Consider the following 230,686-nt stretch of genomic DNA (forward strand, 5'->3'; position numbering starts at 1 on the left):
TTGTCTCCTCCTGGCGCGCAACCGCGAGTTTGCGCCTTCCAAGGGCCCCTCACGGGGCCCTTTTTTTATCGTGGAACGGTGACGAACAGGGCGGACGTCCATACCCGCGACTGATCCCGCTGGCGCGCCGTGATGAACAGGGGATGCTCCCTGCCCGCCTCCAGTCCAAGTCCGTCCAGGTCAATGTCCCCCGAGATCTCACGAGGCAAGGGCTGATCGGTGATCCGCTCGATGCTCAACATGAGTTCGGTACCGGGCAGTTCCTCCCGCACATGGCCTTTCGCCAGCAGTTCTGCGCCACTGATGCTGAGCTGGACTTCGGGCGCATGCACGAAGGGCTGGCGCTTCAGGGGGCTGCCCACCTTCACATACCCATCAATGTGCGCCTTCACCGTGATGCGTGCATCGCGCAGGGCACCCAGGGTCAGCTCGATGCTGTCGGTGTCGCCGTGCGTGGCGGTCTTGAAGCGCAAGGTCGTCGTGTCCTCGCGCCAGTGCGTCTGCTCGGGGTGGTCGAAGCCGTGCGTGTCGACCGCCCGCAGGGAGGTGCCCAGCACCTCGATGTGCCCATCCCAGTAGGCACCTCGGTAGCGGTCCTTGATGCGGGCTCCGCCCACACGGATGCGCACACGCGTGTCGCACCAGCCCAGCTCCTGGTGCATGTCCCGCTCCCAGATGCACTGGTCGCCGCGGTAGAGGCGCACGTTCTCCCAACCGGCCTCGCCCAGCAGGCGGTAGCTCAGAGAGGCGGCGCCATCGGCCTCGCACACCTCTCCCATCCAATGGGCACCCAGCCTCAGCGATGCGAAACTGCGCTCCCCCGTGGTCGCGAAGGTGCGCCGGGCACGCAGCGCCTGGCCCACACCCTGCCGGTCGAAACGGCTCGCCAGCACACCGGTCAGCCCACCCCGCGAACCAAACACGGCCGTGGCCGGCACACCGCCGCCGCAACGGCCCTGGTGCTCGTCGCTGTTGGCCACCGCACCGACGCGGTAACCGCGGGCCAGAGCCTCTGCATACACCCAGTGGAACTGCCCCCAGGCCGAGCCCACCTCCACCAGGCGCTCCAGTTGCGGGTGATGCCAATCAAGATTGCAGCGGCGCCCTCCCACGTGCGGGATCATCAGGTGGCACTCGGGGTCATCCGCATAGGCGGCGTACAGGTCGTCCACGGGCCAGGTGCCCGGGCGGATGGTGCCCTGGGTGAACTCGTTCCATTCGAAACTGCGCATCAGGCGCCCCTGCTCGTCGAAGGGGAAGCGCGGCTTGCCTTCGCCCAGGAACACGATGTTGCGATCGCCCCCCGCCGCCGAGTTGCCGCACCACTCGGTACCGGGGTAGCACACGAAGCGGCCTGGCTCATTGAGCGAGTGGATCAGCTCGACGGCCTTGTTCCAGCGGGCCTCGGTGATGTTGAAATCGTTGGCGGTGTAGCCCAGCACATCCAGGCCGGCCACATCACGGCCATAGCCTAGGTTGTAGAGCGTGTCGTTGGTGCCGATGGTGTCATCGGAGTGCACGTGCAGATCCGCGTACAGGGGGCGAAGATCCGACAGGTCCGATGCATTGACGTAGGCATCACCCTTCAGGTGGAGCCGAGGATGCGGCACCTCGGCCGCCAGCTTCCATTCGCCCGGCAAAGCCAGACGGTGCGCAGGCAGGCGCGCCACCGCCCAGCCCTGCCCCGCCAGCTCGAAGGCCTGCGTCTCTTGCTGGCCTTCAGGGCCCTGGAGAACCAGGGTGCCCGCCAGCGGCATGTCCTGGCAGGTGTTGCCCCATGCATCGTCCAGGCGCACGATGGCGTCGAAGGATTCATTCAACCCCACCAGGCGCGGCGCGATCACTTTCAGGGTGGCGGGTGGCCCGGCGACGATGTCGAGCAGGCAGTCACCCGGCACCTCGGCAAACTTGGAACTGCCCAGGGGGTCGATGAACATGCGGAAGCGAAAATCCTTCTCGACAAAGCTCTGCACGCGGGTGCCCGCCCCACCATGGCGTCGGTCGCCCAGGCGGATGGTGATGCGGTCACCGGGGTTGAGGTAGCCATCCACGATGTCGATCAGCACGGCCTTCTGGAACGGCCGCTCGTGGCCCTTCTGGTCGAAACGCACCTTGAGGTGCTGCACCGTGGCCGGGCTCTGCCCTGGCACCAGAGGGCCGGCCTGGTATTCGGCCGACACGAAATTGGCCGCACGCGGATCCGAGGTCTGGAACAAGGCCCAATCGGAGTAGAACTTGAAGGCCAGCTTGAGCCAGGCCCCGTCGGCCAGGCCCGACGCGCCCACCTCGTACACCAAGGTCAGCTCCGTCCACTCACCGGCCACCAGTTGACGCCGCTCGCAGGTGAAACGCCCCAGAAAGGGCTTGCCCTTGTTTTGCTCATAGAGCCCTCGAGGGGCGATGTAGTGGCCGGCTTCTCGGCCCGGGTCGAAGGCATTGCTCATGGGGTGGTTCTTCAAAGACATGTTTCACTGGCCACGCCAGTGGCTGTAGCGCTTTTCAAGACGGCGGAACACCAGGCTCTCGGTGAGCCAGGCAATGAGGCCGATCAGGGAGATGCCCAGCAGCACCTGGCTGCTGTTGCCGATCTGCCCACCGGTGGACACCATCCACCCGATGCCCTTGGAAGCACCGATCATCTCGGCCGCCACCAGCGCGCGCCAGGCCTGGCTGAAACCGATGCGCAAGGCGGCGGTGACGAAGGGCAGGCAGGCGGGCAGGTAGACGTGGCGCAGCAACTGCTGGCGCGAGGCGCCCAGCGTGCGCGCGGCACGCACCTCGCCGCCCTGGATGGACTGCACACCCTCCTGCACGGTGATGGCCATGGGGAACACGGCCGCCATCACGATCACGGCCACCATGGAGACATCGCTCAGCCCCAGGAAGAGGATGATCAGCGGCGTCCAGGCAATGGGCGGGATCGACATGAACAGGCTGTTGACCGGCCCCATGAACACACGAAAGCCCTGGGACAGCCCCATGGCGGCCCCCAGGCCCAGGGCCAGCACCGCAGCCAGGCTGAAGCCGCTCAGTTCACGCAGCAGGCTGGCGCCCAGGTGCTTGGGCAGGCTGCCGTCCTGCCACCACCGGCCGGCTTCACGGAGCACCTCCCAGGGCTGCGGCAGCACATAGGACGGCACCCTGGTGGCCAGGACCATCCAGGCCACCAGGATCAGCGGCAACGATGCCCACGCCAGCCCGCGCCGCCACCGGATGCGCAGCGATCTCCGTGGCGGCACGGAATGGTTCTGCAAAACGGCAGTCATCGCACCGATCCGGCGTTGGCCTTCAGCCAGTAGGACTGGTCCACCACCTGATCCACCTTCAGCGGTTTGGCGATGAAGCCCAGGGCCAGCGAATAATCCATCAGGCGCTGGATGAAGCGCAGATCGGTCGCCTCCAGCTGATCAGACCAGCCCAGGCGTTTGCGGGCCTCCTGCACGATGATTTCGGGCGCAATGGCCTTGCCATCGGGCGACTGGACCGCTTCGAGCTTGAAGGCCTGGGCGATGATCTGGTTGCTCTCCGCAGGACGGTCCTTGAGGAAGGCGATGGCCTTGTGGTGTGCGCGCAGCAGCTTGACCACGTCGCCCCCACGCTCCTTGAGCGTGCTGCTGGGCGCCATCACCACGTACCAGGGGTACTGGGGCAAGGCCTGGTTCAAGTCCAGCACCAGGCGGCTGTTGCCGCGCAGCAAAGCCTGCGACACGAAAGGCTCCCACAGGAAGGCGGCATCGGCCACGTTGCGGTCCAGCGCGGCATTCATGTTGGCTGGCGGCATGGGCAGGATGTCCAGATCCTTCTCCGGATCCAGCCTGGCCTGGTCCTTGAGCACGAAGCCACGCAGCAGCACATCCATGCCGCTGCCCTTGGCCACCGAGGCCAGCCGTTTGCCGCGCAGATCGGCCACCGTCCTGATCGGCGCCGAGGCCTGGCTGATGATGGCGGCCTGGCCATGGTTCACCTTGGCCAGGATGCGGGCATCCAGCCCGCGCGAGAACCACTGGTACACAGGAGGCGCGCCCACATAGGCCACATCCAGCTCACCGGCCGCCAGGGCCTGCTGCAGCACGGGTCCGTCACCAAAGGACTTGATCTCCACGTTCAGGCCTTCATCGGCGAAGAAGCGCTTCTGCTCCGCGATGACGGCCGGCGCATTGGCCATCGCGAACACCCAGCCGACGCGCAGTGGCTTGGCCTGGGCCCGCGCAGGCAGGGCGTGGAAAGCGATCGCCGCGGCGAATGCCAGGGCCAGGAGGGTTTGACGGCGATGGTTCATGTTGGACTTCATGCTGGAATCCGGGTGACGTGATCGATGCGATCGAGCAGGTGATCGCGGTATTCAAGGAAACGAGGCAGGCGGCTGGTTTGCAGCACGCGCCGCGGACGCGGCAGGTCGATGTGGAGTTCACTGTCGATGCCTTGCGGCGCCCGGCCGAGCACCACCACGCGATCGGCCAGGAACACGGCCTCGTCGATGTCGTGGGTGACGAACACCACGGTCTGGCCCAGCTCGGACCACAGGCGCAACAGTTCCTCGTTCATGTGGCGCCGGCTCATGACATCCAGTGCGGCGAAGGGCTCGTCGGCCAGCAGCAAGGACGGCTCGGGTGCCAGGGCTCTCGCAAGTGAGACGCGCTGGCGCATGCCGCCCGACAGCTGGTGAGGCCACTTGTGCGCGGCGTCGTCCAGCCCGACCAGGCGCAGGTAATGCATGGCCTTGGCAACCTGCTCCCCCGCCGGCAAGGCTGCCACCATCTTCAAGCCGAAGCGCACGTTGTCCAGCACGTTCAGCCAAGGGAAGAGTTGCGGCGCCTGGAACACGTAGCCCAGCTCCGGCATCTCGGGATAGACCTCATGTGCGTTGACTCGCACCGCCCCACGGTCAGGTGCCATGAAACCCGACAGCAGATTGAGCAGCGTCGACTTGCCACAACCCGATGGCCCCAGCAGGACCACGAACTCTCCCGGCGACACGGCCAGCTTGAGCCCCTGGAACACGGTCTGGGCGCCCGCGTAGGAGAAGTCGACATCGGACAGGCTCAACGCAGCAGGCGCTGGCCTTGAAGGGCTGTGGTGTGGTGCGTTCGGCATGGTCGAATGGAGGGCCTGTTGGCGCTTGCATCTGACGCCTCTTTCGAGTTAATAATACGTTCTAATACAAGTTGCCGCTATGCGGATGGCGCATGAACATATGAGCAAACCTGCTAACTCCGTGCTTCACACCCCTCTGTCACGAGAGAACGCCACCTCGCTGTACGAGCAGATCGCCACGCGTCTGCTGGAAGAAATGGAAGCGGGCCTGTACGAACCCACCGGGCGCCTGCCGTCTGAATCCGGGATCGGCGAGCGCTTCGGTGTCAGCCGCGTCACGGTGCGCCTGGCGCTGGACAAGCTGGTGAGCGAAGGGGCGGTGGTGCGCAAGCAGGGCAAGGGCAGCTATGTGGCCGGCCGACAGGTGCGCCATGGCCTGGACACGTTGCGCAGCTTCCATGAGTCACTGAAGCTGCAGGGCCTGAAAGCCACCATGCGCCTGCTGGAGAAGAAGGTGGTCACGCTGCCTGACGATGTGCGCCAGCGTTTCGCGCCCGCGGCCAAGGGCCTCTTCGTGCAGCGACTGCATCTGGTGGATGGCGAACCTGTCGCACTGGGCGACAGCTACCTGCCCCACAAGCTGCACACCTTCAGCTGGAACGAGGTTGAGCGGCAACCAGCCTACAGCCTGCTGGCCGACAGGATGGGCGAAGCGCCCGCGCGGGCAGACATCGCCATCCTGGCTCAGCGGGCTGATCAGCGCCTGGCCGACACCTTGAAGATCTCTGAGGGTGATGCGCTGCTCGTCATGCGGCGCACCTCGTATTTCACATCGGGTGCATGCGCCGACCACACCCATTTCTACGTGCGCCCCGAGCGCTATGAGTTCGTGATGAGCAGCACGTTCAGGGCATCGTGAGGTCGAGCATCCCTCAAGCCTGAGCCCGATTCACCTCGACTGAAAGGTGCACCAGTTCTTCATGCACGCGCAGCAATCGCTTGAAATCCTCAGGTTGGGCATCGGTTGACGGCGTGGTGAGCGACACGATGCAGGCGTAGCGCCCAGGGCCCACGCGCCACACATGCAGATCGCACAGGCGTGCCGGGATCGGCCCCTCTTCGATCGCCTCGCGGATCTCGTCGACCACCGGTGCATCCATGTCCGCATCCAGCAGGCCACGTCCGGTGTCCTTGATCAGGCCCACGGCCCACACCGTGATCAGCACGGCGCCCACCAGCCCCATCACCGGATCCAGCCAATCCGCACCCCACAGCTTGCCGCCGAACAGCGCCGCGATGGCCAGCACCGACGTGGCCGCATCGGCCACCACGTGCAGGTAGGCGGCCCGCAGGTTCAGGTCTTCATGTGCATCGGCGTGATCACCGTGGTGGTGGTCATGGTGCTCATGATGATCGTCGTGGTGATGGTGGTGGTGGCCGTCTCGCAGCAGCCATGCGCACACCAGGTTCACCACCAGGCCCACGGCGCCCACCACCAGGGCCTCGTCGTAATGGATGGCCGTGGGGCTGATGAGCCGCTCGACCGACTGCCACACCATCAGCACCGCCACGCCTACCAGCAGGATGGCGCTGGTGTAGCCGCCCAGCACCTCGATCTTCCAGGTGCCGAAGGTGAAACGCTGATCACGTGCCAGCCGACGGGCCGCCACATAGGCGGCCACCGACAGGCCCAGGGCCACCGCATGCGAGCTCATGTGCCAACCATCGACCAGCAAAGCCATCGACCCGAACAGCCAGCCCCCCGTGATCTCGGCCACCATCATCACCACGGTCAGCATCAGGGCCCAGCGCGTGTTGCGCTCTGCCAGCGGATTGTCGCGGTCGAACACATGCGGGTGCTGGCAGGCAGGCGAGGCGGGGGCTGAGTTCATGGATTCAAGGCTGGCGTTGATACTCCCCCCCAGTATATTGGGCCGACGCTAGAATGCGGCCATGGCACACACCGCGACAGGGAAAAACCGCTTGATCACCCGCGTCCGCCGTATCAAGGGGCAAGCGGATGCATTGGAGCGCGCCCTGGCAGAAGAAGGCGAATGCCTGGCCGTGCTGCAACAGATCGCCGCCATCCGTGGCGCCGTCAACGGCTTGATGACTGAGGTGCTGGAAGGACACGTTCGAGAGCACCTGGGGGCCGAGGGCCTGAGCCCTGCACAGCGGCAGGACGAGGTGGATGCCCTGCTGGGCGTGCTGCGCTCTTATCTGAAGTGATCAGACCGAGGAGCGGGGCCTCTCAAGCCCGCATGTACACCGCCGTACCCCAGTAGGTGCCCAAGGCGGCCTGCCCTTCAGGCGACACGTGCGCCACCTCGAAGCCCTGCCCGCGCCAGAACGCCACCGTGTCATTGACCGACACCAGCGCCAGCCCGGCCAGGGCCCATCGAGAAGCCTGCTCACGTGCGTGCGACACCAGCGTCTGCGCCACGCCTTGCCCACGCAGCGCACGGCCAATGGCCAGATCGTGCAGGTAGAGCCCATCGGGCTGCGCATGGTGCTCGAAGGCGGCGCCCAGCGACGACACCTTGCCCAGTAAGGTGCGGTAAGCCACCAGGTAGGCGCCAGGCCGGTCGGTCGCATCCACTGCCACCCAGGCCGTGTCCGGGCACGCTGCCAGCCGAGCAGCCAGCAGACCAGGCGGTTCGTTCATTTCGGGCGGATAGCACTGCGCCTGGATCTCGGCGATGGCCTGCAGATCCTCGGGCCGCATGAGCCGAACCGTCAGCAAGGCCGGCATCAGCGTGCGGCCTCCACCAGCGCTTCGATCAGCTGCGTCACCTGACCCTCGGTATGAGCGGATGACAGCGAGATACGCAATCGCGCCGTGCCCTTGGGCACCGTGGGTGGCCGGATGGCGGGCACCCACACGCCTGAGCGGTCCAGCGCGCCCATGACCAGCAGCGCGGCCTCGTTGCGGCCGATCACCAGGGGCTGGATGGCCGTGTCCGAGGGCCACAGATCCCAGGGCACGGCCTGCGCCAGGCCGGTGCGCAACTGCTCACGCAGAGAAGCCAGATGCGTGCGGCGCCAACCCTCGGTGGCGATCAGGCCCACCGACGCACGCAAGGCCTCTGCGATCATGGCGGGCGCGGCTGTGGCGAACATGTAGGTCCGCGCCTTCTGCATGATCCACTCGACCACATCGGGGTGCCCCGCCACAAAGGCCCCGGCCACACCAGCCGCCTTGCCCAGCGTGGCCATGTAGACCAGGCGGTCCAGGCGGCCCTGCCATGCGGGCGCCACCCCGTCCATCGTGGCGATGCCCCAATGCGCCAGTGCGCCTTCGCCATGGGCGCCCAGCACGCCGAAGCCATGGGCATCGTCGATCAGCAGCCAGGCATCGTGCTGCTCGCACAGCGTGAGCAATGCGGGCACATCGGCGATGGTGCCGTCCATGCTGAACACGGCGTCGGTGATCACCAGCTTGCGCTCGGCCGTGCTCTCGGCCAGGGCCTGCGCCAGTGCATTCAGATCGCGGTGCGCGAACACATGGATGTCTGCCCGCGACAGGCGCGCACCATCGATCAGGCAGGCATGGTTGAGCACATCGGAGAAGATCGCATCGCCCTTGCCCACCAGCGCGGGCACCAGGCCTACGTTGGCGGCATAACCCGCGTAGAAGTACAGCGCGCGGGGCAGGCCCACCAGGCGGGCCAGCTCTTCTTCAAGCGCTTCGTGTGCAGGGCTGTGGCCGCACACCAGCGGCGAGGCGGTGGCACCCACGCCGTAGCGGCTGGCGGCCTGCTGCGCGGCTGCGATCACCATGGGATGCTGCGACAGGCCCAGGTAGTCATTGCTGCCGAAGGACAGGCGCTGCTGCCCATTGATCAGGTAGGTGGTACCGCGCAGATGCTCCTGGTCGGCTGCCAGGTCCTGCGGGGGCAGCAAGGGCGCCACAACGCGACGGCGGCGCAGCAGATGGGCCTGGGCCAGGGATTCGAGTTCTCGGTCAAACACGGGTGTTTGCCCGGCACAGGCCGGGATTCGGACAAACCCCAAGGGTACCAGCCCCGGCACCCATGTGCCATCCAGCGCCCTCCATCAAACCAGGCAAGGCGCCAGCCGGGCCACCGCCTCATGGATCTGTGCCGGTGCCAGGGTCACGAAGGACAGGCGCAGCGCGTTCTGCCTCGCGGCATCAACCGATGAAAAGAACGGGGCGCCAGGCACATAGGCAACGCCTGCCTCCACCGCTTGCGGCAGCCTCGCCAGGGTATCGACATGCTCGGGCGCTTCAACCCAGAAGAACATGCCGCCAGGCGGCACCCGCCAGCGGCAGCCATGCGGCAGGCAGGTGGCCAGGGCATGGGCCATCACGTCACGCTGGATGCGGTAGCGCTCACGCACTGCGCACAGGTGAGCGTCCAGGTTGAAATCGCCTTGTAGCAGATCGAGGATCAGGCGCTGGTTGAGCCCAGGCGTGTGCAGGTCACAAGCCTGCTTGGCCTGCAGGAGCTTGCTGCGCAGGGCACGTGCGGAATCGCCCTCGCCACTGGGCATCACCATGTAGCCCACACGCAGCCCCGGTGAGAGCACCTTGGAGAACGATCCCAGGTAGACCACCTGCTGCGGTGCGCGGCTGGCCAGAGGCGCGGGCGGTGGGGTGTCGTACCAGAGCGCGCCGTAGGGGTCGTCTTCGATCAGCAGTGTGTGTCCCCGGCGCAGGGACTGCGCCAAGGCCATGCGGCGCAGCTCGCCCAGACACTGTCCGCCCGGGTTCTGGAAATTGGGGATCAGATAGGCCACAGCTGGGCCTGGATCGCCCGCCAGGGCTTCAGGCAGGGGGCCGTCCTCATCGGATGCCCACGCCATCACGTCCGGCTCGTAGGGCGTGAAGGCCTGCAACGCCCCCAGGTAGGTCGGCTGCTCCACCAGCACCTGCGCGCCGGGGTCCAGCAGCACCTTGCCCAAAAGATCCAGGCCCTGCTGTGACCCCGTGGTGATCAGCACGTGTGACGGGTCGATCTGCCAGCCGGGGCGTGACAGGTGCTGCGCCACCCACTCGCGCAGGCCCGGCAAGCCCTCGCTGGTGGCGTACTGCAGTGCGGCTGGCCCCTGCGTGCCCAGCACCCGGTCACACCCCCGGCGAATCGCCTCCACCGGAAAGGCCTCTGGCGCAGGCAGGCCGCCTGCCATCGACAGGATGCCGGGGCGTTCGGTCACCTTGAGGATGTCGCGGATGGCCGAAGGGTTCATGCGCCGAGTACGGCTTGCCAGGGCGAAGGTCATGTGGTGATCCTTGTCTTTGTGGGGTGCTCTGTGGCACTCTATCGACAACACCAATACAGAACCAGTACAGATTGCCATATCAGATTCCTGACTGTGCTGGCATCAAAACCAATACAGAATCTGCCGTGACCATGAGCACCGCCTTCGCAGCCCCTCCGCTTTCACGGGACAGCGATCTGCCGCTGGCCGAACAGCTGGCAGGTCGCTTCGCAGAGATGATCCGCCAGCACCACCTGTCGCCCGGGGCGCGGCTGCCCTCGGTGCGCTCCTGTGCGCAGACACATGGCGTGAGCCCGTACACCGTGGTCGCTGCCTACGACCAGTTGCTGGCGCGCGGCCTGGTGGAGTCCCGGCCTCAACGCGGCTTCTTCGTGCGGGCGCAGCCCGTAGGTCCTGCACGGGCCACCACGCCGGCGCCCCATCCTTTCCAGCCCAGCACGCCCATCGATGCCACCACCCTGATCCGGGGCATGTTCCACGAGCCGGGCACGCGCCCCATGCCGGGTCTGGGCACCCTGCCCCCAGCGTGGCTGGATGCCGCCATGCTGGGGGCCGCACTGCGCAAGGTGACGCAAGGCGAACGGCTGGAAGCCTTGAGCCTGCATTACGGTGAACCGCAGGGTGATCAACGCCTGCGCGACGCGCTGTCGCACCGGATGGCAGAGCTGGGCTTGCGCGCCGCACCCGAACAGTTCATCACCACCGTGGGCGCCACGCAGGCGCTGGACCTGGTGTCCCGCACGCTGCTGCGCCCAGGCGATGCCGTGCTGGTGGACGAACCGGGCTGGGCTGTGGAGTTTGCGCGCCTGGCGCAACTGGGCATGCGCATCCTGCCAGTGCCTCGCGGGCAGGACGGGCCCGATCTGGCCGTGCTGGCCCATCTGGCGCAAAGCCATGCTCCCAAGCTGTACGTGACCGTGTCCGTGCTGCACAACCCTACCAGCGCGATGCTGTCGCCCGGACACGCGCACCAGGTGCTCAAGCTGGCCGAGGCGCATGACTTCCACATCCTGGAAGACGATGTCTATGGCTTCCTGGCACCTCCGCACGCCACGCGGATGGCCGTGCTCGATGAACTGCAGCGCGTCATCCTGGTCGGCAGCTTCTCCAAGGCCTTGTCACCCAGCTGGCGCGTGGGCTACATCGCAGCGCCCCCAGGGCTGGTGGAGCGCATCGTCAACACCAAGCTGCTGACCACGCTGACCACGGCCCCGCTGCTGGAGCAGGCCCTCGCCTGGTGCCTGGAGCAAGGCCTGATGCGGCGCCATTGCGAGCGCGTAGTGGCGCAACTCGATGCGGCCCGCACACGCTGCATGCAGCTGATCCGCAGCGCCGGCTTCCAGCTGCTCTCGGCGCCGCAGGGCCTGTTCGGCTGGGTGGACGTGGGCGTGGACACTGAACGCCTGGTGATCCCCTTGCTGGAGGCGGGCTGGCTGATCGCCCCGGGCGCCCTGTTCCATGCCCACCGCCAGCCCAGCACGCTGATGCGCATCAACTACGCCAGCTCGCAGGATGCGCGCTTCTGGAAGACGCTGCAGGCAGAGGCCATGCGACTCAGCTCCCAGCGCCCTTCGACAGCACGGTGAGGTCGGCGCTCCAGCCCTTCAGGCGGTCGATCACGGTGCGGCGCTGCTCGGGCGATGTGTGGTTGTGCACCGAGGCCATCATCTGGCAGCCTGCACTGGCCCAACGCAGCATGTCAGCCTTCTGGCGTGGATCGTTGGGCAGGATGGCATCGAGCAGCAAGGCACGGATCGGCCCCTGGGCCTGCTCGGCCGTGGCCTTCTGGTCGTGCAGCTTGCGCAGCAGGACGATCAGGTTGTTCTGCACACGTTGGCGCTGCTGATTGACGGCGGCGGCGTCAAAAGGCAGGCGCTCCACCTCGCTGGCGACCTGGCGCCGCTGGTCCTTGTCGAGCCGACCATAAAAGCGCTCCAGCCATTTCTCGACGTACTCGGCGGCGGCCTCCTGGCGATCGTCGGCATCCTTGTCCAGGAAGTCATCCGCGAAGTCTTCGTCCTTTTCCTTGAAATGCTTTTCGAGGTGTTCGATCTGCTTGGGTGTGAGCCCCACCACCACCCGAGCCATCAAGGGGGCTGCGCGATCAGCGCTGGCGCGCAGCCAGCCTTCGATCTCCAGACGGCGTTCACAGGCCAGCTGCGGCGAGATGTCGCCCACGGCCTCGTGCTGAGCGCGCTCCATGAAGGCGGCAATCTGAGGCAGCTGCGCCTTGCGTTGCCATGCGAAGAACTCCCGCACCGCTGCGCGGGAAGTGTCTCGCTGCGCACCTTGAAGATCCAGGGCCTTGTTGATGCGCCAACTCACCAGCGTGGGCGCCTGGTCATACGCCAGCCTCAACACACTGCAGGCCGAAACCAGCGCAATCAGCAGGCCAGCGGCCAACCACATCAACCAACGCGAGCGGGCATGGGGCATCGTCATCTCCTCAATGATCTTGTGTGTGAGACTTCGCCTTCGCGTCGCCTCGTGTGTGTCCCCTGTGCCAACGTGAGATTGCCCTGAGCTGGCAAGCTGTGCACGCCACAGGCCCGCAAAGCCCTGCCGCATGCAATGACTATGAGCCCTCCCTCCCCTGATCAACGCACTGCCATCTCACTGTCGCGGCGTTTCGGCCCGCGCTGGCGGTGGCTGGTCCTGGCCACCCTGATGATCGGCACCATCGCGTCGATCATGTCATCGACCATCGTGAACGTGGCCGTGCCGGATCTGATGCAGTACTTCCACATAGAGCAGGCTCAGGCGCAGTGGGTGTCGGCCGGCTTCATGGCGGCCATGACGCTGGCCATGCTGCCCACGCCCTGGCTGTTGGGGCGGTTTGGCTTTCGGCTCACCTACATGGGCGTGAGCGCCCTGCTGCTGATCGGTGGGGTGGTTGGCGGGCTGGCCGGCAGTTTCGAGCTCGTGCTGGCCATGCGCGTGGTGGAGGGCATCGCCGCCGGCGTGATGCAGCCCATCCCGTCGATCATGGTGATGCGGGCCTTCGAGCCCACCGAGCGGGGCAAGGCCATGGGCATCTTCGCGTTCGGGGTGGTGCTGGCGCCCGCCGTGGGGCCGACCATCGGCGGCTTGCTGGTGGAGCAGTTCGGATGGCGCTCGATTTTCTTCGTGGTGGTGCCGTTCTGTGTGGTCGCCCTGGGGCTGGCCCAACGCTACCTGCCGGACCTGGGCAGCCAGGCCAGCGCGGACGACGAGGACCCGCCGCGCGTGCCCTTTGATTTCCGTGGACTGCTGCTCGCCACCGTGTCCGTGCTATGCCTGCTGCAAGGCCTGTCGCACCTGCACAAGGCATTTGATCTGGTGACCCTGGTCCTGCTGCTGGCAGCCGTGGGCGTGATGGGCTGGTTCGTGCACCACTGCCGCCATGTCGAGCACCCCTTGGTGGACCTGCGCATCTTCCAGGCCCGTGCCTTCGCGATGGGGGCCGTGGTGGCCTTTGTCTATGGCATGGGGCTGTTCGGCTCGACCTACCTGGTACCGGTGTTCATGCAGACGGCGCTGCACTTCACCCCATCGGCCGCAGGTGCGGCGCTGCTGCCCGCCGGCCTGGTGCTGGCCGTGGTGATCCCCGTGGCCGGCCGACTGGCAGATCGCGTGCCACCGCACCGCCTGGTCTGCGCTGGCCTGGTGTGCCTGGCAGTGTCCTTCGCCCTGATGGGCACGGTGCAGCCTGGCACGGCCCTGGCCGTGCTGATGCTGTGGGCCGCCATCGGCCGGCTGGGCCTGGGGCTGGTGCTGCCCTCGCTGAGCCTGGGCTCGCTCAAGGGCATGGATGGCGCACTGATGCCCCAGGCCGTGAGCAACATCAACTTTCTGCGGCAGTTGGGCGGGGCCATCGGCATCAGCGTGGTCAGCATCTTCCTGGAATGGCGGCTGCGCTCGGTGCACCCCACCGACAACAGCTCGGTGGCGGCCTTTTCGCAGACCTACTGGCTGGTGGCAGCGATCTGCGCCACGGCGGTGATCGCCGCTGCGCGCATGCGCCCCGGCAGAGTCCCGAGTTGCTGAACTGAGGCAGAGCATGTCAGTGGTGTTACGGCTCACCTAGGGAAACCGCTGGAGGTACCGGCGCTTCGTTTGATGGACGATGGTCACACATGTGAGCCGACTCATGGCTGCTCACTCCGCGCCATCCAACAATCGACAGGGAACCTCATGCGCCATTTCGTACGCTGCACTGCTGTGGCCGTTGCCACCTTCTGCACCCACACCGCCCACGCCGCCACTTACTACGTCAACACCAACTCATGGGGTGACGGCAACAGCGGCACCTCCAACTCCTTCCCCTGGAAGACCATCGCAAAAGTCAACAGCACCGCCGTGTCCGGAGACACCGTGCTCTTCTACCGCGGCGGTGTCTGGAACGAGACGCTGGAGGTCAAGTCGGGCGTCACCTACGGTGCCTACGGCTCCAACACCCCCAAGCCCGTGATCAGCGGTGCGCGCAACGCTGGCGCACTGACGTGGACGCGCTACCAGCCCGGCCAGAACATCTGGGTGGCCGTCACGAACGGCTCCGGAACCAACATCGGCACTGGCGCCGTCCGCCACCTTCATCTCAATGGTGCACGCCTGACGCGCGCTCGCTTTCCCAATGTGGGGCAAGGCGCCTTCACCAACAGCACCTCGGGGGGCAGCCGCTACAACAAGGTCACGGCAACAGGCAACTACACCACCCTCAACGTCGGCACCAATGCAGGCCTGGCCGGACAGGACATCGTCGGCGCGACGGCATTCGTGCGCACCGTGGGCTCGGACCTGTTCGAGTACACCGTCGATGGCTGGAAGCCGGGCAGCAACTCGGCGCTGGGCCTGACTTCCAAGTGGCTGCTGGACGACTGGGAGCTCGTGCTGAAATACGACATCGCGGCCGGTGTCGGGTACTGGCTCGAGAACAAGCTGTGGATGCTGGATTCGCCGGGGGAGTGGTTCTTCGAGGCCGCCACCGCCGCCAACCCGGTCAGCAAGCTCTACGTGTGGATGCCCAATGGCGCATCGCCTGCCGGTCAGCCTCTGCAGGCATCGACGCTGGCCAGTGGCGTGTCGGCCGTGAACGTCAGCAACTTCACCATCTCGGACATCGAGGTACGCGAGACCTTTGGTGATGCCATCTCCATCACGGGCGCCAACACCGCCACCCTGGAAAGGCTTGATGTCAAGCGCTCCGGTCGGCGCGGCATGTCCATCTGGAACTCCAGCAACGTCACCATCCGCAGCGCAAACATCCAGGACAGCTTCGGCAACGGCCTGTGGCTGGGTGATGCGCGGGGCGGGGCCACCGCGTCCCAACCGGTGGTCAATGCCAACGTCAGCTTCAGCACCATCAACAACTCAGGCCAGAACGGCCTGGGCATGCCCGGTGCGCACCTGGGCACTGGCGGCTCCTTCATCTACAACACGGTCAGCAACTCGGCCAGTGCCGGCATCATTGCCCAGAGCGGCACCACGATCCAATACAACACCGTGCTCAACAGCTGCACCGATTTCGAGGACTGTGGCGGCATCTATGTGGCACAGCCGCAAAACGACGCGACGAAGCTGAGCAACACCCCTGGCACAGCCCCCTACACTGCGGTGAAGGCCAGCAACAACATGGTCATCAACGGCAACATCGTGGTCACGGGCAACGCCAACCCCGACGGCACGCCACACGAAGGCTACGGCGATGTGCGGGGCATTTACCTGGACGACTTCGTCAACGGCGTGACCGTGAGCAACAACTACGTCTCAGGCATGCGCTACGGCATCATGCTGCACACGACGTTCAACAACACGATCCAGGGCAATCGCCTGATTGGCAACCGTTCGTTCAACCTCAAGCTCCAGGAAGACCCGGTACGTGACGTGAACAGCCATCTCACGGGCGCCCCCACATCGCAGTACTACAACGGCCAGATGGTGAACAACACGATCCAGAACAACGCGATGGTTGCGAGCAAGTCCACCAGCGCTCCGACATTGGCCATTCCGAACATCGTGCAGAACGCCCCAGCGGCCACCGGCCAGTTGGCGAGCTTCGACCTGAACCGCTATGCAACGCTCAACCCGAACCGGCCGGACATCCTGGTCTACAACTACGGCACCGATGTCACCATCAGCGACATGACCCTGGCCAACTGGCAGGCGATCAACAAGGATCTGCAGGGCAGCTTCAGGGCCTACCGGACCGATGGCGAGGCCTACGGCTTTTACACGGCCACAGGCGCAGACACCCGCACCATTGCGTGCCCGGCGGTCAACCAGGCGAACTGCAACTCATTCGTGAACCTGCGCACCGGCAGCACTGTGACCTTCCCGATCACCTTGCCAGCCAGCGCGTCGATCATCATCATCCGATAAGCCGACGTGAGGCGGCTGCGAAAGCCGCCCTTGCCAACGTGATGTCAGCGGGGGAGGAGCGCCTGCATCACCTCTTGAGCCTGGGCCAGAACACGCGCAATGATCTCGGCCACGGGCGGCACATCGTGCACCAGCCCCTGCGACTGGCCGATCAATTGAACGCCTTCTTCGTGGTCACCCTGGTGCATGGCCTTGCGCATGGCCAGCGTGGCCGCGCCGAAGTAGGCGATCTTCACGGCCTGCACCGGACCCTCGCGCAGGGCATCGCGGGCCAGTTGGCCCATGGGCGTATTGAGCTCGCTGGCCGCGCGCAGGGCGCGGGCCACCACCCGCGGCGGGCTCAGGCGACTGGCGGTGTACTTCTGCCCGCCGGGTGTGTGCATCACACGGCATGGGAAGGTGTCGAAGTTGGACGAGTAGATGGTGTCTTCGGCGGCCTTGTCGACCACCATCTGCTTGGTGGCCTCGTGCAGCGGGCTCTCACGAGAGGCAGCCAGGCGCGTGCCCATGGCCACGGCATCGGCACCCAAGGCCAGGGCGGCGGCCAGACCGCGCCCGTCGGCAAAACCACCGGCGGCGATGATGGGCAAGTCCGTCAGGTCGCGCACCGCGGGGATCAACACCAGCGACGTCACCGCACCACCGTGGGCCGCAGCCTCGTGCCCCGTGACGATCAGACCGTCCACGCCGGATTCGATGGCCGAACGCGCATGCTTCTCGCTGGACACCGTGGCGATCACGTGACCGCCATAGGCTTTCACCCGCGCGACCAGGCTTTCGTCCTTGCCCATGGAGATGTTGAGCACGGGCACCTGCTCCTGCACGGCCACCTCGGCGCAGGCCGCCGCGCCTGGGAGCATCAGGCTGCAGCCAACACCGAAAGGCTTGTTCGTGAAGGCACGCACCTGCTGGATGGCAGCCCGGCATTCATCCGCCGACATGCCGCCCGAGGCCAGGATGCCGAGGCCGCCAGCCTCGCTCACGGCTGCGACCAGCGAAGGGATGGCCACGTAGGTCATGCCGGGAAGCACAATGGGATGGGCGATGCCCAGGAGGCGGGTCAGACGGGTGTGCATGGCGCGGGGATCGGCTCTCGATCAGTGCTGTGTGAAGGCTGGCGGAATTTATCATTGGCGCTGCGCCATACTCTGCCTATGAACCGCCCAATTCGGCTGGAGCGCCCGACGCCCGAACAGATCGCCGCCCTGCCCGCCTACCCAGCGCTGCCACTCAGCCGAATCCATGTGCTGCGCACGGCTGAGCAGTTCGAGTTTGCCGAGCATGAACTGCGCAAGGCGATCCACGTAGGCTTCGACACGGAGAGCAAGCCTGTGTTCGTGGCAGGGGTGCCGCACACTGGCCCGGACATCGTCCAGTTCGCGACGACAGAGCATGCCTTCATCATCCAGACCGCCTTGCCAGAGGCCGGGGATTTTTTGCGCGCCATGATCGCGTCCGACGATGTCATCAAAGTCGGTTTCGGACTGGCCTCGGATCGCCCTCAGCTCCATCGCAAGCTGGGTGTGCAGTTGGGTCAATCGATCGACCTGTCGTACATGGTTCGCCGGTTGGGCTTCAAGGATGCAGTGGGGCTCAAGACGGCGGTGGCCGTGGTGCTGAAGCAGCGCCTGCAGAAATCCAAGAAGGCCACGACCTCCAATTGGGCCACCGCCACGCTGAGCCCGCAGCAGTTGCAGTACGCGGCCAACGACGCGCATGCCTCGCTGCTGGTCTACAAGGCACTGAGCGCCTGAGCCGAACTCACGCACCCCGTTGTTTCGATGCGGAGCGAAACAACCAAGGGCGATCGTGGTGGACAGTAGGCTCATGTCCACACCATACGTTCATCCCATGGCCATCACCTGCTTCATCCGCTACCAGATCGACCCATTCCAGCACGCAGCATTCAGCCGCTACGCCACAGCCTGGGGCCGGATCATTCCACGCTGCGGTGGTGACCTGATCGGATACTTCCTCCCTCATGAAGGCACCAACGATGTGGCCTGGGGCCTGATCAGCTTTGAGGACATGGCCGCCTACGAGCGCTATCGGGCCGCTCTCAAAGCGGACGGGGAAGGTCGGCGCAATTTTGAGATGGCCCAGACACAGCGGTTCATTCTGCGGGAAGAAAGAAGCTGGCTGGCCGGTATCCCAGCGACGCTCAACCAGGCTCGCGAGGTGGCGACATGATCGTCGTCATTTTTGAACTTGAACCTCATCCCGAGCAGGCTCAACGCTACTTCAATCTGGCCGAGGACTTGAAGGCCGGGCTGACACAGCAGGAAGGATTCATCTCCATCGAGCGCTTCCACAGCATCTCCCTGCCGGGGCGCTACCTCTCCCTGAGCGTGTGGCGAGACGAGCAGAGCGTGCGGAACTGGCGCAACCTGGCTGAACATCGCATGGCTCAAGGTGAAGGACGCACCCGCATCTTCTCAGACTACCGCTTGAGGGTGGCTCATGTGCTCAGAGACTACGGCATGTTTGAGCGGGTCCAGGCGCCTTCCGACTCCACAGATGCATTACGCTGAGGGGATGCGACACACCGCACCCCAGGAGCCCCGCATCGCCCGGGTCGCTGCCATGATGGCCGACCCCGCACGCTCCTTGATGCTGGCCTATCTTCTGTCGGGTGAACTGGCCAGCGCAGGCGAACTGGCGTTGGCTGCGTCCATCAGCCCGGCCACGGCCAGTGCGCATCTGTCGAAACTGCTGGAAACAGGCCTGCTGGTCTGCGAAGCCCGAGGGCGACACCGCTACTACAGGCTGGCCAGCCAGGACGTTGGGCATGCGCTCGAAGCACTCGCACTGGTGGCGGAACGCTCGTCCCATCAGCAATCATGGGAGCACCCTGCGCGCCAGCGTCTGCGGTATGCACGTTGCTGCTACGGGCACCTGGCTGGGGAACTGGGTGTCAAGGTGCTCGCCACTTTGCATGCCATCGATGGATTGAAAGCGACAAGGGCTGGTTACGATCTGACAGCTCACGGATCGGCATGGCTGGCAAGCCTTGGCTTGGCGCCCCAACTGCCCAGGCCCGGGCGCCGCTTTGCATACCCTTGCCTGGACTGGTCGGAGCGGCGCGACCATCTTGCAGGCCAGCTCGCAGACGAGCTGCTCCGGCATTTCATGGAAAAAGGCTGGATCCGGCGGATCGAGGGGCGGGCCCTCGCTTTGACCCCGTTGGGTGTTCAGCAGCTGCTGCCCATTCTGGCGTCGGACCAAGGATCCACATGATTCTTCCATCCCGCTGTGCGTCGCGTGTCGTGATCGTCGGGTCGAGCTGCGCGGGGAAGACCACGTTTGCCCAGGCGCTCGCCCAGGCCAGGTCATGCGTCTGTGTCGACCTGGACGACCTGTTCTGGGGGCCAGACTGGACGCCTCAACCTCAGGCTGAATTTCTCCGCAGCGTGGCGCAGGCCGCGACCGGTGACACCTGGGTGGTGGCCGGCAACTATGGCACGGCCCGCGACATCCTCTGGTCACGCACCACCACGGTGGTCTGGCTCAACTTCAGCCTGCCGCTCTTGCTGTGGCGCGGCGTGCGTCGCACCGTGAAGCGCGTCGTGTCCCGACAGGAGCTGTTTCAGGGAAACCGTGAGTCGTTCCGCCGTGCCTTCCTGTCGCGTGAATCCATTTTGTGGTGGATCGTGAGCACCCACGGTCGGCGCAGGCTGGAGTTCGAGAGGCTTCGTGCATCAGGGCACTTCCCTCAGATCGAATGGATGGAAGCGCGAAACCCGACAGAGGCTGCGGCCATCCTTCAAGCTCTGCAGCAAGGGCCCAGCGGCGACGCACCGTTCTAGGCCCGAGCATCATCGAAGGGTGCAAACACCTCGGCCACCCAGTCCACGAACAGCCGCACCTTCGCACTGAGGTGCCGCGACGCGGGGTACACCACGTACAGAGGATGCCGCGGCCGTGTCCAGTCGGTGAGCACCAGTCTCAGGCGATCGTTGGCCACATGGGGTTGGGCCATGAACTTGAACGCCTGGCCCAAGCCCATGCCCGAGAGCAGCGCGCTCAGGTGGGCCGTGCTCTCGTTCACCGCCACCACCGTCTGGCCTGACACCTGGAGGTGCTCCTCACCGCGGTGGAACTCCAGCGGGAAGGCCCTGCCCGTCAGCGACGAGAAGTAACCGACGATGGCATGGCCCGGCACACGGGCCGCATCGCCGGGCCTGTGCTCACGCGCCGTCAGATCCGAAGGATGCTTCGGCCTGCCCCGGGCCTTGAGGTACACGGGGCTTGCACAGGTCACCCAATCGAGATCGGCAATGCGCCGCGCAACCAGCGAGGTATCGGGCAGAGCACCGCCGCGCACCACGCAATCCACCCCTTCGCCGATCAGATCGACAGGCCGATCGCTCACGCCCAGGTCGATGTGAAGCTCGGGGTAGCGAGCCCTGAAATCCGGCAAGGCCGGGATGAGGATCATGTTCGCCAGCACGGAGCCGATGTCGACGCGGATGCGGCCTCGCGCCTGCACACGGGCGCCCGCGGCGGCCTCGTCCATCTCATCCAGGTCTGCGATGAGCCGGCGTGCCCGTTCGCAATAGGCCAGCCCTTCCGGTGTGAGGCTCACTCGCCGCGTGGTGCGCTGCAGCAGCCTCGTGCCGAGGTGGCGCTCCAGGTCCTGCACGAGCTTGGTCACCGTGGGACGAGGGATGTTCATGGCATCGGCCGCTTTGGAAAAGGCGCCCGATTCGGCGATGCGCAGGAACACGCGCAGGGCGAGCAGTTGGTCCATGAGGGGTGTCGAAGTGGGTCAGCGCCCATATTATTCATGACAATGAAAAGAGATGTACAAAATTCCTTCTTTATTCAGGGCTGTGAATTTTCTAAGCTTCGCTCACCTTCTCAACATTTCTGGAGCGAATCATGAACAGCAGCAACAAACTCAATGGCAAGGTCGCCGTCGTCACGGGCGGCACATCGGGCATCGGCCTGGCCGCAGCGAAGGCCTTCGCGTCCGAAGGCGCTGTCGTCTACATCACGGGCCGTCGCAAACCGGAGCTCGATGCCGCCGTGGCCGCCATCGGGCCCAACGCAGTTGGCGTGCAGGCCGACTCCACTCAACTGGCCGATCTGGACAAGCTGTACGACGAAGTGCGTGCCGGCCATGGCCGCATCGACGTGCTGTACGCCAACGCGGGTGGCGGCGGCATGCTGCCGCTGGGTCAGATCACCGAAGCCCACTTCGATGAGACCTTCGACCGCAACGTGAAGGGCGTCGTCTTCACGGTTCAGAAGGCCTTGCCACTTCTGGACAAGGCTGCGAACGGTGCTTCGGTGATCTTGGCGGGCTCCACGGCGGGCGCCATGGGCACGGCCAACTTCAGCATCTACAGCGCCACCAAGGCCGCGGTGCGCAACCTGGCGCGCAGCTGGGTGCTGGACCTGAAGGGCCGCGCCATCCGCATCAATACGCTGTCGCCCGGCCCGATCCACACACCTGGCCTGGTCGATCTGGCCGGCCCCGATCAGGCGCAACAGCAAGGCCTGCTGGACCACCTGACCGCGCAGTTGCCCATCGGCCGCATCGGCCAGCCGGAAGACATCGCGAAGGCGGCGGTGTACCTGGCCTCTGAGGACTCGTCATTCGTGACCGGGATCGAGCTGTTCGTCGATGGGGGCATGGTTCAGGTGTGATGCCGGCAAGGGCTAGCCCCTACCTGGAACATCGGATCCGGAACCCACGTGAACTGCAGCCGGGAATTCAGCCAGAATCACCGGCGGCCATGACCCAACGTCGTGAGCGCGCGTGGACCTCGGCAACAGGAGAGCGATGATGGTGAGCAAGAACACGATCTGTCTCTGGTACGACGGTACGGCCGAAGAGGCCGCACGGTTCTATGCCCAGACCTTCCCGGACAGTTCAGTGGGCGCTATACAGCGGGCCCCTGGTGATTTCCCCTCCGGCAAGCAGGGTGACGTGTTGACGGTGGAATTCACCGTCATCGGCATCCCTTGCCTGGGGCTCAATGGGGGCCCGACGTTCAAGCCCGATGAGGCCTTCTCGTTCCAGATCGCCACCGACGACCAGGCCGAGACAGACCGCCTGTGGAACGCGATCGTTCAGAACGGTGGGCAGGAAAGCGCCTGCGGCTGGTGCAAGGACAAGTGGGGGCTGTCATGGCAGATCACGCCACGCGCGCTCACAGACGCCATGGCCGACCCGGATCGCGCGGCAGCCAAGCGAGTCTTCGACGCGATGATGCAGATGAAGAAGATCGACATCGCCGTGATCGAAGCCGCACGCCGCGGCTGACATGCCCATCCAACCATCCGTCTCCGTCAACATGACCCAATCTCAGAAAATCGCCTTGGTGACTGGTGCCACACGCGGCATCGGTTTCGAAACCTGCCGACAGCTCGCACAGGCCGGGGTCCTGGTGTTGCTGGCTGGGCGCAGCCTGGCGAGCGCAGCGAAGGCCGCGGACCAGTTGAAGTCGCAAGGCCTCTCAGTGGAAGCCGTGGCGCTCGACGTCACCAACGCCACCCAGATCGCGAACATCGCCAGCGACATCCAGCAGCGCTTCGGCCGACTGGACATCCTGGTCAACAACGCGGGCGTGCTGCTGGACGATGTGGCCCGGAAACCTTCAGAGCAGACCCTGGCGAGCTGGAGGGAAACCTTCGACACGAACGTGTTCGCCGTGGTGGAATTGACGCAGGCGCTCTTGCCGCTGCTTAGAGCGGCGCCGTCTGCACGCATCGTCAACGTGTCGAGCCAGCTGGGCTCGTTTGGCTTGCACACGGACCCTGCCTCGCCCATCTACGGCTTCAAGATCCCGGCCTACGACGCGTCCAAGAGCGTCGTCAACTCATGGACGGTGCACCTGGCCTACGAGCTTCGCGACACGCCGATCAAGGTCAACGCGATCCATCCCGGCTATGTGCAAACCGACATGAACCGTGGCGCTGGCGAGCTCACGGTGGCAGACGGGGCGAAGAGCAGTGTGCAGATGGCATTGCTGGGTGATGACGGCCCCAGCGGCACGTTCACTCACTTGGGCAAGACCTTGCCTTGGTAGCAATCAGTTCAGGTGCGTGCTGGCCCGGGCAGTGCCAGAAGATCCAGGTGTCCCACCTCCAGCGACAGCACGCCGCGGTCAGCATGGCTTGAACGTTCAGTCAGCCATGCCGAAGCGGTGCGCGCATTGGAGGGGTCCACCTCCGCGGCAACGGCTGCGGCCTCCCGGGCCATGGTCATCAGCAACTCGCTGTGCCCGGCGCCGATGTGCCAGTCGCTCTCCTGCGTGCTGACACCGCAGCCTTGTGCTGCAAGCTGCTGCGCCAGATAGGACGCGGCCTGCCCACCCAGCGATTCACCCAAGCCCTTGTCGCCAACCTGATGCGCCAGGAAGGCCTGGGTGATCAGCCCGTCCGCCGCGAGTGCCGGCTGCCAAGTGCGCCGCCCATCCACGGTCAGCGTCGCCAGCAAGGGCCGGGGCACCTTCGCCAGCAAGGCGCACAAGCTGTCCAGCCACGCGGCCGACACCAGGTCCAGGAACGCCGTGGTCACCAGGCCATCGCACCAGGCCAGGTCGACACGATCCAGATCACGCGCCAGATCGAGCTGCTGCCCGCGCACCTGCCAGCGGGCCGCACCCACATCGATCTGCAAGAGACCGTCCTCTTCCCTTGCATGCCAACCACGCCGACGTGCCCAGCCTGAGATCTCAGCACGCTGAGCCGTCAGCAGCATGGGATCGTGGTCCACGAGGATCCAGTCCTGATCGCCCTCCAGCACCGGCGCCAAGGCCCTGAAGTTGGCGCCGGCGCCCGCGGCCAGATCGATCAGCTTCAAGGCCGATCCATTCCTGGGCTTCAACGCGGCCTTGAAGGCCAGCGCCAGCGTCTGGCTGCGCGCCACCAGGTCCAGAGGCTCGCGCAGCCGCAGCCAGTCGGCCGAAAACCCGCCTGAAGATTCTTGCTCACTCATCGAGTCACCTGATCCAGCGCCGCCACCCAACGGTCCACGGCCGTGTCCCAGTCCGGCAGCGTGTCCGCCACCTCCACCGCACCAGCTGTGAGCCGGGCACGCAACGCGTCATCCATCACCATCTGCTGCAAGGCCTCCCGCAGGGCGGCCTCGTCGCCTGGGGGCACCAGCAGCGATGCATGGGCCGGCACGGTGCTGGCAATGGCGCCCGCCGTGGTCGAGATGACCGGCAGCCCATGAGCGAGCGCCTCGGCGAAGACCATGCCATAGCCTTCGTGGTAAGACGGCAGCACGAACACGTGGGCATGCTGGTAGGCCTGGGCCAGTTGATCGGGGGATTGTTCGCCCAGCAAGGTGATGCGATCACCCAGGCCATGCTGGGCAATGCGTTGGCGCAGGGCGAAGGCGGCCGCCGGGTCACGGTCCAGGCTGCCGATGCAGGTGAGCTGCCATGCCAGATCTCTCAGCGATGCCAACGCATCGACCAGCAGCAGGTGCCCCTTGCGCGGCGTGATGGTGCCCACCGCCAACAGTTGCACCGGGCCCTCGCCTTTGGGCAGACGGAAGTAGCTGGGCCGCGCCGTGCCCGGCGCCACCACGGCCACGTGGTCCGGTGGCAGGCCACTGGCCCGCACGGCCTGCGCCGTGTTTTCGCTGGGGCAGATCGCGCCCTTCAGCAAAGGCCAGAGATCTGACTCCAGTTGCGCGTAGTGCCGCGCGCCGGCCGGGCTCAGGCCGGTCTCCAGGGACAAGGGGTGGTGGATGAATCCCACCAGCTTCAGGCGGCCGGTATGCGCTGGCAGGGCGTCGGCCAGGCCAGGCAAGGCCAGCCCGTCGATCACGACCGTGCTGCCGTCCGTGGTGCCTGCCAGGGCATTGGCCGCCGCATGGCGGGTGTCGGCATCCACATCCGGGTAGCGGCCAGGCAGCTCGACCACATCGACCGCCCTGCCCCGCGCCCGCAGGCCATCCACCACGTGCCAGTCATACAGGTAGCCGCCGGTGAGCTGGTCCAGGCGCCCCGGCACCAGAAAGGCCAGGGCCATCAGCGCAGTGGCCCTTCGAAGGCGGCCCAGGCCACCGGAGATTCGCGCAACACCACCCGCAACGCCGCCAGCGTGTCGGCGGTGCCCGCGCCCACGGCGCCTTCGGCCACGCGCACCTTGATGCGCTGGAAGATCTCCCCGGCCAGGAACTCTGTCGTGGTGTTGCGGCCCTTGAAGACGGGCAGCTCATCGAGGTTCTGGTAGTTGAACTCGCTCAGCACATCCCGCAGCAGTTCCAGTGCCAGACCGATGTCGCACACCAGGCCATGCTCGTCCAGCGTGGGGCGACGGAACTCGATCTCTACCCCATAGGTGGCACCGTGCACTTTCTGCGCGGGGCCGAAGACATCGCCCCGGAAGCTGTGGGCGATCATGAAGTGATCCGAAACGGCAAGGCTGTACATGGGGTTCTTTTCAGTTGTAGTGGATGACGTGGCAAAGCTCGCCGCCGGGTGCTTCGACCAGGCGCGGCAGGGTATGAGGCAGATCCTGGAAGCGGCTCTCGCCGGTGAGGAAGTAGTCAAACACCGGATCGGCCAGCAGCTTCAAGGCCAGTGCCAGGCGGCGCTGGTAGGTCCAGCGGGCCCGCTGTGCGGTGGCCACCGCACCGACCTGCGATGAGCGCAGGTTCAATCGCCTGGCGTGGAAGGCCTCGCCCAGCGGCACGCTGACAGGGCGATCACCGTACCAGCTCATCTCCAGCACGGTGGCCTCGAAGCCGGCGATGCGCAGCGCGGTGGCCAGGCCATCGGGGTGACCGCTGGCGTGGATGACCAGGTCGGCGTCAGGCGTGGCCTGGTCCGGCAAGGCGAAGCGGCAGCCCAACTGGCTGGCCAGCGCAGCACGTTGCGGGTTGGTGTCGATCAATTCCACCGTGGCGCCGGGCACACGGGCGGCCAGTGTGGCCACCAGGCCACCCACCACGCCCGCGCCGACCACCGCGATGCGATCGCCCAGGCGCGGCGCGGCGTCCCACAGACCATTGACGGCGGTTTCCATGTTGGCCGCGAGCACGGCGCGCGCATCAGGTACGGCGTCGGGCACCACGGTGACGGCATCAACCGGAACGATGTAGTGGTCCTGATGCGGATGCAGGCTGAAGATGCGCCGCCCCAGCAGGTGCGCCGGGCCCGCTTCGACCATGCCTACCGAGGCATAGCCATACTTCACAGGGCCAGGGAAATCGCCCTCCTGGAAGGGGCAGCGCATGGCCTGCCACTGGCTGGGTGGCACCCGGCCACCGAACACCAGGCTTTCCGTGCCACGGCTGATGCCGCTGCGCAGGGCCTTCACCTGCACCTCTCCCGGTGCAGGCTCGCGCAGGGTGGCGCTGCGGATCTCGCCCAGCCCGGGGGAGACGGTCCAGAAGGCACGGGCCTCAGTCATGGAAGGTGCATTCGATCATGGTGTCATCGCCCAGCAGGAAGCGGCGGGTGCGCGGGCGCAGGCTGTGGGTCAGGTCGTGGATCTCGGGCAGGACCACGCTGGGGCGGCCCGACCCCAGGATCACCGGGGCCACGGTGATCTGCAGGCGATCGAGCGCCCCCGCTGCCAGGAAGCGCGACACGGTGATGCCGCCCCCTTCCACGAACAGCCAGTGCAGGCCACGCTGGGCGAGTATTCGGCGGATCTCGAAGGGATCCAGGCCCTGCGGGCCGCGCGGCACTGGGACCACTTCTGCGTGGCCACAGGTGGCTTCGCGACCGACACGGTCTTGCGCCACCAGCAGCAAGGTCGGGGCTGCACCATCGGTGAAGACGCGTTGCGTACCGTCGAGCCGGCGCTCCGGATCCAGGATCACGCGCACCGGGTTGTCGCCTGCACACAGACGCACCGTGAGTTGAGGATCGTCGTGCTGAACGGTGCTGGCGCCCACCAGCACCGCATCGGCGATGGCACGCATGCGGTGGGTGTGCTGCAGGTCTTCCTGGCCGCTCAGCCAACGTGAGACACCGCAGTTGGTGGCAATGCGCCCATCCAGGCTCTGCGCCAAGTGACCGACCACGTAGGTGCCCTTGCGTCGCATGGCGCACAGGGGGCCATAGAGGGCGTGCAGCAGGGAATCGTCCTCCAGGAAAGAGGCGCCGCTGTCACTGCCGCCCGAGCCACGGTGCAACAAGGCCTGCCAGGCGTGGTCTTCGCCTCGCAGCGAGATCTGGTCAGGCGGGCTCAGCAGCACGGTCGCGGCCATCACTTGGGCTGCCCTGCCGTGGCCGACGCCAGCCCGGCCTGGGCGAAGGGCGTGAACAGCTCGGTGTACTCAGGCTTGTCAGGCAGGCGCGCCTCTTCAGGGATGCGGCACAGGCCGCTGTCCGCCAGCCAGCGCCCCAGGCGGGGGTCGGCGCTGATCACCGCCATCGGGATCGAGGCGCTCAGGCCCAGCACAAAGGGCAGCCACAGCAAGATGGTGGAGGGGAACACCTGCCAGAAAGCCAGGCCCAGCCCCAGGCCCAGCAATGTATGCAGCCACAGCCGTTGCGAGGCATCTCGCCAGGACAGGCCCACCGCATCGCGTTGCTGCGATGTCCAGCCGATCTGTCGACCAAAGGGCAGGCCCATCAGGAACAGCGTGATGGACACGGCCGCGATAGGCGCCATCAACACGGAGAAGACCAGCTCGATCGCCGCGCTGATCAGCACGCGGGCGGTACCGCCGTAGTCGCGGCGCAGATCAGGGCGCAGCAGCACATCGCCCAGCGTGGCGAACTTGGGTGCGAAGCACATGGTCATGGTCACGGTGAACAGCAGCAGGAACAGCGGGATGTTCACCGGCTGATCACGCAGCAGGCCCAGCGCGATCATGCCCAGCCAGGCCGGCGCGCCCACGTACATGGCGATGGCAAGCCACAGCTGGCAGCGGCTGACCGGCAGCAACCCCGGCATCTTGAGCAGTTTGAGGTACTGCATGTTGCCCTGGCACCAGCGCAGATCGCGGCGGATGAACTCGGGCATGGTGGGTGGGTTCTCTTCCCAGCTGCCGTCTTCGTCGGGCAGCACGCGCACCTCGTAACCCGCGCGGCGCATGAGCACCGCTTCGAGCTGGTCATGGCTGAGGATGTGGCCGCTCAGGGGCGATGTGCCAGGCAGCACCGGCAGGTGACAGTGTTCGATGAAAGGGGCCAGGCGGATGATGGCATTGTGGCCCCAGTAAGGCCCGCAATCGCCTTGCCAGCTGGCCGCGCCCAAGGTGTACGAGCGCATGCCCAGGCGCATGCCGAACTGGAACACCCGTGCGAAAGGACTGGTGCTGGGCAGGCCCGTGACCAGGGTCTGCAGGATGCCGATGTTGGCATTGGCCTGCATGATGCGGACCAGGCGCAGCATGGCGGCGGGCGTCATCACGCTGTCGGCATCGAGCACGATGGCAAACCGGTGCAGGCTGCCCCAGCGTTCGCAGAAATCACGGATGTTGCCGGCCTTGTAGCCGCTATGGTCCTCGCGGCGGCGGTAGGTGATCTCAAGCCGTGAGCCAAGGCGCTCGGCTAGCCGGGCCGCCACCTGCTGCTCGCCCTCGACAATGTCTGCGTGGTCGCTGTCGCTGAGCATGTAGAGGTGGAAATTCTGCGAATGGCCGGTGCGCACAAGGCCGTCGAGCATGAAGCCGAGGTTGCGCTCCAGCCGGTCGGTGTCCTCATGACGGATGCAGATCAGCAGCGCGGTGGACTGCGTGATCGGCTCATCGCCCTTGATGCTGCGCAGATGGGGGGCAACCAGGCCAGCCGGATCCCGTGAGAAATGCATCAGGCCAAAGCCGATCACCGCATTCCAGAAACCGATGCTGGTCCATGGCAGGGTGAGTGCGAACATCAGCAGGATGCCGAAGCCGATCGCATCGAACCCCTCGGTGAACAGCGCCGCCGACATCAGGCCCAACAAGATGAGCGAGGTAACGATGACCAGGGAGGCGAACACCAAGCGCCTGCGGCGCAAGGTGGATTGGGCTGCAGCGGAGGCAGCCGCGATTTGAAACGCGCTCAGCATGGGGGTACTGCCTTTACTCGCTGATGGCCAGGGATTGCGGCAACGCATGACCCATCCGGGTGCGCTTGGCTTCGAAATAGCCCACCGAATGCGTGTTGGGCACAGTGATGACGGGGCGACGGCGATCGACCTTCACACCCAACGCGGTGAGCTTGGCCACCTTGTCTGGATTGTTGGTCATCAGGCTGATGCTGGGCACGCCGAAGTGGGCCAGCATCTCGGGCACGACCTCATAGGAGCGGGCGTCATCCGGCAGGCCCAGCATGCGGTTGGCGTCGACGGTGTCGTAGCCGCGCGATTGCAGGTGGTAGGCGCGTATCTTGTTTGTCAGGCCGATGCCACGGCCTTCCTGCCGCAGGTACAGGATGATGCCGGCGCCCTGGCGGACGATCTCGGCCATGGCCTTGTCCAGTTGATCGCCGCAGTCGCATTTGAGCGATCGGAAAACCTCGCCAGTGATGCATTCGGAATGTACGCGCACGGGCAGACCGGTCTGCCCGGCGACATCGCCGTGGACCAGCGCGACGTGCTCACGCAAACCATTGGTGGCGTCACCGCTGGTGGTGCGAAACACGTGCATGGAAAAGAGCCCATGCTCGGTGGGTAAATCAGAGGAGGCAAGCCATTGGGAATGGCGGGACAGGGTGGGAGCACTCGACATACTGGTTTATTTCCTGACGTGCGCGTTCAAAGCGCTACGGAGCTTTTCGTATGCGAACCTGACCGAATTGACCAAGCGCATCTTCACAATATCTGACGCATCCTCGCACACCCCATAAGACCGTGGAATCCGTGAGTTGTTACAACTGAAAACGACAAGAACGCTTCACCTTCATATTTTCAGCCCCAGCACGCCAGCTTATTCACTCTTCGCCTGAGTATTCTTCATAACGATATGCGTATTTATTGAGTACCTCTCTACCCCCTGTATAGGGGGAATTTAGTTACTTGTGGAGATATTGATTGGCGACAGCAATGGGCCGTTAACTTCGAGGAGCGCCCTGGCCATGGTCTTGACATGCGCGGCAACTGCGTCCGCAGGCACATGCGCATAACCCATCACGAGACCGTTGAATCCCTGCAGCCCCCCTGGCGTCCCATAGAACGACAAGGGGCGCGGGCTGAGGCCCAGGGCGAACGCGCGTTCAGCGACCGCTGAATCCGTTTGCGTGTCTGGCAAGCTCAACACCAAGTGCATGCCGCCCTGCCCGCCCAGCACGGTTCCTTCGACGGGCCAATGCCGATCCAGCGCTTCTCGCAAGGCCTGCTGACGTGCCGCGTACAGCCGGCGCATCCGACGCAGGTGACGCGCGAAATGCCCATCCTGGATGAAGGCAGCCAATGCGCGTTGCTCGGCCACGCGCCCCCGCCGGCCCAGATCACCCACCACCGCCACCGCGCGGTCTGCCAGGGCGGCCGGCATCACGATGAAGCCCAGGCGCAGACCCGGGAACATGGATTTGCTGAAGGTGCCCAGGTAGACCACGGGTGCGTCATCCACCAGGCCCTGCATGGCGGCCAGAGGCGGACCATCGTGCCGGAACTCGCTGTCGTAGTCGTCTTCCAGGATCCACGCGGCATGGCGGCGCGCCTGATCGATCAAAGCCAGGCGGCGCGACAGTGGAAGCACAGATCCCAACGGATACTGGTGCGAGGGCGTGGCATAGACCAGGCGCGGCGGCTGGGTGCGCCACAGCGCGTCCATGGCCTGCTGCCCCTCGGCGTCGACGGTGATGGGCACCTGCACCAGCCCCGCTGCGGAAAAGGCGGTGCGCGCACCGCCGTAACCAGGATGCTCCATCCACACGCGATCCCCCGGGTCGGCCAGCAGGTGGGCGCAGAGATCCAGGCTGTGCTGGGTGCCATCGGTCACGATCACCTGGTCGGCGTGGCAACGCACGCCGCGCGCTGCGCGCAGATGGGTTGCGATGGCCTGTCGCAACTCGGGCTCGCCCGCCGCATGGCGGTAGCCCAGATCCTGGGCAGCGGCCTGGCGCTGGGCGCGGTCCACCAACCGCCGCCACGTGTCAAACGGGAAGGAATCCAGGGCGGGAGTGCCAGGCATGAAAGGCAACAGATCATCTTCAGGACGGCGCACGCGCCCTCGGCCTGCAACGCGCTGAGACAGGCCGGCAGCAAAGGCCGAGACTTCAGCGGGCGCCGAAGCCTCGTGATCAGGCAATGGGGGCATGACACCGAAAGCAGACACCACCGTGCCTTGCCGCGTGGCCTGCACATAGCCCTCCGCGGCCAGCAACTCGTAGGCATGGATGGCGGTGTTTCGCGCCATGCCCAGATCCTGGGCCAGCACGCGGCTGGAGGGGAGCAAAGCGCCAGGCTGCAGGCGCCCGGCCAGGATGGCATCGCGCAGTGCGAGATAAAGGCGCCGCTGGGCGGGCACGCTGTGGCGGCGCTTGAATTGCCGGCGGTCGATGACGAGGTCGAGATCGGCCAATGTCGTGGCTCCATCATTCTTGCAGATTATGGCTCTTTCAATGGTGCCATGGATTGCTCAAGATGCGGCCTGTCCATCCACACCATCCGCTCATCATCAGCATGCCAAACGACACCCTGTCCCCCGCCTTGCCGCCCCATCTCCCACCTTCTGCCCGAAGCCGTGTACGCCGCGCCGCCGAGCGTGCGCATTACGACGAAGCCACGGTCCATGCCATCGTGGACGCGGCCTGGGTGTGCCACGTGGCCTTCGCAGATGGCGACAACGTGCTGTGCATCCCCACCGCCAGCTGGCGTGTGGGCCACACCCTGTACGTGCATGGATCCAACGGCAGCCGCATGATGAAGCGACTGGCCGAGGGCGCTCCGGCCTGCGTCACCATCACGCATCTGGACGGCTTGGTGATGGCGCGCTCAGCTTTCTCGCATTCGATGAACTACCGCTCGGTGGTGATCCATGGCTGCTTCAGCGTGGTGGCCGAGGCCGACAAGCCCGCCGTGCTGGATGCGCTGATGGACCACATCGCGCCAGGGCGGCGCGAACATGCGCGGGCGCCGGATGCGTCTGAGCTCAAGGCCACCACGGTGCTGGGCATCCCGCTGTTCGAAGCGGCGGCCAAGATCCGCGACTGGGGGCCGCGTGACAAGGATGAGGATCTGGCACTGCCGGTGTGGGCCGGCGTGCTGCCATTGCGCGAGCAGCGCTTGCCCGCGGTGGCCGAGTCTGGCTTTGATGGGCCGGCACCGAGGTATGTCGACCTCTGGTCCCATGGCTGATAAGCTTCGCATGTTCAGGGTACCGCTCCCAGGTCTCTTGGCCGCGCCCGGTACAGGCGCTGGCCACGGAGCGCTGTTCCATGAATCCCTCTAACCTTGCCTGGCTGGCGTTGCTGGCCAGCGTGGTAGCCGAAGTGCTCGGCACGCTGGCTCTTCGTGCCGCAGACGGCTTGACCAAGCCATGGCCTTCGATCGCTGTCGTGCTGTGCTACGGCTGCGCCATCTGGTTGATGTCAGTTTCAGTCAGGCAGCTTGAGATGGGGCTGGCCTATGCGGTGTGGGCAGGAAGCGGCACGGCACTCACAGCCGCGATCGGCATGCTGTGCTTCCAGGAAGCGTTCACCTGGTCTCGGCTGCTCGGGCTGACGTTCATCGTGCTGGGCGTGTTGGCACTGAACCTGAGCACCCGCTGAGTTTGATGCAACGGTATGCTGCGCGCATGAGCACCACCAAGACCCTGCTGATCGTCTACCACTCCATGACGGGTGGCACGCGCCAGATGGTCGAGGCCGCCCAGGTGGGCGCCACGGCCGAAGAAGGCGTGGCCGTGCACGTGCTGCAGGCGGCACAGGCTGGACCGGAGGATGTGCTGGCCTCCGACGGCCTGATCTTCGCCACGCCCGAGAACCTGGCCGCCATCAGCGGACAACTGAAGGATTTCTTCGACCGCAGCTACTATGCCGCGCTGGACCACCTCAATGGCCGCCCCTACGCCTGCCTGGTGTGTGCAGGCAGCGACGGGCACAACGCCGTGCGGCAGATCGAGCGCATCGCCACGGGCTGGCGGCTCAAGCCAGTGGCAGAGCCGCTGATCGTGTGCACGCATGCGCAGACGCCCGAGGCCATCCTGGCGCCCAAGCAGATCGGCGAAGACGATCTGGAACGATGCCGGGCGCTGGGTGAGGCGATGGCGGCAGGGCTGGCGCTGGGCGTCTTTTGAGGATGCGCCTTGGGGCTTCACCCGCCGGCCTGCAGGTCGATCCAGCGGGTGGCTGCGGCAAATCCATGGTCCTGCGCGTCCTGGATCAACGCAAATCGTCTGCCTTGCGTGTCCACCTCCACCTCTTCCTCGGTTTCGGAACCCCTCACGTAGGCGTGGACGCTGAACTGCCTTGAAGAGGCATCCCAGGCGACGAGCACGCGGATGCGGAATCCGGCATGGGCACCGATGGCTTCTTCGTGGTCGTCGGTGTGGATGACTTGGTGGTCCATGATGGCGCTCCCGAGGTGTTCAGAACATCTTAGGCACATGGCTAAAACCCCTGACCGCCAGCGAGTTAAGGCGGGCACCGCGTCAGGCCAGTCGTGTCAGCGCCTCGAAAGTGAGCCTTTCGGCCTCAGCGTGCTCGCCCCCGCCCACGATGGACGTGGCGATGCCTTGCAAGACACCAGCACGCCAAAGACCGAAGGCGCTGGCGCTGTAGCCCGGGCCGCCGCCGTTGTGGCCGCGCACGGGGCCGGGCTCCATGGCCGGATCGACCATCAGGCCCAGGCCATAGCGGGGTTGGCGCCAGCGGCCGCCCGCCGCCCCGACCGGCACAGCATCGAGCATGGCGGCCAGGCTGCCGGGCTGGAGCAACCGGCCCGAGAACAGCCCATGCAGAAAGGCTGTCACGTCCGATGCGGTCGAAGCGATGACGCCATGGGACACCCACCCTGGGTGGTAACGGCCCCGCACATCCAACCAGCCATCGCCATCGGCGATCACTCGTGAAAGACCAGGGGCCAAGGGAAGGAGATCTGCGGTATCCGAAGCCACGGTGGTGTGGATCAGGCCCAAAGGCTGACACACACGCTTGGTCAGTTGCTGCGTCCACGGCTCGCCACCCACGGTTTCCAGCAGGTGCCGCAGCAGCATGTAGCCGGGGTTGCTGTAGGCAAAGCGCGCCGGCTCGGGCACCGACCAGGGCTGGATCAGGGTAGCCTCTATGAATTCGCCCGCCGTCCACGGTTGGCCCGGGTGTTCGCGCACTTGAGCGTGGTACGCCTTCAGCCCGCCATAGTCCGGGAGGCCAGCGGTGTGGTTCAGCAACCGGCGCGTGGTGACCGCATCGCTGAATGACCCCGGCAGTGGCGGGCCCTGCCACAGCGGCTTCACCGGCGCGTCCAGATCCAACTGCCCGGCCTCGGCCAACTGCAGCAGTAGGCAGGCAATGAAGGTCTTGGTGATGCTGTAGATCAGGAAGACCGGCTGCTGGTCTCCGTTCTCCGGGGAAGTCCAGCGTGTGGTGCAGCCCGAGGGTGTCCACACGCTCATGCCAGCGGCGATGCCGCAGGCACGTTGGCCGCTCAGCAGATCATTGTCGGCGGGCCTGTTCAAGGTGCACTCAAGGCAAGGCCAGGGTCTGCGCCAACTGCGCCGGCTCAGCGGCCGGATCCCAGCCCCAATGCGCCAGCATCGGCGCCTGCATATGATCCCTCAGGGTGCGCAGATTGGCCTCCTGCTCGGGCATGTCGGCATCCACCACATTGGCCACCCAGCCGGCCAGCGTCAGGCCGCGCGCCACGATGCTCTCCTGCGTCAACAGCGCGTGGTTCAGGCAGCCCAGGCGCAAGCCCACCACCAGGATCACGGGCAGGCGCAGGCGCTGGGCCAGGTCGGCGCTGGAGGCGAACTCGCCAGGGGACTCGTGCAGCGGCACGATGAAACCGCCCGCCCCTTCCACCACCACCGCATCGACGTGCTGGCTGAGTGCATGGAAGCTGGCCTCGATGTGACCGATGTCGATCACCGCGCCCGCATTGCGCGCGGCGATGTGCGGCGACACGGCATCGGGCAAGGCATAGGGGTTGTCGAAGGCGGGCGGCACTTTCAGGCTGGAGGCGGCGCGCAGCGCGGCCACGTCTTCATTGAGCCATTGGCCAGGGTGGCCATCCACGCCCTCGATCCAGTCGCAGCCCGCAGCCACCGGCTTCATGCCGACAACGCGCTGGTGATCGCGACGCAGCGCGTGGATCAAGGCACAGCTGCTGCGGGTCTTGCCGACACCGGTGTCGGTGCCTGTGACGAAATAGGCGGTCATGGCACAGCCACCTCGCTGGCCTGGGCCGCAGCACTGCCCTCTTCGGCCAGCACACGGTCCAGCACACGCAAGGCGCCTTCGGCCAGGTGGCGCTGTTCGGCCTCGCCCAGCACATAGGGTGGCATGAAATAAAGCGTGGGGCCGATGGGCCTCAGCAGCAGGCCCTCATCCAAAGCGGCGCGGTGGTAACGCGAGGCGAAGGTAGGGTCGGCCACGTCCACATCCCAGGCCCAGACCATCCCCAGGCGGCGCGAAGTCTTCACGCGAGGATGGTCGGTGATGGGCTGTGCCAGCTCGTCCAGCCGCTCGGCTGCACGGCGGTTGTCGCCCAGCACATCGCTGTCGGCAAAGGTGTCCAGCACGGCCAGTGCTGCGCGACAGGCCAGCGGGTTGCCGGTGTACGAGTGCGAATGCAGGAAGCCGTGCGTGGTGCGGTCGTCCCAGAAGGCCTGGTAGACCTCGTCCGTTGTCAACACGGCCGAGAGCGGCAACACGCCGCCCGTCAGGCCTTTGCTCAGGCAGATGAAGTCGGGCTTGACGGGCACGCCGTCATCGCCCAGGGCCTGCTGGTGTGCGAACATCGTGCCCGTGCGGCCGAAGCCCACGGCGATCTCGTCGGCGATCCAGTGCACTTCGTACTGGTCGCACAGGCGGCGCACGGCGCTGAGGTAGTCAGGCAGGTACATGCCCATGCCGGCCGCGCCCTGGATGAGCGGCTCCAGGATCAGCGCGGCAATCTGCGCATGGTGCTCATCGAGGTAGGCGGCCAGCGCGTCGATGCAATGCTGCGTGTGCTGGGCCGGGCTCACGCCGGGTGCGGCATGGCGCGGATCAGGTGATGGCAGGGTGGCGCTCAGGCGCAGCAGTGGCGCGTAAGACTCGCGGAACAGCGGGATGTCGGTGACGGACAAGGCGCCGGCGGTTTCTCCGTGGTAGCCCCCCTGCAAGCAGATGAAGCGGTGCTTTCCTTCGCGACCGCGGTTGCGCCAGCTGTGCGCACTCATCTTCAGCGCGATCTCGGTGGCGCTGGCGCCATCGCTGGCGTAGAACGCGTGGCCCAGGCCGGTGAGCTGACCCAATCGTTCAGACAGCTCCACCACTGGCGGGTGCGTGAGGCCGGCCAGCATGATGTGATCGACGCGCTGCAGCTGATCGGCGATCGCCTCGCGGATCGGTGCAAAACCGTGGCCGAACAGGTTCACCCACCATGAACTGACAGCATCGAGGATGCGGTGACCGCGGTCATCGACCAGCCAGGGGCCCTGGGCCGACACGATGGGGCGCGGGGGGTGGGTGTCGTGCACCTTCATCTGCGTGCAGGGGTGCCACACGGCGCGGCGGCTGCGTTCAGACCAGTCCATGGCCTGCCCGATCAGGCCGCAGCGGGCCGGTAAACGCAGCGGTCACCGGCGGCGCGAGACACGCTGACGGCCGAGACCTGCGGCAGCTGCAGATGCACCTGGGCATAGATGAAGACGCAGAGGTTCTCCAGCGTGGGCGCGCCCAGGCCGGACACCTCGTCCAGGAAGTGATGGTCCAGTTGTTCGCGCACCGCAGCGATCACGGCGCGCAGATGGGCCAGGTCGACCACCATGCCCGATTCCGGCTGGCGTTCGCCACGCACCGTGACCTCGGCCGTGTAAGTGTGGCCATGGATGCGGCGGCTGCCGGCGGCTTCTTCAGCGCCCACCTGGCGTTTGAGCGTGTGGGCGGCGTCGAAGGTGAAGGTCTGGCTCAGTTCGAACATAAGGGGTGGCGTCCTCAGCGGATGCCCAGTGTTTTATGGGTCTGCACGCTCAGCATCCAGCGTGGGTGGTCCAGGCACCATTGCACGGCCCACTCGGTGGCGTGGCGGCGGGCCTCGGGCGATGCGCTGTCCATGGGCTGCACGCGGCGCTGCACGAAATCCATGGCTTCGAATTCGGCCAGCTTCGCGTCGTCGAATCCCGCCTGGGGCACCACCAGCTTCAGCTCATGCCCCGAAGTCTGCACCAGGGTCGAACCGGCCTTGGGGCTCACGCAGATCCAGTCGAGCCCAGGCGGCGCGGCCACCGTGCCGTTGGTTTCGACGGCGATCTCGAAGCCTTGGGCATGCAAGGCTTCGATCAGCTCGACATCGACCTGCAGCAGCGGTTCGCCACCGGTGAGCACCACGAAGCGCCGGCCGTCGCGGCCCTGGGCCGTGTCGGGCCAGAACGAGGCGATGCGCGCCGCCAGATCCTGTGCGGTGCCGAACTTGCCGCCACCCAGCCCGTCGGTGCCGACGAAATCGGTGTCGCAGAACTGGCAGATGGCCTTGGGACGGTCTTCTTCACGCCCCGTCCACAGATTGCACCCTGCGAAACGGCAGAACACGGCGGGCCGGCCCGCATGGGTGCCCTCGCCTTGCAGGGTGTAGAAGATTTCCTTGACGCTGTAGGTCATGCACGCCCTTTGAAGCCGGTCCACCAGACCACCAGCGCGGCCGAAATCACCAGGGCCGCGTAGGTGCCCATGGCGCCATCCCGCCCGGCGATGACGAGGCCGGCCACCAGCACGGCCACGCCCGCGAAAGCCACTCGCCGGGTCAGCACCCAGCCCAGGCCTCTGAGTGTGCGCCACCACAGCAAGCGCGCCAATGAGGGCAACAGCAAAGCCATGGCCAAGGCGGGCAACAGGAAGTTGAACAGATGGATCAGGGCGTCTAGAAAACCCATGGACAGCGGGGCTCGAAAGGCGTGGAAAACAACACAAAAGGCGCGGAGGCGCAAGGGCTCAGATCAAAGGCTGAGTGATAAGCATCTGCAAACGGCGCATGAAACCCATGCGCCATCTCAAAGTCGGGCCATTCTCTCGCACCACGGAGCAACCAGATGCCCGACAATGACGGTCTTCGACAGGCTCAATGGCCTGACCCGACACGCGCCAAACCCACGATTTTATAATTTCTCCCATGAGTGTCTTGGCCCTGGGTCTCAACCACACGACCGCCGCGGTTGATCTGCGCGGTCGGTTCGCCTTCGCGGTGGACCAGTTGAGCCCTGCGCTGCGCACCTTGCACACCCGCCTGGCGGGCGGATCGCAAGCCCCCGCGCACGCCCCCGAGGCCGCGCTGCTGTCCACCTGCAACCGCACCGAGCTGTACTGCGCCGCGCCTGCCCTGAGCGGTTCGCCCCTGGTGCTCCAACGCGAGGCCGTGGGCTGGCTGGCCCACGTGGGCGGCGTCTCCGCCGACGAACTGATGCGCCACACCTACATGCTCGAAGGCGGCGCCGCCGCGCGGCACGCCTTCCGGGTGGCCAGCGGGCTCGATTCCATGGTGCTGGGCGAGCCCCAGATCCTGGGGCAGATGAAGCAGGCCGTGCGCGAGGCCGATGCCGCCGGCACCCTGGGCACCACGCTGCACCAGCTGTTCCAGCGATCGTTTGCCGTCGCGAAGGAGGTGCGTACCTCCACCGAGATCGGCGAGCACTCCATCAGCATGGCCGCGGCCGCCGTGCGCCTGGCCGGCCAGCTGTTCGAGAACCTGGCCAAGACCAAGGTGCTTTTCGTGGGCGCCGGCGAAATGATCGAACTCACCGCCACGCACTTCGCCGCCCGCACGCCGCGCAGCATGGCCGTGGCCAACCGCACGCTCGAGCGTGGCGAGAAGCTGGCCTCCCACCTGGGCGCCGAGGCCATGCGCCTGGCCGACCTGCCCCAGCGTCTGCACGAGTTCGACATCGTCGTCTCCTGCACGGCCAGCACGCTGCCCATCATCGGGCTGGGCGCCATGGAGCGCGCCATCAAGGCCCGCCGGCACCGTCCTATCTTCATGGTGGACCTGGCCGTGCCGCGCGACATCGAACCCGAAGTGGGCCAGATGCCTGATGTGTACCTCTACACCGTCGATGACCTGAGCGAGCTGGTGCAGACGGCCGGCGCGCGCCGCCAGGCCGCCGTGGCCCAGGCCGAGGCCATCATCGAGACTGGCGTGCAGGGCTTCGTTCACTGGCTGGACCAGCGCGCCACCGTGCCCCTGATCCAGGCCCTGCAGGCCCAGACCGATGCCTGGCGTGCCGGCGAGATCGCCCGTGCGCGCAAGCTGCTGGCCCGTGGTGATGACGTCGAGGCCGTGATGGAGGCCCTCTCCAAGGGACTAACCCAGAAGATGCTGCACGGTGCGCTGGCCGAGTTGCACAGCGCCGCGCCGCAGCACCGGCCGCAGGTGGCCTCCACCGTGGCGCGCATGTTCCTGCGCGGGGACGTACCCCCCGGCCTGCCCCCCTCGCCCCCCACCGACCGCTCGGAAAGCGATCCCGCATGAGCGGCCTCGCCCCTTCCCTGGCGGCCTCGCTGGAACGCCTGTCCCACCGTCTGCGCGAGCTGGATGCAGCCTTGTCCGACGGCACCGTCGCGTCCGATCCCAAGCGCTACCGCGACCTGTCGCGCGAACACGCCGAGGTCAGCGGTGTGTGCGACCTGGCCCGCCGCCACGCCCAGCGCACCGACGACCTGGCCACCGCCCGCCAGATGCTGCAGGACCTGGCCGACGACCCCGACATGAAGGCCATGGCACAGGATGAGGCCGCCCAGGCCCAGGCCGATCTGGACAAGCTGGAAGCCGAGCTGCAGACCTCGCTGCTGCCCAAGGACCCGGACGACGCACGCAATGCCTTCGTCGAGATCCGTGCCGGCACAGGTGGGGATGAATCCGCCCTGTTCGCGGGCGACCTGGCGCGCCTGTACACCCGCTTTGCCGAACGCCAGGGCTGGCGCTGCGAAGTGATGTCGGCCAGTGAATCCGACCTGGGCGGCTACAAGGAAGTGGTGTTCCGCATCGAAGGCGCCGGGGTCTACGGCCAGCTGAAGTTCGAATCCGGCGGCCACCGCGTGCAGCGCGTTCCCGCCACCGAAACCCAGGGCCGCATCCACACCAGTGCCTGCACCGTGGCCGTGCTGCCCGAGCCCGACGAGGCCGAAGAGGTGCAGATCAACCCGGCCGACCTGCGCATCGACACCTACCGCGCCAGTGGCGCTGGCGGCCAGCACATCAACAAGACCGATTCGGCCGTGCGCGTGACGCACCTCCCAACAGGCATCGTCGCCGAGTGCCAGGACGACCGCAGCCAGCACCGCAACAAGGCCAAGGCCCTGGCCGTGCTGGCCGCCCGCCTGCGCGACAAGGACCGCATCGAGCGCCAGGCCCGCGAGGCCGCCACGCGCAAGAGCCTGGTGGGCACTGGCGACCGCTCCGACCGCATCCGCACCTACAACTTCCCGCAGGGCCGGCTGACGGACCACCGCATCAACCTGACGCTGTACAAGCTGCTGACCATCATGGAAGGCGAACTCGACGACGTGATCGCCGCGCTGGTGGCTGCACAGGCCGCCGACCAGCTGGCCGAACTGGAAGCCGCCACCGGTGTCTGAGCTGACTGTGGCGCAAGGCCTGGCGCAGGCGCGCGCGCAGGGTGTGGACCGGCTCGATGCCCAGATGCTGCTCTGCGCCCTGCTCGGCCAGCCCCGCAGCTGGCTGCTGGGCCATGACACAGACCCACTGCCGCCGGACACCACCGCCCGCTTCACCGAACTGGTGGCCCGCCGCGCCCAGGGGGAACCCCTGGCTTACCTGGTGGGTGACAAAGAGTTCTACGGCCTGAGCCTGAATGTGGCACCCGGGGTGCTGGTGCCCCGCCCCGACACTGAAACACTGGTGGACTGGGCGCTGGACGTGCTGCCAGCCGAGGCCCCCACCCGCGTGCTGGACCTGGGCACCGGCAGCGGCGCCATCGCCCTGGCGGTGCGCTCGCGGCGCCCACACGCCAGCCTGACCGCCGTGGACGCCAGCCCCGAGGCCCTGGCCATCGCCAGCGGCAACGCCCGGCGCCTGAACCTGCCGCTGGAGCTGTTGGCCGGATCCTGGTTCGAGCCGGTGGGCACGCGCCAGTTCGAGTTGATCCTGAGCAACCCGCCCTACATCGCCGAAGGCGATCCGCACCTGCCCGCCCTGCGCTTCGAGCCCCGCCAGGCACTCACGGCCGGCCCCGATGGCCTGGACGACCTGCGCCACATCGTGGCCGCAGCGCCTGCTCACCTCGTGCCCGGTGGCTGGTTGCTGCTGGAGCACGGCTACGACCAGGCCCGTCAGGTACAGGCCCTTCTGCGTGAAGCCGGCTTCGACGAGGTGAGCACCCGCCACGACCTGGCCGGCCAGCCCCGCTGTACCGGTGGACGCTGGCGCGGCTGAACATGTCTGAGCGGCGTCGGCAGCACGCGACGCCGCCGCGACCTGGGCACCCTCTCGGTTTCCCTGAGCGCTCAAAGCACTTGAGCACGCTGATGTGAGTGTCCGCTCCGCCAGCGACGCCGTGTTTTCGTGCACCCCTTGCAATGGACACCAAGGGTTCGCCCGATACCCCCAAGCTCAAGGGATGGGCAACCGTGGAATAAGGGACACCAACGGTTGCAAATCGGCCCCACAAAATTTGGGCAGCGACATAGCATCGAAGCCATGAACCCTCCCGCCCTTGCGGGTTTGGTTTCGGCTCCGGAGAACCACCATGCTGTCAGCCGTACGCCCTTTGATCCCTTCCCTGCTCGGCGGCCTGCTGGCCGGCGTGGGCATGCTGGCGCACGCGCAGATGGTCCCCATGCCTGCCAACATCGTCACCGGCCACGCGGTGGTGCGCACGGCCACCACAACGCTCACCAGCGATCTGGCCACGGCCTCCATCGGGCTGCACATGAACCGCCAAGGCAGCCGGGGTGCCGAAGGCCTGGCCCTGCGCGACCCGGCCACCAACAACCTCTGGCCCCACTGGGAGGGCCGGATCGGCGTGGTACTGGACCGCCCGGCCGACCCGATGAGCAGCTCTTTCGTGCTGGCCCAGCCCGCCTACAACGGTCTGAAGGTCTACAGCCTGCACGTGCTGTCCGATTACTACTTTGCCGGCGGCTTCCGGGCCACGGCAGGCTTGGTACGCGGTTCCAGCAACATGCCCTGGTGGCCCAGCGACCAGCAAGGCGCCACCGGCTTGAACCTGAGCATGCAGCGGCTGGACACACTCTCGTCTCCCACCCAGGATCATGCCCTGGACGATGCGAACCGCACCTCACCCTACCTGGGGGCTGGCTACAGCACCCGATTGAACGGCGTGCGCACAGACAGTGCCTGGCGCTTCAATGCCGATCTGGGCCTGATCTCCATCAACTCCAACAACATCGACCGCATCAGCCGCATGCTGCAGGGTGACGAGGGGGTAGAAAACATCATCCGCGAGCTGCGTCTGCGCCCCGTGATCAAGTTCAGCGTCAACTACGCTTTCTGATACGCTCGGGCCCCTGCGGCGCAGCGTAAATCCGAGCGCCGGACGGTATTGCACAGGCCTGCTATAACAGGCCTGTTTCCATTTCCCCAAACGGTGATCGCACCATGAGCGACGTACAGCAACGCATCGACGACCTGGTCAAAGGCCACAAGGTCGTTCTTTTCATGAAGGGCACTGCCCAGTTCCCGCAATGCGGTTTTTCCGGCCGCGCCATGCAGATCCTCAAGGCCTGCAACGCTGGCGAAGTGACCACGGTCAACGTGCTGGAAGACGAAGGCATCCGCCAGGGCATCAAGGAATACGCCAACTGGCCGACCATCCCGCAGCTCTACATCAATGGCGAGTTCGTCGGTGGCTCGGACATCATGATGGAGATGTACCAGGCTGGCGAGCTGCAGCAGGTCCTGGCTGGTGGTCAGTGAGCCCTCCCCGGCTCCCAGGCCGGCGCGCCCGCGTCGCCTGATCGTCGGGCTGACGGGCGCCAGCGGCGCCGTCTATGGTGTGCGGCTGCTCAAGCGTGCGCAGGCCCTGGACGTGGAAACCCACCTCGTGGCCACGCCCGCCGGCATCCTCAATACCCACCACGAGCTTGGCCTGGACCGGCGCGAGCTCGAGGCCCTGGCCACCCAGGCCCATGCGCCGGGTGATGTGGGTGCGTGCATCGCCAGCGGCAGTTTTGCCACGGACGCCATGGTGATCGCACCTTGCTCCATGAAGACGCTGGCGGCCGTGGCCCACGGTCTGGGCGACAACCTGCTGACGCGCGCGGCGGATGTGACGCTCAAGGAGCGCCGCCGCCTGCTGCTGATGGTGCGAGAGACGCCATTCAACCTGGCTCACCTGCGCAACATGACGTCCGTGACCGAGATGGGGGGCATCGTGTTCCCGCCGCTCCCGGCCTTCTACCACCGGCCTGAGACACTGGACGACATCATCGACGACACCGTCGAGCGCGCCCTGGCGCTGCTGGGCCTGGACGAGGCACAGCCCCGCGCATGGAATGGCCTGTGAAGCCACACTGAGGCTGGCGTCGCCACCGCTTTCGTGACAGAGTCATCATTGCAGCGGGCCCCGAAAGCATGGGAGTGCATCCAGACCTCGGCCAGGCTGCGTAAACGGCATCATGTCCGATCTTCAAATCCTCCGACAGATTCCGCCCCTGTTTTGGCTGCTGATCGCCATTGCAGGGCTGGCCAGCGCTTGCGCCACCGTCCAGCAGCCGCCGGATCGCCCAGGGCTGACAGGCCGTGCAGAGGTCGGTCAGCGGCTGTATCAAGCCCAATGCCTGGAATGCCACGCCATCGACCACCACCGCATCGGGCCCCTGCACCAAGGGGTGGTGGGGCGGCTGGCGGGCAGCGCGCCCGGCTATGACTACTCCACCGGCTTGAAAAGATCCACCATCCGCTGGACGCCGCAAACGCTGGACCGCTGGCTGGCCGACCCTGATGCCTACGTGCCGAACCAGCAGATGGATTTCAAGGTGGAAGACGCGCAGGAGCGCGCCGACCTCATCGCGTACCTGGCGACGCTGAAGTGATACTGGCCACGACGCGGGGCGTGCCCTCGGCCACGGCGTTCTCCCAACGCTTGCGTGCGCCCAGCACGGCGTTGGGATACTCAGGGCGGCCACGGCTGCCGTTGTAGCGCCCCAGGGCCAGGAAGAGGTCGCCCTTTTCGATGTCCAGGTAGTGGCGCAGGATGACGCAGCCGAAACGCAGGTTGCTCTGCATGTGGAACAGGCGGGCGGCATCGCCATCACCGATGGTGCGCGACCAAAACGGCATCACCTGCATGTAGCCACGGGCGCCGGCCACGCTGATGGCGTACTTGCGGAAGCCGCTTTCCACCTCGACCAGGCCCAGCACCAGCGTGGGGTCCAGCCCCGCGCGCGTGGCCTCGTACCAGACGGTGCGCAGGAACTCCTCGCGCACCAGGTCATCAGGCTTGCGCTTCTTGAGGCGTTCGCCCGCGCCACGCTTCCAGCGCTCGTAGCTCTCCTTGCGCCGATCGTCCACGAACACAGGCACGGGTGGCACCGACTGGGCAATGGCGGCCGACAGCGCGGTGCGCACGGCGTTTGCCAGCGGCTCTTCGCGTTGGGCACCGGCGTGCGCCAGCGTGACCGAGCCGGCCAACAGCGCCAGGCCCAGCAAGGACCTGCCCAGGTGATACCGCACAGCCGTGCTCACCGGGATCAGGCCTTGCGCTGCGCCAGCACATGGGCGGCGATGTCGCCCACGGCCACCTTGGTGGCTTCCTTGTCCTGGCGGCCCTGGTACTCAGCCAAGCCTTCCTTCAAGCCCTTGTCGCCCAGCACCACGCGGTGCGGTACGCCGATCAGCTCCCAGTCGGCAAACATGGCGCCAGGGCGCTCGCCGCGGTCGTCCAGGATCACATCGACGCCCTGCGCGCCCAGATCGGCGTAGAGCTTGTCGGCAACGGCCTTCACGTCTTCAGAACGGTCATAGCCCACAGGGCAGATCACCACCTCAAAGGGTGCGATGGCGTCGGGCCAGATGATGCCGCGCTCGTCGTACTTCTGCTCGATGGCAGCGCCCAGGATGCGGGTGACCCCGATGCCATAGCAACCCATCTCGAAATGCTTGGGCTTGCCGTCGACATCCAGGAAGGTGGCATTCATGGCCTTGGAGTACTTGGTGCCCAGGTAGAACACGTGGCCCACCTCGATGCCGCGCTGGATGGCCAGCACGCCCTTGCCATCGGGGCTGGGGTCGCCCTCGACCACGTTGCGGATGTCGGCCACCAGATCGGGCTCTGGCAGGTCACGGCCCCAGTTCACGCCGCGGATGTGGAAGCCCTCTTCATTGGCACCCACGACGAAATCGGCCATGTTGGCCACCGTGCGATCGGCCACCACCTTGAGGGGCTTGGCTGTCTTGACCGGACCGAGGTAGCCGGGCTTGGTGCCGAAGTGCTCGACGATTTCCTTTTCGGTGGCGAAGCGGAAGCCGACCTTCAGGCCCTCCACCTTGCTGGCCTTGACCTCGTTCAGGTCATGGTCGCCACGCACCAGCAGCAGCCACACGGTGGACTTGAGGATCTCACCCTTGTCATTGGTCTCGTCCGTGGCCAGCACCAGTGACTTCACGGTGCGGTCCAGAGGCAGGCCGAGCAGCTCGGCCACATCGGCACAGGTGCTCTTGCCGGGGGTGGCCACCTTCTCGAGCGCCTCGGCCGCGGCACCGCGCTGGGCAATCAGGGGCAGGGCCTCGGCCAGCTCGATGTTGGCGGCGTAGTCGCCCGTGGGGCAGTAGATGATGGCGTCTTCGCCGGTGTCGGCGATCACCTGGAACTCATGCGAGCGGTCACCGCCGATGGCACCGGTGTCGGCGGCCACGGCACGGAACTGCAGGCCCAGGCGCTGGAAGATGCGCGTGTAAGCCGCGTACATCGCGTCATAGCTCTTGCCAGCAGCCTCCACATCACGGTCGAAGGAGTAGGCATCCTTCATCGTGAACTCGCGGCCGCGCATCACGCCGAAGCGCGGGCGGCGCTCGTCGCGGAACTTGGTCTGGATCTGGTAGAAATTCTTGGGCAATTGGCGGTAGCTGCGCAGCTCTTGGCGGGCGATGTCGGTCACCACCTCTTCGGCCGTGGGCTGCATCACGAAATCGCGCTCATGGCGATCCTTGAAGCGCAGCAGCTCTTCGCCCATCTTGTCGAAGCGGCCGGTCTCCTGCCACAGCTCGGCGGGCTGCACCACGGGCATCACCAGCTCGATGGCGCCCGCCTTGTTCAGCTCGTCGCGGATGATGGCCTCGACCTTGCGGATCGTGCGCAGGCCCATCGGCATGTAGTTGTACAGGCCGGCGCCCAGCTTCTTGATGAAGCCGGCACGCATCATGAGCTTGTGGCTGACGATCTCCGCGTCGGCGGGCGCTTCTTTCAGGGTCGAGATGAAGAACTGGGAGGCTTTCATGGGGTCGCGGTTGGCTGGTCGGGCGCGCCCTGCACGCCCTGAGCCGGTCATTATCCCAGAGTGCCCCGGCCTTCGGGTGGGCTTGTAGGGGGCAAACCCGGGGCAGACGGGCCAATTTGCCTGCCCCCGCCCCTAGGCGGGAGAACGGTCAGGTGCAATAATGAACCCAGTTCAAAGCATTCGGAGTTGATCATGCTCGACCGTGAAGGCTTCCGCCCCAACGTCGGCATCATCCTGCTCAATCAACGCAACCAGGTGTTCTGGGGCAAGCGCATCCGCACCCACTCCTGGCAGTTCCCGCAAGGCGGGATCAAGCATGGCGAGTCGCCCGAGCAGGCGATGTTCCGCGAGTTGCACGAAGAGGTCGGCCTCAGGCCAGATCATGTGCGCATCGTCGCCCGCACCCGTGACTGGCTTCGCTATGAGGTGCCGCAGCACTTCATTCGTCGCGATGCACGGGGGCACTACCGTGGGCAAAAACAGATCTGGTTCCTGCTGCAGCTCACCGGCCGTGACTGCGACATGAACCTGCGCGCCACCAGCCACCCCGAATTCGACGCCTGGCGCTGGAACGAGTATTGGGTGCCGCTGGAAGCCGTGATCGAGTTCAAGCGCGATGTCTACCAGACCGCCCTGACCGAGCTGGCGCGCTTTCTGCCGCCCCCCAAGGGGCAGAACCGCTACCTTCGCGGCAACATGCGCGGGCGCACCGGCCCGGGTTCGCACGGGCCCGACGATGCATCAGGGCCGCCGCAAGCACGTGATCGGGATGGTGACGCTCGCATGGGCGTGGCGGTCACAGGCGGGGCCGCCACCATCATCTCCACGACCACGGTCGAGCTGCTTGAGGTGGACATCTGGGGTGCAGCGCCCTCGCCTCAGGGCTGACAGCGGGCCGCGCGGTGCTCGCGCGGCGAGCAGCCGAACTCGCGCTTGAACGCCTGCGCAAAAGCGGCTGAAGATCGGTAGCCGACCGACGCGGCCACCTCGGCCACCGACGCTGGCGATTGCAGCAGGCGGCGTCCGGCCACCTGCATGCGGTGGCTGGTCAGGTAGGCCAGGGGCGGCAGGCCCATCACCTGGGTGAAGCGCTCGGCCAGCACCGATCTCGACACGCAGCCCACCAGGGCCAGCTCAGCCAGTTGCCAGGGGCGCGCGGGCTCGCGGTGCATGACGCCCAGCACACGCGAGACCATCCCGTCCTTCAACCCCATCAGCCAGCCGGGCGGCACTGCGCCCGGGCCGTGCAGGTAGGAGCGCAGGCTCTGGATGAACAGGATATCGCCCAGACGGTCGATCACGGCCTGCCGGGCCAGGCCTTCACGCCCCAGTTCCTGGTCCAGGTAGGCCAGTCCGATCATCAGCCAACCTGGCAGGCCACGCCCGCCCCATTGCAGTGTGAGCCAGGGCGGCAAGCCGCCCCAGAGCCAGGCCTCGGTCACCCCCTCGATGTGCATGCAGCCGCTGATGGTGCGGCCGCTCCAGGCCCCGCCGGGTGCGCCGCCGCAGGCCACCGTGGCGGCGCTGGCCTCGGTGAGTTCGCGCCAGTGCCGCAGCAGATCGGCAGTGTCCACCGATGCGCTCGTGAGCACCGGTTGCGCGCTCAGCACGTGGGGACCGCCCCGGGGCAGGAAGGCCACATCGCCCGATTGCAAAGGCACGGAAGGCTCCCCCGGCGCCGGATGCAGCCAGACCCGGCCCGCGGTCACCAGGTGAAAGCAAGGCTGATCGGCCTGCCCCACCCGCAGCGCCCCCTGCCCTGCCAGCTGGGTGCGCACGAACAGCGCATCACGGATGCGCACATCGGCCAGCACTTCGCTCAAGGAATCCATGGCGTGACTGTGCCCCAAGACAGGGGGGATTTGATCGCGATCGTCCGGTTGTCTGGCGGCGACTCGCCATGAATGGACCGTGCGCCATGACACAAGGGACCAGCGGGTGTGAAATCCGCCCCGCACCGGGTGTTGGCACCCGGACCACAAGGAGTGAGCAATGGCTGGTTTGCAGATGAGCGTGATGATCCACGCGCTGGTGTACGTGTTGGTGGTCGGGGGCCTGTGGGCCCTGAACCAGGATGCGACACCCGACGTGCAGTGGGTCAAGTGGGTGGCCTGGGGCTGGGGCATCGGCCTGGCCACACATGCCGCCGTGTGGGCCATGCTCAAGACACGCACCCGCCGCTGATCACATCCCACACAAGAAGGAAGAGACAAACCATGGCCACCTCCCTCACCCGACTTGGACTGCGCACGCTGAGCCAGATGGCCGGCTCGCCCAGCCTGGACCGCCTGCACCTGCGCAAACCCACCGAGAAAGTGCTCTACCACGGCACCAAGGCGGGGTTTCGCACCGTGACGGCCGTGAACCGCGCCTTCAAGGCGATCAAGAACCTGGGCCAGCCCGAGCGCCTGCCCAAGCGCGGCGGCGGTGAGCTGTTCGACCTCACGCCTACCGACGACCAGGCCATGATCCTGGACGCGATCCGCGTGTTCGCCACCGAGCAGGTGCGCCCGGCCGCCATGGCCGCCGACACCGCCTACGGCGCTCCGGCCGCACTGCTGGCCCAGTGCGCCGAGCTGGGCATCACCACCATGGGCATCCCCGAATCGCTCGGCGGCGTGGGCACCGAGCGATCGGCCATCACCAATGCCCTGATCAGCGAAGCGCTGGCCCATGGCGACATGGGCCTGGCCGTGGCCTGCCTGGCGCCATCGGCCGTGAGCACGGCCCTGGTGCTGTGGGGCACGGCTGAGCAGCAGGCCACCTACCTGGGCGCCTTTGCGGCCGACACCCCGCCACCCGCAGCCCTGGCTGTGCAGGAGCCCACGCCTTTGTTCGACCCCTTCAGCCTGCAGACACGGGCACGCCTGGTGAACGGCCGCTACGAGATCTCCGGCGTCAAGTCCATGGTGCCGCTGGCCGCCACGGCCGAGCTGTTCATCGTGGCCGCCGAGATCGAGGGCCACGGCCCCGGCCTGCTGCTGGTGGAATCGTCCACAGCCGGCCTGGCCATCGAGGAAGACGTGTCCATGGGCCTGCGCGCCGCCGCCTGTGCCCGCCTGGTGCTGGACCGCGCCAGCGTGCCCGCCACCGCCCTGCTGGGCGAGGGGCGCCCCGAGGTCTACGCCGAGTGCATCCAGCTGTCGCGCCTGGCCTGGTGTGCCCTGGCCACCGGCTGTGCACAGGCCGCGCTGGATTACCTGATCCCTTATGTCAACGACCGCCAGGCCTTCGGCGAGCCGATCAGCCACCGGCAATCGGTCGCCTTCGCGATCTCCAACATCGCCATCGAACTGGACGGCATGCGCCTGCTGACCTGGCGCGCGGCCAGCCTGGCGGATGCCGACCAACCCTTCGCTGAAGCCGCCGCCCTGGCCCGCCGCCTGTGCGCAGACAAGGCCGCGCAGATTGGCAGTGACAGCGTGCAACTGCTGGGTGGCCATGGGTTCGTGAAGGACCACCCGGTGGAGCGCTGGTACCGCGACTTGCGCGCCGTTGGTGTCATGGAAGGCGGGGTTCTGATCTAACCCCCTGCGCGCTTCGCGCGCCCCCCCGGGGGGCAACACCTGAGGACTGGCAAAGCCAGATCCTGGGTGTTTGCTTGATCGAATCGGCTGACTTACTGAGACGAGTGACAAACATGATCAATCTTGAGATTCCACGCAAGTTCAACGCCCTGGTGCGCCAGGCGCAGGAAGTGGCCGGTGAGGTGCTGCGCCCCATTTCGCGCAAGTACGACCGGGCGGAACACGCACGCCCGGTGGAGCTCGACATGCTGGCCGCGGTGATCGACGGCATGAACGAAGGCAACAGCGAGGTCGGTGGCACCGGGGCCACCGGCGTTCGTCGCGATGCCAACGCGGGCGCCGATGGCGTCAACCGCAACGGCACCAACCTGTCCACGGCACTGTCCATCATGGAGCTGTGCTGGGGCGATGTGGGCATGCTGCTGTCCATGCCTCGCCAGGGGCTGGGCAACTCGGCCATCGCCTCGGTGGCCAATGAAGAGCAGCTCGCGCGCTTCAAAGGCCGCTGGGCGGCCATGGCCATCACGGAGCCGGGCTGCGGCTCTGATTCCGCCGCCATCCGCACCACGGCCCGCCTGGAGGGCGACCACTACGTGCTCAATGGCGAGAAGATCTACGTGACCGCAGGTGACCGCGCCGACCTGGTCGTCGTGTGGGCCACGCTGGACAAGAGCCTGGGCCGCGCCGCGATCAAGTCCTTCGTGGTCGAAAAGGGCACTCCGGGTTTCGAGCTGGTACGCCTGGAACACAAGCTGGGCATCCGTGCCTCTGACACGGCCGCCTTCGTGCTGACCGATTGCCGCGTGCCCAAGGCCAACCTGTTGGGTGACCCTGACATCAACCCCGAGAAGAGTTTTGCCGGGGTGATGCAGACCTTCGACAACACGCGCCCCCTGGTGGCCGCCATGGCCGTGGGCCTGACGCGCGCCTGCATCGAGGAAATGGGCCGCATCCTGAAAGAAGCCGGCCTGTCGCCCGACTACAACCGCCCGCTGCACCGACAGAGCGCCGCCGCTTCTGAGTTCGTGCGCATGCAGGCCGACTACGAGGCCGCGCGCCTGCTGACCATGCAGGCCGCCTGGATGGCCGACAACGCTCAGCCCAACTCGCTGCAGGCCTCGCTGGCCAAGGCCAAGGCCGGCCGCACCTGCGTGGACGTGGCCTTGAAGTGCGTCGAGCTGGCCGGCAGCGTCGGCTACACCGAGAACGCGCTGCTGGAGAAGTGGTCGCGTGACGCGAAGATCCTGGACATTTTCGAAGGCACGCAGCAGATCCAGTTGCTGATCATCGCGCGGCGGCTGCTGGGCAAGTCGTCTGCCGAGTTGAAGTGAGCCTCAGGGGCTGGCATCGTCCACGCCCCACCCAGACCTCTGCCTCGGCCACACGCACAGTCAGAGCTTCAGCGGCCTTGCCGCGTGTTTTGCTCGATCGCGGCCTGGCACAACGCCAACTGGGCTTGCAACCGGAGGCGCAGCCCCGCGTCCAGCCCCAGCTTCATGCCGAACCAGGTACAGACGGCCACCACCACCACGCTGATGACCACGGCAGGCCAGCGGCCGAGCTGGGTGTCGAGCGAGGCCGCACTGACCAGGCTGACCGCCAGCACCAACCCGAACAGGAAGCCCAGGATCACACCCTGCTTCTCACGCCGCGCGGACTTGCGGTAGAGCTCTTCCGCGAACTCGTGGATCACGGCCACGTCGTACTTCACTGTCTCGTTCTGCGCCATTGACTGCTCCCTCTGGATGACAAGGCCGGCCCGTCGCAAGAGCGCCAGCCGCGCCCATCGGCAACACGCGAGGCCGGACCGATGCGCAGATTAGGCATGATCGGGCCAAAAGCCACCATGGCGGAAACCACCGCCTGTGGCCGACGCGCTACCTGCCGCGCCCAGTCGATCAGTCCATCAGCACCAGGTTGTCCCGATGGATCAAGGCTGGCTCGATGATGAAGCCCAGGATGCCTTCGATCTCGCTGGAGGGCTTGCGGGCGATCAGGCGGGCCTCGCTGCTGGCGTAGTTGGCCAGCCCGCGCGCCACATCGTGCCCCTGCAGGTTGCGCACGGCGACCACATCGCCGCGGTGGAACTCGCCCTGCACCTCGACCACGCCGATGGGCAACAGGCTCTTGCCTTCATCACGCAGCTTGGCCACGGCGCCATCGTCGATCACAACCACGCCGCGCAGTTGCAGGTGATCGGCCATCCACTGCTTGCGGGCAGTGAACTTGGCCGTGCCGGCCACGAACAGCGAGCCGATGGATTCGCCCTGCGACAGGCGCACCAGCACGTCGGGCTCGCGGCCCCAGGCGATCACGGTGCTGGCACCGCTGCGCGCCGCACGCTTGGCGGCCAGCACCTTGGTGATCATGCCGCCCGTGCCCACGCGCGAGCCAGCGCCACCGGCCATCTGCTCCAGCGCCGGATCACCCGCGGCACACACATCAATGAAGCGGGCCTCCGGGTCCTTGCGCGGATCGGCGCTGTACAGGCCCTTCTGGTCGGTCAGGATGACCAGGGCGTCGGCTTCGACCAGGTTGGCCACCAGGGCGCCCAGGGTGTCGTTGTCGCCGAACTTGATCTCGTCGGTGACGACGGTGTCGTTCTCGTTGATGACCGGCACCACCTGGTGCGACAGCAGCGCCAGCAGCGTGGAGCGGGCATTGAGATAACGCTCGCGGTCGGCCAGGTCGGCGTGCGTGAGCAGCACCTGGGCACTGCCCATGCCGTGCTCGCGCAGCTTGGTCTCGTACATCTGCGCCAGGCCCATCTGGCCCACGGCCGCCGCGGCCTGCAGCTCGTGGATTTCCTTGGGACGGGTGGCCCAGCCCAGGCGCTTCATGCCCTCGGCGATGGCGCCACTGGACACCATGATCACCTCGCGCCCATCACGCGCCAGCGCGGCCATCTGCCGGCACCAGGTGCCGATGGCTTCGGCATCGACGCCCTTGCCTTCGTTGGTGACCAGGCTGGAGCCCACCTTGACGACGATGCGGCGGGCGTTTTTCAGCACTTCGTTCATGGCGTGGCGGGCACAGTGGCGCGGGTGGGTCGATGGAAGGCAGAGGGTGTATGGCTCAGCGGCGGCTCAGCGGAAGCGCGGGTCGTCGACCTGCGGCACGTAGGCTTCGTCTTCGAACTCACCCTTCTTGCCGGTGGTCTTTCCAGAGGTCTTGCCAGCGGTTTTCACGGCGGCCTTCTTGGCTGGAGCCTTCTTGGCAGAAACGGTCTTGGCGGGGACCTTATCGGCAGCCACCTTTTTCGCCGCAGCCTTCTTGGCCACCTTCTTCGCTGCAGGCTTGCGGCGCGCCGGAGCGGGGGCCCGATCTTCGTGATCGTCCTGCTTCACGGCGACCAGGGCTTCGAAGGCTTCGTTCTCGATGGCCGAGGCACGCGAAGCCACGGTGGGCCTGGCGGCATCGCCGTCGCCCAGCTCGCCTTCGGCATCGAAGCGGATGTCGACCTCTTCGTGGTGCTCCTGCATGGAGGCCACGTGCTGGTAGATGGACTGCACCAGGTGTTCGCAGCCCTCGCGCGTGAGCGCCGAGATCTGGTAGACCGGGCCCTTCCAGCCATAACGCTTGACGAAGTTCACCACCTTGGCCACGCGCTCTTCGGCCGGGATCATGTCCAGCTTGTTGAGCACCAGCCAGCGCGGCTTGTTGAACAGCGCTTCGTCGTAGATCTTGAGTTCCTTGACGATGGCCTTGGCCTGCTTGACCGGGTCCACGCCCTCATCGAACGGCGCCAGGTCGACCACGTGCAGCAGCACGCGCGTGCGTTGCAGGTGGCGCAGGAACAGATGGCCCAGGCCAGCGCCTTCGGAAGCGCCTTCGATCAGGCCTGGGATGTCGGCCACCACGAAGCTCTTCTCGGGGCCCACGCGCACCACGCCCAGGTTCGGGTGCAAGGTGGTGAAGGGGTAATCCGCGATCTTCGGACGCGCATTGGAGATGGCCGAGATCAGGGTGGACTTGCCCGCATTGGGCATCCCCAGCAGGCCGACATCGGCCAGCACGCGCAGTTCCAGCTTGATCTTGAAGAGCTCGCCAGGCCAGCCGGGCGTCTTCTTGCGGGGCGCGCGGTTGGTGGCCGTCTTGTAGTGGAGGTTGCCGAAGCCACCATCACCGCCCTTGGCCAGCAGGCGCTGCTCGCCGTGCTCCAGCAGTTCCATCATCACTTCGCCGGTTTCGAAGTTGCGGATGATGGTGCCCACGGGCATGCGCAGGACGATGTCAGGACCCGCGGCACCGTACTGGTCGGAGCCCCGGCCCTGCTCGCCGTTGCGCGCCTCATGGCGGCGCGCATAGCGGTAGTCGATCAGGGTGTTGATGTTGCGGTCGGCCACGACATAGACATGGCCGCCGCGCCCGCCGTCGCCCCCATTGGGGCCGCCGAAGGGGATGAACTTCTCGCGACGGAAGCTGATGCAGCCGCTGCCGCCATTGCCTGCGGCCACATCAATGGTGGCTTCATCGACAAATCTCATGGGGCTGGTGTCCTTGTGTGTCCGTCGCGGGATCGATCCGCAGACCTGCGAAAAGCATAAATGCAAAAGCCCCGGCAAGCCGGGGCTTCAAGCCTCACGCCACCCCGAAGGGCGGCACGGCTACTGTGCTGAACAGCTCAGACCGGGGTCACGACCACGGTCTTGCGGTTCTGTGCACCCTTGATGGTGAACGACACGGTGCCGTCAACCAGGGCGAACAGGCTGTGGTCGCGGCCCATGCCGACGTTGGTGCCGGCATGGAAACGGGTGCCACGCTGGCGCACGATGATGGAGCCGGCGGGCACGACTTGGCCGCCGAACACCTTCACGCCGAGCATCTTCGGTTGGGAATCGCGGCCGTTCCGTGTGGAACCGCCGCCTTTTTTCTGTGCCATGGATCTGCTCCTTGGGACTGGCTAGAGGTTGTGAGGATCGATCAGCCGTTCACGGAGCTGATTTGCAGCTCTGTGTAGTTCTGACGATGACCCTGACGCTTTTGGTAGTGCTTACGACGGCGCATCTTGAAAATGCGCACCTTGTCGTGCCGACCTTGCGACAGAACAGTTGCCTTCACCGTAGCGCCAGCCACCAAGGGCGTGCCGATCTTCAGTTCTGCGCCGTTGCCGACAGCCAGAACCTGGTCGATCACGATCTCTTGGCCAACGTCCGCAGTAATCTGTTCTACTTTGATCTTTTCGCCAGCAGCAACTTTGTATTGTTTGCCGCCGGTTTTTATGACCGCGTACATGTTGAGACCTTTCAGTCGAAATTGAAATGAACCTTCGCCCTCAACATGGCCTGCCCACCACCAGGCATTGTGAACACTGAGTCCTCAATGCAGGCAATGGAAAAGCGAGCCCATCAAAGTGCGAAGCTCTCCATGCTACCACGCTCGGGCGGGTTTGCATAGGGGCTTCGGTGCGGCGAGGGTGCCGCGGTGGATTCGGTGGCGAGGGCGGGCTCATCCGCGGGACGAACTGCCTGGTCCACCTTGAAAGGCAGGCTGACCTTGCGGCCATCGTCATGGCCTTCGGGCTGCGGCCCCCAGCCAAAGAAGGCGCACACCTCATCTCGCTTGGCCAAAGCATCGGTGAAGCCCAGGTGGATCAGCTCACGCGTGAACGAGGATTCGAACAGCAGGTAGCTGGCCAGGGCCGTGCCGCGGGCGGTCTTGCCGCGTCCGTACACCCCCAGGGCGCGCAGCATGGCGCGCACGGCCGGCGGCAAGGCCCACAGGTGTCGGGCGGCGATGTCGTCGATGCGCTGCGAGGGCGCGATCACGAGGATATCGACCTTGCGCAGCGGCGTCTGGGCGCGGGCCTCGGGCGGGAGCAGGTCGATCGTGCGGTTGATGCGCTGCAGGCGCTCGATGTCCACGGCCAGCGCGTCCAGGAAGATGCTGGACATGGCGTGGCCTGCGATCTGCGCCAGGTTGGGATATTCCACGATCGCGTCGCGCGGTTGCGTGGGCTCTTGCAGGCGGCCGGCGCCCACCACCAGGATGCGGTCGGCGCCCAGGTGCACGGCCGGCGAGATGGGCGCGGCCTGGCGCATGGAGCCATCACCGAAATAGTGCTGGCGGCCGCCCGCATCGAGCTTCACGGCCGGGAACACGAAGGGGATGGCGCTGGAAGCCATCAGGTGGTCCATCGTCAGGTCTGCGCGCACCGCGGTGCGCTGCGAGCGCGACCAGGGGTCGATGGGCGGGAAGGCGTCATAGAAGGTGACGTGCTCACCCGTGGTGTAGCTGGAGGCGGACACGGCCACGGCATCGAGCACGCCGTCTTCCATCAGCTTGCGCATGCGGCTGATCTTGAAGGAATCACCCAGCAGTTCACGCAGCGGTTCGTTGTCCAGCAATGAGCGGGGGCGCGCGCGGCGCCAGCGGGCCAGGGCCCAGCCCAGCGAGAACAGCGTGATCCACTGCGCCCCGCTGCGGATCACGCCCAGCGAATCGGCCCGGTAAACCTGCTCGCTGTGCATTTCGCGCCAGAGCTCGGCCATGTGCCGCACGGCCACCTCGAAGTGATCCGCGCGCGAGGCCAGGGCGGTGGCATTGAGCGCCCCTGCCGACGTGCCACACATGATCCGGAAAGGGTTGCCCCGCTGCACCTCGCCGCTGTCGCGGCGAATCAGCATCAGTGCCTGGAGCACGCCGACCTGGTAGGCGGCCCGGGCACCACCACCAGTCAGGATGAGAGCATTCTTGCCTGGGAGACTCATGGCTGTTTATCGGCCGGCATGCCACGACATTGAGTCGGGCTTGCCCTGCCCTCGTGTTTCAGACGTTTGAGACGCTCGGGCGCATCAGGGTGGATTTGCCGAACAGGCTTTCGACCAGGTCCACCACCAGTTCGGCCGTGCGGTTCTGCACATCCCGCGCGGGGTTGAGCTCGACCACGTCCAGCGAGCCCAGCGCACCGGTGTCCGCGATCATTTCCATGCACAGCTGGGCTTCTCGGTAGGTGGGCCCGCCGCGCACGGGGGTGCCCACGCCGGGCGCGATGTCCGGATCCAGCCCGTCCACATCGAAGCTCAGGTGCAGGTGGTGCGTGCCCGGTTCGACGCCCATCAGCGCCTGCTGCATCACGGCCCGCATGCCGTGCTCATCCACATAGCGCATGTCGTAGACCTCGATCTGCTGCGAATGCACGAAGGCGCGCTCGCCCGGGTCCACGCTGCGGATGCCGATCATGCGCAGGGCGTCGGGTGTGAGCGCCGGCCGGCCATCGACCGAGGCGATGTCGACCAGGGCCTCGGGCCCATGGCCGCACAGCACCGCCACCGGCATGCCGTGCAGGTTGCCGCTGGGCGTGATCTCGGGCGTGTTGAAATCGGCATGCGCGTCGAACCACAGCACCCTCAGGTGCTTGCCGGCGCGGTGGCAATGCTGGGCCACGGCACCGATGGAGCCGATGGCCAGGCAGTGGTCGCCACCGAGCATCATCGGGATCTCGCCCTGGGCCAAGGCCTGGCCCACCGCCTGGTGCACCACCTGGTTCCAGGTGACGACCTCGGGCAGGTGGCGGTAGCCCTGCACCGGATCCAGTTGCTGATTGGGTGGGCCGGCCAGGTTGCCGTCGTCCAGCACCACCAGGCCCTGGCGCGCCAGGGCTGCCGTGAGGCCGGCGACGCGCAAGGCCTCGGGGCCCATCACAGCGCCCAGCATGCTGGCCCCCACATCGGTGGGTACGCCGATGAGTCGGATGCGCTGGGTCATGGGCGTCTCCTCAAGGGGCAGCTTTGGCTACCAGCCGCAGGCCGAATCCTGGGGGGGCTGCGCCAGGCCGTACTCGTTGCGCAGCGTGTCCCAGGCTTCCTGGGCGGTCTCGACGTAGCGGAAGAGATGGATGTCGTCGGGGCTGATCATGCCTGTGTCGACCAGGTGGTCGATGTCGATCAGCTTGGTCCAGAACTCACGACCGAACAGCAGCACCGGACGCTTGCGGCACTTGCCGGTCTGCATCAGCGTGAGCGCTTCGAACAGCTCATCGAGTGTGCCGAAACCGCCCGGGAAGGCGATCAGGGCCACCGAGCGCATCAGGAAGTGCATCTTGCGCAGCGCGAAGTAGTGGAACTGGAAGCACAAGCGCGGCGTGATGTAGGGGTTGGGCTCCTGCTCGTGCGGCAGCACGATGTTCAGGCCAATGCTCTTGCCGCCGACCTCGAAGGCACCGCGGTTGCCCGCTTCCATGATGCCGGGGCCGCCGCCGGTGACCACGTAGATGGGCGTATCCAGCTGCGCTGAGTGGTTGGTCACCATGCTGGCGAAGCTGCGCGCCTCTTCGTAATAGCGCGACATGTCGAGCTGGCGTTGGGCCCTGCGCACGGCCAGGTCGCGGGCTTCGCCGGCCGGAAGGTCGCCAGCGGCATCGAGCCTTGCCTGCGCGTCTTCGCCCGACAGGATGCGGGCACTGCCGAACATCACGATGGTGGATTGGATGTTCTCTTCGCGCTGCACCAGCTCGGGCTTGAGCAGCTCGAGCTGCATGCGCACGGGCCGCAGCTCGGGGTGCAGCAGGAAATCCGGGTCGGCGAAGGCCAGGTCGTAGCTGCTGTCGGGGCCGTCGTACAGCGAGGGCTTGGCCGCCAGGCGCGCGTCCTGGACGGCGGTGGGGAAGTTGCGGGCCAGCAGTTCCTTGGGGTTGTTCATGCGTGAGACTCGATCCGGGAAAACAGAACTTCTTGGAGGACAGCGTAGCAGTGTCGCGCTGGATTTGCTCGCAGAGCTGTGCTCAATATGCGACGCAATTGGGGGCTGTCTGCCTGGGACTGGTCCTTGGCTTGCTTCAAAAACAAAAAACCCGGCCGAAGCCGGGTTGGTTCGCACGGGCCAGGCCCAACGATCAGCTGAGCTGGTCGCTGATGAGCTTGGTCATTTCGAACATCGACACTTGAGGCTTCTTGAAGATCGCCTTCAGCTTGTCGTCTGCATTGATGTTGCGCTTGTTGGCGGCATCTTGCAGGTTGTGCTTCTTGATGTATTCCCACACCTTCTTGGTGACCTCGGTGCGCGGCAGCGGAGCAGCGCCGATGACGGCGGCCAGTGCCGGGCTGGGGGTCAATGCCTTCATGAAGGCCGCGTTAGGGGTGCGCTTTGCAGCGACCTTCTTCACAGCGGCCTTCTTGACGGGAGCTGCCTTGTCGGCAGCCACTTTGGTGGCGGGAGCCTTCTTCGCCGCAGCCTTCTTGGCCGGGGCCTTCTTCGCAGTTGCCATGTGAATTCACTCCATCGAAGTCGTCAGATCTGAACAGCGGACCGCGGGCGTTGGCTGCATGCGCAAACGTTCCTCACGGGTCCAGCGCCCACGATGGTAATGCCACTTCCCTCTGAAAACCAGCCGTTGCACAGGTTTGTAGCCCGTGGACATCAAAGATTTTCGCCAATGAACAGGCCAGGGAGGCGGTTTGCACCGAGGCGGGGCACCCATCAGAGGGCTTGCCCTTGCTTTTGGTGTCCAATGGCGACTCCCGTCACCACCCGCCATGGAGAACTCACCGATGACACCGCAGGCCCGTTTGTCACAAGTGTTCACCCTGCCCAATGGCATCCAGATCAAGAACCGGCTGGTCAAGTCGGCCATGAGCGAAGCGCTGGGCACGCGCGAACGCGCGCCCACCCCGGAGCTTGCACACCTCTACGGCGCCTGGGCCGATGGCGGTATCGGCCTGTGTGTCACGGGCAATGTGATGATCGACCGGCGTGCGCTCGGCGAGCCGGGCAATGTGGTGATCGAGGATGACCGAGACCTGCCTGCGCTCAAGGCCTGGGCAGAAGCCGGCACGCGCCACGGCACGCAATGCTGGGTTCAGCTCAACCACCCGGGCAAGCAGGCACCCAAGGGGCTCAACAAGGAAACGGTGTCGCCATCAGCGGTGCCCTTCAGGCCCGACATGGCGGCGTTCTTCTCAACCCCGCGCGAGCTGACCGAGTCCGAGATCCTCGACCTGATCGGTCGTTACGGCCGCGCCGCCGGTGTCGTCAAGCAGGCCGGCTTCAGCGGTGTGCAGATCCACGGCGCACACGGCTACCTGGTCAGCCAGTTCCTGTCGCCGCACCACAACCGCCGCACCGACCAGTGGGGCGGCAATGCCGAGAACCGCCGCCGCTTCGTGATCGAGGCGCTGCGCGCGATGCGTGCAGCCGTGGGCCCGCAGTTCCCGATCGGCATCAAGCTGAACTCGGCGGATTTCCAGCGTGGCGGCTTCACCGAAGATGAATCGCTGGATGTGATCCGCGCGCTGGAAGCCGAAGGCATCGACCTGGTCGAGATCTCTGGTGGCACCTATGAAGCGCCCGCGATGACGGGGGTGAAGGACAAGAAGGCCGCGCCCGCCAAGGACAGCACGCGCCAGCGCGAAGCCTACTTCCTGGCGTTCGCGGAAAAAGCCCGTCAGGCCGTGAAGGTGCCTCTGGTGGTGACGGGCGGGTTCCGATCGGCGGCCGGCATGGCAGAGGCCATCGAATCTGGCGCGGTGGATTTCGTGGGTCTGGCACGTTCGCTGGCCCTCGAGCCTGACCTGCCCCGCCGCCTGCTGGCAGGCCAGGATCCCGTGCACACCGTCAAGCCCATCAAGACCGGCATCGGCTTCATCGACAAGATGGGCCTGATGGAGGTGACCTGGTACACCGGCCAGCTCAAGCGCATCGGCCAGGGCGAAGCCCCCAAGCCCGGGGAGATGGCACTGTGGGTGTTCCTGAAATTCATCGCCAAGCAGGCGGGACTGGGCCGCGGGAAGAAGAGCCCAACGCGCCTGCGCGCCAGCTGAAAAAGCAAAGGCGCGGGCCACCACGGCCGCGCCTTCGATGATTCCTGCCGATCAATGGGCACCGAGGCGCAGGTGGTGCGCCCGGACCGGGCTTGCGTGTGCCCGGTACCCGCCTGTCCAAGCCGCCGTTTGCAGCCTGCCTCGTCCTTCTAGACACGGCGGCCGACAGGGGCATGCGAATTACGTCACGCTGTACTGGCAGATGCTCAGAAGCGGACGCACAAATGAAGATGCGTTTGCGTCAAACACCAGCCATGCCTCGCCGTCCCCACAGCTCAGCCCTTGCCCGTTTTCCACTTCCTGGAAGGTGTTCAACGCAAACGCAGACGGATAGTAATGGGAATTAATCTCATTTGCAATAGTCCGCTTTGTAAACAAGGACATCTTCTCGGCGAACGTGACTTGCCGCCAGGCTCCCTCTAACATTTGAATCGAATGAGAATCATTCTCAAATAACCAACACTCGCTGGCTCGATGCCCCCCTGGCCGATGTGCAAACACCTCTTCTGCCGCATGCCTCCGATGGAACGCTGGGACTTCCTGGCCATGCGCGTGCGTTGTGCGCTGTACCCGGATGATCCGCGGGTGATCGACCAACTGTTCACCATGGGTGGCTGGCTGCACGACAGTGGCGATGCCTGCGCCTGGGACGTGGCCCACCGCACCGCCAACGTGCTGATGGACACCGCCGAAGACACCGCCCTGCCCTGGCAATGGCGCTGCCAGTGCCTGGACCAGGTGGCGCGACCGCTGGGCGTGATGCAGCACATCGGCCGCATGAGCGATGCACCACCGCACATGAGCTCCGAATACCGCCGCATCACGCAGGCGCTGGTGCAGCGCCTGTCCGCGCTCGAGATCCACCGCGAATCATGGTGAAGCAACGTCCTTTCATGCAGCGGTTGCTGGGCTGGCTCATCGTCACAGGCGGCATCGCCGCCCTGCTCAACCAGGCCTGGCGCAGTTGGGCCGAACAGGCGGATCCAAGGGTCATGCATGCGTTGCTGGGCGGTGGCATGGCGGCCTTGGCCACGGCGCTGGGCACCGTGCCCGTGCTGGTGTCCCGCACGATCCCGGCCCGGGTGCACGACAGCCTGCTGGGTTTCGGTGCCGGCGTGATGCTGGCCGCCTGCTCTTTCTCATTGATCGTGCCTGGCCTGGAAGCGGCCCGCGCACAAGGGGCCGGCACCTGGGGTTCGGCCCTGACGATCGGCGGGGGCATTGCACTGGGGGCTGCGCTGATGATGGCGCTGGAGCACTGGCTGCCACACGAACATTTCATCAAGGGCGTCGAAGGCGGTGCACATGCCGAGGCCATCAAGCGCACCTGGCTGTTCGTCTTCGCGATCGCGCTGCACAACGTGCCCGAGGGACTGGCCATCGGCGTGGCCTTCGGCAACCAGGATCCGGTGGGTGCGGGCGCCCTGGCGACGGGCATCTCCATCCAGGACGTGCCGGAAGGGCTGGTGGTGTCGCTGGCCCTGCTCGGCATCGGCTACAGCCGGGCCATGGCCGTGGCCCTGGGCGCCGCATCGGGACTGGTCGAGCCGCTGGGGGCTGTGATCGGCGCCTCGGTGGTGACCGTGTCGGCCGCCTTGCTGCCCTGGGGGCTGGCCTTTGCAGCGGGTGCCATGCTGTTCGTGATCAGCCACGAAATCATCCCGGAATCGCACCGCAAGGGACATGAACGCTTTGCCACCAGTGGCCTGATCGCCGGCTTCGTTCTGATGATGGTGCTGGACACGGCATTGGGCTGAAGCCGGCCACCAGAGACGACAAGGTCTTTGCCCTCTCACTAAGGTGTTCGCAGGGGCCTTCCAGAGATGGCCTGCTGCATTCAAGGATCCACACACAAGGAAGTCACATGACCACCGCCACCCGAATCGAACGCGACAGCATGGGCGAGATGACCGTGCCCGCCGAGGCCCTGTTCGGCGCGCAGACACAGCGTGCCGTGCTCAACTTCCCGGTCAGCGGCTGGCGCATGCCGGCGGCCTTCATCGAGGCCCTGCTGCTGGTCAAGAGCGCCGCGGCGCGCGCCAACGTGGCCCTGGAGCAGTTGCCCGCGGACAAGGGCGAATCCATCGCCAACGCGGTGACCGAGCTGCTGGCAACCGACTACATGACGCACTTCCCGCTGGACGTGTTCCAGACAGGTTCAGGCACCAGCACCAACATGAACGCCAACGAGGTGCTGGCCACACTGGCCACGCGTAAGCTCGGCCGCCCTGTGAGCGCCAACGACGACGTCAACCATGGCCAGAGCAGCAACGATGCGATCCCGACGGCGCTGCACGTGAGCGCGGCGCTGCTGCTGGGTCAGAAGCTGATCCCGGCCCTGGAGCACCTGGCCAACGCCACGCGCGTGAAAGCCCAGGACGTGGGTCACCATGTGAAGACCGGCCGCACCCACCTGATGGACGCCATGCCGGTGACGCTGGGCCAGGTGCTGGGTGGCTGGGCCTCGCAGGTGGAAGCGCAGACCGCGCAGCTCAAGGCCCTGCTGCCCCGTGTGCAACAACTAGCCCAGGGCGGCACCGCCGTGGGCACGGGCATCAACGCGCACCCGGGCTTTGCCGTGCGCTTTGCCAGCGAGCTCAGCGCCTTGACCGGCCAGAGCTTCCAGCCCGCGCCAGACTTCTTCGCGGCCATGGGCTCGCAGGACGCGGCCGTGGCGCTGTCGGGCGCGCTCAAGGGCCTGGCCGTGACCCTGCTCAAGATCGCCAACGACCTGCGCTGGATGAACTCCGGCCCGCTGGCAGGCCTGGCCGAGATCGAGCTGGAGGCGCTGCAGCCTGGCTCGTCGATCATGCCGGGCAAGGTCAACCCCGTGATCCCCGAATCGGTGGCCATGGTGGCGGCCCAGGTGATCGGGCACGACGCGGCCATCACCATCGCCGGGCAATCGGGCAACTTCGAGCTCAACGTGATGCTGCCGGTGGTGGCGCACAATCTGCTGGCCAGCCTGGCGCTGCTCACCAGCAGCAGCCACCTGCTGGCCGACAAGGCCATCGCCAGCTTCAAGGTGAACGAGACCGGTTTGGCGCATGCGCTGTCGCGCAACCCCATCCTGGTCACGGCGCTCAACCCCATCATCGGCTATGCCAAGGCCGCCGAGATCGCCAAGAAGGCCTACAAGGACGGCCGTCCCATCGTGGACGTGGCCGCGGAGAACACAGAGCTCTCGCGGGACGAGTTGCTCAAGCTGCTGGACCCGGTCAAGCTGACCCAGGGCGGGCTGTGACCATGGACACCCGCCCCGACGACACCGACGTCCTGGGCTGGCAGCAGCTGACGCGCCGGGCCAACCGCTGCATGGCGCTGCGCCAGTACGCCGCGGCCCGCCAGCTCTACCGCGAAGCATTGTGGGAGGCCGAGCGCCTGCTGGAGAAGGCCGTGCGGTACGACGAGCCACCCAAGACGGGCTGGGACGCCCTGCTGGCCGCATGGGTGGTGTCGCACCACAACATGGCCGATCTGCTGGACGTGCTGGACGACTACCCGCATGCGCATGAGCACCTGAGCCAGGCTCACGAAGGCATCATGAAACTGCTGCAGAACGGCGCCGAAAGCGGCCCCGTGTCACAGGCCTTGCACCACGCTCACCGCACCCGCGCTGCCTTGATGCAGTTCGTGGCGCGGCATCCGGGCTTTCCTGGCGACGAGGGCCATGCGGGTTGGCCCGCGCTGGCAAGCGATCTTTCCACCGAACTGTCCGCAGACGCCGGTCCAGGTGCGACGCCACGCCTGCCGCCGCTCTGCTGAGGCCCGCCGGCCTCACCTCTTCATCCACCCAACGTCCACTGCCCGCCTGCCGCGGGCTGCTTTGTCATGCACACATTGCCTGCACTTGCCTACGCCTATGACGCGCTGGAGCCTCACATCGATGCCCAGACCATGGAGATCCACCACAGCAAGCACCACCAGACCTACATCAACAACCTCAATGGCGCGGTGCAAGGCACTGCCTGGGCCGGCACGCCGGTTGACACGCTGATTGGCGATCTGGCGGCCCTGCCCGACAGCATCCGCGCCGTGGTGCGCAACAACGGCGGAGGCCATGCCAACCACAGCCTGTTCTGGACAGTGATGAGCCCCAGCGGCGGCGGTGAGCCCACGGGCGATCTGCGCAAGGCCATCGACCAGGACATCGGTGGCCTCGATGCCTTCAAGGAGGCCTTCACCAAGGCGGCCCTCACGCGCTTTGGCAGCGGCTGGGCCTGGCTGGCGGTCACGCCGGAGGGCAAGCTGGTGGTGGAAAGCAGCCCCAACCAGGACAGCCCCCTGATGGAAGGCCGCACGCCCATCCTGGGGCTGGATGTTTGGGAACACGCCTACTACCTGCGCTACCAGAACCGCCGCCCCGAGTACATCGCCGCGTTCTACAACGTGGTCGACTGGAACGAAGTGGCGCGCCGCCGTGAGGCTGCGCTGAGCTGAGGCCCCTCAGGCTGACACGGCCAGCCGCTTCATGGGGCGGCCGTGGCGCCTGCGGCTGCGGCCACGGATCTGCTGCCTGGCACCGTGGTCCCGATGTGTTCGGCCAGGAAAGATTCGAGCGCCTTGAAGAAGGTCAGGCTGTGCGAGTTGCGGCTGAGGTGATGATCCCCCTCTTCCACCGTGATGAACTGGTGCGGCTTGCCTGCCTTGCGCAAGGCCATGGCCATGTCTTCGCCCTGTTCGTAAGGCACGCTGCGATCGGCCGTGCCGTGCACCAGCAGCACGGGTGCCTTGATGCGCGCAGCCTGCAGCGCTGGCGACGTGGCACGCAGCCGTTCGCGGTCACGCCAGGCATTGCCGATCATGCCGTTCATGATCTCTTCGCCACCGACAAAGTCAGCCTCGTGGTTCCACAAGTCGATGAGGTCGGTCACCCCTGCAAAGCTCACGACACAGCGGTACAGGTCAGGCGTCTTGATGGCGCCCATCAAGGCAGCGTACCCCCCATAACTTCCCCCGACGATGCAGACGCGTTTCGGATCGGCGATCTTCTGATCAATCGACCATTGCACAGCATCGGTCAGGTCATCCTGCATCTCCAACCCCCAGCGCTGCAGGCCGGCCGCCACAAACTCATGCCCATAGCCCGTGGACCCTCGGAAGTTCACCTGGAGCACCGCATAGCCGCGCGCAGCCAGGAACTCGGTCCAGGTGTCGAAGTCGATGTCATCGCTGTAGTGCGGACCGCCATGCGGCAGCAACACCAGCGGCAATGGCGCGACGGGCCGGCCTGCAGGTAACGCCGCACCTGATCTGGGCAGCGTGAGGTAGGACCTCAGGTCCAGGCCATCGCGAGACTTGATGAGCACCGCCCGCTTGCGGGCCATCCGATCAGCTGGCAACTGCGGATGCTGCTCGGCCAGCAGGAACAGGTCACCGGAGGCGCGGTCCCCCAGGTAGTACTCACCGGGGATGCCGTTGCCGCTGGAGTAGACCATGTAGCGATTTTCATCCGCACTGAACGCCAGCAGGCGGTTGTAGCGGTCTGGCAGTGCCTTGTCGATGGCCCGGGCCAGCAATCGCAACTGTGGATCCCAGATCTCGGCACGTTGCGCATCGTCGGTTTCCGCGCGGATGCCAATGACCTCCCCCGTGGCGGCCGAGCGCATCAGGCTGCCACCGACATCGCGTTGGGGATGGGACAGCCTGAGGGTTCGGGGCAGGTCCGGGCGGGAGAGATCCACGGTGAACACCGCATCGCGCCCTTCGTGGTCGGCTTCGATGTACAGCACATTGGGGTCCCTGCCGAAGCCCATCGGCCTGACGCCATCTTTGGCGAACAGCTTCCAGCGCCATAACGTGCGCCAGTTCTTGCCGTCCGGGTCACATGCGATGAGCTCGCGGTAGTCTTCATCGATGCGCACGCCGACACGCACACGGTGACTGGCATCGGTCATCCAGGTGTGCACACCCTTGCGAGGACCATGAACCATCTGGCGCTGGGCCGTGAGCACGTCCACCTTGAACACCGCGGGCAGGATGCCGCCGTCCGCGGCCATCTGAACCAGGATGTGGCGACCATCTTTCGGCATCCAATCCACCACGTGGTCCTGGAGCTGCGCTGGCATGCGGTTGGCGTCAAAGGGTGAGCTGCGCACCAGGTTGATGGGCTCCCCCCCATTCCAGGGCACGGACAGCATGCGGGTCTCGACCACCGGCGTATAGCCGCGCCTGGACGGAAAGCGCACACCCAGCACCAGGCGCTCGTTGCCTACCCAGCGGGCCCAACTGATGGAGAAGAGTTTGTTGTCTGCTTTGACAACCGGCTTGAGTTTCGAGTCCTTGACATCCCGGCTGACGAGGTAGGTGTCGTCGTCCATGTGGAGCAGGCCGGCGATGCGCTCGCCGTTCGGTGACAGTGTCAGGTGCGTCACGTCCCGCACCCGCGCATAGGCCTCCGTCGGCAGGCTCATGCTCTGGGGCTCGGCCGTGCCTGCCGGGATCGGTGACGGCTCTGCACCATGGGCCTGAGGCCCCACCATGGCCAGGCACAGGCACAGCCCTGCCAGCCAAGCTTTCGGGCCATGCGATGTGGCCCTGTCTCCCCTGCTCATGCAACTGCTCCCTGGCCGCCACGCCTTGCATGACAGCACCCATGTTTGAATTGTTTGCGCCCTTTGACCAGAGCGGCCCAGCAGGCAGTTTAAAGGCTGCCAGCTTCGTGAAATGCCAAGGACTCGCGGGCTCAGCGGTGCTGGCTCAGTGCAATACCCCGCGCGGCACTTGCTGCGCCAGCAGATGTTCGCTCATGCAGCGGGCCAGCAGCAGGCTGCCATGCTGATGTGCAAAGCGCTCCAGTTCGGCCAGCGTGCGCGAGAGATGTCGCCCGGCCGCATGGCGCCGAGTCAATGGCTGCGTGAAGTCATCGCGCAGGCGCTCCAGCCGCTCATGCGCCACGCAGAGATGCGTCGCGGCCTCGTCGGTCTCGTCCAGGCGCAGCAGGGTGTCGGCCAGGTTGTGGTGCGACACCACATAGGCCGCCATGGCCACATCCGCGTCCGGCCACTGTTCCAGCAGCACATCGGCCATCAGCAAGGCGTCCTGGAACAGGGACAAAGCCTGCGCCAGCGAGCCGGGTGCCGTGAGCCGGTAGTGCTCATTGCCCTGCTGGATGGTGTTGCGCCAATGCGTGAGCACCTGCTGGAGCGTGCCGTCCGACAGGTCATGCAGCCCCGGTCGGGGGGAAAGCATTGGCGAGGTCATGGTTGGTGATGGCGTTCGCAGCAAGTCAGGTGGCACGCACGAAAGAAGAATGCGTTTTGCGAAACCTGGCCGTGACCGGTGCCCACCTCATTGCCCCACTTGCCCCAAAGCGCGCACAGCCGGCGGAGCGACTCGGCGGAGATGCTCCACCTACCCCGCCGGTGGCACGACCGGCTGCGCAAAACGCACCCTCATATTAATGCGAACAATTCTCATTAATGAAAATGCCCCCGCATTTCGCAGGGGCATGTGAAGGGCGACGCAGTCGACGGATCAGCGCTCGGACAGCACCTTGGGCGCGGTCTTGACGCTCCAGACCATCGTGATGGCCAGGATGCCGATCACCACGCCCAGGGACACCAGCACGGGGATCTTGTAGAAATCCACGATCAGCATCTTGGTGCCGATGAACACCAGGATCAGCGCCAGGCCATAGCTGAGCAGGTGGAACTTGCTGGCCATGGCGGCCAGCAGGAAGTACATCGCGCGCAGGCCCAGGATGGCGAAGATGTTCGACGTCAGCACGATGAACGGGTCGCTGGTGACCGCATAGATGGCCGGGATCGAGTCCACCGCGAAGATCACGTCGGTGAAGCCCACCAGGGCCACCACCAGCAGCAACGGGGTCGCGATCTTCACGCCGTTCTGCACGGTGAAGAACTTCTCGCCGTCGAAGTTGGTGGACACGTGCATCACGCGGCGCAGCAGCTTGAGCGCGGGGTTGTCCTCCAGGTCCGATTCCTTGTCAGCAGCCCACCACATCTTGATGCCGGTGAACAGCAGGAAGGCGCCGAACAGGTACAGGATCCAGTGGAACTCTGCGATCAGCCAGCCACCCACCAGGATCATCACCGTGCGCAACACCATCGCCAGGATGATGCCGATCATCAGCACGCGCTTCTGGAATGCCGAAGGCACCGCGAAATAGCTGAAGATCAGCAGGAAGACAAAGATGTTGTCGACCGCCAGCGATTTCTCGATCAGGTAGCCGGTGAGGAACTCCAGCGCCTTGGTGTTGGCCACCTCGGTACCCTGGCTCTGGGCGAAGGCCCACCAGAGCAGGCCGTTGAAGGCCAGGCTGAGCGCCACCCATACGGCCGACCAGCGCACCGCCTCGGGCACCGAGACTTCATGCGCGCCCTGCTTCTTGAGGACGACGAAGTCCACGAAGAGCGCGAGCAAGACGAATATGACGAAGACGAACCAGAGCCATTCTGGCGCCAGTGTGTTCATGAGGGTTCTCCCAAACAAGACAAACGGTCAAACACGGCACGCTTCAATGCGAAGCATGCACGACTTGGCGCGAAAGGTCTTGCGGGAGGTGTCTCTGTGGACCCCGGGCCAGTCCTTGAGAGGACATGACCGTGCTGACGGGATGTCACCGCAGCCGGGGCGGCTGCGCGCTACTCCCCTTTCGACAAGCGTGATTGTGCCTTGAATTCATGCCCCGTTCAGATGACAGGATTTGCCAGCGCATAAAAAACCGCCGGAATCCGTGATGGATTCCGGCGGGAGAAAGGCGGGGTCCCCCAGGATTCCCGCCAACACGAAACGACGGTTCAGGAAAAAGCCAGCCACCCTCGGCGCGCCTCGGGCACGGTCAGGCGCTGGCAGACCACACCCCAGATGCGCTGGATGAGCTGCGGCTGCAGCACCTCTTCGCAATCGCCAGAGGTCTCGATGCGGCCATCGTTCATCACCAGCACCTGGTCGGCATAGGCCCCCGCCAGGTTGATGTCATGCAGTACCACGACCACGCCCAGCCCCTGCGAGGCCAGTTGGCGCAGCATCCGCATCACGCTGTGCTGGTGGGCCAGGTCCAGCGCGGCGGTGGGCTCGTCCAGCAGCAACCAGCGCGGGCGTTCGTTGTCCGGGTGGGCGTGGACCTGGGCCAGCACACGGGCCAGCTGCACGCGTGCCTTCTCGCCCCCTGACAACAGTTCATAGCGGCGGTCGGCCAGGTGCAGGGCGCCGGCCTGGTCCAGGCACCAATCCAGCAAGGTGGATTCTTGAGGATGCGGGTGGGCACTGTGCGGGTAGCGCCCCATGCGCACGATGTCGCGCACATTGAAGTCGAATGGCACCGCGTTGTCCTGCGGCAGCAAGGCGCGCTGACGGGCCAGGGCCAGCGTGTCCCACTCCGTCAGCGCACGACCATGCAGTTGAACTTGCGCAGCGGTCGAGCGCTCCAGCCCGGCCAGCGAGGCCAGCAGGGTGGACTTGCCCGCACCGTTGGGCCCGAGCAGCGCATGCACCTGCCCGGTGGGCAAGTGCAGGTGGGGCACGTCCAGCAGGCGGCGGCCAGCCTTGTGCAACAGCAGGTGTTGGGCGGTGAGGCTCATGTCTTGGTTGCTCCGGGTCAGGTCGTCGTCTTGAAGCGGCGGTGCAGCATCCACAAGAAGGCCGGCGCGCCCAGCAGGCCCGTCAGCACGCCCAGCGGCAGATCGCCTGGCGCAAAGGCGGTGCGCGCCGCGGTGTCGGCCAGCAGCACCAGCACCGCCCCCACGGCCGCTGACGCCGGCAGCACGACACGGTGGTCGGGCCCGGCCAGCAGGCGAACAGCGTGCGGGGCCAGCAGGCCGATGAAGCCCACGATGCCGGTGAGTGCCGTGACCGCCCCCACCGCCAGGGCCACCAGCACCACGCAGCGTTGTTGCACCGCGGTGACCGGCACGCCCATCAGGCGCGCCTGCGCCTCGCCCAGTGCCAGCGCATTCAAGGCCCTGGCCTGCGAAGGCGCCACGCACAGCACGGCGGCCACCACCACGGCGCAGGCCAGCGTGGTGGGCCATTGGCTTCCCCCCAGGCTGCCCAGCAGCCAGAAGGTGAGCGTGCGCAGCTGGATGTCACTGGCCAGGTGCGACAGCAGGCCCAGGCCGGCGCCGGCCAGCGCATTGATGGCCACGCCCACGAGCAGCAGCAGCGGCGTGTGCACCAGGCCATTGGCACGAGACAGATACCACACCACCCCGGTGACCAGCAGCCCCCCCACGAAGGCCAGGGCGATCACGGGCCAGAAGCCCAGCACCTGCGGCAGGTAGGGTGCCATCACGATGGCCACACCAGCGCCCAAGGCTGCACCACTGCTGACCCCGATCAGGCCTGGATCGGCCAGGGGGTTGCGGAACAAGCCCTGCACCAAGGCCCCGGACACGCCCAGCGCTGCACCGGCGAGCACGGCCATCACCAGGCGCGGCGCGCGAATGTGCCAGAACACCTCGGCGCCTTGCGATGCAGGGCCGGCCCACAGGTCGGCCAAGGTCACGGAATAGGCGCCTTGCGTCGCCCCCAGCACCAGGGCCAGCAACAAGGCTGCAGCCACGCTGAGCACCAGCGCCACAGGCGACCAACGACCATCAGGCAGGCGCCATACCAGCCAGGGTGCGGCCTGCGCCTGTGTCGCCTTGAGGGTGCTCACGGTCATGCCAGGCGCTGCCGCAGGTCGTCGAGCGTCTGGGGCAGGCGGGGGCCGAAGCCCAGCAAGGCCATGGCGTCCAGGGCCACGACGCGCTGTTGGCGCCCCGCGGGCGTGAAGGCCAATCCAGGGAACTGCCAGAAGCGCTGCAGGCCACCACTGGCGTCCACGGAATCCTGCGTGGTCAGGATGATGTCGGGGGCTGCCTGGGCCACGGCCTCGGCCGTGAGGGCCTGGTAGCCACTGCCGCCCGACAGCACGTTGCGCGCCCCGGCGAAGGTCATCATGGCGTGCGCCGCGGTGTCGGTGCCCGCGCCCTGCGGGCGGCCACCGTGGGCCATCACGAACAGCACCTTACGTTCCGCATGGCCCTGGCTGCGGCGTTGCTGATCGGCCTGCGCCACCTTGCGCAGCGCGGCTTGCCACTGCGTTTGCAGATCGGCCTCCAGCGCCTTGCCGGCCTCGACCCGCCCACTGGCCTGGGCCACCACACGCACCTTGGCACGCAATTCTTCAAAGCTGTGGTCGGCCTGCACCAAATGCAGGGCCAGGCCGGCGCCCTTGAGCTGGTCCAGCACGCGGGCCGGGCCTGCCTCGTTCGTGGCCAGCAGCGCGGTGGGCCGCAGCGCCAGCACGCCTTCGGCCGAGAGCTGGCGCATGTAGCCCACCTTGGGCGTCTGCAAGGCGGCGGCCGGATAGGTGCTGGTGGTGTCGGTGCCCACAAGCAGGCTTTCCGCGCCGAGGCGGTAGACCACCTCGGTCATGCCGCCACTGAGGCTGACGAGACGAGGCGCACTTCCTTGTGCGCGCACCAGGGCCGCATGGCCCAGTGCCACCGAGGCGGCAGCGCCTTGCAACAGCAGACGGCGCTTCATGCGGCCACCTCCAGTGCAGCAGCATCGGCCTGCATCAACCCATGGGCCAGTGCGCGCCAGGCAGGCAGCTCGGGCTTGCCAGGTTTGCGCTCGCCGAAGAACATGGCGATCAACTGGCCCTGGGCATCGAACAACTCGACCGAGGTGACCACACCATCCGCGGTCGGCTTGCTGACCAGCCAGCTCTCGGCCACCTGGTCAGCACGCAGGTGCAGGTTGAAGCCCTCGTCGAGCACATTGAGCCAGGGGCCCATGGTCTCGATGCGGTGCACCGCACCGGTGTGGATCTGCAGGCAGCCGGCGTTGCCAGCGAAGACCATGATGGGCAGGCCCCCGCGCGATGCGCGATGCAGCAACCACTCCACCGCCACCAGTGGTGTGCGGCGGGTGTGCCGCCCCTCCATCAAACGAAAGCTCTGCGCACGGCCCACCTGGTGGGTCTTGAGCAGGCTGAAGAACTCATGCGTGTCCTTCATGGACGACCAGGCCTGGTCCAGGGAGGCCGCATCGATGTCGGCATCGGGCCGATCGGCCGGCGGCTGGTACTGGCCCGGCTTGAAGAGGGGGCGCGCCTCAGGCCGCGCATGGCGCTGCACCAGTTGTTCCAGCGCCTGCAGGTCGGACTGTGGCCGCGCATGCACCTTGTGCACAGCCTGGCCGTGCACATCGAAGAACTGCAGGCTGTGCTGCTCGCCCTTGGCCGTGCGCTCGACCACATGCATGCCCACATGCCAATGCATCAGGAACAGGCGCAGGTCGATTTCCGCGCCCAGCGCCAGCCCCACCGGCCCTTGCGCGCTGACGTTGCGGTACACCCCGATCTTTTCGTGCACCACGCTCTCATTGCGGGTCAGGGCCATCACAGGGCCTACCGCCTCCAGGCCCTGCAGCAGGGCGATCCAGTCGCCCTCGAGCACCGTGGCGCTGTAGAGGCTGTCGGCCTCTTGCGCCGGGTGCATGTGGCTGGCGGCGTGCGCCGCGAGGGCCTCTCCCTCGCTGATGCCGAGTTTGCCCGCGGCATCGCGGGCACGCAGGCCCTGTTGGCGCAAAGCGGCGAACTGCTGGCGCACGTGCGCTTGCGGGGCGGTGTTCAAAGCAGACATCGGTGGGCTCCTGGGCTGATCAGGCTGTGCGATGCCCCGTGTCGGCGGCCGACACCGAGGCTGGGAAATCCACCACGAAGCGGTACTGCTTGCCGCAGTCCAGGATGACCTCCTTCTGCCCCCGCTTGAGCAGGCGGACATCCACCCGGATGGTCCCGAACCCGTCGTGCGCCAGGATGTCATCGAGCAGTTCGTTCAGCTGCGATTTCAGGGCGGGGAGGGAACGGTTTTCCACAATGCTTCCTTCTGGGGCGTCGCGGGCCGTTAGGGCTCGCTTCGTGATGACAGACAGGCGCAATGTTAATGGGAATTATTCTCATTCATCAAGAGGCCCTTGTCAAAAAGGCGTCTTGGAGGAAAACAGGACAGCGCTTTAGAGGTCGTCGCGGCTGTCGTCGCGCATGGTCTGGCGCCAGCGCGTCACGCGTGAATCCAGCACCGACAGCTCGATCACCTCGGAGGAGGTGGGCTGCGTGAAGCGCTTGCGCGCCGCGTCCACACGGTCGATGGCGCCCTGCAGATCGCCGGTGGCCGCACTGGCCTCCGCTTCGGCACGCACGGCGCGCAAGGGCTGGTTCAAACGCAACCAGGCCGAGCTGAGGTAGGTCCAGGCCGCAGCATCCTCGGGCTGGTTGCTCAGGTGGGGTTGCAGGGCGTTGACCACCTCCTGCAGCGCCCCGGGTTCAGCGCGGGAATCGGGCAGGCTGAGCGTGGTACGAGCCAAAGCCATGATTTCGGGACGGCCGCGTGACTGCAGGCCCGATGACGGGTTGGCCAGTGCCTGCTGCAAGGTGGCCTGGGCCTGCGCGGCCCGGCCCGTCTCCACACCGGCATCCACTTCGGCCAGCGTGAGCAGGCGGCGGGCCTCGGCCTGGATGGACCGGGGCAAGGCTTCGGCCTCCTTGCGCGCCTGCGCCAGGGTGCGTTCGACCTCACCGCGGTCACGCAACCGGGTGGCCGCCAGCAGGGCCATGTACTGCCGCGCCAGGCGCTCCACGGGCGTCGCGCTGTCCGGCAAGACAGGGGGGCGCACCAGCGGCTGCAGCGAGATGCTGCGGGTGTCCATCAGCACGCGGGCGCGCGCGGCCATCAGCCCATGGCGCATCTGCAGCAGGGTCTGGGCATCGTCGGCCTGGGGCGCGATCGCGGCGTTCCAGGCCTGCGACCCCATGCGGGCACGGGCCTCGCCGATGCGCTCGGTGGTCAGCGGGTGGCTGCGCAGATAGGGGTAGCTGCCGTCGTCGTTCAGGCGCGAGGCCTGCTGCAGTTGCTCGAACATCTGCGCCATGCCCCCGGGGGAATAGCCCGCATCCGTGAGCACGCCGAACCCGACACGGTCGGCTTCGCGCTCCATGTCGCGCGAAAAATTGAGCTGCCCCTGGATGGCCATGCCCTGACCGCCCATGATCATGGCCTGTGCGGCCTGGGGCGCCCGGCTGGCCGCCAGCACACCCAGGATCATGCTGGCCAGGCCCACCCAGGAGGTCTGCTTGGACTGGCTGATCATGCGCGCGATGTGCCGCTGCGTGACATGCGACATTTCGTGCGCCAGCACCGAGGCCAGCTCATCGGGCGTGCGCGTCATGGACAGCAGGCCCAGGTGCACGCCGATGTAGCCGCCGGGCAGTGCGAAGGCGTTGACGCTGCGCTCGCGCACCAGGAAGGGCCGCCAGGCATAGACGCCTTCCAGATCAGGGCCGATCTCGCCGCGGTGGCGGGCAGCCGCCAGCAGCGAAGTCCATACCGAGGCGATGTACTCCAGCACCAGCGGGTCGTCGATGATGTCCGGATCGCGCAGGATGGACCGCATGATGCGGTCGCCCAGACGGCGCTCGGCCGCCGGGCTGAGCGATTGCGAACTGACGTCGCCCAGGCTTGGCAGCAGGTTGCTGTCCACGCTGGACTGGCGTGATACCGCGCTGACGGGCGCGGTATGCGCCAGGGCCGAGGGCGGCACCGCCAGCGGCATGACGAGCAAGCCCATGCCCACGATGCTCGCCAGATGCTGGGAACGGCAACGACGCCCGTGCAAGGCGGAAGGGTGGGCAGGGCGCAGTCGGTTCGAAATACTCATCGGGCCAAGGGCGTGGTAAGCCTCTCAGTATGCGCTGATTGGAAGCCGCAAGCCCTGTTTTGGTTCCACAATGAGCACGGTATGGTGGGCTTTTACATCCGGACAAGCCAGCCCCGGCCGCCCCACCCAAAAACCGACCGCTGGATGATCGATCGCATGTCTTCCCTCACCCACTTCGATGACCAGGGCCAGGCCCACATGGTGGATGTCTCGGCCAAGCCGGCCACCTTGCGCGTGGCCGTGGCCCAGGGCTGCATTCGCATGTCGCCCGACACACTGCGCACCATCGTGCAGGGCATGGCCGGCAAAGGCGATGTGCTCGGTGTGGCCCGCATCGCGGCCATCCAGGGTGCCAAGCGCACGGCCGACCTGATCCCCCTGTGCCATCCCCTGCCCCTGAGCAAGGTCGCGGTCGAACTCGAATGCCTGGACACGCTGCCCGGCGTTGTCTGTCGTGTGACCGCGCAGACCGTCGGCCCGACCGGCGTGGAAATGGAGGCCCTGACCGCCGTGCAGGTGGGCTTGCTGACGATCTATGACATGTGCAAGGCCATGGACCGCGGCATGACGATCACCGACGTGGGCCTGCTGGAAAAGCGCGGTGGGCGCAGTGGCCACTGGCAGCGCGAGGCTGACACGGCGCCGCCTCGGCCCTGAACGCGGGCCAAGGCGCGCTTTGGGGATCTAGCGCGGCAGCACCTGGCGCCAGGTGTAGCGCCCCGTGGGCAGATCGCACTGGAAAGGCCGCCCGGCCGAGTTCTTCAGGACCTCGGGCTTGCGGCAGACCGCCAGGAACTGCTGCCCCATCGGGTTGTTGAACTCCTTGAGGCGCTGCACCACGTAGCGGGCCTGGTCCACGCGCCCGTTCTCGGCCAGTGAACGCGCGTACGCGATCATCAACCGCGAATCGACCAGGTTGTGTAGCGTGCGCCGGAAGGCTTGCGGCGGCCGTGAGGGCTCGCCCTCGTCCGGGCCTGTGGCATCGGCGTAGTCGGCCTGGTAGCCGAACCACAGGCGCTTCTGCCCATGCTGGATCCGCTCCTCCAGCGGACCGGCCCCCGCCCGCGGCGCGTAGATGTTGGCGGCCCACTGGTAATCGATGGCAGCCCAGCTCGCACCCACCACCAGCAACGCGGCCAGCGCCACATGCAGCCATGCAGTCGGAGGGGATTCATCGTGCCTGGCAGAAGCCGGCACGACGGGCTCGGCCTGCACACGGGCACGCGCCGCCAGCCCTAGGCCCCACACGAAGGCCGTGGGCAGCAGGAAGTAGCTGTACCACAGCGGGTATTCGAGCAGGCTGTGCAGTCCCGCCATGCTGACGATGGTGGCCGCAGCGGGCACCACAGCATCGGTGTTCTCGCGAGCGGGCCACCACAATGCCCACAAGCCCCAGGCACTCAAGGCCGTCAGCAGCAGGGCCATGGGCACGCCCAGCTCCACCGCCCACTGCAGCAGCACGTTGTGGGTGTGGTCGAAGAAGGCCACGGGCCGCTGCGGAAATTCAGAAAAAGTCCAGGCCAGGTTGAACTCTCCCCACCCCACGCCTGTCCAGGGGTTCTGCTGGATCAGTGCCAGCGTGTTGGCCCAGATCTTGAACCTGGAGCTGGAGATGTCGCTGCCGTCATGCAGGCGCGACTCACCGGCGAAGACATGGCCCTCACCGGCATGGGACCACCACGACATGCCCAGCCACCACGCGCCATAGACCAGGGGCGCGGCCAGCAGTAGCCACCGCAGTGATCGTGGCAATCCTTTGTCACGCCAGCCCCACAGCATCAGCAGCACCATGGCCAGCATGCCGGTGCGCGAGGCCGTCCACACGATGGCGCCGATGCACAGCACCACCATGATCTGCGCCGCTTCCATGGGCCAGCGCCCGCGCCGCCCCAGCCACGCGGCGCCACAGGCCGACCAGAACAGCAAGGTGCTGAAGTGATTGGGCTGGCGCAGGTTGCCCACGGCACGGCCGGGCGTGGTGGGCTCGGCAATGAACATCCCGTCGGCCAGCTGCGGCACGAACACCTGGATCACGGCCAGCACCACTCCGACCACGCCGGCCCAGGCAAGGCCCGCGCAGACCAGGTCCATCAGCTCGGCCACCTCGATGCGGTGCGCCGCGCGCCAGGCAGTCCACATCACCAGCCAGGCCGACAAGGCCAGGCCTGCGGCCATGAGGCCCATGCCCAAGGGCAGGCCCGTGGACCATACGGAGCCCAGAGCCGAGCCAGCACAAAGCCACAGCACCACGGACAGCCCTTGCACCGGCCCTCGCGCTTTCATCCTGGATTCATCGCCATGCCCGATCCACCAGGCCAGCGCGGTCATCCACAGCCCCCAGCCGAACACGCCCAGGGCCTGGTTGTAGAACGTGATGGAGGGCGGATCACTTTCGGCCAACAGCGTGGGCACCAGCAAGGCCACCAACGCCAGCGGGAAACCCAGCAGGCGAATGCCAGACATGGACGAGGGCTGGGAGGTCGACGGGTTCGCGGTCATGGCGCGCATTGTCCTGCATGCGAGGGCTGCCTCCGGGTTGATCCCAAGACGGAAGGCCTGCATGCCGGGCTGGAAACACCATTTACCCCGAGTTCAAGGGGCGGGACTGTCCCTGAGGCACGATGCTGTTTCGTAACCGGACGCGACAGAATGACCCTGTATGACCACTGCCTTGCCTCCATCACCCGCCGCCCCCCGCGCCAAAAGCACGCGAGGCGCCGCCGGTGAGCGCGCCACACGCGACAACATCATTCGCGCCGCGCTGACCCTTTTTGCCAAGCATGGCATCGATGGCGTGTCGCTCCGGCAGATCGTGGCGGCCGCCGGCCAGTCCAACCCGTCGGCAGTGCACTACCACTTCCAGAGCAAGGATGGCCTGCTCAGTGCCGTCGTCGACCACGTCAACGAGCAACTTCAGCCGCTGCAGCGCCAGGCCATGGACGCCCTGTTCGCCGCACAGGCGCAGGGCGGGCTGACCGTGCGTGAGCTGGTTTCCACCGCCATCATGCCCTTCGTCACGTTGTACGCCTCGTCCTACGAAGGGCGCATGGCCATCCGCTTCCTGTCTCGCCTGACCTGGCAGCGCGACGTGGTAGGTCAGAGCCGCCTGTTCGACAGCGCCTGGAGCTACTGGCGCGATGTGGTCGTGGTGCTGCATGCCCTGATGCCGCAGCAGTCCATCGACGTGCTGATGCACCGCGGCGTGCTGGTGGGCTGCACCTTGCTGCACGGGCTGGCCGACATGAGCATCCTCAGCCGACAAACCTCTTTCGGTCTGTCCGACATGTTCAAGGAACATCCCCTGGTGCTGCTCGATCACCTGTGCGATTTCGTGACAGGAGGCTTGGTCGCGCCCACCAGCGCGCCCGCTTTCCCCAGGGTCCAGGCAGCCTGATCCTCGCTGCGCCCACACTCACTGCCTCGCTCGCGGGCGCCCCTTTTCGTTTGCTCCTACACTGACACCCGCCCACGCACAGGGCAGGTCTGAGTCACACACGGGAGACAAACCGCATGAGGTCTGGCGCTATCTTTGGTTTGACGGTTTCTCTGGCAAGGCGCCCTCTGCTGGCCTGTCTGCCAGGCCTCACGGCGCTCCTGTCCTGCCTGCCTGCGGCATACGCAGCCACCGTGGTGCAAAGCACCCCGCAGGGCGAGGTGACCCAGGTGCGTCAGGTCGTGGTCCGCTTCGACCAGGCCGTCGTGCCGCTCGGTGATCTGCGCCAGGATGCCCCCTACGGGCTTGAGTGCCAGGGCGCCGCGAGCAAAGGTGAAGGCCGCTGGATCAACGACCGACAATGGGTCTACGACTTCGAGCAAGACCTGGGGCCAGGCGTGCGCTGCCAGGCCAAGCCCCGCACCAACTGGCGCCCGGCGGTCTCGGCGGCTGGTACCTGGAACCAGCCCAAGGCCTTTGCCTTCCAGACTGGCGGGCCCGCGGTGGTTCGTGTGTCGCCGTCTGGTGGCGAGGTCGAGGAACAGCAGCACTGGCTGTTCACCCTCAACGGTCCGGCCTTGCCGGCCAGCCTCAAGGACAAGGCCTGGTGCGAAGTGGAAGGCGTGGGCGAACGCCTGCCGCTGGAGGTGGTCACCGGCGCACCGCGCGAGGCCGTGCTCAAGAGCCGCGGCCTCAAGACGGGCGATGAGCGCCAGTTGCTGGTGCGCTGCCAGCGCCCCTTGCCCAACCAGGCCGCGGTGCGGCTGGTGTGGGGTGCGGGCATTGCGGCCAAGTCATTGCCGCAGGCCGTGACACGCCAGGCCCAGCAGTTCGATTTCAACGTGCGGCCCGCCTTCGAGGTGGAGTTCAGCTGCGAGCGCGAGAAGGCCCAGGCGCCCTGCCTGCCATTGCGGCCGCTCACGGTGCGCTTCTCTGCGCCCGTGCCACGAGCCCTGGCCGAACAGGTGCGCATCGAGCGCGACGGCAGCGACGCGCTCAAGCCCTGGTTCGACAAGGACGACAAGCGCGACACCGTCGAAGAACTCACCTTCAAGGCACCGCTGCCCGAAAACGCCAACCTGGCGGTGGTGCTGCCGGCCAAGCTCAAAGACACCGCCGACCGATCCGTGGCCAACGCCCATGCCTTCCCGATGGCCGTGCGCACAGGCGGGATGCCGCCACTGGCCAAGTTCGCCACGGCACCTTTCGGCGTGGTCGAGCTGGAAAGCGATCCCGGTCAGCCGCCCTTGCTGCCCATCACGGTGCGCCATGTCGAGGCCGACCTGGGCATCAAGACACTCGATGCCAGCAAGGCCGGCCTCAACGGCAAGAGCAAGACGCTCACGCAGGACATCGACATCCTGCGCTGGATCGCCAAGGTGCAAAAACACCACGAGACCTCCTTCAGCGCGAAGGAGCTCGGCCGCCCGGCATCGCAGTGGAAGGAATGGCGCATCGAGCGCGACGGCAACGGCCGCGAGATCCGCTACGAGACCGAACGCCGCATCGGCGCGCGCGAGCTGTCGCTGCTCAATGCGGAAAAACAGACGCAACCCCTGAAGCTGCCGCCCACCGATGCCAAGGACACCCGTCCGTTCGAGGTCGTCGGCATCCCCCTGCCCGGCCCTGGCTATCACGTGGTCGAGGTCGCATCGCCCCGGCTGGGTGCCTCCTTGCTGGCGCAGCCCGCCCCCATGTATGTGCGCACCGGTGTGCTGGTCAGCAACCTGGGCGTGCACTTCAAGCTGGGCCGCGAGAACAGCCTGGTGTGGGTGACCACGCTGGACAAGGCGCGTCCGGTGCCGGGCGCCGACGTGGCCATCAGCAATTGCCGCGGCGAGCCGCTGTGGAAAGGCCGCACCGATGCCCAAGGGCGTGCCGTGGTGAACCAGCCGCTGGCCGTCTCCCGCTATGAAGGTTGCCTGGTCGACAACGGCCTGTTCGTCTCGGCCCGCAAGGCCATCGATCAAGGGCCTTACAAGGGGCAGACGGACCTGGCCTTCGCGTTCACGGATTGGAACAAGGGCGTCGAGCCCTGGCGTTTCAACGTGCCGACCGCCTCGCCCGAGTACACCAACACGGCAGACGAGATGCGCGTGCACACCGTCACCGACCGCGCCCTGCTGCGCGCTGGCGAGACGGTGTCGATGAAGCATTTCGCACGCGTGGAGACCCGCCATGGCTTGGCCGCCCTGCCGCGCGAGCGCTGGCCCGCCAGCCTGCGCATCGTGCACACCGGCAGTGGCGACGAGATCACGCAGCCCCTGACCTGGCGCCCCAACGGCACCGCCCTGTCCACCTGGGCCATTCCCCAGGATGCCAAGCTCGGTGTCTACGAGGTCTACCTGCGTGGCCAGGGCCCCGGCAGCCAGTACGGCACGCTTGCCGGACAGTTCCGCGTCGAAGAGTTCCGCCTGCCGCTGATCCAGGCCCGCGTGGCCGGCCCCAAGGACCTGCAGGTCTCGCCCGCCGAACTGCCGCTGTCCGTGCAGATGAGCTTTTTGTCGGGCGGTGGCTTTGGCGGTGCGCCCGGCCGTGTCAGCGCCCTGCTGCGCGAGCGCAATGTGCATTTCGCGCGGTATGACGAATTCAATTTCGAACCGCCCCGCGCGCCGCGCGACAACGCCCAGGCCAGCAACGACGATGACAACGGCGACGAGGGCGACCCTGGCCAGGCCGCAGGCGGCCGGCTGATCGCCGACAAGCTGCCGCTGGTGACCGACCGCGAGGGCAATGCCCGCATCGTGCTGCCCAAGCTGCCGCCCACGCGCCGGCCCATGGCCGTGCAGGCCGAGCTCAGCTTCAACGACCCCAACGGCGAGGTGCAGACGGTGTCCACCGAGGTGGCGCTGTGGCCCAGCCAGGTGGTGCTGGGTTTGAAGACAGGCAGCTGGGCCAGCACCCGCGGCCAGGTCAAGTTCCAGGCCCTGGCGCTGGACACCACCGGCAAGCCGCTGCCCAAGCAGGACATCAAGGTCATCGCCCGCGTCAGCCAGCACCTGAGCACGCGCAAGCGCATCGTCGGGGGCTTCTACAGCTACGACAACCGCACCGAGGTAAAGGACCTGGGCACCGTGTGCAGCGGCCAGACCGATGCCCGCGGCCTGCTGCTGTGCGAGGCCGAACTGGATTCCGCTGGCGAAGTGGAACTGGTCGCCCAGGCCAAGGACGCACGCGGCAACGCCGCCGAAGCCGCCACCACCGTGTGGGTCACGCGCCATGGCGAGCTGTGGTTCTCGCAGGACAACGACGACCGCATGGACGTGCTGCCCGAGAAGAAAAGCTACGAGCCCGGCGAGACCGCACGCCTGCAGGTGCGCATGCCCTACCGCGAGGCCACGGTGCTGGTCACGGTCGAGCGCGAAGGTGTGATCGACAGCCGGGTGCTGACGCTCAAGGGCGACGACCCGACCATTGAACTGCCCATCCCGAAAGCCACCAGCTGGGCGCCCAATGTGTTCGTCAGCGTGATGGCCTTGCGTGGCCGCGTGCACGAGGTGCCGTGGTACTCCTTCTTCACCTGGGGCTGGCGCAAGCCGCTGGCCTGGTGGGACGCCTACTGGAACGAGGGCCGCCAGTACCAGGCGCCCACCGCCATGGTCGACCTGTCGCGCCCCTCCTTCAAGCTGGGCGTGGCGCAGTTGCACATCGGCCGCGCACTGCATGAGCTCGATGTGGCTGTCACCCCCGACAAGCAGCGCTACAGCATCCGCCAGACCGTGCGCACCAAGGTGCGTGTCACGCAAGGCGGCCAGCCCGTCCAAGGCGAAGTCGCTTTCGCCGCGGTCGACGAGGCCCTGCTGGCCCTGGCCGACAACCCCTCCTGGAAGCTGCTCGACGGTCTGCTGCAGGACCGTGCCTGGGGCGTCCAGACCAGCACTGCGCAAAACGAGATCATCGGCCGGCGCCACTACGGCCGCAAGGCCATCGCCCCCGGCGGTGGTGGCGGCCACAGCGCCAGCCGCGAACTGTTCGACACCCTGCTGCTGTGGCGTGGCGATGTCGCGCTCGATGCCAATGGCGAGGCCGTCATCGACGTGCCGCTCAACGACTCGCTCACCAGCTTCCGCCTGGTGGCCATCGCCCAAGGCCCCGGCCGCCTGAAGACCTCGCCGCCCCAGGAGGCCTTTGGCACGGGCAGTGCCAGCGTGCAGGTCAGCCAGGATCTGCGGATGCTGTCGGGCCTGCCGCCCCTGGTGCGCGAAGGCGACCGCTTCGACGCCCTCTTCACCTTGCGCAACACCACGGGCCAGCCCATGAAGGTGCGGGCAGAGCTCAAACCAGCCGAGGGCAACACCACGCCGCCGCCCACCGCACAAGAGGTGGACGTGCCAGCGCAAGGCGCCCGCGAGATCCGCTGGACACTCACCGTGCCCGCCGGCATCACCGCGCTGCACTGGCAGGCCTCGGCCACCACGGCTCGCCCGGGCGTGGCCGACCGCGTCACGCTGAAGCAGCAGGTGCAGCCCGCCGTGCCCGAGCGGATGTTGCAGGCCACGCTGCGCCAACTCGACGGCCCCTTGAGCCTGCCCGTGCAGCCCCCGGCCGATGGCCTCACGCTCCCGACACCCGAAGGCACCCGTGCCCGAGGCGGTGTGCGCATCGAGGTGCAGCCCAAGCTCACGGGCGCCCTGCCCGGCCTGCGTCGCTACTTCGAAACCTATCCCTTCGTGTGCCTGGAGCAGCAGACCTCCAAGGCCGTTGGCTTGAAGGATGCAGCCCTGTGGGACAGCGTGGCCAAGCGCCTGCCCACCTACCTCGACAGCGACGGCCTGGCCCTGTACTTCCCGCCATCCGCAGGCGATGCCCCCCGCGGCAACGACCGGCTCACCGCCTACCTGCTGGCCGCCACCCATGAAGCAGGGTTTGCGCTGCCCGACAAACCGCGTGAGCAGATGCTCGAAGGCCTCACCGCCTTCGTGCAGGGCCGCGTGATGCGCGAATCCTGGAGCCCCTCCGGCCGACCGCAGACTTTGAACCTGGCGGTGCGCAAGCTGGCGGCCATCGAAGCCCTGAGCCGCTATGGCCGCGCCGAGCCGCGCATGCTCGACAGCGTCACCATCGAACCTCAGATCTGGCCCACAGCGGCCTTGATCGACTGGCTGAACATCCTGCAGCGCCTGGACGGCATTCCCTCGCGCGACCAGCGCCTGGCCGAGGCCGAGAACACCCTGCGCGCCCGCCTGACCTATGCGGGCACCACGCTGAAGTTCTCCACCGAGGCCGATGACTTCTGGTGGTGGCTGATGGACAGCGCCGACGCCAACGCCGCGCGCCTGATCCTGGCCGTGATCGACCGCCCGGGCTGGAAGGATGAGCTGCCCCGACTGGTGACCGGCAGCCTGGGCCGACAGCGCCAGGGCGCCTGGCTCACTACCACCGCCAACCTGTGGGGTTCTCTGGCGCTCGACAAGTTCTCGCAGCGCTTCGAGAACGTCCCCGTCACGGGCACCACCGTGACCCAGCTGGGCGGCGTCAGCCTGAGCCACAACTGGTCGGCCCAACCGCAAGGAGGTGGCCAGCGTCTGCCCTGGCCCGTCGTGCCGGCCAATCAGCGCGCGGCCATCACGCCGCTCACCGCACAGCAGCAAGGCACAGGCAAGCCCTGGCTCACCGTTCAGGCGCTCGCGGCCATCCCGCTCAAGGCCCCGCTCAGCGCGGGCTACCGCGTGCAGCGGCAGGTGTCCATCGTCGATGGCGATGAGCTCAAGCCTGTGCCTGCGGGGCCCCTGCCACGCGGCACGCTGCTGCGCGTGCGCCTGGTCGTTGATGCCCAGAGCGACATGACCTGGGTGGCCCTGAACGACCCCATCCCCGCCGGCAGCACCGTGATGGGAAGCGGCCTGGGCCGCGACTCCGCCCTGTCCACCCGGGGCGAGACCCAACAGGGCATCTGGCCCGCCTATGTCGAGCGCCGCTTCGATGCCTACCGCGCGTACTACGAATGGATGCCCAAGGGCCACCATGAGATCGACTACACCGTGCGCCTGAACAACCCGGGCAGCTTCCAGATGCCGCCCACGCGCATCGAGGCCTTGTACGCACCGGACAGCTTCGGCGAAGCGCCCAACGCCGTGGTGGAGGTCAAGCCGTGACACGGCGCCCCGCGGCGATCCTGTGGGCCGCCATGGCCCTGGGGTTCGCCACGACGGTGGTCCATGCCCTGCCCAGCTACCAGCAGGTCCGCCAGGCCTACACGCCCAGCGACCTGAGCCTGCTCGATCGCCATGGTCAGCCCCTGCAGACCGTGCGCGTTGACAACCGCGCGCGCCGCCTGTCCTGGGTCGGCCTGCAGGAGGTCTCGCCCGCCCTGCGCATGGCCATCGTGCTGTCCGAAGACCAGCGCTTCTGGGCACACGGTGGTGTGGATTGGCGCGCCGTGGCCGCCAGCACCTGGGCCAATGCCTGGAACCAGCGCACGCGTGGGGCCTCCACCGTCACCATGCAGCTGGCCGGCCTGCTCGACAAGGCCCAGGCCCGCCCCGCCGATGGCCGCAGCATCACGGGCAAGCTCCGCCAGACCATGGGCGCCGCCACGCTGGAGCGCCAATGGCGCAAGAGCGACATCCTAGAGGCCTACCTCAACCTGGTGCCCTTCCGGGGCGAGCTGGTCGGCCTGCACGCCCTGTCGCTCACCCTGTTCGGCAAACACCCTTCGGGCCTGGATGCACAAGAGGCCGCCATCGCGGCTGCCCTGGTGCGCGGCCCCAATGCCGCGCCGGCCGTCGTCAGCCAGCGCGCCTGCCAGGTCTTGCGCCAGATGCAGCCAGGCCAAGGCTGTGCCGGCCTGGCCTTGTTCACCCAGGCCGCACTGCAGCGCAAGGGCGGCATGCCGCTGGGCGAGCAGGCGGCCCCTCATGCCGCTCGCCAGGTCCTGCAGGCCGCGCGTGAAGCGGGCCAGGGCAAAGGCGCCGCCGCACCGTGGCCCTCGGCGCTGCGCACCACGCTCGATGCCACCACACAGCGCCTGGCCACGCAGTTGCTCAAGCAGCAGTTGGCCGAACTGGGCCGCCGTGATGTCGAGGATGGGGCCGTCATCGTTCTGGACAATGCCACGGGCGACGTGCTGGCCTGGGTCGGTTCGGCCGGCAGCCTGGCCTCCGCGCGCGAGGTCGATGGCGTCATCGCACGGCGCCAGCCCGGCTCCACCCTCAAGCCCTTCATTTATGAGCTGGCTTTCGAGCGCCGCCTGCTCACACCGGCCAGCCTGCTCGACGATTCACCCGTGCAGATGCCCACCACCAATGGCCTGTACACCCCGCAGAACTACGACCGCCAGTTCAAGGGCTGGGTCAGCACCCGGCACGCGCTGGGCAGCAGCCTGAACATCCCTGCCGTGCGTGCCGGCGCCATGCTGGGCGAACAGGCCGTGGCCCAGCGGTTCAACGCGCTGGGCCTGGCCTTGCGCGAGCCCGGCGGGTTCTACGGCCCAGGCCTGGCCCTGGGCAGCGCCGAAGTCACCCTGCGCGACCTGGCCAATGCCTACCGGGCGCTGGCGCAGGGCGGCGTGTGGTCGCCCGTCCGCTGGCTGCCCATCGACACGAAGGCCCGACCATCGGCAGCCCAGCCCCCCCGCCGCGTCATGCAGCCCCAGGCCGTCTACCTCGTCACCCACATCCTGGCAGACAACAGCGCCCGGGCCGCCACCTTCGGCCTGGACAGCCAGCTCGCCACACGCGGCTTTGCCGCCGTCAAGACCGGCACCAGCAAGGACATGCGCGACAACTGGTGCCTGGGCTACAGCGACCGCTACACCGTCGGCGTGTGGATCGGCAACGCCAGCGGCGCGCCCATGCAGGCTGTCAGCGGCACCACCGGCGCCGCGCCCGTGTGGTCACGCCTGATGGCCGAATTGCACCGGGGCACGCCCTCGCGTCCGCCCACGCCGCCCGCGGGGGTGATCGAGCAGCCCGTCCGTTTTGCGGGTTGGGCGCAGGCCGAACCCGCACGCGATGAATGGTTCATCGCAGGTACCCAACAGGCCGTATGGCAGGTGCAGCCGCCGCCGGTCCTCCGGGTCATCCGCAATCCGCAGGACAGCGCCATCTACGCCCTGGATCCCGACATCCCGCCCAACGTACAGCGCCTGAGCTTTGAAACAGGCACGGTCCTGGGCCGCCGGCACAGCTGGTGGCTTGATGGCAAGCGATTGCGTACCACTTCGGCTGGCAGCCCACAGCCCTGGCTGCCCTGGCCTGGCCGCCACACCCTGGAACTGCGCGAAGGCAACACGGTGATCGATCGAGTTCGATTCGAGGTGCGGGGCGCCGCGCCCCGGCGCCAGGCGGCCTCCTGAGCCTGGGCCAAGGCGGCGCCACACGGGCATACTGTGCGGCTTCTTTCTGAAAGACCCTGCACATGCCCAACGCTCCCCAGCTCACTGCGCCACAAGAACGCTGGCTGCTGTGGAGCCTGGCCGCCATCCAGTTCACGCACATCGTCGACTTCATGGTGATGATGCCGCTGGGCCCCCAACTCACCAGGCTCTTCCAGCTGACCGACGCGCAGTTCGGCGTGCTGGTGTCGGCCTACTCGCTGGCCGCGGGGGCTTCCGGTCTGCTGGCCTCGCTGGTGATCGACCGCTTTGACCGGCTCCGGGCATTGCTGGTGCTCTATGCCGGCTTTGCGGTCGCCACCCTGGCCTGCGGCCTGGCCGACACCTACGTCAACCTGATGCTGGCCCGTGTCGCGGCTGGCGTCTTCGGCGGGGTGCTCGGCGCCCTGGTCCAGACCATCGTGGGCGATGCCATCCCGTTCGAACGGCGAGGGGCGGCCATGGGCATCATCATGTCCGCTTTCTCGCTGTCCACGGTGGCCGGCGTGCCGGCTTCGCTGTGGATCGCCAGCCGGTGGGGCTGGCACCTGCCCTTCATCGTGATCGCGGTGGCTTCGGCGGCCGTGTGGATCGCCGTCTGGCGCACGGTGCCAGGCCTGCCGGGCCATGTTCATGCCTCAGGCACCAGCACCGCCATCGAACGCTTGCGCGGCGTGGTTGGCGACATCAATCACTGGCGCGCGTTCGCGCTGTCAGCCTTGATGGTGATGGGCAGCTTTTCCATCATCCCCTACATCACGATCTACACCACCATCAACCTCGGGCTGAAGCAGGAGCAGGTGCCCCTGATCTACCTGGTGGGGGGGGTGGCCACCTTCTTTACAGCACGCCTGTGGGGGCGGCTGTCAGACCGCTGGGGCAAGGCACAGACCTTCCGGGCCCTGTCCATCATTGCCGTGCTGCCCATGCTGGCCCTCACCCACCTCACCAGCCAATCGCTGTGGGTGCTGCTGCTCGTCACGACCAGCTTCTTCATCTTCGTGTCGGGGCGCATGGTGCCTGGCATGGCGCTGCTCACCGCAGCGCCGCCGCCCGCATTGCGGGGCGGCTTCATGAGTGTCAACAGCGCCTTGCAATCCGCTGCCATGGGCTTGGCGGCCTGGGTCGGAGGGGCGCTCATTTCGCGTTCCCCCACCGGCACAGTGGTGGGCTACGAGCGTACAGGGTGGTTGGCGCTGGCCACCACCGTGGTGCTCGTGTGGGGTGTGGGCCGGTTGCGGTTGCACACCACGCCAGCCGCGCACTGATCCGTGCACCAATGAAAAGAGCCGCACTGGGCGGCCCTTTGAATGCATGAGCCACTCAGCTCATGGCAGCACACACAGGTCAGAACGTGCGGCCAACACTGAACATCATCAGCGTGTTGGTCAGCGTGGCTTCCTGCTTGCGAACGTAAGTGCCCAGATTGCCACCGCGATCCTGCGCCACGTGCCTCATGAACAACGTGACCGCACCGCCCTGTTCGGCGTAGTAGGGGCCATAGTCAGGACTGTTATCGAATCGATTGCGGGTGAAGTTGATGGCTGTGAGAATCGGTTGAGGATAGTCTCCCAGCGCCGGGGACGAGCTCGTGAATGTGGTGTTGCGCGTGGTCAGCGTGCCTTCGGTCTTCAGCTTGACCGACCCAATGTTCAGGCTGACATGCCAGTCTTCATTGAACTGGTACTTGAAGCCAAGCGATGGGCCAATGCCGAACGCGTTCTTCAGTGACACCGAGGTGTCGTTGGGTGACACGCCACCAAGGTAGTCATTGAGCGTTGACGTGGCCTTGGTGTCAAAGAAGATGGCGTACATCGCCATCACGCCCGTGTAGGGGCGGAACTTCGCATTCTTGTCACCCCAGTACCGTCCTAATGCAACCACAGGCGGCAACAACCGTGTGTCCAGAATGTGCTTGCCATTGATGTAATTGGGCTTCCCCGTGCCATTGATACCGTCGCCATAAATTTTGACCTTGGGAGGCACTGCCAGCACGTAGGCTTCGATCATCCAGGTGAAATCATCGGTGAGATAGTGCCCGATGCTCAGCGCCACGGTACTGGCATTGCCAGCCTTGTTCTTGACGCCGGCCGGCGCACCCAAGCCGTTGAGGCCAGCGATGGTCATCTGCGAATCCAGGGTGTTGCCCGCCAAGATCTGGTGGTCCCTGACCTCTTCAAATTCGGCATTGTCTGCAGCCGCGACGACATCGCCCCTTCTGATCACCGGCCCCGTGACGTCGTACGCATCCCCGGACTTGGTCTTCACATCAACGTAGATCACGCCGGCACGCATGAACGTGCGTTCACGCAGAGCCTTGGAAAGCTTGAGGGAGAAGGACGCATCGTCGTCAAGCTTTTCAGCATGAAGCGGCGCGCAAGACAACGCCATGGTCAAAGGCAATGCCGCCGTGGCGACCGTACGAAGCCACACAGAACGATTCATGCTGTCTCTTCCTATCTAGTTGATTTCTGCGCAAACAATGAAAAAGCCGCCCAGCATGAAGCAAGGGCGGCTGGCGACCAAGAGCGGGAAACCCTGCCCTTGGCGAAGACCAACGCCGATTACTTGGCGGCGCGGCGGCGAGCCGCCAGGGCGATACCAGCCAGACCCAGACCCATCAGGGCGTAGGTCGAAGGCTCAGGCACAGCAGCGGCTGCCACGTTGATCGTCGAGTTGATCGTGCCGTAGTCGGTCACGTTGGACAGCGTCGACACACCCAGATCCACCAGACGCAGGGCGCTGACGAAGTGCTTGAAACCATCTTGCGTGATGGTCAGGCCGCTGATGGCGTTGGTGTAAGCGCCGGCGCCATTCAGCGTGGTCGGGCCAGTGATGGTGGCGAAGTTCCACAGGTGGAAATCGTTCTTCGTCGTGATGACGCTGCTGCCGTAAGGCGCAGCTTCGTTGGTGGCAACACCGCGGAAGTCACCCGTGATGGATGCGAAGATCTTCTTGTTGGTCAGGTCAACAGCCAGGTTCGTCACCGACAGCGAACCGCCCAGCGACACGCCTTCCAGCACGTTGGCCGTCATGGTGGCGCCGCCAGCGGTGTTCACCAGGGTCACGGCACCGGCAGCGGTGGTCGTAACAGAGGTGATCGGAGCAGCGGCGGACACACCGGTGCGGGTGCTGCCGAAGGGAGGCTTCGGAGTCAGCACTTCGGTGACGGTGGCAGGCTCGACGCCAGTGACAACCACCTTACCCACGTTCAGGGCGGTGATCAGGCTGGACGAGAACGACAGGGTGCCCGTGCCGCCAGTCAGCGTGTAATTGTTGCCGTTCAGTGTCAGCGAGCCGCCCACGGGGGTGGTGGCAGCGCTGGCCAGGCCGACGGACGCGATAGCGGCGGCTGCAACGAGGCTCTTCAATGCAAAGTTCATGTTTATCTCCACTACTAGCGGCCCTTTGGGACATTTGCCTGCTCGATCCGGTGGCATCCGCGTCTTCCTCCGGCGAGCTCAGACTCTTCATCTGATATGGCTAAAGGATAAGGCGGCGCGGTCTTTCGTACAACGGCTCACAGGTGTAAACGGCGCGCATTACGCCTCAGGAAAACACTACGTAGTGGCCGAAACCCCTCACTCATGCGATAGGGTAATCACTTAATCCCCAGAGAAACCCGGACGAACTTTCTTTTCCCCACCTGCAGAACATAAGTGCCGGCAGGCAGCTTCAGGCCCCTGTCACTCACGGTGGCGCCATCCACGCGCACTCCGCCTTGATCCACCATGCGCAGGGCTTCACTGGTGGAAGCCACGAGATTGGTCTGCTTGAGCAAGGCGCCGATGGCCAGCGTCTGAACCCCTTCAGGCAAGACCAGACTGATCTCAGGAACCTCGTCAGGAACCCCGCCCTTGGACCGGTTGACGAAGTCCGCCAGCGCGCTCTCCGCGGCGGATGCCCCATGGAAACGGGTCACGATCTCCTGCGCCAGCTGCACCTTGGCATCACGGGGATTGCGCCCTCCGGCGCACTCGGTCTTGAGCTGCTCGATGGCCGACAAGGGCTGAAAGCTGAGCAAGGTGAAATACTTCCACATCAGCTCGTCGCTGATGCTCATCAGCTTGCCGAACATGCTGTTGGGTGCTTCCGAAATCCCCACGTAGTTGTTCTTGGATTTGGACATCTTTTCGACGCCGTCCAAACCCTCGAGCAAGGGCATGGTCAGGATGCACTGCGGCTCCTGTTCATATTCGGTTTGGAGATGCCGTCCCATCAGCAAATTGAATTTCTGATCGGTGCCGCCCAATTCCAGATCGGATTTCAGGGCCACCGAGTCATACCCCTGCATCAGGGGGTACAAGAATTCATGAACGCTGATCGGTGTATTCGCCTTGAAGCGTTTCGTGAAATCGTCACGTTCCATCATCCTGGCCACCGTGTAACGAGAGGCCAACTGGATCATCCCGCGAGCACCCAGGGGGTCGCACCACTCGCTGTTGTAGCGGATTTCGGTTCGAGCCTGATCCAGCACCAGGCTGGCCTGCTTGTAATACGTCTCGGCATTGGCCTTGACCTGTTCGGCGGTCAGGGGCGGGCGGGTGGCGTTGCGGCCGGAGGGGTCGCCGATCAGCGACGTGAAGTCGCCGATCAGGAAAATCACGGTATGGCCCAGATCCTGCAATTGCCGCATCTTGTTGAGCACCACGGTGTGGCCGATGTGGATGTCCGGCGCGGTGGGGTCCAGGCCCAGCTTGATGCGCAGCGGCTGGCCGGTGGCCTCCGACCGCGCGAGCTTGCGGAGCCATTCGGCCTCGGGCAGCAGTTCGTCGCAGCCACGCTGGGTCACGGCCAGTGCTTCGCGCACGCGGTCGGTGATCGGGTGCGCCGGGATTTCGGAAGGAGCTTGATGAGCGTGGGACATGGCGACGGCCCTTCGGGGCACTTGGGGAAAACTACACGTGTAAAGACGGCTGTTGCGGCAAAAGACGCCGTGCGACACCACTATACTTTGGCACTTTTGACGGGTACCTCGCCGTCCAGCCGGCTTCCAGCTGGTCTGAGCGACGGGCGATTCTAGGGGACAGACTTTGGGATCTGTGGATTTGGGCCGATGGCTGGCCCCACTGCGAACGCTTCAAACGATCACGCAACGCCACCCTCGCCGGGTCACCGCCGCCGTCACCGCCCTGCTGGCCGGCACCGCCGTCACCGCCTTCGGTGTGGCCCCGCTGACCGCCCTGGAGATCAACCAGGCCCATCCGGCGATCACCACCATCAACGAGTCGCTGCCCCTGCCGCAACTGGGCCCTCAGCTCGAGGCGCTGGACAGCCAGATGCTGCCGCTGTACCGCAGCGACATCACCCGGTCCTCCGACACGGTCGACACCCTGCTGCAACGCATGGGTGTGGACGATGCCGAAGCCGCCCGCTTCCTGCGCACCGACGCCGTGGCCTCGCGCCTGATGAGCGGTCGCGCCGGCAAGATGATCAAGGTGATGACCGAGAACGGCCGCCTGGTCGAGCTCGTCTCCCGCGGCCCGGCCGAGGATTCGGCCCAGGTCGATTCGCATTTCACGCGCCTGAGCGTGCAGCGTTCGGCCGAAGGCCTGAGCGCCCGCACCGAGCAGTTGCCACTGCAGGTGCGTGAGCAGGTCGCCTCCGGCACGATCAGTTCCTCGCTGTTTGCCGCGGCCGACGATGCCCGGATCCCAGACGCGATCACCAACCAGGTGGCCGAAATCTTCGGCACCGACATCGATTTCCGCCGCGAACTGCGCAAGGGCGATGCCTTCAGCGTGGTCTACGAAGCCCACACCGCCGATGGCGAGCCCATCACCTGGGGCAGTTCGGCCGGCCGCGTGCTGGCCGCCCGCTTCATCAACAAAGGCAACGTGCACGATGCCGTCTGGTACGAAGAAGCTGGCCGCAAGGGCGCCTATTACGACCTCACTGGCCGCAGCAAGACCAAGTCCTTCCTGGCCTCGCCGCTGGCCTTCTCCCGCGTGACCTCCGGCTTCGCAATGCGCTTTCACCCGATCCAGAAGCGCTGGAAGGCGCACCTGGGCGTGGACTACGGCGCCCCAACCGGCACGCAGATCCGTTCGGTGGGCGATGGCGTCGTCAGTTTCGCCGGCTGGCAGAACGGCTATGGCAATGTAGTCCAGGTGCAGCACTCCGGTGACCGCACCACCGTGTACGCCCACATGAGCCGCATCGACGTGCGCAAGGGCCAGCGCGTGGACCAGGGTGACAAGCTGGGCGCCGTCGGCTCCACCGGCTGGGCCACCGGCCCGCACCTGCACTTCGAATTCAAGGTTCGCGGCGAGCACAAGGATCCGATGATCATCGCCCGCGCCTCCGAGAGCGTGCAGCTGTCGCCGAATGCACTGGCACAGTATCGCCACAAGGCCCAGACCGTGGCCCAGCGCCTGGACATGGCTGGCCAGATGCAGACAGCAGGCGCCAGCACCGGCCCCCGCTTCGAGTAAGCCCATCGTGGCCGCGCAAGCCTTCGTGGGCTTGATGTCCGGCACCTCGCTGGACGGGGTCGATGGGGTCATCGCCGAGCTGGATGCGGATGGCCAGTGGCTGGGCGTGCGGGCGCACGCCCACGCCCCCTTTGATGACGCGCTGCGCAGCGAACTCCTGGCCCTCAACCAGAGCGGCCCCGATGAACTGCACCGCGCAGCCTTGGCATCGCAGACTGTCTCACGCGTCTACGCCCAGGTGGTGCAAGACCTGCTGAAGGCCTGCCCTGCCCTGAAAATCCAGGCCCTGGGCGCCCATGGCCAGACCGTGCGGCACCGGCCGGAGCTGGGCTACACGCTGCAATTGCTCGCCCCCGCCCTGCTGGCCGAACTGACCCAGGTGGACGTGGTGGCCGATCTGCGCAGCCGCGATGTGGCGGCAGGCGGCCAGGGGGCGCCGCTGGTGCCCGTCTTCCACCAGGCCGTGTTTTCACAACCGGACCGCACCGTGGCCGCCCTGAACCTGGGTGGCATCGCCAATGTGAGCGTACTCACGCCGGGCCGCCACCCCAAGGGCTTTGACTGCGGCCCCGCCAATGTGCTGATGGACCTCTGGTGCCAACGCCATACGGGCCATGCCTACGATGAGGACGGCCACTGGGCCGCCACGGGGCAGGTGCGCGAAGACTGGCTGGCCGAGGCACTGGCAGAACCGTACTTCTCTCTCCCGCCCCCCAAGAGCACGGGACGAGATCTGTTCCATGCCGAGTGGCTGAACGCGTGGCTGCAACGCTGCCAGGCGCAGCATGGCGCGCATGCCGATGTCCAGGCTACCTTGTGCGAGCTGACGGCCCGCAGCAGCGCCGATGCCATCCGCCAGCATGCAGCGCAGGCCAGCGAGCTGATCGTCTGTGGTGGCGGAGCGTTCAATGGGCACCTGATGCGCCGCCTGCAGGCCCTGCTGCCCGGCATCACGGTGATCCGCTCCGACGCCCGAGGCCTGCCCCCGCATCAGGTAGAAGCTGCCGCGTTTGCCTGGCTGGCCTGGGCCTCAATCAACCGGCGGCCCGGCAATGATCCCGCCGTGACGGGCTCAGCCGGTCCCCGCGTGCTGGGCGCCATCTACCCAGCCTGAACCAGGCATGGTGGCGCATCACGCCTGCGTCATCCGCGCATGAAAAACCCGGCTCAAGGCCGGGATTCGTCAGCGCTTTCCAGGCAGGGGAGCCCGGAAGAGGCGCTCGTTCAGACAGAAAAACTGGAGCCGCACCCGCACGTGGTGGTGGCGTTCGGATTGCGGATCACAAACTGCGCGCCTTCCAGATCGTCCTTGTAATCGATCTCGGCACCCATCAGGTACTGCAGGCTCATGGCGTCGATCAGCAGGGTCACGCCATTCTTGGTCATCGGCGTGTCGTCTTCGTTGACGATTTCGTCGAAGGTGAAGCCGTACTGGAAGCCGGAGCAGCCGCCACCCTGCACGAACACGCGCAGCTTCAGGTCAGGGTTGCCCTCTTCGGCCACCAGTTCGGCCACCTTGGAGGCGGCGCTGTCTGTGAACAGAATGGGGGCGCCTGGGATGTCCGTCGCCTCGGCGGTGGGGGCCAGTTCAGCGGCTGCGGTGCTCATGTCAGTTACTCCGGGGAAATCGTGCAGGGAAGCGGAAAAAAGGTCAGCTGTTGTTGGATGCCAGCTTGAGCGAGGGCTTGTCCTCGGACTTCAATGGATGCAATTCTCCATCAATGGTGGCACCTTGGTGCATTTCAAGGGCTTCATAGCGCACATCACCCACGATACGGGCTTTGGGCTGCAGTTCCAACAGGTCTTCGGATTCAACCGGGCCGGTGACAAGGCCATTGATGATGACGTGGCCAGCGCGCACACGGCCACTGACCTTGGCCTTCTCGCTGATCACCAGCATGGTGCGTTTGTCACCGACAGCGGTGATGTTGCCCACGACTTCGCCGTCGATGCGCAGGCCGTCGGCGAACTTGATCTCGCCATTGATCACCGTGCCCTCGCCGATCAGGGTGCGGATGGCAGGGGTTTTCTTACCGAACATGGTTGTGCGCTCCAGGGAAGGGACAACGTGTGGAAAGGGCGCAAGGTTTACACCAAACGCCCATCACGTCAATGCCCGACGCGGCGGGTATCCGAAATGCGTCAAACATGGCACGAATTCACACAAGACCATGCCGTCACAGCTTGGTGGTCTGGGTGGCGCGCAACTGGCCGGTGTCGTCCAGCACACGCACCTGCACCTGCTTGACCACAGCATTGGCGGGGTATTCGGCCAGGCCATCGATGCGCTGGTACTGCTTGAACTGCAATGGCTTGGTCACGGCGGGCGCCGGCATGGCCCAGGCCTTGCCGCCATCCTGGGTGCCGCTGAGCAGCACCTCGTAGCGCCCCTTGAAATCCGGCAGGGCGCGGCCACCCTGCTGCATCACCAGCAACTGGAAACGCAACTGGCCGGCTGCCGGCATGTCGGCCTGCAGCCCCCTCACCGTCAAGCCATCGCCAGAGGCGGGCAGCAAACGCTCAAAAAAGCCCAGGTCATCCTTGAGCGCCAGGTTCTCCATCTCCAGGGCCTTGACCTCTTCGGCCAGGCGGGCCTGCGTGGCGCGCTCGGCCTTGAGCAGACTGTCGGCGGTGTTGGCGATGGACTGGGCGCGTTCGCGGTCCAGGCGCACGGCCGCCAACTGCTGCTGCACTTCGGCCAGGGCCTCGGCTGAGCCGCGGCTGTTCGGGCCCAGCCCGGCGATGCCCTTGCCGAACTCGAAGGCCCACAGCGCCAGCGCCCCGGAAAACCCCAGCGAAATGGCGACCACGGCCCACCGCAGCGGCCACGCCATGTGGCTGCGCACCGTCATGCGCGGCGCGCTGATCGACAGGCGTCGTCGAAGCAGGCGCCAGCGCATCAGGGCAGCACCGGCACCTGGGTCAGGCCGAGGTGCTCTTCCAGGCCGCACATCAGGTTCATGCATTGCACCGCCTGACCCGAGGCGCCCTTGGTGAGGTTGTCTTCCACCACCAGCACCATCACGGTGTCGGGCAGGGGCTTGTGCACGGCAATGCGCACGGTGTTACTGGCCCGCACGCTGCGCGTTTCGGGGGCGCTGCCGGCAGGCAGCACGTCCACGAAACGCTCGCCTTGGTAGAAAGCCTCGAAGGTGGCCTGCAGATCGGCCGCCTGACCGGCGCTGTTGAGGCGCGCGTACAAGGTGGAATGGATGCCGCGGATCAGCGGCAGCAAATGCGGCACGAACAGGGCATGCACCTGTTCATCGCCTGCGATGGTGCGCAACTGCTGGTTGATCTCAGGGCCGTGGCGATGGCCCTTCACGCCATAGGCCTTGAAGTTGTCGCTGGCCTCGGCCATCAGCGTGTGCACCTCGGCCTTGCGGCCCGCACCCGACACACCCGAGGCGCAATTGGCGATCAGGCCCGTGGGCTCGATCAGGCCGGCCTTGAGCAACGGCGCGTAGCCCAGTTGCACCGAGGTGGGGTAGCAACCCGGGTTGCCGATGAGGCGGGCGGCCTTGATGGCCTCGCGGTTCAGCTCGGGCAGGCCATAGACGGCCTCGGCCAGCAGATCGGGACAGCTGTGCGGCATGCCGTACCAGCGTTCGAACTCGACCACATCCTTCAGACGGAAATCGGCCGCCAGGTCGATCACCTTGACGCCAGCGGCCAGCAGTTCGCGCGCCTGGGCCATGGCCACGCCGTGCGGGGTGGCGAAGAACACCACATCGCATTGGGCCAAGCCGGCATCGTCGGGCGTGACGAAAGCCAGGTCCACATGGCCACGCAGGCTGGGGTACATGTCAGCCACAGGCAGGCCAGCCTCCTTGCGGGAGGTGATGGCCTTCAGGCGCACCTGCGGGTGCTGCGACAGCAAACGCAGCAGTTCCACGCCGGTGTAGCCAGTGCCACCCACGATGCCTACATTGATCATGACCAGTCCTTGAAGTTGACCGCGGCGTTGAAGACCTCTCCGGCGGGTGCCGCACCGTCCGGAACACGCGATTGTAGGGACTTGGCGAGAGGTTGCACTCCGTTACCCGATGCCCCTGCCGTTCGCGACATTCATCACGGGCTGGCATTTCAGGACCGAACACAGGCACCGACAACCCTGGCATCCCTGATTCTCCGCCCAGGGTGATCGATCTCCGCCATGACTGTCGCCTTCAGCCCTGCCCTGCCCCGCGCCACCTTGCTGGCCCTGCTTTGCGGCAGCGCCGCCGCGCAGACGTCCATGGACATGGCAGCCCGCCGTGCCGATGCCCCGGCGCCATCGATCTCCAGCATGGGCCAGCCCTCACCCGACGGAACGCTTCGCCTGAAGCGGACATCTTCATCACGCCGCTCGGCGCCGCTCGGTGCCTCCGACCTGGCATCTACCAGGGCCACGCCCATGGGCGGCCTGCTGTCCCGTGTGAGCACGCCCGCTGCGTGGCTGAACGTGCCCACCGCAGGCGATTCTCGCGGCATATTCCGGGAACCCAGCGCTCCGATGAGCCTGGACCAGGTGCTTGGCCGCAGCGACCGAAGCCTGGAGACCACCGACACCGTGCTGCCCGGCGGCATGAGCGTCAGCCGCACAAAGACCAGGCGCACGGATCCATCACCTGTCAAGCGCCTGGGCGCCACGCCGCACCTGTCGGACACCAGCTCGGTGGCGGCCCAATTGGCTTCGGCATCGATGCTGCAACTGCAGTTGAGCTCAGGCACCACCCTGGCCGCCGGCAAAGGCGGCCTGGCCTCGCGCAGCCTGGGCCTGGCCGCCTCGAACCTGGCCCCACGGCTGGCCGGTGTCGAAACCATCGTGGCCAACCCTTTGGTGGCACTGGTGCCAGAGCACCGCTTTGCCAGCATTTCCACGCCTCTGGCGGGCGCCTGGTCAGGGCGGGCGGCCTTCGTGCGCAGCAAGGGTTGCGATCCCACCTGCGCGGATGTCAGCCTGCTGGAACTCACGCACCAGGGGCGCCGCCATGCTGTCAGCCTGTCACTGGCTTCAATGAGGGAGCAAGGCACAGCGCACGCCCAGCTTTCGCCGGTCGGCACCCCAGGCCTGACCCCGACCACAGCCACCACCGGCCTGACGCTCAGCGCCGCCTGGGCCCTGGACCAGGAATGGCTGCTGGCTGCAGCCTATTCCAGCGCCCGCACCGCTGCACAACTCGGAGCGGGCTTGCCTGGTCATGTGATGGCCGACAGCTATGGGATGGGCGTGGCCAAGACCGACACCTGGCTGGCCGGCGATCGGCTCAGTGTCACGCTGCACGCACCGCTCAGCGCCCGCTCGGGCACCCTGAGCTACGTGGCGCGAGACCCGTCGACCGCGGGCAGCCACCTGGCCCGGCTCACGCCGCAGTCCCGCGAGTGGACCGCCGAAACCCGCTACACGGCTCGCCTATCCAGCGACAGCACGGTCACAGCGGCTGCCGCCCTGCGCCAGAACCCCGACCATGACGCAAAGGCCACCAGCCAGATGGCGATCGGCGTGCGGTACAACCGCTCGTTCTGAACCCTTCTTGAAAGGCCAACAAAAAACCCGCCTCGGTTGCCAGGGCGGGTTTTTTGATGAAGGAGGCTGGCGATCAGCGCTTGCTGAACTGCTTCCGGCGACGAGCGCCGTGCAGACCGACCTTCTTACGTTCGACTTCGCGGGCGTCGCGGGTCACGAAGCCGGCGCGGCTCAGCTCGGGCTTGAGCGCTGCGTCGAAATCGATCAGGGCGCGGGTCACGCCGTGGCGCACAGCGCCGGCCTGGCCGGATTCGCCGCCACCGTGGACGTTCACCTTGATGTCGAAGGCCTCGGCGTTGTTCGTCAGCACCAGGGGCTGCTTGACGACCATGATCGAGGTCTGACGACCGAAGTACTGCTCGACCGGGCGACCGTTGACCAGGATCTGGCCGGTGCCCTTCTTGATGAAGACGCGAGCGACGGACGACTTGCGACGACCCGTGCCGTAGTTCCAGTTACCAATAGGCATGGTCGCTCCTTAGATTTCCAGCGGCTTGGGTTGCTGAGCGGTGTGGGGGTGCTCGCCACCGCCGTAGACCTTCAGCTTCTTGATCATGGCGTAACCCAGCGGGCCCTTGGGCAGCATGCCCTTGACAGCCTTCTCGATGGCGCGGCCAGGGTGCTTGGCTTGCATGTCCTTGAACTTCGTGGCGTAGATGCCGCCAGGGAAGCCCGAGTGACGGTAGTACACCTTGTCCGTGGCCTTCGTGCCGGTCACACGGATCTTGTCGGCATTGACGATGATGATGAAATCACCGGTGTCGACGTGGGGGGTGTAGATGGGCTTGTGCTTGCCACGCAGGCGGAGAGCGACTTCACTGGCCACTCGTCCGAGCACCTTATCGGTGGCATCGATCACAAACCACTCGTGGATAACTTCGGCCGGTTTGGCGCTGAAGGTCTTCATGAGAGTTTCCTTGTGAAAGGGATGATCCGGCTGACTGCCTGTCTTGGTACCACTTCTTGGGAATTGGTGGCCTCGCGACAGGCGAAGGCGGCAAGGCTGTGCAGTCACCAAGTCAGTGCTGAATTCGCCAAGCCAAAGTTTTGCATCCCGGCAGCCAGGACGGGAATCTGCGAATATACATCGAAATGCCTGCCGACCGCAAATCTTTGATCCACATCGCAAGGCCCCTCGCTTCGTGCCTTTTGCCCTTGCAGCCGGAACCATAAGTCGTTAACCTGTGCACACCCTGGTGTTTACCCTAGGTTTTCAAGGATAGGTCATGGTCGTCACTGTCAAACCGATGTCCGAGCTGGAACGGTTCGGCATGCAATCCATTCCCGGCAAGGCCGAACGAGGCGATGCGCCGAAGCGCCGCCCCATTCCCCGCTGGGTGCCCATCCGCACCCTCAAGGCCCGCCACCGCCGCCGCATCCTGGACCACCTGGTGCAGTTGGATGAGCACGACCGCTACCTGCGCTTTGGCAGCCCAGCGCCGCTGGAACAGCTCAGCCGCTACACCGCGTCCATCGACTTCAAGCGCGACGAGGTGTTCGGCGTGTTCGACCGCCGCCTGCGTCTGGTGGCCGTGGCGCACCTGGCCGCCCTGCCAGGCGGGGCCGGTCCCGCAGGCAAGCGCACCCCGGCGATGGAGTTCGGCGTGTCGGTGTTGCCCAGTGGCCGCGGCCGAGGACTGGGCCAGCGCCTGTTCGAGCACGCGATCATGCATGCGCGCAACCACGGCGCCCGCGCCCTGGTGATCCACGCGCTGACCGAGAACCGCCCCATGCTGCGCATCGCGCTGCGGGCTGGCGCACAGCTGCAGACCGAAGGCGCCGACGCGGAAGCCTGGCTGAGCCTGCCCCCGGACACCCTGGGCTCGCACCTGGAAGGCTCGCTGCTGGCCGTGTCGGCCGACCTGGTGTTCGGCATCAAGCGCAATGCGCTGCGCATCCAGCAATGGATCGCATCCTTGCGCGGTTCGCTGTAAGCTGCATCAGCTCCGCGGCAGAGTCGCCCCGGCGGACGCCTGGGTTCCCCCCATGAGGGGATACCATTAAACTGGCGCCCGCTCTACCATCAGAGCACCGGTCGGGCCGCCGCAGCCCACCGGCACCACAACCGGGGCGCAATGATGTTCAGCGACTTTTGGCAATTTCTGGTTCCGTTGCTGGCCCTTGCCTGCGGCTTTGCGGCCGGGCTTGCGTGGCGGACACGGCGGCAGCGCCAACTCAAGGGTTGGCCACGTGATTTCAAACTCAACGCACGGCCCTTGTTCAGCACGGACGAGCGGCTGCTTTTTCGTGAGCTGAAAGCCGCCCTGCCCCAGCACGTGGTGCTGGCCAAGCTCAACATGCTGCGGTTCTGCCAAAGCGCCAACGAGCACCAGGCCCGCTGGTGGTTCGAGCGCCTGCACGCCCTGAACGTCACCTTCGCGATCTGCACCCCCAACGGCGCGGTGATCTCCGTGATCGATCTGGACACACCGCAGCGCAATGCGTCCGAACGCGGGCAACGCCTGAAGGAAGCCGTGCTGGAGGCCTGCCGCATCCGCTACATCCGCTGCCAGGCAGGCCACTGGCCACGGCCGGCGCTGCTGGCCCAGTGGGCGCTGGGCGGCCCACTGGCGGCGTCGTCCTCGCTGGCCGCCAGCCAGGCCGCCTCCAAGGCGGCTGCGGCCTCGCCGCTGGTGGCCGCCAGGGCGGAGCTGGCTCAGAAGCTGCACCAGCGGCGCGCCGAACGGGCCTCGCGTTTCCAGGATTCAGGCTTTGCGTCGGACTCGTTCTTCGCGCTGGACAGCCGCTTCGATGAGTCGGCCGCCAACTCCGGGCCTGCGCCTTTCGTGGACGCGCTGGCGCCAGGTGCTGCCGTCGGTGCAGACACCGGCACGGGCACGAACGGCGCGCGCTGAGCAGCAACACCGCTTGGCCCACCCTCATGACAAAGGCCCGCATGATGCGGGCCTTCTGCTTTGTGTGCCTTGCGTGCGTGGGGATCAACGCGCCATCAGCAACTCATTGACACGCCGCACATACGCGGCGGGATCATCCAGGTGTCCACCTTCGGCGAGCAGGGCCTGGTCGAAGATGATGTGGGCCAGATCGTCGAAGTGCTCGCTGGTGTCCAGCTTCTTGAGGAGAGCGTGCTCCGGGTTGATCTCCAGCGTGGGCTTGATCACCGGGGCTTCCTGGCCGGCCTGCTTGAGCAGGCGCGCGAGGTGCCCGCTCACGTCGCCTTCTTCAGACACCAGGCAAGCCGGTGAATCGACCAGCCGCGTGGTGACACGCACGTCGCCCGCTTTGTCCTTGAGCGAGGCCTTGATGCGCTCCAGCAAGGGTTTGAAGGTTTCCGCGGCCTCTTCGGCCTTCTTCTTCTCTTCTTCGTCCTGCAGGGCGCCCAGGTCCACAGCCCCCTTGGCCACGCTCTGCACCGGCTTGCCATCGAACTCGTGCAGGTGCGAGAGCAGCCACTCGTCGACGCGGTCGGTCAGCAGCAGCACCTCGATGCCCTTCTTCTTGAAGATCTCGAGCTGCGGGCTGTTCTTCGCCGCGGCCAGCGTGTCGGCGGTGATCACGTAGATCGCCTGCTGGCCTTCCTTCATGCGGGCCACGTAATCGACCAGGCCGACCGTCTGCGCGCCATCGTCGGCCTGCGTGGAGGCAAAGCGCAACAGCTTGGCCAGGCGCTCGCGGTTGGCGAAATCCTCGCCCACGCCTTCCTTGAGCACAGAGCCGAACTCGGTCCAAAAGGCGGCATATTGCTCGCGCTTGGCAGCGTCCTCGTTGTTGGCCAGGTCTTCCAGCATGGACAGCACGCGCTTGGTGCAGCCCTCTCGGATGGCCTTCACATCGCGGCTCTCCTGCAGGATCTCACGGCTCACGTTCAGCGGCAGGTCGGCGCTGTCGACCACGCCCTTGACGAAGCGCAGGTAGCTGGGCAGCAGGGCCTCGGCATCGTCCATGATGAAGATGCGCTTGACGTAGAGCTTGAGGCCGCCGCGCTTGTCGCGGTTCCACAGGTCGTAGGGGGCCTTGGCCGGCACGTACAGCAACTGCGTGTACTCGCTGCGGCCTTCCACACGGTTGTGCGTGTAGGCCAGCGGGGCCTGGCTGTCGAAGCTGATCTGCTTGTAGAACTCTTCGTACTGCTCTTGGGTGATGTCGCTCTTGGAACGGGTCCACAGGGCAGCGGCCTTGTTGACGGTTTCCCACTCATCCTTGACGACCTGCTCCTGCTTCTCGGCGTCCCACTCTTCCTTCTGCATCAGGATGGGCAGGGAGATGTGGTCGGAGTATTTGCCGATGATGCTGCGCAGCTTCCAGGCGGAGAGAAACTCGTCCTCGCCTTCACGCAGGTGCAGCACCACATCGGTGCCGCGGGCGGGTTTGTCGATGGCCTCGACCTCGAAATCGCCGGTGCCTTCGCTGGTCCAGCGCACGCCCTGGGCAGCGCTGTCGCCCGCGCGGCGGGATTCGACGGTGATGCGGTCGGCCACGATGTAGCCGCTGTAGAAGCCCACGCCGAACTGGCCGATGAGTTGGGCGTCCTTCTGCTGATCACCCGACAGGCGGCCCATGAACTCCTTGGTGCCGCTCTTGGCGATCGTACCCAGGTGGTCGATGGCCTCCTGAGCGTTCATGCCGATGCCGTTGTCGCGGATGGTGAGCGTGCGCGCAGCCTTGTCGATCAGGATGCGCACCTCGAGGTTGGGCGCATCTTCGTAGAGGGCGCTGTTGTCCAGGGCCTCGAAGCGCAGCTTGTCGCAGGCGTCAGAGGCGTTGGAGATCAGCTCGCGCAGGAAGATCTCCTTGTTGGAATACAGAGAGTGCGTGACCAGGTGCAGCAGCTGCTTGACCTCGGCCTGGAAGGAATGCGTCTGTTTGTTGTCCATGGCGTTTGCTCTGGGGGCAATCGGTGAAGGGTTGCGAAAGAGGTTGGCGGCGGAGAAGTAGGGCTACGCCACCAGATTTCAAGAGGGCATGACTTGTTGCGCAAAAATTTGCCGGGCGCTTGCCAGCGGCAAAAAACCTGTCATATAATTTGAGGCTCGATGGCGCTTTAGCTCAGTTGGTTAGAGCGATGGAATCATAATCCACAGGTCCGGGGTTCGAGTCCCTGAAGCGCCACCAGAATTTATCCTTGTGCAGCAAGAGCCAAGCACTTGGAGCGAAAGCCACCCTTGCGGTGGCTTTTTGCTTTGTGGCGTCGGGGCCGCATGTCATCTCCATGTAGCCGCCCGGCCCCCTTCAACACTGTTGCGAAGCATCCTCAAGGCGACTCTGAGGTCGAGGACGTTTCACTTGCCTGGGAATTGCCGTGGGCCCGGGCCACCACCTGAACGCAGAATGAACAATTCTCATTTCTCGTGTAATCTCGCGAGTCCTCGTCCAGCCTTGCCACGCAGGGCACGGGCATCACGTCAACGACTCGGGATCGCGCTCATGGTTTCTCCCCTGTTCCGCCTGCCTTCGCTCACCGCACTGGCCATCGCCACGGCCGCCACGCTGGCCCACGCCGACGACCAGGTGGTCAACATCTACTCGGCCCGCCACTACCAGACGGACGAAGCGCTGTACGCCAACTTCACCAAGGCCACCGGCATCAAGGTGAACCGCATCGACGGCAAGGAAGACGAGTTGCTGCAACGCATCCGCACTGAAGGCGCCAAGTCACCAGCCGACATCTTCATCACGGTCGATGCCTCGCGCCTGGAAATCGCCGACCAGGCCGGCGTGTTCGCCCCCCTGCAGTCCAAGGTGCTGGCCCAGCGCATCCCGGCCAACCTGCGCACCCCCAACTGGATCGCGTTCTCGACGCGGGCGCGCATCATCGTCTACAACAAGAGCAGCATCAAGGCCGAATGGGTGCAGACCTACGGTGACCTGGCCCACCCGCGCCTGAAGAACCAGGTCTGTGTGCGATCCGGCTCGCACCCCTACAACCTGTCATTGGGCGGCGCCTTCATCGCCCACCAGGGCGAGGCGCAGGCTGAAGCCTGGGCGCGCGGCCTGGTGCAGAACTTCGCACGCGCCCCCAAGGGCGGCGACACCGATCAGCTCAAGGCCGTGGCCGCGGGCGAATGCGGTGTGGCAGTGTCCAACAGCTACTACCTGGCCCGCCTGATGCGCTCGGACAAGCCGGAGGACCGCAAGGTGGTGGATGCGCTCGGCGTGGTCTGGCCCAACCAGCAGACCTGGGGCACGCACATCAACGTGTCTGGTGCCGGCATCCTCAAGAACGCGCCGAACAAGGCCAACGCCGTCAAGTTCCTCGAGTACCTCAGCGGTGACCAGGCCCAGACCTACTTTGCCGACGGCAACAACGAGTGGCCGGCCGTGCCCAGCGTGAAAGTGACCAACCCGGCACTGCAGCAGTTGGGCGCCTTCAAGTCCGACAAGCTCAACGTGGGCACGCTGGCCAAGAACGCCGCTGCAGCACAGAAGCTGTTTGACCGCGCCGGTTGGCGTTGATCGTCGCGCGCACCGCGCTGCTCAGGGGTCCCCGCCCCCAGGCAGGCGGCTGCGCGTGATCTGCCGGCTCAGCACGATGATGGGCAACAGGCCCACCACCACGATGGTCAGCGCCGCGGTCGAGGCCTCGGCCAGGCGCTCGTCTGAGGCCAGGGTGTAGGCCTGCGTGGCCAGCGTGTCGAAGTTGAAGGGGCGCAACACCAGCGTGGCCGGCAGTTCCTTCATCACGTCGATGAAGACCAGCAGCAGCGCCGTCAGCAGGCTGCCACGCAGCAGCGGCAAATGCACGCGGCACAGCACGGCCCAGGGGCCGAGCCCCAGGCTGCGGGCCGCCTGGTCCATGCTGGGCGTGACCTTGAGCAAGCCTGCATCGACGGCCTGCACGGCCGGCGTCATGAAACGCACCACGCAGGCGTAGACCAGGCCGGCGATGCTGCCCGTGATGAGCAGCCCCCCTTGCCAGCCCAGGTGCTGCTCCAGCCACGTCGTCAGGCCGACATCCACCCGCGTCACCGGTATCAGCACGCCCACCGCGATCACTGTGCCCGGCAGCGCATAGCCCAGCCCACCCAGGCGGTGCGTGATCGGCGAAAGACCCCGCGGGTGCAACCGTGCCGCATAGGCCAGCAACAGCGCCAGCAGCACCGCGACCAGGGCCGTCACGGCGGACACCGTGACACTGTTGAGCGTGAGCCCGACGAAGCGCGGGCCGAACTGCGCATCCCCCTGATCGATGGCCATGTGCAGCAGGATGCTGGCAGGCAGGACAAAGCCCGCCAACACCGGCAGCAGGCAAGCCCCCAGTGCCAACGCCGCACGCCCACCTTGGAGCCGCACCGAGCCCAGGTGGCTGCGGCGCAAGGTGGTGTCGTGGAACCGTGCCCGCCCGCGTGACAGGCGCTCCATCACCAGCACCATCACCACGAAGCCCAGCAGCGCCGAGGCCAGTTGGGCCGCGGCCACGCGATCGCCCAGCGAGAACCATGCGCGGTAGATGCCGGTGGTGAAGGTCTGTACACCGAAGTAGGACACGGCGCCGAAATCGGCCAGGGTCTCCATCAGGGCCAGTGCAACGCCCGCCGCGATGGCCGGTCGGGCCAGCGGCAGAGACACGCGCACGAAGCTGCGCCAGGGGCCAAGCCCCAGTGCGCGACCCACCTCCAGCATGCCGGCAGCACGCTCCAGAAAGGCCGTGCGCGCCAGCATGTACACGTAGGGGTAGAGCACCAGCGCGAACATCACCACCGCCCCGCCCAGCGAACGCACATCAGGGAACCAGTAGTCGGCCCGGGTCCAGCCGAAAGTGTCACGCAGCCATGTCTGCACCGGACCGACGAACTGCAGCAGATCAATGTAGGTGTAGGCCATCACATAGGTCGGCACGGCCAGCGGCAGCACCAACGCCCATTCGAGCGTGGCACGCCAAGGGAAGTCATACCGCGTGACCAGCCAGGCGGCCCCCACGCCCAGGCAGGCCGAACCCAGCCCCACCCCCACGCACATCCACAGCGTGGACCACAGGTAATCGGGCAGCACGGTGCTGGCCAGGTGAGACCAGGTGTCGCTGGTGCCCGGCGCGAACACCTCCGCCACCACCGCCAGCACGGGCACACTCACCAGGATGCCCACCAGCAGGGCGCACAGCACCAGCCAGGGCAAAGGCCTGTGGCGCAAGGCCGCGGGGAGTGACTGGGAAGACTGCATCATGGTCGGTGGCGGGAATTATCATCGTTGCCCGGCATCACACCCCAGGCCATGTCACAAGCTACGCACCGAAGCCCGCCCCCAGCCCCACCCCACGGCCCCGCCTGGCTGGAGGTGCAGGATCTGTCGATGGGCTATGCCGGCAGAACAGTGGTCGAGCGCCTGAGCTTTTCTCTGCCCCGAGGCGTGATTGCCTGCTTGCTGGGTCCATCGGGTTGCGGCAAGACCTCGGTGCTGCGAGCACTGGCCGGCTTCGAGCCCATCATGGCAGGGCGCATCGCGCTTGATGAGCGCCTGCTGAGCGAGCCCGGCAGGCTGGTGCCACCGGAGCAGCGCCGCATCGGCATGGTCTTCCAGGACTACGCGCTGTTCCCGCACCTGACGGTGGCGCGCAATGTCGGCTTCGGTCTGCAGGGCCGGGCCGATGCACAGGCCCGGGTGCACGAGATGCTGGACACCGTGGGGCTCTCCCATGCCGCCCAACGCTATCCGCACGAGCTGTCAGGCGGCCAGCAGCAGCGCGTGGCCCTGGCCCGCGCCCTGGCCCCCCAACCCGAGGTGTTGCTGCTCGACGAGCCCTTCTCCAACCTGGACGTGTCGCTGCGTGAGCGGCTGGCTGGCGAGGTGCGCGACATCCTCAAGGCCACGCAGACCACGGCGGTGATGGTCACGCACGACCAGCATGAAGCGTTCGCGGTGGCCGATGTGGTGGGCGTGCTGGCCGATGGCCGGCTTCAGCAGTGGGACACGGCCTATGCGCTGTACCACCAGCCGGCCAACCGCTTCGTGGCGGATTTCGTCGGGCAAGGCGCCTTCGTGCGCGCCCAGGTGCTGGATGCACACCGCCTGAGGCTGCAGCTCGGCGAGGTGTCAGGTGAAGATGCGGTCTTCACGACAAGCCGCGCCCTTCCCTTCACGCCAGACACCGCCGTCGAGGTGCTGCTGCGTCCGGACGACGTGCAGCACGACGATGCCAGCCCCATCCAGGCCCGGGTGGTGCACAAGGCCTTCAAGGGTGCGGAGTTCCTCTACACGCTGGCCCTGGCCGACGGCACGCAGTTGCTCTCGCTGGTGCCCTCGCATCACGACCACGCCACGGGCGAAGCCATCGGCATCCGCCTTGACATCAGCCATGTGGTGGCGTTCGGTCAATCCACGCCGTAGCGGCTCACCTCGATGCCCGAGCCCACCGGCAGCAACACGCTCGACATGCCCGGCTTGCGCAGCAAGGCACGGCGATAGCGCTGAGCCACCGGGCCGCCCGGCCTGATCATGTTATCCGACACGATGATGGCACCTGCATTGAGCTTGGGATGGAAGCGGTCCAGGCAGGGCTCGTACAGGTCTTTCCACAGATCGACTAGGACAAAATCGAAACGCAGTTCGGTCTTGTCGAGCAGCTGCAGCGCATCACCCACCTGGAAGTCGATGACGGAAGCCAGACCCGCCTGCTGGGCCATCTCGCGCGCATGGCCCGCCTTGTAGTCCTGCAGCTCCATGGTGAGGACGCGGCCGCCCGTCGCCTTCGCGGCCTCGGCCAGCCAGAGGGTGGAGTAGCCGTAAGAGGTACCCAGCTCCAGGATCATCGGCTTGACCAGGCTGCGCACCAGCAGGTTGATCAGGCGCCCCGTGGCAGGGCCCACGGCCAGCAGCAGGCGGTCCAGATCCTTCATGCCCATGCCGGCATCGCGCAGGCGCTGCTCTTCCTCGATCCGGGCATGGTAAATGTCGAGCACGGTCTTGACGGCGGCGTCCATGGGCTTCTCGATGGATGGTGGGTGCGCGTCAGACCTTATCTGATCGTGCTTGCCCCTACCGTGGGCGCGGCCTGATGCAAAGGCTGCGCTAGGCCTCTGCGGGCAACTGCGCCACGTCCACCCAATCGGCCTGCACCAGTTGCGCCAAGCGCTCGGGCGCGATCCGCAGCGCGGAATCAACACTGCCCGCCGCAGGCAGCACCACATCGAAACGGCGTAGCGACACGTCGGCGTAGACCTTCAGCGCCGTGGGCAGGCCGAAAGGGCACACCCCACCCACCGGGTGGCTGGTCCAGTGCACCACTTCTTCGGCATTGAGCATCTTGCCCTTGGCGCCGAACTGCTCCTTGAAGCGGCGGTTGTCCAGCCGGCAGTCACCGCCCATCACCAGCAGAATCACCTCGTCCTTGAGCCACAGCGACAAGGTCTTGGCGATCTGCGCGGGTTCGACGCCGTGTACGCGGGCCGCGTCCAGCACCGTGGCGGTGGGCTCGGCGGTCTGCAGAATCTGGAGGTCGGGCGCGTGCTGCGCCAGGAAGGTCTGAACGGATGGCAGGCTCATGCCCGCATTGTCGCTTCAGGCTGCGCCGCGGGCGTGGGCAGGGCCGAGGCCGGCAGGCCGAACACACGGTCGAACACCAGGTTGAAGCTGAAGGTGTAGACCATGAAGAACAGCATCAGCCCCAGGTCATACACAAAGGCTTCCCACAGGGTGAGGCCCAGCAGGTAGGCAAACAGCGGCACCAGCAGCACCACCAGGCCGGCCTCGAACCCCACCGCGTGCACCAGCCGACGCCGCAGGCTGCGCCCCTTGGTGGTCTGACGGGCCTCCCAGTACTCGAAGCCCGTGTTGTAGATCAGGTTCCACACCAGCGCGATCACGGACGAGCTGACGGCCGCAACACCCGCATAGAAGAACGGCCGCTCCGAGATCAGCGACAGCGCCGTGCTGGTGAGGCCGACGGCGATCAGTTCGAACAGGGTGACGTACACCAGCTTGCGCTTGAGACCTTGCATGTGAACCCAGTGGCCGGATCAAGGCCGGCTGTTGTCAATGCCCGTACTGTATATCTGCCTTTCTGACGATAAAAGTTAGAATATTTCAGAAAAATTGATAGATTGAGCCCATGAAATCCGGCTTCGACAGCGACAACGTGCAGGTCTTCCTGACCGTGCTCGACCAGGGCTCGTTCTCGGCCGCGGCGCGTATGCTGGGTCGTGTCCCATCCGCCGTGAGCATGACCATCGCCCAGTTGGAAGCCGAGCTGGACCTGGAACTGTTCGACCGATCCGGACGCGAGCCTCTGCCCACCGCGGCTGCCAAGGCGCTGGAGCCGGCCGCACGGCAACTGGCTCATCAGCTGCGCATGCTGCAGGGCCAGGCGCTGTCCTTGCACCAGGGGCTGGAGCGGCGCCTGAGCCTGGCCATCGCGCCCGAGCTGCTCGCCGCCGCATGGAAGACGCCACTGGCCACGCTCGCCGAGCAGTTCCCGTCGCTGGAGCTCGAGATCCTGACGGCACCCCAGGCCGATGCCCTGCAGATGCTGCACAGCGGCTGCGTGCAACTGGCCCTGGTGTTCGAGCGATCGGCCATCGACGAGAAGGAAGGCTTTCAGGAGTTCAGCAGCGAAACCCTGACCGCCGTGATCGCGCCCAGCCTGCTGGCCACGCTGGGGCGCAAGCCTCGCCTGCGCCCGGCCGACCTGCTCAGGCTGCGCCAGGTGGTGGTGATGGGCCGCGACGAGGAAGAGGTCGACCCGCGCCTGCTGCTGTCCCGCCAGGTCTGGCGCACCGACAACCCGCAGACCGCGCTGAGCCTGGTGCAGTCGGGCCTGGGGTGGGGCTACCTGCCCCGCTCGCTCACGGCCTCGCACATGGGGCCCAGCTCGCTGGCCGAGATCCGCTTCGCCAACATGTCCAACGAGGTGCGGCTGTGGGCCGACATCGTCTGGATCAAGGAGCGGCCACTCGGCCTGGGCGCCCAGCGCTACATCGAGCTGATGCGCCAGGCGCATCCCCGCCCCTGACAGGACAGGCCCCCGAAAGCAACGGAACGAAACAAGCGCGTTCGCATCGAACAGCGCAACCCTCGTCAAGGACTCCAGCCATGCAAGCGATGAACATCGGTCAGGCCGCCAAGGCCACCGGCGTGTCCGCCAAGATGATCCGCCACTACGAAAGCGTCGGCCTGTTCCCCGAAGCCCGGCGCACCGAGGCCGGCTATCGACAATATGCCGACAAGGAACTCGGCACGCTGCGCTTCATCCGCAGTGCCCGCGACCTGGGGTTCTCGATCGAGCAGATCCGCGCCCTGCTGGGCCTGTGGCAGGACCAGCGCCGCCCCAGCCGCGAGGTCAAGGCACTGGCGCAGGCCCACATCGACCAGTTGGAGGCCAAGCTGCGCGACATGCAGGCCATGAAGGCCACGCTGGAGCACCTGGTGCACTGCTGCCACGGTGATGATCGGCCCGACTGTCCCATCATCGACCGGCTGGCCCACCCCTGCACCAAGGCTTGACCTTGCCCCCGGGGGAAGGTCTACACTGACCCTCGTGAAAATGCTGCGCGTGTGCTTCCTGCTGTTGCTCGTGGTGCTGCTGCCCTGGCGGGGCGCGGTGGCTGCGGCCATGCTGTGCCCGCCCGCCACGGCACCGGTGCACCACGGCCAGCACGTGATGGATCGTGCCCATACGGGCCACGAACCCCACCACGCGCACGATCATCACGGTGACATGAGCGATCCCGCGGCCCATGGGTCGCAGCCCGATCACGCATCCCACGACCCCGCCCAGGACAGCACCTGCAACCTGTGCGCGGCCACCTGCTCTGTCACCACGCTGCCGGTCCACGCCGTCGGCGTGCCCGCACCGCCCGAGGTGGCCAGCACGCGCTTCCCCCCCCTCGCGGCCCCTGTGCCCGATTTCCTGTCCAGCGGGCAGGACCGCCCCCCTCGAAGCATCTGACCCCGTGAGGCCTCCGAGCGAGGCCCAGGGGCCCGTGCGCGCGACGCATGGGCATCTGGCCGACCGCCTGCCCTGCATGGCATCGGCCGCAGAGATGACTTCGAATCATGAACAACGACCACACCAGACGGCGACGGCCCATGCTGGCCTGCGCCGCCGCGGCCGCCTTGCTGGGCGGATGCGCCTCCTTCTCGCCCGATGGCGGCTTCGGCACCGTGTCCGACCTGACACACGAGCGCACGGGCCAGCCCGCCACCTGGCAACGCACACAAGGCGACATCGACCAGGCACAGGCCCGCGTGGCCGCCTTGCTGAACCAGCCCCTGAGCGCCGACAGCATCACTGAAATCGCCCTGCTCAACAACCGCGGCCTGCAAGCGCGCCTGGCCGAGTTGGGTGTCTCAGAAGCCGACCGCGTGCGCGCTGGCCGCCTGGCCAACCCGCGCATCGGCTTCGGCCAGATGCGGGGCGGCGGCAGCACCGAGATCGACCGCTCGGTGATGTTCGACATCCTGGGCCTGCTGACCCTGCCCGTGGCCTCGCCCCTGGCGCAGCGCAGCTTCGAGCGCGCGCAACTGCAAGCCGCCGCCGATGCCGTGGACGTGGCCCACCACGCTCGCCGTGCCTTCTACGAGGCCGTGGCCGCCGAGCAGCTGGCCCATTACCAGGCCCAGGTACAGGAAGCCGCGGACGTGTCCAGCGAGCTGGCGCACCGCATGCAGCAGGCCGGCAACCTGAGCCAGCGCGACCGCTTGCGTGAACAGGCCTTCGCCGCTGAGGCGCGCGCCGCCCTGGTGCAAAGCCGGCAGCAGGCCCTGGCCGCACGTGAACGCCTGGTCCGTGTGATGGGCCTGCCGCAAGCCCCTGCCACCCTGGCCCTGCCCGAGCGGCTGCCAGACCTGCCCGCCGCGCCGCACCGGCCCAAGGACGTGGAGCAAACGGCCCTGGAGCGCCGTCTGGATGTACAGATGGCCAGGCGATCCACCGAGTCCACCGCCCGCTCGCTGGGCCTGACGCGGGCCACGCGCTTCGTCAACGTGCTGGAGCTGGGCTACGCCAACAAGAGCAGCACCGGCCAAGCCCGCGAGAACGGCTACGAGGTCGAGCTGGAGTTGCCCTTGTTCGATTTCGGCAGCACGCGTGCTGCCCGCGCGCAAGCCCTGTACATGCAGTCCCTGCATGAAACGGCCGAGGTGGCCTTGAACGCGCGCTCCGAAGCCCGCGAGGCCTATGCCCAATACAAGGGCAGCTACGACCTGGCCCGCCACTACCGAGACGAGGTGATCCCAGTGCGCCAGCGCCTCTCCCAAGAGAACCTGCTGCGCTACAACGGCATGCTCATCGGCGTGTTCGAGCTGCTGGTCGACGCCCGCGAGCAGATCGCCAGCGTCACCGCCAGCATCACGGCCCTGCGTGACCACTGGCTGGCCGACACGCGCCTGCAGGCCGCACTGGCCACGCCCCTGTCGCCCCCGCCTCAACACCCCAACCCCACAGAAAGCCAGCCATGAGCCAGCGCCGAGACTTCTTCAGAGCCGCCGGCGCCCTGGCCCTGGGCGCCACCGCCGTCAGCCGCGTGGGCGCGGCCTCGCTGCCCGAGGCCGTGGTGCAGACCTCGCCCACCACACAGCCACCTCCGGCGCCACCCAATGGCCGCCCCTTCAACCCCGTTGTCACACTCAACGGCTGGAGCCTGCCTTGGCGCATGAAGGATGGCGTCAAAGAGTTCCATCTGGTGGCCGAGCCCGTGGTGCGTGAGCTCGCACCCGGCATGACGGCCCGCCTGTGGGGCTACAACGGCAGCAGCCCCGGCCCCACCATCGAGGTGGTCGAGGGCGACCGCGTGCGCATCTTCGTGACCAACAAGCTGCCTGAGCACACCACCGCACACTGGCATGGCGTGCAACTGCCCAGCGGCATGGACGGCGTGGGCGGCCTCACGCAGCCCCACATCCCGCCGGGCAAGACCTTTGTCTACGAGTTCACGCTGCAGCGCCCCGGCACGCACATGTACCACCCGCACGCCGACGAGATGGTGCAGATCGCCATGGGCATGATGGGCCTGCTCATCGTGCACCCGAAGGATCCGCGCCAGCACCGGGTGGACCGCGACTTCGCCTTCCTGCTGGGCGCCTACGACATCGAACCGGGAAGCGCCACGCCGCGCGTGAGCGAGATGACCAACTTCAACCTGTGGACCTGGAACAGTCGCGTCTTCCCGGGCATCGACCCGCTGGTGGCGCGCACGGGCGATCGGGTGCGCATCCGCGTGGGCAACCTCACGATGACCAACCACCCCATCCACATGCACGGTCCCAGCTTCGAGGTGACCGGCACGGATGGAGGCTGGGTACCCAAGGCCGCGCGCTGGCCCGAGGTGACGACCGACATCGCCGTGGGCCAGATGCGTGCCATCGAGTTCGATGCCATCGCCGGGGACTGGTCCATCCACTGCCACAAGTCGCACCACACCATGAACGCCATGGGCCACCAGGTGCCCAACCTGATCGGCACGGACATGCGCGGCCTGGGCCAGCGCATCGGCCGGCTGATCCCGGGCTACATGGTGATGGGCGACACGGGCATGGCCGGCATGTCGGAAATGGACATGGAACTGCCGGAGAACACCCTGCCCATGATGATGGGCCAGGGCCCTTTCGGGCCTCTGGAGATGGGCGGCATGTTCAGCGTGGTCAAGGTGCGCGACGGCATCAAGCCGGGCGACTACAGGGATCCGGGCTGGTACCGGCACCCCGAGGGCACCGTGGCGCATGAGTACACGGGTGAGCAGCCGACGGTCAACAGGGCTGCGCCGACATCCAGCCCTTCAGAGGCGACGATGTCCGTGCGCAAGCCTGGCGGGCATCACCACGAACATTGAGCCCACGCCTGGGTTCACCAGGGCCGGTACAGGTGATCGGCCGGCAACCCCAGGCGGTGGCAGGCCTGCACGGCCGGGCTGTCGCGCAGCAGCAGGCGATCGGCCACGCGGCCGCCCAGCTTCAGCACAGCGCGCTGCCAGGGCCGCAGCCGCCACTCGTCGCCCAGCCCCAGGCGCTCGCGCACCCACGGCGGCACCAGCTCGACCGCAGCCTTGACCAGCAGACGTTGCCCATAGCGGCCGATGCGCGGCAGGATGGGCGCGCGCTGCATGATCTCCAGGAACTCGAAGACGATGGGCGAGGCCTCCAGCCGGGGAGCCATCGTCTCGAAGATGGCCTGCATGTCGGCCAGCGAGGTTGGCGCGCCCACGGCGCCATACAGGCGCGATGACTCGCGGCTCTCTGAGTAGAGGCGGTCACGCATCGCGTCGTCCAGCGGATGCACGTAGGCGCTGTAGGCCTCCATGAAACCGAACGAGGCCGTGGCCTGCACCCAGTCCAGCAGCACGGGATCATCGGCGCGGTAAGGCGTGCCATCTGGCGTGGTGCCCTTGACCTGCGCATGCAGGCGGCCCACTCGCGCGATCATGTTCTCGGACAGTTCACGCGGCCCGTACACCGTCATCATGGCCGCCAGGCCCGTGCTCTGCAGCCGGGCCACCGGCGCACGGCGAAAGCTGGTGTGCTCCCACACCCCGGTGCGCACGCTGGGCTCGGCCAGCTCCAGAATCACGGCTGCGATGCCGCCCACGGCCAGCGCCAGCGGGTTCTTGAAGATGCGCCACGACAGCGAGTCGGGCGGCAGCAAGGCAGGCGCCCCCACCGGTGCGCTGAAATCGACCGGCGGGCGTCCCGGCGGCTGGATGAAGCCGCGGGCAAAACGTTCGACCGGGCGCTGCAATGGCGCCGGCAGGATCAATGCCTTCATGCGGCCATGTTAGGCGAGCCAAAAGAAAAGGGGCCCAAGGCCCCTTTCCTGTCCCTGCCAGTGGCCGGGGCTTGAATGCTCAAGGCTTGACCGCAGCACCCGACTGGATCTTGACGCCCTGGCTGCTCGAAGACGACGAGCCTTCAGCACCGAGGGAGACCCCACCGCTGCCCTTGCTCTTGCCATCGCCCGAGGACGCGCCACCGCCGATGCTGGCATCGACACCGTAAGACGACGAACTGCTCTTGGCATCCACCGCCTTGACCTGGCCACCCGCCGTGACGGAGGCCGTGCCGCTGCTCTGCACCTGCGTGCCTTCAAGCGTGGTGTTGCCACCCGACTTGATGGTCACGCCACCGTTGCCGGCCTGGATGGTGCTGGCCTTGGCCGTGTCGCTCGATGCGCCGCTGGCCGACAGGCCCAGCGAACCCGCGCCCTCGCTCTCGCGGCTGCTGCCCGAGCCCGAAGTGCCTGCCGACACGCTGGCCGACACGCCCACGGAGGACTCCGACGAGGTGTCGCGCGCCGCATTGAATGTGGCATTGCCGCCCGCGTCCACCGTGGCCGAGTCCTTGGCCGACATGTTCGTGCCCTCGAAGGTGGCATCGCCCTTGGTCTTGATGTTGATCGAGCCACCGGCGTTGATGCCGCCCGCGTTCGACGTGGTCGACGAGGCCTTGGATTTCTCGGCATCCAGTTCGGCCGAACCGTTGACGCCAGCCGTGCCCAGGATGCCCACCTTCACCTCGGCCGAGCCGCTCAGGCTGCTCGACGAACTGGTGGTGGTGTCCTTGGCCGCCTGGTAATCCAGCGAACCGGCCGAGATGTTGACATCCTTGCCTGCTTCGAACTGCGTGCCGATCAGCGTGGTCTTGTCGGTCGAGGTCGAATCGATCGAGCCGCCCGCCTTGTAGCGCGAGGTCACGGTCGAGGTCGACGATTCGGATTCCGAAGATGTGGAGCCCGAGTACGAGGCCTTCAAGCCCACCGAGGCATCCGCACCGGCGTTGCCAGTGCTGCTGTCGGCACCGGCGCCTGCCCCCGCGTAGACACCGACGCGGGCGTCGTTGCTGGAGCTGTTGCTGGTGGAGTAGCTGGAGTTCTCGGCCGCCACTTCCTTGATCGTGGTGGCGCTCTGCTTGATGTTGCCGGCCGCCTCGATCTGCGTGCCCTGGTCGGTGATGGTGCCCTGGGCTTCTCGGGTGATGTTGCCACCCGACTTGAAGCTGGAGGTCTGCTGTGTCACCGATCCCGAGCTCGAGCTCTCGGACTGGTCGGCATAGCGCAGGCCGGCGCTCGCTTCTGCACTGGCGCTGGCCGAAGCCGTGCCATTGGAGCTGGCTGCCGCATCGGCGCTGGCGTTGCCACCCAGGTAGACACCGGCGGTGCGGGTGGTGCTGGAGCTGGAGCTCTTCTCGATGTCCTGCGCGGCCATCGAGCTGATGTCCTTGGCCTTGATGCTCATGTCGCCGCCCGACTCCACATTCGCACCGACGAACTTGGCCTGTTCGGTGGCGTTGAGGTTCATGTTGCCGCCGCTCTTGAGCGACGAGGCGGTGTTCTTGAGCGAGTAGTCGCTGGACTCGGCCGACTGCGTCTGCACGCCGATGGTCGTCGTGCTGTCGGCACTGGCGCTGGCACTGGCGGACGCGCTTGCACCGGTCTGCTTGGCCTTGGCACCGGCTTCGGCACTGTTGTCGGAGTAGATGCCGATCGAGGTGGACTCGGTCTGCGAGTTCGACCATGTCTCGTTGCGGCCCGCCAGCACGTCGATGTTCTTGGCATCGACATTCAGGTTGCCACCGGCCTCCACGTTGGAGCCCTGCACGGTGACCGTGCCTTCGGACTTCATGTTGAGGTTGCCGCCCACGCTCAGGTTCGAGGCCACGCTGGTGTTGCTGCCCGATTGCGTCGTGGTGGTGGTGGTTTCCGCCAGCTTCAGGCTGCCGTTGGCACTGGCCGAAGCGCCCGCTTCGGCCGAGCGGCCGCTGCCGTTCTGCGCCTTGGCGTTGGCTTCGGCGGCCGTCTCGCCGCCCACCTTCATGAAGGTGGTGGTCACGGTCTTCGTGCTTTCACGGTGCTCGTCCAGGCCGTCGAGCACCTGGATGCCCTTGGTCGCGTCGATGTCGGCGTTGCCCGAGACCTTCACGTCCGAGCCCTGGATGGTGACGGTGTCGGCCGACTTGATGTTGGCGTTGCCGCCCACGTTCAGGGTCGAGCCCTTGTTGGTGCCGTCGAAGACATCCTTGGTGGTGGTGCTCGTGCCGGCCAGGCCACCGCCCACGCCCAGTCCGCTCGTCTTGCTCTCGGTCTGGGTGAAGGCCTTGTCCTGGCGCGCGATCACGTTCAGGCTGCCACCGGTTTCTGCGTCGAGGTTGCCGCCCACGTTGGCATTGCTGCCCGCGATCGTGGTGTCGCCACCCGACTTGATCTTCAGGTTGCCGCCTGTGTTCAGGTTCGAGCCGATGTTGGTCTCGGTGCCTGTCGTGGTGCGGGTGCTCGACGAGCTCAGGAAGCCGCCGCTCTCGGTGAAGCTGGTGCTGGTCGTCTTGTCGACGATGGTGTCGACCGTGATGTTGCCGCCCGCGCTCAGCGATGCATCGCCCTTGGCCGTGACGTCCGCACCGATCACCTCGATGTTCTTGGCAGCGTCCAGGTTCAGGTTGCCGGTGGACTGGATGCCTGCCGTCTTGCCGATGGCGGTGTTGTAGGTGGTGTCGTCACCCGAGCCGATGGCGAGGGTCTCGTTGCGGATGCTGCCGCCGGTCGAAGTCAGGTTGACGTCGCCGCCCTTGATCGTGCCGCTGGTGTTGGTGATGTCACCCGTCGTCTTCACGGTCAGCGTGCCGGTGCCCGCGATGGTGCCGCCCGTGTTCTTCAGGCCTTCACCCGCGATGGTCACGTTCTGGCCGCCGATCACCGCCCCGGTGTCGATCGCAGCCACGGTGGTGGCCGCCAGGTAGACCTTGGGCGACAGCACCTTCTGGCCGTTCACCACGACTTCTTCCATCCAGACGATGTCTTCGGTCAGGCCAGCCAGTTGGGCAGCCGTCGGCGTCTTGCCGAACTCCATGCCCAGCTTCTGGCCCTGGGTGTAGGCCTGGTCCATCAGGCGCTTCATCTGGTCGGCTTCGTTGTTGTAGCCGGCGATCACGTTGCTGCCCGTCTTCTCGATCAGCTGCTGGCGGATCAGGTAGGCCTCGTAGTTGGCATCACCCAGGCGTGTCTGCACCGTGTCGGGGTTGAAGCCGAAGCGCTGGGCCATGTAGTCGGAGCCGACGAAGTCCGAACCCACCGCGAAGATCGGGTTGGTCTCGACCAGGAACTTGGCTGCCGGATCCTTGCTGGGCACGTAGTAGCCGTTGGGGTTGCTCGGCAGCGTCACGCTGGTGCCGGGGTTCTTGGTGGTGACGGCAGGGTTCTGCAGCGTCGCCTGACGCACCCGGGTCTTGTCGTCGGGCCAGGGCGAGCCCTCGTTCACCAGCGTGCCGCCCGTGAAGGTCAGGTTGGTGGCGAAGATGCCCGCGCCGCTGCGGCCGATGACGGTGGCGTCTTTCAGCTTGCCGCCCTGGACCGCCTTCTGGCGGGCTTCCGCATCACTGTAAGTCCGTGTCCAGGCCGGCGCGCCAGCGTGGTTCGGGTTCCAGTCGCCCAGGTCGTAGTCATCGTCGTCCGGGTCCATGGCGAAGCTGTCGTCGCGGGTAGCGCTGGTGCGCGCCCAGGAGCCGTAGTCATCGGAGCCGATCTTCTCGTCGACGATCTCGACCCAGCGCAGCACCTTCTGCACGTTGTACAAGGCCAGTTCTTCGTTGGTGAACGTGCCCGTGCCCTTGATCTCCACGGTCGGTGCGGAGATCACACCCACGCGGTTCAGGCCGCTGGGGCCGTAGTCGATGGTCAGCTTGCTGCTCGCACCATTGGCGATGATCTGCGCCTTCTGCAGCGCTTGCAGCTCGGACAGTGTCAGCCCCACCAGCTCTTCGTCGTAGTTGAAGTTCTCGTCGTGCAACCAGGCGTTCATGCCGGCATCGAACGAGCCTTCATTGGCGATCTTGTCCACGCTGATCGTGGAGCCGTAGTTGACCGATCCGTCCTTCTTGGTCAGGGTGCCGCCGTTCCAGACCGTCTCGTTGACGAACGAGCTGGTCGCCTTGATGAGCATGTCGCCCACGCTGACGATGGCACCGTTGTTGACAAAGTTCGCACTGTTGGTGGTCAGGGTGCCACTGCTGTCGATCGTGCCGGTGCTGTAGTTGCGCAGGGTGCCACCGGCGCCGGTCACCTTCAGCAGCATGGCTTCACCGGCGTACAGCGCACCACGGTTGCGCAGGTTGCCAGACGCGGTCAGCGTCAAGGCCTTCAACGACGACAGACCTGCCGTGGCCGTGTTTTCGATCGTGGTGGCGCTGACCGTCAGGTCATCCGCCGCATGGATCACATTGCTGTTGGTCAGCGTGGTGCCAGCCTGGATCTCGCCCTTGGCAGACCCCAGCAGCTTGCCCGCGTGGGTGATGGCACCCACGGCGCTCAGTTGGTAATCGCCGGTGCTGCGGACCTCGGTCGTGGCGTCGGTGGTGATGCTGCTCGCTGAATCCAGCTCGAGCGTGCCGGTGCTCTGCACGCTGGTTCCGTTCAGAGCCAGCGCGCCGCCCGTGGTGGTGAGCGACAGCGACTTGCCTGTGGCCTGCGCGTCGGCACCGCTGTAGAGCTTGCCCTGGTTGACGGTCAGGCTGGCCGCGGTCACAGCCAGATCGTCACCAGCACCCCAGGTGCTGCCGGCGATCTGGGTGCTGCCCGTGGTGCTGATGGTGGCGTCACGGCCGGCATAGCGTTGCTTGCCGGTGGCGGTGTGGTCGATCAGGCTGGCGGCCGTCAAGGTCAGGTCGCGGCCGGCGCTGAAGGTCGACTCGTCCAGGGCCACCGTGCCCAGGCTGGCCAGCAGGACCAGGTCACGCTTGCTGCTCAACTGCGTCTCCGTGCCCTCGATGCTGATCGCGGTGGCCCCAACGGTGCTGGCCAGTTTCAGATCGCGCTCGGCGCTGATGCGGGTGCTGATCTCGATCTTGCCTGCGGCGCTGACCACGAAGTCATCGGCCGTGGCAGCCACCTCGCCCAGCATGCGCACGCCTACCCCGGCCTCCGTCGCCACGATGGTGATGCGGTTGGCGTACATGCCGCCCAGCACGGTGGAGTCGAAGGCAAAGGATGGTGCGGCATCGCTGCCCGCGACGGGCACGGCGTTGCGCGTGGCCCAGGTGAAGTCGTTGGCACCCGTGGTGATGCCCACGTCGGCCCCCACCAGGCGGCCATCGACCTTGATGCTGCGCGCCACCAGGTCCAACAGGCGGGTGCTGCTGGCATCGATGCCGGCGCCATCGATCAGGATGTCACCCTGTGTGACGCGGAACCCGTCGAGCGTGCCGCCCGAACCGATCTGCGGCAGGCCGGTGGTCAGCAGGGCACGGTCGGTGTTGATGAAGCCACAACCCGAGCAGGTGATGCCGTAGGGGTTGGCCACCACCACATCGGCCTTGCCACCCAGCACTTCGGTGAAGCCCTGCAGCATGCTTCGGCTGTTGCCCACCACCTCGTTGAGGATCACGCGGGCCTCGGACCTCAGGTTGAGGTTGGCCGCCACCTGGCCGGCCAGTTGCGACTGGCGCGCCATCTGGTCGCTGTTGCCATTGTTCAGCACCACGCCAGTCTTCTCGACGTTGTAGTTGAGGAACTTGTTGTGCGACAGGCCCGCCTGGTTGGCGGTCTCGATGTTCACGACCTGCACGCCATTGGAGGCACGGAAAACTTCGGTCTTGCCACTGGCCACGGTGATCTGGGCGTGCGCCGTGGGCACGGCCAGGCCCATCACGGCGCCAACCGTTGCCCCTGCGACGACGGCACGGCGGGCTCGGCCGCTGCCTTGACCGCGGGACGAGGCGGTCTCCGAGGCAACCACGAAACGGCCTTGGGCCTTGTTCCAGACATGACGAAAACTGCGGTTCATAAGAAAGGTCCTGCTCGGGAAATTCGGGGGTATCAGAAGGCCAGGGAGACCACGGCGCGCACGGAGGTGCCATCGGCACGGAGGTTGTCCGGGCGGTGCAGCGGCTTCATCACGAAGGTGTCCAGCGTGGCCGGGCCCCAGCGCAGCTGCAGGCCCAGGGCGCCACCGCCCAGGCAGGCGTCGTCACCTCGGTAGCCGTTGACATCGGGGTCCTGGCGGGCATAGACGCAGCCGCCGTCAAGCGCGGCGTAGGGACGCCACGAGCCCACGGTGCCGCGGTATTCGAACGGCGAGCGCACGCCGATCTCGTTGCGCCACACCCAACCGCGGTCATTGGCCAGGGTGTCCTTGTCGAAACCCCGCACCGTGTAGATGCCGCCCACCAGCATCTGCTCGGAGCCGTACATCACATCGTTGGCGTACTGGCCGTTCCATTGCGTGGAGACATCCACTGTGCGCGTGCCCACGGGGAAGTAGCGTGCCCATGAGGCCGACGCACGCACCTTGGTGAACTGCGCCTGAGGCGCCCAATCCGGCGCGTTGCTGGGGTCCTTCAATGAACCGAACCAGCGCTTGCCATCGGACAGGCCCACCGAGGTCTGCATGATGCCGTCCAGCAGGGGGCGGCGCAGCGCCAGGTCGATGTCGAGCACGGTCAGGGTGCGGCTGCTGACTTCCAGATACTGGCTGGCCAGGTAGTTCTTGGAACTCTTGCGGGTCAAAGTGCCGGACAGCGTGACGAGGTTGTCGCGGTCGCGGTAAAGCGTGTGGTCGCCACGTGCATAGAACACCGTGGAATCGCCTTCGGAGGGCAAAGACACGCCACCCGGCGTGACCAGCGTGCTGAAGTAGCTCGACTTGCTGGCACCCACCGTGAACAGCGTGGCACCGAAGGGGATCGAATACGTCAGGCTGTTCGATTGCGAATCGCGGCGCTTGTCGTGCCGATCCAGGGTACGGCGATCGGTGACGCTGATGAAGTCGTTGAAGCCGAACAGGTTGTCATACGAGGCGCTCAGCCCGGCCTGGTTGCGGCCGGTCGATTCGGAGCCGAAGTTGTCCACCGACACGCTCACGCGCCAGGCCTTCACGGGGTTGTTGCGCACCACCAGGATGCTCTCGCCCGGCTGCTCGCCCGGCTCGATCGACATCGTCGCGTTGTTGGAAGCCAGGCGGTTGATCTGGTCCAGGCCCTGCTCGATGTCGCGCAGGTTCAAGGGTTTGCCTTCAATGCCAGGGAACACATTGCCCGGAGAGATGCTCTTCTTGCCACCATCCTCGATGCGCAGCTGTTTGAGCACGCCTTCGACCACCGTCAGCTCCAGCCGGCCGGTGCTCAGATCCTGGGCGCCCAGGTAGACACGTGCGGTGATGCGGCCTTGCGAGACATAGTGCGCGGTCAGGTCGCCCATCAGGCGCTCGATGTCGTTGGCGCTCAGGCAGCGCCCCACATAGGGTTTGATCAAGGCATCACGGGTGCCGCTCAACAGGGCTGTGGCGCCTTTGAGCGAAATTTCACGGATGTCGCGGCAAGGGCCTTCCGGCCGCTGGGCGGGACGCTTGACGGGGCCCGGGTCCAGGCTGGTGGGTGGCTGTGCGCGTTCGCGCTGCTGTTCCAGCTCGCGCAACTGGCGTTGTTGCTCCTCCTGCTGGATGCGCTCGATCCGTTGCAGATCAGCGGCCGACTGCGCATGGGCGATGGGCGCCTGCATGACCAGCAAGGCGGCAGCCAACGCGGTGAGAGAAAGGGGGGAGGTGAAGACGGAGGAGACGCGATGCGCAGAGGACAGCGCAGAGACAGAACGTGTCATGGATCGTGACCGAAAACCTGAGGGTGACTAAGAAGGATCACGCGCCCGCTGAGCCAATGCAGCTGACGCTCCGAGGCTTATCGGCAGCGATTGGCACTTTTTTAACTTTTGTAACGTCTTTCAGTTGTCCAGTAGTTCGCAAATTCGGCCATCTTTCCGTTCAAGCGAAGGTTGACGGCTTGGGCTATCGTTGCGCCCCATGAGCGCGATCATCTCCATCTCCCAGTTGTCCAAGTCCTACGCCTCGGGGTTCCAGGCTCTCAAGAACGTGAGCCTGGACATCCGGCGCGGCGAGATCCTCGCCCTGCTGGGGCCCAACGGCGCCGGCAAGACCACGCTGATCAGCACCGTCTGCGGCATCGTCAGTCCCACCAGCGGACAGGTCACGGTGGATGGCCACGACATCCTCAAGGACTACCGCGCCGCCCGCGCCCTGATCGGCCTGGTGCCGCAGGAGCTCACCACCGACGCCTTCGAGACCGTGTGGGCCACGGTGTCCTTCAGCCGGGGCCTGTTCGGCAAGCCCGCCAACGCGGCCTACATCGAGAAGGTGTTGCGCGACCTGTCGCTGTGGGACAAGAAGGACAACAAGATCATGACCCTGTCCGGCGGCATGAAGCGGCGGGTGCTGATCGCCAAGGCGCTGTCGCACGAGCCACGCATCCTGTTCCTGGACGAACCCACCGCCGGCGTGGACGTGGAATTGCGACGCGACATGTGGCGTCTGGTGCGCTCGCTGCGCGAGTCGGGCGTCACCATCATCCTGACCACGCACTACATCGAGGAGGCCGAAGAGATGGCCGACCGCATCGGTGTGATCAACAAGGGCGAACTGGTGCTGGTGGAAGACAAGGCCGTGCTGATGCACAAGCTGGGGCGCAAGCAGCTGACGGTGCAGCTCGCCGAACCCCTGGCCACACTGCCACAGGCCTTGAGCGGCTTCGAGCTGAGCCTGGCGGCCAGCGGCCAGCAACTGGTCTACACCTACGACACCCAGGCCGACAACACCGGCATCGCGCCCCTGCTGCGCGCGCTGGAGAACGCCGGTATCGGCGTCAAGGACCTGAGCACCACGCAAAGCTCGCTGGAGGACATTTTCGTGAACCTGGTCCATTCGAAGGAGGCCGCATGAACCTGCATGCCGTGCTCGCCATCTACAACTTCGAGATGGCCCGTACCTGGCGCACCCTGATGCAGAGCATCTTCGCGCCCGTGATCTCCACCGCCCTCTACTTCGTGGTGTTCGGCTCGGCCATCGGCTCACGCATGCAGTCCATCGACGGCATCAGCTACGGCGCCTTCATCGTGCCCGGCCTGGTGATGCTGTCGCTGCTGACGCAGAGCATCTCCAACGCATCCTTCGGCATCTATTTCCCGCGCTTCACGGGCACGATCTACGAGCTGTTGTCGGCCCCCATCTCGACGATGGAGATCGTGCTGGCCTATGTGGGGGCGGCGGCCACCAAATCGCTGATCCTGGCGGCGATCATCCTGGCCACGGCAGGCTTCTTCGTGCCGCTGCGCATCGAGCACCCGGTGTGGATGATCCTGTTCCTGGTGCTCACGGCCGTCACCTTCAGCCTGCTGGGCTTCATCATCGGCATCTGGGCCGACGGCTTCGAGAAGCTGCAGGTGATCCCCCTGCTGATCATCACCCCGCTGACCTTCCTGGGAGGCAGCTTCTATTCCATCCACATGCTGCCGCCCTTCTGGCAGGCCGTGTCCATGGCCAACCCGGTGGTCTACCTGATCAGCGGTTTCAGGTGGAGCTTCTACGGCGTGGCCGACGTGGGCGTGGGCATCAGCCTGGGCATGACGCTGGCCTTCATGGCGCTGTCGCTGGGCATCATCGCCTGGATCTTCAAGACGGGCTACCGGATCAAGAACTGATCTAATGCTGGGCATGCCCAACCTGCCTGCCCTCATCCTCGCCGCTGGCCGCGGTGAGCGCCTCAAACCGCTGACCGACCACACGCCCAAGCCCTTGATCCATGTGCGGGGCAAGCCGCTGATCGAGTGGCACCTGGAAGCGCTGGCGCGCGATGGCGTGCGCGAGGTGGTGATCAACACGGCCTGGCTGGAAGAGCGGTTCCCCGCCGCGCTGGGCGATGGCTCGCGCTGGGGGCTGCGCATCCGTTATTCGATGGAAGGCCGCGACCACGGCGGCGCGCTGGAAACCGCTGGCGGCATGGCCAAGGCCCTGCCGCTGCTGGGCGAAGCCTTCTGGTCGGTCTCGGGCGATGTGTTCGTGCCCGGCTTTCGCTTCGACCAGGCCGCCGCACGCCGCTTCCAGGAAGGCGAAGACTGGGGCCATCTCTGGCTGGTGCCCAACCCGCCGCACGTGCCGCTCGGTGATTTCGCCATCGACGACAAAGGGCGTGTGTTGCCCAAACACTTGGAAGCATTGCGTCCATGGACCTATGGCAACATTGCGCTGTACCGCCCCGCCATGGTGGACCACCTGGCCCCGGGCACCAAGGCCGCGCTGCGGCCCAGCATGGACCGCGCCATCGAACACGGCAGGCTGAGCGCCGAGACCTGGCCGGGCCCGTGGACCGATGTGGGCACGCCCGAGCGCCTGGCCTCCTTGAACGATCAACCCACCGGTGTACCCGGCGCTTGAGCAGGCGTCTGCACCGATCCCTGCCGCCCCATGCTCCATCCCGCCCCCTCCGATCAGCCCCCTGCCAGTGATGCACAAGCTGGCGGCATTGCCGGCCTGCACATCACCGCTGACCTCAGCGGCTGCTCACCCGACAACCCCTGGATGACGCAATGGGGCACGCTGCGGGCCGCCTGCCTGGAAGAAGTGCGTCAGGCAGGCCTGAGCGCCGTGGGCGAGCTGTTTCATGCCTTCTCGCCAGCCAAGCCCGGGCAATTGGCGGGCATCACCGGCATGGTGCTGCTGGCCGAATCGCACCTGGCGGTGCACACCTGGCCCGAATCAGGCCACGTGACACTGGATGTGTTCGTGTGCAATGCGCTGTCCGACCACCGCGAGCAGGCCCGTGCCCTGGTCGACGCGCTGGTGCGGGGCTTTCAACCCCTGACCGTGAACCGTCAGGCGGTAGAGCGCGGTCTGCCCCAGGCCAGCCGCTGAGGCGGCCCCTCGGCACGCAGCACCTGGCGGGCCGCGCGCACGCCGTGCGTGAAGGCCTCTTCGAACACCGAGTAGGCCGACAGGTCGGCATGCGCCCAATGCAGGCGGCTGTGGCGCGAGGACTCGCCATCGGCCAACGCCGCCAGAGCCGGATGCCCCCGCAGACCAGGCACAGGAATCGCCATGGCGTGTCCCCAACGCATCAGGTCGATGCGCTGCAGCTTGTCCGGCAGATCGGGGTGCACACGGGCCAGGTCATCGACCACCCGCTGGGCCCACCAGCGCCACGGCTGTGACCACAGAAGGCCGCGGTGGTGATGCTCTGCCTGCACATCTCGGCCACCCAGCGCCCAGTAGTGCGTCAACACCACAGGCGCGCCCGATGGCGGTGGATCCAGGTGCTGATGCCGTGCGTTGACATAGCCCAGCGAGGGTTCTGGCAACGACGCGGGGCCATGGGGCGCATAAGCGACGTTGTCCCACGAGAGCGGTGCCCCCTGGCGCTCGATCAGGGGCTCACGCAAGGCCAGGTTGCTCACCAGCCAAGGCGCATAGCGCAGCAAGGGCAGCACAGCCTTCAGCGGGGCCGGAGGTGCGGGCAGCAAGCGACCGGCCACCATCAGCGGCGCGGCCATCACCACGCGGCGTGCGATGAAGCGCTCGGGGCGGTTCCGGCGCACCGACCAAGTGTCCACCACCACCTCGGTGCGTGATGGCGTGACGGCCAGTGCCACCGTGGCGGGGTGCAAGCGGTCACCCAGGCCGTGGGCCAGGCGGCGCACCAGCCATGCATTGCCTTCGGGCCAGGTCAGCACAGCATCCGGGTCGCCGTGGCCCCCGCTGGCGGCGAGCTCGACATGGCGGCTGGCGAAGTACTGCAGCCCAGCCCAGGCCGACACACGGGCAGAACCCGCGCCATAGTCGTCGCGGCAGGCGTAATCCAGGGCCCAGCGCAAGCCGGGGTCGTCCAGCCCACGCCCATCGAGCCAATGGTCGAAGGTGATCGCATCCAGCGCGGCCAGCCCGGGGTTCCACGGACGGCGCACGGTGGGCATGGCGAAGCCCAGTTGCTGGCGCAATGCCTGCACCTCGCGCTGGAAGCGTTGGTGCTGCGCATGCGTCTGGGCACCTGCAGGCAGCAAGCCTTCCTGCCAATGACCGGGCCAGTAGCTGCCGGACTGTTGATCGGCCGTCTCGGGCACGAACAAGCGCTCTTGGGGGCTGTGGCACAGATGTCGCTCATCGCCTACCCAGCGGCCCTGCTGCCGCCGGATCACTCCCTGGCTTTCGAGCCATTGCGCCACCTCGTGCGCGTCCTCGCCAGGCACGGGCAGGTAGTGCGCGCCCAGCGGGCAGGGCTGGCCCATCAGCACATGGCCTCGGGCGTTGCCCCCGGGTTGGTCTTCCAGGTCCAGCACGGCCAGGTCGTCCAGGCCGTTGTCCTGCAGCACCCGGGCGGCGGCCAGACCGGCGATGCCGCCCCCGACCACCAGGGTGTGCACCCGCCGTGTGAAGACCACTCGGCCGCCGGGCTTCCATCGGCCGTCACGCCAGGCATGGCCGCGTTCGGCGTGCTGGCCCAGCCACCCGCCCTCGAGATCGTCCTTCAACGGCAGTGCCACCGCCCCGTTCGCCGTGGCGCCACGGGGACCACAGCCAGGCAAGGCGGCGGCGCTGGCCAGGGCACTCGCGCCCCAGCCCAGCCAGCCGCGGCGTGACCAGGTCAGCACGGGGCGGTCTGGGCCGGCCATCAGCGCACCTGCCCCCACTCTTCTTCGAAGGTGTGCACCAGGCCCTGGCTGCTCAGGCGGTTGGGCTCGGTCGGCACACGTGCCATGTCGGGCGGAAACACGAACAGCCCCGGCAACACTGAAGGTGACAGGAAGCGCAAGCCCTGAGGCAAGCCGGCCTGCCAATGGGCTGGTGCGCGCCAGGGCCGCCGGTGGGCCAGCACGAAGCCCCACTCTCCGAAGCTGGGCACATGCGCGTGGTAGGGCGTGGCGCTCAGGCCCACGGCCTCCAGCGTGTTCACCACCGTCCAGAAGCTCTTGCGCGCGATCAAAGGTGAGGTGGTCTGGACCACGGCATAACCCCCGGCGGACAGGTGATGGTCCAGCAAGGCATAGAAGGTGGTGGTGTAGAGCTTGCCGATGGCATGGTTGGTCGGATCCGGAAAATCAACGATGATCACATCGAAAACTTCGTCGTGCCGGTCCAGCCAGGTAAAGGCATCGGCATTGACCACACGCACCTTGGGTGAGCGCAAGGCGCCACCATTGAGCGCCACCAGGCGCTCATCCTGGCCGAACAGGCGCGTCATGGCCGGGTCCAGTTCGATCAGCGTCACCTGCTGCACCGACGGGTGGCGCAGCACCTCGCGCACCGCCATGCCGTCGCCACCGCCCAGCACCAGCACGCGCCGCGGGGCGCCATGGGCCGTCATCACTGGATGCACCAGAGCCTCGTGGTAGCGGTACTCATCACGGGACGAGAACTGCAGGTTGCCATTGAGGTAGAGCTTGGTCGCGCCATGCCCGTGCGTGAGCACGATGCGCTGGTAGGGCGAATCCAGCCGCTGCACGATGCCTTCGCCGTAGAAGCGGTCTTCGGCCCAGCTGGTGAGCGGCTGCGCGCCGGCCATGGCCGCGCCCAGCACCAGCGCCACCAGCGCACAGGCCAGCGCGTGCGCTCGCCAGGTGCGCAGTTCGGCGCGGAACAGCCACAGGGCCCAGGCCGCCACCGCCACGTTCAGCAAGCCGAAGAACACGCCCGTGCGGATCAGCCCCAGGTGCGGCACCAGCAGCAGCGGAAAGGCCAGCGACACGGCCAACGCCCCCAGGTAATCGAAGGTCAGCACCTCGGACACCAGGTCCTTGAGCGCATAGCGCTGGCTGAACTGGCGCTTGAGGATGCGCATCACCAGCGGGATCTCCAGCCCCACCAGGATGCCGATCAGCAGCACCATGACATACAGCAGTACCCTGAAGGTCCCCATGGCCGAGGCGGGCAGCAGGCTGTGCGCCACGAACAAGGTCGCCGGCATCAGGCCGCCGACCAGGCCCACCATCAGCTCGATGCGCAGGAAGTGCGCCACCAGCTGGCGCTCGAGATAGCGCGATAACCATGAGCCCACGCCCATGGCGAACAGATAGGTGCCGATGATGGTAGAGAACTGCAGGACGGAGTCGCCCAGCAGGTAGCTGGCCAGGCTGCCCGCGGCCAGTTCGTAGACCAGCCCGCAGGCCGCCACCACGAACACCGAGACCAGCAGCACCACCTCGGCCGGGCTCACGCGCCCGCCCTGCCCCTCTTGCGGGTGGGGCACGGCATGGGCAGCGGTGTCAGCCATGGATGGCCGCAGCCACGATCTGCCCGATGGCCAGGCACATGGCCGCCACCACGATGGCCAGGGCCACGTTCTTCTTCTCGACGATCTCGCCCCACAGGTCGTAGGGCGTGAGCTTGTCAACGATGATGAAGCACAGCCAGAAAAGGGCCACGCCGATCAGCGCGAAAACGATGGAGCCGATGAAGACGCCGGGCTTGAGCCAATCAAGTTCGAACATGGAAATTCCTTTCGGGATCGTCGTCAACCGTTGTGGGGATTCTGCGCCTCAAGCGCCGTTCATTTGTGAGAGCCGCCGCTGTCATAGCCGCCCCACGAACTGCCATGCGATCCGCCCCAGCTGCCGCCGCTGCTGCCCGCGCGCTGGGTGCACTGGCTGTACTCATAGCTCGCCGCGCCATAGGTGTCCCGCACGCGGTTGCAGTCACGCCCATCGCCACAGCGCGACAGCATCACCACCAGCACGATCACCAACAGGATCAACAGCCAGCCGGTCTTGCCCGACCACCACGAACCCGACGCGCCCGCATCGCGCTTGAAGGCCGCGGCCTGGTCAGGCTTGATGCCGAAGGCGCCCATCACAGCCTTGGCATCCAGGATCTGACCGGCCGACCAGGTGATCTCCTGCCCCGTCTGCTCGCGGTTCAGGAGCAGGCGAGCCTTGGACCCCGCTCCGGCGTAGTCGGTGTTCAGGCTGCGCTGATCGCGGCGGACGCGCCAGTAGAACTCACCGATCACATAGGTGGTCTTGGCGGTGTAGGTGTACTTCTTGCGGTAGGTCACGCCCTTGAACACGGCCGATGCGGATTGCGACGAGGGCACGCCGGTGACGGGCCGGACCACGCTCCAACCATCCTCGGCATCGACCAGGAAGGCAAAGCCCCGCTGCTGGTTGTAGAGCAGGTACTCGCGCCAGAAGGTCTGTTCGTCATCGCCGCCGGGCTCGTCACAGCGCTCCTGGTAACCCACCACCTGCCAGCTGTCGGCCTTGCCCGAGCCATCCGCATCGAGCACGCCCGAGCGGCCCATCGGGATCAAGGGCTCGAGGCCGTTGTCCTGCGCGTAGTGCGCCAGGCCTGTGCCCTCATCCCTCTTGGAGATGTCGACCACCGATTTGCACGACCCGCACACGATGGACAGGCTCTGGCCCAGCCGCGGCGCGAGGGGTGCGCCACAGTTCGGGCACTCGATCCCGGCGCTTTTGATCGGCGCTTCTGCAGGCCCCTCGCGCAGGCCGTGCAAAGCCAGGTCGGGCAGGGACACGGCGCTACCGATGAAGCGCCTGGGCGGCTTTTCTGTGTCGTCGAGCGACAGCACCTGGCCCTGCGTGTCGCGCAATTCCACCACCGTGCCTGTCTGCGCGAAATCGGGCACGAAGGCTAGTTCGCCCTCGGCCGCCTGCACGCGCGCGCTGACGCTGGAGGCCACCACCCACGGCGCCTGATCGATGAACAAGGTCACCCCGGGGGGCGTGCGCGCCCAGTTCTCGGGCAAGGCAGACCGCGCAGGCTGCTCGAAGGCGAACACATGCTGGCCGTTGTCCTCGCTCAACCAGCCGGATCGGCCGTTGTCGAACAAGGCGTGCCACTCGTTCCACACGCCCTCGTCGTAAGCCATCTGCACGCGGCCGACCAGCGTGAACGGTTCACCCTGGTAGCGGCCGGCCACGCCCAGTTGCAGCGGGCTATGGTCGTCGAACAGATGCGCCGTCTGGCCGATCCGCCTGAGCGTGTCGCCGTCGCGCAGCAGCGTGCTGCGGCAATAACTGCACACCGCCATGGGCGACGCGGCCGAGCGGAACTCGACCGGCGCACCACAGAAGGAACACAGCGCGCGCCAGGCGCGCTGCGGCGTCGGATCAACCATGGAAATGCAGGGCGGGCGTCAGACCAGCTTCTTGAGCAGCTCGGCCTTCTTGGTGCTGAACTCGTCTTCCGTCAGGATGCCCTTGGCCTTGAGGTCGGCCAGCTTCTCGAGCGTGGCCATGACCTCGTCGGGCTTGAGCGGTACCACCGCAGGCGCAGGCACCGCGGGCTGACCACCTTGCAGACCCTGCTGGATGGACTGGGCCATCACCTGGCCCAGCGCCAGGCCTGCGCCCAGGCCAGCCGCATCACCGGCCACCGAACCACCTGCCCCCCCGGCTCCCGCCGCCAGCGTTGGCATGGCCTGCGCCGTCTGGTACTGCATGAACTTGCCCATGTCGTTGCCGACCATGCCCATGCCGATGCGCTGGTCGAGGATCTTCTGCAGCTCTTCGGGCAAGGACACGTTCTGCACGGTCACGCCTTCCAGTTGCAGGCCGATGGCCTCGAAGGCTGGCGATGTGGCCAGGTGCAGGGCCTTGGCAAAGGCCACCTGGTTGGCGGCCAGGTCCAGGAAGGGCACGCCGCTCTGCGCCACCGCATCGCTGATGTGCTGCAGCATCAGCCCCCGCAGCTGGCCGTCCAGATCGGCCATGGTGTAGACCTCGCGCGTGCCGGACACCTCGGTGTGGAACTTGCGCGGATCGACCAGGCGAAGGCTGTAGTTGCCGAAGGCGCGCAGACGCACGGCACCGAAATCCTTGTCGCGCAGGGTGATGGGCTGGGCAGTGCCCCAGCGCATGTCCAGCTGCTGGCGCGTGCTGAAGAAATACACATCGCTCTTGAACGGCGAGGCGAACAGCTTGTCCCAGTTCTTCAGGTTGGTCAGCACGGGCAGCGTCTGCGTGGTCAGCCGGTGCGTGCCGGGGCCGAACAGGTCGGCCACCTGGCCTTCGTTGACAAACAGCGCCAGTTGCGACTCACGCACCACCAGGGTCGCGCCGTTCTGGATTTCACGGTCCTGGAACGGATAGCGCCAGGCCAGCACGCCATCGGTGGACTCCGTCCACTCGATGACGTCAATGAACTGCTTCTTGATGAAATCCATCAAAGCCATGGTGTTCCCTTCCCCATTTGGCCCTTCGTGCGGGGCTCGTTATGACAAGCCCGGATCTTTGCACAAAACCACCCCCTTTCGCACACAGCTTTACGCCGGCCTGACATCGCCTTGACACGCCAGGACAACACTGAATCCGCACTCACGAAAGGAGTCATGCAATGACCGTCAACAACACTTCCGCATCCCTGAACCTCACGCTCAAGCGCGCCCTGGGCCGCACGGCCACGGCCATGGCCGCAGCCTTCGCGGTGGCCGGCACGGCACAGGCCCAGCTCACCGCCACACCGGGCTATTACATCGGGGGCAACGTGGCCCAATCCCACCTGAAGGACGACAGCCCGGCAGGCGCCGAGACCGACCGCAGCGACACCGGCTACAAGTTCTATGGGGGTTACCAGTTCACGCCCAACTTCGCGTTGGAAGCGGGTTATGCCGGCCTGGGCAAGTTCCAGGCGCCATCGGGCGATGTGAAGGCCCGCGGCCTGTACCTGGATGCCGTAGGCACGATCCCCTTGGCCCCCCAATGGTCGGCCCTGGGCCGCGTGGGCGTGGTAGACACCGAGGCCAAGGTGTCCGGCACCGGCCTGAGCGTCAAGGACCACGACACGGGCCTGAAGGTGGGCGCGGGCCTGCAGTACGACTTCAGCCCGACCACCGCCCTGCGCGGCGAGTGGGAGCGTTACCGCGTCGGCATGGACAGCGTGCGCAGCAACATCGACCAGTACTCGCTGGGCGTGGTGGTGAAGTTCTGATCCGCCTGGACAGGCCGCAGAAGGGCCGGGCACCGGCCCGCTGCAGCAGCGCCCGCCCTCTCGCTTGATGGATCCCGGGGCGGCGGGCTAAAATTGTCCCTCTTTCCACAGCCCCTGGATCTACACCATGCCCCGCTGTCAAAAGCCGGCCCCGGCCTCGCCCTGGGCTGGCTCAGCCGTGTTCGCACTGGCTTTCTGCGTGAGTTCGCTTTCCTTCACGGCCACGCAGGCCATCGCGCAGAGCGCCACAGCCGCCAGCGCACCGGCCTCTGGCGCCAGCGCGCCCCCACCGCCTCCACCACTGCAGGCCGATCCCAACCTCATCGTGCCGCTGCAGATCAGCCGCACCTTCCCGACCACCGCCCTGCGTGGCGAACTGGTGCTGACGCAACCGCCCGAAGTCACGCTCAACGGCAAGACGGCCCGCCTGGCCCCCGGCGCCCGCATCCGCGGCGAGAACAACATGCTGGTCATGTGGGGCATGCTGATCGGCAAGAAGCTCAAGGTGCACTACACGATCGACACCTACGGCCTGCTGATGGACGTGTGGATCCTGCGTCCCGACGAGCTGGCGCAACTGTGGCCCACCACCCCCGCCGAAGCCGCCAAATGGACGTACGACCCGCTCAAGAAGACCTGGTCGAAGTGATCGAATCGCGAATCGAGTTCCCCCCAATGAGTTCCCTGCCCCAAGCCCCCGACACCGCCGCGTCCGCAGCCCCTGCCGCCCTGCCCACCAACCCAGGCAAGAAGGTCTACATCAAGACCTACGGTTGCCAGATGAACGAGTACGACTCGGACAAGATGTCCGATGTGCTCAACGCCGCGAAGGGTTACGAGCCCACCAACGATCCTGAACAGGCCGACCTGATCCTGTTCAACACCTGCTCCATCCGCGAGAAGGCGCAAGAGAAAGTGTTCAGCGACCTTGGGCGCGTCAAGCACCTGAAAGAGCGCGGCGTGATGATCGGCGTGGGTGGTTGCGTGGCCAGCCAGGAAGGCGCGGCCATCATCGAGCGCGCGCCCTATGTCGACGTGGTGTTCGGCCCGCAGACCCTGCACCGCCTGCCCGCCATGCTGGAAAAGCGCCAGCAGCAAAAGCGCCCGCAGGTGGACATCAGCTTCCCCGAGATCGAAAAGTTCGACCACCTGCCCCCGCCCCGCAAGGACGGCGCCAGCGCCTTCGTGTCCATCATGGAAGGCTGCTCCAAGTACTGCAGCTACTGCGTGGTGCCCTACACACGCGGTGAAGAAGTCTCGCGCCCGTTTGACGACGTGCTGACCGAGGTGGCCGACCTGGCCGACCAGGGCGTGAAGGAAGTGACCCTGCTGGGCCAGAACGTGAACGGCTACCGTGGCCGCATGGGCGACACCACCGAGATCGCCGACTTCGCGATGCTGCTGGAATATGTGGCCGAGATCCCCGGCATCGAGCGCATCCGCTACACCACCAGCCACCCCAACGAGTTCACGCAGCGCCTGATCGACGTCTACGGCAAGACCGACAAGCTGGTCAACCACGTGCACCTGCCCGTGCAGCACGGCTCCGACCGCATCCTGATGGCCATGAAGCGCGGCTACACCGTGCTGGAGTTCAAGAGCACCATCCGCAAGCTGCGCCTGGTGCGTCCCGACATCCGCATCTCGTCGGACTTCATCGTGGGCTTCCCGGGCGAGACGGACGAGGATTTCGCCAAGATGATGAAGCTGGTGGACGACATCGGCTTCGACGCCTCGTTCAGCTTCATCTTCAGCGCCCGCCCCGGCACGCCGGCCGCCGCGCTGGAGGACACCACGCCGCAAGAGGTCAAGCTCAAGCGCCTGCAGACCTTGCAGTCCATGCTCGAAGGCAACGTGCAGCGCTTCAGCCAGGCGCTGGTGGGCACCACGCAGCGCATCCTGGTCGAAGGACCCAGCCGCAAGGACCCTGGCGAGCTGATGGGCCGCACCGAGTGCAACCGCATCGTCAACTTCCCCGGCGGGCCTCAACCTCAGCGCCTGATCGGCCAGTTGATCGACGCGGACATCACGCTGGCTTACCCGCACTCACTGCGCGGCGAGATCGCCACGCGCTGAGCGCCAGGCCCCGGCAGCGCCCGTAGTTCACGAAAGCCCTGCCCCCGGCAGGCGGGCAAAGGTCTAGGATGAACCAGAGAGGTTCACCATGGCCGTGTCCGTCTTCGATCTGTTCAAGGTGGGAATCGGGCCTTCCAGTTCCCACACGGTCGGGCCCATGCGGGCGGCGCGCCTGTTCGCATGGAGGCTGGCGCACGATGCACTGCTCGGTGCCACGCGCCGCGTGCGCTGCGAGTTCTTCGGCTCGCTGGGCGCCACAGGCCGCGGCCATGGCAGCGACAAGGCCGTGCTGTTGGGCCTGGGCGGTCACGAGCCCGACCAGGTCGATGTGGACGGCATCGACGGCCTGATCGCAGACATCCATGCGCGCCGCCGGCTGCGCCTGCTGGACCAGCACGAGGTGCCCTTCGATGCCCAAGCCGACCTGGTCTTCCACCTGCGCCAGAGCCTGCCGTTCCACCCCAATGCACTGCGCCTGAGCGCCTTCGACGACCACGGCCATGCCCTGGCCCAGCGCTGCTATTACTCGGTGGGTGGCGGCTTCGTTGTCAGCGAGGAACTGGCCGGCGACAGTGCACGCCAGCACCACGTGGTGCCCGACACCGAGGTGCTGCCGCTGCCCTTCCACAGCGGCGCCGACCTGCTGGCCTTGTGCGGCGCACACGCCACCAGCATGGCCGGTGTGATGCGCACCAACGAGCGCCTGTGGCGCAGCGATGCGGAGATCGACGCCGGGCTGCTGCACATCTGGGCCGTGATGCAGGCCTGCGTGCAGCGCGGCTGCGGGCAGGACGGGCTGCTGCCCGGCCCGTTCAAGGTGCCGCGCCGCGCGCCGGCACTGTCACGCAAGCTGGCTGCAGCGCCCTCCATGGACCCGCTGGCCGTGATGGACTGGGTGAACCTGTTCGCGCTGGCCGTGAACGAGGAGAACGCCGCCGGTGGCCGCGTGGTGACCGCCCCCACCAATGGTGCTGCCGGCATCGTACCGGCCGTGCTGCACTACTACCTCCGCTTTGTACCCGCAGCATCCGACCAGGGCGTGATTGATTTCCTGCTGACCGCCGGCGCCATCGGCCTGCTCTACAAGGAAAACGCGTCCATCTCGGGTGCGGAGGTGGGCTGCCAGGGCGAGGTTGGCGTGGCCTGTTCCATGGCCGCCGCCGGCCTGTGTGCGGTGCTGGGTGGCACGCCGGCCCAGGTCGAGAACGCCGCCGAGATCGGCATGGAACACCACCTGGGCCTGACCTGCGATCCTGTGGGCGGCCTGGTGCAGATCCCGTGCATCGAGCGCAATGCGGTCGCGTCGGTCAAGGCGATCAACGCGGCGCGGTTGGCCCTGCATGGCGACGGCACACACCATGTCAGCCTGGACCAGGTCATCAAGACCATGCGTGAAACCGGTGCCGACATGCAGAGCAAGTACAAGGAGACCTCGCGCGGAGGCCTGGCCGTCAATATCGTGGCGTGCTGAAGAGGCCTTCGATCAGGCCGGGCTCGGAGTCGAGCGCCGAATCCTCTTCGGGGGCGACCTCCTTGGGCACGACATCCGGAAAAACCGAGGGCACCGGCTCGGCCAGCACCACCTGGTTGCGCCCGCCCCGCTTGGCCTCGTACAGCGCGGCGTCGGTGCGCTCCAGGGTGTGGTTCAGCGTGGCATGGGCCACGTGAAGCGCCAGGCCTGCCGAGAAGGAAACCCGCAATCCCGGCACGCTGTTGGACACGGCCAGGCGCGTCAGCTCCGCCTGCAGGCGCTCCAGCGGGCGCCGGGCCTGCTCGGGGGCGGTGTCAGGAAAAACGACCAGGAACTCTTCACCGCCCCAGCGCCCCAGCACATCGGACTCGCGCAGCACGGCCGAGGCCGCGTGCGCGAAGGAGCTCAGCACCTCGTCGCCCACCTTGTGGCCATGCCGGTCGTTCACGCTCTTGAAGTGGTCCAGGTCGATCAGGGCCAGCGTGAAGCGCTCGCCATAGCGTTCCAGCCGGCCCAGGCAGGTCTCCAGCCTATCCTGCATGTGGCGGCGGTTGTACAGGCCCGTGAGGGTGTCGCGCGTGGCCAGGTGCTGCACGGTGGCCAGGGCCTGCTTGAGCTCCTCGCGCTGGCGCTTGAGCCGGCTGCGCCAGGCGTTGAGCTGGATGGCCGTGAACACGAGCACGGGCACCACGCTGACCAGCAGTTCGAAACGCACCAGCTCACGCCGGAAGGGATAGAAGCCTGGGTCGTACTGGCTCAGGATCAGCATGCAGGCCCCCAGGCCCACGACCGCAGCCCCGCCGATGACCAGGGACTGGCGCGGTGTGTGCGTGTACATGCCGAACATGATCACGAGCGACAGCAGCACCATCACGACGCCCCGGTCCTCAGGGCGGATGGTCAGGTAGGCAAAGCTGATTGCCACGACTGCCAGCGCGTTCTGCGGCACCATCAGGGTTGGGTCGGCAAAGCGCTTGGATCGCCCGCTGCGCACCAGCACCAGGGCCACCACGCACGCGGGCAGCGTGACCCAGGCCAGCACAGGAGGCGCCATGGGGTGCATCATCCCGATCTGCGCCGCATACCAGGCCGCCACGCAGCACACCGAATAAACAAGCAGGCACAGGCTGATGGCCAGCACGCGCGAGCGGGTGGCACGATCGGCCCCCAGCGCCCACAGTACCAGGGGCGTGGCCGCTTCTACGAAGGTAAGGGGCTTGGCGGGCTGCGTCATGGCCTCATCACGGCGAAGAAGGTTGCAGCCGAACCACGGGGGCCGGGCCTCTGGCCGTGGGCTGCGCAGGGACTGGCGTGGACGTGGTAGCCGGCGGCGTTTCGGCAATCAGGGTGCGGTTGCGCCCCGCCTGCTTGGCCTGATAGAGGGCTTGATCGGCACGCTCGATCCAGCGGTCCAGGGATTCGCCTGGAGAGAACTGCGCCAGCCCGGCCGAGATCGTCACCACCAGTGTGCCGCTGTCGCCCATGGGGTGGGCTGCGATGCGGTTGCGCAGCCGTTCCACGGCCACCCAGGCCTGTGTGGCATCCACGTGCGGCATCATCAGCAGGAATTCCTCGCCGCCCCAACGCCCCAGTTGATCGACCTGGCGCAGGTCTCCCTGGGCCAGGGCGGCGAAGGCGCGCAGCACTTCATCGCCCATGCGGTGACCATAGTGGTCATTGACCTTCTTGAAATGGTCAATGTCGATCAGAGCCACGCACACGGGGTCGCCGGAGCGGGAAACGCGGGCCAGTTCGGCTTCGAGTTGGTCTGTCATGGCTCGGCGGTTGAGCAGGCCGGTGAGCATGTCGGTGGTGGCCAGCGCCTGGGCCTGCACCAGGGTCTGGCGCAACTCGTCGGCCTGACGGCTGATGCGCACGCGCATGGCACTGATCCACATGGCGACCACGGCCAGCGCCATCAGCGACACCGCGGAAACGGTGAAATGTGTCAGGCCACGCTGCCATGAAAAGCCCGGCGCGCCCGACCAGACCAGCCCGAACTGGGCCAGGCTCACGCACAAGGCCGCCCAGCCGCCCAGGAGCAGGCACTGGCGCGGCCTCAGGCGGAACATGGCGACGGCCACGGCCTGGGCCAGCAGGATGATGGTGTCGCCTCGGTACTCGCCGATCAGCACATAGGCCAGCACGATGATGAGGATGGAGACCATGCCGTGCGGAAAGGCCAGCACCGGGTCCTCGAAACGCTGGGACCAGCCACTGCGCACCAAGGTGAAGAACAGCAAGAAGGTGGCAGCCATGCAGCCGAGCAGCAACCAGAACACCCCCGTGCTGATCAAGCCCAGCCAGGCGGAATGCGCCATGATGGCGGCCGTCATGCCGTAGATCATGCCCGCCCCCAGGCAGAACATGACGTGGCGGCGCACCGGGCCGCTGCCGGTGATCCAGGTGACCCTGGGGGGAATGCTGCGTAGGGTGGTCATAGAGAGGGCTCCCTATGTTATCGACTTGCCCCCACCGGAATTGAGGCGAAAGCCCCCAGGCTAACCCTTGGCCAAGGCCGCCGGCCCCATCACCGCGTCGCCCGCAGCGATCGGATCGCCCGTGCGTTCGAACACCTCGCGCCAGGTCTCGTAGCTGGCCAGGTCACCCATCTGCCAGGGGTGAAAGCCCGGCTTGAAGTACTGAAGGTGGTGGCCCAACAGTGGCAGGAACAGCCCGCCCGGCTTGTACAGCCACCACAGACCGCGCGCCATGATGCCAGCCCGTTGCCAGCCCTTGAAGCCGTCGACGGTGAGCATGTAGTTCACCACCAGAAGCGTTGCCAGCGGGAAGGAGAACGAGGTGAAGACCAGCGGCAGCACGCGCCGCCAGTAGCCCACTTTGGCCACCTTCTGCATCACGTCGAAGGCCACGGACTTGTGCTCGACCTCTTCGATGGCGTGCCAGGTGTACATGGCGCGGATGCGCGGATCGGCCTTGTCCAGCACGCGGCACTGCTCGAAGCCATGCGCCATCAGGGCGGTCATGTGCTCGAAGGCGGCGGTGAGCGCCAGCGTGGTCTCGGGCCTGAGGCGCTTGCGTAGCACATCGAACAGGAACCACACGGTCTGCCCTTCCAGCGATTTGACATGGATGCGCTGACGCTTGAGCCGGTCGTTGAACTGGCGGTGCACGATGCCGTGCTGGCCCTCCTGGCGCGTGAAATCCTTCACATCTTCCAGCAGTTGCGGATCGGTGATGCGGTCCCTGAAATCGCGCACGCAGGAGATGAAGAAGCGCTCGCCTTCCGGGAAGAACACCGACATGGCGTCGAAGAAGCGGCTCTTGAAGGGGTCATTGTCCAGCCAGTGGCGCGGGATGTCGCCCTCCAGCCCGAAATCGAGTTTTTCGCGGGCGACGATGGGATGACTGGCGGCAGGTGTCGTCGTCATGGTGTTCTTCAGGTGCAGTACTTCGATCGGAATCAGGCGGAGATCACCCACGGCGCGCGACCGGCCCCGGCGAACAGGCCGTGGGCCTGGGCTTCTGCGAGCGTGAGCACGGGCGTGACGCAGGCGTCCACCTTGTCAAAGACATCGGCCCAATGCGACAAAGGTTGAGCGGCGATGAGCTTGGCTACCTCGTCGCGCAGCGCGTTGGAATCAGGCGAATTGGGCAGCAGGCCGCGCTGCCAGTGGCGCTCCATCCAGTCAGGGCGGCCCCAGGCCTCGCAGCACAGGCGCCAGAACTTCAGTTCCAGCGCACCAACGGCCAGCGAGCGGCCATCGGCCGTGGTGTAGAGGCTGTAGCAGGGCAGGGCTCCGTTGAGCATGTCCTCGCGCGCACCGGGCAGGCGCTCCAGCAAGGGCTTGAGCATGGCGCCCGTGGCCAGCGGCATCACCTGGTGGGCCCACAGGCCGTGGGTCATGCTGATGTCGATGTGGCAGCCCCGGCCGGTGCGCTGCACCTGCCAAAGCGCCGCCAGCAAGGCGACGCAAGCCATGGAGCTGCCACCGGCCAGGTCACCCCACTGGATGTTGGACAGGGTGACGCTGCCATCGGGGCCGCGCATCTGGTCCAGCGCGCCGGACATGGCCATGAAGTTCATGTCATGGCCGGCCTTCTGCGCCCAGGGGCCCTCCTGCCCGTAGCCGGTGATGGAGCACACCACCAGCTTCGGATTGAGGGCCTTGAGGCTGTCGATGTCCAGGCCCATGGCCGCCATCACGCCGGGGCGGAACCCCTCCACCAGCACATCGGCGTCCTGGATCCATACACGCAACCGGTCCTTGTCGGCTTGCTGCTTGAAGTCGATCGTGCGGACATCCTTGCCCGGGTTCAGCGCCGCGTACAGCGGCGGCAGGCCCCGGGCCGGGTCGCCCTCGGGCGGCTCGACCTTGATGACCGTGGCGCCCAGGTCGGCCAGGATGCGCGTGGCGAAGGGCCCCGGCAGGTTGCGCGTGAGATCGACCACGCGCAGGCCCGCCAGGGGGCTCGCGGCAGAAGGCGTGCCTGAGCTCATGCTCAGACCACGTCCGAGAAGCGACCGCCTTCGGCGGCCAGCTTCACCACGATGGCGGCCGGCTCGAAGCGCGAGCCGTACTTGGCCGCCAGCTCACGCGCACGCTCGGCGAACTTCGCCGGGCCCACCGCGTTGATGAACTGCAGCGCACCACCCTGGTGGGGTGCGAAGCCCCAGCCGAAGATCGAGCCGATGTTGGTGTCGGCCACGGAGCGCACCACCTTCTCCTCATAGCAGCGCGCGGCCTCGTTGGCCTGGGCGTAGAGCAGGCGGTCCACGATCTCCTGCTGCGAAGGCTGTTCGGCCTTGGGCGGAAACACCTCCAGCAGGCCGGGCCACAGGCTCTTCTCTTTGCCGGCGTAGTCGTAGAAGCCCTGGTTGGCCTTCTTGCCGATGCGCTTGTGCTCGCCACCCACCTTCTGCACCACGGCAAAGCCAGGGTGCACGGGCAAGGTGATGCCTTCGGCCTCCAGGTCCTTGCGGGTGGTTTCCGCGATGTAGAGCGACAGGCTCAGCGACACTTCGTCCTGCAATGCCAGCGGCGGCATGGGCATGCCCGCCTTCAGGCCGGCGACCTCGATGGAACGGGGGTGCACGCCTTCGCCCAGCATGGCCATGCCTTCCATGATGTAGGTCGTGAACACGCGCGAGGTGTAGAAGCCGCGCTTGTCGTTGACCACGATGGGGGTCTTGCCGATCTGCAGCACGTAGTCGAAACCACGGGCCAGCGTCTCGTCGCTCGTTTCCTTGCCGACGATGATCTCGACCAGGGGCATCTTGTCCACGGGCGAGAAGAAGTGCAGGCCGATGAAGTTCTGCGGACGGCTGCTCGCCTGGGCCAGGCCGGTGATGGGCAAAGTAGACGTGTTCGATGCGTACACCGCGCTGGCCGGGATCACGGCCTCTGTCTGCTTGGTGCACTCGGCCTTGATGGCGCGGTCTTCGAACACGGCCTCGATCACCAGATCGCAGCCTTCGAGGTCGGCGTACGAGGTGGTCGTCTTGATGCGGGCCAGCAGCGCGTCACGCTTGTCCGGCGTGCTGCGGCCACGGGCCACGGCCTTGTCCAGCAGGCCTTGCGAGTAGGCCTTGCCCTTGTCGGCGTTCTCGATGGTGGTGTCCAGCAGCACGACGTCGATGCCCACCTTGGCGGACACGTACGCAATGCCCGCGCCCATCATGCCGGCGCCCAGGATGCCCAGCTTCTTGACCTTGCTCTCGGCCGATCCCTTGGGGCGCGACTGGCCCTTCTTGATCGCGTTGAGCTGGTGCCACAGCGTGCCAATCATGTTCTTGCTGGTCTGCGAGACCACGCAGGCCGCAAAGTAGCGCGATTCCACCTGCGAGGCGGCGTCGAAATCCAGCAGGCAGCCTTCGAACAGGCAGCTCATGATGTGCGTGATGGCCGGGTAGTTGCCATGCGCCTTGGCGTTGGCCATGGACGGTGCGATGGCCAGCACCTGCACCACGGCCGGGCTCTTGCTGTCGCCACCGGGAATGCGGAAACCCTTGGTGTCCCACGGGGCCGCGGCCTTGGGGTTGGCCAGGCACCAGGCCTTGGCCTTGGCCAGCAGCTCGTCGCGGTTGGCGGCCAGCTCGGTCACCAGGCCCATTTCCTTGGCCTTGGCGGCGGTGAGTTCCTTGCCCTGGGTGATCAGGTCCATGGCCTTCTGGATGCCGATCAGGCGCGGCACGCGCTGGGTGCCGCCGCCGCCGGGCAGCAGGCCCAGTTTCACTTCTGGCAGGCCCAGCTTGAGCTTGGGATCGTCCAGCGCGATGCGCGCGTGGCAGGCCAGCGCCAGCTCCAGACCGCCGCCCAGGGCCGTGCCGTTGAGCGCAGCCACCACGGGCTTGCCGCTCTTTTCCATGCGGCGCATCATGCCCTTGAGGCCTTCGCAGAGCTCGTAGGCTTCCTGGGCCGAGGTGATCTGCGTGAGCTGGTCGATGTCGGCGCCGACGATGAAGGTCGGCTTGCCCGACGTGATCACCAGGCCCTTGATGCTGGCATCGGTTTCCAGCTGCTGCACCAGCGCGGCGAAGGGCTCGACCAGGGTCGGGTTGAGCACGTTCATCGCCCGGCCGGGCATGTCGATGGTGACGAGGCCGATGCCGTCGGCATCGATGTCGAAAGTGAAGGCTTGTGCTTGTGTCATGTCGTGGCCCTCGGGATCAGACGCGTTCGATGATGGTGGCGATGCCCATGCCGGCACCGATGCACAGGGTGGCCAGCGCCGTGGCCTTGCCAGAGCGCTCCAGCTCGTCCAGGGCCGTGCCCAGGATGATGGCGCCCGTGGCGCCCAGCGGGTGGCCCAGCGCAATGGCGCCGCCGTTGACGTTGACGCGGTCGAGCGAGACGCCCAGGTCACGCGCCGTCTTCATCGGCACGGTGGCGAAGGCTTCGTTGATTTCCCACAGGTCGATGTCCCCCGGGGTCATGCCCAGCTTGTTGAGCGCCTTCTGGCAGGCCGGCGTGGGGCCGGTCAGCATGATGGTCGGCTCGGAGCCGATCACCGAGCACATGCGCACCCGGGCGCGCGGCTTCAGGCCCGCCTTGAGGCCGGCTTCCTTGCTGCCCAGCAGGATCAGCGCGGCGCCGTCCACGATGCCCGAGGAGTTGCCGGCATGGTGGCTGTGGGTCACCTTCTCGATGGTGGTGTACTTGTCCAAGGCGGTGGCGTCGAAGCCCATGGTGCCCATCATCTCGAACGAGGGCATCAGCTTGGCCAGCGTCTCGGGCGTGGTGCCGGCGCGCACGGTCTCGTCGCGGCCCAGCATCAGCAGGCCGTTCAGGTCCTTCACCGGCACGATGGACTTGTCGAAGCGGCCCTCGGCCTGGGCCTGAGCGGCGCGGCGGTGCGATTCGCTGGCGTAGGCGTCCAGGTCGTTGCGCGAGAAGCCCTCAAGGGAGGCGATCAGGTCGGCGCTGATGCCCTGCGGCACGAAGGCCGTGCCGCTGTTGATGCGCGGGTCCATCACCCAGGCGCCGCCGTCGCTGCCCATGGGCCAGCGGCTCATGGATTCGACGCCGCCGGCCACGATCATGTCTTCCATGCCCGAGCCGATGCGCTGCGCGGCCTGGTTCACGGCCTCCAGGCCCGAGGCGCAAAAGCGCGACAGCGTCACGCCGGCGACGCGCTGGTCCCAGCCGGAATCGAGGATCGCGGTGCGGGCGATGTCGGCGCCCTGCTCGCCCACCGGCGTCACGCAGCCCAGCACCAGGTCGTCGACCAGCGAGGTGTCCAGGCTGTTGCGCTGCTGCAGTGCGCGCAGCAGCGTGCTCAGCAGCCACACGGGCGTGGCCTGGTGCAGGCTGCCGTCCTTCTTGCCCTTGCCGCGCGGCGTGCGCACGGCGTCGAAAATGTAGGCTTCGGTCATGGAAGCTCCTTGTTCGGTCAGTGGTGTGTGTTCAGCGAAGGTGGGCAGGCATCACAGGAAACGTGAAGCCAGTTCCTTCATGATTTCGTTGGTGCCGCCATAGATGCGCTGCACGCGCGAATCGGCCCACAGGCGGGCGATCGGGTACTCCTTCATGTAGCCGTAGCCACCGAAGAGCTGCAGGCATTCATCGATCAGCTTGCACTGGTTGTCGGTGACCCAGTACTTGATCAGCGCCGCGCGGTCCACGCCCAGCTTGCCTTGCAGGTGCGACACCATGGCCGCATCGACCAGGGCGCGCGAGGCCAGCAGCAGGGCCTGGCATTCGGCCAGCTTGAAGCGCGTGTTCTGGAACTGGAAGATCGGCTTGCCGAAGGCCTTGCGCTCCTTCGTGTATTCCAGCGTGACCTTCATGGCCAGCTCCATCGCGGCGATGCCGGCCAGCGCAACCAGCATGCGCTCTTGCGGCAACTGCTCCATCAACTGGAAGAAGCCCATGCCTTCGTTGCCACCGATCAGGTTCGACGCGGGCACGACCACGTCGTCGAAGAACAGCTCGGAGGTGTCCTGCGCGTCCATGCCGATCTTGTCGAGGTTGCGGCCACGGCGAAAGCCCGGTGCTTCGTCGGTCTCGACCACGAACAGCGAGATGCCCTGCGCGCCCTTGTCCTTGTCGGTCTTGGCCACCACGATCACCAGATTGGCCAGCTGGCCGTTGGTGATGAAGGTCTTGCTGCCGTTGATCTTGTAGGTGTCGCCGTCCTTGATGGCCAGCGTGCGCACACCCTGCAGGTCGGAGCCGGTGCCGGGTTCGGTCATGGCGATGGCGCCGACCAGCTCGCCCGTGGCCAGGCGCGGCAGCCAACGCTTCTTCTGTTCTTCGGTGCCGTAGTGGAAGATGTAGGGCGCGACGATGCCCGAATGCAGCGAGCCGCCGAAGCCGCCGATGCCTGCTTCGCCCTGGGCCAGCACCAGCGCGGCTTCGTGGCCGAAATCGCCACCGCCGCCGCCGTACTGCTCAGGCGTCGAGGCGCACAGGAAGCCGTTGGCGCCGGCATCGCGCCAGGCCTGGTGATCCATCACGCCAGCGTGGCGCCAGGCTTCGTCCTTGGGGCCCCACTGTTCGGTCATGAAACGCTTGGCCGAGTCGAACACCATCTTGTGTTCGTCGGTCATCCAGGTGGCTTCGAAATTCTGAATCGGCATGGGAATGTCTCTCTCGGTGATCCGTCACAAAAACCATTTGCCAATGCCCATCGCCCCAGGGAAACCACCTATCGGTAATTTGAATTACCCACTCATAGGGGGCCTGGGTGGGAATCTTGGACGACATCGGCAGCCGGTGTGTCGCCACTGATTCCTCTGGTGATCGGGCATCGCAAAGCTCCGCCATGGTGGCAAGAGGTGGCCGAGTAATCAAGCGAAAACGACGCAACCCGTTGACGTATACGTCATTTGGTAATATTGATTTCCCATCCGGAAAGACGTCATCCCATGACCGAGCCCAGCGCGCCCGGCACACCCGCCAGCGACGAGCCCACCGATCCCAGCGCCACCGACGACCGCCGCGCCATCCTGGCCACCATGCGGCCGGAGACGCTCAAGCGCATCGAGAAAGCGGTGCTCGAGCTGTTCTCCAGCCAGGATTTCCACGATGTGAGCCTGCTGGACGTGGCCAAGGCGGCCAATGTGTCGCTGCAGACCATCTACAAGTACTTCGGCAGCAAGGAAGTGCTGGTCTACGCCATGCTCGACGTGATGCTGGGCCGCCTGGCCGAGCGCATGATCGACCACCTGCAGGGCATCGACGACGCGCGCGAGCGCCTGCGCAAGACCTGCTGGGTGACACTGGACTACATGGACAAGCACCCGGCCGTGATGATGCTGCTGTTCACGGCCGTGCCCATCACGCGCCACCGCAACATCCGCATCTACGAAAGCCCCGACCTGATGGGGTCGTTCCTGAGCGTGTTCAGGGATGGGCAGGACCGTGGCGTGCTCAACAACCGGGTGTCCAGCAAGATCCTGCTGGACGTGTTCATGGGCGTGATCGGCCGCGTGGTGCTGATGCACATCGTGCGCGGCGAGCAGCGCTCGCTGATCGACCAGTTCGATGAGCTGTTCGGCATCCTGTGGCGCGCGATGTCGGCACCCGACGACTGAGCAGGACACGCACCAGACACGCACGTGAGAAAGCCCTGACGCCGCCGCTCACGCGGGGCTTGTCAGGGCCGGATCAGGGTCGCGCCTCAGGCCTCAAGGCAGCGGCATCAAACCGCCAGCGCCAGCACCTGCGGACGTGCATCCATGCTCACCACGCCATCGTGGCGGGCATGCTCATCCACCTTGAACACGCTGACCACGCGGGCCAGGTGCGAGGCCTGCTGCTTCATGCTGTCGGCTGCTGCTGCCGCTTCTTCCACCAGCGCCGCGTTCTGCTGCGTGACCTGGTCGAGCTGCTGCACCGCATCGCCCACCTGCGACACGCCTTGAGATTGTTCGCGGCTGGCGGCGCTGATTTCACCGATCAGGTCGGACACCCGCTTGACCTCGCTCACGATGTCGCCCATGGTCTGGCCGGCGCTGGACACCAGCTCCACACCCGCATCCACCTTCTCGACGCTCTGGCCGATCAGTTGCTTGATCTCCTTGGCCGCCTGGGCGCTGCGCTGGGCCAGCGTGCGCACCTCACCGGCCACCACGGCAAAGCCACGCCCCTGCTCACCGGCACGGGCCGCTTCCACCGCCGCGTTCAAGGCCAGGATGTTGGTCTGGAACGCGATGCCATCGATCACGCCGATGATGTCGCTGATCTGGCGCGAGCTGCCGGAGATGTCGTTCATCGTCGTCACCACGTGGCCGACGATGTCGCCACCCTTGCGCGCCGCTTCGGAAGCACGCGAGGCCAGCTGGCTGGCCTGCGCGGCGGCTTCGGCGTTCTGCGTGATGGTGGACGTGAGTTGCTCCATCGAGGCCGCCGTCTGCTGCAGGTTGGACGCCTGTTCTTCGGTGCGCTGGCTCAGGTCGGCATTGCCCATGGCGATCTGGTTGGACGCGGTGCTGACGGACTCGACGCCATTGCGCACCTCGGACACCACCGAGCGCAGACGGGCCACCATCTGGCCCAGCGCATGCATGAGCTGAGCCACCTCGTCCTTGCCCTGGGCACGCGTCTCACGGGTCAGGTCACCTTCGGCCACGGCCTGGGCCACCTTCACCGCCTGCTCCAGCGGGTTGGCGATGGCGCGTGAGATCAGGTAGCACAGCAGGGCTGCTAGGCCAAAGGCCGCAACGAACAGGCCGATGGAGCCCTGCAGGCTGGCGCGCTGCATCGCGGCCACCTCGCGGCCATCCGCGTTCGCCATCTTGTCGTTGTACTGGGCCAGCGCCTTCAGCGAGGCACTGAGCTTCTCGAAGGCTTTCAGGCCATCCTTCTGCACCGAGCTCAGCGCGCCGGCCATGTCGCCCCTGCGGGCGGTCTCCACCGCCGCGTCGGACACCTGGACATACAGCTGCCAATCGGCCATGGCCTCCTTGAACAGGGCACGCTCCTGCTCATCGGCGATCGCAGCCTCGTAGCTTTGGCTGAACTTGGCGAACTCGGCCTTGTTCAGGCGCAGGTTCTCGGTCAGGCGGGGCAACTCCTCCACGGCGCTGGTGGCGATCCGGTAATCGCGGGTGCGCATGCGCGTGGCCGATTCGGCCATCAACAGGCTGTCGCGCACGCCCGAGAGGCGCACGTCGATCAGGGCCTGGGTGCGCTCACCGATGCGGCTGCCCTGCACGCCGGCCAGCAGCGTGATCAGGCTCATCAGCAGAAGCACGGTGGCGAACGCGAAAATCAACTTGCCGCGCACGGAGAATTGTTGAAGCAACTTCATGGCCGATGTCTTTCCTTGTGTCGAGAACAGTCCCCCTGTGGACTGCGTTACGCTGGTCTGGGCGACCAGCATCGAGACAGCGGCCGCATGAGTGCCTTGACTATCGGACGGACATGAACAGGGATTAACCCTGAATACGTGCGCTTTCGCACACTTGTTTTACTTGTACGTTTACGCGTACGATAAAAGGCAATGACCACACCACTTCATTCCGCCAGGCGCAGCCGGAGCAACACCAAAGGTGCTCCAGCGCGGGTGCGGCGCGGCAACCAAGCAGACCAGCAGGCGCTCCGTCGAGCCGCCCTGGACGCGGCAAGGGCCTTGTTCCGCGAAGGCGGACTGACCAGCGTGACGATGCGTGCGGTGGCCTCCGAGGTGGGGGTCTCGGCCATGGCGCTGTACCACTACTTCCCCAGCAAAGCCGACCTGCTGCATGGCCTGTGGGACACCACGATCACCGAATTGCAGACCGAGCTCAAGCAGGCCATCAGCGCCGCAGGCCCTGAACCGCGTGACCGCCTTCGCGCGTGGGTGGATGCTTTCCTGCGCTACTACGAAGATCGACCGGACAACTACCGCCTGGTGTTCATGCTGGACAGGCACGAGATGGAAGCACCGCAAACACCCTCCTGGGAGGAGCATCCCGTTTTCCACGAGGTGCTGCAGACCGCCAGCGCCCTGTCACGCGAGGTGGCCCGCTCCCTGGGGGGCGACTGCGACGAGGCCAGCCTTCGCCGCGCCAGTGAACTGCGCCTGCTGATGTCGGTGGGCTATCTGCATTCGCGGCTGATCAACACGCGCCATCCCTGGAGCGACATGCAAGCCCTGCGCAGCACCACCATCGACCTGATCATTCTTGCGGTCGAGCAGTGCCTGCGGCCACGATGATCAACGTGGTCAGCCGCGATGGCCCTTGCTCTTCTTGGCCTCCAGCGCCTGGCGGCTCTGCTGGTTGATCAGGCGCAGCTCCGACAGCGAGGTCTCGATCTCGGCGCGCTTGGCCTCCAGATCGCGGATGGCTGCGTCGGTGGTTTCGATGACGTAGGTGAGCTGCTGCACACGGCCTTCGCCGTGGTCACCGTACATGTCGAGGTAGGCCTTGACCTCTGACAAGGGCATGCCCAGGTTCTTGGCGCGCAGGATGCGCGACAGCCGGGCGCGGTCCACCTTTGAGTAGACCCGCGTGCCGTTGAGCCGGCGCGGCGTCAGCAACCCCTTGGTCTCGTAGAAACGCAGGGTGCGGGCAGACACCTCGAAGGCCTCGCACATTTCGGCAATGCCCATCAAGGCGTCGTCGCCCACGGTGTCGGTCTCGTTGGAACGCATGCTCTTGTCCATGTGCGGCATTATCCATCCCTTATCTGCCGCGCGTGATCGGGATTTTACTTATGCGTGACATGATTGACGTTAACGTCAACAATCGTTAGATTCCCGGGCATTGACACCACAGCCCACAGGATCGACCGGATGACGCACTTCAACGAGACCCACGCCATGGTGCGCGAGACCGCGCGGCGCTTTGTCGAACAGGAGGTCAGGCCTTACATCGACACGTGGGAAGAAGAAGGCGGATTCCCGCGCGAGGTCTATCAAAAGGCGGGCGCCCTGGGCCTGCTGGGCATCGGCCACCCGGAGGCGCTGGGTGGCAACGGCGAGGGCGATGTCTTCATGAAGATCGCCGTGACGGAAGAGCTGATGCGCAGCACCTCCGGCGGTTTCGCAGCCAGCCTGGGCTCTCTGGACATCGGCCTGCCCCCCGTGTGGCGCATGGGCTCGCCCGAGCTGAAGCAACGCATCGTGCCTGCCGTGCTGGCCGGCGAGAAGATCGCGGCCCTGGCCATCACCGAGCCCGGCGGCGGCTCCGACGTGGCCAACCTGCGCACACGCGCCGTGCGCGATGGCGATCACTATGTGGTCAACGGCTCGAAAACCTTCATCACCTCGGGCACGCGTGCCGACTACTACACCGTGGCCGTGCGCACGGGCGAGGCCGGGTACGCAGGCGTGTCGCTGTTGCTGATCGAGAAAGGCACGCCCGGATTCTCCGTGGGCCGCAACCTGCAGAAGATGGGCTGGTGGGCCTCGGACACCGCCGAGCTGTTCTTCAGCGATTGCCGTGTGCCCGTGGCCAACCTGATCGGGCCGGAGAACTCGGGCTTCCTGAGCATCATGCAGAACTTCCAGAGCGAACGCCTGGCCCTGGCCGTGATGGCCTACATGACCGCCCAGATCGCGCTGGAAGCCAGCCTGGACTATGTGAAGACCCGCGTCACCTTCGGGAAACCCTTGTCCAAGCACCAGGTGATCCGGCACAAACTGGCCGAGATGGCCACCCAGGTCGAAGTCTCACGCGAATACACCCTGCACTGCGCGGCCCGCATGGCCCGCGGCGAGCAGATCCTCAAGGAGGTGTCCATGGCCAAGAACTTCGCCACCGAGACGTCGGATGCCGTGACGTATGAGGCCGTGCAGATCTTCGGCGGCATGGGCTTCATGCGCGAATCGGTGGTCGAGCGTCTGTACCGCGACAACCGCATCCTCTCGATCGGCGGCGGCACGCACGAGATCATGAACGAGATCATCGCCAAGCAGCTGGGCCTGTGATGCCCGACGGTTCGCCGGCTTACTGTTTTGTTAACGCAAACGACATTGTGTTGACGTTAACGTCAACATGACTTAGATTCACGCTCACCATGTCCCCATCCACACCCACCCCATCCCCTGGCGCACGTTACGCCAGCGTGCTGCGCCCTGACGTGTTCAAGGGCCAGGTGCACGTCATCACCGGCGGCGGCAGCGGCATCGGCCGTTGCGTGGCGCATGAACTCGCGTCGCTCGGCGCCACCGTTGTCATCACCGGTCGCACGCAGTCCAAGCTGGACGCCACCGCCGCCGAGATCCGCGAAGACGGCGGCCTGGTCGACACCGCCGCCTTCGACATCCGCGACGACGACCAGGTCAAGACCGCCATCGCCGGCATCGTCGCCAAGCATGGCCGCATCCACGGCCTGGTCAACAACGCTGGCGGCCAGTTCCCTGCACCGCTTCAGATGATCTCCAAGCGCGGCTTCGAGGCCGTGGTGGCCAACAACCTCACCGGCGGCTTCCTGATGGCGCGCGAGGTGTTCAACCAGACCATGCAGAAGAACGGCGGCGCCATCGTCAACATGGTGGCCGACATGTGGAACGGCATGGCCGGCATGGGCCACTCCGGCGCCGCACGCGCCGGCATGGTCAACCTGACCAAGACGGCCGCCTACGAATGGGCCTTCGCCAATGTGCGCGTGAACGCCGTGGCCCCGGGCTGGATCGCCTCCAGCGGCATGGACGCCTACGGCCCCGAGATGGCGCCGCTGCTGCACAGCCTCAAGGACAACGTGCCCATGAAGCGCATGGGCCTGGAGGCTGAAGTGAGTGCCGTGATCTGTTTCCTGCTGAGCCCGGGCGCCGCGTTCGTCACCGGCATCACCGTGCCCATCGACGGCGGTGCGCCGCTGAACAACGCGCTCTACCCCGTCGCACCCCACACGCCCCCGGCCACCTTCGACGGCTTCCACCGCGCGGTGGTGCCGAAGGTGCTCAAGGACATCTGAACCCACACGCCATGCCTGTCCTGCGCTCACAACTCAACCCCAAGTCCGACGCCTTCCGCGCGAATGCCGACCGCATGCGCGAGCGGCTGGACCAGGTGCGCTCGCTCGAGTCGCTCGCCCGCGAAGGCTCCGCCTCCAAGCGCGACAAGTTCGACAAGCGCGGCCAGCTGCTGCCGCGCGAACGCGTCGCCCGCCTGCTCGACCGCGATTCTTCCTTCCTCGAAATCAGCACCCTGGCCGGCCTGGGCATGCACGATGACGACGGCAAGAAGAGCGTGCTGGGCGGCGGCACCATCATCGGCATCGGCACCGTGGCCGGCAAGCGCTGCCTGGTCACCGCCAGCGACAGCGCGCTCAAGGGCGGCACCATCTCGCCCATGGGCCTGCGCAAGGGCCTGCGCGCGCAGGAGATCGCCCGCGAGAACAAGCTGCCCCTGCTGTGCCTGGTCGAAAGCGGCGGCGCGAACCTGATGTACCAGGCCGAGATCTTCGTGGATGGCGGCAAGAGCTTTGCCAACCAGGCTCGCCTGTCGGCCATGGGCATCCCGCAGATCGCCGTGGTGCATGGATCGTCCACCGCCGGCGGCGCCTACCTGCCCGGCCTGTCGGACTACGTGGTGCTGGTGCGTGAACGCTCCAGCATCTACCTGGCCGGCCCTCCCCTGGTCAAGGCCGCCATCGGCGAAGACGCCACCGACGAAGACCTGGGCGGCGCCGAGATGCACGCCAGCGTGACCGGCCTGGGCGAGTACCTCTGCGACAACGACGCGCACGCCATCGCCATGGCGCGCGAGCTGATGGACAAGCTGAACTGGGACGAAGTCTCTTCAACGTCCGGCAAGCCCATCGCCGCCCCGCTGTTCGATGAAGAAGAACTGCTGGGCTGCATTCCCGCCGACGACCGCGAGCCCTTCGACACCCGCGAGGTGATCGCCCGCCTCGTCGATGGCTCCGACTTCCTGGAGTTCAAGGCCAACTACGCACCAGAGACCCTGTGCGGCCACGCCCGCATCAATGGCCACCTGGTCGGCATCCTGGGCAACAACGGCCCGATCCAGCCGCAGGGCTCGACCAAGGCCGCGCAGTTCATCCAGCTGTGCGACCAATCGGGCACGCCGTTGCTTTTCCTGCAGAACACCACGGGCTACATGGTGGGATCGGCCGCGGAACACGGCGGCGCCATCAAGCACGGCTCCAAGATGATCCAGGCCGTGGCCAACGCCCGCGTGCCCAAGTTCACCATCGTGCTGGGCGGCTCGTTCGGCGCTGGCAACTACGGCATGTGCGGCCGCGGCTTCGATCCGCGCTTCATCTTCTCGTGGCCTTCGGCCCGCACCGCCGTGATGGGCGGCGCGCAGGCGGCCAAGGTGATGGAGATCGTCACGCGCGGCAAGATGGAACGCGCCGGCATGCCCGTCAATGACGCCATGCTCGAAGGCATGTCCGCCGAGATCAAGAAGCGCCTGGACGCGGAATCGAACGTGCTGTTCGGCACCGCGCGCCTGTGGGACGACGGGATCATCGACCCGCGCGACACCCGCCGCGTGCTCTCGCTGTGCCTGGACCTGGCCCGCGAGGCCGACCAGCGCGAACTGCGCGGCAACACCTTCGGCGTTGCACGCCTCTGAGCGTTTCCGAGCGCGCACCACCCAACCCACACACGACACTCGCCCGCCACGACGGGCCCACGAGGAGACCACCATGCAATTCACCGCCGAACACCGCGCCCTGGGCGAAACCGTCAAGCGCTTCTGCGAGCAGGAGATCAACCCCTTCATCAAGGAATGGGAAGAGGCCGAGATCTTCCCCGCGCACGAACTGTTCAAGAAGATGGGCAACCTGGGCCTGCTGGGCGTCAAGTACGACACGGCTTATGGCGGCATGGGCCTGGATTTTTCCTACTCGATGGTGGTGGCCGAAGAGCTGGGCGCCATCCCCTGCGGCGGCGTGCCCATGGCCATCGGCGTGCAGACCGACATGTGCACCCCGGCCCTGCACCGCTTCGGCTCCGATGAGCTCAAGAAGGAATACCTCGCCCCGGCGATTGCCGGCGACATGGTCGGCTGCATCGGCGTGTCAGAGGCCGGCGGCGGCTCCGACGTGGCCGCGCTCAAGACCTCGGCCCGCACCGACGGCGGCGACTACGTGATCAACGGCAGCAAGATGTGGATCACCAACGCCATGCAGGCCGACTGGTGCTGCCTGCTGGCCAACACCTCCGAAGGCAAGGTGCACGAGAACAAGTCGCTGATCATGGTGCCGATGGATGCCAAGGGCATCACGAAGCAGAAGATCAAGAAGATCGGCATGAACTCGTCGGACACGGCGCAGATCTTCTTCGACAACGTGCGCGTGTCCAAGCGCAACCTGATCGGCATCGAAGGCACCGGCTTCATGATGCAGATGCTGCAGTTCCAGGAAGAGCGCCTGTATGGTGCCTCCAACTCGCTGAAGATGCTCGACAAGCTCATCGACCTCACCATCGATTACTGCCGCGAGCGCCACACCTTCGGCAAGCCCCTGCTGGACAACCAGGTCATCCACTTCCGCCTGGCCGAGCTGCGCACCGAGGTCGAGGCCCTGCGCTCGCTGACCTACCGCGCCGTCGAAGAGTACGTGGGCGGCAAGGACGTCACCCGCCTGGCCTCGATGGCCAAGCTCAAGTGCGGCCGCCTGATCCGCGAAGTGGCCGACAGCTGCCTGCAATACTGGGGCGGCATGGGCTTCACCTACGACAACCCGATCTCGCAGGCGTACCGCGACGGCCGCCTGGTGTCCATCGGCGGCGGCGCCGACGAGATCATGCTGGGCATCATCGCCAAGCTCGAAGGCACCCTGCCCAAGAAGGTGCGCTGAACCATGGATGCCTCGTCCTTCAAAACCATCCAGGCCACGGTCGACGCGGGCGTGTGCACGCTCACGCTCAACCGGCCCGAGGTGCGCAACGCCATGTCGCTGGCCATGGTCAACGAACTGTTGAGCGCGTTGAAGCAGGCCGAGACTGATACCGCCGTACGCGTCGTCGTGCTGCGCGGTGCGGGTGGCCACTTCTGCGCCGGCGGCGACATCTCCGACATGGCCCAGGCGCGCATGAAGCTGGCGCAGGCGCAGGCCGATGGCTTGCTGGCCGGCGACACGCCAGACCCGGTGGCCGCGTTCAACGCCCAGTTCGGCCGCCTGTGCCTGGCCTATGCACGCTCCACCCTGCCCATCGTCACGGTGCTCGAAGGCACGGTGATGGGGGGCGGCTTCGGGTTGGCCTGTGTGTCGGATGTGAGCCTGGCCGCGCCCAGCGTGGCCTTCCGCCTGCCCGAGACCGCGTTGGGTGTGATCCCCGCGCAGATCGCGCCCTTCCTGGTCGAGCGCATCGGCTATGCCGAGGCCAGGCGCCTGGCCGTGACCGGCGCCAAGGTGGATGCCGCACAGGCGCTGACCATCCGCCTGGTGCATGAAGTGGCGCCCGATGCGGCCGCGCTGGAAGACGCCCTGCAGCGCACCATCGCCAGCATCCAGGCCTGCGCGCCCGGCGCCATCGCCACCACCAAGGGCCTGCTGGCCCGAGCGCGCATCGAGCCGGCAGACACGCTGATCGACGAAGCCGCCGCGCTGTTCTCGCGCGCCGTGCTGAGCGACGAAGGCCAGGAAGGCACCAGTGCCTTCATGCAGAAACGCAAGCCCAAGTGGGTTCCCCAGGCCGCTTGAACAACACACGACCATGCTGACCAAGATCCTGATCGCGAACCGCGGCGAGATAGCCTGCCGCGTGATCCGCACAGCACGCAAGCTGGGCTACCGCACCGTGGCCGTCTACAGCCAGGCGGATGCCAATGCGCCGCACGTCGCCCTGGCCGACGAGGCTGTGTGCATCGGCCCGGCTGCCGCGTCCGAGTCCTACCTGAAGGTGGACGCCCTGCTCGACGCGGCCCGCCGCACCGGCGCCAACGCCATCCACCCGGGCTACGGCTTCCTGTCGGAAAACGCCGGCTTTGCGCAGGCCTGTGCCGATGCAGGCATCACTTTCATCGGCCCATCGCCTGAAGCCATCCGGGTGATGGGCGACAAGGCCGGCGCCAAGAAAGAAATGATCAAGGCCGGCGTGCCCACAGCGCCCGGCTACCTGGGCGCCGACCAGAACGACGAGACGCTGATCGCCGAAGCCAAGCGCCTGGGTTATCCGCTGCTGGTCAAGGCTGTGAGCGGCGGCGGCGGGCGGGGCATGCGCCTGGTCCATCAAGACAGCGAACTGACTCAGGCCATCACCAGCGCTCGCCGCGAAGCCCAAAGCGCCTTCGGCGACGGCACGCTGATGCTGGAGCGCCTGGTCGAGAACGGCCGCCACATCGAGATCCAGGTGTTTGCCGATGCGCACGGCAACGCCGTCTACATCGGCGAGCGTGACTGCACCGCGCAGCGCCGCCGCCAGAAGGTGATCGAGGAATCGCCTTCGCCGGTGGTGAGCCCCGCGCTGCGCAAGGCCATGGGCGACAGCGCCGTGCTGGCCGCCAAGGCCATCAAATACCAGGGCGCAGGCACCATCGAGTACATCGTCGACCAGGAGCTGAACTACTACTTCCTGGAGATGAACACCCGCCTGCAGGTGGAGCACCCGGTCACAGAGATGGTCTCGGGTTTCGACCTGGTGGAGTGGCAGCTGCGCGTGGCCGACGGCCAGCCCCTGCCCGTGAGCCAAGAACAGATCACCTATACCGGCCACGCCATCGAGGCGCGCCTGTACGCTGAGGATCCGTACAGCGGCTTCGCGCCTCAGACCGGCCCCATCGCCTGGTGGCGCCCTGCAGCGGCCCTGTACGACGGCGTGCGCATCGACGACGGCATCCGCGAGGGTGGCGAGGTATCCCCCCACTACGACCCGATGGTGGCCAAGCTGATCGTGCACGGCCGTGACCGCGCCGACGCGATCCGCCGGCTGATCGCCACGCTGGACGACGCACCGCTGCTGGGCCTGAAGAACAACGCCCGCTTCCTGCGTGACCTCGTGGACCATGGCCGCTTCCGTGCCGGCACGATGACCACCACGCTGATCGACCAGTGGCAGCTTGATGGCGAAACCTTGCTGAACAAGCCGCAGGTGCCTGAGGATGCCTGGCTGCTGGCCGCCGCGCTGTTCGCCGCACGCCAGAACGGTGGCACGCCACCAACCCGTAACCTGCGCGCCGACAGCGTCACCGCCTACGATCTGCCGCTGGTGCACGAAGGCACGCGCCGCACGCTGCGCACCCGCCCCGATGCCCATGGCGTGGTGCACGTGCAGCCCTCACCCACCGCCCCGGCCCAGGCCCTGCGCCTGATCGACCCAGGCACAGAAGCCCGCGGCGGCCTGGTGCGCTTTGAGCTGGACGGCGTGCAGCGCAAGGTGCTGGCCGTGCAACTCGGGGCCGAGCTGCACATCGTCATCGACGCCGCCACCTTCGTGTTCACCGAGGCCTCGCCCTGGCCGGATCAGAACGCAGCGCAGGACCCGAGCCGCGCGCTGGCCCCCGTGGCCGGCACCGTGGCCCAGGTACTCGTCAAACCTGGCGACACGGTGGCCGAGGGCCAGCAGTTGCTGAGCATCGAGGCCATGAAGATGGAAATGTGGCTCACCGCCCAGGCCGCCGGCACCGTCAAGGCGGTGCACGCGCAAGTGGGCGACCAGGTGCAGGCCAAGGCCCTGCTGATCGACATCGAACTGATTGAGACGAACAAGGACTGACATCATGGACAAGGCCATCCTCACCTGCGCGCTGACCGGCGTGCTCACCGACCCCGCCCAGCACCCCGTGCCCGTCACGGCCGCCGAAATGGCCGCCGCCGCGCGCGAGGCCTTCGATGCCGGCGCATCGATCATGCATGTGCACCTGCGCCAGCAGACGCCCGGCATGGGTCGCTTTCCCAGCTGGGACCCCGATGTCGCCGCCGAGATCGACGACGCCATCCGCGCCGCCTGCCCTGGCGTCATCATCAACCTGACCACCGGCGTGGTGGGCAAGGACATCTCCGGCCCCGTGGCCTGCATCCGCCGCGTGCGCCCCGAGATCGCCGCCTGCAACGCCGGCAGCCTGAATTACCTCAAGATCAAGGACAACGGCCAGTGGGCCTGGCCGCCCATGCTGTTCGACAACACGGTCGACAAGGTCAAGTCCATGATCGACGTGATGCACGAGACGGGCACCCGTCCTGAGTTCGAGTGCTTCGACGTGGGCATCGTGCGCTCCGTGGGCATGTTCCGCAAGGCCGGCATGACCGACCACCTGGAGTACAACTTCGTGATGGGCGTGGCCTCGGGCATGCCGGTGGACGCAGAGCTGCTGGCCCTGCTGGTGAAGTACCGCGAGCCGGGCACTGTGTGGCAGACCACGCTGATCGGCCGTGAAGAGATCTGGCGCGTGCACCAGGCCACGGCTGACCTGGGCGGCATGCTGCGCACCGGCGTGGAAGACACCTTCTACCTGCCCGGCGGCGCCCGCACCACGGGCAACGGCCAGTTGATCGAGGCCCTGGCAAAGTGCGCCCGCCACGCCGGCCGCGAGGTCGCCAGCCCGCAAGAGGCCCGCACGCTGCTCGGTCTGAAGGATGCCAGCCAGCACGGCGTGAACGCCCCTCAGGCCGCCGCAGCCTGAGCGCCTTTCGCCAGGTGGCACACAACCCCCGGGAACACCCCTGCATGTCGCGGGGTGTTCCCTGTTGTCGCCCCCCATCATGGACAGAGCTTCGGGCAAGCTCCTAGAGTCGCGGCTCAATGATCGTTTCTGATCCCATCGCCATGCTCTCCGCCAGCCCCGCCTTGTCCGCCCCCCTGCCCTCCAGCACCACACCGGTCCTCACCCCGGGCACGGCTCCGCGCCTCTCCACGGTGATGTCGGGCCCGGTGCGCCTGGCCGTCAAGCAATGGGGGGACCCACGCCGCCCCACGATCGTGCTGGTGCATGGCTACCCGGACAACAGCGCCGTGTGGCATCCTGTGGCCGAGCTTCTGTCGCACGACTTTCACGTGGTGGCCTACGACGTGCGTGGGGCAGGCGCCTCTGACCGGCCCGCCCGCATCCGCGACTACCGGCTCGACAAGCTGAAAGACGACTTCGTGGCCGTGATCGACCACGTCAGCCCGCACCGGCCGGTGCACCTGGTGGCCCACGACTGGGGCTCCATCCAGAGCTGGGAAGCGGTGACCGAGCCTGCCCTGCAATCACGCATCCTGTCCTTCACCAGTTGCTCAGGGCCTTGCCTGGATCACATCGGCCACTGGTTCCGCCAGCGCCTGGCACACCCGACCTGGCGCAACATCAAGCAGTTGCTGATCCAGTCGGTCAAGTCCTGGTACATCTATTTCTTCCAGATGCCGCTGCTGCCCGGCCTGCTGTGGCGTGCCGGCGTGGGCCGCGCGTGGCCCAAGCTTGTGAGGCTGCTGGAAGGCACCCAGGTGGAGACCAACCCCACCCAGGTGGCCGACGGCGTGCACGGCGTGCAGCTTTACCGCGCCAACATGCTGCCCCGCCTGCTCCGCCCCCGCCTGCGCCACACCACGGTGCCGGTGCAGGTACTGGTGCCTCGGCGCGATCTGTATGTCAGCCCCTGGTTGACCGAGGATCTGCACCGCTGGACAGACAAGCTGTGGCGCCGTGAGTACACGGCCGGCCACTGGATGCCTGCCTCACACCCTGCTGAAATGGCGGGGGCCGTCCGCCGCTTCGTGCAGTTCACCAGCCGCTCCGCCGCTGCGGCCTGAGCGACTCCCCCCGGCGTGTAGGGCCTTGGGCTCAAGCCGCTGGCGCCTGTGCCGAAAAACCGGCATATCCGTGGTCTACGGATTCGGAAAAACCAGGGGCCCATGTCGACCAGCCACGACGATCCATCACTGCCTGGGGGTGCACACCCCACGGCAGCCTGGTCATGGCTGCTTGGCACCGCCCCGCTGACGCGCCAGGCCATCAAGCGCCTGGGCTGGCTGCTGGCCCCTTATGGGTTCAGCTGTTCGGTGTTGGGCATCGGCGTGCTCATGGGCCTGCTACCGGGCTGGAAAGTGGCCCTGCTGGCCTCCTGCAGTTTCACGGGCCTGCTGGTGTTCTACGGGCTGATGCGAAGTGGCTGGCACCTGCGCCGCCGCGAGCCCTCGCTCGCCTATGCACGGGTGCTGTTCAGTGTCTGCTGCGTGGCCCTGGCCTATGCCCTGCTGGAGCCGGCACGTGGCTTGGCCCTGCAGTACCTGTGCGTCATCCTGGTCTTCGACATGACGCGGCTCACGACCAGGCAGGTGCGCATGGCGGCCATGCTCACACCCGTGCTGATCGTGGCCACGCTGGTGGCGGCCTGGCATCTGGGGCTGGCCTCCCTGGACTTCAACACCGAGGTGGTCAACCTGGCGATGGCGGCCGTGATGGTGCCCGTGTTGCTGATCGTATCGGGCACGGCCCGCCGCGTGCGCCGTCAAATGCTGGAGACACGCGCCGAACTGACCCAGGCGCTGGAACGCACACAGGCCTTGGCCATCCGCGACGGGCTGACGGGCTTGTACAACCGCCGTCATCTGCAGCAGCGCCTGTCCGAAGAGCTGCAACGCCAGCGCCGCAATCACCGCCCCTTCTGCGTGGCCCTGCTGGACATCGACCACTTCAAGCTCATCAATGATCGCCACGGCCACGCCGTGGGCGACATGGTGCTGCGCGAGGTCGCCCGCCTCCTGCCGCCTCTGCTGCCACCCACTGCCCTGTTGGCGCGCTGGGGTGGCGAAGAGTTTCTGCTGCTGATGCCGGACACGGCGCCCGCCCCCGTGCGCGAACTGCTGGAACGGCTGCACCAGGCCCTGGCTCGGGAAGATTGGCACGCCCTGGTCGAGGGCATGACACCCGTCACCTTCTCCGCCGGCCTGTGCCAGAGTGTGGCCACCGACGAGATCCACCGAACGCTGGAGCGGGTCGACCAGGCCCTGTACGAGGCCAAGGCCACGGGCCGCAACCGCACCGTCACCAAGGAGCCGGCATGAGCGGTCCGATCGGCATCACGCGCCGGCTGGGTGAGTTGCTGCTGGGCACCGAGCCCCGTCTGCGCGGACGGCTGACGATGTGCCTGCTGGCCAACTCGCTGTACCTGGGCTGGCTGCTGTTCATCGCCCTGTTCATCGTGCCGCGCGGCCTGGTATCGCCTGGCGTGGGGCAGTTCCTCATGGCCCACCAGCTCATCGCACTCATCACCTTCTACCCGCTGGTGCGCAGCGGGCTCACCCACCACTGGTCCGATCCCGGCCTGGTCCTGCCGCAGATCGCATGGGCCTGCCTGGCGCTGGTGGTGGGCTATGCGGTGTCGCCCATCGGCCGGGCCGTGAGCCTGCAGACCATGTCCCTCATCGTGGTGTTCGGCTTTCTCAGCCTGCGGCCGCGCGCCGCTGTGTGGACGGGCATCGGCATGATCTGCATGCTGCTGGGCATGCTGGTGTGGTGCATCCTGAGCCGGCAGGAGAACTTCGAACCGCGCCTGCAGACCCTGATCATCGTCACCACCTGCTTCATCCTGGCCCTGCTCACATGGCAGTCGCACGGTTTTGCCATGCGACGCAAACGCATGTCGGCCGACCGCAAGGCCCTGGCCGCCGCGTTGCAGGAGGTGGAAGTGCTGATGCAGCACGATACGCTCACCGGCCTCTACAACCGCCAGCACCTGCAGACAAGGCTGGAAGCCGAGCGCGAGCGGGCACGGGCCGGCGGGCACCGGTTCTGCGTGGCCCTGATCGACCTCGATCACTTCAAGCTCATCAACGATCGCCACGGCCATGCCATGGGCGACCATGTGCTCGTCGCTTTTGCGCGCCAGGCCCAGGCGGTGCTGCGCGAAACCGACACCATTGCACGCTGGGGCGGCGAGGAATTCCTGATCCTGCTGCCCGACACCGAACCGGTGGACAAGGCTGGCATCGCCTTGAGACGGTTGCAGGCCAGCCTGCGCGGCGCCCCCATCAGCGACGCCGAGCCCAACATGCGGGTCACTTTCTCTGCGGGCGTGGCTGAGTGGGCCAAGGGCGAAAGCATCGAACAGCTGCTCGATCGTGCCGACGCCGCCCTGTACGACGCCAAACGCCAGGGCCGTGACCGTGCCGTGCAGGCCCCCCTGCCCTTGCCTGCTCATCCCGCCCCCCCTTGAACGTGGTGCGTAGTTGTCCTGATTCACGAAGACTCCGGTGCGCTCAACAATAGTTCATCAACTGAACAATTTTTTGGACACATCACTCTTTCTTGAGGATCACGACATGACCATTCGCTCCCTGCTCCTGGCCGCCACACTGGCCCTGCCCGTGTTGTTCGGCACCTCGGGCGTCCAAGCCGCCACGTCCACCACCGCCCAGACCAAGTACCCCATCGTGCTGGTACATGGCTTCATGGGCTTCAAGGAGATCCTGGGTGTCGACTACTTCTACCAGGTGCCCGATGACCTGCGCAAGAACGGCGCCAAGGTCTATGTGGCCGCGGTATCGCAGGTCAACAGCGCCGAGGTACGCGGCGAACAACTGCTCAAGCAGATGCAGCAATGGGCCGCCGCCGATGGCGTCAAGAAGTTCAACCTGATCGGTCACAGCCAGGGTGGCCCCACTTCGCGCTACGTGGCGGGCGTGGCGCCCCAGCTGGTGGCCAGCATCACGACCGTGGGCAGCCCGGTCCTGATGACCTCGCAGGATGCGGACAACAGCGTCAACGACCTGATCAACAACTATGCCTCGCTGACACAGGGCTTCGGATCCTTCGTCGCCTGGATCTCGGGCCAGTCCAAACTGCCCCAGGACGTGGAGGCCATCAAGAACTTCGCAGCCGAGGTCAATGACTTCGCCGTGCGCTTCCCCGGCGGCGTGCCGAGCAGCTATTGCGGCCTGGACGGCAAGGAATACCAGAACGGCATCTACTTCTACTCCATCACCGGCGCCAAGGCCAAGACCAATGGCTGGGATCTGTCGGATGCGGCCATGCTGGAAAGCACCACGCCCAGCGACGGTGTGATCACCGTGTGCTCGGCCCGTTTCGGCAAGGTGATCCGCGACGACTACCCCTGGAACCACATCGACGAGATGAACCACATCTTCGGCCTGCTGGGCAAGGGTGCCCCAGATCCGGTGGCCTTCTACCGCACACAGGCCAACCGGCTCAAGCTCAAGGGGCTGTGATCCCCTGAAGCACACCGCCTGGATGACGCCGTGGCGTCAGAGGGAGGAACACCGCTTGCCGCCTGCTGTATACGGCGCTCTCGATTCTGCGGGAGCGTTGTCTCACATCAAGGAGCGCATCATGAAAACCACTCTCGCACACCTCGGCATCGTCACCGCGATCAGCGCTGCGATGGGTCTGGCGCAGGCCCAGACCAGCCCGGCCCCTGCAGACACCGGCCGTACCGGCACGGTGTCCCCGTCAGGCACGATCTCATCACCGGGGTCAATCGTCACTCCCGGCAGCCCCACGATTCCCGCCCCCAGCGTGCCCAGTGCCGTGACACCGCTGCCAGGTGCCAGCAGCCCCACCACGCCCGATGCAGGATCGCTGTCGGGCACCGTGGACCAGCGCAACCGGCCGACCGGCGACACGCGCGGTTCTCCGACCGGCAATGGCAGCGTCTACAGCCCGGGCACCACAGGCAGCAGCTCGGGTTCAGGCCTTGGCAGTGGCGGCACTGGCACCAGTGGCGGCTCTCGCTGATGGTGCTGCCGGCATCGGTAAGCCCTCGGCGTAGGGCTTCACCGATCCACCCGTCAGGAGAGCCCGGCTGGCACGCCATGTGCCATGTTGGTGCCAAAACGGTTCGTCACATCGCGGACCGTCCAACCTGACGGAGGCTTCCATGAGCAAGAACATCAAGCTGGTCAAGACGCTGGAGACCGACACCCCCATCCAGGAAATCGACGCCCGCTGGGCCCACCTGGCCCTGTACCCGGACATCATGCCCAGCCTGCAGCGCGTGAAGCCGCTGGGCGATCATCACTGGCTCTGGCAACAGGCCGATGGCGACTGGACGGTGGACCATGTTCAGCGCCGCCCTCTGGAAATGGTGCGATGGCATGCTCGGCGCGATGAGGTGGTTTGCCTGGCATCCGTGTTGTTCATCCCGCTCAAGAGCGCAGGGCAGACACGCGTGGTCTATACCTTGAACTATCCCAATGGGATTGGGCCCGATGCCCTGGTGGAAGAGATCGAGGCCGACATGGCCACCACCTTGCGCCGCTCGGCCGGCCTGATCGACCGCCCGGCAGATGAGGAAACCTCTGCGGCCCTGGCCAACGGGCTGGCTCATGCGGATCAAGGCGCGCAGGAGGCCCTGGCCCAAGTGATCGAATCGGGTGAGCTGCTGCAGACCACACTCAGCCAGGCCGCTGACGCCTGGGCTCGCTCGATGACAGACTCCCTCAAGCTGATCAACACAGGCTTGTGGCAAAGCACGCACGAGCGCAGCCCTGATACCAGGGAAGAGCTCAAAGTCTAAGAACGAAGGCAGCTCCGGCCCGGCTACCGATGCACCGCCGTGCGGTCGGTGCGCCAGGTCGATGGTGTCTCGCCTGTCCAGCGCCTGAACGCCCGATGGAAGGTGCTCACCGAGGCAAAGCCCAGTTCATCGGCCACCTGCTTGATCGACAGCACGCCCTCGGCCAGCAGGCGCTCCGCCATCAGGCGCTGGCAATCCTGAGCCAGTTCGATGTGCGAGGTGTTCAGCAAGGCCAAGTGCCGCCTCAGCGTGCGCTCCGTCATGCCGAGGTGCCTGGCCGTTTCAGCCATCGAGGGTTGCCGAGGGAACGCGTCCAGCAACCACTGCCTGACCCGTTCTGCGGTGTCGGATCGGTTCTGCATGGCCGACAGCGCCGATTCAGCACGGGTGCGAGCCGCCATGTAGGACACCGGATCATGGGAAGGCAAGGGTTTGTCCAGCAGACGCGGATCGAAGGTGACACCGCACCCGCTTTGTGAGAAGAACAGTTGCTCACCGAAGGTGGCCGTGTAGCGGTCACGGAGGGTCGGCGGACAAGGATACGGAAAATCGACACGGTGGATGTCACGCCAGTCCGCCCCCGTGAAGCGCAGCATCTGCACGGCGCTCATGGCAGCGAACTCGGTGCGAAAGCGCCCGCTCAGGCCATTGGCCACGATGGGGTGCACCTCCAGGCGCGTCGCTTTGGATGTCTCTGACAGCAACAGTTCGGAGGAAGGCAGCACCAGCGGTGCAAAGCGCTGCACATCCACCAGCGCCTGGCGCAGGCTGGGCGAGCTGATCACCAGCGGAACCATGTGCCCATAGCGCATCAGGGCCAGGCTCTTGCCGGCCACCAGCGCGAACGCCGGATCGCCGGTTTCCTCCATCGCGTAGGCCATCATGCGGTCGAACAGCTCCACCGGCAGCCAGTCGCCATCCTCATCGAGGTCGTCGAGGCCATCGAGGCCACAACGTTGCAGCACGTTGGCCGAACTGTGGCCCTCCACGTCCAGTGTGTAGGCCAGGATCTTGAGGTTCAGGGGTGAAATTCGCATATGCAGCAGCAGATCGTCGTCGGGCGGCACTGGTCACCATGACGCGCGGCAACGCCGACAGTCTGCTGTCTTTACATACCGACAAGAAGCCATCCTGCACAGGAATTACCCTAGGCACAGCACCACCGCACAAGAAAGAGCGCCATGCCCGAAAGACATGGCGCCAAACACGTCGCGAAGTGACACGAGAGAGAAGCAGATGCTAGTGATGCCCGAAGAGGACGACATTTGCATTAACGGCCAATGATTGACACGCCATGGATGAACACGGGTTTGCCCGCGTGGGCCATCCCCAGACAAGCACAGGGATAACCCGCCCGGTCAATCGGCCAACTCAAGCAGGCGCTCTGCACCCTTCGGATCAGGTGGCCACCCCCTTGAACGGGGCAGAACAAGCAGTTCGGAGGGTATCCAGCACTGGGACGGCTGGTCACAATTTCTGATTCCCAGCAGACCAAAGGCCAGCAAGGTGACCACGTACTTCAAGATGATCGGCCAGATCAACACCCGCGCCGACTACGAAAAGATCCTGCGCAAGGCCCTGGCCACGCCTGGCCAGGAGCCCTTCTATTACTTCGACGCCTACCCGTTCGACAAGAAGGAAGCCCCTCTGGTGCTGGTGGGCGACATTGCCAAGAGCCTGATCGGCGACCTGAAGAAGCAGGCACCCAAGGCCCAGTACGGCACAGGCGTGTGCACGGTGACGGCGCAGGACGAGATCATCTTCGAGCGTGAGACCGGCAAGCTCCAGCCCAAGCTGGTGAGCACGGCGCTGAAGCTGTCGGGCATCAAGAGCACGGTCAAGTTCAACGGCGAAGACGAGGAAGACGGTGAAGGGGCCGAGAACGAAGCCGATGAGGGCCAGGCAGGATCACCCGAGGCCAAGTCCGTCGCGCCGCCCATCACGGCCAAGCCATCGGGCGCCACGAGCACGCCGGCCTCAGGGCGCGCCAAGGAGTTTCAGGACAAGCTCAAGATCCTGCGCCCCGCCTTCGACCAGGCGCTCAACAAGGCCCGCTCGCTGAAGAAGGTCACCTGGGCGGAAGACCTGGACGCCAACTTCGCACAAATGGTGCAGGAAGCCAAGGCCGGTCATTTCGACGCGGCCCTGCAGACGCTCGCACGTCTGGCCCGCATGGTCAAAGGCGAAGAAGCGGCCCGTGCCGAGGTCAAGCACCAGACCGACAAGGAGCACCCGGACTACGCCGAGATGCACAAGGCCTCCGTGCGAGAACACGCGAGCAAACAGGAACTCAAGCAGGCGCGCCAGGGCAACAAGGCCTCGGGTTATGGCCTGACCGAAGACGGCAACGTGGCCTATGCCCTGCCACTCAAGCCAGGCGAATGGAAATCAGGGGTCATCGACAAGCTCGATGGCATCCACAAGATACTCAGCAAGGAGCCGGTGGATTTCGACGTCTTGACCCAGGCCCACGAGTCGGTGATTGCCTTGGTGCAACGTGCGCAACAACACTCATTGGAGGGCGGTGACGAGCATGAAGAACGCCAGCAGGCCATCGCAATGGTGATGGACCGGCTTTCGGACCTGCACGAGGAAATCCACAAGATCCAGCACAACGACCCTGCGTTCAAGATCAGGTCCGGACAGGACATCCTCAAGGAGAACGAGAAACTGCGCGAGCTGATCGATGACAAGCTCGCCAGTCCCGGCAATCCCAGGCCCAGTGCGACAGAGGTCGATCGGTTCAAGCAAGGGGCTTCACAGCGCAAAGAACTCAGAATGTCGCGGCTCGATCAGCAGCAATCCGATCTCCACGAGAACGAGAAAAAACTGCTGCAGCTGGCCATGGCGTTGAAGGAAGAAGCGCCTGAGCTGTCCAAGCCGGAAATCGAGCAGCGACGCAGACAGCTGGAGCAGATGAAGGAAGCGCTCAAGTGGAAGAAGTCTGATCTGGTGAGCGCGTACAAGGAGATCACCGAGGGCTACGTATCGATGAGGGAACTCGATCAGTTCCAGAAGGGTGTGCGCGACCCTTCGAGGCTGGCCACGCTGCACCGCCTGACCGACAACACCAAGACCTTGCTCAAGGACGAGCACTTCCAGCAGGCCTTCGATGAATTCGACGACACCCACAATGCACTGGTGATCGCTGGGTTCGGGCAAGACCCGGCAGAGCAGGAGATCCTGCAGTCGATGGGCGACCTTCTCAATTACCTGCTCATCCTGGCTCAGTCCAAGGAAGCCTCTCCCCAGAAGGCGATGAGGCTTGCCAAGCGTGTCAAGGTCGAGGCGGAGAAGGCTGGCAACTTGCTGGGGTGAGCCACAGGCCCCATGCGGGCGGGTGTCGGGTCAGTAGCGCAGGTTCAGCGAGACATACCCCCCCCGGCCTGGCATGGGGTACACCGTCTGCGAGTAGGCCTTGGTCGTGTAGACCTCGTCGAACAGATTGGTGATGCCCGTGCTGAGCTCAAAACCGCCGCGTTCATAACGCACCACGGTGTCCACCACGGTGTATGGATTCAGCGAAGGGGCCGTGTTGGACCAATCGTTGCCATCCATGCGCTTGCTGACGTACCGCGCGCTCGTGGTCCACTGCCACCCCGCACCGGGCTGCCATTGAACGGCTGCGCTGACAGTGTCACTCGGCACCAGCGGCACCCGGGTGTTGATCACCTCGAAGCGCGGCTCCACATGGGCCCACTGGCCCCGCAGCGTCAGCTTGGACAGCACGCGCCAGCGAGCATCCAGCTCCAGCCCACGACGACGGGTGGGCCAATCGTAGTTGCGGTTGCGGTCTTGTGCGAAATGGTCGTCGTACCCCAGGTAGATCTCGTCCGTGATGTTCATCATGAACGCAGTGAGCGTGGCGGAGAAGTCCGGCGTGGGCGTGTAGCGGATGCCGACCTCGCGCGTCTGCCCGCGCTGAGGGCGCAGATCCAGCCCGGCCAGCGTCATTTCATCGAGGTTGGGCTGGCGCACATGCCGGCTGATGCTGGCGAAAGGCTCCCACGCCGGCGACACGCGCCAACTGGCACCCAGTTCGGCACTGCGGTGATTCCAGCGGCGCACCGACTGGGCGCGAACATCGTAATGTGGCGTGCATCCGATCAACACAGGCGGGAGGGTCGGCGTGTATTGGCAACCATCATTGTGACTGAGGTCCTGGTGCAGCACGGCCTTCTGGTCCAGCCGGACGCCGGCATGCAACTTCACACCGCTCACGGGCGACAGCATCAGATCCGCCAGGCCCGCACGGCTGCGCACACGACCCACGATGCGCGGATCAGGCTCATCCAGCCCATTCATGTCCCGGTCATAGCGCCCTCGCCCCCACTCTCCTCCCAAGGTCAGGGCCTGGGGCAGGTCACGCCACATCCACTGCACCTCATAACGCGCCGACATGTCTTCACGACGCGAGTAGATCGCCGTGGTCTTGTCCCGCATCTGCTGCTCGATCGGATCGTCCAGCAAAGGCAGAGGCTCGAACCCCATCAAGAAGGGGTTCTGCCGATCGCGATGGGTGTAGCTCAGCGCCAGGCGTCCCGCCTGCTGCCAATCGAAGATGGCACCCGTGCTGACTTTCCAATCATCGACGGTGCCAAAGTCATACGGTGTTCGGGTGGCGCGGCGATCCGATTCACTGCCATCCAGAACGCTGGCCGGCAAACCAGCCGGGAACCCATTGCGGCTCTTGCTGCGCGAGGCTTTGAGATAGACCTCGCTCAGTCCCATGCTCATGCGGGGGAGCCAACGAAGCTCGCCCCCGACCTGATCTGTGTGCAGAGCACTGTTGTCCCGGTAGCCATCGGTGGTGGCGTGGCCTGCTTGCAGTCGGCCGGCAAACTGACCCAGCCCGCCCTCGAGCGCGGCACGGACGGAGCGCGTCCCGAACGAGCCCATCTTCACGCCCGCATCGGCGCGCGTCTGCCCGGGCTCAGGACGTCGGGTGGTGATGCTGATCACACCGCCCACGGCGCCCGGCCCGTACAACACGCTGCCACCACCACGGATCACCTCGATGCGCGAGATCTGCGACAGGGGTACCGTGGACAGGTCCGCAGCGGAGAGGTCGTTCTCGTTGATCACCTCGCCATCGACCACCACCAGCACGTTGCTGACGGCGGCATCGCCCATGCCCCGGATGTCGATGTTGGCGTAGCGGTCGTTCCCGTAGAAGCTGTGCAGGTTCAGGTTGGCCTCGGTGGCCAGCACCTCGGCCAGGCTGGTGGCCGTTGACCGCCGGATCGCCTCCTCGCCGATGACAGTGACATTGTTGGTCGGTGCGGAGGATGCCGCCCCAGGCCCGTCCACCACGTCACGGTTGGCGGTGACGGTCACGGGCGGCAAGCCCGAGCCATCGGCCGCCTGCGCCATGGCCGGCTGGTCAACCATGGCCAGCACGCAGCAGGTGGCACCAGCCCACGCCAGCGCATGGAACGCGTTGGGGCACATGCCTTTGCCCTGATGTCTGCGCACGGCCATGGTTTTCCTCATGCCAGCTTGCGGCGGCGCAGGGCGGCAGCCATCAGGCCCACGCCTGCCAGCGACAGCCAGGCCGTCGAAGGCTCTGGCACGGCGGCGGCCACGCTCAGGTTGTCCAGCGCGAAGTAGGTGGGCGTGTTGATGCCATAGAGACCCGTGTCAGACGAGTACATCTCGAACTGCAGCGACGACACCGTGCCCAGGCTCGACAAGTTCACCGTCAGCCACTGGTCCAGGATGTAGTCCTGGCTGTTGTCGCCAAACCGGTAGTCGGCGAGGTAGACATCCACCGTGCCGGTGGTGCTGCCGTCGAATGCCTTGCCAATGATGGACACGTAGAAGTAGTCGGCGTCGTTGCCCGAGATGCCACCGAACTTCTTGGCGAAGCTGTCGCCCTGCTGCATGGACAGCGCAGCGTAAGTCGTGTTGGTCAGTGCCACACTGTTCAGCTGCACGGGCGCGGCAAACGTGATCGTGGTGGGCTCTGGCTCATACGACGACACATACGCAATGGCGAAATTGGACGACTGCGCTGCGCCACTGCTGTTGAACACGCTGAACTGGTTCTCATAGCCGGCCGTCGTGGTGTCCGTCTCGTTGGAATAGACCCACTGCGACCAACTGCCATAGTCACTGCTGTAGGCATGGCTGAACGTGGCCGCACCGCTGGTGAAGGTCGTGCTGGCTTGCGGGAAGTAGTGGCTCGACGGGGCCAAGGCCAATTCTTCGAACGTGGAGGTGGTGGCGGCCTGTGCCGACGAGGCGCCCAGGGTCGCGCACAGCGCCAGGCAGGCGCCGATCAAGGTGTGTTGCATGGAATGCTCCGATGTGGATGGAAGGCTGCGGGCTCAGGCCTGCCGGCGGGCACGCAAGGCACCCAGCACGCACAGGCCGAAGGCAAAGCTCAGCCAGGTGGCGGGCTCAGGCACGGCGGGCGTGGTGGTGAACTGCGCGAAATGGACCACGCCCACGGCGTCCAGGTCGAAGCCGGCGCTGCCAGTCGTCGGGTACGGGTCATAGATGATGTTGCCGGCGCTGTCGCGCGCGCTGCCGTTGCCCACGATGTCCACGATGCGGACGTACTGCACCTTGTCGATGTCCAGCCCGGCTGTGCCGGCCAGCAGGCCCAGATCGAAGCCCGTGCCGAAGCCTTGACGGTACTTGCCGGCCAGGCCGTCGATGTTGGTCGTGTCGACCGAGCCGAAGCCGCCCACCGCCTTGGTGGTGAGCGAGTAGTTCGGGAAGCGGAAGAAGTTGGCGCCATCGGACGACACCTCCACCCAGCCCAGCTCCAGGAAGGTGTCGCTGAAGCTGTTCTCGAACACCGCGAAGTCGGCGCCCGCGCCGTTGGTGATGTAGCCGCCGAACGTCAGCGTGATGCTGCCGTTGTCGCCCAGCACGACCACATCGTAGGAATCGCCCACGGCCTTGCCCAGGGCCTTCTCAGGCGTCTTCCAAGTGGCGTCCACACCGGTGCCGGGCAGGTAGTTCTGGTAACCGGTGGCCCACTGGACGATGCTCGCGTCGTCCTTGCTGATGGCGGTGCTGCCTGGCTTGCCGGCGGCCGGCGCGAAGGGGCCAGCGTGGGCGGCACCGGCGGCCAGGGCCAGGGCGGCCAGCGCCAGGGTGCGGAAAGAAGAAGTGTGTCGCATGCGAATCTCCCAATGCCCGGGCCATTCCCGCCACGGGCTTGAGTTGAAGATCCGACGTCACGGAACAGACAGGCATGCGCGGCACAGCGCACCACCAGGGCGAGACAAGAATGCCCCGCGCCTGGCCATGCGCCATGCTCTCCGCCCGCCGCCCACCGCAGCCATCGGGATGTGTTGCGGCAGGCCGGTCTCCGGGCTTGCGAGTGCGCCATGATGACGCGGGCGGTCCGCCTTCCCGTGCGTGCTGCACAGTGGCTACCCCTGAGGGTGTGGACCGCCTTGACTCGCCTACCGTTGCGGGGGCAGCGCCGGCTTGGCAGAGCGCCTGTCCGTCAAATCGGACAGGGTCTGCGCACCGGCTTCCCGTTTCACCCTTGCCAGCCCGTGAAGGCTTCAAGGACACCTGAAGCGGGCGCGATTCTAATCGCTGTGCAAAAGTTCACAAACACCCGGGTTGGGCGTTCATGCAGCCTTGCGCTCCAGCAAGGCTTCCAGGCCATGGCCCGAAATCGTCTCGTCGCGCAGCAGACTGTCCGTCATCGCATGCAGCACATGCGCCTGCGCCTCCAGCGCCGCACGGCAGGCAGCCTGCGCCCCTTCCAGCAGGGCCTTGGCCTCGGCCAGGACACGGTCCTGGATGTGCGGGCCCACCAGTCTGTCGGGCACGCCCTTGATGCTCAGCAGGCCGAACTCCTTGCTCAGGCCCAGGCTGCTGACCATGTCGATGGCCAGCTCGGACGCGCGCTTGAGGTCGTCCGATGCGCCGGATGTGGTGTTGCCAAACACGAACAATTCCGCCTCACGGCCCGCCAGCAGCATGCCCAGGCGGCCATGCAGCTCCTGTTCGCCATAAAGCGGCAGTTCGTTGACACGTGTCACGAAGGTCACGCCAAGGGCCTGGCCGCGCGGCTCGATGGTCACGCGTTCAACCACGCCGGCCTTCAGCGCGTGTGCCACGATGGCGTGGCCGCTCTCGTGCACGGCGATGCGGTGTCGGTCTTCGGGCGTCATCAGGTCCTTCATGCCGGACACCTCGCCGCCCATCTGGTGCGACTCCAGCGCGCGATGCAGATGCGCCTGCCCCACGGACTCTGCGTTCTGCTCCGCGGCCAGCACCGTGGCCCGGTTGACCACGTTGGTGATGTCCGCATGCGACAGCGTGCTGCTGGCGCGGGCCAGGGCCTCGCTGTCGACGGCGGGATCGGCCTTGACACGGCCCAGGCACAGATCGAACAGCGCACGGCGATCGCCCAAGGTGGGCAAGGTCATGCGGGCCACCAGGTCGAAACGGCCAGGGCGTCGCAGCGCCTCATCGATGTTGCCGACGTGGTTGGTGGCACCAATCACGATCACGTTGTCCATCGCGGAAAAGCCGTCCATCTCCACCAGCAGCTTGTTGATGATGCGGTTCTCTTCCGAGACACCGCCGCCGTTGGGCTTGCCCGCCCCGTTGGAGCGCTGGCCGATGCCATCGAACTCGTCGATGAAGACGATGCAGGGCGCGTTCTTGCGGGCGGTGGCGAACAGCTCGCGCACCTTGGCAATGCCGGCACCGTAGAACATGCTGGAGAAGTGCGAGCCGTCGACCGCGATGAAGTTGGCGCCGCATTCACCCGCCAGCGCCCGGGCCAGCAAGGTCTTGCCGGTGCCGGGCGGGCCTTCGAGCAGCACGCCCCGGGGCGGCTTGGCACCGAGGGCCAGGTACTTGTCGGGAGATTTCATGAAGGCGGTGACCTGCTGCAAGGCAGCCTTGGCCTCCATCGCACCGATCACCTCGTCGAAACCTGCTTCGGGCTTTTCTGCCAGTTGGGTCTTGCTGCCGGTCAGGCCACCGCCCTGGCGCACCAGGTAGAAGGCCAGGAAAGCCGTGATCGCCACGGAGGCAACGGCCAGCACGCGCTGCATCACCACGCCCAGGCTGTCAGTGATGCGCATGCCCAGCTCGCGTTCGTCGATGCTGATCGGCGTGAGATCAAAGCCCTTGTCGCGGCTGAGCGATTCAAGCCGGCTGCCCAGGCCGTCAGAGCCTGCGAGCAGGCGCGTGCTGAAGCGCTCGCCAGAGCGGGTGGTGACCAGTGCGCGCGCGCCATCCACCCCCACCTCGCGCACGCGGCCTTCCATGATCGCGCGCTCGAAAGCCGACACGTTCATGGGTTTCTGCAGCCAGGGTTGCGGATCGGCTTCGAAGCGGGCAGCCAGTTCGGTGCGCCCCGCCGTGCTGCGCTGGCTGGACATCAGGTCCGCGGCCACCAGTGCGGCAATGCTGCCAAGGATGATCAGAACGATGCTGGCGATCTGCAGCCAGCGGGGCCAGGTCTTGAAGCGCTTCATGTCAGGCGGAGGCAAAAGGAAAGGCGGCAAAGAGCGCGCGATGCAACCGATATGAAACCGCATTTCGCGCGATGAGAGCGCCTCGATCAATGCCGGACAGCCATGGCAATTCCAGACGCTGCCCGCTTATCGGCAGTTCAGCGGCATGGCGCCAGCCATCTTGCGGTGTGGGCCGCGCACAAATTCACGCTGAGGGCATGCGCGCGGCATATCCTCAAACCCTGCGTGGGAATGGGCGTGCCCAGACGCTGCCCGTACCTCAGTACTGCAGCTTGGGATACCAGTCCGTGCCTCGGCCCTCCGGGGTCAGGTCGAGAATCGACCACAGTGACGCGATGTCAGGCGCATCGCGCGGATCCTGCCCAGGATCGGCCATCTCCTTGGTCATCTCACTGGCCCAAAACAGCCGCACCTGATCGCCATCGCGCTTGAAAACGACCAAGGCCGGGTATTCGCTGCCATCAGGCATCAGGATGCCCAGGTCCCTGGCGTAGTCATCCCCCACCGTCTGGATGAAATTCAGATCGCGCCACCCTCGTTGCTGGGCAAAGGCGTACTGACGTTCCACACTCGATCGCCCCAGGATCTTCAGCGCCACGCGCTGCTTGATGTCTGCTGCATTGCCCTCGACCGAACCCAGCCAGTTGGTGCACATGGGGCAAGGCCTCTCGCGCTGGGGGCCGTACATCCAGAAGTACGTCACCAGGGTGTCCTTGTCGCCGAAGAGGTCGATCAGGCCCACGTCGAAGCCCTGCTCGTCCATGAAACGGTAGTTCTTGATGATCACAGGTCCGGGGGGCAACGCCCTTCGCTGCTCGACCAGGCGTGTCGCGTGCCGGCGGAATTCGATCTCCTCGGCCAGCAGGGCCCGGCGGGCGTGCTCATAGTCTGCAGAGGCGCCTGGGAAAGGGGTCTTCGCCTTGGTGGCCAATTGCGAGGCGGAAGGCAGGGAGGTGCTCATGTTCGTGCTCCTGGCAGGGGGCAGAGCCCACGATGTGGAACCAACGGCTTTTTTGAGCCTATCAGAAGGCCTTTTGGGCGCCATCTTCATGGTCTCTCTTGCCGTGCGCTGCAGGATGGGTACATTGCATGAACAGGAAGACAAAATCGGGAGACTTGCATGCACGTGAACAGCCCCGGCCTGGCAGCCCGCTGGAGCGGGACCCAGGCTCTGACCGGCATCTCACCCGAAGAGCTGGCCCGAGAAACCGCTGCGGTCATGCGGGCCCTTGAAGAACGCAACGACCACACTGCGGCCCACTGCACCCGAACCTGCGCCCTGGCCCGGGCCATCGGGCACTCGCTGGGTTTGCTGTCGGATGAACTCCGGGTGCTCGAACTGGCAGCCATGCTGCACGACGTCGGCAAGATCGGCATCCCCGATCGCATCCTGCTCAAACCGGGGCGCCTGGATGCCGAAGAGCTTCGCGTGATGCGAACACACCCATGCCGCGGTTACGAGATCCTCAGCGCAGTCCCGGATGCCCAGATCAACGCGGTGGCTGCCGTGGCCTTGTGCCACCATGAAGCAGTCGATGGCAGTGGCTACCCCAATGGACTGTCAGGCGACGCCATCCCGGACCTGGCCCGGATCGTCGCGGTGGCCGATGCCTATGACGCCATTGCCGCGGCGCGCCCTTACCACCAGCCCAGAACGCATGCGCAGGTCATGCGCATCCTGATGGATGAGAACGGGCACCAATACGACGTCGAGGTCCTGAGCAAATTCGTCAGGATCATCGAATCCAGCGCGCACCGAGCGCCAGACCAGGCACCCTGAGCCTGCCGTCAGGGCGATTGCAGGGCAAGCCTCAGCAGCTCTTCGGTGGCAAAGCCATCCGCAGGCAGACCCTCGCTGCGCTGGAAATCCCGCAGCGCCTTGCGCGTGGCAGGGCCCAACTGACCATCCGGCGCTCCGCTGTCGAAGCCACGCTGGTTCAGCGCCCTCTGCAAGGCCAGCACCTCGCCGCGGTTCAGCGCGCGCAAGTCTCGCGGCCAGGCAGCTTGCACGCCCGGGCCACCCGCGATGCGCTGCGACAGCAGGCCCACGGTGAGCGCGTAGCTCATCGAGTTGTTGTACCGAAGGATGGCGCGGTAGTTCCGCCCCACCAGGAAGGCCGGGCCTCGCGCACCCGCCGGCTGCAGGATCATCGCGTCGCCCATGCTGGGCAATGGTGAGCCGTCCAAGGTGCGCACACCCTCCAGCGCCCACTGCTCGGCGTTCTGGCGCACTGACACATCAGCGCGGGCCGGGTCAAAGCCAGGCGGCAGCTGCACTTCGAGGCCCCACGGCTCATCGGCGCGCCACCCAGAGCGGGCCAGGAAGTTGGCGGTGGAGGCCAGCACATCGGGCATGCTGCCCCAGATGTCGCGGCGCCCGTCACCATCGGCATCAACGGCATACGCCAGGTACGAGGTGGGCATGAACTGCGTCTGCCCCATGGCTCCTGCCCAGGAGCCCACCATGCGCTGGTGCTCGATGTCACCGCGCTGCACGATCTTGAGGGCCGCCATCAGTTCGGTGCGCGCCCAGGCCTCGCGCCGCCCTTCGAAACCCAGGGTGGCCAGTGCATCGAACACCGGCACATCGCCATAGTTGCCACCGAAGTTGCTCTCGATGCCCCAGACCGCCATCAGCACTGGCCCTGGCAGACCATAACGGGTCGTGACGGCATCGGCCTGCGACTGCAGCTCGGCGAGCTTTTGCTGCCCTGTGGCCACGCGGCGGTCCGACACCACACCTTCCAGGTAGTCCCAGAAGCTGCGGGTGAACTCGGGCTGGGCGCGGTCGGCCACCACCGCGCGGTGGTACGGCCGCACCCCATCGAGGGCTTTGGTCAAGGTGGCGTCATCAATGCCGCCCGCTCGGGCGGTCTCCCGAAAACCCGCCAACCACTGGGCAAAACGTTCATCGGTGGCCTTGGCCGCGCTGGCCTGTGCCGTGGAAGGCATGGCAGCAGGGGAAGAGGCGCGAGGTGTGGAGGAAGGACCCGATGCACAACCCGACAAGATCAGCATCGCCATCGCAGCAGGCTTGAACAGGTGGCGGCTTCCAGATGACATCAAAACTCCTTGCACACAGGCGGTTGCGGCAAATCCTACAGGAATCCCCCCGCGGGCCCGCAGGCCAGCCCGGATGACCGCAGGCTTGATCAGGCACACCACCTGCTGCTGGCAGTGAAACGATCCATGCATCAGAAAGGAGCCCCGCATGCCCACGACCGCAGACTCCAAGATCACCCCACGCGCCGCCGAGGAGGCAGCCGACAGGACTGCTGAAAAACACCGCCGCATCCAGCATGAACAAGACCGCGCGGACGAAGCGCGTCAGCCATCAGGCAACGAGTCGAAACACAAGCCGGGGGTACAAGCCGGTTCGCGCTTCCAGCCCACGGATCTGCCTGCACAGCACCAGGCCAAACCAGGCAACGAGCAGGAGCTGGCTTTGGAGCCTCAGTACCAGGCACCCGACTACCTGGGAAGTGAGAAATTGAAAGGCATGACGGCCGTGATCACGGGCGGCGATTCCGGCATCGGCCGGGCCGTGGCCGTTTTGTTCGCCCGCGAAGGGGCGGATGTGGCCATTGTCTACCTCAACGAACACCAGGACGCTCAGGACACCCAACGTGCGGTCGAGGCGGAAGGCCGCCGCTGCGTGTTGATCCCCGGCGACGTGAAGGATTCAGCCTTCTGCAAGCAGGCCATCGACCAATCGGTCAAGGCCTTCGGCAAGCTGGACATCCTCGTCAACAACGCCGCCTTCCAGGAGCATGCTGCTTCGCTGGAAGACCTGACGGATGAGCGCCTGGACGAGACCTTCCGCACCAACATCCTGGGCTACATGTACATGGCACGTGCCGCCCTGCCCCACTTGCGCCAAGGCAGCAGCATCATCAACACGGGCTCGGTGGTCGGCCTGCGGGGCAGTCCCCAGTTGCTGGATTACTCGACCACGAAGGGCGCCATCCATGCGTTCACCAAGTCGCTGGCGCAAAGCGTGATCGACAAGGGCATCCGGGTGAACGCCGTGGCACCGGGCCCGGTGTGGACCCCGCTGAACCCCGCCGACTCACCGGCCGACAAGGTGAAGGAGTTCGGCAAGGGCACGGACATGAAACGTGCCGCCCAGCCCGAAGAGCTGTCTCCAGCCTATGTGTTCCTCGCGGCCCCGGTATGCTCGGGCTACATCACCGGGATTGTTCTGCCTGTGACGGGAAGCGTGGGGGCGATTTAAGCGCGGTACCTGCCCCATCGATCGGTTGCGTCCCATGCCTCTGGACCGCTACCGACGGCCGTCAGGCCCCATGCGAGAGGCCCGCACGCCTGAGCAGTTGCTTGCAGCGGTCTGACAGGTGCACCACGCGCAGGTGCTTGCCGGCCTTGGCGTAACGGTCTCGCAGCGTGGTGAGCGCCTCGATGGCCGAATAGTCTACAAAGCTCAGGTGGCGGCAATCCAGCGTCACCTGTGGTGGATCACCCGCCGCGTCGAACAGGCCCAGGAAGGGCTTGACTGACGCGAAGAACAGGGTGCCATGCACCTGGTAGAGCTTGCTGCCATCAGGCTCGGCATGCTGATCAGCGTACAGCTCGCGGGCATGTTGCCAGGCAAAGTTCAGCGCAGCGATCACCACCCCGCAGAGCACGGCCATGGCCAGATCGGTGAACACAGTGATCACCGTCACGGCCACGATCACCAGCACATCGCTGCGCGGCACCTTGTTGAACACCCTCAGGGATCCCCAGGCGAAGGTCTGCTGCGCCACCACGAACATCACGCCCACCAGGGCGGCCAATGGGATCTTCTCGATCCAGGGCGACAGGAACAGCACGAACAGCAGAATCATCACTCCCGCCACCACGCCTGACAGGCGGCCACGTCCGCCGGAATTGAGGTTGATCACGGTCTGCCCGATCATGGCGCAGCCGCCCATGCCGCCAGCCAGGCCCGACGCGACATTGGCCACGCCCAGCGCCACGCACTCGCGGTTCGTGCGACCACGGCTCTGGGTGATCTCGTCGGTGAGGTTCAGGGTGAGCAGTGTTTCCAGCAAGCCTACCAGCGCCATCAACACCGCGTAAGGCGCGATGATGCGCAGCGTGTCGAGTGTCCAGGGCACGTTGGGCAACCCCAGGCTGGGCAGGCCACCAGCGATGTGCGCCATGTCGCCCAGGGTGCGGGTGGGCAGATCGAGCACGTTGGCCAGCAGGCCCACGCCCAGGATCGCGACCAGTGCAGGCGGCACGCTGCGCGTAAAGCGAGGCAGCAGGTAGGCCGTGGCCATGGTCAAGGCGACCAGGCCCAGCATCAGCCACAGGGGTGGTCCCTCCAACCAGTGTTCTCCCACCTTGAAATGTTCGAGCTGGGCCAGGGCGATGATGATGGCCAGCCCGTTGACGAAGCCCAGCATCACCGGGTGCGGCACCATGCGCACCAGCTTGCCCAGGCGCAAGGCGCCGAACAGGATCATGAGGACGCCGGCCAGCAGCACCGTGGCCAGCAGGTATGGCGCACCGTGCTGAACCACCAGCGCCACGATCACCACGGCCATCGAGCCGGCTGCGCCAGAGATCATGCCGGGACGCCCTCCCAGCAGGGCGGTCAGCGTGCAGATGATGAAGGCCCCATACAGGCCCATCAGCGGGTTGAGCTGAGCCACCAGCGCGAACGCGATGCATTCGGGCACCAGGGCGAAGGACGTGGTCAGGCCGGCCAGGACTTCGGCGCGGTATCGGGTGAGGTTCATGACCCGTATTGTTCTATGCCTTGATGCAGGCAGCCGGCAGCATCACCAGAAATGGGCTGCGCCCTGGATCTCCTTGATGGCCTTCTTGCATTGCGCGGCCGATTGCGCCTGGGTGGCCGTCAGCCAACCCACACCAAACCAGGCGCGCCCATCCTTGCTGGCCGTGTCGCGGAACCCCTGCAGGGCCACCGCTTCGTCGTTGTGCTGACCCAGCACATCCTGCGCTGGGCGAAGGTGTTGCAGATAGCGCTCGACCGCCCGCTTGCTGAACAGGGGTTGCGCCAGCTCGGTGATGTAACGCAGCCGCTTCAGGCGTTTGCGTACCCTGTGCTGCCGTTCAACGTCAAGCTCGGGGAAGCGTCTTCCATCATCGACCACCTTGCGGTGCAAGGCGCCGATGCGCTTGCGCAGCAGCCTGCGCGCTTCACCGGACGCGCCCCGCCCTTCTTCGAGCGAAAAGGCCAGCAGATCGAGCAACACACCCTGGAAGGCGGCATCGCGAACAGCCACCTGGGGCAGCGGCACATCACCGACCGATGTGCGCGGCGCCACCAAGGGGGCGCCCACCGCCGCCAGACGGGGCTCCACGGCCTTGCGCACCTCTTCCTGATCCCGGTAGGCGCCCAGTTCCCTGAACACCTTGCGCAGCACGGGTTCCCAATCCTGCTGGCGGCCTTCGAGCCCTGCCGCCGCTTCCTTCAACACCGTCCTCAGCCTGCGAATGCCCACGCGAAGCTGGTGGACGTGGTCGGCGTCGTCATGGCCCGCCGCCACATGGCTGGCGTTGGGCATGATCTGCGCCAGGCAGTTGTTGATCATGGCGCGGAACTGCTGGCCGGAGTTCGCGCCTGGCTTGAAGTGAACCGGCGTGGCCTTGTCCGCAGGCGCCCCCTGCGCCTGGGCCAGCGCCGCGCCTCTGGTCGACTTGCTCAAGGTGCTGAGCCACAGGCCATGGGTCTGGACCAGGCGATTGGCCAGGGCAAACATCTCACGGACAGAAGCCCCCTCCTTGAGTTCCAGTTCGAGCTCGCAAACCGGAATACGGCGCCCGCCGGATTCGATGTGCCCCAGATCGAAAGCCGCTTCGACCACTTCGTCACCCAGTTCCAGCGTCATGGCATGACGCGTGACACAGGTGCGGTGGCGCTCCTCGAGCCGGGCCATGTCCCCGGCACCACCCAGGGCTTCACGCCAGGCCTTGGTCACGGACTTGTCCCTGTGTCTGGACAAATCAGGACGGGTCAGTCCGCCTTTGCTCTCCAAGGCCACGTTGTGTTCAAACCTCCGGGCCGGGCTGTCGGCGGCGGCTTTCAGGGTCTGGACCCAGGCCCCGCCCTCCCGCCGAATGCGCAGCGACAGTCCCGCATGGCCGAGCTTGTCATCCGGGGTGTCGAAGTAGCGTGCTTCGAGTTCGACGCTGGGGGCTGTGTCGAGCTGCAAGGACTTCATCACGCGCTGGCGCTTCCTGGCCGGCACGATGAGCTTGAGTTCCAGTTCTTTCACGGTGCACTCCTTCAGTGATGCTTTCCGTGAGCAAGGGGCCGGCTCAATGCCCGTTGCCCAGTGCCGGGCTCTGTGGCCCGTGGCACGCAGAATCGTCAGACAGGTGTCTTGCGTGGACGCCCCGGCTTCAAAGGGTCCAGTGCATCGAGCGCCACCTTGAGCCTGGCGTCGCTGAGGCTGGCCAGGGCATGCAGCCCCGCGCGCAGCAGTTCGCTCTTCTTGGCGGGTCGCTTGAAACCGAGTGCCCGCTGCTTGAGCTGGTCGATCAGCTGGAAGTCATTGCCTGGCATGGTGAAGCTGTCTCGCACAAGCTTGTGCTTGAGCTTCTTGGCAGGCTGCAACTTCTCGTCTACCGTATTCTTGGCAGGCGCTTTCACTGCAGGCTTCACAACGGATTTCACCGCAGCTTTCGGCGCCTTCTTGGCGGCCGTCTTGCGCGCCGCAGGAGCGGCCTTCCTGGTTGACACAGGCGCTACAACGGGCGCCTGCGAAGGTGCTGCAATGGCTGGGTCTTTGGCTTTGGTGGCAGAGGTCACGGCAATTCCTGAAAATAGTATAAACAATTTATACTATAAACAAGCAACCAAGACAATCCACGACGCCGCGATGCGGCCAACGCTTCCCCTATGATGGCCGCTCACCATGAGCACATCATTGTTTTCATCCTTTGCAGCAGGCGGTGGAGAGATGGGCCAGCGGGTACGAGCCTTCGACTGGGCGGCCACCCCCCTGGGGCCCCTCTCTGGCTGGCCTGCCGCGCTTCGCATCACCGTGGACCAGATCCTCGCGTCCAGCTTCCCGTCTTGCCTGTTCTGGGGCCCGGAGCTCATCGCCATCTACAACGATGCCTTCCGGCCTCTGATGGGCTCCAAGCCGGAGGCGCTTGGCCAGCCTTTCCATGTGATCTGGGCAGAGGCCTGGACCCAGTTGTCACCCATTGCAGCCAAAGCCCTGGCCGGCGAATCCACCTTCATCGAGAACTACCTCGTGCGCGTCGATCGCAGCGGCATCCTGGAGGACGCGTGGTTCACCTTCAACTACGGCCCCGTGTTCGATGAACACGGCACGGTCGTGGGCATGCTCGACACTGTGGTGGAAACCACCACCCAGGTGCAATCCCGGCAACGCGGACATGCCGAGCGCGAACGACTGCAGGCCTTGCTGCGGCAGATGCCCGGCTTCGCCGCCGTGCTGCGCGGGCCTGACCATGTGTTCGAGTTCGTCAACGAGGCCTATGTCGACATCGCCGGCCCGCGCGACTTCATCGGTCGCAACGTGCGCGAACTGTTTCCCGAACTGACCGGCCAAGGCTTCTACGAGATCCTGGACGAGGTTTATGCCAGCGGTCAGCCCTTCCGGGGCGACGCACTGCCAGTCACCCTCGACAGAGAAGATGGTCACCGCTACATCAACCTGCTGTACGAGCCCATCCGCGACGCGGCGGGCCGGGTGGAGGGCATCTTCGTCGGCGGCTACGATGTCACGGACCACGTCGCGGCCGAAGCCAACCTGCGCGAACTCAATGCTGAGCTTGAGCAGCGCGTGATCGAGCGCACCCTGTCGCGAGGCAAGGCCTGGAATGTCAGCCCCGAGTTGCTCTGCGTGATCACTGCGGACGGGCACTTCGAAACCACCAACCCTGCCTGGCACAAGACGCTGGGCTGGACAGAGGCAGAGATGGCCACCCAGGGCTTTCGTGGCCTGGTCCACCCCGAAGACCTGTCCGCCTCCCTCGATGCCTGGGCTGAGGCCTTCGAGCGCCAGCAACCGGTGCTGCACTTCGAGAACCGCTACCGCGCCAAGGATGGCGCCTGGCATTGGCTGTCCTGGGTGGCGGTGCCGGAAGACGGCAAGGTCTACTGCATCGCCCGCGACGTGAGCGCGGAGAAGACACGGCAGAGAGCGCTGGCCGAGACGCAGGAAGCGTTGCGCCAATCCCAGAAGATGGAGGCGATCGGCCAGCTGACCGGCGGCATTGCACACGATTTCAACAACCTGCTGGCCGCCATCAGCAGCAGCATGCAGGTCATGAAGATCCGCGCGGCGGCCGGTCAGCTCGACGACCTGGGCCGATACCTGGAGGTCGGCGAACGATCGGTGCGACGCGCAGCGGCGCTCACTCAGCGTCTGCTGGCATTCTCGCGACGCCAGACCCTGGACCCACGGCCCACCGATGTCAATCGCTTGATGACAGGCATGGCCGACCTGGTGGAGCGTACCGTCGGGCCGTCGGTGCAGGTGGTGCTGGCCCAGGCGCCCGACCTGTGGGGCACCCGCGTCGATGCCCCGCAGTTGGAGAACGCGCTGCTCAACTTGTGCATCAATGCCCGTGACGCCATGCCCAACGGCGGCACCATCACCCTGGCCACCCACAACGAGGTGGTGGACACGCGCCTGGCCGTTGAGCGAAAGATGCCTCCGGGTGACCATGTCCAGATCGACATCATCGACCACGGTACCGGCATGCCGCCCGAGGTGCTGGCACGTGTGTTCGATCCATTCTTCACGACCAAGCCGCTGGGCCAGGGCACGGGCCTGGGGCTGTCCATGGTGCACGGCTTTGTCCACCAGTCCGGCGGCCATGTCCACATCGACTCCAAGGTAGGCCATGGCACCACCATCAGCCTGTACCTGCCTCGCCACATCGGCCCAGCCGACCAAGAGGATGCGGCGCGGCAAGTGGCTGAGGCCCCGCCCACCGGCCAGGGTGAAACCGTGCTGCTGGTGGAAGACGAAGACACCCTGCGGGACCTGTTCCGTGAGGTGCTGGAGGATGCAGGCTACCGCGTCATCATCGCGGCAGATGGGGCCGCCGGGCTGCGCGTGCTGCAAGGCCAGGACAAGGTGGACCTGCTGGTGACCGACGTGGGCTTGCCCGGCGGCATGAATGGGCGGCAGCTGGCGGATGCCGGGCTGGCCCTGCGCCCCACGATGAAGGTGCTGTTCGTGACCGGCTATGCCGATGCCAACGCCGTGGGAGCGAACGGGCTGCTGGATGCCGGGATGGCACTGATCACCAAGCCATTCGACCTGGCGGACCTGGTCCGCAAGGTGAAGGAGATGCTGTGCTGAAAAGAATGCTCCTGGCCCTCATGGCCCTGGTGGTGCTGCTGGCCGCAGTGGTGGCCATCAACACGCTGCGTCATGGATCTCAGCAGCTCTCCGTGCCGCCTGCGCCAGCCATCACACTGGATGAGCAGGTCATCACCGACACGCTGGCGGGTGCCGTCCGTTTCCGCACCATCGCAGACCGCGACCATGCGGATGCCTCCGCAGAACAGTTCCAACAGTTCCACGCCTTCCTCGCGCAGCGCTTTCCACGCGTCCACGCCACGCTCAAGCGCGAAGCCATCTCCCAGTACAGCCTGCTGTTCACCTGGGCAGGCACAGACTCCAGCCTCAAACCCATCGCGCTGATGGCGCACCAGGACGTGGTTCCGGTCGCGCCGGGCACCGAGCAGCACTGGCAGGAAGATCCCTTCGCCGGTGTCGTCAAGGGCGGCTTTGTGTGGGGCCGCGGCGCCTGGGACGACAAATCGAACCTGGTGTCGCAACTGGCCGCCATCGAGCAGCTCATCACCGAAGGCTTCAGGCCGAAGCAGACCATCTACCTGGTGTTCGGCCACGACGAAGAGGTCAGCGGCCTTCGCGGCGCGCTGGAAGTGGTCAAGGTCTTGCAACAGCGCGGTGTCAAACTGGATTTCGTGATCGACGAAGGTCTGCTGATCACCGAAGGCGTGATGCCTGGCATCGACAAGCCCGTGGCCCTGATCGGCATCGCAGAAAAAGGTTACCTTTCGGTCGAGTTGAAGGCATCGGCGACGCCCGGCCACTCCTCCATGCCCTCGCAGGGCAACGGCGCCATCGCGATGATGAGTACCGCCCTGCGGCGCCTGGATGACGAGCAGTTGCCCGCCAGCCTGCGCGGCGTGGCGCAGGAAATGTTCGAGACCATCGCACCTGAGATGAGCGGTTTTCAGCGCGTGGCCTTGTCGAACCTGTGGCTGTTCAGCCCCATGGTGCAGCGCCAGCTCGAGAAAAAGGCCAGCACCAACGCCGTGATGCGGACCACCACCGCGCTGACCGTGGTGCACGCCGGAGAAAAAGACAACGTGCTGCCCGGTGAGGCCCATGCCACGGTGAATTTCCGGCTGGTGCCGGGCGACACGCGCGCCCACGTGATGGAGCACGTCAAGTCAAAAGCGGGCGATGGCTTCGAGCTGACCGCACTGCCCGGCAGTGCAGAGCCCTCGGCCATTTCGCCAACCCAGTCGCCCTCTTATGGCCTGATCAACCGGACGGTGCGCTCGCTGTTTCCGGGCACGGTCGTGGCGCCAGGCCTGATGATCGGCGCCACCGACTCGCGGCACTTTGCGCCCATCAGCGATCACATCTACCGGTTCTCACCGGTGCGCGCAAAGCCTGAGGACCTGCCGCGCTTTCATGGCACGAACGAGCGCATATCGACCGCCAACCTGATGGAGCTGGTGCGCTTCTATCACCAGCTCATTCGCTTGGCCTCGCAGGAGCCGCCTGCGCCCTGACGAGCGGCACCGCCACGTCCATGCCTTGAGATGCTGGACGGCTGACTCACGCATCTCTGTAACGGGCCATGGCATCACCAATGGTGATCCTCAATGCGTCCAACTCGAGCGGCTTGCCGATGTGTGCGTCGAAACCGGCTTCCAGGGCCTTCAAGCGATCAGCCTCGCGCGCCATGCCGGAGACCGCGACCATCGGCACGCGGCGCGTCTCTTCGGCAGCGCGCAACTGCCGGGCAAGCCAGTAGCCATCGCGTTCAGGCATCGCGATGTCGGACACCACCACGTCGAATGTCTCACTGCGCGCGGTGTCCAGCGCACGCACTGCCGTATTGACGGCCACGACGCTGGCACCCTCCAGCTTGAGCAGATCCGTGAAGGCGCTGAGAAGCAGGAGCTCGTCATCCACCAGCAAAATGCGCAAGCCCTCCAGCTGGCGCTGGTCGGCCTGGGGCGTTGTTCCTGCGCTCGCGCCGGCACCAGACAGAGGTAGCCATACATGGAACTGAGACCCGAGCCCCGGGCCTTCCGAGGTGGCATCGGCCTTTCCACCATGAAGCTCAGCCAGTTGCTTCACGAGGGCCAGGCCAATCCCAAGACCTGTCTTGCTTCGGCTGGTGCCTGTGTCCACCTGCCGGAACATCTCGAAGATGTCACCGAGCAGCGCCGGCTCGATGCCCACGCCCGAGTCGGCCACGGTCAACTTGGCCATGTCGCCATCGATCGTCAGGCTCAGCCGGATATCACCACGCAGCGGGGTGAACTTGATGGCGTTGGTCAGCAGGTTCCACACGATCTGCTCGATGCGCACCGGGTCCACCATGGCAATCAGTGGCTCCGCGAGCTCGGCCTCCAGGGTCTGGCCCTTTGCGGCGAGCTCGGGGCCCACGGCGTCGACGATATTGCGGATCAGTCCCGGCAGGTCGACCATTGAGGGCGCCAGAACCACCTTGCCCGTGCTGACGCGTGACAGCTCCAGCAGGTCGTTGATGATTTGTGCCTGGCTGGCAACGGCCGTCTTGATGGCGCCGGCAGCCCGCGCCGCCCTGGGCTCCGCGCTGAAACCAGGCAGCCGCTCAAGCAACTGTGCGCTGACCTGGATGACCGCCAACGGGTTCTTCAGCTCATGGGACATCACCGCCAGGAATTCATCTTTCATGGCACCGGCCTTGCGCAGCGTTTCCCGCGCGGTGCGCTCTTCGATCAGTGCCGCCTGCTGCCGCCTGTCTCGCAGTTCGGTGCTGGTGAAGTCTCGTGCGATCTTGGCATAACCCACCAGGCCGCCATCGATCAGGGGCGTCGTGATACCGCTGCAGAAGATCCTTTGTCCATCCTGGCGCACATGCCACCGGTCGTCCTCGGCCCTGCCCTGCTCTTGGGCCCTGCGCATCTCGTCGCGGGGCATGCCCGAGAGCAGGTCTTCAGGGGTGAAGATGAAATCGATCAGCTTGCCTGCCGCCTCTTCGGCGGTGTAGCCGAAAACGCGTTCTGCACCGGGGCTCCACGATGAGATGGTGCCGGCTTCGTCCATCGTGATGATGGCGTAGTCGCGCATGCTGTCCGCGACCAGCCGCATCCGCTGCTCACTCAAGCGCAGGCGTTCTTCGGCAGCCCGGCGCGAAGACACGTCGAACAAGGTGAAGATGGCACCGCTGATGCGGTCCTCGCTGGTGCGGTAGGGCAGGACGCGCGTGAGGAACCAGCGCCCATCGGAGCTTCGGACCTCACGCTCCACACGGCGGAGGTCCCGCAAGACCTGGCTGGCATCCGCGGCCAGTTGAGGGTAGTCGAGCCGGTGGGTGATGTCGAACAGCGGCCGCCCGACGTCTGCGGGGCGCAGGTTGAACAGCGTCGCGGCTTGGGGCGTGAAGCGCTTGATGCGCATCTCACTGTCGACGAAGACAGCGCCGATCTCGGCCGATACCATCAGGTTCTGCAAGTCGTCATTGGCCTTGCCGGTCTCTTCGATCTTGAGCCCCAGCTCCGCATTGACGGTGGAGAGCTCTTCGTTGACGGCTTGCAGCTCCTCCCGGCTGGTCTCGAGTTCCTCGGTGGTCGAACGCAGCTCCTCGTTGATCGTCTGCAGCTCTTCGTTGGACGCTCGCAGCTCTTCGGTCGATGCCGCCGACTCGCCCCGTGTGCTGCGCAGCTCATCTTGCGTCCTGCGCAAATCAGCCTCGAGTGCTTCGATCACCGGGTCGCGATCAGGCACTTGCTCTTCACCAGGGGCCATCGTCTCTTCAGACTCGTCGAAGGTCACCAGGAACAGCCCACCAGGGCTTTCGTCCAGCGCAGGACGTGCCGTGATGCGAACGAAGCGCTCCTGGCCATTGACCACCAGCTGGATCCGCCGTGACTCGACGCTGCGCCCCGTTCTCGCGGCTCGTGACAGAACAGCCCGCAAGTCCGCCCGGAGTTCGGGGCGGGCCAGGGCCGTGAGCTTGTTCGAAGGAGCCCCGGCGGGAAGCCGGAGCAGGTGGGCCGCGCGCTCGTCGACCTGGAGCGCCGTGTCATCGGCGTCAACCAGCACCGAGGGTGGTGCATGGTTGGCACGCACACGCTCATGCAGCATCTCCAGCGGTGGCCTGTTCAGGCTGGCAACAGCCCTTTCCGGCATCGACGCGAGCGGATGGAGATGCTGCAGGTTCGGCACGGGTGGCAACTCGACGGCAAGCCGCGTCGTCGTGTTGACCTGGTAGATGCGGTGACGCTTGTCCTGGACCACGAACAGGCCATCCACCAGATCGGCCGTCTCCGAGGAGCCCAGGAACAGAAGCCCACCGGGATTGAGCGCGAAATTGAAGCTTTGCAGCAGTTGGGCCTGCGCCGCGCGGTCCAGGTAGATCAGGACATTGCGGCAGCAGATGAGGTCCATCTTGATGAACGGCGGATCGCTCAGGACGTTGTGGGCCGAGAACACGACACAGTCACGGATGGCCTTGTTGATCCGGAACTCGTGCATGCCATCCGTGAAGAACTCAGCCAGCCTCGCCGCCGACACATCGGTGGCGATGGACGGCGGGTAGGCCCCGGTCCGTGCTGCCGCCACCGCCCGCTTGTCGATGTCGGAGGCAAAGACCTGTATCGCAGCCGCAGGCCCCAGAAGTTCACGAAGAAGGATGGTGACTGAATATGCCTCCTCGCCCGTGGCACAGCCCGCGATCCAGGCACGGAAGGGCTGATCGGTGTCACGACCGGCCAGGTACTTGCCCAGCGTGGCGGCCAGCGCGGCGAACGAGTCCGGGTCGCGGAAAAAATTGGTCACGCTGATCAGCATGTCCTGCAAGAGCGCCTGCGTCTCTTTGGGCTCTGCCTGCAGCAGGCGGCTGTAGCTCGGCAGGTCAGGCAACGCATGCACCTGCATCCGCCGCTCCAGGCGGCGCAGGACGGTGGCGCGCTTGTAGCGAGAGAAGTCGTGGCCGGTGCGCTCACGCAGCAATGCCTTGATGGACACGAGCGCCTCTTCGGCCAGGTGCTGTTCATCCGCCGCCACGGGCCGAACCTCAAGGTCACGCGGCGGCGTCGGGAGTTCGATGCGCTTGGCGTTCTCCCACAGTTCCACCAGTTTCCCGGGGATCTCGGCCACGGGCAGGACGAAATCCACCAACCCCGTCGAGACCGCGCTGCGGGGCATGCCATCGAACTCCGCATCCTCGGCGCTCTGGGCGATGGACACCCCGCCGAGCTCCTTGATCCGCTTCAAGCCCTGCGACCCATCGCTTCCGATGCCCGACAGGACCACGCAGACGGCCCGCTCCCAGTGCGCCTGCGCGAGGCTACGGAAGAAGAGGTCGATGGTTCCCCGCCGGCCTTCGACGGTTTGCATTGCACTGACGCGCAAGTGACCATCAGACATCGCCAGCTTGTTCGCTGGGGATATCACGTAGACACGGTTCGGTTCGATGGGCGTCGACCGCTCGACAGTCATGACAGGCAACTTGCAGACACCCTGCAGGATCGGCCCGAGCGAGCTCTCATGATCCGGAGAGAGGTGCATCACCACAACGAAGGCCATGCCTGAATCGGCCGGCATGCCGCTGAACAGCTGCCTCAGGGCGGTCACGCCCCCGGCCGATGCCCCAATCCCTACCACCGGAAAGCCCAGATGGCCTTTCTCGATACGCAGCTCTTGTGGGTCTGCCCGTTCGTCGTCGTTGGCCATGCTGATCCTTGAGCTCAGGGAAGGTGACGACGAAGTCAAGCCACCACAGAGATCAAGCGCTTCTCTGATGATCGCGTGCGTCTCGGCACAAGAACAGACTCCGGTATGCGGGGCCATTCTGGCGATTTCACGGGTACTGATGCGCTCATTGTACGCCCCGGTAGACGGTCTCTCGGCCCGTCCTTCAGCACCGCACATGGGCGCTCACGCATCCCCGGTTGAAACAAAAAAGCCCCGCTAGCGGGGCTTCATTCAATCGCTGATCTCAACCACTGCGCTCAAGAACGCATCCGATGCACCCCGGCCACAGCCCGGGTGTCCACCTGCCGGCAGACGTTCTCGCCGGTGGTCGTCAGTTTCAGGCCACCACCTTCCCAGGTGAGCCAGTCCAGCAGCACGAAGTCTTCAATGTGGCTCTCTGGGATGTCGCAAGCACGACACCGTTGCAACGCGTCGACCGCGTCCTGCAGAGCTCCACGCAGCAACGACATGCTGTTCTGGGTTTTCATTCGCGGTACTTTCGTAAACCGCCCCAACATCGGGGCGCCGCTACATCAGGCGCCCATCTTGACGGAAGGTCAAGAGGGATCCACCTTCAACCCGGTGACAGTTATCAATAACCGCCGCGGTTGTTACCACCACGGTAGCCGCCACCGCCGCCACCGAAACCACCCGAGCGCTCTTCACGGGGACGGGCCAGGTTCACGACCAGGGCACGGCCGTCAACGGTTTGGCCGTTCAGGCCTTGGATGGCGCTTTGAGCGTCAGCAGCCGAGCCCATTTCGACGAAGGCGAAGCCCTTGGAGCGACCGGTGTCGCGGTCCATCATGACCTTGGCCGAAGACACTTGGCCGTATTGCGAGAACTGCTGCTGCAGATCGTCGTCACGGGTGGAGTAAGACAGATTGCCGACGTAGAGTTTGTTTTCCATGAGGAAACTTTCAGGTAGATACCGCGTAAAAACAATGAATGCGCGGCGTTGAGAAAAGCGAAAACCAGGGCCTGGGGATACCAGGCATCAGAACCGGCGACGAGCCGGTGCGCCGCCACCACCGCTGCGCGGCTCGAGATGCCGGAAGGTGATGCGGCCTTTGGTGAGGTCGTAGGGAGACAGTTCGAGCGAAACTTTGTCGCCCGCCAGGATTCGGATGTGGTGCTTGCGCATCTTTCCGCCGGTGTAGGCGATCAGCGTGTGGCCGTTTTCCAGCGTCACGCGGAAGCGCGAATCAGGCAGGACTTCGTCCACCTGACCACGCATTTCAATGAGTTCTTCTTTCGCCACGGCGTACCTTGGTTGCGTTGATCGAATTGTGGGGATCAGGCCGACAAGCCCGAAAGATGGAGACAACCCTCGCCCTGTGCCAATGCGTAGTGAATGGCAGCCTGGGGAGTTGTGAACAGCGGGACAAAGCGAAACACCCGGTCATGGGTGCCGCGGCCGCGGCCACTGCGGATCGACAAAGAGGCCTGATGCTGACCGCAATCAGTTTGCTGACTGAAGGCGGAGAAGACGAACTTGCCGAGGGCGCGCGTGTGTGCAGGGAGAATGTTCAAGAGATATGTGCAGCCATGCGGAGCATGGGTGTGTCAGCAACGAGGGGGTGTAAACAACCCACCGTTGAACCAGAAAAGACGCCACCTGCAACTGCGTCAAGAGTGCGGGCGTCGAGCCAGACAACGCTTGCCTGGGAGGGGGCGATCTCGTGTCGGATCGCCCTGCTGAGAATGCTCTGCCTGGTGGGCGAGCAAGTCGACAACGTGCTGCGGAGGTAAGCGGAGCTGCAGCACTATCAACCATCATAGCAGCGAATCGTGAGATGCGCCAACAAGAATCATGAAGTTACGTCTTGGTGTGCGCATCGAAACCTGCGGGGCGTGTGTGTTTACACGCCTAGAATGGTTGCTCTACTAGGAGCACATCCCATGGTCAAGGCTGGAAGCCAGGTCGTATCCAAACTGTTCGCGGCTCACGAGCCCGAAATCCTGGCCGAATGGTCTCAGCGCCTGAAGGACGACGGCGCCCTTCACAGCGGCCGCATCCGCGAGACAGAACTGAACAGCCAATGCAAGAGCTTCCTGGCAGCCCTGCGCCTGGCCCTGGACAGCGGCGCCACCAACACCGACGAAGCTGCCTTCGGCGGCGTGCGCGATCTGCTGACCGAGATTTCTGGCAGCCGGGCAGAGCAGGGCTTTTCGCCGCGCGAGACCGCCCTGTTCGTGTTCTCGCTGAAGCAGCCGCTGTTCGATGTGTTCCAGCGCCACAGCAAAGAGAATGCTGCCGCCTCCCTGGAAACCAACTGGGCCATCGGCCTGCTGCTCGACCGCCTGGGCCTGTTCGTGGTGGAGGCCTACCAACGCAGCCGCGAATCCCTGATCGTGCGCCAGCAGCAGGAAATCTCCGAGCTGTCCACCCCTGTGATCAAGCTGTGGACCGGCATCCTCGCCCTGCCCCTGATCGGCACGCTGGACAGCGAGCGCACCCAGGTGGTGATGGAGAACCTGCTGGAATCCATCGTCACGCAGAGTGCCGAGATCGCCATCATCGACATCACCGGCGTGCCCACGGTGGACACGCTCACCGCCCAGCATCTGCTCAAGACCATCGCGGCCGCGCGCCTGATGGGCGCCGACTGCATCATCAGCGGCATCCGCCCGCAGATCGCGCAGACCATGGTGCACCTGGGCGTGGAGCTGTCCGTGGTGTCCAAGGCCACCCTGGCCGACGCCTTCCGCCTGGCCCTGGCACGCCAGGGTCGCACCGTGACCAAGGTGCGCAACGCGGCGCTGGGTTCGCCCTCCGCCGAATAACAACGAAAGGCACAGGAGCCTCGCAACGTGGATCGCATCCCTATCCTCAAACTGGGCAAGGCGCTGCTGGTCACCATCCAGGTCGACATGCACGACCAGTTGGCCACCGCGCTTGAAGAAGACCTGACCAACATGATCGTGTCGACTGGCGCGCGCGGCGTGCTGATCGACATCTCCGCGCTGGACATCGTGGACAGCTTCATCGGCCGCATGCTGGACAACATCGCCGCTGTCTCGCGCATCCTGGATGCGGACACGGTGGTGGTGGGCATGCGCCCGGCCGTCGCCATCACCCTGGTGGAACTGGGCCTGTCGCTGGGCGGTGTCAAGACGGCGCTCGATGTGGACCGCGGCATGGCATTGATCAGCCAGCGCACTTCTTTTGGCCACACCGACGCCGACGACGACGGCGACGAAGAAGACGCCGGTGATTGAAACCCAGGACATCCGCAGCTCGGAAGACGTGGTGCGCGTGCGCCAGAAGGTGCGCACATTGGCCGTGCAGGTCGGGCTGGGCCTGGTGGACCAGACCAAGATCATCACCGCCGCCAGCGAGCTGGCACGCAACACGCTGGATTACGGCGGTGGCGGGCATGTCGAACTGGAGGCCCTGATGCTGCCGCGCCGCGGCCTGCGCCTGGTCTTCATCGATGAAGGCCCGGGCATCAAGGACATCGACGCGGCCCTGCGTGATGGCTTCACCACCGGCAAAGGCATGGGCCTGGGCCTGGGCGGGGCCAAGCGCCTGTCCAGCGAGTTCGCCATTGAATCCAGCCCAGGCAAGGGGACACGCATCACCCTGGCACGCTGGAAATAGTCCCCCAACAACAAGGCCCCATGTTCGAAGTGCTCGTGTCCGATCCCAGTCAGGTGGCGGAGGCGCGCAGACGCGCCGCCGCCGCTGCCGTCGAGGCGGGCTTTGGAGAGGTGGCCATCGGCCAGGCCTCGCTGGTGGCCACCGAGCTGTCATCCAACCTGATCAAGCACGGTGGCGGTGGCCGCCTGCTCGTGGGTGCGGGCAACCGCACCCTGGATCTGCTGGCCCTGGACAGCGGCGCCGGCATGGCCGATGTGCAGGCCTGCATGGCCGATGGCTACTCGACCGCAGGCACCCGTGGTCAGGGCCTGGGCGCGGTACAGCGGCTGGCGCAGTCGCTGGACGTGGGCTCGTGGCCCGGCGGTGGCACGGTGGCCTGGGCCCGGCTGGTGTCCGCCGAGGGCGATGGGCCAGGCGGCCTGGCCCAGAACATTCCACGCCCACCGGTATTGCGCAATGCCGGCGTGTGGGCCGTGCAGACCCCGATGCCGGGTGAGGACGTGTGCGGCGACGGCTGGGACTGGCATGGAGATGCCGCCGGCCGGACCGTGTTCGTGGTCGATGGCCTGGGCCATGGCACGGAGGCTGCCCTCGCCGCCAACGCGGCGCTGGCCGTGTTCCGCCGCCATGCGGACGCACCGCCCACCGAGATCGTGGAGGCCGTGCACCAGGGCATCCGGCACACGCGGGGCGGCGCCATCGCCGCCGCCCGCATCGACTGGGCCAGCGCCACGGTGACTTTCGCCGGCCTGGGCAACATCGCCGGGGCACTGCTGCTGCCCTCGGGCCAGACCCGCCGCATGGTCTCGCTCAATGGCACGGCAGGGCACAACGCACGCAAGGTGCAGTCTTTCGAGTACCCCTGCCCCGACAACGCGCTGATGGTGATGCATTCCGACGGCATCGGCACGGGCTGGTCAGGTGAACGTTACACGCCGCTGCTGTGGCGCCACCCCATGCTGATGGCAGGCGCCCTGTACAGGGATTTCAACCGGGGCCGGGACGACGCCACGGTGGTGGTGTGCGGGACAGGCCGACCATGACCAGCGCGCCCATCAAACACATCAGCCTGGGCACCATGCACCTCGTGTCCGCGGAGGACGTGGTCGCCGCGCGCCTGCACGCCCGAAAGGCGGCCGAGATCCTGGGACTGGACCGCCAGAGCCAGACACGCATGGCCACGGCCGTCTCCGAGATCACCCGCAATGCCTTCACCTATGCAGGCAAGGCCCGGGCCGAGTTCGTCATCGATGGCAATGCGCCAGCCCACACCTTCATGGTGGTGGTCTCCGATGATGGGCCCGGCATCGACGATCTGCACGACGTGCTGGAGGGGCGCAAGGTCTTTGCGCCGGGCCGAGGCAAGGGCCTGCCGAGCGCGCGTCGCCTGGTGGACCAGTTCGACATCCAGAGCGCTCCCGGGGGCACCATGGTGCGCCTGGCGCAACGCCTGCCCCAGGGCGCGCTGCTGCGGCTCACACGGGAGGCCCAGCAGGCCATCGCGCAACTGCTTTCGAGCCATGCGGGCGCAGACCCCATCACCGCCCTGCAGGATCAAAACCGCGAGATCATCGAAAGCCTGAATGATCTGCAGGACCGCCAGGCCGAAACGGCACGACTGAACCTGGAGCTGGAAGAAACCAACCGCGGCGTGGTGGCCCTGTACTCCGAACTGGAAGAGAAAGCCGAGCAACTGCGCGGCGTGAGCGATACCAAGTCGCGCTTCCTGTCCCACATGAGCCATGAGTTCCGCACACCGTTGAACTCGATCCTGGCCTTGGCCCGCCTGCTGGTGGACCGCGTGGACGGCGACCTGAACGCGGAGCAGGAGCGACAGGTGCAGTACATCCGCAAATCGGCCCAGAGCCTGCTGGACATGGTCAACGACCTGCTGGACCTGGCCAAGGTGGAGGCCGGCAAGGTGGATGTGAAGCCGGTGGAGTTCAGCGTGGACAGCATCTTCGCCTCGCTGCGCGGCACCTTGCGCCCCTTGCTCACCAACCCGGCGGTGGATCTGCTGTTCGGCCACACGCCCCAGTTGCCGCTGATGCTGGCCGATGAGCAGAAGGTGATCCAGATCCTGCGCAACTTCATCGCCAATGCGCTGAAGTTCACCGAGCAGGGCCATGTGCTGGTCGAAGCCCGGCACGATCCGGCCCGCCAGACCATCGTGTTCTCGGTGAGCGATTCGGGCATCGGGATCGCGCCACAGGACATCGCCCGCATCTTCGAGGAGTTCTCGCAGGTGGATGGGCGGCTGCAACAGGGCGGCACCGGCCTGGGCTTGCCGCTCGCACGCCGCCTGGCCCTGCTGATGGGCGGCGAGGTGCGGGCCACCAGCCTGCCAGGCCAGGGATCCACCTTCGAGCTGATCCTGCCCGTGAGATTCGGCCAGGTGCTGAGCCCGCAGCCCGACAAGGGTGAGGATGGGCGCACCGGCCATGTGCTGGTGGTGGACGATGAAGAAGCCTTCCGCTATGTGCTGCGCCACATCGCACAGGACGCAGGCTACGAGGTGCAGGAGGCTCCGGATGGGCTCTCGGCCTTGCAGTCGGTCGCCGAGCATCGTCCCGCGATGATCTTCCTCGATCTGGCCATGCCGCAGCTGGACGGCTTCGGCGTGCTGGAGCGGCTGGCGAAAAGCCCTGAACTGGCGAACATCCCCGTGGTGGTGTGTACTTCACAATTGCTGTCTATCGAGCAAAAGCGATTGCTGGCCGGCGCCCATGCCATCGTGCTCAAGCAGGACGTGTCCCGCGACGGCCTGACGGCGCTCATTCAATCCGTGACACGAGACCACCAAGCAAGGAGCGGTTGATGCCCAACACCGGCGCCCCCCCCACCATCCTCAATGTGGACGACACGGAAGTGGCGCGCTACACGAAGAACCGCACGCTCACCCATGCGGGCTTCACGGTGGTGGATGCAGGCACGGGGGGCCAGGGGCTGGAACTGGTCGAATCGCTGCGCCCGGCCCTGGTGCTGCTGGATGTGCGCCTGCCCGACATCAACGGCATCGAGGTGTGCCGCATCATCAAGGCCCGCTGGCCCAGCACCGTGGTGCTGCAAACCTCGGCCACCTTCACCAGTTCGAGCGACCGCATACGCGGCCTGGAAGGCGGCGCCGATGCCTACCTGATCCAGCCCATCGACCCCGATGAGCTGGTGGCCTCCGTCAAGGCCTTGCTGCGCCTGCGCGCGGCCGAGGAGTCCATGCGCCAGCTCAATGCCACGCTGGAACACCGCATCGAAGATCGAACGCGTGACCTGAACGATGCCAACCTGCGCCTGCGCGAGCAGATCGAGCAGCGTGAACGGGCCGAGGCCGCGCTGGTGCAGGCCCAGAAGATGGAAGCCGTGGGCCAACTGGCCAGCACCATGGCCCACGATTTCAACAACATCCTGGCGTCGTTGATGGGCTACCTGTACCTCATCAAGCGCCGCTCCAGTGACCAGCAGATCCGCGACCTGGCCGACAAGGCCGTGAAGGCGGCCGACCGCGGCAAGCGGCTCACGGCCCGCGTGCTGACCTTCTCGCGCCAGGGCGAGGCGGCCGTGACCATGCTGGACGTGCACGCCACGCTGGCCGGCATGCAGGAGTGGCTGGCCCACAGCGTGGGCCCCTCCACCCAGCTGACCATGCCACCCGAAGGCAGCCAGCGCCTCGTCGCCCTGGTCGATCTGAGCCAGTTCGAGCTGGCCTTGCTGAACCTCGTGATCAACGCACGTGACGCCATGCCGGGCGGCGGGCACATCGACATCCAGGTGCGCGAGGAGACGCTCGAAGCGCCCGAAGGCGAGCTGCCGGCCGGCCGCTATGTGGTCGTCTCGGTGAAGGACTCGGGCACCGGCATGCCGCCCGAGGTGGTGGCCCGCGCCTTCGACCCCTTCTTCACCACCAAGCCCGCGGGGCGCGGCACCGGCCTGGGACTGGCGCAGGTGATCAATTTCACGCATCAATCGCAAGGCGCGGCCCGCATCGAATCGGCGCCCGGCCAGGGCACCTGCGTGTCTCTGTGGCTGGCCGCCGGCGCGCCTGATGCCGCCGTGGCCACGCTGCCGCGCTTCCTGGATTCCGGGCACGATGTGCCCGGCGCCGGTGAGCATGTGCTGCTGGTGGACGACGACGACGACGTGCGCAACACCGTCTCGCAGATGCTGAGCGACGCGTCCTACCATGTCACGCCCGCCGCATCTGGCCGCGAGGCCCTGGACCTGATCCAGCAACGCGTGCCCGATGTGCTGGTGCTGGACATCGCCATGCCCGGTATCAGCGGCCTGGTCGTGGCCAAGGAAGCCCGCCGCCAGACGCCCGATCTGCCCATCCTGTTCATCAGCGCCCATGCGCAACGAGATGTCATCGACGCCGAGATCGGCAACGCGCACCTGCTGCGCAAGCCCTTCCTGAGCCACGAACTGAACACCGCCATCCGCCGCTGCCTGGACGCGCGCTGAGCCGCTGACAAGCGCCGCACATGACAGTACGGAAGCGGCGGCGACACGCCCCCTGAACAGGGCCTGTCATTGGGGGCTGGTGCGGTCATGGATGACCGGGATGGTCAGACGCGCCCGGGGTGCGCACAATGCAGCACACTGCCCCGCGGTCACCATGAACCCCAGCCTCCACCGGCAACTGCAAGCCCTGCACTTCCCTGTCCAGTACGTCGAGATCACCGAATCGCTGGTGCGCGCGCGTGGCGGCGACGTGGCCAGCGTGCGCCGACGCTGTGGCCTGCCGCCGCAGAATGACGCCACTGCGCCGCAGCCTGCCATGATCGACGGGCACCAGTTGCAGATGGTGATGCAGATCAGCCGGGAGCACTGCCTGCCGGGCATGCCCACCTCGCTGCAGGTGCTGGCGCACTTCCCGCTGACGGCGCACGGTGTGGTGGGCATGCTGAGCATCGCCTCGGCCACGCTGGGCGAGGCCCTGGACATGGCGCTGCAGTACCACGCGCTGGTGATGCCGGTGTTCAGCATGCGCCGCGAAAACCTGCCCGGCGGCGGCGCCACCGTCGTGATCGAGCAGGTGGCCGATTTCTCGCCCTTCAACGAAGGGCTGGCCGAGCTGGTGGTGGGCACCTTCCGCAACGTGGCGCCTTACACCACGCTGGAAAAACCAGTGGTGGACGTGTGCTTCCCGCATGCACCATGCGAGCCCGATCAGCAGGCAGCTTACGAACGCTTCTTCGGCGCCCCCGTGCGCTTCAATGCGCCCTACCTGGGCTTCACCATCTCGGCCGAGGCGCTGCGCACGCCCATGACCACCGGCAACCGTGCCACCCGCGACAGCCTGGAGGCGCTGCTGCGTCGCCAGGCGCCCGAGGGCAGCATGCGGCGTCCCACGCCGATCACGCAGCGCGTGCGCCAGGTGGTCGGCGACGGGCTGAGGCGAGGCGCCCTGCCCCAGGTCTCGCGCGTGGCCGATGTGCTGGCGATGTCACCGCGTTCATTGAGCCGGCACCTGCAGGATGAAGGCACTTCGATGTCGCGCATCGTCGAGCAACTGCGCATCGAGCATGCCGAGCGCCTGCTGCTCAACAGCAAGCGACCGGTGCAGGAAGTGGCGCGCCAGGTGGGCTTCGCCGATGCGTCGAGCTTCTCACGCGCGTTCCGCCGCGCGACCGGGCGCACGCCGCTGGAACTGCGTGCCGCCGGGCTGCCGCTGACGGACGCCGCACCCGAGCCCCAGGCCTGAAGACCCGGGCCTCAGGGCCCCTAGCACCTCAGCGCGCGAGCACGTTCAACGCATCGGACGCTGCAATCGGATCGCCCGTTCGATCGAAGGCCTGTGTCCAGGCCTCGTAGGCGTTCATCTCCTTGTGCTGCCAGGGGTGGAAGCCAGGCTTGTAGTACGTGAGGTAATAGCCCAGCGCCGGCAGGAACACGCCGCCCGGCTTGTACATCCACCACAGGCCCTTGGTCCACAGGCCCAGGCGCTTGAAGAAGCCGAATCCATCGGCCTTGAACATCTGGTTCATGGTCCACATGACACCGATGGGGTACTCGATGCTGAAGTACACCAGGCCCAGCACACGCTGCAGGTAGCCCACCTTGGCCACCTTCTGCAGCACATCGAAGGCCACCGCCTTGTGCTCGACCTCTTCGATGGAATGCCAGGCGTACATGGCGCGCACGCGGGGATCGAAAGGCTCGACGATCTCGCGGCGCTCCATGAAGGTGGTGCACATCATGGCCGTGAGGTGCTCGGCCGCCGCCGTGTAGGCGAGGTTGAAGGACTTGGGCCACCACTTGAGCTGCCACCGGAACTTGGCATCGAGCATGCGCTCCATCCACGGCACGTTGATGCCCTGCTTTTCCAGCAGCTTGTTGAACTGGATGTGCACCATGCCGTGCTGGGCCTCCTGGCGGATGAAATCCCGTGCCTCGTCCTGCAGGTGCGGATCGGTGATCTGCTCGCGGTAGTTGCGCACCGTGGTGATGAAGTAGCGCTCTCCCACAGGGAAGGTGATGGACATGGCGTCGAACAGGCGTGTCTTGAACGGATCTCCCCCGTTCCAGAAGCGTGGAATGCCGCTGTCCAGGCGGAATTCCAGCTTTTCTCGGGGCTGGATAGGGCGTTGGTCGTGGGTGCTGCTCATGGGCGTCTCCGGTTGAAGGTGGCCGCACGACCACGGGGCCGCGCAGGGACGAGCCGATCCACCGGCCAGGCCCAGGAGGCACCGGCGCGTCGGCTCAGGAAAAGAATGGGGGTGGGTTCTAGAAACCCGGAGGCAGGCCCGGCACCGCCAGGCCAAATGAGAGTGCGGTGTAGCCCAGGGCCACCACCAGCACCACGGCCATGCCGAGCCAATCGCCAAAGGCCAGGCCCGCGCCTTCGCGGCCTTCGCTGCGGCGGGCGCGAACCACCTCGCGGTGGACCAGGAACAACGGCACGAAGGTGCTCACGCCGATCAGGATCGAGCCCAGGATGTACCACCACACGCCGCGCAGGCCCAGGCTGCGCGCCTCGCTCAGCATCCACAGCCACACGGCCATGCACAGCACGATGAGGTCGACACCCAGGAAGCGGCTGGCCGGGTTGACCAGGGTGTCCTGCCAGAAACGCACATTGGCCTGCACGATGCCCAGCGGCAGGTAGCTGAGCGCATGGCCCCAGGTACCGACCAGCGCCAGCAGCGCGATCAGGGCATAGAGCAGGCACAGCAATTTCTGTTTGGCGCTCACGTCGGGGTCCTTTCGGAACATGCAGAACGTTCGGATCTCGTCATGGTGCCCATTGCATCAGAAGCGGCTGGGCATGGGCGGCCAGGGCTGTGCCGATTCAGCCAAGGTGGCCGGCATCGGAAGCCAGGGGCGCATCGGCCTCCCAGGCGAACCGCGGACAGGTGCGGCCATCCAGCTCGACCATGCCCATGAACATCTCGTAAGGCCGCACCCACAGGGCGCCTTCGCCATACAAGGGGCGGTAGACCACCACGGGTTCGAAGGTCTCGCTGTGGCGGGCCACGCCATAGGCCTGGTACAGCCGGCCCTTGTAATGGCGGTACAGGCCCGGGCGCAGCGGCGGCAGGGGCGGGGCGGGGCGGTTGTCATCATTCATGGGCGAATGATAGGCGCGGGCACCGAACCGTGAGATGGCGCACAAAAGCTGTTCCACCCCATGGAATGCACCGCTTTGACACAGGGACGATCCGGATACGCGCGAACGACCGGAAGGGTTAAACCGTTACATCAGAAATGCAACGGATGAAGATGCTCTTCGACACCCTCCAAAGCCGACCCACACACCATGTCTGACGCACTGCAATTCCGCCCCGCCCACCCCAACCCCAACGCGCCGCACCTGGCCCACTGGCCCGCACGGCTGCCACTGAGCATCACCGTGCCCGAGGCCACGCTGTGGCACAACCTGGAGGTGTCGGCCGCCCGTTATCCGGACAAGGTGGCCTACCTGTTCATGGGCCAGGCGATCACCTACGGCGAGCTCAAGCGGCGCGCCGAGGCGCTGGCCGGGTGGCTGCAGCACGAGGCCGGCGTGCGCCCCGGTGACCGTGTGCTGCTGTACACGCAGAACTGCCCGCAGTACGTGATCGGCTACCACGCCATCCTGCGCGCCCAGGCCGTGGTGGTGCCCGTGAACCCGATGAACAAGGCCGAGGAGTTCAAGCACTACATCACCGATGCGCAGGCCCGCGTGGCGGTCTGCACGGCCGATCTGGCCGGGATCGTGCACGAGGCCAACCAGGGCGTGCCGGCCAATGAGCGCCTGCGTCACGTGGTGGTGTCGCGCTACGCTGATCAGATGCCGCCCGAGGGCCAGGACGATGCCAGCCTGAACGCCCCGGCCCCGCTCATGCAGTGGCTGCGCGCCGAGCACCCGCTGCCCGAGGGCTTCACGCGCTGGACGGATGCCCTGGCACTGAACCATGCGCCCGCGCCCTACCTGGGCCACCCCGATGACCTGGCCCTGCTGCCCTACACCTCGGGCACCACCGGCCTGCCCAAGGGCTGCATGCACACACACCGTTCGCTGATGCACAACGCCATCGGTGGCGGGCTCTGGGGCCAGTCCACGGCCGACAGCGTGGTGCTGGGCGTGGTGCCGCTGTTCCACATCACCGGCATGCTCTACGGTGTGCTGGGCCCCATCTACAACGGGGCCACCGTGGCCCTGATGCCGCGCTGGGACCGCGAGCTGGCGGGCAGCCTGATCTCCAGGATGAAGGTCACACACTGGACCTGCATCCCCACGATGATCATGGACCTGTTCAACAGCCCGAACTACAAGCACTTCGACCTGTCCAGCCTGTTCTACCTGAGCGGTGGCGGCGCGGCCATGCCCGAGGCCGTGGCCCAGCGCCTGAAGGACGAGTTCGGCCTGACCTTCTGCGAGGGCTACGGCCTGACCGAGACCGCCGCGCCCACACACGCCAACCCGCCCGAAGGCGCCAAGCTGCAGTGCCTGGGCATGCCGATGTTCGGCACCGATTCACGCATCATCGACCCGACCACGCTGCAGGAGCTGCCTGCCGGGCAGGTGGGTGAGATCGTGAGCCATGGGCCCATGGTGTTCCAGGGCTACTGGCGCCACCCGGAGGCCACGGCCGCCGCCTTCATCGAGATCGATGGCAAGCGCTTCTTCCGCACGGGCGACCTGGGCCGGGTCGACGATGAAGGCTACTTCTTCATCACCGATCGCCTCAAGCGCATGATCAATGCGAGCGGCTTCAAGGTCTGGCCTTCGGAGGTGGAGATGCTGCTGTACAAGCACCCCGCGGTGCAGGAGGCCTGCGTCATCTCCGCTCGCGACGACTACCGCGGCGAGACGGTCAAGGCCGTGGTGGTGCTGCGCCCCGAGGCACGCGGCAAGGTGAATGAGCAGGAGATCATCGACTGGGCGCGAGACCAGATGGCCGCCTACAAGTACCCCCGCATTGTGCAGTTCTCCGAGAACCTGCCCAAGTCTGGCGCTGGCAAGGTGCTTTGGCGCGTGCTGCAAGAGCAGGAACAGGCGTCCCAGGCCCCCGCCTGATCTGTTCTGCTGACGTTGCTCAGGTTGCGGGCTGAGACAAACCTGAATGCCCTGGGCGTTGACAGCGCCCACAACGCGCCCCCATACTGCAGCCATGTTGTCGCAAGCCCCGTTCACCGCCCTGAACCTACTAGGCACCCCGCCCTCGGCTGGGAGTGCACATTGCTTGCGCACATAGCCTGACACCCACCCTGTCAGGCCAACAACCCCGGCTCGAGGTCGCCTCCGCCGGGGTTTTCATTTGTGCGCCGCACAAAATCGATCCAGCAGATCGGACCTCTCGGAAGGCACTTCGGGCCTCTCTTTCAGAACCCGAAAACCCAACCCTCCAGAGGTGTCCCGATGCTCAAAGACCCGTCGACCAAGTACCGCGCCTTCCCGCCAGTGGATCTGCCCGACCGCACTTGGCCCAACCGCACCATCACCGCCCCGCCGGTGTGGATGAGCACCGACCTGCGCGATGGCAACCAGGCCCTGTTCGAGCCCATGGATGCCGAGCGCAAGCTGCGCATGTTCCAGACGCTGGTGGGCATCGGCCTCAAGCAGATCGAGGTGGCGTTTCCCTCCGCATCGCAGACGGACTTCGACTTCGTGCGCCGCCTGATCGAAGAACGGTTGATCCCCGATGACGTGACCATCGAGGTGCTGACGCAGGCACGCGAAGACCTGATCCGCCGCACCTTCGAATCACTGCGAGGCGCGCCCCGCGCCATCGTGCACCTGTACAGCGCCACAGCACCTTCGTGGCGGCGCATCGTCTTCAACATGGACCAGGCCGAGGTGCAGGCCATGGCCGTGCGCGCCACGCGCCTGATGCGCCAGCTCGCCGACGAGCAACCCGCCACGGACTGGACCTTCGAGTACAGCCCCGAGACCTTCATGTCCACCGAACTGCCCTTCGCCCGCGAGGTGTGCGACGCGGTGGTCGATGCCTGGGGCGGCACGCCCGACAAGCCCGTGATCATCAACCTGCCGACCACGGTGGAGGTGTCCACGCCCAACGTGTTCGCCGACCAGATCGAATGGATGCACCGCCACCTGACCCGGCGCGACGCCATCATCCTGAGCGTGCATCCGCACAACGACCGAGGCACGGCCGTGGCCGCCGCCGAGTTGGCCGTCATGGCCGGCGCCCAGCGCGTGGAGGGCTGCCTGTTCGGCAATGGCGAGCGCACGGGCAATGTGGACCTGGTGACGCTGGCGCTCAACCTCTACACCCAGGGCGTGCACCCGGGGCTGGATTTCTCCAGCATCAACGAGATCGCGCGCGTGGCAGAAGATTGCACGCAGCTGCCTGTGCACCCGCGCCACCCGTATGCGGGTGACCTGGTGTTCACGGCGTTCTCGGGCTCGCATCAGGACGCGATCAAGAAGGGCTTCGCCGTGCAGGATCCCGAGGGGATCTGGGAAGTGCCCTATCTGCCCATCGACCCGGCCGACCTGGGCCGCAGCTACGACTCGGTGGTGCGCGTCAACAGCCAGTCGGGCAAGGGCGGCATCGCCTTCCTGCTGGAAAACCACCACGGCATCACCCTGCCCCGCCGTCTGCAGGTGGAGTTCAGCGGGGTGGTGCAGCGCGAGACGGATGCAGTGGGCGGCGAGTTCACGGTCGACCGGCTGTGGTCGCTGTTCGAGCGCGAGTACATCACCCCTGCGAGCGGCGCCGAGCAGCCCTGGGTTCTGCGCAGCCATCGCAGCGACGATGGGGCCAACGGCACGCATGTGGTGCTGGAGGTGGCCCACCAGGGCCGCCCGGTGACGCTGCGCGGTCAAGGCAACGGCCCCGTGTCGGCGGCGGTGGACGCCTTCAACCGCTCGGGCCTGCTGCACGGTGATCTGCGTGTGGACGATTTCCATGAGCACGCGCAGACAGCCGGCGCGCAGGCCACGGCGCTGACCCTGATCGAGGTGGCCATCGGCAAGGCGCCGCCCACCTTCGGCGCGGGACGTGATGCGCACATCGTGTCGGCGGCGATGCAGGCGCTGGTCCAGGGCGTGAACCGCCTGGTGCGGCGCGACGCCGTGCAGGCCGCGGCCTGATCAGCGCCTGGGCTGGTCCCAGCCCTGGGGCCGGCCCAGCGTGAAGTTGGCGTCGGAGGCCGTGCGACCATACCAGTCGCCGCCCATGCGCGAGACCAGGTCCAGCCGCACCGGGTCGACACGGCCATCGGCGCCCAGCACCGCGTCGTCGATGTGCATGGCCAGCACGCGGCCGAGGATCACATGGCAACTGGGCCGATCGGCCGGATACGGCTGGCATTGCACGGCCGTGCACTCCAGGCTGACGGGCGAGGCTGCCACGCGCGGGGGCTTCACCCGCGTGCTGGCGGCCGGGGCCACGCCGGCCCGCTCGAACTCGCTGACGCCATGCGGGTAGCTGGCCGAGCACTCGTTCATCGCATCGACCAGCGAGAAGGGCACCAGGCTGATCACGAACTCGCCGGTGGCCTGGATGTTGAGCACGGTGTCCTTGAGGCCACCATCGCCGCGGTGCAACGGGCTGATCATCACCGTGGGCGGATCGCCCGTGATCACCTGGAAGAAGCTGAAGGGCGCCAGGTTGCCCTCCCCGCTGTGCGAGAGCGTGGACACCCAGGCCACCGGCCGGGGCGTGACGGTGGAGGCCAGCCATTGATAAGCGCGGCTGGCGCCAGTCTCGGCCATGTCAATGATCATGCGGGGTCCTTTGGAATCAAGGTGGCACCGGGCGCGTCGATCACGACATCGCTCAGCGGCTGGGCCACGCAGGGCAGGATGCAGCCCTCGGCTTTTTCATCGGCGCTCAGGCCTGGCCAGTCGATGCTGTAGCGCACCTGGCCACTGCGCAGGTGGCACAGGCAGGCGCGGCAGGTGCCGTTGCGGCAGGAGCGAGCGAGGCGGATGCCGGCGGCCTGTGCGGCCGTGAGCAAGCTCACGCCGGAGGGTGCGCTGAAACGCCAGCCAGCGGGCTGCACAGTGACCTGAAAGGCTGTGGGCATGGCGTGCTCGGGCACTTGCCGTTGCTCCTGACCCGTGCTACCCGCACTGCCTGTATCGCCACCGGCGGCCATTCGCGCCCTTACAGGAAACGGTCGAGCAGTTTGCGCGAATGCGCGTCCAGCGCCAGCCGGTCGCGCACCAAGAAGGCCACGCCGTGGCCGCTGCCGATCATCAGCGCGTTGCCCGCCAGGCGGCGGATGTCGTCCTCGCTCTTGAGCACGAAGCTGGTCTGGCCCCGGTCGGTGTTCACCGTCCAGATGCTGGGCGTAGAGAAGGTGGAGACCGCATCCAGGCGGCGGATCACCGGGGTGAACTCGCGCACGGCCAGCTCTTCCTCGATCAGCTGGCGCGGCTGGACCGGCAGGCTGCTGAGGCGCGCCACCCAGGCCAGCTCGTGGCCGTCGGTGCCCACCAGCGAGACGCCTTCGTCCGGGGCGGCGATGGGGAAGGCGCGCACGGGCACCACGCCCACGTGCGCCTGCCCCTGCGCGTCGGTCAGCACCAGGCGGCCCTGGGGGTTGCGGGCCAGGCGCCAGTCAGGCCCAGGGCTGGGCGCCGCGGAGCCCGCGCCACCGGATGTCATGTCAAACGCGCTCATGCCTGCTCCTTCGAACCACCGTCGCCCAGCACGGCGGCGGCTTCCTGTTCCTTGCGCGCCTGGGCCTCGTACAGGCGCCAGTAGGCGCCCTGCTGGGCCATCAGTTCGTCGTGCGGACCCACCTCGACCACCTGGCCGCGGTCCATCACCACCAGGCGGTCGGCTTTGCGCAGCGTGGACAGGCGGTGGGCGATCGCGATGGTGGTGCGGCCCTGCACCAGGTTGTCCAGCGCCTTCTGGATCTCCTTTTCGGTCTCGGTGTCCACCGACGAGGTGGCCTCATCGAGGATCAGGATGCGTGGGTCGATCAGCAGCGCGCGGGCGATGGAGATGCGCTGGCGCTCGCCGCCCGACAGGCCCTGGCCGCGCTCGCCCACCAGCGAGTCGTAGCCCTGCGGCAGGCGCAGGATGAACTCGTGCGCATGCGCCGCGCGGGCGGCGGCCACGACCTCATCGCGGGTGGCATCCGGCTTGCCGTAGGCGATGTTCTCGGCGATGGTGCCGAAGAACAGGAAGGGCTCCTGCAGCACCAGGCCGATGTGCCGGCGGAAATCGGCCACGGCCACGCGGCGGATGTCCACGCCATCGACCTTGATGGCGCCCTCGCTCACATCGTAGAAGCGGCAGATCAGGTTGACCAGCGTGCTCTTGCCCGAACCGCTGTGGCCCACCAGGCCGATCATCTCGCCGGGGCGGATGTCCAGGCTGAGGTCGCGGATCACGGTGCGGCTGCCATAGCGAAAGCCGATGCCCTCCATCTGGATGCCGCCCTTCACCGCGGGCAAGGGCACCGGGTTGACGGGATCGGGCACGTTCGACACGTGGTCCAGGATGTCGAAGATGCGCTTGGCCCCGGCCGCGGCCTTCTGCGTGACCGACACGATGCGGCTCATGGAATCGAGCCGCCCATAGAAGCGCCCGATGTAGGCGATGAAGGCCGTGAGCACGCCGACCGTGATCTCCTGGTGCGACACCAGCCAGATGCCGAAGGCCCAGACCACCAGCAGGCCCATCTCGGTCAGCAGCGCCACCGTGGGCGAGAACAGCGACCATGTCTTGTTGAGCTTGTCGTTGAGTTCCAGGTTGTGGAGGTTGGCGTCCTTGAAGCGCTTGGCCTCGCGGCTCTCCTGGGCGAAGGCCTTGACGACGCGGATGCCCGGGATGGTGTCGGCCAGCACGTTGGTGACCTGGCCCCAGACGCGGTCGATCTTCTCGAAGCCGGTGCGCAGGCGGTCGCGCACCAGGTGGATCATCCAGCCGATGAAGGGCAGAGGCAGCAAGGTCACCAGCGCCAGCCAGGGGTTGATGGAGAACAGGATGATGGCGGTCATGCCGATCATCAGCACGTCCGTGGCGAAATCCAGTGCGTGCAGCGACAGGAACACGCTGATGCGGTCGGTTTCCGAGCCGATGCGCGACATCAGATCGCCCGTGCGCTTGCTGCCGAAGTAGTCCAGCGACAGGCGCAGCAGGTGCTCGAACGTGGCGGTGCGCAGGTCGGCGCTGATGCGTTCGGACACCAGGGCCAGCAGGTAGGTGCGTGCCCAATTCAAGGCCCAGGCCAGCGCGGCCGAGCCGAACAGCCCCGCCAGCAGCCAGGCCACCAGCGCGCTGTCAATGGACTGGCCGGTCTGGAAGGGAATCAGCACCTTGTCCATCAGCGGGATGGTCAGGTAGGGCGGCACCAGGGTGGCGCCGGTGGACGCCAGGGTGAGCAGGAAGCCCGTGATCAACTGCGCCTGGTAAGGCTTGGCGAAGCGCCACAGGCGCAGCAGCACCCAGGTGGAGGGCGGCGTGGCCAGTTCCCGGGCGCAGGTGGGGCATTCGTCGCTATCGGGCGGCAGCAAGGCCTTGCAGGTGGGGCACTGGGCGGCGTCCTCCTGCTGGGCCAGCGGCTGGCCGGCGGTGGCCGCCTGCGCGCGCTCGAATTGTTCCACCAGCCGGTTGGCCTGCACCTGGGCGCCCAGGGTGAAATGCCACACCCCCAGGCGGGTTTCGCTGTCGTGCAACTCCAGGGTACCCACCCCGGCATGGTCTGATAGCCGCAGGGCCAGGGACTTGTTCAGCACCCATTCACGGTCCGAGCATGTCAGACGGCGGTGGGTCAGCGTCAGAAAGCGCTTTGTGAAGCGAAGTTGCTCGTCGAGGTCAACCTCCAGGGTGGCCAGAACGTTCTCTTCGGGAGCAAGACCGGTGTTCGGTGCTTGCGCGGCCGCCCGTTCGGGGTCGACCGGCTTGCCTCGGGCATCGGCGCTAGGGTGTTGGTGCATGGTGGTGTGGGTCGGACACGGCTGTGCAGGACAGCATGTTTCCCTCATGGGGGACTGGCATTTTCACCGATCGCGCCGTCACAATCTCGGGTCGCCGAAAGGGCCCATTCGACAACGAAGTCAAAAAAAGCCGACAAGAAGGCCCACCAACGGACGCCCGCCCCGCTGACCTCCCATGAGCACACCACACGAGATCAAGCTGCTGCGCATCAATTATTTGCGCGGTCCCAACATCTGGACCTACCGTCCGGTGCTCGAAGTCTGGCTGGACCTCGGCCGGCTCGAAGAGTTCCCCTCCAACACCCTGCCCGGCCTGAACGAGCGCCTGACCACCTGGCTGCCCAACCTGGTCGAGCACCACTGCGGCGTCGGCGAGCGCGGCGGCTTCCTGCAACGCCTGGAAGAAGGCACCTGGGCAGGCCACGTGCTCGAACACGTCGTCATCGAGCTGCTGAACCTGGCGGGCATGCCCACCGGTTTCGGCCAGACCCGCGAAACCACCACCTCCGGCGTCTACCGCATGGTGTTCCGCGCCCGTGACGAGCAGGTCGCCCGCAGCGCCCTGGCCGAAGGCCATGCCCTGCTGACCGCCGCCATCAATTTCCAGGAGGGCGATGCGCCCTTCGACGTGGCCGGCGCCGTGGCCCGTGTGCTGGCCCAGATCGACGACTGCTACCTCGGCCCCAGCACGGCGGCCATCGTGAACGCGGCCACCGACCGGGGCATCCCGCACCTGCGCCTGAACGACGGCAACCTGGTGCAACTGGGCCACGGGGCCCGCCAGCGCCGCATCTGGACGGCCGAGACCGACCTGACCAGCGCCATCGCCGAGGGCATCGCTCGCGACAAGGACCTGACCAAGACGCTGCTCAAATCCTGCGGTGTGCCGGTGCCCGAGGGCGAAATCGTCTCCACCGCCGAAGAGGCCTGGGAAGCGGCGCAGGGCGTCGGCCTGCCCGTGGTGGTCAAGCCGCTGGACGGCAACCACGGCCGGGGCGTGTCGCTGGAACTGAGCACGCAGGCCGATGTCGAGGCCGCTTTTCACGTGGCGCAAAAAGAAGGCAGCGAGGTCATCGTCGAGCGCTTCGTGGCCGGCGACGAACACCGCCTGCTGGTCGTGGGCGGCAAGGTGGTGGCCGCCACGCGCGGAGAGAGCCTCTGGATCACCGGCAATGGCCGGGACACCGTGGTGCAACTGATCGACAGCCAGCTCAACAGCGACCCGCGGCGCGGCGAGGCGGAAGAGTTCCCGCTGGAAACCATCGTGCTGGACCGCGAGCCCGCCATGGGCCTGCTGCTGCAGCGCCAGGGCCTGGGCGCGGATTCCGTCCCGGCCCAAGGCCAGCGCGTGCTGATCCAGCGCAACGGCAACCTCACCATCGACTGCACAGACGATGTCCACCCCGAGGTGGCCTACGCGGCCAGCCTGGCCGCCCGCGTGGTGGGCCTGGACATCGCCGGCATCGACCTGGTGGCCCAGGACATCGCCCGCCCCCTGGGCTTCCAGGGAGGCGCCATCGTCGAGGTGAACGCCGGCCCGGGCCTGCTGATGCACCTCAAGCCCGCCATGGGCCTGCCCCGCCCCGTGGGCCGCGCCATCGTCGACCACCTGTTCGACGAAAACGCCACCGGCCGCATTCCCATCGTGGGCGTGGCCGGCTCGCAGGGCACCAACACCGTCGCCCGCCTGGTGGCCTGGCTGCTGCACCTGAGCGGGCGCCGCGTGGGCCTGGCCTGCCAGGACGGCCTGTTCCTGGGCAGCCGCCAGATCGACAAGCGCCCCGCCGCCCACTGGGCCGCCGGCCGCCGCCTGCTGATCAACCGCGAGGTGGACACCGTGGTGCTGGAAAGCAGCGCCGCCACCATCCTCGAGGACGGCCTGGCCTACGACCGCTGCCTGGTCGGCATCGTGACCGACCTGCAGGGCATCGCCGGCCTGGAGCACCACGACATCCGCGAGACCGAGCAGCTCTTCAAGGTGCTGCGCACCCAGGTGGACGTGGTGCTGCCCGAAGGCGTGGCCGTGCTCAACGCCGACGACCCGCGCCTGGTGCAGATGGCCGAGCTGTGCGATGGCGGCGTGATCTTCTATGGCCAGGACGCCTCCGCACCCGCCATCGCAGACCACCGCGCCAATGGGGGTCGCGCCGTGCTGGCCTTGCATGGCCGCCTGGTGCTGGCCGAAGGCGCAGCGCAGATCCCCAGCGTGCCGCTGGACAACCCGGCCGTCAAACGCCTTTGCGAAGACTATGGCCCGCCTGTGCTGATGGCCGCCATCGCCGCCGCCTGGGCGCTGGGCATCTCGCCTGAACTGATCGCCGCCGGCATCGAAACCTGTCTGACGGCGCCCGCACCGGCGCCGCAGCCTGTCACTTCCCGCTGAGACGCCGCCAGAAAGACACGCCAACATGGACGTTTCCCGCATCCGGGCCCTGCGCGGCCCCAACCTCTGGAGCCGCCACACCGCCATCGAGGCGATCGTGCGCTGCGAGCCTGAAGAACGCGCCCTGGCCACCCTGCCCGGCCTGGAAAAACGCCTGCGCGAACTCTTCCCCGCCATCGGCGCACTGCGCCCCGACGGCCGCCCCGACCAGATCTCGCTGGCCCACGTGCTGGAGGCCACGGCCCTGGCGCTGCAGGCCCAGGCCGGCTGCCCCGTCACCTTCAGCCGCACGGCGGCCACGCTCGAGCCCGGCATCTACCAGTTGGTGGTCGAGTACAGCGAAGAGCCCGTGGGCCGCCTGGCCCTGGAGTTGGCCGAAGCGCTGGTCGGCGCCGCCCGCCAGGGCGCCGAAGGCCAGTTCGATGTCGAGGCTGCCATCGCCCGCCTGCGCGAACTGGATGAAGACGTGCGCCTGGGGCCCAGCACCGGCTCCATCGTGGATGCCGCCATTGCCCGGGGCATCCCCTTCCGCCGCCTGACCAGCGGCAGCCTGGTGCAACTGGGCTGGGGCTCGCGCCAGCGCCGCATCTGGGCGGCCGAGGTCGACTCAACCAGCGCCGTGTCGGAATCCATCGCGCAGGACAAGGACCTGAGCAAGACCCTGCTGGCCGCCGCCGGCGTGCCCGTGCCCACCGGCCGCCCAGTGACGGATGCCGATGACGCCTGGGCCGCTGCCCAGGAGATCGGCCTGCCCGTGGTCTGCAAGCCGCAGGACGGCAACCAGGGCAAGGGTGTGACGGTCAACATCGTCAGCCGCGAGCACCTGGACATCGCCTACCGCGCGGCCGCCGAGATCGGCGAGGTGATGGTCGAGAAATACCTGCCCGGCAGCGACTTCCGCCTGCTGGTGGTGGGTGACAAGCTGGTGGCGGCCGCCCGCCGCGACCCGCCGCATGTGATCGGTGACGGCGAGCACACCGTGCGCGAGCTGGTCGACCTGGTCAACGCCGACCCGCGCCGCGGCGAAGGCCACGCCACCTCGCTGACCAAGATCCGCTTCGACGACATCGCCGTGGCGCGCCTGGACGTGCAGGGACTGACGCCCGACTCCGTGCCCGACAAGGGCCGCCGCGTGATCCTGCGCAACAACGCCAACCTGAGCACCGGCGGCACCGCCACCGACGTGACGGACGACGTGCACCCCGAGGTGGCCGCGCGCGCCATCGCGGCGGCACAGACCGTGGGACTGGAGATCTGCGGTGTCGACGTGGTGTGCGAGAGCGTGCACAAGCCGCTCGAAGACCAGCACGGCGGCATCGTCGAGGTCAACGCCGCACCGGGCCTGCGCATGCACCTGTCGCCCTCGTACGGCAAGGGCCGCAACGTGGGCGAGGCCATGGTCGCGCGCCTGTTCAAGCCCGATGACGACGGCCGCGTGCCCGTGGTGGCCGTGACCGGCACCAACGGCAAGACCACCACCACCCGCCTGATCGCGCACCTGATGGCCACCAGCGGCCTGCGCGTGGGCATGACCAACACCGACGGCGTGTACGTCGATGGCCGCCAGATCGACAGCGGCGATTGCTCCGGCCCCAAGAGCGCGCGCAACGTGCTGCTGCACCCGGATGTGGACGCGGCCGTGCTCGAGACCGCGCGTGGCGGCATGCTGCGCGAAGGCCTGGGCTTCGACCGTTGCCAGACCGCCGTGGTCACCAACATTGGTGCCGGTGACCACCTGGGCCTGAACTACATCACCACGGTCGAAGACCTGGCCGTGCTCAAGCGCGTGATCGTGATGAACGTGGCGCCCACGGGCTACGCCGTGCTCAACGCGGCCGACCCGATCGTGGTGGCCATGGCCCCCAAGTGCCCGGGCGGCATCATCTTCTTCGCGGTGGACCACCACCACCCGATCCTGGCCACGCACCGTGCGCAGGGCAAGCGCACCATCAGCGTCGACGGCGACAGCATCGTGGCCTGCGAAGGCGGTTGGCGCGAGCAGATCCCTCTGCGCGACATCCCGCTCACCCGCAACGGCACCATCGGTTTCCAGGTGGACAACGCGATGGCCTCCATTGGCGCGGCGTGGAGCACCGGCCTGGACTGGGACACCATCCGCCGCGGCCTCGCCAGCTTCTCCAACGATGCCGACAACGCGCCGGGCCGCTTCAACGTGATGGACTACAAGGGCGCCACCGTGATCGCCGACTACGGCCACAATCCGGACGCCATGCGCGCCCTGGTCAATGCCGTGAACGCGATGCCGGCCAAGCGCCGCAGCGTGGTCATCAGCGGTGCGGGTGACCGCCGTGACGACGACATCCGCGAGCAGACCGCCATCCTGGGCGCTGCCTTCGACGACGTGATCCTGTTCCAGGACGCGTGCCAGCGTGGCCGCGAGGATGGCGAGGTGCTGGCCTTGCTGCGCGAAGGCCTCAAGGGCGCAGCCCGCACGACCAAGGTCGACGAGATCATGGGCGAGTTCATCGCCATCGACACGGCGTTGCAGCGATTGGAGCCGGGTGATCTGTGTCTGATGCTGGTCGACCAGGTGGAAGAATCGCTGGCGCACCTCGCGCAGCGGATCGACGAAACCTGCTGAGCGGGCCATTCCGCCTGATGGCGCACCATCAGGCGGCCCTGGCCACCTCCTCTCGAAGCCAGTCACGCAGCAGGCTGGCCCAGCGTGCCTGGGCCGCGTCCATGGCCTGGCGCTTGAGGGCGCCGAAGCCGCGGATGTCTTCGGGCACGCGGGCGATCTCTACGGCGCGGGGCAGACGGCTGGCGTCCAGGTGGCCCAGCAGCCCCTGGATCAGGCCGCGGTACTGAGCGATCAGGGCGCGCTCGGCGCGGCGCTCGGCACTGTGGCCGAAAGGGTCCATCGGCGTGCCGCGCAAGCCCTTGAAACGTGCCAGCACCGCCATCGCCGGCCGCAGCCAGGCGCCGAAACGGCGCTTGGCGGGGCGGCCTTCCGCACCGCCCTCTCCCAGCGTGGGTGGGGCCAGGTGGAAGGCGATCTTGTAATCACCTTCGAAATCCCGCGCAATCTGGGCCTGGAAGGCCGGATCGCTGAGCAGGCGCGCCACCTCGTACTCGTCCTTGTAGGCCATCAGCTTGAACAGGTTGCGCGCCACCGCCAGGGTCAACGCGTGACCGCCCAGCGGGCGCTCGGCCTGCGCCACGCGGTCGATGAAGTCCACGTACTGGCGGGCATAGGCCGCGTTCTGGTAGGCCGTGAGGAACTCGGCACGGCGGTTGACGACGAATTCCACCGAGGCCTCATCACCGGCGTGCGCCTTCGGCTGGCCATGCCTCGGCGTCCACTGCACGGGCTGCGCTGGCAGGGCCAGGCGTTGCACGGCGGCCAGATCGTGCGCGGCACGGCGGCCCCATTCGAAGGCAGCCTGGTTGTTGGCCACCTGCACCTCGTTGAGCTCGATGGCTCGAAGGATGGCGGCGCGGCTCAGCGGCACCCAGCCCTTCTGCCAGGCGTAGCCCAGCATCAATGGATTGGCATAGATGGTGTCGCCCAGCAGGGCCGTGGCGAGCTGGTTGGCATCGAGCCTGCCCACGGCGTGCAGGGGCTGTCCATCGGCGCTCAGCGCCTCGCCGTCGGCGGTTGCGCCATCGCCCGGGCCGGCCACGGCGGCATCGATCAGGCTGTCGCAATGGCCGCCAGGGAATTGCCACTTCGCGTTGTGGACGAAGGCCGCTGACGGCGTGCCGTGCACGTTCAGCGCCACGCGGGTGCGCCCACCCGCCATGGTGCCCAGCGTGGCCGGTTGTGCCGCCACCAGCGGATCACACGCGATGACCAGATCGGCCGCGCCGGTGGACACCCGCGTGGTGTGGATGGCCTGCTGCGAATCGGCGATCTGGATGTGGCTCCAGGTGGCGCCGCCCTTCTGCGCCAGGCCGGCCGCATCCTGCGTGACGATGCCCTTGCCTTCGATGTGCGCGGCCACGCCCAGCAACTGGCCGATGGTGATCACACCCGTGCCGCCGATGCCGGCCACGACGATGCCGTAGGCGCTGGTGCTGCGGGGCAGCGAGGGCTCCGGCAGCACATCATGTGGCAATGAGGGCATGCGCTTGTCGGCCTGGTGCTTCTTGCGCAGGGTGCCGCCCTCCACCGTGACCAGGCTGGGGCACAAGCCCTTCACGCAGGTGGCGTCCTGGTTGCAGGTGCTCTGGTTGATGCGGCGCTTGCGGCCGAAGTCGGTGTCTACCGGCTCCACGCTCAGGCAGTTCGATTGCACCGAGCAATCGCCGCAGCCCTCGCACACCAGTTCGTTGATCACTACGTGCTTCGTGGACTGCGCCATCGTGCCGCGCTTGCGGCGGCGGCGCTTCTCGGTGGCACAGGTCTGGTCGTAGATGATGACGGTGCAGCCGGGCAGCTCGCGCATCTGTCGCTGGATGGTGTCGAGCTCGTCGCGGTGGTGCACGGTGGCGCCCCCCGCCAGGTCGGTGCAGCCGTCGTACTTCTCGGGCTCGTCGCTGACGATGGCGATGCGGCCCACGCCTTCGGCCTGCAGCTCGCGGCTGATGGCGGGCACGCCCAGGGTGCCGTCCAGCGGCTGGCCGCCCGTCATGGCCACCGCGTCGTTGTAGAGGATCTTGTAGGTGATGTTGACCTTGGCCGCGATGCTCTGGCGCACGGCCAGCAGGCCCGAATGGAAGTAGGTGCCATCGCCCAGGTTGGCGAACACGTGCTTCTCGGTGGTGAAGGGCGCCTGGCCCACCCAGCCCACGCCCTCGCCGCCCATCTGCGTGAAGGTGGAGGTGCTGCGGTCCATCCACACCACCATGTAGTGGCAGCCGATGCCGGCCATGGCGCGCGAGCCTTCGGGCACGCGGGTGGAGGTGTTGTGAGGGCAGCCGCTGCAGAACCAGGGGGCGCGGTCGGTGGCGGCCTTGCCGCCTTGCGTGCTCACGTTCAGGGCCGGGCGCTCCTTGGCCTCGATCAGGGCCAGGCGCTCGTCGATGCGGCGGCGGGTGTCTTGGTCCAGCAGCACCTTCAGGCCCAGCGCATCCAAGCGTTGTGCCACGGCACGGGCCACCAGCGAGGGGTTCAGGTCGGCCTTGGCACGCAGCAGCCAGTGGGCCGCCGGGTTGGCGCGCGACCACTCGCCGCCGGTCTGGTCGCCCACCGGCTCGTCGAACTTGCCCAGCACATTGGGGCGCACATCTTCGCGCCAGTTGTAGAGCTCTTCCTTGAGCTGGTATTCGATGACCTGGCGCTTCTCTTCGATCACCAGGATCTCTTGCAGGCCGGTGGCGAACTCGCGCGTGGTGGTCGCTTCGAGCGGCCACACCACATTGACCTTGTGCACGCGCAGGCCGATGCGGGCGCAGGTGGCGTCGTCCAGACCCAGATCGACCAGGGCCTGGCGCAGGTCGTTGTAGGCCTTGCCGCTGGCGATCAGGCCCAGGCGCGCGTGCGGTGAATCGATCACCGTGTGGTTGAGCCGGTTGGCGCGGATGTAGGCCAGCGCGGCGTACCACTTGTAGTCCATCAGCCGCGCTTCCTGCTCCAGCGGCGGGTCGGGCCAGCGGATGTGCAGGCCGCCGGCGGGCATGTAGAAATCCTCGGGCATCACGATGCGCACGCGGTCCGGATCGACCGACACGCTGCTGGCAGATTCGACCACCTCCTGGATGGTCTTCATGCCGGCCCACAGGCCCGAGAAGCGGCTCATGGCCCAGGCGTGCAGGCCCAGGTCGAGGATCTCCTGCACGGTGCTGGGAAAGAACACCGGCAGCCCGCAGGCCTTGAAGATGTGGTCGCTCTGGTGCGCCACCGAGGAGCTCTTGGCCACATGGTCGTCGCCCGCCACGGCGATCACGCCGCCCAGCCGCGCGGTGCCGGCCATGTTGGCGTGTTTGAAGACATCGGAGCAGCGGTCAACCCCGGGCCCCTTGCCGTACCAGAGGCCGAAGACGCCTTCGAAGCGCTTGTGCTCGGGGTACAGGTCGAGCTGCTGCGTGCCCCACACGGCGGTGGCGCCCAGCTCTTCGTTCACGCCAGGCTGAAAAACGACGTTGTGCGCTTCGAGGTGCTCGCGCGCTTTCCACAGGGCCTGGTCATAACCGCCGAGGGGCGAGCCGCGGTAGCCGCTGATGAATCCGGCGGTGTGCAGGCCGGCCATGGTGTCGCGGGTGTGCTGCAGCATGGGCAGGCGCACCAGGGCCTGGATGCCGCTCATGAAGACGCGCCCCTGCTCCTGCGCGTATTTGTCGTCCAGGCTGAGGGAGGCCAGGGCCTTGAGCACCGATTCGGGCAGAGGAGCATTCATCGTCAGACCACCTTTTCAGGATGTGCCGGATCGCGCTCCAGACCGCTTGTGGCGGCCCGCGCGTGCGGCAGGGATCCACGGGGTCAGTGTAGGCAGCACACCGCCAACGCGGGTACCGGTTTGCTGCCGGAAAACCCTTGTTTCTGACCTTCACTCATCAATTTCCGTGTTGTTTTCCCTGTGAACCCCGATTGACTGCGGTGAGCCCTTGCTGATAATTGAGCGTCACTCAAATATCGAACCCATGTCCGCCGCAGACCTCCACTCACCCCGCGCGCCCCTGCAGCGCACCGCCCCGCGGCGGGCCAAGTCGCAGCAGCGCGTGGCCGAGTTGCTGGCCGCTGCCCGCGCCGTGTTTTCGGAGCACGGCTTCCAGCGCGCCACCACCGCGCAGATCGCCGAGAAGGCCGGCGTGTCCGAGGCCACGGTGTTCACCTACTTCGCGGGCAAGCGTGAGCTGTGCATCCAGGTGATCACGGACTGGTACGACGAGATCAGCCGCGATCTGGAGGCGCAGGTCCCCCGCCAGGACGGCATCCGCAACAAGCTCGCCTACGTGATCCGCCAGCACCTGGTCACCCTGCTGGCCGATGGCTCGGGCATGTGCGCCCTGGTGCTGGGCGAGGCCCGCGCCACCGCGCCCGAGCTGGCAGAGGTGGTCACCGACTGCAAGCGCCGCTACACCGCACCGCTGATGGAGGCCCTGGCCCAGGCGCGCGATGAAGGCCGCCTACGCCAGGACATGCCGCTGCGGTTGATGCGGGATCTGGTCTATGGCTCGATGGAGCATGTGCTGTGGGACTCGATCACCGCGCAGCGCCGGCCCAGCATCGACGAGACCGCGGAACAACTGACCACGCTGATCTGGAGCGCGGTCGCGCCTCCCGAGTCCCCGCGCGACACCGACCAGGCGAATGCACGCTTTCGCGACGAAGTGGCCGGGGCCCTGGCCCGACTCGACCAGCAACTCGGCCGCTGAGCCTCGGCCCACCCATACATCGTCATCTCCATGCCCGCCATCGTCACCCAACTCAACCCGCGCGCCGAGAGCTTCCGCGCCAACGCCCAAGCCATGCAAGCCCTGGTGGCCGACCTGGACGCGCAGCTCGAACGCATCGCCCTGGGCGGTGGCGAGGCCACGCGCGCCAAGCACCTCGCCCGCGGCAAGCTGCTGCCTCGTGACCGCGTGGAGCGCCTGCTCGACCCCGGCTCGCCCTTCCTGGAGATCGCGCCACTCGCCGCACTGAACGTGTACGACAACGCCTCGCCCTGCGCCGGCGTGATCGCGGGCATCGGCCGCGTGGCGGGTGTGGAATGCGTGATCGTCTGCAACGACGCCACGGTCAAGGGCGGCACCTACTACCCGCTCACCGTCAAGAAGCACCTGCGTGCGCAGGAGATCGCCTGGACCAACCACCTGCCCTGCATCTACCTGGTGGACAGCGGCGGCGCCAACCTGCCCAACCAGGACGAGGTCTTCCCTGATCGGGACCACTTCGGCCGCATCTTCTACAACCAGGCGCACATGAGCGCGCAGGGCATCCCGCAGATCGCCGTGGTGATGGGCTCGTGCACGGCTGGCGGCGCCTACATGCCCGCCATGAGCGACGAGACCATCATCGTGAAGAACCAGGGCACCATCTTCCTGGGCGGGCCGCCTTTGGTGAAGGCCGCCACGGGCGAGGTGGTGACCAGCGAAGACCTGGGCGGCGGCGATGTGCACACGCGCCTGTCGGGCGTGGCCGACCACCTGGCCGACGACGATCTGCACGCGCTGGCCATCGCGCGCCAAAGCGTCGCACGGCTGAATCGCTCTGCCCGCAACAAGCCTGGCGAACAGCAGCAGGCCTTGCAAGCCGCACGCGCGCCTTTGTACCCTTCCGAAGAACTCGACGGCGTCATCCCCACCGACACCCGCAAGCCCTTCGACGTGCGCGAGGTCATCGCCCGCCTGGTCGACGGCTCCGAGTTCGACGAGTTCAAGGCCCGCTACGGCACCACGCTGGTCACTGGCTTCGCGCACATCGAAGGCATGCCCGTGGGCATCATCGCCAACAACGGCATCCTGTTTTCTGAAAGCGCCAACAAGGGCGCGCACTTCATCGAGCTGTGCTGCCAGCGCAAGATCCCGCTGGTGTTCCTGCAGAACATCACGGGCTTCATGGTGGGGCGCAAGTTCGAGAACGAAGGCATCGCGCGGGCCGGCGCCAAGATGGTCACGGCCGTGGCCTGCGCGCAGGTACCCAAGTTCACGGTGATCATCGGCGGCTCCTTCGGCGCGGGCAACTACGGCATGTGCGGCCGGGCCTTCGATCCACGATTCGTGTGGATGTGGCCCAACGCGCGCATCAGCGTGATGGGTGGCGAGCAGGCCGCCAGCGTGCTGGCCACCGTCAAGCGCGACGGCATCGAGGGCAAGGGCGGGCAATGGTCATCGGATGAGGAGGCTGCATTCAAGGCCCCCATCCGCGAGCAGTACGACGCCCAAGGCCACCCCTACTACGCCTCGGCCCGCCTGTGGGACGACGGCGTGATCCGCCCCGCCGACACACGCCGCGTACTGGCCCTGGGCCTGAGCGCCAGCCTCAACGCCCCGATCGCGGACACGCGCTTCGGCGTCTTCCGCATGTGAGCTTGCAACGCATGAACTCCACCCTCGACATCCAGCGACACGATCTGGCCGGCGGCCATGTGGCCACCGTGCGCCTGAACCGACCCGAGCGCCGCAACGCCTTCGACGCCGACGTGATCACCGAGCTCACGGCCGCCTTCCAGGCCCTGGCGGCAGAGGATGGCCTGCGCGCCGTGGTATTGGGCGCGCACGGCAAGGCCTTCTGCGCCGGCGCCGACCTGAACTGGATGCGCGCCATGGCCGACTACAGCTGGGACGAGAACCGCGCCGACGGCGCCCGCCTGGCGGACCTGCTGTGGACGCTGGCTGCCTGCCCCGTGCCCCTGATCGGCCAGGTGCAGGGCGATTGCTACGGCGGCGGCGTAGGCCTGGCGGCCACCTGCGACATCGTGGTGGCGGCGCACGAGGCCGTGTTCAGCCTGTCCGAGGTCAAGCTGGGCCTGATCCCCGCCACCATCAGCCCCTACGTGATCCGCGCCATCGGCGAGCGCAACGCGCGCCGCTACTTCACCACGGCCGAGCGCTTCGATGCGGTCACGGCGCAGCGCCTGGGCCTGGTGCACGAGGTGTGTACGGCTGAAGAGCTACCAGGCAAGGTCGAGGCCCTGCTCCAGGCCATCGCGGCCAACGGCCCGCAGGCCGTGCGCGCCAGCAAGCGCCTGATCCACGACATCGCCGGCGCGGTGATCGAGCCCGCCTTGAGCGAGCGCACCGCGAAGATCATCGCCGACGTGCGCGCCAGCGACGAAGGCCGCGAAGGCATGCGCGCCTTCCTGGACAAGCGTGCGCCCGCGTGGCAGACCCCCCAGTGAATTGAAGGCCAGCATGTTCACCAAGATCCTGATTGCGAACCGTGGCGAGATCGCCTGCCGTGTGGCCGCCACCGCGCGCCGCCTGGGCATCCGCACCGTGGCCGTCTACTCCGATGCCGACGCCAACGCCGCACACGTTCAGGCCTGCGACGAGGCCGTGCGCCTGGGGCCCGCTGCCGCGCGCGACAGCTACCTGCGCGCAGATCTGATCCTGGCCGCAGCGCAGGCCACGGGTGCGCAGGCCGTGCACCCCGGCTACGGTTTCCTCAGCGAGAACGAAGGCTTCGCGCAAGCCTGTGCCGATGCTGGCATCGCCTTCATCGGCCCGCCCGCCTCGGCCATCGCGGCCATGGGCAGCAAGTCGGCTGCCAAGCAGTTGATGGAACAGGCAGACGTGCCCCTGGTGCCCGGCTACCACGGCGACAACCAGGACACGGCCTTCCTGCGCGAACAAGCCACGCGCATCGGCTACCCCGTGTTGATCAAGGCCAGCTCGGGCGGTGGCGGCAAGGGCATGCGGGTGGTGCGCAGCGAGGCCGAATTTGACGCGGCCCTGGCCTCCTGCCAGCGCGAAGCCGCCGCCAGCTTCGGCAGCGCACAAGTGCTGGTGGAGCGCTACCTGCAACGCCCACGCCACATCGAGATCCAGGTGTTCGGCGACACCCAGGGCCACTACGTGCACCTGTTCGAGCGCGACTGCTCCGTGCAACGCCGCCACCAGAAGGTGCTGGAAGAAGCGCCCGCCCCCGGCATGAAGCCCGAGCACCGCAGCGCCATGGGCTCAGCGGCCATCGCCGCCGCGCGCAGTGTGGGCTACGTGGGCGCAGGCACGGTGGAGTTCATCGTCGAGCATGACTTTGCCGACACGGGCCGTTTTTATTTCATGGAGATGAACACGCGCCTGCAGGTGGAGCACCCCGTCACCGAAGCCATCACCGGTCACGATCTGGTCGAGTGGCAACTGCGCGTGGCCGCAGGTGAGCCTCTGCCCGTCACGCAGGATCAGTTGGCCGTCCATGGCCATGCCATCGAGGCCCGCATCTGCGCCGAGAACCCCGACCAGCAGTTCCTGCCCGCCGTGGGACGCCTGCGCCTGCTGCGCACGCCCGATGCGGCCAGTTTCACGCGCGCCAATGTGCGCATCGACAGCGGTGTGCGCGAAGGCGATGAAATCACGCCGCATTACGACTCGATGATCGCCAAGCTGATCGTGTGGGCGCCTGATCGCGCACAGGCATTGGTGCGGCTGGATGCTGCCTTGGCGCAACTGCACATCAGCGACCTGGGCGAAGGCGGGCTCCACACCAACGTGGATTTCCTGCGTCGTGTGGCAGCCACCGACTCTTTTAACCAGGCCGATCTGGACACAGGTCTGATCGAGCGTGAGCAGGCCGCGCTGTTCGTCCTTACAGAGCCATCCCGGGCCTGGCTGGTCGCGGCAGCCGCGGCACGCTTGCTGCACACAGATGCCGCCGGCAGCCAATCCAGAGGCCCCGCAGACACCAGCGGCCAACACACCAGGCCATCGCCCTGGGGACGGGCCGATGCATGGCGCCTGCAAGCTGGACAAGGCCGTCGCTGGCTGGACCTGGCCGTGCAAGGCCAGAACGACGCACTGCACGGCATGCTCGTACACCACCGCGACGGCACCCTGGCGCTGGAGATCGACGGTCTACGGCGCTCCTTCCAGGTGCAACCCCTGAGCGTCGACCTCTTCGACATCACCCTGGATGACGAGCGCCGTCGACTGAACATCCACCGGCACGGCGCCATCATCGAGGTGTTCGGCGACAAGCTGCATGCCCGCCTCTCACTGAGCGATCCCTTCTTGCGCACCACCGGCGGCGACACCCACGCCGGTCAGCTCGTCACGCAGATGCCCGGACGCGTGCTGGCCCTGCTCGTCTCCGCTGGCCAGCAGGTCAGCAAGGGCCAGCCGCTGGTCGTCACCGAGGCGATGAAAATGGAACACACGCTCAGCGCCCCGCGAGACGGCACCGTGGCCGAACTGCTGTGCCAGGTGGGCGACCAGGTGGCCGAAGGCACCGAGCTGCTGCGCCTGGACGCAACGGCCTGAGCACACACCCAAGACACCCCCAGGACACATCATGCTCCCCACCCATGTCCAGCTCGTCGACGTCGGCCCGCGCGACGGCCTGCAGAACGAAGCCCAGCCCGTGGCCGCAGCCCACAAGATCGAACTTGTGCACCGCCTGCAGGCCGCTGGCCTGAAGCAGATCGAGGTCACCAGCTTCGTCAGCCCCAAGTGGGTGCCGCAGATGGGTGACAACACCGAGGTGATGGCGGGCATCCAGCGCCAGCCCGGTGTGCGCTACTCCGTGCTCACGCCCAACATGAAGGGTTTCGAAGGCGCGCTGGCCGCCCAGGCCGACGAGGTCGTGATCTTCGCGGCCGCCAGTGAGGCCTTCAGCCAGCGCAACATCAACTGCTCCATCGCCGAATCCATCGAGCGTTTCCGGCCCGTGGCGCAGGCCGCGCGCCAGCACGGCCTGCGCGTGCGCGCCGCGGTGTCGTGTGCCTTGGGCTGCCCGTACGAAGGCGATATCGCGATCGACAAGGTGGTGGACGTGGCCCGCCGCCTGCAGGGCATCGGCAGCCACCACATCGGCATCGCCGACACCATCGGCGTGGGCACGGCCGGCCGCGTGAGCCAGGTGATGGAAGCCACGCTCAAGCATGTACCGCTGGCTGAGCTGAGCGGCCATTTCCACGACACCTATGGCCAGGCGCTGACCAACATCCACGCCTGCCTGCAGCTGGGCATCCACACCTTCGACGCCAGCATCGCCGGCCTGGGCGGCTGCCCTTATGCCAAGGGCGCCACCGGCAACGTGGCCACCGAGGACGTGGTCTACCTGCTGCACGGCCTGGGCATCCACACCGGGCTGGACCTGGACGCGCTGGTCGATGCCGGCGCCTACATCAGCGGCGTGCTGGGCCGCCCGCCAGCATCGCGCGTGGCCAAGGCCCTGCTGGCCAAGCGCGCCAACGCTTGAAGCGCACGCACAACGACGCCCAAAGACCGACAACCGAGACACCCACCGAGGAGACACCATGAGCAGCACCCTGCCCGGCCTGAACCACATGCTCGGCGACGACATCGATGCCTTGCGCGACGCCGTGCGCACTTTCGCCGAACGGGAGATCGCACCGCGCGCCGCCGCCATCGACCGCGACAACTTCTTCCCCGCGGACGTGTGGAAGAAGCTGGGCGACCTGGGCCTGCACGGTCTCACCGTGTCGGAGGAATATGGCGGCACCAACCTGGGCTACACCGCCCACATGGTGGCCATGGAAGAGGTCAGCCGCGCCAGCGCCTCGGTGGGCCTGAGCTACGGCGCGCACTCCAACCTGGCCGTCAACCAGATCCACCGCAATGGCACGTCGGCACAGAAGCAGAAGTACCTGCCCAAGCTGGTCAGCGGAGAGCACGTGGGTGCACTGGCCATGAGCGAGCCCAACGCCGGATCGGACGTGATCAGCATGAAGCTGCGCGCAGACCGCAGGGGTGACCGCTACGTGCTCAACGGCAGCAAGATGTGGATCACCAACGGCGGCGATGCCGACACCCTGGTCGTCTACGCCAAGACCGAGCCCGAGGCCGGTGCCAAGGGCATGACCGCCTTCATCATCGAGAAGGGCTTCAAGGGCTTCAGCAAGGGCCAGCACCTGGACAAGCTGGGCATGCGCGGCTCCAACACCTACCCGCTGTTCTTCGAGGACTGCGAAGTACCGGCGGAGAACGTGCTGGGCGGCGAAGGCCATGGCGCCAAGGTGCTGATGAGCGGCCTGGACTACGAACGCGCCGTGCTGTCGGGTGGCCCACTGGGCATCATGCAGGCCGTGATGGACAATGTGGTGCCCTACGTGCACGATCGCAAGCAGTTCGGCCAGGCCATCGGCGAGTTCCAGCTGCTGCAGGGCAAGCTGGCCGACATGTACACGGTGCAGCAGGCCGCACGCGCGTTCGCCTACACCGTGGCCAAGAACCTCGACGCCATGGGCCCAGCCCATGCACGCCATGTGCGCAAGGACTGCGCCGCGCTGATCCTGTGGACGGCCGAGAAGGCTACCTGGATGGCCGGAGAAGGCGTGCAGATCTTCGGCGGCAACGGCTACATCAACGACTACCCGCTGGGCCGCCTGTGGCGCGATGCCAAGCTCTACGAGATCGGCGCGGGCACCTCCGAGATCCGCCGCATGCTGATCGGCCGCGAGCTGTTCGCCGAGACGGCCTGATACCGCCCAACCATTCAAACGAACCACACCATGAAGATCCAGGACAGCGTCTTCCTCATCACCGGCGGCAGCTCCGGCCTGGGCGCCGCCACCGCGCTCGCGGCCCTGCAGGCCGGTGCACGCGTCGTCATCGCCGACCTGCGCGAGCCACCCGCCGACAGCCCCCTTGCCAGCCATGCCAATGCCGTGTTCGTGTCCACCGACGTGGGCAGCGCAGAAAGCGCCCAGCGAGCCGTCGACACCGCCGTGAACCGCTTTGGCCGGCTGGATGTGCTGGTCAACGCCGCGGGCATCGGCCCGGCCGAGAAGATCCATGGCAAGAACGGCCCGCACCGGCTGGACAGCTTCGCGCGCACGCTGGAGGTGAACCTGACGGGCAGCTTCAACATGATGCGCCTGGCTGTGCCCGCGATGATCGAATCTGGTCCCAGCACCGATGACCAGGCCGACCAGAGTGCCTCGCAGGGCGTGATCGTCAACACCGCCTCGGTGGCAGCGTTCGACGGCCAGATCGGCCAGTGCGCCTACGCCGCGTCCAAGGGCGGCATCGTGGCCATGACCCTCCCCGCCGCGCGCGAACTGGCGCGTGATCGCATCCGCGTGCTGACCATCGCCCCCGGCATCTTCGAGACGCCCATGCTCAAGGGCCTGCCGCAAGAGGTGCAGGAATCGCTGGGCGCCACCGTGCCCCACCCGGCGCGCCTGGGCCGGCCCAGCGAGTACGCGGCCATGGTGCGCCACATCGTCGAGAACGAGTACCTCAATGGCGAGGTGATCCGGCTCGATGGCGGCATCCGCATGACGCCGCGCTGAGCACGCTGCCCACTCATTGCACGATCGATCACCAAGCCTGGAGCACCCATGAGCGCAGCCCACGATCCCGTCGTCATCATCGGCGCGCGCCGCACGCCCATCGGCAGCTTCCAGGGCGCCCTGTCCTCATTGAGCAGCCCCGCACTGGGGGGTGTGGCCATCGCGGCCGCCATCGCCCAGGCCGGGGTGCCCCCCGAGCTGATCGACGAAGTGCTGATGGGCAACTGTCTGATGGCAGGCGTGGGCCAGGCCCCAGCGCGTCAGGCCCTGCGCGCGGCCGGCCTGCCCGTCAGCGTGCCGGCCACCACGCTCAGCAAGATGTGCGGCTCTGCCATGAAGACGGTGATGCTGGCGCATGACCAGTTGCTCGCGGGCACGGCCCGGGTGCTGGTGGCTGGCGGCATGGAGTCCATGAGCCAGGCGCCCTACCTGCTGCCATCAGCGCGCGCCGGTCAGCGCCTGGGGCACGGCCAGATGATCGACCACATGTTCTTCGACGGGCTGCAGGACGCCTACGATGGCCAGTTGATGGGTGCGCATGCCGACCGTGTGGCCGAACGCCTGGGCTTCGACCGTGCCAGCCAGGATGCCTACGCGTTGCGCTCGGTGCAGCGCGCGCAGGATGCGGTGGCCAGGGGCCTGTTCGACACCGAGATCAGCCCGGTCACGGTGCCCGGCACGAGAGACGCGCCTGCCCGCACTGTCGAGCAGGACGAAACCCCAGGCCAGTGCCAGCCCGACAAGATCACACGGCTCAAGGCCGCCTTCCGCAGCAGCGACGAGGGCGGAACGGTCACCGCCGCCAGTTCAGCGTCCATCTCGGACGGCGCTGCCGCACTGGTGCTCTGCCGCGAGAGCACGGCCTCTGCGAAGGGCTGGCGACCGCTGGCGCGCCTGGTGGCGCACAGCACGCATGCCGCGGAGCCCGGAGACTTCGCCAGCGCCCCCGTGGGGGCCATCACCCAGTTGCTGACCCGCGTGGGCTGGGAGGCCCGCCAGGTCGATCTTTACGAGATCAACGAGGCCTTCGCCATGGTGCCGATGATCGCCATCCGCGAACTTGGACTTGACGAGGGCCAAGTGAATGTGCGGGGCGGGGCCTGCGCAATGGGACACCCGATTGGCGCGACTGGCGCCCGCATCATCGTGACCTTGCTCCATACCTTGGCGCAGACCGGTGGCATACGCGGCGTTGCCTCACTGTGCATTGGGGGCGGTGAGGCCACGGCCATCGCCCTGGAACGGCTGGGCTGAGTTCTCCCCCAATCCAGCGCGGCTGGTTCTGCCAGAGAAACCTATTCGTTCTCTTTCTTCCTGCCGCCCCAGCCTGGGTGTCGCCTGTCAGGATCACGCTCGCGTCTGTCAGCCATCGGCGCCCGCCGTGGGTCTTCACCCCTGGCCGTCATGCCCTGGGGAGCCGGTTGCGCCCCGGGCGATGGTGCCGCCGCAGGGCGGGGGTGAAACGCCGGGCCGCGCGTGCCTCGCACATCGGACGGCGAAACGGGGGGACGCGGTTGGGGTTGAGCCTGCGGTTGGGGTTCAGCCTGCAACTGCGGCTGCGGCTCGGCCCTGCGGAAAATACCGGCTCCCCAGCGTCGCCCCGGGTGAGGTGCGGGGGCCTCGTTGACGCCCGTGTTGTCGCGATCATTCGCCCGATCGCCCCGCCACACAGGCCTGCCAGCAGGCGCCGGAGGCACCACGGGATCCCTGACCGTCACCCGCGGCGGACGAGGAGCCGGCGGCATGAACCCGACATTCGGCCCTCGCCAGAACCCCGGCACGAACACGGTTCCCCCACCCCGGTTCTCGTAGTAGGGGTGCGTCCAGACATAGCCCGGGCGCGGTGGTGGGGCCCAACGACCGCTGCGCCACACCCAGCGGGACTGCCAGCCCCAGTAGCCACCGATCCATACCGCATCGAAAGATGGCCTGGGCGTGCGTACCTCCACCAACAAAGGCGGCGGCGCCACGTCGATGAACACGGCCTCAGGCTGCACCAGGGGTGCATCTTCGTACATATAAACCGTCGGCGCCTGCGAGGACGGCGCCCACACCCCAGGGGCGGACATGTAAGGGCCTGGCGGTTCGTACGCGCAGCCCCCCAGCACGCCAACGGCGCCCGTCAGGGCCACGGCGGGGCTCAGGGTTCTGGGAAAGCGCATCGTGAACCTTTCCTGGATGCAACACATCATCTAACGAAGTCTGCATGACACCCGTTGACATGCGTTCACGCAGACACAGACTGTCACAGCATCCCGGGGCGGAACATCGAGCGTCGGCTGATCGCCTGGCCCGCCACCATGAAGACCCCGTCGCCCGTGTAATGCAGTGTCCGGGGATGCTTCGGCGAGGGCGCCACGTGCGCCTTGACCACTTCGAAGACGAAGAGGTTGTAGCGCTTCACCAGGGCATCATCGTGCAGTCGGCACTCGAAGCTGGCGTGGCACTCCCGGATCAAGGGGGCCTGCACCTGGTGTGCCGTCTGCGCCGTCAATCCGAAGGATTCGAACTTGTCGACCTCGGCGCCGCTGCAGTTGCCGATGCCCACCACCTGATCGGTGAGCACGGTGGTGGGCAGGTTGATCACGCATTCGCGGCTGCGCCGGATCATCTCGAAGCTGTGGTTGGCGCTGGAGATCACGCAGCCCACCAGTGAAGGGCTGAACTCCATGACCAGGTGCCAGCCCACCGTCATGATGTTGCGCTGCCCTTGCCACGCGGACGAGACCAGCACGATGGGCCCGGGCTCCAGATAACGGCGCACCTGCGCCACCGGAAAGTCCTGCCGACGCGGAGCTCTGCTCATGGCTGTGCTCCTTGTGCATTCGAGGCCTTCAGGAAGTCCACCAGGGCCTGGGCCGCCACGGCACGGCCGCCCTCATCCCGTGTGCACAGCAGGAGGCGCCGATGCGACCAGGCATCGGCCAGCGGCACGGCGCGAACCGCCGCACCGCGCCAGCGTTCGGCCGCACACCGAGGCACCACAGCCACGCCCACGCCTGCTGCGACGATGCGTGCAACGGCATCCAGGCTGCTGACACGCACGCGGTGATGGGGCACCCGCCCGCCCAGGCCGGCCTGACGGTGCAGGAAGCGGCTCAGGCCGTTCTCTGCGCCCAAGCCGACGAAGTCCCTGTCGAGCAGATCGGCAAAGCGCATGGCACGGGGTGCTCGCGTGTCCGGTTTCACGGTGGCCCGCCCGCGCGGCAACAGGGCCACCAGCTGGTCATCGATCCAGGGGTGCACGCGCAGGCCACTGCTGTCGACATAGTCGGCCACGATGCCGATGTCCGCCGTGCCACGGCGCAGCCCTTCCAGCACCAGGTCGCTGGACATCTCCTGCAGTTGCACATCGATGTCCGGATGCGCCTTCAAGAAGTGCCCGAGCAGCGGAGGTAGGGCTTCGGCCACCGCCGCCGTGTTGCCCAGCACGCGCACGGTGCCACGCAGGCCATGGCCGAAGCCCGCCATTTC

Annotated in this window: 200 protein-coding genes, 1 tRNA gene, 1 pseudogene and 1 riboswitch (1 of these 203 cut by a window edge); of the genes and pseudogenes, 98 read left to right on the forward strand and 104 right to left on the reverse strand. The window is 66.4% G+C overall.

Annotated features, from left to right (window positions below; genetic code table 11):
* Positions 1-65 precede the first annotated feature (65 nt).
* Genes EIP75_RS08635 through EIP75_RS08650 form a run of 4 tightly spaced genes read right to left on the reverse strand, consistent with a single transcriptional unit; the run spans position 66 to position 5,094 of the window.
* Positions 66-2,444, reverse strand: coding sequence for a PHP domain-containing protein (locus EIP75_RS08635; RefSeq protein WP_125242863.1), 2,379 nt, complete (start codon positions 2,442-2,444; stop codon positions 66-68).
* Positions 2,445-2,468: 24 nt separating this feature from the next.
* Positions 2,469-3,266, reverse strand: coding sequence for an ABC transporter permease (locus tag EIP75_RS08640; protein WP_125242864.1), 798 nt, complete (start codon positions 3,264-3,266; stop codon positions 2,469-2,471).
* Complete coding sequence (locus EIP75_RS08645) at positions 3,263-4,279, reverse strand: ABC transporter substrate-binding protein (protein WP_125242865.1); 1,017 nt, start codon at positions 4,277-4,279, stop codon at positions 3,263-3,265. The genes EIP75_RS08640 and EIP75_RS08645 overlap by 4 nt, the downstream gene beginning before the upstream one ends.
* A gap of 8 nt (positions 4,280-4,287) precedes the next feature.
* Positions 4,288-5,094, reverse strand: coding sequence for an ABC transporter ATP-binding protein (locus EIP75_RS08650; protein ID WP_125242866.1), 807 nt, complete (start codon positions 5,092-5,094; stop codon positions 4,288-4,290).
* Between the two features lie 100 nt (positions 5,095-5,194).
* Between EIP75_RS08650 and EIP75_RS08655 the strand changes: the two genes are divergently transcribed.
* The gene (locus EIP75_RS08655) at positions 5,195-5,953 is read left to right on the forward strand and encodes a GntR family transcriptional regulator (RefSeq protein WP_125242867.1); all 759 of its coding nucleotides are present in this window, start codon (positions 5,195-5,197) and stop codon (positions 5,951-5,953) included.
* Positions 5,954-5,966: 13 nt separating this feature from the next.
* Here the strand turns inward: EIP75_RS08655 and dmeF are convergent, their stop codons facing one another.
* Complete coding sequence (dmeF, locus tag EIP75_RS08660) at positions 5,967-6,926, reverse strand: CDF family Co(II)/Ni(II) efflux transporter DmeF (RefSeq protein ID WP_125242868.1); 960 nt, start codon at positions 6,924-6,926, stop codon at positions 5,967-5,969.
* A gap of 61 nt (positions 6,927-6,987) precedes the next feature.
* Here dmeF and EIP75_RS08665 point away from each other — a divergent pair, with 61 nt between their 5' ends.
* Entirely contained in the window at positions 6,988-7,263 is a 276-nt protein-coding gene (locus tag EIP75_RS08665; RefSeq protein WP_125242869.1) for a metal/formaldehyde-sensitive transcriptional repressor, read from the forward strand.
* A gap of 22 nt (positions 7,264-7,285) precedes the next feature.
* Here the strand turns inward: EIP75_RS08665 and EIP75_RS08670 are convergent, their stop codons facing one another.
* The 3 genes from EIP75_RS08670 to EIP75_RS08680 all read right to left on the reverse strand — a co-directional run bounded on the left by EIP75_RS08670 (position 7,286) and on the right by EIP75_RS08680 (position 10,278).
* Positions 7,286-7,786 carry a GNAT family N-acetyltransferase gene (locus EIP75_RS08670; protein WP_125242870.1) on the reverse strand — a complete coding sequence of 167 codons (501 nt, stop codon included), beginning with the start codon at positions 7,784-7,786 and terminating at the stop codon, positions 7,286-7,288.
* A complete protein-coding gene (gene bioF, locus EIP75_RS08675) occupies positions 7,786-9,006 on the reverse strand; it encodes an 8-amino-7-oxononanoate synthase (protein ID WP_420797154.1) in 1,221 nt (406 codons plus the stop codon). The genes EIP75_RS08670 and bioF overlap by 1 nt, the downstream gene beginning before the upstream one ends.
* A gap of 84 nt (positions 9,007-9,090) precedes the next feature.
* Positions 9,091-10,278, reverse strand: a complete 1,188-nt coding sequence (locus tag EIP75_RS08680; protein ID WP_125242871.1) for an aminotransferase-like domain-containing protein — start codon at positions 10,276-10,278, stop codon at positions 9,091-9,093.
* Positions 10,279-10,409: 131 nt separating this feature from the next.
* Between EIP75_RS08680 and EIP75_RS08685 the strand changes: the two genes are divergently transcribed.
* Positions 10,410-11,864, forward strand: coding sequence for an aminotransferase-like domain-containing protein (locus EIP75_RS08685; RefSeq protein WP_125242872.1), 1,455 nt, complete (start codon positions 10,410-10,412; stop codon positions 11,862-11,864).
* On the opposite strand, the gene EIP75_RS08690 is transcribed toward EIP75_RS08685, so the two are convergent.
* On the reverse strand, positions 11,833-12,714 hold the full coding sequence (locus EIP75_RS08690; RefSeq protein WP_125242873.1) for a DUF6279 family lipoprotein: 882 nt from the start codon (positions 12,712-12,714) through the stop codon (positions 11,833-11,835). The two genes, EIP75_RS08685 and EIP75_RS08690, sit on opposite strands and share 32 nt — an antisense overlap.
* Positions 12,715-12,855: 141 nt before the next feature.
* Here EIP75_RS08690 and EIP75_RS08695 point away from each other — a divergent pair, with 141 nt between their 5' ends.
* Positions 12,856-14,304: a DHA2 family efflux MFS transporter permease subunit gene (locus EIP75_RS08695; protein ID WP_125242874.1), complete on the forward strand. Its 1,449-nt coding sequence runs from the start codon at positions 12,856-12,858 to the stop codon at positions 14,302-14,304.
* A gap of 147 nt (positions 14,305-14,451) precedes the next feature.
* The gene (locus EIP75_RS08700) at positions 14,452-16,635 is read left to right on the forward strand and encodes a right-handed parallel beta-helix repeat-containing protein (RefSeq protein ID WP_158622785.1); all 2,184 of its coding nucleotides are present in this window, start codon (positions 14,452-14,454) and stop codon (positions 16,633-16,635) included.
* A gap of 44 nt (positions 16,636-16,679) precedes the next feature.
* Here the strand turns inward: EIP75_RS08700 and EIP75_RS08705 are convergent, their stop codons facing one another.
* Positions 16,680-17,711, reverse strand: a complete 1,032-nt coding sequence (locus EIP75_RS08705; RefSeq protein ID WP_125242876.1) for an NAD(P)H-dependent flavin oxidoreductase — start codon at positions 17,709-17,711, stop codon at positions 16,680-16,682.
* A gap of 78 nt (positions 17,712-17,789) precedes the next feature.
* Here EIP75_RS08705 and EIP75_RS08710 point away from each other — a divergent pair, with 78 nt between their 5' ends.
* The 5 genes from EIP75_RS08710 to EIP75_RS08730 all read left to right on the forward strand — a co-directional run bounded on the left by EIP75_RS08710 (position 17,790) and on the right by EIP75_RS08730 (position 20,441).
* Positions 17,790-18,389 carry a 3'-5' exonuclease gene (locus tag EIP75_RS08710; protein WP_158622786.1) on the forward strand — a complete coding sequence of 200 codons (600 nt, stop codon included), beginning with the start codon at positions 17,790-17,792 and terminating at the stop codon, positions 18,387-18,389.
* 97 nt (positions 18,390-18,486) lie between these two features.
* Complete coding sequence (locus EIP75_RS08715; RefSeq protein ID WP_125242878.1) at positions 18,487-18,825, forward strand: NIPSNAP family protein; 339 nt, start codon at positions 18,487-18,489, stop codon at positions 18,823-18,825.
* On the forward strand, positions 18,822-19,166 hold the full coding sequence (locus tag EIP75_RS08720; RefSeq protein ID WP_125242879.1) for an antibiotic biosynthesis monooxygenase family protein: 345 nt from the start codon (positions 18,822-18,824) through the stop codon (positions 19,164-19,166). Before EIP75_RS08715 ends, EIP75_RS08720 begins: the two co-directional genes overlap by 4 nt.
* A 52-nt stretch (positions 19,167-19,218) precedes the next feature.
* Complete coding sequence (locus tag EIP75_RS08725; RefSeq protein ID WP_233584762.1) at positions 19,219-19,872, forward strand: ArsR/SmtB family transcription factor; 654 nt, start codon at positions 19,219-19,221, stop codon at positions 19,870-19,872.
* A complete protein-coding gene (locus tag EIP75_RS08730; RefSeq protein WP_125242881.1) occupies positions 19,869-20,441 on the forward strand; it encodes a P-loop NTPase family protein in 573 nt (190 codons plus the stop codon). The genes EIP75_RS08725 and EIP75_RS08730 overlap by 4 nt, the downstream gene beginning before the upstream one ends.
* On the opposite strand, the gene EIP75_RS08735 is transcribed toward EIP75_RS08730, so the two are convergent.
* Complete coding sequence (locus EIP75_RS08735; RefSeq protein ID WP_125242882.1) at positions 20,438-21,385, reverse strand: LysR family transcriptional regulator; 948 nt, start codon at positions 21,383-21,385, stop codon at positions 20,438-20,440. The genes EIP75_RS08730 and EIP75_RS08735 overlap by 4 nt on opposite strands.
* A 131-nt stretch (positions 21,386-21,516) precedes the next feature.
* Between EIP75_RS08735 and EIP75_RS08740 the strand changes: the two genes are divergently transcribed.
* From EIP75_RS08740 to EIP75_RS08750, 3 genes are all read left to right on the forward strand, one after another.
* Entirely contained in the window at positions 21,517-22,287 is a 771-nt protein-coding gene (locus tag EIP75_RS08740) for an SDR family NAD(P)-dependent oxidoreductase (RefSeq protein ID WP_125242883.1), read from the forward strand.
* Between the two features lie 139 nt (positions 22,288-22,426).
* Positions 22,427-22,906 carry a VOC family protein gene (locus tag EIP75_RS08745; protein ID WP_125243123.1) on the forward strand — a complete coding sequence of 160 codons (480 nt, stop codon included), beginning with the start codon at positions 22,427-22,429 and terminating at the stop codon, positions 22,904-22,906.
* Between the two features lies 1 nt (position 22,907).
* Entirely contained in the window at positions 22,908-23,672 is a 765-nt protein-coding gene (locus EIP75_RS08750) for an SDR family oxidoreductase (RefSeq protein ID WP_233584763.1), read from the forward strand.
* A gap of 8 nt (positions 23,673-23,680) precedes the next feature.
* On the opposite strand, the gene EIP75_RS08755 is transcribed toward EIP75_RS08750, so the two are convergent.
* From EIP75_RS08755 to pdxR, 8 genes are all read right to left on the reverse strand, one after another.
* A complete protein-coding gene (locus EIP75_RS08755) occupies positions 23,681-24,583 on the reverse strand; it encodes a class I SAM-dependent methyltransferase (RefSeq protein ID WP_125242884.1) in 903 nt (300 codons plus the stop codon).
* Positions 24,580-25,629 carry a glycosyltransferase family 4 protein gene (locus EIP75_RS08760; RefSeq protein ID WP_125242885.1) on the reverse strand — a complete coding sequence of 350 codons (1,050 nt, stop codon included), beginning with the start codon at positions 25,627-25,629 and terminating at the stop codon, positions 24,580-24,582. The genes EIP75_RS08755 and EIP75_RS08760 overlap by 4 nt, the downstream gene beginning before the upstream one ends.
* Positions 25,629-26,033 carry a 6-pyruvoyl trahydropterin synthase family protein gene (locus tag EIP75_RS08765; RefSeq protein WP_125242886.1) on the reverse strand — a complete coding sequence of 135 codons (405 nt, stop codon included), beginning with the start codon at positions 26,031-26,033 and terminating at the stop codon, positions 25,629-25,631. The genes EIP75_RS08760 and EIP75_RS08765 overlap by 1 nt, the downstream gene beginning before the upstream one ends.
* A gap of 10 nt (positions 26,034-26,043) precedes the next feature.
* Positions 26,044-27,015 carry a zinc-dependent alcohol dehydrogenase gene (locus EIP75_RS08770; protein WP_125242887.1) on the reverse strand — a complete coding sequence of 324 codons (972 nt, stop codon included), beginning with the start codon at positions 27,013-27,015 and terminating at the stop codon, positions 26,044-26,046.
* Positions 27,008-27,820 (reverse strand): RibD family protein, encoded by an 813-nt coding sequence (locus tag EIP75_RS08775; RefSeq protein ID WP_125242888.1) that lies wholly within the window; start codon positions 27,818-27,820, stop codon positions 27,008-27,010. Before EIP75_RS08775 ends, EIP75_RS08770 begins: the two co-directional genes overlap by 8 nt.
* Positions 27,820-29,610, reverse strand: coding sequence for a glucans biosynthesis glucosyltransferase MdoH (mdoH, locus tag EIP75_RS08780; RefSeq protein WP_158622787.1), 1,791 nt, complete (start codon positions 29,608-29,610; stop codon positions 27,820-27,822). The genes EIP75_RS08775 and mdoH overlap by 1 nt, the downstream gene beginning before the upstream one ends.
* A 13-nt stretch (positions 29,611-29,623) precedes the next feature.
* Positions 29,624-30,271 (reverse strand): GTP cyclohydrolase II, encoded by a 648-nt coding sequence (gene ribA / locus EIP75_RS08785; protein WP_125242890.1) that lies wholly within the window; start codon positions 30,269-30,271, stop codon positions 29,624-29,626.
* A 279-nt stretch (positions 30,272-30,550) separates the two neighbouring features.
* Positions 30,551-32,065, reverse strand: a complete 1,515-nt coding sequence (gene pdxR, locus EIP75_RS08790; RefSeq protein WP_125242891.1) for a MocR-like pyridoxine biosynthesis transcription factor PdxR — start codon at positions 32,063-32,065, stop codon at positions 30,551-30,553.
* A gap of 101 nt (positions 32,066-32,166) precedes the next feature.
* On the opposite strand from pdxR, the gene EIP75_RS08795 reads away from it, so the two are divergent.
* The 3 genes from EIP75_RS08795 to EIP75_RS08805 all read left to right on the forward strand — a co-directional run bounded on the left by EIP75_RS08795 (position 32,167) and on the right by EIP75_RS08805 (position 33,781).
* Positions 32,167-32,841 (forward strand): pyridoxamine 5'-phosphate oxidase family protein, encoded by a 675-nt coding sequence (locus EIP75_RS08795; RefSeq protein WP_125242892.1) that lies wholly within the window; start codon positions 32,167-32,169, stop codon positions 32,839-32,841.
* Positions 32,842-32,921: 80 nt separating this feature from the next.
* On the forward strand, positions 32,922-33,254 hold the full coding sequence (locus EIP75_RS08800) for a DMT family transporter (RefSeq protein ID WP_125242893.1): 333 nt from the start codon (positions 32,922-32,924) through the stop codon (positions 33,252-33,254).
* A gap of 26 nt (positions 33,255-33,280) precedes the next feature.
* Positions 33,281-33,781 (forward strand): flavodoxin family protein, encoded by a 501-nt coding sequence (locus EIP75_RS08805; RefSeq protein ID WP_125242894.1) that lies wholly within the window; start codon positions 33,281-33,283, stop codon positions 33,779-33,781.
* 17 nt (positions 33,782-33,798) lie between these two features.
* Here the strand turns inward: EIP75_RS08805 and EIP75_RS08810 are convergent, their stop codons facing one another.
* The 7 genes from EIP75_RS08810 to EIP75_RS08840 form a co-directional block, all read right to left on the reverse strand.
* A complete protein-coding gene (locus EIP75_RS08810; protein WP_125242895.1) occupies positions 33,799-34,053 on the reverse strand; it encodes a hypothetical protein in 255 nt (84 codons plus the stop codon).
* Positions 34,054-34,135: 82 nt separating this feature from the next.
* Positions 34,136-35,161 carry a serine hydrolase domain-containing protein gene (locus EIP75_RS08815; protein ID WP_125242896.1) on the reverse strand — a complete coding sequence of 342 codons (1,026 nt, stop codon included), beginning with the start codon at positions 35,159-35,161 and terminating at the stop codon, positions 34,136-34,138.
* A gap of 7 nt (positions 35,162-35,168) precedes the next feature.
* A complete protein-coding gene (bioD, locus tag EIP75_RS08820) occupies positions 35,169-35,864 on the reverse strand; it encodes a dethiobiotin synthase (protein ID WP_125242897.1) in 696 nt (231 codons plus the stop codon).
* Positions 35,861-37,225, reverse strand: coding sequence for an adenosylmethionine--8-amino-7-oxononanoate transaminase (gene bioA / locus EIP75_RS08825; RefSeq protein WP_125242898.1), 1,365 nt, complete (start codon positions 37,223-37,225; stop codon positions 35,861-35,863). Before bioA ends, bioD begins: the two co-directional genes overlap by 4 nt.
* Before the next feature lie 11 nt (positions 37,226-37,236).
* Positions 37,237-37,611 (reverse strand): 6-carboxytetrahydropterin synthase, encoded by a 375-nt coding sequence (locus EIP75_RS08830; RefSeq protein ID WP_125242899.1) that lies wholly within the window; start codon positions 37,609-37,611, stop codon positions 37,237-37,239.
* 14 nt (positions 37,612-37,625) lie between these two features.
* The gene (gene queE, locus EIP75_RS08835; protein WP_125242900.1) at positions 37,626-38,288 is read right to left on the reverse strand and encodes a 7-carboxy-7-deazaguanine synthase; all 663 of its coding nucleotides are present in this window, start codon (positions 38,286-38,288) and stop codon (positions 37,626-37,628) included.
* Positions 38,285-38,560, reverse strand: a complete 276-nt coding sequence (locus tag EIP75_RS08840) for a hypothetical protein (RefSeq protein WP_125242901.1) — start codon at positions 38,558-38,560, stop codon at positions 38,285-38,287. Before EIP75_RS08840 ends, queE begins: the two co-directional genes overlap by 4 nt.
* A 236-nt stretch (positions 38,561-38,796) precedes the next feature.
* Here EIP75_RS08840 and hemA point away from each other — a divergent pair, with 236 nt between their 5' ends.
* The 7 genes from hemA (at position 38,797) to EIP75_RS08875 (ending at position 44,693) form a co-directional block, all read left to right on the forward strand.
* On the forward strand, positions 38,797-40,149 hold the full coding sequence (hemA, locus tag EIP75_RS08845; protein WP_125242902.1) for a glutamyl-tRNA reductase: 1,353 nt from the start codon (positions 38,797-38,799) through the stop codon (positions 40,147-40,149).
* Positions 40,146-41,255 carry a peptide chain release factor 1 gene (gene prfA / locus EIP75_RS08850; RefSeq protein ID WP_125242903.1) on the forward strand — a complete coding sequence of 370 codons (1,110 nt, stop codon included), beginning with the start codon at positions 40,146-40,148 and terminating at the stop codon, positions 41,253-41,255. Before hemA ends, prfA begins: the two co-directional genes overlap by 4 nt.
* Entirely contained in the window at positions 41,248-42,072 is an 825-nt protein-coding gene (gene prmC / locus EIP75_RS08855) for a peptide chain release factor N(5)-glutamine methyltransferase (protein WP_125242904.1), read from the forward strand. The genes prfA and prmC overlap by 8 nt, the downstream gene beginning before the upstream one ends.
* Before the next feature lie 313 nt (positions 42,073-42,385).
* Complete coding sequence (locus EIP75_RS08860; RefSeq protein ID WP_125242905.1) at positions 42,386-43,153, forward strand: hypothetical protein; 768 nt, start codon at positions 42,386-42,388, stop codon at positions 43,151-43,153.
* Positions 43,154-43,257: 104 nt separating this feature from the next.
* Complete coding sequence (gene grxD / locus EIP75_RS08865) at positions 43,258-43,575, forward strand: Grx4 family monothiol glutaredoxin (protein ID WP_125242906.1); 318 nt, start codon at positions 43,258-43,260, stop codon at positions 43,573-43,575.
* Positions 43,565-44,164 (forward strand): UbiX family flavin prenyltransferase, encoded by a 600-nt coding sequence (locus EIP75_RS08870; RefSeq protein ID WP_125242907.1) that lies wholly within the window; start codon positions 43,565-43,567, stop codon positions 44,162-44,164. Before grxD ends, EIP75_RS08870 begins: the two co-directional genes overlap by 11 nt.
* 112 nt (positions 44,165-44,276) lie before the next feature.
* A complete protein-coding gene (locus EIP75_RS08875) occupies positions 44,277-44,693 on the forward strand; it encodes a c-type cytochrome (RefSeq protein WP_125242908.1) in 417 nt (138 codons plus the stop codon).
* Here the strand turns inward: EIP75_RS08875 and EIP75_RS08880 are convergent.
* Together EIP75_RS08880 and EIP75_RS08885 are read right to left on the reverse strand one after the other, a co-directional pair.
* Positions 44,665-45,345 carry a lytic transglycosylase domain-containing protein gene (locus tag EIP75_RS08880; protein ID WP_420797155.1) on the reverse strand — a complete coding sequence of 227 codons (681 nt, stop codon included), beginning with the start codon at positions 45,343-45,345 and terminating at the stop codon, positions 44,665-44,667. The two genes, EIP75_RS08875 and EIP75_RS08880, sit on opposite strands and share 29 nt — an antisense overlap.
* A gap of 5 nt (positions 45,346-45,350) precedes the next feature.
* Positions 45,351-47,096 carry a proline--tRNA ligase gene (locus EIP75_RS08885; RefSeq protein WP_125242910.1) on the reverse strand — a complete coding sequence of 582 codons (1,746 nt, stop codon included), beginning with the start codon at positions 47,094-47,096 and terminating at the stop codon, positions 45,351-45,353.
* 192 nt (positions 47,097-47,288) lie between these two features.
* Here EIP75_RS08885 and EIP75_RS08890 point away from each other — a divergent pair, with 192 nt between their 5' ends.
* Positions 47,289-47,984 (forward strand): RNA pyrophosphohydrolase, encoded by a 696-nt coding sequence (locus EIP75_RS08890; protein WP_125242911.1) that lies wholly within the window; start codon positions 47,289-47,291, stop codon positions 47,982-47,984.
* Here EIP75_RS08890 and EIP75_RS08895 read toward each other — a convergent pair.
* On the reverse strand, positions 47,975-48,928 hold the full coding sequence (locus tag EIP75_RS08895; RefSeq protein WP_158622788.1) for an AraC family transcriptional regulator: 954 nt from the start codon (positions 48,926-48,928) through the stop codon (positions 47,975-47,977). The two genes, EIP75_RS08890 and EIP75_RS08895, sit on opposite strands and share 10 nt — an antisense overlap.
* A 160-nt stretch (positions 48,929-49,088) precedes the next feature.
* On the opposite strand from EIP75_RS08895, the gene EIP75_RS08900 reads away from it, so the two are divergent.
* The 3 genes from EIP75_RS08900 (at position 49,089) to EIP75_RS08910 (ending at position 51,954) form a co-directional block, all read left to right on the forward strand.
* On the forward strand, positions 49,089-49,280 hold the full coding sequence (locus EIP75_RS08900) for a 2TM domain-containing protein (RefSeq protein WP_125242913.1): 192 nt from the start codon (positions 49,089-49,091) through the stop codon (positions 49,278-49,280).
* A gap of 32 nt (positions 49,281-49,312) precedes the next feature.
* On the forward strand, positions 49,313-50,623 hold the full coding sequence (locus tag EIP75_RS08905) for an acyl-CoA dehydrogenase family protein (protein WP_125242914.1): 1,311 nt from the start codon (positions 49,313-49,315) through the stop codon (positions 50,621-50,623).
* Positions 50,624-50,736: 113 nt separating this feature from the next.
* On the forward strand, positions 50,737-51,954 hold the full coding sequence (locus EIP75_RS08910) for an acyl-CoA dehydrogenase family protein (RefSeq protein ID WP_125242915.1): 1,218 nt from the start codon (positions 50,737-50,739) through the stop codon (positions 51,952-51,954).
* Positions 51,955-52,022: 68 nt separating this feature from the next.
* On the opposite strand, the gene EIP75_RS08915 is transcribed toward EIP75_RS08910, so the two are convergent.
* The 9 genes and pseudogenes from EIP75_RS08915 to EIP75_RS08955 form a co-directional block, all read right to left on the reverse strand.
* Positions 52,023-52,352: a hypothetical protein gene (locus tag EIP75_RS08915; RefSeq protein ID WP_125242916.1), complete on the reverse strand. Its 330-nt coding sequence runs from the start codon at positions 52,350-52,352 to the stop codon at positions 52,023-52,025.
* A gap of 169 nt (positions 52,353-52,521) precedes the next feature.
* Positions 52,522-53,643: a glutamate 5-kinase gene (gene proB, locus EIP75_RS08920; RefSeq protein WP_125242917.1), complete on the reverse strand. Its 1,122-nt coding sequence runs from the start codon at positions 53,641-53,643 to the stop codon at positions 52,522-52,524.
* 360 nt (positions 53,644-54,003) lie between these two features.
* Positions 54,004-55,110, reverse strand: a pseudogene (cgtA, locus tag EIP75_RS08925) (Obg family GTPase CgtA); the annotation flags it as partial.
* A 137-nt stretch (positions 55,111-55,247) separates the two neighbouring features.
* Complete coding sequence (gene rpmA, locus EIP75_RS08930) at positions 55,248-55,505, reverse strand: 50S ribosomal protein L27 (protein ID WP_125242918.1); 258 nt, start codon at positions 55,503-55,505, stop codon at positions 55,248-55,250.
* 41 nt (positions 55,506-55,546) lie between these two features.
* Positions 55,547-55,858 (reverse strand): 50S ribosomal protein L21, encoded by a 312-nt coding sequence (rplU, locus tag EIP75_RS08935; RefSeq protein WP_125242919.1) that lies wholly within the window; start codon positions 55,856-55,858, stop codon positions 55,547-55,549.
* Positions 55,859-55,971: 113 nt separating this feature from the next.
* Positions 55,972-57,333 carry a patatin-like phospholipase family protein gene (locus EIP75_RS08940; protein ID WP_125242920.1) on the reverse strand — a complete coding sequence of 454 codons (1,362 nt, stop codon included), beginning with the start codon at positions 57,331-57,333 and terminating at the stop codon, positions 55,972-55,974.
* Positions 57,334-57,391: 58 nt separating this feature from the next.
* Positions 57,392-58,330 carry an arginase gene (gene rocF / locus EIP75_RS08945; RefSeq protein ID WP_125242921.1) on the reverse strand — a complete coding sequence of 313 codons (939 nt, stop codon included), beginning with the start codon at positions 58,328-58,330 and terminating at the stop codon, positions 57,392-57,394.
* A gap of 27 nt (positions 58,331-58,357) precedes the next feature.
* On the reverse strand, positions 58,358-59,263 hold the full coding sequence (locus tag EIP75_RS08950) for an LOG family protein (protein WP_125242922.1): 906 nt from the start codon (positions 59,261-59,263) through the stop codon (positions 58,358-58,360).
* A gap of 193 nt (positions 59,264-59,456) precedes the next feature.
* Positions 59,457-59,828, reverse strand: a complete 372-nt coding sequence (locus EIP75_RS08955) for an SWIB/MDM2 domain-containing protein (protein WP_125242923.1) — start codon at positions 59,826-59,828, stop codon at positions 59,457-59,459.
* Between the two features lie 268 nt (positions 59,829-60,096).
* Here EIP75_RS08955 and EIP75_RS08960 point away from each other — a divergent pair, with 268 nt between their 5' ends.
* From EIP75_RS08960 to EIP75_RS08985, 6 genes are all read left to right on the forward strand, one after another.
* On the forward strand, positions 60,097-61,380 hold the full coding sequence (locus tag EIP75_RS08960) for an NADH:flavin oxidoreductase/NADH oxidase family protein (RefSeq protein WP_199758539.1): 1,284 nt from the start codon (positions 60,097-60,099) through the stop codon (positions 61,378-61,380).
* Between the two features lie 522 nt (positions 61,381-61,902).
* Positions 61,903-62,259 carry a FagA protein gene (locus EIP75_RS08965; RefSeq protein ID WP_125242925.1) on the forward strand — a complete coding sequence of 119 codons (357 nt, stop codon included), beginning with the start codon at positions 61,903-61,905 and terminating at the stop codon, positions 62,257-62,259.
* Positions 62,260-62,273: 14 nt separating this feature from the next.
* A complete protein-coding gene (locus tag EIP75_RS08970; protein ID WP_233584766.1) occupies positions 62,274-63,137 on the forward strand; it encodes a ZIP family metal transporter in 864 nt (287 codons plus the stop codon).
* Positions 63,138-63,244: 107 nt separating this feature from the next.
* Positions 63,245-64,624: a class II fumarate hydratase gene (locus EIP75_RS08975; protein ID WP_125242927.1), complete on the forward strand. Its 1,380-nt coding sequence runs from the start codon at positions 63,245-63,247 to the stop codon at positions 64,622-64,624.
* 2 nt (positions 64,625-64,626) lie between these two features.
* Positions 64,627-65,145 (forward strand): DUF2753 family protein, encoded by a 519-nt coding sequence (locus EIP75_RS08980; protein WP_125242928.1) that lies wholly within the window; start codon positions 64,627-64,629, stop codon positions 65,143-65,145.
* A 66-nt stretch (positions 65,146-65,211) separates the two neighbouring features.
* On the forward strand, positions 65,212-65,820 hold the full coding sequence (locus EIP75_RS08985) for a superoxide dismutase (protein ID WP_125242929.1): 609 nt from the start codon (positions 65,212-65,214) through the stop codon (positions 65,818-65,820).
* 29 nt (positions 65,821-65,849) lie between these two features.
* Here EIP75_RS08985 and EIP75_RS08990 read toward each other — a convergent pair whose 3' ends face one another.
* The 9 genes from EIP75_RS08990 to EIP75_RS09030 all read right to left on the reverse strand — a co-directional run bounded on the left by EIP75_RS08990 (position 65,850) and on the right by EIP75_RS09030 (position 75,960).
* On the reverse strand, positions 65,850-67,934 hold the full coding sequence (locus tag EIP75_RS08990; RefSeq protein ID WP_125242930.1) for an alpha/beta hydrolase family protein: 2,085 nt from the start codon (positions 67,932-67,934) through the stop codon (positions 65,850-65,852).
* 145 nt (positions 67,935-68,079) lie between these two features.
* A complete protein-coding gene (locus EIP75_RS08995; RefSeq protein WP_125242931.1) occupies positions 68,080-68,571 on the reverse strand; it encodes a DUF2753 family protein in 492 nt (163 codons plus the stop codon).
* A 285-nt stretch (positions 68,572-68,856) separates the two neighbouring features.
* The gene (locus EIP75_RS09000; RefSeq protein ID WP_125242932.1) at positions 68,857-69,816 is read right to left on the reverse strand and encodes a TerC family protein; all 960 of its coding nucleotides are present in this window, start codon (positions 69,814-69,816) and stop codon (positions 68,857-68,859) included.
* A gap of 326 nt (positions 69,817-70,142) precedes the next feature.
* A complete protein-coding gene (locus tag EIP75_RS09005) occupies positions 70,143-70,925 on the reverse strand; it encodes a heme ABC transporter ATP-binding protein (protein WP_125242933.1) in 783 nt (260 codons plus the stop codon).
* Positions 70,926-70,942: 17 nt separating this feature from the next.
* Positions 70,943-72,007, reverse strand: coding sequence for a FecCD family ABC transporter permease (locus EIP75_RS09010; protein ID WP_125242934.1), 1,065 nt, complete (start codon positions 72,005-72,007; stop codon positions 70,943-70,945).
* Positions 72,004-72,873 (reverse strand): heme/hemin ABC transporter substrate-binding protein, encoded by an 870-nt coding sequence (locus EIP75_RS09015; RefSeq protein WP_125242935.1) that lies wholly within the window; start codon positions 72,871-72,873, stop codon positions 72,004-72,006. The genes EIP75_RS09010 and EIP75_RS09015 overlap by 4 nt, the downstream gene beginning before the upstream one ends.
* Positions 72,870-73,976: a hemin-degrading factor gene (locus EIP75_RS09020; protein WP_125242936.1), complete on the reverse strand. Its 1,107-nt coding sequence runs from the start codon at positions 73,974-73,976 to the stop codon at positions 72,870-72,872. The genes EIP75_RS09015 and EIP75_RS09020 overlap by 4 nt, the downstream gene beginning before the upstream one ends.
* A 19-nt stretch (positions 73,977-73,995) precedes the next feature.
* Positions 73,996-74,211 (reverse strand): hypothetical protein, encoded by a 216-nt coding sequence (locus EIP75_RS09025; protein WP_125242937.1) that lies wholly within the window; start codon positions 74,209-74,211, stop codon positions 73,996-73,998.
* A 138-nt stretch (positions 74,212-74,349) separates the two neighbouring features.
* Positions 74,350-75,960 carry a M48 family metalloprotease gene (locus EIP75_RS09030; protein WP_233584767.1) on the reverse strand — a complete coding sequence of 537 codons (1,611 nt, stop codon included), beginning with the start codon at positions 75,958-75,960 and terminating at the stop codon, positions 74,350-74,352.
* 246 nt (positions 75,961-76,206) lie between these two features.
* Here EIP75_RS09030 and moaC point away from each other — a divergent pair, with 246 nt between their 5' ends.
* Positions 76,207-76,707, forward strand: coding sequence for a cyclic pyranopterin monophosphate synthase MoaC (gene moaC, locus EIP75_RS09035; RefSeq protein WP_125242938.1), 501 nt, complete (start codon positions 76,207-76,209; stop codon positions 76,705-76,707).
* A 27-nt stretch (positions 76,708-76,734) separates the two neighbouring features.
* On the opposite strand, the gene EIP75_RS09040 is transcribed toward moaC, so the two are convergent.
* Positions 76,735-78,549, reverse strand: coding sequence for a PglL family O-oligosaccharyltransferase (locus EIP75_RS09040; RefSeq protein ID WP_125242939.1), 1,815 nt, complete (start codon positions 78,547-78,549; stop codon positions 76,735-76,737).
* A gap of 160 nt (positions 78,550-78,709) precedes the next feature.
* Between EIP75_RS09040 and EIP75_RS09045 the strand changes: the two genes are divergently transcribed.
* The 4 genes from EIP75_RS09045 (at position 78,710) to EIP75_RS09060 (ending at position 89,065) form a co-directional block, all read left to right on the forward strand.
* A complete protein-coding gene (locus EIP75_RS09045; RefSeq protein ID WP_125242940.1) occupies positions 78,710-79,444 on the forward strand; it encodes a TetR/AcrR family transcriptional regulator in 735 nt (244 codons plus the stop codon).
* Positions 79,445-79,677: 233 nt separating this feature from the next.
* The gene (locus EIP75_RS09050; protein WP_233584768.1) at positions 79,678-85,578 is read left to right on the forward strand and encodes an alpha-2-macroglobulin family protein; all 5,901 of its coding nucleotides are present in this window, start codon (positions 79,678-79,680) and stop codon (positions 85,576-85,578) included.
* On the forward strand, positions 85,575-87,779 hold the full coding sequence (gene pbpC / locus EIP75_RS09055) for a penicillin-binding protein 1C (RefSeq protein WP_338014915.1): 2,205 nt from the start codon (positions 85,575-85,577) through the stop codon (positions 87,777-87,779). The genes EIP75_RS09050 and pbpC overlap by 4 nt, the downstream gene beginning before the upstream one ends.
* 62 nt (positions 87,780-87,841) lie before the next feature.
* A complete protein-coding gene (locus EIP75_RS09060) occupies positions 87,842-89,065 on the forward strand; it encodes an MFS transporter (protein ID WP_125242942.1) in 1,224 nt (407 codons plus the stop codon).
* Positions 89,066-89,144: 79 nt separating this feature from the next.
* Here EIP75_RS09060 and EIP75_RS09065 read toward each other — a convergent pair whose 3' ends face one another.
* The 3 genes from EIP75_RS09065 to tyrS all read right to left on the reverse strand — a co-directional run bounded on the left by EIP75_RS09065 (position 89,145) and on the right by tyrS (position 92,664).
* Positions 89,145-90,242: an OmpW/AlkL family protein gene (locus EIP75_RS09065; RefSeq protein ID WP_125242943.1), complete on the reverse strand. Its 1,098-nt coding sequence runs from the start codon at positions 90,240-90,242 to the stop codon at positions 89,145-89,147.
* A gap of 119 nt (positions 90,243-90,361) precedes the next feature.
* Positions 90,362-91,180 (reverse strand): PEP-CTERM sorting domain-containing protein, encoded by an 819-nt coding sequence (locus EIP75_RS09070; protein WP_158622789.1) that lies wholly within the window; start codon positions 91,178-91,180, stop codon positions 90,362-90,364.
* A 218-nt stretch (positions 91,181-91,398) separates the two neighbouring features.
* Positions 91,399-92,664: a tyrosine--tRNA ligase gene (gene tyrS / locus EIP75_RS09075; RefSeq protein WP_125243127.1), complete on the reverse strand. Its 1,266-nt coding sequence runs from the start codon at positions 92,662-92,664 to the stop codon at positions 91,399-91,401.
* A gap of 175 nt (positions 92,665-92,839) precedes the next feature.
* Between tyrS and EIP75_RS09080 the strand changes: the two genes are divergently transcribed.
* Both EIP75_RS09080 and EIP75_RS09085 read left to right on the forward strand, forming a co-directional pair.
* Positions 92,840-94,231 carry a M23 family metallopeptidase gene (locus tag EIP75_RS09080; RefSeq protein ID WP_125242945.1) on the forward strand — a complete coding sequence of 464 codons (1,392 nt, stop codon included), beginning with the start codon at positions 92,840-92,842 and terminating at the stop codon, positions 94,229-94,231.
* Positions 94,232-94,238: 7 nt separating this feature from the next.
* A complete protein-coding gene (locus EIP75_RS09085) occupies positions 94,239-95,345 on the forward strand; it encodes an anhydro-N-acetylmuramic acid kinase (RefSeq protein ID WP_274379806.1) in 1,107 nt (368 codons plus the stop codon).
* A gap of 110 nt (positions 95,346-95,455) precedes the next feature.
* Here the strand turns inward: EIP75_RS09085 and erpA are convergent, their stop codons facing one another.
* The 4 genes from erpA to argC all read right to left on the reverse strand — a co-directional run bounded on the left by erpA (position 95,456) and on the right by argC (position 98,168).
* Positions 95,456-95,839, reverse strand: coding sequence for an iron-sulfur cluster insertion protein ErpA (erpA, locus tag EIP75_RS09090; protein ID WP_125242947.1), 384 nt, complete (start codon positions 95,837-95,839; stop codon positions 95,456-95,458).
* Between the two features lie 43 nt (positions 95,840-95,882).
* A complete protein-coding gene (locus tag EIP75_RS09095; RefSeq protein WP_125242948.1) occupies positions 95,883-96,272 on the reverse strand; it encodes a bactofilin family protein in 390 nt (129 codons plus the stop codon).
* A gap of 136 nt (positions 96,273-96,408) precedes the next feature.
* On the reverse strand, positions 96,409-97,131 hold the full coding sequence (locus EIP75_RS09100; protein WP_125242949.1) for a DUF6776 family protein: 723 nt from the start codon (positions 97,129-97,131) through the stop codon (positions 96,409-96,411).
* Positions 97,131-98,168: an N-acetyl-gamma-glutamyl-phosphate reductase gene (argC, locus tag EIP75_RS09105; RefSeq protein WP_125242950.1), complete on the reverse strand. Its 1,038-nt coding sequence runs from the start codon at positions 98,166-98,168 to the stop codon at positions 97,131-97,133. Before argC ends, EIP75_RS09100 begins: the two co-directional genes overlap by 1 nt.
* Before the next feature lie 219 nt (positions 98,169-98,387).
* Between argC and EIP75_RS09110 the strand changes: the two genes are divergently transcribed.
* Positions 98,388-99,740 carry a hypothetical protein gene (locus tag EIP75_RS09110; RefSeq protein ID WP_125242951.1) on the forward strand — a complete coding sequence of 451 codons (1,353 nt, stop codon included), beginning with the start codon at positions 98,388-98,390 and terminating at the stop codon, positions 99,738-99,740.
* Between the two features lie 73 nt (positions 99,741-99,813).
* Here EIP75_RS09110 and rpsI read toward each other — a convergent pair whose 3' ends face one another.
* Both rpsI and rplM read right to left on the reverse strand, forming a co-directional pair.
* A complete protein-coding gene (gene rpsI, locus EIP75_RS09115; protein ID WP_125242952.1) occupies positions 99,814-100,209 on the reverse strand; it encodes a 30S ribosomal protein S9 in 396 nt (131 codons plus the stop codon).
* A gap of 9 nt (positions 100,210-100,218) precedes the next feature.
* The gene (rplM, locus tag EIP75_RS09120; RefSeq protein WP_125242953.1) at positions 100,219-100,647 is read right to left on the reverse strand and encodes a 50S ribosomal protein L13; all 429 of its coding nucleotides are present in this window, start codon (positions 100,645-100,647) and stop codon (positions 100,219-100,221) included.
* Positions 100,648-100,966: 319 nt separating this feature from the next.
* Here rplM and EIP75_RS09125 point away from each other — a divergent pair, with 319 nt between their 5' ends.
* The gene (locus tag EIP75_RS09125; protein WP_233584769.1) at positions 100,967-101,674 is read left to right on the forward strand and encodes a GNAT family N-acetyltransferase; all 708 of its coding nucleotides are present in this window, start codon (positions 100,967-100,969) and stop codon (positions 101,672-101,674) included.
* 282 nt (positions 101,675-101,956) lie between these two features.
* Entirely contained in the window at positions 101,957-102,595 is a 639-nt protein-coding gene (locus EIP75_RS09130) for a DUF2726 domain-containing protein (protein ID WP_158622790.1), read from the forward strand.
* A gap of 84 nt (positions 102,596-102,679) precedes the next feature.
* Here EIP75_RS09130 and htpG read toward each other — a convergent pair whose 3' ends face one another.
* On the reverse strand, positions 102,680-104,575 hold the full coding sequence (gene htpG, locus EIP75_RS09135; RefSeq protein WP_125242955.1) for a molecular chaperone HtpG: 1,896 nt from the start codon (positions 104,573-104,575) through the stop codon (positions 102,680-102,682).
* Between the two features lie 161 nt (positions 104,576-104,736).
* Between htpG and EIP75_RS09140 the strand changes: the two genes are divergently transcribed.
* Positions 104,737-104,813 (forward strand) — tRNA-Met (locus EIP75_RS09140).
* A gap of 312 nt (positions 104,814-105,125) precedes the next feature.
* A complete protein-coding gene (locus tag EIP75_RS09145) occupies positions 105,126-106,154 on the forward strand; it encodes a Fe(3+) ABC transporter substrate-binding protein (RefSeq protein WP_125242956.1) in 1,029 nt (342 codons plus the stop codon).
* Positions 106,155-106,175: 21 nt separating this feature from the next.
* Here EIP75_RS09145 and EIP75_RS09150 read toward each other — a convergent pair whose 3' ends face one another.
* The gene (locus EIP75_RS09150) at positions 106,176-107,858 is read right to left on the reverse strand and encodes an ABC transporter permease (protein WP_125243129.1); all 1,683 of its coding nucleotides are present in this window, start codon (positions 107,856-107,858) and stop codon (positions 106,176-106,178) included.
* A gap of 51 nt (positions 107,859-107,909) precedes the next feature.
* On the opposite strand from EIP75_RS09150, the gene EIP75_RS09155 reads away from it, so the two are divergent.
* On the forward strand, positions 107,910-109,022 hold the full coding sequence (locus tag EIP75_RS09155) for an ABC transporter ATP-binding protein (RefSeq protein WP_125242957.1): 1,113 nt from the start codon (positions 107,910-107,912) through the stop codon (positions 109,020-109,022).
* Here the strand turns inward: EIP75_RS09155 and EIP75_RS09160 are convergent.
* From EIP75_RS09160 to EIP75_RS09170, 3 genes are all read right to left on the reverse strand, one after another.
* On the reverse strand, positions 109,007-109,615 hold the full coding sequence (locus EIP75_RS09160; RefSeq protein WP_125242958.1) for an O-methyltransferase: 609 nt from the start codon (positions 109,613-109,615) through the stop codon (positions 109,007-109,009). The genes EIP75_RS09155 and EIP75_RS09160 overlap by 16 nt on opposite strands.
* Before the next feature lie 88 nt (positions 109,616-109,703).
* Positions 109,704-110,177, reverse strand: coding sequence for a YbaK/EbsC family protein (locus EIP75_RS09165; RefSeq protein ID WP_125242959.1), 474 nt, complete (start codon positions 110,175-110,177; stop codon positions 109,704-109,706).
* Complete coding sequence (locus tag EIP75_RS09170; RefSeq protein ID WP_125242960.1) at positions 110,174-110,632, reverse strand: PACE efflux transporter; 459 nt, start codon at positions 110,630-110,632, stop codon at positions 110,174-110,176. The genes EIP75_RS09165 and EIP75_RS09170 overlap by 4 nt, the downstream gene beginning before the upstream one ends.
* A gap of 110 nt (positions 110,633-110,742) precedes the next feature.
* Here EIP75_RS09170 and EIP75_RS09175 point away from each other — a divergent pair, with 110 nt between their 5' ends.
* The 5 genes from EIP75_RS09175 (at position 110,743) to EIP75_RS09195 (ending at position 115,459) form a co-directional block, all read left to right on the forward strand.
* Complete coding sequence (locus EIP75_RS09175; protein ID WP_125242961.1) at positions 110,743-111,642, forward strand: LysR family transcriptional regulator; 900 nt, start codon at positions 110,743-110,745, stop codon at positions 111,640-111,642.
* Positions 111,643-111,722: 80 nt separating this feature from the next.
* Entirely contained in the window at positions 111,723-112,133 is a 411-nt protein-coding gene (gene cueR, locus EIP75_RS09180; RefSeq protein WP_508608329.1) for a Cu(I)-responsive transcriptional regulator, read from the forward strand.
* A 34-nt stretch (positions 112,134-112,167) separates the two neighbouring features.
* Entirely contained in the window at positions 112,168-112,578 is a 411-nt protein-coding gene (locus EIP75_RS09185) for a hypothetical protein (RefSeq protein WP_125242962.1), read from the forward strand.
* Positions 112,579-112,685: 107 nt separating this feature from the next.
* Positions 112,686-114,089 carry a TolC family protein gene (locus EIP75_RS09190; RefSeq protein WP_233584770.1) on the forward strand — a complete coding sequence of 468 codons (1,404 nt, stop codon included), beginning with the start codon at positions 112,686-112,688 and terminating at the stop codon, positions 114,087-114,089.
* Positions 114,086-115,459, forward strand: coding sequence for a multicopper oxidase family protein (locus EIP75_RS09195; RefSeq protein WP_125242963.1), 1,374 nt, complete (start codon positions 114,086-114,088; stop codon positions 115,457-115,459). Before EIP75_RS09190 ends, EIP75_RS09195 begins: the two co-directional genes overlap by 4 nt.
* A gap of 14 nt (positions 115,460-115,473) precedes the next feature.
* Here EIP75_RS09195 and EIP75_RS09200 read toward each other — a convergent pair whose 3' ends face one another.
* From EIP75_RS09200 to EIP75_RS09210, 3 genes are all read right to left on the reverse strand, one after another.
* Complete coding sequence (locus tag EIP75_RS09200; protein ID WP_125242964.1) at positions 115,474-116,388, reverse strand: oxygenase MpaB family protein; 915 nt, start codon at positions 116,386-116,388, stop codon at positions 115,474-115,476.
* Positions 116,389-116,467: 79 nt separating this feature from the next.
* Positions 116,468-122,389 (reverse strand): hemagglutinin repeat-containing protein, encoded by a 5,922-nt coding sequence (locus EIP75_RS09205; protein WP_125242965.1) that lies wholly within the window; start codon positions 122,387-122,389, stop codon positions 116,468-116,470.
* Between the two features lie 32 nt (positions 122,390-122,421).
* A complete protein-coding gene (locus EIP75_RS09210) occupies positions 122,422-124,200 on the reverse strand; it encodes a ShlB/FhaC/HecB family hemolysin secretion/activation protein (RefSeq protein WP_125242966.1) in 1,779 nt (592 codons plus the stop codon).
* 199 nt (positions 124,201-124,399) lie between these two features.
* Between EIP75_RS09210 and EIP75_RS09215 the strand changes: the two genes are divergently transcribed.
* The 4 genes from EIP75_RS09215 to speD are packed head-to-tail and all read left to right on the forward strand — an operon-like array spanning position 124,400 to position 127,300.
* Positions 124,400-125,332 carry an ABC transporter ATP-binding protein gene (locus EIP75_RS09215; RefSeq protein WP_125242967.1) on the forward strand — a complete coding sequence of 311 codons (933 nt, stop codon included), beginning with the start codon at positions 124,400-124,402 and terminating at the stop codon, positions 125,330-125,332.
* Positions 125,329-126,090, forward strand: a complete 762-nt coding sequence (locus EIP75_RS09220; RefSeq protein ID WP_125242968.1) for an ABC transporter permease — start codon at positions 125,329-125,331, stop codon at positions 126,088-126,090. The genes EIP75_RS09215 and EIP75_RS09220 overlap by 4 nt, the downstream gene beginning before the upstream one ends.
* A gap of 13 nt (positions 126,091-126,103) precedes the next feature.
* Positions 126,104-126,823 carry an N-acetylmuramate alpha-1-phosphate uridylyltransferase MurU gene (gene murU, locus EIP75_RS09225; RefSeq protein WP_125242969.1) on the forward strand — a complete coding sequence of 240 codons (720 nt, stop codon included), beginning with the start codon at positions 126,104-126,106 and terminating at the stop codon, positions 126,821-126,823.
* Between the two features lie 30 nt (positions 126,824-126,853).
* Positions 126,854-127,300: an adenosylmethionine decarboxylase gene (gene speD / locus EIP75_RS09230; RefSeq protein ID WP_125242970.1), complete on the forward strand. Its 447-nt coding sequence runs from the start codon at positions 126,854-126,856 to the stop codon at positions 127,298-127,300.
* Here the strand turns inward: speD and EIP75_RS09235 are convergent.
* From EIP75_RS09235 to EIP75_RS09255, 5 genes are read right to left on the reverse strand one after another with little or no spacing between them, the layout of a single operon-like run.
* Complete coding sequence (locus tag EIP75_RS09235) at positions 127,261-129,051, reverse strand: FAD-dependent oxidoreductase (protein ID WP_125242971.1); 1,791 nt, start codon at positions 129,049-129,051, stop codon at positions 127,261-127,263. The two genes, speD and EIP75_RS09235, sit on opposite strands and share 40 nt — an antisense overlap.
* Positions 129,051-130,649, reverse strand: coding sequence for a polyamine aminopropyltransferase (locus tag EIP75_RS09240; RefSeq protein WP_125242972.1), 1,599 nt, complete (start codon positions 130,647-130,649; stop codon positions 129,051-129,053). Before EIP75_RS09240 ends, EIP75_RS09235 begins: the two co-directional genes overlap by 1 nt.
* Complete coding sequence (locus EIP75_RS09245) at positions 130,642-130,866, reverse strand: DUF350 domain-containing protein (protein WP_125242973.1); 225 nt, start codon at positions 130,864-130,866, stop codon at positions 130,642-130,644. Before EIP75_RS09245 ends, EIP75_RS09240 begins: the two co-directional genes overlap by 8 nt.
* Positions 130,867-130,925: 59 nt before the next feature.
* Positions 130,926-132,512: a DUF4178 domain-containing protein gene (locus EIP75_RS09250; RefSeq protein ID WP_125242974.1), complete on the reverse strand. Its 1,587-nt coding sequence runs from the start codon at positions 132,510-132,512 to the stop codon at positions 130,926-130,928.
* Between the two features lie 18 nt (positions 132,513-132,530).
* Positions 132,531-133,568 carry an SPFH domain-containing protein gene (locus tag EIP75_RS09255; protein ID WP_125242975.1) on the reverse strand — a complete coding sequence of 346 codons (1,038 nt, stop codon included), beginning with the start codon at positions 133,566-133,568 and terminating at the stop codon, positions 132,531-132,533.
* A gap of 161 nt (positions 133,569-133,729) precedes the next feature.
* Here EIP75_RS09255 and EIP75_RS09260 point away from each other — a divergent pair, with 161 nt between their 5' ends.
* The 4 genes from EIP75_RS09260 to EIP75_RS09275 all read left to right on the forward strand — a co-directional run bounded on the left by EIP75_RS09260 (position 133,730) and on the right by EIP75_RS09275 (position 137,870).
* Positions 133,730-134,323, forward strand: coding sequence for a porin family protein (locus tag EIP75_RS09260; protein WP_125242976.1), 594 nt, complete (start codon positions 133,730-133,732; stop codon positions 134,321-134,323).
* 127 nt (positions 134,324-134,450) lie between these two features.
* Entirely contained in the window at positions 134,451-134,972 is a 522-nt protein-coding gene (locus EIP75_RS09265) for a hypothetical protein (protein WP_233584771.1), read from the forward strand.
* Positions 134,973-135,103: 131 nt separating this feature from the next.
* Entirely contained in the window at positions 135,104-136,399 is a 1,296-nt protein-coding gene (gene miaB / locus EIP75_RS09270; RefSeq protein ID WP_233584788.1) for a tRNA (N6-isopentenyl adenosine(37)-C2)-methylthiotransferase MiaB, read from the forward strand.
* Between the two features lie 88 nt (positions 136,400-136,487).
* Positions 136,488-137,870 (forward strand): L-serine ammonia-lyase, encoded by a 1,383-nt coding sequence (locus EIP75_RS09275; RefSeq protein WP_125242978.1) that lies wholly within the window; start codon positions 136,488-136,490, stop codon positions 137,868-137,870.
* Here EIP75_RS09275 and EIP75_RS09280 read toward each other — a convergent pair.
* The 7 genes from EIP75_RS09280 to EIP75_RS09310 are packed head-to-tail and all read right to left on the reverse strand — an operon-like array spanning position 137,851 to position 146,913.
* A complete protein-coding gene (locus tag EIP75_RS09280) occupies positions 137,851-139,104 on the reverse strand; it encodes a GGDEF domain-containing protein (RefSeq protein ID WP_125242979.1) in 1,254 nt (417 codons plus the stop codon). The genes EIP75_RS09275 and EIP75_RS09280 overlap by 20 nt on opposite strands.
* A 7-nt stretch (positions 139,105-139,111) precedes the next feature.
* On the reverse strand, positions 139,112-140,311 hold the full coding sequence (locus EIP75_RS09285; protein ID WP_125242980.1) for a GGDEF domain-containing protein: 1,200 nt from the start codon (positions 140,309-140,311) through the stop codon (positions 139,112-139,114).
* Positions 140,312-140,371: 60 nt separating this feature from the next.
* Positions 140,372-141,262 carry a metal-dependent hydrolase gene (locus EIP75_RS09290; RefSeq protein WP_125242981.1) on the reverse strand — a complete coding sequence of 297 codons (891 nt, stop codon included), beginning with the start codon at positions 141,260-141,262 and terminating at the stop codon, positions 140,372-140,374.
* Positions 141,263-141,294: 32 nt separating this feature from the next.
* Entirely contained in the window at positions 141,295-142,332 is a 1,038-nt protein-coding gene (locus EIP75_RS09295) for a CaiB/BaiF CoA transferase family protein (protein ID WP_125242982.1), read from the reverse strand.
* A gap of 2 nt (positions 142,333-142,334) precedes the next feature.
* Positions 142,335-144,485: a 3-hydroxyacyl-CoA dehydrogenase NAD-binding domain-containing protein gene (locus EIP75_RS09300; RefSeq protein ID WP_125242983.1), complete on the reverse strand. Its 2,151-nt coding sequence runs from the start codon at positions 144,483-144,485 to the stop codon at positions 142,335-142,337.
* A 16-nt stretch (positions 144,486-144,501) separates the two neighbouring features.
* The gene (locus EIP75_RS09305) at positions 144,502-145,707 is read right to left on the reverse strand and encodes an acetyl-CoA C-acetyltransferase (protein WP_125242984.1); all 1,206 of its coding nucleotides are present in this window, start codon (positions 145,705-145,707) and stop codon (positions 144,502-144,504) included.
* Positions 145,708-145,758: 51 nt separating this feature from the next.
* Positions 145,759-146,913: an acyl-CoA dehydrogenase family protein gene (locus tag EIP75_RS09310; protein ID WP_125242985.1), complete on the reverse strand. Its 1,155-nt coding sequence runs from the start codon at positions 146,911-146,913 to the stop codon at positions 145,759-145,761.
* 288 nt (positions 146,914-147,201) lie between these two features.
* Between EIP75_RS09310 and EIP75_RS09315 the strand changes: the two genes are divergently transcribed.
* Complete coding sequence (locus EIP75_RS09315) at positions 147,202-147,870, forward strand: TetR/AcrR family transcriptional regulator (protein ID WP_125242986.1); 669 nt, start codon at positions 147,202-147,204, stop codon at positions 147,868-147,870.
* Between the two features lie 107 nt (positions 147,871-147,977).
* Here the strand turns inward: EIP75_RS09315 and EIP75_RS24855 are convergent, their stop codons facing one another.
* Positions 147,978-149,588 (reverse strand): methyl-accepting chemotaxis protein, encoded by a 1,611-nt coding sequence (locus EIP75_RS24855; RefSeq protein ID WP_274379807.1) that lies wholly within the window; start codon positions 149,586-149,588, stop codon positions 147,978-147,980.
* A gap of 192 nt (positions 149,589-149,780) precedes the next feature.
* Here EIP75_RS24855 and EIP75_RS09325 point away from each other — a divergent pair, with 192 nt between their 5' ends.
* Entirely contained in the window at positions 149,781-150,476 is a 696-nt protein-coding gene (locus tag EIP75_RS09325) for a TetR/AcrR family transcriptional regulator (RefSeq protein WP_125242987.1), read from the forward strand.
* Between the two features lie 9 nt (positions 150,477-150,485).
* Here the strand turns inward: EIP75_RS09325 and EIP75_RS09330 are convergent, their stop codons facing one another.
* Positions 150,486-150,926 (reverse strand): MerR family transcriptional regulator, encoded by a 441-nt coding sequence (locus EIP75_RS09330; RefSeq protein ID WP_233584772.1) that lies wholly within the window; start codon positions 150,924-150,926, stop codon positions 150,486-150,488.
* Positions 150,927-151,055: 129 nt separating this feature from the next.
* Here EIP75_RS09330 and EIP75_RS09335 point away from each other — a divergent pair, with 129 nt between their 5' ends.
* The 13 genes from EIP75_RS09335 to EIP75_RS09395 all read left to right on the forward strand — a co-directional run bounded on the left by EIP75_RS09335 (position 151,056) and on the right by EIP75_RS09395 (position 165,631).
* A complete protein-coding gene (locus tag EIP75_RS09335; RefSeq protein ID WP_125242989.1) occupies positions 151,056-152,192 on the forward strand; it encodes an acyl-CoA dehydrogenase family protein in 1,137 nt (378 codons plus the stop codon).
* An 89-nt stretch (positions 152,193-152,281) separates the two neighbouring features.
* Entirely contained in the window at positions 152,282-153,181 is a 900-nt protein-coding gene (locus EIP75_RS09340; protein ID WP_125242990.1) for an SDR family oxidoreductase, read from the forward strand.
* A gap of 11 nt (positions 153,182-153,192) precedes the next feature.
* Complete coding sequence (locus EIP75_RS09345) at positions 153,193-154,809, forward strand: acyl-CoA carboxylase subunit beta (protein WP_125242991.1); 1,617 nt, start codon at positions 153,193-153,195, stop codon at positions 154,807-154,809.
* A 73-nt stretch (positions 154,810-154,882) separates the two neighbouring features.
* On the forward strand, positions 154,883-156,037 hold the full coding sequence (locus EIP75_RS09350) for an acyl-CoA dehydrogenase family protein (RefSeq protein ID WP_125242992.1): 1,155 nt from the start codon (positions 154,883-154,885) through the stop codon (positions 156,035-156,037).
* Between the two features lie 3 nt (positions 156,038-156,040).
* Positions 156,041-156,883 (forward strand): enoyl-CoA hydratase/isomerase family protein, encoded by an 843-nt coding sequence (locus EIP75_RS09355; RefSeq protein ID WP_125242993.1) that lies wholly within the window; start codon positions 156,041-156,043, stop codon positions 156,881-156,883.
* A gap of 13 nt (positions 156,884-156,896) precedes the next feature.
* Entirely contained in the window at positions 156,897-158,894 is a 1,998-nt protein-coding gene (locus EIP75_RS09360) for an acetyl-CoA carboxylase biotin carboxylase subunit (RefSeq protein ID WP_125242994.1), read from the forward strand.
* Positions 158,895-158,898: 4 nt separating this feature from the next.
* Positions 158,899-159,801, forward strand: coding sequence for a beta-keto acid cleavage family enzyme (locus tag EIP75_RS09365; RefSeq protein WP_125242995.1), 903 nt, complete (start codon positions 158,899-158,901; stop codon positions 159,799-159,801).
* A 119-nt stretch (positions 159,802-159,920) separates the two neighbouring features.
* Positions 159,921-160,907: an alpha/beta fold hydrolase gene (locus EIP75_RS09370; protein ID WP_233584773.1), complete on the forward strand. Its 987-nt coding sequence runs from the start codon at positions 159,921-159,923 to the stop codon at positions 160,905-160,907.
* 102 nt (positions 160,908-161,009) lie between these two features.
* Positions 161,010-162,161 (forward strand): GGDEF domain-containing protein, encoded by a 1,152-nt coding sequence (locus EIP75_RS09375; RefSeq protein ID WP_125242996.1) that lies wholly within the window; start codon positions 161,010-161,012, stop codon positions 162,159-162,161.
* A complete protein-coding gene (locus EIP75_RS09380) occupies positions 162,158-163,312 on the forward strand; it encodes a GGDEF domain-containing protein (protein WP_125242997.1) in 1,155 nt (384 codons plus the stop codon). The genes EIP75_RS09375 and EIP75_RS09380 overlap by 4 nt, the downstream gene beginning before the upstream one ends.
* A gap of 106 nt (positions 163,313-163,418) precedes the next feature.
* Positions 163,419-164,324, forward strand: coding sequence for an esterase/lipase family protein (locus EIP75_RS09385; RefSeq protein ID WP_125242998.1), 906 nt, complete (start codon positions 163,419-163,421; stop codon positions 164,322-164,324).
* A gap of 121 nt (positions 164,325-164,445) precedes the next feature.
* Positions 164,446-164,850, forward strand: coding sequence for a hypothetical protein (locus EIP75_RS09390; RefSeq protein WP_125242999.1), 405 nt, complete (start codon positions 164,446-164,448; stop codon positions 164,848-164,850).
* Between the two features lie 142 nt (positions 164,851-164,992).
* Complete coding sequence (locus EIP75_RS09395) at positions 164,993-165,631, forward strand: SRPBCC family protein (RefSeq protein ID WP_125243000.1); 639 nt, start codon at positions 164,993-164,995, stop codon at positions 165,629-165,631.
* Positions 165,632-165,654: 23 nt separating this feature from the next.
* Here EIP75_RS09395 and EIP75_RS09400 read toward each other — a convergent pair whose 3' ends face one another.
* Positions 165,655-166,668 carry an AraC family transcriptional regulator gene (locus EIP75_RS09400; RefSeq protein ID WP_125243001.1) on the reverse strand — a complete coding sequence of 338 codons (1,014 nt, stop codon included), beginning with the start codon at positions 166,666-166,668 and terminating at the stop codon, positions 165,655-165,657.
* Positions 166,669-167,137: 469 nt separating this feature from the next.
* Between EIP75_RS09400 and EIP75_RS09405 the strand changes: the two genes are divergently transcribed.
* The gene (locus EIP75_RS09405) at positions 167,138-168,949 is read left to right on the forward strand and encodes an Atg14 domain-containing protein (protein ID WP_125243002.1); all 1,812 of its coding nucleotides are present in this window, start codon (positions 167,138-167,140) and stop codon (positions 168,947-168,949) included.
* 30 nt (positions 168,950-168,979) lie between these two features.
* Here the strand turns inward: EIP75_RS09405 and EIP75_RS09410 are convergent, their stop codons facing one another.
* The 5 genes from EIP75_RS09410 to EIP75_RS09430 all read right to left on the reverse strand — a co-directional run bounded on the left by EIP75_RS09410 (position 168,980) and on the right by EIP75_RS09430 (position 176,056).
* Positions 168,980-171,112, reverse strand: coding sequence for a TonB-dependent receptor (locus tag EIP75_RS09410; RefSeq protein ID WP_158622791.1), 2,133 nt, complete (start codon positions 171,110-171,112; stop codon positions 168,980-168,982).
* Between the two features lie 8 nt (positions 171,113-171,120).
* Entirely contained in the window at positions 171,121-171,927 is an 807-nt protein-coding gene (locus tag EIP75_RS24510) for a DUF4465 domain-containing protein (protein WP_125243004.1), read from the reverse strand.
* A 33-nt stretch (positions 171,928-171,960) separates the two neighbouring features.
* Positions 171,961-172,764 carry a PEP-CTERM sorting domain-containing protein gene (locus tag EIP75_RS09420; protein WP_125243005.1) on the reverse strand — a complete coding sequence of 268 codons (804 nt, stop codon included), beginning with the start codon at positions 172,762-172,764 and terminating at the stop codon, positions 171,961-171,963.
* A gap of 165 nt (positions 172,765-172,929) precedes the next feature.
* A riboswitch (cobalamin riboswitch) is annotated at positions 172,930-173,186 on the reverse strand.
* 40 nt (positions 173,187-173,226) lie between these two features.
* Entirely contained in the window at positions 173,227-175,095 is a 1,869-nt protein-coding gene (locus EIP75_RS09425; protein WP_158622792.1) for an ATP-dependent metallopeptidase FtsH/Yme1/Tma family protein, read from the reverse strand.
* A 259-nt stretch (positions 175,096-175,354) separates the two neighbouring features.
* Positions 175,355-176,056 (reverse strand): DUF899 family protein, encoded by a 702-nt coding sequence (locus EIP75_RS09430; RefSeq protein WP_125243007.1) that lies wholly within the window; start codon positions 176,054-176,056, stop codon positions 175,355-175,357.
* Positions 176,057-176,215: 159 nt separating this feature from the next.
* Here EIP75_RS09430 and EIP75_RS09435 point away from each other — a divergent pair, with 159 nt between their 5' ends.
* Complete coding sequence (locus tag EIP75_RS09435; protein WP_125243008.1) at positions 176,216-176,875, forward strand: HD-GYP domain-containing protein; 660 nt, start codon at positions 176,216-176,218, stop codon at positions 176,873-176,875.
* An 8-nt stretch (positions 176,876-176,883) separates the two neighbouring features.
* Here the strand turns inward: EIP75_RS09435 and EIP75_RS09440 are convergent, their stop codons facing one another.
* Complete coding sequence (locus EIP75_RS09440; protein ID WP_125243009.1) at positions 176,884-178,158, reverse strand: lytic murein transglycosylase; 1,275 nt, start codon at positions 178,156-178,158, stop codon at positions 176,884-176,886.
* A gap of 148 nt (positions 178,159-178,306) precedes the next feature.
* On the opposite strand from EIP75_RS09440, the gene EIP75_RS09445 reads away from it, so the two are divergent.
* A complete protein-coding gene (locus EIP75_RS09445; protein WP_125243010.1) occupies positions 178,307-179,329 on the forward strand; it encodes an SDR family oxidoreductase in 1,023 nt (340 codons plus the stop codon).
* Positions 179,330-179,390: 61 nt separating this feature from the next.
* Here EIP75_RS09445 and EIP75_RS09450 read toward each other — a convergent pair whose 3' ends face one another.
* The 3 genes from EIP75_RS09450 to EIP75_RS24515 form a co-directional block, all read right to left on the reverse strand.
* Positions 179,391-180,839, reverse strand: a complete 1,449-nt coding sequence (locus EIP75_RS09450; RefSeq protein WP_125243011.1) for a SulP family inorganic anion transporter — start codon at positions 180,837-180,839, stop codon at positions 179,391-179,393.
* Positions 180,840-180,881: 42 nt separating this feature from the next.
* Positions 180,882-182,342 carry a CYTH and CHAD domain-containing protein gene (locus EIP75_RS09455; RefSeq protein WP_125243012.1) on the reverse strand — a complete coding sequence of 487 codons (1,461 nt, stop codon included), beginning with the start codon at positions 182,340-182,342 and terminating at the stop codon, positions 180,882-180,884.
* Positions 182,343-182,437: 95 nt separating this feature from the next.
* On the reverse strand, positions 182,438-182,719 hold the full coding sequence (locus tag EIP75_RS24515; RefSeq protein WP_233584774.1) for a hypothetical protein: 282 nt from the start codon (positions 182,717-182,719) through the stop codon (positions 182,438-182,440).
* A gap of 265 nt (positions 182,720-182,984) precedes the next feature.
* Between EIP75_RS24515 and EIP75_RS09465 the strand changes: the two genes are divergently transcribed.
* On the forward strand, positions 182,985-185,414 hold the full coding sequence (locus EIP75_RS09465; RefSeq protein ID WP_199758540.1) for a PAS domain-containing hybrid sensor histidine kinase/response regulator family protein: 2,430 nt from the start codon (positions 182,985-182,987) through the stop codon (positions 185,412-185,414).
* 5 nt (positions 185,415-185,419) lie between these two features.
* Positions 185,420-186,886, forward strand: a complete 1,467-nt coding sequence (locus EIP75_RS09470; RefSeq protein WP_199758541.1) for a M20 family peptidase — start codon at positions 185,420-185,422, stop codon at positions 186,884-186,886.
* Positions 186,887-186,932: 46 nt separating this feature from the next.
* Here EIP75_RS09470 and EIP75_RS09475 read toward each other — a convergent pair whose 3' ends face one another.
* From EIP75_RS09475 to EIP75_RS09495, 5 genes are all read right to left on the reverse strand, one after another.
* Positions 186,933-191,243 carry a chemotaxis protein CheB gene (locus tag EIP75_RS09475; RefSeq protein WP_233584775.1) on the reverse strand — a complete coding sequence of 1,437 codons (4,311 nt, stop codon included), beginning with the start codon at positions 191,241-191,243 and terminating at the stop codon, positions 186,933-186,935.
* A gap of 80 nt (positions 191,244-191,323) precedes the next feature.
* Positions 191,324-191,554, reverse strand: a complete 231-nt coding sequence (locus EIP75_RS09480) for a hypothetical protein (protein ID WP_125243014.1) — start codon at positions 191,552-191,554, stop codon at positions 191,324-191,326.
* Positions 191,555-191,658: 104 nt separating this feature from the next.
* Complete coding sequence (rbp, locus tag EIP75_RS09485; RefSeq protein WP_125243015.1) at positions 191,659-191,976, reverse strand: RNA-binding regulator; 318 nt, start codon at positions 191,974-191,976, stop codon at positions 191,659-191,661.
* 87 nt (positions 191,977-192,063) lie between these two features.
* On the reverse strand, positions 192,064-192,327 hold the full coding sequence (gene infA, locus EIP75_RS09490) for a translation initiation factor IF-1 (protein WP_125243016.1): 264 nt from the start codon (positions 192,325-192,327) through the stop codon (positions 192,064-192,066).
* 35 nt (positions 192,328-192,362) lie between these two features.
* Complete coding sequence (locus EIP75_RS09495; protein ID WP_125243017.1) at positions 192,363-192,599, reverse strand: hypothetical protein; 237 nt, start codon at positions 192,597-192,599, stop codon at positions 192,363-192,365.
* 369 nt (positions 192,600-192,968) lie between these two features.
* Here EIP75_RS09495 and EIP75_RS09500 point away from each other — a divergent pair, with 369 nt between their 5' ends.
* From EIP75_RS09500 to EIP75_RS09530, 7 genes are all read left to right on the forward strand, one after another.
* Positions 192,969-193,853 (forward strand): STAS domain-containing protein, encoded by an 885-nt coding sequence (locus EIP75_RS09500; RefSeq protein WP_125243018.1) that lies wholly within the window; start codon positions 192,969-192,971, stop codon positions 193,851-193,853.
* A 27-nt stretch (positions 193,854-193,880) separates the two neighbouring features.
* The gene (locus EIP75_RS09505; protein ID WP_125243019.1) at positions 193,881-194,288 is read left to right on the forward strand and encodes an STAS domain-containing protein; all 408 of its coding nucleotides are present in this window, start codon (positions 193,881-193,883) and stop codon (positions 194,286-194,288) included.
* A complete protein-coding gene (locus tag EIP75_RS09510; protein ID WP_199758542.1) occupies positions 194,281-194,670 on the forward strand; it encodes an anti-sigma regulatory factor in 390 nt (129 codons plus the stop codon). The genes EIP75_RS09505 and EIP75_RS09510 overlap by 8 nt, the downstream gene beginning before the upstream one ends.
* Before the next feature lie 20 nt (positions 194,671-194,690).
* Positions 194,691-195,713 (forward strand): SpoIIE family protein phosphatase, encoded by a 1,023-nt coding sequence (locus EIP75_RS09515; RefSeq protein ID WP_125243021.1) that lies wholly within the window; start codon positions 194,691-194,693, stop codon positions 195,711-195,713.
* On the forward strand, positions 195,710-197,488 hold the full coding sequence (locus EIP75_RS09520) for an ATP-binding response regulator (protein WP_125243022.1): 1,779 nt from the start codon (positions 195,710-195,712) through the stop codon (positions 197,486-197,488). The genes EIP75_RS09515 and EIP75_RS09520 overlap by 4 nt, the downstream gene beginning before the upstream one ends.
* Entirely contained in the window at positions 197,488-199,125 is a 1,638-nt protein-coding gene (locus tag EIP75_RS09525) for a response regulator (protein WP_125243023.1), read from the forward strand. The genes EIP75_RS09520 and EIP75_RS09525 overlap by 1 nt, the downstream gene beginning before the upstream one ends.
* Positions 199,126-199,279: 154 nt before the next feature.
* A complete protein-coding gene (locus EIP75_RS09530) occupies positions 199,280-200,368 on the forward strand; it encodes an AraC family transcriptional regulator (RefSeq protein WP_158622793.1) in 1,089 nt (362 codons plus the stop codon).
* A 28-nt stretch (positions 200,369-200,396) separates the two neighbouring features.
* Here EIP75_RS09530 and EIP75_RS09535 read toward each other — a convergent pair whose 3' ends face one another.
* The 3 genes from EIP75_RS09535 to EIP75_RS09545 form a co-directional block, all read right to left on the reverse strand.
* The gene (locus EIP75_RS09535; RefSeq protein WP_125243025.1) at positions 200,397-201,272 is read right to left on the reverse strand and encodes a metal-dependent hydrolase; all 876 of its coding nucleotides are present in this window, start codon (positions 201,270-201,272) and stop codon (positions 200,397-200,399) included.
* Positions 201,273-201,390: 118 nt separating this feature from the next.
* Entirely contained in the window at positions 201,391-201,858 is a 468-nt protein-coding gene (locus EIP75_RS09540) for a DUF2834 domain-containing protein (protein ID WP_125243026.1), read from the reverse strand.
* Between the two features lie 97 nt (positions 201,859-201,955).
* Positions 201,956-202,234, reverse strand: coding sequence for a DUF1653 domain-containing protein (locus tag EIP75_RS09545; RefSeq protein ID WP_125243027.1), 279 nt, complete (start codon positions 202,232-202,234; stop codon positions 201,956-201,958).
* A gap of 189 nt (positions 202,235-202,423) precedes the next feature.
* Between EIP75_RS09545 and EIP75_RS09550 the strand changes: the two genes are divergently transcribed.
* Positions 202,424-204,166 carry a long-chain fatty acid--CoA ligase gene (locus tag EIP75_RS09550; RefSeq protein ID WP_125243028.1) on the forward strand — a complete coding sequence of 581 codons (1,743 nt, stop codon included), beginning with the start codon at positions 202,424-202,426 and terminating at the stop codon, positions 204,164-204,166.
* A gap of 342 nt (positions 204,167-204,508) precedes the next feature.
* Entirely contained in the window at positions 204,509-206,206 is a 1,698-nt protein-coding gene (gene leuA / locus EIP75_RS09555) for a 2-isopropylmalate synthase (RefSeq protein ID WP_125243029.1), read from the forward strand.
* Here leuA and EIP75_RS09560 read toward each other — a convergent pair whose 3' ends face one another.
* The 4 genes from EIP75_RS09560 to EIP75_RS09575 form a co-directional block, all read right to left on the reverse strand.
* A complete protein-coding gene (locus EIP75_RS09560) occupies positions 206,207-206,842 on the reverse strand; it encodes a flavin reductase family protein (RefSeq protein WP_125243030.1) in 636 nt (211 codons plus the stop codon).
* Complete coding sequence (locus EIP75_RS09565) at positions 206,839-207,144, reverse strand: 2Fe-2S iron-sulfur cluster-binding protein (protein ID WP_125243031.1); 306 nt, start codon at positions 207,142-207,144, stop codon at positions 206,839-206,841. Before EIP75_RS09565 ends, EIP75_RS09560 begins: the two co-directional genes overlap by 4 nt.
* A gap of 80 nt (positions 207,145-207,224) precedes the next feature.
* The gene (locus EIP75_RS09570; RefSeq protein WP_233584776.1) at positions 207,225-207,743 is read right to left on the reverse strand and encodes a cyanophycin metabolism-associated DUF1854 family protein; all 519 of its coding nucleotides are present in this window, start codon (positions 207,741-207,743) and stop codon (positions 207,225-207,227) included.
* Complete coding sequence (locus EIP75_RS09575; protein WP_125243032.1) at positions 207,740-210,013, reverse strand: cyanophycin metabolism-associated ABC transporter; 2,274 nt, start codon at positions 210,011-210,013, stop codon at positions 207,740-207,742. Before EIP75_RS09575 ends, EIP75_RS09570 begins: the two co-directional genes overlap by 4 nt.
* A 175-nt stretch (positions 210,014-210,188) precedes the next feature.
* On the opposite strand from EIP75_RS09575, the gene EIP75_RS09580 reads away from it, so the two are divergent.
* Positions 210,189-212,396 carry a cyanophycin synthetase gene (locus EIP75_RS09580; protein ID WP_125243033.1) on the forward strand — a complete coding sequence of 736 codons (2,208 nt, stop codon included), beginning with the start codon at positions 210,189-210,191 and terminating at the stop codon, positions 212,394-212,396.
* A gap of 25 nt (positions 212,397-212,421) precedes the next feature.
* Positions 212,422-214,998, forward strand: a complete 2,577-nt coding sequence (gene cphA, locus EIP75_RS09585) for a cyanophycin synthetase (RefSeq protein WP_125243034.1) — start codon at positions 212,422-212,424, stop codon at positions 214,996-214,998.
* Between the two features lie 28 nt (positions 214,999-215,026).
* Here the strand turns inward: cphA and EIP75_RS09590 are convergent, their stop codons facing one another.
* Positions 215,027-218,695 carry an indolepyruvate ferredoxin oxidoreductase family protein gene (locus tag EIP75_RS09590; protein WP_125243035.1) on the reverse strand — a complete coding sequence of 1,223 codons (3,669 nt, stop codon included), beginning with the start codon at positions 218,693-218,695 and terminating at the stop codon, positions 215,027-215,029.
* Positions 218,696-218,939: 244 nt separating this feature from the next.
* Here EIP75_RS09590 and EIP75_RS09595 point away from each other — a divergent pair, with 244 nt between their 5' ends.
* Genes EIP75_RS09595 through EIP75_RS09630 form a run of 8 tightly spaced genes read left to right on the forward strand, consistent with a single transcriptional unit; the run spans position 218,940 to position 228,466 of the window.
* Positions 218,940-219,674: a TetR/AcrR family transcriptional regulator gene (locus tag EIP75_RS09595; RefSeq protein WP_125243036.1), complete on the forward strand. Its 735-nt coding sequence runs from the start codon at positions 218,940-218,942 to the stop codon at positions 219,672-219,674.
* 30 nt (positions 219,675-219,704) lie between these two features.
* Positions 219,705-221,327: a carboxyl transferase domain-containing protein gene (locus EIP75_RS09600; protein WP_125243037.1), complete on the forward strand. Its 1,623-nt coding sequence runs from the start codon at positions 219,705-219,707 to the stop codon at positions 221,325-221,327.
* An 11-nt stretch (positions 221,328-221,338) separates the two neighbouring features.
* Positions 221,339-222,139, forward strand: coding sequence for an enoyl-CoA hydratase/isomerase family protein (locus EIP75_RS09605; RefSeq protein WP_125243038.1), 801 nt, complete (start codon positions 221,339-221,341; stop codon positions 222,137-222,139).
* A gap of 13 nt (positions 222,140-222,152) precedes the next feature.
* Positions 222,153-224,216: an acetyl/propionyl/methylcrotonyl-CoA carboxylase subunit alpha gene (locus EIP75_RS09610; protein WP_125243039.1), complete on the forward strand. Its 2,064-nt coding sequence runs from the start codon at positions 222,153-222,155 to the stop codon at positions 224,214-224,216.
* Positions 224,217-224,247: 31 nt separating this feature from the next.
* Positions 224,248-225,156, forward strand: a complete 909-nt coding sequence (locus EIP75_RS09615; RefSeq protein WP_274379808.1) for a hydroxymethylglutaryl-CoA lyase — start codon at positions 224,248-224,250, stop codon at positions 225,154-225,156.
* Between the two features lie 58 nt (positions 225,157-225,214).
* Positions 225,215-226,399: an isovaleryl-CoA dehydrogenase gene (locus EIP75_RS09620; protein WP_125243041.1), complete on the forward strand. Its 1,185-nt coding sequence runs from the start codon at positions 225,215-225,217 to the stop codon at positions 226,397-226,399.
* Between the two features lie 30 nt (positions 226,400-226,429).
* On the forward strand, positions 226,430-227,212 hold the full coding sequence (locus tag EIP75_RS09625) for an SDR family NAD(P)-dependent oxidoreductase (protein WP_125243042.1): 783 nt from the start codon (positions 226,430-226,432) through the stop codon (positions 227,210-227,212).
* Positions 227,213-227,260: 48 nt separating this feature from the next.
* The gene (locus EIP75_RS09630) at positions 227,261-228,466 is read left to right on the forward strand and encodes a thiolase family protein (RefSeq protein WP_125243043.1); all 1,206 of its coding nucleotides are present in this window, start codon (positions 227,261-227,263) and stop codon (positions 228,464-228,466) included.
* 991 nt (positions 228,467-229,457) lie between these two features.
* Here EIP75_RS09630 and EIP75_RS09635 read toward each other — a convergent pair.
* Positions 229,458-230,018 (reverse strand): flavin reductase family protein, encoded by a 561-nt coding sequence (locus tag EIP75_RS09635; protein WP_125243044.1) that lies wholly within the window; start codon positions 230,016-230,018, stop codon positions 229,458-229,460.
* Positions 230,015-230,686 carry the 3' portion of a LysR substrate-binding domain-containing protein gene (locus EIP75_RS09640; RefSeq protein WP_125243045.1) on the reverse strand. 273 nt of this gene lie beyond the right edge of the window, so only the last 672 of its 945 coding nucleotides appear in the window; the start codon falls outside the window, past its right edge; the stop codon is at positions 230,015-230,017. The genes EIP75_RS09635 and EIP75_RS09640 overlap by 4 nt, the downstream gene beginning before the upstream one ends.

Origin of the sequence: Aquabacterium soli (assembly GCF_003933735.1) — a bacterium.
Classification (GTDB): domain Bacteria; phylum Pseudomonadota; class Gammaproteobacteria; order Burkholderiales; family Burkholderiaceae_C; genus Aquabacterium; species Aquabacterium soli.

Coding starts and splice junctions, on each gene's coding strand:
- EIP75_RS08635 (WP_125242863.1), bottom strand. CDS start 2,444: ATGAGCAATGCCTTCGACCCGGGCCGAGAAGCCGGCCACTACATCGCC.
- EIP75_RS08640 (WP_125242864.1), bottom strand. CDS start 3,266: ATGACTGCCGTTTTGCAGAACCATTCCGTGCCGCCACGGAGATCGCTG.
- EIP75_RS08645 (WP_125242865.1), bottom strand. CDS start 4,279: ATGAACCATCGCCGTCAAACCCTCCTGGCCCTGGCATTCGCCGCGGCG.
- EIP75_RS08650 (WP_125242866.1), bottom strand. CDS start 5,094: ATGCCGAACGCACCACACCACAGCCCTTCAAGGCCAGCGCCTGCTGCG.
- EIP75_RS08655 (WP_125242867.1), top strand. CDS start 5,195: ATGAGCAAACCTGCTAACTCCGTGCTTCACACCCCTCTGTCACGAGAG.
- dmeF (WP_125242868.1), bottom strand. CDS start 6,926: ATGAACTCAGCCCCCGCCTCGCCTGCCTGCCAGCACCCGCATGTGTTC.
- EIP75_RS08665 (WP_125242869.1), top strand. CDS start 6,988: ATGGCACACACCGCGACAGGGAAAAACCGCTTGATCACCCGCGTCCGC.
- EIP75_RS08670 (WP_125242870.1), bottom strand. CDS start 7,786: ATGCCGGCCTTGCTGACGGTTCGGCTCATGCGGCCCGAGGATCTGCAG.
- EIP75_RS08680 (WP_125242871.1), bottom strand. CDS start 10,278: ATGACCTTCGCCCTGGCAAGCCGTACTCGGCGCATGAACCCTTCGGCC.
- EIP75_RS08685 (WP_125242872.1), top strand. CDS start 10,410: ATGAGCACCGCCTTCGCAGCCCCTCCGCTTTCACGGGACAGCGATCTG.
- EIP75_RS08690 (WP_125242873.1), bottom strand. CDS start 12,714: ATGCCCCATGCCCGCTCGCGTTGGTTGATGTGGTTGGCCGCTGGCCTG.
- EIP75_RS08695 (WP_125242874.1), top strand. CDS start 12,856: ATGAGCCCTCCCTCCCCTGATCAACGCACTGCCATCTCACTGTCGCGG.
- EIP75_RS08700 (WP_158622785.1), top strand. CDS start 14,452: ATGCGCCATTTCGTACGCTGCACTGCTGTGGCCGTTGCCACCTTCTGC.
- EIP75_RS08705 (WP_125242876.1), bottom strand. CDS start 17,711: ATGCACACCCGTCTGACCCGCCTCCTGGGCATCGCCCATCCCATTGTG.
- EIP75_RS08710 (WP_158622786.1), top strand. CDS start 17,790: ATGAACCGCCCAATTCGGCTGGAGCGCCCGACGCCCGAACAGATCGCC.
- EIP75_RS08715 (WP_125242878.1), top strand. CDS start 18,487: ATGGCCATCACCTGCTTCATCCGCTACCAGATCGACCCATTCCAGCAC.
- EIP75_RS08720 (WP_125242879.1), top strand. CDS start 18,822: ATGATCGTCGTCATTTTTGAACTTGAACCTCATCCCGAGCAGGCTCAA.
- EIP75_RS08725 (WP_233584762.1), top strand. CDS start 19,219: ATGATGGCCGACCCCGCACGCTCCTTGATGCTGGCCTATCTTCTGTCG.
- EIP75_RS08730 (WP_125242881.1), top strand. CDS start 19,869: ATGATTCTTCCATCCCGCTGTGCGTCGCGTGTCGTGATCGTCGGGTCG.
- EIP75_RS08735 (WP_125242882.1), bottom strand. CDS start 21,385: ATGGACCAACTGCTCGCCCTGCGCGTGTTCCTGCGCATCGCCGAATCG.
- EIP75_RS08740 (WP_125242883.1), top strand. CDS start 21,517: ATGAACAGCAGCAACAAACTCAATGGCAAGGTCGCCGTCGTCACGGGC.
- EIP75_RS08745 (WP_125243123.1), top strand. CDS start 22,427: ATGGTGAGCAAGAACACGATCTGTCTCTGGTACGACGGTACGGCCGAA.
- EIP75_RS08750 (WP_233584763.1), top strand. CDS start 22,908: ATGCCCATCCAACCATCCGTCTCCGTCAACATGACCCAATCTCAGAAA.
- EIP75_RS08755 (WP_125242884.1), bottom strand. CDS start 24,583: ATGAGTGAGCAAGAATCTTCAGGCGGGTTTTCGGCCGACTGGCTGCGG.
- EIP75_RS08760 (WP_125242885.1), bottom strand. CDS start 25,629: ATGGCCCTGGCCTTTCTGGTGCCGGGGCGCCTGGACCAGCTCACCGGC.
- EIP75_RS08765 (WP_125242886.1), bottom strand. CDS start 26,033: ATGTACAGCCTTGCCGTTTCGGATCACTTCATGATCGCCCACAGCTTC.
- EIP75_RS08770 (WP_125242887.1), bottom strand. CDS start 27,015: ATGACTGAGGCCCGTGCCTTCTGGACCGTCTCCCCCGGGCTGGGCGAG.
- EIP75_RS08775 (WP_125242888.1), bottom strand. CDS start 27,820: ATGGCCGCGACCGTGCTGCTGAGCCCGCCTGACCAGATCTCGCTGCGA.
- mdoH (WP_158622787.1), bottom strand. CDS start 29,610: ATGCTGAGCGCGTTTCAAATCGCGGCTGCCTCCGCTGCAGCCCAATCC.
- ribA (WP_125242890.1), bottom strand. CDS start 30,271: ATGTCGAGTGCTCCCACCCTGTCCCGCCATTCCCAATGGCTTGCCTCC.
- EIP75_RS08795 (WP_125242892.1), top strand. CDS start 32,167: ATGCCAAACGACACCCTGTCCCCCGCCTTGCCGCCCCATCTCCCACCT.
- EIP75_RS08800 (WP_125242893.1), top strand. CDS start 32,922: ATGAATCCCTCTAACCTTGCCTGGCTGGCGTTGCTGGCCAGCGTGGTA.
- EIP75_RS08805 (WP_125242894.1), top strand. CDS start 33,281: ATGAGCACCACCAAGACCCTGCTGATCGTCTACCACTCCATGACGGGT.
- EIP75_RS08810 (WP_125242895.1), bottom strand. CDS start 34,053: ATGGACCACCAAGTCATCCACACCGACGACCACGAAGAAGCCATCGGT.
- bioD (WP_125242897.1), bottom strand. CDS start 35,864: ATGACCGCCTATTTCGTCACAGGCACCGACACCGGTGTCGGCAAGACC.
- bioA (WP_125242898.1), bottom strand. CDS start 37,225: ATGGACTGGTCTGAACGCAGCCGCCGCGCCGTGTGGCACCCCTGCACG.
- EIP75_RS08830 (WP_125242899.1), bottom strand. CDS start 37,611: ATGTTCGAACTGAGCCAGACCTTCACCTTCGACGCCGCCCACACGCTC.
- queE (WP_125242900.1), bottom strand. CDS start 38,288: ATGACCTACAGCGTCAAGGAAATCTTCTACACCCTGCAAGGCGAGGGC.
- EIP75_RS08840 (WP_125242901.1), bottom strand. CDS start 38,560: ATGGGTTTTCTAGACGCCCTGATCCATCTGTTCAACTTCCTGTTGCCC.
- hemA (WP_125242902.1), top strand. CDS start 38,797: ATGAGTGTCTTGGCCCTGGGTCTCAACCACACGACCGCCGCGGTTGAT.
- prfA (WP_125242903.1), top strand. CDS start 40,146: ATGAGCGGCCTCGCCCCTTCCCTGGCGGCCTCGCTGGAACGCCTGTCC.
- EIP75_RS08860 (WP_125242905.1), top strand. CDS start 42,386: ATGCTGTCAGCCGTACGCCCTTTGATCCCTTCCCTGCTCGGCGGCCTG.
- grxD (WP_125242906.1), top strand. CDS start 43,258: ATGAGCGACGTACAGCAACGCATCGACGACCTGGTCAAAGGCCACAAG.
- EIP75_RS08875 (WP_125242908.1), top strand. CDS start 44,277: ATGTCCGATCTTCAAATCCTCCGACAGATTCCGCCCCTGTTTTGGCTG.
- EIP75_RS08885 (WP_125242910.1), bottom strand. CDS start 47,096: ATGAAAGCCTCCCAGTTCTTCATCTCGACCCTGAAAGAAGCGCCCGCC.
- EIP75_RS08890 (WP_125242911.1), top strand. CDS start 47,289: ATGCTCGACCGTGAAGGCTTCCGCCCCAACGTCGGCATCATCCTGCTC.
- EIP75_RS08895 (WP_158622788.1), bottom strand. CDS start 48,928: ATGGATTCCTTGAGCGAAGTGCTGGCCGATGTGCGCATCCGTGATGCG.
- EIP75_RS08900 (WP_125242913.1), top strand. CDS start 49,089: ATGGCTGGTTTGCAGATGAGCGTGATGATCCACGCGCTGGTGTACGTG.
- EIP75_RS08905 (WP_125242914.1), top strand. CDS start 49,313: ATGGCCACCTCCCTCACCCGACTTGGACTGCGCACGCTGAGCCAGATG.
- EIP75_RS08910 (WP_125242915.1), top strand. CDS start 50,737: ATGATCAATCTTGAGATTCCACGCAAGTTCAACGCCCTGGTGCGCCAG.
- EIP75_RS08915 (WP_125242916.1), bottom strand. CDS start 52,352: ATGGCGCAGAACGAGACAGTGAAGTACGACGTGGCCGTGATCCACGAG.
- proB (WP_125242917.1), bottom strand. CDS start 53,643: ATGAACGAAGTGCTGAAAAACGCCCGCCGCATCGTCGTCAAGGTGGGC.
- rpmA (WP_125242918.1), bottom strand. CDS start 55,505: ATGGCACAGAAAAAAGGCGGCGGTTCCACACGGAACGGCCGCGATTCC.
- rplU (WP_125242919.1), bottom strand. CDS start 55,858: ATGTACGCGGTCATAAAAACCGGCGGCAAACAATACAAAGTTGCTGCT.
- EIP75_RS08940 (WP_125242920.1), bottom strand. CDS start 57,333: ATGAGTCTCCCAGGCAAGAATGCTCTCATCCTGACTGGTGGTGGTGCC.
- rocF (WP_125242921.1), bottom strand. CDS start 58,330: ATGACCCAGCGCATCCGACTCATCGGCGTACCCACCGATGTGGGGGCC.
- EIP75_RS08950 (WP_125242922.1), bottom strand. CDS start 59,263: ATGAACAACCCCAAGGAACTGCTGGCCCGCAACTTCCCCACCGCCGTC.
- EIP75_RS08955 (WP_125242923.1), bottom strand. CDS start 59,828: ATGGCAACTGCGAAGAAGGCCCCGGCCAAGAAGGCTGCGGCGAAGAAG.
- EIP75_RS08960 (WP_199758539.1), top strand. CDS start 60,097: ATGGAGAACTCACCGATGACACCGCAGGCCCGTTTGTCACAAGTGTTC.
- EIP75_RS08965 (WP_125242925.1), top strand. CDS start 61,903: ATGGAACGCTGGGACTTCCTGGCCATGCGCGTGCGTTGTGCGCTGTAC.
- EIP75_RS08970 (WP_233584766.1), top strand. CDS start 62,274: ATGCAGCGGTTGCTGGGCTGGCTCATCGTCACAGGCGGCATCGCCGCC.
- EIP75_RS08975 (WP_125242927.1), top strand. CDS start 63,245: ATGACCACCGCCACCCGAATCGAACGCGACAGCATGGGCGAGATGACC.
- EIP75_RS08980 (WP_125242928.1), top strand. CDS start 64,627: ATGGACACCCGCCCCGACGACACCGACGTCCTGGGCTGGCAGCAGCTG.
- EIP75_RS08985 (WP_125242929.1), top strand. CDS start 65,212: ATGCACACATTGCCTGCACTTGCCTACGCCTATGACGCGCTGGAGCCT.
- EIP75_RS08990 (WP_125242930.1), bottom strand. CDS start 67,934: ATGAGCAGGGGAGACAGGGCCACATCGCATGGCCCGAAAGCTTGGCTG.
- EIP75_RS08995 (WP_125242931.1), bottom strand. CDS start 68,571: ATGCTTTCCCCCCGACCGGGGCTGCATGACCTGTCGGACGGCACGCTC.
- EIP75_RS09000 (WP_125242932.1), bottom strand. CDS start 69,816: ATGAACACACTGGCGCCAGAATGGCTCTGGTTCGTCTTCGTCATATTC.
- EIP75_RS09005 (WP_125242933.1), bottom strand. CDS start 70,925: ATGAGCCTCACCGCCCAACACCTGCTGTTGCACAAGGCTGGCCGCCGC.
- EIP75_RS09010 (WP_125242934.1), bottom strand. CDS start 72,007: ATGACCGTGAGCACCCTCAAGGCGACACAGGCGCAGGCCGCACCCTGG.
- EIP75_RS09015 (WP_125242935.1), bottom strand. CDS start 72,873: ATGAAGCGCCGTCTGCTGTTGCAAGGCGCTGCCGCCTCGGTGGCACTG.
- EIP75_RS09020 (WP_125242936.1), bottom strand. CDS start 73,976: ATGTCTGCTTTGAACACCGCCCCGCAAGCGCACGTGCGCCAGCAGTTC.
- EIP75_RS09030 (WP_233584767.1), bottom strand. CDS start 75,960: ATGGGCTTGCTCGTCATGCCGCTGGCGGTGCCGCCCTCGGCCCTGGCG.
- moaC (WP_125242938.1), top strand. CDS start 76,207: ATGTCTTCCCTCACCCACTTCGATGACCAGGGCCAGGCCCACATGGTG.
- EIP75_RS09040 (WP_125242939.1), bottom strand. CDS start 78,549: ATGACCGCGAACCCGTCGACCTCCCAGCCCTCGTCCATGTCTGGCATT.
- EIP75_RS09045 (WP_125242940.1), top strand. CDS start 78,710: ATGACCACTGCCTTGCCTCCATCACCCGCCGCCCCCCGCGCCAAAAGC.
- EIP75_RS09060 (WP_125242942.1), top strand. CDS start 87,842: ATGCCCAACGCTCCCCAGCTCACTGCGCCACAAGAACGCTGGCTGCTG.
- EIP75_RS09065 (WP_125242943.1), bottom strand. CDS start 90,242: ATGAATCGTTCTGTGTGGCTTCGTACGGTCGCCACGGCGGCATTGCCT.
- EIP75_RS09070 (WP_158622789.1), bottom strand. CDS start 91,180: ATGAACTTTGCATTGAAGAGCCTCGTTGCAGCCGCCGCTATCGCGTCC.
- tyrS (WP_125243127.1), bottom strand. CDS start 92,664: ATGTCCCACGCTCATCAAGCTCCTTCCGAAATCCCGGCGCACCCGATC.
- erpA (WP_125242947.1), bottom strand. CDS start 95,839: ATGAGCACCGCAGCCGCTGAACTGGCCCCCACCGCCGAGGCGACGGAC.
- EIP75_RS09095 (WP_125242948.1), bottom strand. CDS start 96,272: ATGTTCGGTAAGAAAACCCCTGCCATCCGCACCCTGATCGGCGAGGGC.
- EIP75_RS09100 (WP_125242949.1), bottom strand. CDS start 97,131: ATGCGCTGGCGCCTGCTTCGACGACGCCTGTCGATCAGCGCGCCGCGC.
- argC (WP_125242950.1), bottom strand. CDS start 98,168: ATGATCAATGTAGGCATCGTGGGTGGCACTGGCTACACCGGCGTGGAA.
- EIP75_RS09110 (WP_125242951.1), top strand. CDS start 98,388: ATGACTGTCGCCTTCAGCCCTGCCCTGCCCCGCGCCACCTTGCTGGCC.
- rpsI (WP_125242952.1), bottom strand. CDS start 100,209: ATGCCTATTGGTAACTGGAACTACGGCACGGGTCGTCGCAAGTCGTCC.
- rplM (WP_125242953.1), bottom strand. CDS start 100,647: ATGAAGACCTTCAGCGCCAAACCGGCCGAAGTTATCCACGAGTGGTTT.
- EIP75_RS09125 (WP_233584769.1), top strand. CDS start 100,967: ATGGTCGTCACTGTCAAACCGATGTCCGAGCTGGAACGGTTCGGCATG.
- htpG (WP_125242955.1), bottom strand. CDS start 104,575: ATGGACAACAAACAGACGCATTCCTTCCAGGCCGAGGTCAAGCAGCTG.
- EIP75_RS09145 (WP_125242956.1), top strand. CDS start 105,126: ATGGTTTCTCCCCTGTTCCGCCTGCCTTCGCTCACCGCACTGGCCATC.
- EIP75_RS09150 (WP_125243129.1), bottom strand. CDS start 107,858: ATGCAGTCTTCCCAGTCACTCCCCGCGGCCTTGCGCCACAGGCCTTTG.
- EIP75_RS09155 (WP_125242957.1), top strand. CDS start 107,910: ATGTCACAAGCTACGCACCGAAGCCCGCCCCCAGCCCCACCCCACGGC.
- EIP75_RS09160 (WP_125242958.1), bottom strand. CDS start 109,615: ATGGACGCCGCCGTCAAGACCGTGCTCGACATTTACCATGCCCGGATC.
- EIP75_RS09165 (WP_125242959.1), bottom strand. CDS start 110,177: ATGAGCCTGCCATCCGTTCAGACCTTCCTGGCGCAGCACGCGCCCGAC.
- EIP75_RS09170 (WP_125242960.1), bottom strand. CDS start 110,632: ATGCAAGGTCTCAAGCGCAAGCTGGTGTACGTCACCCTGTTCGAACTG.
- EIP75_RS09175 (WP_125242961.1), top strand. CDS start 110,743: ATGAAATCCGGCTTCGACAGCGACAACGTGCAGGTCTTCCTGACCGTG.
- cueR (WP_508608329.1), top strand. CDS start 111,723: ATGCAAGCGATGAACATCGGTCAGGCCGCCAAGGCCACCGGCGTGTCC.
- EIP75_RS09190 (WP_233584770.1), top strand. CDS start 112,686: ATGAACAACGACCACACCAGACGGCGACGGCCCATGCTGGCCTGCGCC.
- EIP75_RS09195 (WP_125242963.1), top strand. CDS start 114,086: ATGAGCCAGCGCCGAGACTTCTTCAGAGCCGCCGGCGCCCTGGCCCTG.
- EIP75_RS09200 (WP_125242964.1), bottom strand. CDS start 116,388: ATGAAGGCATTGATCCTGCCGGCGCCATTGCAGCGCCCGGTCGAACGT.
- EIP75_RS09205 (WP_125242965.1), bottom strand. CDS start 122,389: ATGAACCGCAGTTTTCGTCATGTCTGGAACAAGGCCCAAGGCCGTTTC.
- EIP75_RS09210 (WP_125242966.1), bottom strand. CDS start 124,200: ATGACACGTTCTGTCTCTGCGCTGTCCTCTGCGCATCGCGTCTCCTCC.
- EIP75_RS09215 (WP_125242967.1), top strand. CDS start 124,400: ATGAGCGCGATCATCTCCATCTCCCAGTTGTCCAAGTCCTACGCCTCG.
- EIP75_RS09220 (WP_125242968.1), top strand. CDS start 125,329: ATGAACCTGCATGCCGTGCTCGCCATCTACAACTTCGAGATGGCCCGT.
- murU (WP_125242969.1), top strand. CDS start 126,104: ATGCCCAACCTGCCTGCCCTCATCCTCGCCGCTGGCCGCGGTGAGCGC.
- speD (WP_125242970.1), top strand. CDS start 126,854: ATGCTCCATCCCGCCCCCTCCGATCAGCCCCCTGCCAGTGATGCACAA.
- EIP75_RS09235 (WP_125242971.1), bottom strand. CDS start 129,051: ATGGCCGGCCCAGACCGCCCCGTGCTGACCTGGTCACGCCGCGGCTGG.
- EIP75_RS09240 (WP_125242972.1), bottom strand. CDS start 130,649: ATGGCTGACACCGCTGCCCATGCCGTGCCCCACCCGCAAGAGGGGCAG.
- EIP75_RS09245 (WP_125242973.1), bottom strand. CDS start 130,866: ATGTTCGAACTTGATTGGCTCAAGCCCGGCGTCTTCATCGGCTCCATC.
- EIP75_RS09250 (WP_125242974.1), bottom strand. CDS start 132,512: ATGGTTGATCCGACGCCGCAGCGCGCCTGGCGCGCGCTGTGTTCCTTC.
- EIP75_RS09255 (WP_125242975.1), bottom strand. CDS start 133,568: ATGGCTTTGATGGATTTCATCAAGAAGCAGTTCATTGACGTCATCGAG.
- EIP75_RS09260 (WP_125242976.1), top strand. CDS start 133,730: ATGACCGTCAACAACACTTCCGCATCCCTGAACCTCACGCTCAAGCGC.
- EIP75_RS09265 (WP_233584771.1), top strand. CDS start 134,451: ATGCCCCGCTGTCAAAAGCCGGCCCCGGCCTCGCCCTGGGCTGGCTCA.
- miaB (WP_233584788.1), top strand. CDS start 135,104: ATGAACGAGTACGACTCGGACAAGATGTCCGATGTGCTCAACGCCGCG.
- EIP75_RS09275 (WP_125242978.1), top strand. CDS start 136,488: ATGGCCGTGTCCGTCTTCGATCTGTTCAAGGTGGGAATCGGGCCTTCC.
- EIP75_RS09280 (WP_125242979.1), bottom strand. CDS start 139,104: ATGACGCAGCCCGCCAAGCCCCTTACCTTCGTAGAAGCGGCCACGCCC.
- EIP75_RS09285 (WP_125242980.1), bottom strand. CDS start 140,311: ATGACCACCCTACGCAGCATTCCCCCCAGGGTCACCTGGATCACCGGC.
- EIP75_RS09290 (WP_125242981.1), bottom strand. CDS start 141,262: ATGACGACGACACCTGCCGCCAGTCATCCCATCGTCGCCCGCGAAAAA.
- EIP75_RS09295 (WP_125242982.1), bottom strand. CDS start 142,332: ATGAGCTCAGGCACGCCTTCTGCCGCGAGCCCCCTGGCGGGCCTGCGC.
- EIP75_RS09300 (WP_125242983.1), bottom strand. CDS start 144,485: ATGACACAAGCACAAGCCTTCACTTTCGACATCGATGCCGACGGCATC.
- EIP75_RS09305 (WP_125242984.1), bottom strand. CDS start 145,707: ATGACCGAAGCCTACATTTTCGACGCCGTGCGCACGCCGCGCGGCAAG.
- EIP75_RS09310 (WP_125242985.1), bottom strand. CDS start 146,913: ATGCCGATTCAGAATTTCGAAGCCACCTGGATGACCGACGAACACAAG.
- EIP75_RS09315 (WP_125242986.1), top strand. CDS start 147,202: ATGACCGAGCCCAGCGCGCCCGGCACACCCGCCAGCGACGAGCCCACC.
- EIP75_RS24855 (WP_274379807.1), bottom strand. CDS start 149,588: ATGAAGTTGCTTCAACAATTCTCCGTGCGCGGCAAGTTGATTTTCGCG.
- EIP75_RS09325 (WP_125242987.1), top strand. CDS start 149,781: ATGACCACACCACTTCATTCCGCCAGGCGCAGCCGGAGCAACACCAAA.
- EIP75_RS09330 (WP_233584772.1), bottom strand. CDS start 150,926: ATGGACAAGAGCATGCGTTCCAACGAGACCGACACCGTGGGCGACGAC.
- EIP75_RS09335 (WP_125242989.1), top strand. CDS start 151,056: ATGACGCACTTCAACGAGACCCACGCCATGGTGCGCGAGACCGCGCGG.
- EIP75_RS09340 (WP_125242990.1), top strand. CDS start 152,282: ATGTCCCCATCCACACCCACCCCATCCCCTGGCGCACGTTACGCCAGC.
- EIP75_RS09345 (WP_125242991.1), top strand. CDS start 153,193: ATGCCTGTCCTGCGCTCACAACTCAACCCCAAGTCCGACGCCTTCCGC.
- EIP75_RS09350 (WP_125242992.1), top strand. CDS start 154,883: ATGCAATTCACCGCCGAACACCGCGCCCTGGGCGAAACCGTCAAGCGC.
- EIP75_RS09355 (WP_125242993.1), top strand. CDS start 156,041: ATGGATGCCTCGTCCTTCAAAACCATCCAGGCCACGGTCGACGCGGGC.
- EIP75_RS09360 (WP_125242994.1), top strand. CDS start 156,897: ATGCTGACCAAGATCCTGATCGCGAACCGCGGCGAGATAGCCTGCCGC.
- EIP75_RS09365 (WP_125242995.1), top strand. CDS start 158,899: ATGGACAAGGCCATCCTCACCTGCGCGCTGACCGGCGTGCTCACCGAC.
- EIP75_RS09370 (WP_233584773.1), top strand. CDS start 159,921: ATGATCGTTTCTGATCCCATCGCCATGCTCTCCGCCAGCCCCGCCTTG.
- EIP75_RS09375 (WP_125242996.1), top strand. CDS start 161,010: ATGTCGACCAGCCACGACGATCCATCACTGCCTGGGGGTGCACACCCC.
- EIP75_RS09380 (WP_125242997.1), top strand. CDS start 162,158: ATGAGCGGTCCGATCGGCATCACGCGCCGGCTGGGTGAGTTGCTGCTG.
- EIP75_RS09385 (WP_125242998.1), top strand. CDS start 163,419: ATGACCATTCGCTCCCTGCTCCTGGCCGCCACACTGGCCCTGCCCGTG.
- EIP75_RS09390 (WP_125242999.1), top strand. CDS start 164,446: ATGAAAACCACTCTCGCACACCTCGGCATCGTCACCGCGATCAGCGCT.
- EIP75_RS09395 (WP_125243000.1), top strand. CDS start 164,993: ATGAGCAAGAACATCAAGCTGGTCAAGACGCTGGAGACCGACACCCCC.
- EIP75_RS09400 (WP_125243001.1), bottom strand. CDS start 166,668: ATGCGAATTTCACCCCTGAACCTCAAGATCCTGGCCTACACACTGGAC.
- EIP75_RS09410 (WP_158622791.1), bottom strand. CDS start 171,112: ATGGCCGTGCGCAGACATCAGGGCAAAGGCATGTGCCCCAACGCGTTC.
- EIP75_RS24510 (WP_125243004.1), bottom strand. CDS start 171,927: ATGCAACACACCTTGATCGGCGCCTGCCTGGCGCTGTGCGCGACCCTG.
- EIP75_RS09420 (WP_125243005.1), bottom strand. CDS start 172,764: ATGCGACACACTTCTTCTTTCCGCACCCTGGCGCTGGCCGCCCTGGCC.
- EIP75_RS09425 (WP_158622792.1), bottom strand. CDS start 175,095: ATGAAGCGCTTCAAGACCTGGCCCCGCTGGCTGCAGATCGCCAGCATC.
- EIP75_RS09430 (WP_125243007.1), bottom strand. CDS start 176,056: ATGAGCACCTCCCTGCCTTCCGCCTCGCAATTGGCCACCAAGGCGAAG.
- EIP75_RS09435 (WP_125243008.1), top strand. CDS start 176,216: ATGCACGTGAACAGCCCCGGCCTGGCAGCCCGCTGGAGCGGGACCCAG.
- EIP75_RS09440 (WP_125243009.1), bottom strand. CDS start 178,158: ATGTCATCTGGAAGCCGCCACCTGTTCAAGCCTGCTGCGATGGCGATG.
- EIP75_RS09445 (WP_125243010.1), top strand. CDS start 178,307: ATGCCCACGACCGCAGACTCCAAGATCACCCCACGCGCCGCCGAGGAG.
- EIP75_RS09450 (WP_125243011.1), bottom strand. CDS start 180,839: ATGAACCTCACCCGATACCGCGCCGAAGTCCTGGCCGGCCTGACCACG.
- EIP75_RS09465 (WP_199758540.1), top strand. CDS start 182,985: ATGAGCACATCATTGTTTTCATCCTTTGCAGCAGGCGGTGGAGAGATG.
- EIP75_RS09470 (WP_199758541.1), top strand. CDS start 185,420: ATGCTCCTGGCCCTCATGGCCCTGGTGGTGCTGCTGGCCGCAGTGGTG.
- EIP75_RS09475 (WP_233584775.1), bottom strand. CDS start 191,243: ATGTGCGGTGCTGAAGGACGGGCCGAGAGACCGTCTACCGGGGCGTAC.
- EIP75_RS09480 (WP_125243014.1), bottom strand. CDS start 191,554: ATGAAAACCCAGAACAGCATGTCGTTGCTGCGTGGAGCTCTGCAGGAC.
- rbp (WP_125243015.1), bottom strand. CDS start 191,976: ATGGAAAACAAACTCTACGTCGGCAATCTGTCTTACTCCACCCGTGAC.
- EIP75_RS09500 (WP_125243018.1), top strand. CDS start 192,969: ATGGTCAAGGCTGGAAGCCAGGTCGTATCCAAACTGTTCGCGGCTCAC.
- EIP75_RS09515 (WP_125243021.1), top strand. CDS start 194,691: ATGTTCGAAGTGCTCGTGTCCGATCCCAGTCAGGTGGCGGAGGCGCGC.
- EIP75_RS09520 (WP_125243022.1), top strand. CDS start 195,710: ATGACCAGCGCGCCCATCAAACACATCAGCCTGGGCACCATGCACCTC.
- EIP75_RS09525 (WP_125243023.1), top strand. CDS start 197,488: ATGCCCAACACCGGCGCCCCCCCCACCATCCTCAATGTGGACGACACG.
- EIP75_RS09530 (WP_158622793.1), top strand. CDS start 199,280: ATGAACCCCAGCCTCCACCGGCAACTGCAAGCCCTGCACTTCCCTGTC.
- EIP75_RS09535 (WP_125243025.1), bottom strand. CDS start 201,272: ATGAGCAGCACCCACGACCAACGCCCTATCCAGCCCCGAGAAAAGCTG.
- EIP75_RS09545 (WP_125243027.1), bottom strand. CDS start 202,234: ATGAATGATGACAACCGCCCCGCCCCGCCCCTGCCGCCGCTGCGCCCG.
- EIP75_RS09550 (WP_125243028.1), top strand. CDS start 202,424: ATGTCTGACGCACTGCAATTCCGCCCCGCCCACCCCAACCCCAACGCG.
- leuA (WP_125243029.1), top strand. CDS start 204,509: ATGCTCAAAGACCCGTCGACCAAGTACCGCGCCTTCCCGCCAGTGGAT.
- EIP75_RS09560 (WP_125243030.1), bottom strand. CDS start 206,842: ATGATCATTGACATGGCCGAGACTGGCGCCAGCCGCGCTTATCAATGG.
- EIP75_RS09565 (WP_125243031.1), bottom strand. CDS start 207,144: ATGCCCACAGCCTTTCAGGTCACTGTGCAGCCCGCTGGCTGGCGTTTC.
- EIP75_RS09570 (WP_233584776.1), bottom strand. CDS start 207,743: ATGAGCGCGTTTGACATGACATCCGGTGGCGCGGGCTCCGCGGCGCCC.
- EIP75_RS09575 (WP_125243032.1), bottom strand. CDS start 210,013: ATGCACCAACACCCTAGCGCCGATGCCCGAGGCAAGCCGGTCGACCCC.
- EIP75_RS09580 (WP_125243033.1), top strand. CDS start 210,189: ATGAGCACACCACACGAGATCAAGCTGCTGCGCATCAATTATTTGCGC.
- cphA (WP_125243034.1), top strand. CDS start 212,422: ATGGACGTTTCCCGCATCCGGGCCCTGCGCGGCCCCAACCTCTGGAGC.
- EIP75_RS09590 (WP_125243035.1), bottom strand. CDS start 218,695: ATGAATGCTCCTCTGCCCGAATCGGTGCTCAAGGCCCTGGCCTCCCTC.
- EIP75_RS09595 (WP_125243036.1), top strand. CDS start 218,940: ATGTCCGCCGCAGACCTCCACTCACCCCGCGCGCCCCTGCAGCGCACC.
- EIP75_RS09600 (WP_125243037.1), top strand. CDS start 219,705: ATGCCCGCCATCGTCACCCAACTCAACCCGCGCGCCGAGAGCTTCCGC.
- EIP75_RS09605 (WP_125243038.1), top strand. CDS start 221,339: ATGAACTCCACCCTCGACATCCAGCGACACGATCTGGCCGGCGGCCAT.
- EIP75_RS09610 (WP_125243039.1), top strand. CDS start 222,153: ATGTTCACCAAGATCCTGATTGCGAACCGTGGCGAGATCGCCTGCCGT.
- EIP75_RS09615 (WP_274379808.1), top strand. CDS start 224,248: ATGCTCCCCACCCATGTCCAGCTCGTCGACGTCGGCCCGCGCGACGGC.
- EIP75_RS09620 (WP_125243041.1), top strand. CDS start 225,215: ATGAGCAGCACCCTGCCCGGCCTGAACCACATGCTCGGCGACGACATC.
- EIP75_RS09625 (WP_125243042.1), top strand. CDS start 226,430: ATGAAGATCCAGGACAGCGTCTTCCTCATCACCGGCGGCAGCTCCGGC.
- EIP75_RS09630 (WP_125243043.1), top strand. CDS start 227,261: ATGAGCGCAGCCCACGATCCCGTCGTCATCATCGGCGCGCGCCGCACG.
- EIP75_RS09635 (WP_125243044.1), bottom strand. CDS start 230,018: ATGAGCAGAGCTCCGCGTCGGCAGGACTTTCCGGTGGCGCAGGTGCGC.